This is a genomic window from Frankia sp. CcI156, from assembly GCF_001983015.1.
GTDB classification, from domain to species: Bacteria; Actinomycetota; Actinomycetes; order Frankiales; family Frankiaceae; genus Frankia; species Frankia casuarinae.
Map to the genome: position 1 here is coordinate 114,939 of NZ_MOMD01000001.1, position 184,622 is coordinate 299,560.

Annotated in this window: 169 protein-coding genes, 4 tRNA genes and 4 pseudogenes (1 of these 177 only partly in view); 61 read left to right on the top strand and 116 right to left on the bottom strand. The window is 69.8% G+C overall.

The window, feature by feature from the left end:
• Positions 1-358, top strand: partial view of a hypothetical protein gene (locus CcI156_RS00585; protein ID WP_011435021.1) — the 3' portion only. 200 nt of this gene lie to the left of the window's left edge; the window shows 358 of its 558 coding nt (coding positions 201-558); its start codon lies off the left edge, out of view; the stop codon is at positions 356-358.
• A gap of 33 nt (positions 359-391) precedes the next feature.
• On the opposite strand, the gene CcI156_RS00590 is transcribed toward CcI156_RS00585, so the two are convergent.
• Positions 392-844: a gamma-glutamylcyclotransferase family protein gene (locus CcI156_RS00590; protein WP_076803958.1), complete on the bottom strand. Its 453-nt coding sequence runs from the start codon at positions 842-844 to the stop codon at positions 392-394.
• Between the two features lie 91 nt (positions 845-935).
• Between CcI156_RS00590 and pyrE the strand changes: the two genes are divergently transcribed.
• Positions 936-1,472: an orotate phosphoribosyltransferase gene (pyrE, locus tag CcI156_RS00595; protein WP_076803959.1), complete on the top strand. Its 537-nt coding sequence runs from the start codon at positions 936-938 to the stop codon at positions 1,470-1,472.
• Between the two features lie 110 nt (positions 1,473-1,582).
• Here the strand turns inward: pyrE and CcI156_RS00600 are convergent.
• Positions 1,583-1,667, bottom strand: a tRNA-Tyr gene (locus CcI156_RS00600).
• 186 nt (positions 1,668-1,853) lie between these two features.
• On the opposite strand from CcI156_RS00600, the gene CcI156_RS00605 reads away from it, so the two are divergent.
• Positions 1,854-2,342, top strand: coding sequence for a YajQ family cyclic di-GMP-binding protein (locus tag CcI156_RS00605; protein ID WP_076803960.1), 489 nt, complete (start codon positions 1,854-1,856; stop codon positions 2,340-2,342).
• 214 nt (positions 2,343-2,556) lie between these two features.
• Here the strand turns inward: CcI156_RS00605 and htpX are convergent, their stop codons facing one another.
• Both htpX and CcI156_RS00615 read right to left on the bottom strand, forming a co-directional pair.
• Entirely contained in the window at positions 2,557-3,429 is an 873-nt protein-coding gene (htpX, locus tag CcI156_RS00610; protein WP_076803961.1) for a zinc metalloprotease HtpX, read from the bottom strand.
• Positions 3,430-3,469: 40 nt separating this feature from the next.
• A complete protein-coding gene (locus CcI156_RS00615; RefSeq protein WP_023839795.1) occupies positions 3,470-4,546 on the bottom strand; it encodes a Rossmann-like and DUF2520 domain-containing protein in 1,077 nt (358 codons plus the stop codon).
• 561 nt (positions 4,547-5,107) lie between these two features.
• Between CcI156_RS00615 and CcI156_RS00620 the strand changes: the two genes are divergently transcribed.
• The 3 genes from CcI156_RS00620 to CcI156_RS00630 all read left to right on the top strand — a co-directional run bounded on the left by CcI156_RS00620 (position 5,108) and on the right by CcI156_RS00630 (position 9,656).
• Entirely contained in the window at positions 5,108-6,994 is a 1,887-nt protein-coding gene (locus CcI156_RS00620; protein WP_076804049.1) for a 2-oxoacid:acceptor oxidoreductase subunit alpha, read from the top strand.
• Positions 6,991-8,052 carry a 2-oxoacid:ferredoxin oxidoreductase subunit beta gene (locus CcI156_RS00625; protein WP_076803962.1) on the top strand — a complete coding sequence of 354 codons (1,062 nt, stop codon included), beginning with the start codon at positions 6,991-6,993 and terminating at the stop codon, positions 8,050-8,052. Before CcI156_RS00620 ends, CcI156_RS00625 begins: the two co-directional genes overlap by 4 nt.
• 407 nt (positions 8,053-8,459) lie before the next feature.
• Entirely contained in the window at positions 8,460-9,656 is a 1,197-nt protein-coding gene (locus CcI156_RS00630; RefSeq protein WP_011435013.1) for a hypothetical protein, read from the top strand.
• A 70-nt stretch (positions 9,657-9,726) separates the two neighbouring features.
• On the opposite strand, the gene CcI156_RS00635 is transcribed toward CcI156_RS00630, so the two are convergent.
• The 16 genes from CcI156_RS00635 to CcI156_RS00710 form a co-directional block, all read right to left on the bottom strand.
• Positions 9,727-10,794, bottom strand: a complete 1,068-nt coding sequence (locus tag CcI156_RS00635) for a polyprenyl synthetase family protein (protein ID WP_076803963.1) — start codon at positions 10,792-10,794, stop codon at positions 9,727-9,729.
• A 7-nt stretch (positions 10,795-10,801) separates the two neighbouring features.
• The gene (gene nuoN / locus CcI156_RS00640; protein WP_076803964.1) at positions 10,802-12,337 is read right to left on the bottom strand and encodes an NADH-quinone oxidoreductase subunit NuoN; all 1,536 of its coding nucleotides are present in this window, start codon (positions 12,335-12,337) and stop codon (positions 10,802-10,804) included.
• A 41-nt stretch (positions 12,338-12,378) separates the two neighbouring features.
• Entirely contained in the window at positions 12,379-14,022 is a 1,644-nt protein-coding gene (locus tag CcI156_RS00645; RefSeq protein ID WP_076803965.1) for an NADH-quinone oxidoreductase subunit M, read from the bottom strand.
• Between the two features lies 1 nt (position 14,023).
• A complete protein-coding gene (gene nuoL / locus CcI156_RS00650) occupies positions 14,024-16,009 on the bottom strand; it encodes an NADH-quinone oxidoreductase subunit L (RefSeq protein ID WP_076803966.1) in 1,986 nt (661 codons plus the stop codon).
• Between the two features lie 190 nt (positions 16,010-16,199).
• Positions 16,200-16,499 carry an NADH-quinone oxidoreductase subunit NuoK gene (nuoK, locus tag CcI156_RS00655; RefSeq protein WP_063578251.1) on the bottom strand — a complete coding sequence of 100 codons (300 nt, stop codon included), beginning with the start codon at positions 16,497-16,499 and terminating at the stop codon, positions 16,200-16,202.
• On the bottom strand, positions 16,496-17,299 hold the full coding sequence (locus CcI156_RS00660; protein WP_076803967.1) for an NADH-quinone oxidoreductase subunit J: 804 nt from the start codon (positions 17,297-17,299) through the stop codon (positions 16,496-16,498). The genes nuoK and CcI156_RS00660 overlap by 4 nt, the downstream gene beginning before the upstream one ends.
• Positions 17,296-17,949 carry an NADH-quinone oxidoreductase subunit NuoI gene (gene nuoI, locus CcI156_RS00665; protein ID WP_011435006.1) on the bottom strand — a complete coding sequence of 218 codons (654 nt, stop codon included), beginning with the start codon at positions 17,947-17,949 and terminating at the stop codon, positions 17,296-17,298. The genes CcI156_RS00660 and nuoI overlap by 4 nt, the downstream gene beginning before the upstream one ends.
• 3 nt (positions 17,950-17,952) lie before the next feature.
• Positions 17,953-19,302: an NADH-quinone oxidoreductase subunit NuoH gene (gene nuoH, locus CcI156_RS00670; RefSeq protein WP_076803968.1), complete on the bottom strand. Its 1,350-nt coding sequence runs from the start codon at positions 19,300-19,302 to the stop codon at positions 17,953-17,955.
• Entirely contained in the window at positions 19,299-21,806 is a 2,508-nt protein-coding gene (locus tag CcI156_RS00675) for an NADH-quinone oxidoreductase subunit G (RefSeq protein WP_023839798.1), read from the bottom strand. The genes nuoH and CcI156_RS00675 overlap by 4 nt, the downstream gene beginning before the upstream one ends.
• A 5-nt stretch (positions 21,807-21,811) precedes the next feature.
• Entirely contained in the window at positions 21,812-23,143 is a 1,332-nt protein-coding gene (gene nuoF, locus CcI156_RS00680; protein WP_076803969.1) for an NADH-quinone oxidoreductase subunit NuoF, read from the bottom strand.
• A gap of 2 nt (positions 23,144-23,145) precedes the next feature.
• The gene (gene nuoE / locus CcI156_RS00685; protein WP_076803970.1) at positions 23,146-23,934 is read right to left on the bottom strand and encodes an NADH-quinone oxidoreductase subunit NuoE; all 789 of its coding nucleotides are present in this window, start codon (positions 23,932-23,934) and stop codon (positions 23,146-23,148) included.
• A complete protein-coding gene (locus tag CcI156_RS00690) occupies positions 23,934-25,382 on the bottom strand; it encodes an NADH-quinone oxidoreductase subunit D (protein ID WP_076803971.1) in 1,449 nt (482 codons plus the stop codon). The genes nuoE and CcI156_RS00690 overlap by 1 nt, the downstream gene beginning before the upstream one ends.
• A gap of 88 nt (positions 25,383-25,470) precedes the next feature.
• Positions 25,471-26,181 (bottom strand): NADH-quinone oxidoreductase subunit C, encoded by a 711-nt coding sequence (locus CcI156_RS00695; protein WP_076803972.1) that lies wholly within the window; start codon positions 26,179-26,181, stop codon positions 25,471-25,473.
• Between the two features lie 3 nt (positions 26,182-26,184).
• Positions 26,185-27,000, bottom strand: coding sequence for an NADH-quinone oxidoreductase subunit B family protein (locus CcI156_RS27540; RefSeq protein WP_076803973.1), 816 nt, complete (start codon positions 26,998-27,000; stop codon positions 26,185-26,187).
• The gene (locus CcI156_RS00705; protein WP_011434998.1) at positions 26,991-27,353 is read right to left on the bottom strand and encodes an NADH-quinone oxidoreductase subunit A; all 363 of its coding nucleotides are present in this window, start codon (positions 27,351-27,353) and stop codon (positions 26,991-26,993) included. Before CcI156_RS00705 ends, CcI156_RS27540 begins: the two co-directional genes overlap by 10 nt.
• Before the next feature lie 118 nt (positions 27,354-27,471).
• Positions 27,472-28,776: a geranylgeranyl reductase family protein gene (locus CcI156_RS00710; RefSeq protein ID WP_175637526.1), complete on the bottom strand. Its 1,305-nt coding sequence runs from the start codon at positions 28,774-28,776 to the stop codon at positions 27,472-27,474.
• A 571-nt stretch (positions 28,777-29,347) separates the two neighbouring features.
• Between CcI156_RS00710 and CcI156_RS00715 the strand changes: the two genes are divergently transcribed.
• Positions 29,348-30,067, top strand: coding sequence for a dienelactone hydrolase family protein (locus CcI156_RS00715; RefSeq protein ID WP_011434996.1), 720 nt, complete (start codon positions 29,348-29,350; stop codon positions 30,065-30,067).
• 74 nt (positions 30,068-30,141) lie between these two features.
• On the opposite strand, the gene CcI156_RS00720 is transcribed toward CcI156_RS00715, so the two are convergent.
• The 5 genes from CcI156_RS00720 to CcI156_RS00740 all read right to left on the bottom strand — a co-directional run bounded on the left by CcI156_RS00720 (position 30,142) and on the right by CcI156_RS00740 (position 35,458).
• Complete coding sequence (locus tag CcI156_RS00720; protein WP_035940880.1) at positions 30,142-30,864, bottom strand: demethylmenaquinone methyltransferase; 723 nt, start codon at positions 30,862-30,864, stop codon at positions 30,142-30,144.
• A 16-nt stretch (positions 30,865-30,880) separates the two neighbouring features.
• Positions 30,881-31,963: an adenosine deaminase gene (gene add / locus CcI156_RS00725; protein ID WP_076803975.1), complete on the bottom strand. Its 1,083-nt coding sequence runs from the start codon at positions 31,961-31,963 to the stop codon at positions 30,881-30,883.
• A 24-nt stretch (positions 31,964-31,987) separates the two neighbouring features.
• A complete protein-coding gene (gene mqnC, locus CcI156_RS00730) occupies positions 31,988-33,175 on the bottom strand; it encodes a cyclic dehypoxanthinyl futalosine synthase (protein ID WP_076803976.1) in 1,188 nt (395 codons plus the stop codon).
• Between the two features lie 141 nt (positions 33,176-33,316).
• Positions 33,317-33,577: a hypothetical protein gene (locus CcI156_RS00735; protein ID WP_011434992.1), complete on the bottom strand. Its 261-nt coding sequence runs from the start codon at positions 33,575-33,577 to the stop codon at positions 33,317-33,319.
• Positions 33,578-33,619: 42 nt separating this feature from the next.
• Positions 33,620-35,458 (bottom strand): serine/threonine-protein kinase, encoded by a 1,839-nt coding sequence (locus CcI156_RS00740; RefSeq protein ID WP_011434991.1) that lies wholly within the window; start codon positions 35,456-35,458, stop codon positions 33,620-33,622.
• A 545-nt stretch (positions 35,459-36,003) separates the two neighbouring features.
• On the opposite strand from CcI156_RS00740, the gene CcI156_RS00745 reads away from it, so the two are divergent.
• Positions 36,004-36,969, top strand: a complete 966-nt coding sequence (locus CcI156_RS00745) for an NAD(P)/FAD-dependent oxidoreductase (RefSeq protein ID WP_011434990.1) — start codon at positions 36,004-36,006, stop codon at positions 36,967-36,969.
• A gap of 102 nt (positions 36,970-37,071) precedes the next feature.
• Positions 37,072-37,545, top strand: a complete 474-nt coding sequence (locus CcI156_RS00750) for a sirohydrochlorin chelatase (RefSeq protein WP_076803977.1) — start codon at positions 37,072-37,074, stop codon at positions 37,543-37,545.
• Here CcI156_RS00750 and cobA read toward each other — a convergent pair.
• From cobA to CcI156_RS00780, 5 genes are all read right to left on the bottom strand, one after another.
• The gene (gene cobA / locus CcI156_RS00755) at positions 37,511-39,028 is read right to left on the bottom strand and encodes a uroporphyrinogen-III C-methyltransferase (protein ID WP_035729696.1); all 1,518 of its coding nucleotides are present in this window, start codon (positions 39,026-39,028) and stop codon (positions 37,511-37,513) included. The genes CcI156_RS00750 and cobA overlap by 35 nt on opposite strands.
• 60 nt (positions 39,029-39,088) lie before the next feature.
• The gene (locus tag CcI156_RS00760; RefSeq protein WP_011434987.1) at positions 39,089-39,760 is read right to left on the bottom strand and encodes a phosphoadenylyl-sulfate reductase; all 672 of its coding nucleotides are present in this window, start codon (positions 39,758-39,760) and stop codon (positions 39,089-39,091) included.
• 101 nt (positions 39,761-39,861) lie between these two features.
• Complete coding sequence (locus CcI156_RS00765; protein ID WP_011434986.1) at positions 39,862-40,098, bottom strand: hypothetical protein; 237 nt, start codon at positions 40,096-40,098, stop codon at positions 39,862-39,864.
• The gene (locus CcI156_RS00770) at positions 40,091-41,800 is read right to left on the bottom strand and encodes a nitrite/sulfite reductase (protein ID WP_076803978.1); all 1,710 of its coding nucleotides are present in this window, start codon (positions 41,798-41,800) and stop codon (positions 40,091-40,093) included. Before CcI156_RS00770 ends, CcI156_RS00765 begins: the two co-directional genes overlap by 8 nt.
• Positions 41,801-42,274: 474 nt before the next feature.
• Entirely contained in the window at positions 42,275-42,760 is a 486-nt protein-coding gene (locus CcI156_RS00780; protein ID WP_254847218.1) for a response regulator transcription factor, read from the bottom strand.
• A gap of 575 nt (positions 42,761-43,335) precedes the next feature.
• Here CcI156_RS00780 and CcI156_RS00785 point away from each other — a divergent pair.
• A complete protein-coding gene (locus CcI156_RS00785) occupies positions 43,336-44,331 on the top strand; it encodes a helix-turn-helix transcriptional regulator (RefSeq protein WP_011434983.1) in 996 nt (331 codons plus the stop codon).
• Between the two features lie 31 nt (positions 44,332-44,362).
• Here the strand turns inward: CcI156_RS00785 and CcI156_RS00790 are convergent, their stop codons facing one another.
• The 8 genes from CcI156_RS00790 to CcI156_RS00825 form a co-directional block, all read right to left on the bottom strand.
• Entirely contained in the window at positions 44,363-45,238 is an 876-nt protein-coding gene (locus CcI156_RS00790) for a menaquinone biosynthetic enzyme MqnA/MqnD family protein (protein ID WP_076804050.1), read from the bottom strand.
• Positions 45,235-45,486 (bottom strand): DUF4229 domain-containing protein, encoded by a 252-nt coding sequence (locus tag CcI156_RS00795; RefSeq protein WP_051868632.1) that lies wholly within the window; start codon positions 45,484-45,486, stop codon positions 45,235-45,237. The genes CcI156_RS00790 and CcI156_RS00795 overlap by 4 nt, the downstream gene beginning before the upstream one ends.
• Before the next feature lie 62 nt (positions 45,487-45,548).
• Positions 45,549-45,842 (bottom strand): hypothetical protein, encoded by a 294-nt coding sequence (locus tag CcI156_RS00800; protein ID WP_011434980.1) that lies wholly within the window; start codon positions 45,840-45,842, stop codon positions 45,549-45,551.
• Between the two features lie 12 nt (positions 45,843-45,854).
• Positions 45,855-47,003, bottom strand: a complete 1,149-nt coding sequence (gene mqnE / locus CcI156_RS00805; protein WP_076803981.1) for an aminofutalosine synthase MqnE — start codon at positions 47,001-47,003, stop codon at positions 45,855-45,857.
• A gap of 113 nt (positions 47,004-47,116) precedes the next feature.
• Positions 47,117-47,509 (bottom strand): hypothetical protein, encoded by a 393-nt coding sequence (locus CcI156_RS23780; RefSeq protein WP_011434978.1) that lies wholly within the window; start codon positions 47,507-47,509, stop codon positions 47,117-47,119.
• A 95-nt stretch (positions 47,510-47,604) separates the two neighbouring features.
• Positions 47,605-48,387 (bottom strand): UbiX family flavin prenyltransferase, encoded by a 783-nt coding sequence (locus CcI156_RS00815; protein WP_076803982.1) that lies wholly within the window; start codon positions 48,385-48,387, stop codon positions 47,605-47,607.
• A gap of 14 nt (positions 48,388-48,401) precedes the next feature.
• A complete protein-coding gene (gene mqnP / locus CcI156_RS00820; protein WP_035729685.1) occupies positions 48,402-49,349 on the bottom strand; it encodes a menaquinone biosynthesis prenyltransferase MqnP in 948 nt (315 codons plus the stop codon).
• Positions 49,350-49,436: 87 nt separating this feature from the next.
• Complete coding sequence (locus tag CcI156_RS00825) at positions 49,437-50,888, bottom strand: menaquinone biosynthesis decarboxylase (protein WP_076804051.1); 1,452 nt, start codon at positions 50,886-50,888, stop codon at positions 49,437-49,439.
• 410 nt (positions 50,889-51,298) lie between these two features.
• Here CcI156_RS00825 and CcI156_RS00830 point away from each other — a divergent pair, with 410 nt between their 5' ends.
• A complete protein-coding gene (locus CcI156_RS00830) occupies positions 51,299-51,700 on the top strand; it encodes a PLD nuclease N-terminal domain-containing protein (protein ID WP_371681738.1) in 402 nt (133 codons plus the stop codon).
• Between the two features lie 186 nt (positions 51,701-51,886).
• Here CcI156_RS00830 and ccsB read toward each other — a convergent pair whose 3' ends face one another.
• The 8 genes from ccsB to argS all read right to left on the bottom strand — a co-directional run bounded on the left by ccsB (position 51,887) and on the right by argS (position 62,595).
• Positions 51,887-53,080 (bottom strand): c-type cytochrome biogenesis protein CcsB, encoded by a 1,194-nt coding sequence (ccsB, locus tag CcI156_RS00835; protein WP_076803984.1) that lies wholly within the window; start codon positions 53,078-53,080, stop codon positions 51,887-51,889.
• Complete coding sequence (locus CcI156_RS00840) at positions 53,080-55,194, bottom strand: cytochrome c biogenesis protein ResB (RefSeq protein ID WP_076803985.1); 2,115 nt, start codon at positions 55,192-55,194, stop codon at positions 53,080-53,082. Before CcI156_RS00840 ends, ccsB begins: the two co-directional genes overlap by 1 nt.
• Positions 55,191-56,126, bottom strand: a complete 936-nt coding sequence (locus CcI156_RS00845) for a cytochrome c biogenesis CcdA family protein (RefSeq protein ID WP_076803986.1) — start codon at positions 56,124-56,126, stop codon at positions 55,191-55,193. The genes CcI156_RS00840 and CcI156_RS00845 overlap by 4 nt, the downstream gene beginning before the upstream one ends.
• 34 nt (positions 56,127-56,160) lie before the next feature.
• Entirely contained in the window at positions 56,161-56,790 is a 630-nt protein-coding gene (locus tag CcI156_RS00850) for a TlpA disulfide reductase family protein (protein ID WP_011434970.1), read from the bottom strand.
• 212 nt (positions 56,791-57,002) lie between these two features.
• Complete coding sequence (locus CcI156_RS00855) at positions 57,003-57,848, bottom strand: putative RNA methyltransferase (protein WP_254847219.1); 846 nt, start codon at positions 57,846-57,848, stop codon at positions 57,003-57,005.
• A 113-nt stretch (positions 57,849-57,961) separates the two neighbouring features.
• Positions 57,962-58,609, bottom strand: a complete 648-nt coding sequence (locus tag CcI156_RS00860) for a histidine phosphatase family protein (protein WP_011434968.1) — start codon at positions 58,607-58,609, stop codon at positions 57,962-57,964.
• Positions 58,606-59,964 carry a glutamate-1-semialdehyde 2,1-aminomutase gene (hemL, locus tag CcI156_RS00865; RefSeq protein ID WP_011434967.1) on the bottom strand — a complete coding sequence of 453 codons (1,359 nt, stop codon included), beginning with the start codon at positions 59,962-59,964 and terminating at the stop codon, positions 58,606-58,608. The genes CcI156_RS00860 and hemL overlap by 4 nt, the downstream gene beginning before the upstream one ends.
• A gap of 594 nt (positions 59,965-60,558) precedes the next feature.
• The gene (gene argS, locus CcI156_RS00875) at positions 60,559-62,595 is read right to left on the bottom strand and encodes an arginine--tRNA ligase (RefSeq protein ID WP_254847227.1); all 2,037 of its coding nucleotides are present in this window, start codon (positions 62,593-62,595) and stop codon (positions 60,559-60,561) included.
• A 522-nt stretch (positions 62,596-63,117) separates the two neighbouring features.
• Between argS and CcI156_RS00880 the strand changes: the two are divergent.
• Positions 63,118-63,282 (top strand): annotated as a pseudogene (locus tag CcI156_RS00880) (MerR family transcriptional regulator); the annotation flags it as partial.
• 131 nt (positions 63,283-63,413) lie between these two features.
• A complete protein-coding gene (locus tag CcI156_RS00885) occupies positions 63,414-64,067 on the top strand; it encodes a class I SAM-dependent methyltransferase (protein ID WP_011434963.1) in 654 nt (217 codons plus the stop codon).
• Positions 64,068-64,259: 192 nt separating this feature from the next.
• On the opposite strand, the gene CcI156_RS00890 is transcribed toward CcI156_RS00885, so the two are convergent.
• Positions 64,260-64,583: a hypothetical protein gene (locus CcI156_RS00890; RefSeq protein WP_023839810.1), complete on the bottom strand. Its 324-nt coding sequence runs from the start codon at positions 64,581-64,583 to the stop codon at positions 64,260-64,262.
• Positions 64,584-64,681: 98 nt separating this feature from the next.
• Here CcI156_RS00890 and CcI156_RS00895 point away from each other — a divergent pair, with 98 nt between their 5' ends.
• Complete coding sequence (locus CcI156_RS00895; RefSeq protein WP_076804052.1) at positions 64,682-65,197, top strand: putative immunity protein; 516 nt, start codon at positions 64,682-64,684, stop codon at positions 65,195-65,197.
• Between the two features lie 183 nt (positions 65,198-65,380).
• Here CcI156_RS00895 and CcI156_RS27545 read toward each other — a convergent pair whose 3' ends face one another.
• Positions 65,381-66,115 carry a LysR family transcriptional regulator gene (locus CcI156_RS27545; RefSeq protein WP_084680664.1) on the bottom strand — a complete coding sequence of 245 codons (735 nt, stop codon included), beginning with the start codon at positions 66,113-66,115 and terminating at the stop codon, positions 65,381-65,383.
• Between the two features lie 71 nt (positions 66,116-66,186).
• Here CcI156_RS27545 and CcI156_RS26495 point away from each other — a divergent pair, with 71 nt between their 5' ends.
• Positions 66,187-66,402 carry a hypothetical protein gene (locus tag CcI156_RS26495; protein WP_023839813.1) on the top strand — a complete coding sequence of 72 codons (216 nt, stop codon included), beginning with the start codon at positions 66,187-66,189 and terminating at the stop codon, positions 66,400-66,402.
• A gap of 112 nt (positions 66,403-66,514) precedes the next feature.
• Here the strand turns inward: CcI156_RS26495 and CcI156_RS27550 are convergent.
• From CcI156_RS27550 to CcI156_RS00920, 5 genes and pseudogenes are all read right to left on the bottom strand, one after another.
• Positions 66,515-66,940, bottom strand: a pseudogene (locus CcI156_RS27550) (TniQ family protein); the annotation flags it as partial.
• A 4-nt stretch (positions 66,941-66,944) separates the two neighbouring features.
• The gene (locus tag CcI156_RS00910; protein WP_076803990.1) at positions 66,945-68,078 is read right to left on the bottom strand and encodes an ATP-binding protein; all 1,134 of its coding nucleotides are present in this window, start codon (positions 68,076-68,078) and stop codon (positions 66,945-66,947) included.
• Positions 68,075-69,646 (bottom strand): Mu transposase C-terminal domain-containing protein, encoded by a 1,572-nt coding sequence (locus CcI156_RS00915; protein WP_083718233.1) that lies wholly within the window; start codon positions 69,644-69,646, stop codon positions 68,075-68,077. The genes CcI156_RS00910 and CcI156_RS00915 overlap by 4 nt, the downstream gene beginning before the upstream one ends.
• A 20-nt stretch (positions 69,647-69,666) precedes the next feature.
• Positions 69,667-70,005, bottom strand: a complete 339-nt coding sequence (locus CcI156_RS23790) for a hypothetical protein (RefSeq protein WP_011434956.1) — start codon at positions 70,003-70,005, stop codon at positions 69,667-69,669.
• Positions 70,005-70,826 (bottom strand): TnsA-like heteromeric transposase endonuclease subunit, encoded by an 822-nt coding sequence (locus CcI156_RS00920; protein ID WP_076803991.1) that lies wholly within the window; start codon positions 70,824-70,826, stop codon positions 70,005-70,007. The genes CcI156_RS23790 and CcI156_RS00920 overlap by 1 nt, the downstream gene beginning before the upstream one ends.
• Positions 70,827-72,769: 1,943 nt before the next feature.
• On the opposite strand from CcI156_RS00920, the gene CcI156_RS00930 reads away from it, so the two are divergent.
• Positions 72,770-74,299, top strand: a complete 1,530-nt coding sequence (locus tag CcI156_RS00930; RefSeq protein WP_076803992.1) for a methionine--tRNA ligase — start codon at positions 72,770-72,772, stop codon at positions 74,297-74,299.
• A 48-nt stretch (positions 74,300-74,347) separates the two neighbouring features.
• Here CcI156_RS00930 and CcI156_RS00935 read toward each other — a convergent pair whose 3' ends face one another.
• The 9 genes from CcI156_RS00935 to CcI156_RS00970 all read right to left on the bottom strand — a co-directional run bounded on the left by CcI156_RS00935 (position 74,348) and on the right by CcI156_RS00970 (position 84,960).
• Positions 74,348-76,900 (bottom strand): cation-translocating P-type ATPase, encoded by a 2,553-nt coding sequence (locus CcI156_RS00935; protein ID WP_076803993.1) that lies wholly within the window; start codon positions 76,898-76,900, stop codon positions 74,348-74,350.
• 113 nt (positions 76,901-77,013) lie between these two features.
• Positions 77,014-77,238: a heavy-metal-associated domain-containing protein gene (locus tag CcI156_RS00940; protein ID WP_011434951.1), complete on the bottom strand. Its 225-nt coding sequence runs from the start codon at positions 77,236-77,238 to the stop codon at positions 77,014-77,016.
• Positions 77,239-77,666: 428 nt separating this feature from the next.
• Positions 77,667-77,855 (bottom strand): hypothetical protein, encoded by a 189-nt coding sequence (locus CcI156_RS24375; RefSeq protein WP_139168573.1) that lies wholly within the window; start codon positions 77,853-77,855, stop codon positions 77,667-77,669.
• A 12-nt stretch (positions 77,856-77,867) separates the two neighbouring features.
• Complete coding sequence (hemB, locus tag CcI156_RS00945) at positions 77,868-78,896, bottom strand: porphobilinogen synthase (protein ID WP_076803994.1); 1,029 nt, start codon at positions 78,894-78,896, stop codon at positions 77,868-77,870.
• Complete coding sequence (locus CcI156_RS00950) at positions 78,893-80,716, bottom strand: uroporphyrinogen-III synthase (protein ID WP_076803995.1); 1,824 nt, start codon at positions 80,714-80,716, stop codon at positions 78,893-78,895. The genes hemB and CcI156_RS00950 overlap by 4 nt, the downstream gene beginning before the upstream one ends.
• Positions 80,717-80,718: 2 nt before the next feature.
• Positions 80,719-81,906, bottom strand: coding sequence for a hydroxymethylbilane synthase (gene hemC, locus CcI156_RS00955; RefSeq protein ID WP_011434948.1), 1,188 nt, complete (start codon positions 81,904-81,906; stop codon positions 80,719-80,721).
• A complete protein-coding gene (locus tag CcI156_RS00960; RefSeq protein WP_076803996.1) occupies positions 81,903-83,324 on the bottom strand; it encodes a glutamyl-tRNA reductase in 1,422 nt (473 codons plus the stop codon). Before CcI156_RS00960 ends, hemC begins: the two co-directional genes overlap by 4 nt.
• Positions 83,321-84,463, bottom strand: a complete 1,143-nt coding sequence (locus CcI156_RS00965) for a redox-sensing transcriptional repressor Rex (RefSeq protein ID WP_076803997.1) — start codon at positions 84,461-84,463, stop codon at positions 83,321-83,323. The genes CcI156_RS00960 and CcI156_RS00965 overlap by 4 nt, the downstream gene beginning before the upstream one ends.
• Positions 84,464-84,648: 185 nt before the next feature.
• The gene (locus tag CcI156_RS00970; protein WP_011434945.1) at positions 84,649-84,960 is read right to left on the bottom strand and encodes a glutaredoxin family protein; all 312 of its coding nucleotides are present in this window, start codon (positions 84,958-84,960) and stop codon (positions 84,649-84,651) included.
• Positions 84,961-85,222: 262 nt separating this feature from the next.
• Here CcI156_RS00970 and CcI156_RS00975 point away from each other — a divergent pair, with 262 nt between their 5' ends.
• Positions 85,223-85,939, top strand: a complete 717-nt coding sequence (locus CcI156_RS00975; RefSeq protein WP_076803998.1) for a sigma-70 family RNA polymerase sigma factor — start codon at positions 85,223-85,225, stop codon at positions 85,937-85,939.
• 256 nt (positions 85,940-86,195) lie between these two features.
• Entirely contained in the window at positions 86,196-87,083 is an 888-nt protein-coding gene (locus CcI156_RS00980; protein ID WP_076804053.1) for an HAD family phosphatase, read from the top strand.
• Between the two features lie 25 nt (positions 87,084-87,108).
• Here the strand turns inward: CcI156_RS00980 and CcI156_RS00985 are convergent, their stop codons facing one another.
• The 11 genes from CcI156_RS00985 to CcI156_RS01035 form a co-directional block, all read right to left on the bottom strand.
• Entirely contained in the window at positions 87,109-88,218 is a 1,110-nt protein-coding gene (locus CcI156_RS00985) for a lysophospholipid acyltransferase family protein (protein WP_011434942.1), read from the bottom strand.
• Positions 88,219-88,313: 95 nt separating this feature from the next.
• Positions 88,314-89,354 (bottom strand): NAD-dependent epimerase/dehydratase family protein, encoded by a 1,041-nt coding sequence (locus CcI156_RS00990; protein ID WP_076804054.1) that lies wholly within the window; start codon positions 89,352-89,354, stop codon positions 88,314-88,316.
• Positions 89,355-89,681: 327 nt separating this feature from the next.
• Positions 89,682-90,551 carry an S-adenosyl-l-methionine hydroxide adenosyltransferase family protein gene (locus CcI156_RS00995; RefSeq protein WP_076803999.1) on the bottom strand — a complete coding sequence of 290 codons (870 nt, stop codon included), beginning with the start codon at positions 90,549-90,551 and terminating at the stop codon, positions 89,682-89,684.
• Between the two features lie 294 nt (positions 90,552-90,845).
• Entirely contained in the window at positions 90,846-90,944 is a 99-nt protein-coding gene (locus CcI156_RS01000) for a 30S ribosomal protein bS22 (protein WP_003948845.1), read from the bottom strand.
• A gap of 96 nt (positions 90,945-91,040) precedes the next feature.
• Positions 91,041-91,838, bottom strand: a complete 798-nt coding sequence (gene proC / locus CcI156_RS01005) for a pyrroline-5-carboxylate reductase (protein ID WP_076804000.1) — start codon at positions 91,836-91,838, stop codon at positions 91,041-91,043.
• A gap of 100 nt (positions 91,839-91,938) precedes the next feature.
• Positions 91,939-94,116, bottom strand: a complete 2,178-nt coding sequence (locus tag CcI156_RS01010; protein ID WP_083342724.1) for an acyltransferase — start codon at positions 94,114-94,116, stop codon at positions 91,939-91,941.
• Between the two features lie 398 nt (positions 94,117-94,514).
• Positions 94,515-95,312 (bottom strand): class I SAM-dependent methyltransferase, encoded by a 798-nt coding sequence (locus CcI156_RS01015; protein ID WP_076804001.1) that lies wholly within the window; start codon positions 95,310-95,312, stop codon positions 94,515-94,517.
• Positions 95,313-95,394: 82 nt separating this feature from the next.
• Positions 95,395-96,321 (bottom strand): sugar phosphate isomerase/epimerase, encoded by a 927-nt coding sequence (locus CcI156_RS01020; protein ID WP_139341394.1) that lies wholly within the window; start codon positions 96,319-96,321, stop codon positions 95,395-95,397.
• Between the two features lie 271 nt (positions 96,322-96,592).
• Positions 96,593-97,693, bottom strand: coding sequence for a Ppx/GppA phosphatase family protein (locus CcI156_RS01025; RefSeq protein WP_371681735.1), 1,101 nt, complete (start codon positions 97,691-97,693; stop codon positions 96,593-96,595).
• The gene (locus tag CcI156_RS01030; protein WP_076804002.1) at positions 97,690-98,370 is read right to left on the bottom strand and encodes a response regulator transcription factor; all 681 of its coding nucleotides are present in this window, start codon (positions 98,368-98,370) and stop codon (positions 97,690-97,692) included. The genes CcI156_RS01025 and CcI156_RS01030 overlap by 4 nt, the downstream gene beginning before the upstream one ends.
• Positions 98,371-98,487: 117 nt before the next feature.
• Positions 98,488-99,765: a cell wall metabolism sensor histidine kinase WalK gene (locus CcI156_RS01035; protein ID WP_076804003.1), complete on the bottom strand. Its 1,278-nt coding sequence runs from the start codon at positions 99,763-99,765 to the stop codon at positions 98,488-98,490.
• Between the two features lie 329 nt (positions 99,766-100,094).
• Between CcI156_RS01035 and phoU the strand changes: the two genes are divergently transcribed.
• The gene (gene phoU, locus CcI156_RS01040; protein WP_011434932.1) at positions 100,095-100,742 is read left to right on the top strand and encodes a phosphate signaling complex protein PhoU; all 648 of its coding nucleotides are present in this window, start codon (positions 100,095-100,097) and stop codon (positions 100,740-100,742) included.
• A 217-nt stretch (positions 100,743-100,959) separates the two neighbouring features.
• On the opposite strand, the gene CcI156_RS01045 is transcribed toward phoU, so the two are convergent.
• Complete coding sequence (locus tag CcI156_RS01045) at positions 100,960-101,697, bottom strand: phosphoglyceromutase (protein ID WP_076804004.1); 738 nt, start codon at positions 101,695-101,697, stop codon at positions 100,960-100,962.
• Positions 101,698-102,239: 542 nt separating this feature from the next.
• Between CcI156_RS01045 and CcI156_RS01050 the strand changes: the two genes are divergently transcribed.
• Positions 102,240-103,397 (top strand): folate-binding protein YgfZ, encoded by a 1,158-nt coding sequence (locus CcI156_RS01050; RefSeq protein WP_076804005.1) that lies wholly within the window; start codon positions 102,240-102,242, stop codon positions 103,395-103,397.
• 28 nt (positions 103,398-103,425) lie between these two features.
• Here the strand turns inward: CcI156_RS01050 and CcI156_RS01055 are convergent, their stop codons facing one another.
• The 5 genes from CcI156_RS01055 to CcI156_RS01075 form a co-directional block, all read right to left on the bottom strand.
• Positions 103,426-104,775, bottom strand: a complete 1,350-nt coding sequence (locus CcI156_RS01055; RefSeq protein ID WP_076804006.1) for a transcriptional regulator — start codon at positions 104,773-104,775, stop codon at positions 103,426-103,428.
• 352 nt (positions 104,776-105,127) lie between these two features.
• Positions 105,128-106,285 carry an ABC transporter ATP-binding protein gene (locus CcI156_RS01060; protein WP_076804007.1) on the bottom strand — a complete coding sequence of 386 codons (1,158 nt, stop codon included), beginning with the start codon at positions 106,283-106,285 and terminating at the stop codon, positions 105,128-105,130.
• A 25-nt stretch (positions 106,286-106,310) separates the two neighbouring features.
• Entirely contained in the window at positions 106,311-107,669 is a 1,359-nt protein-coding gene (locus tag CcI156_RS01065) for an extracellular solute-binding protein (protein ID WP_023839829.1), read from the bottom strand.
• Positions 107,670-107,681: 12 nt separating this feature from the next.
• Entirely contained in the window at positions 107,682-108,647 is a 966-nt protein-coding gene (locus CcI156_RS01070; RefSeq protein ID WP_076804008.1) for a carbohydrate ABC transporter permease, read from the bottom strand.
• A complete protein-coding gene (locus CcI156_RS01075) occupies positions 108,644-109,549 on the bottom strand; it encodes a carbohydrate ABC transporter permease (protein ID WP_011434925.1) in 906 nt (301 codons plus the stop codon). Before CcI156_RS01075 ends, CcI156_RS01070 begins: the two co-directional genes overlap by 4 nt.
• Before the next feature lie 239 nt (positions 109,550-109,788).
• Here CcI156_RS01075 and CcI156_RS01080 point away from each other — a divergent pair, with 239 nt between their 5' ends.
• The 4 genes from CcI156_RS01080 to CcI156_RS01095 all read left to right on the top strand — a co-directional run bounded on the left by CcI156_RS01080 (position 109,789) and on the right by CcI156_RS01095 (position 114,013).
• Positions 109,789-111,018, top strand: coding sequence for a DUF349 domain-containing protein (locus CcI156_RS01080; RefSeq protein ID WP_023839831.1), 1,230 nt, complete (start codon positions 109,789-109,791; stop codon positions 111,016-111,018).
• 429 nt (positions 111,019-111,447) lie between these two features.
• Positions 111,448-112,245: a helix-turn-helix domain-containing protein gene (locus tag CcI156_RS01085; protein ID WP_023839832.1), complete on the top strand. Its 798-nt coding sequence runs from the start codon at positions 111,448-111,450 to the stop codon at positions 112,243-112,245.
• A 169-nt stretch (positions 112,246-112,414) separates the two neighbouring features.
• Positions 112,415-112,942, top strand: a complete 528-nt coding sequence (locus CcI156_RS01090) for a hypothetical protein (protein ID WP_076804009.1) — start codon at positions 112,415-112,417, stop codon at positions 112,940-112,942.
• A 117-nt stretch (positions 112,943-113,059) separates the two neighbouring features.
• Positions 113,060-114,013: an aldo/keto reductase gene (locus CcI156_RS01095; RefSeq protein WP_076804010.1), complete on the top strand. Its 954-nt coding sequence runs from the start codon at positions 113,060-113,062 to the stop codon at positions 114,011-114,013.
• A 93-nt stretch (positions 114,014-114,106) separates the two neighbouring features.
• Here the strand turns inward: CcI156_RS01095 and CcI156_RS01100 are convergent.
• Positions 114,107-114,901, bottom strand: a pseudogene (locus tag CcI156_RS01100) (class I SAM-dependent methyltransferase); the annotation flags it as partial.
• Positions 114,902-115,163: 262 nt separating this feature from the next.
• Between CcI156_RS01100 and mshA the strand changes: the two are divergent.
• Together mshA and CcI156_RS01110 are read left to right on the top strand one after the other, a co-directional pair.
• Entirely contained in the window at positions 115,164-116,471 is a 1,308-nt protein-coding gene (mshA, locus tag CcI156_RS01105) for a D-inositol-3-phosphate glycosyltransferase (protein WP_011434919.1), read from the top strand.
• Positions 116,472-116,527: 56 nt separating this feature from the next.
• Complete coding sequence (locus CcI156_RS01110; RefSeq protein WP_076804011.1) at positions 116,528-117,022, top strand: YbjN domain-containing protein; 495 nt, start codon at positions 116,528-116,530, stop codon at positions 117,020-117,022.
• Positions 117,023-117,179: 157 nt separating this feature from the next.
• Here CcI156_RS01110 and CcI156_RS01115 read toward each other — a convergent pair whose 3' ends face one another.
• Positions 117,180-117,542 carry a DsrE family protein gene (locus CcI156_RS01115; RefSeq protein ID WP_035729484.1) on the bottom strand — a complete coding sequence of 121 codons (363 nt, stop codon included), beginning with the start codon at positions 117,540-117,542 and terminating at the stop codon, positions 117,180-117,182.
• 577 nt (positions 117,543-118,119) lie between these two features.
• Between CcI156_RS01115 and CcI156_RS01125 the strand changes: the two genes are divergently transcribed.
• Entirely contained in the window at positions 118,120-118,686 is a 567-nt protein-coding gene (locus CcI156_RS01125) for an FABP family protein (protein ID WP_011434916.1), read from the top strand.
• Positions 118,687-118,871: 185 nt separating this feature from the next.
• Complete coding sequence (locus CcI156_RS01130; protein WP_371681737.1) at positions 118,872-119,144, top strand: hypothetical protein; 273 nt, start codon at positions 118,872-118,874, stop codon at positions 119,142-119,144.
• A gap of 88 nt (positions 119,145-119,232) precedes the next feature.
• On the opposite strand, the gene CcI156_RS01135 is transcribed toward CcI156_RS01130, so the two are convergent.
• The 9 genes from CcI156_RS01135 to CcI156_RS01165 form a co-directional block, all read right to left on the bottom strand.
• Positions 119,233-119,532: a DUF1416 domain-containing protein gene (locus CcI156_RS01135; protein WP_011434914.1), complete on the bottom strand. Its 300-nt coding sequence runs from the start codon at positions 119,530-119,532 to the stop codon at positions 119,233-119,235.
• A gap of 3 nt (positions 119,533-119,535) precedes the next feature.
• Positions 119,536-120,369, bottom strand: a complete 834-nt coding sequence (locus CcI156_RS01140; protein ID WP_076804013.1) for a sulfurtransferase — start codon at positions 120,367-120,369, stop codon at positions 119,536-119,538.
• A complete protein-coding gene (locus CcI156_RS01145; RefSeq protein ID WP_011434912.1) occupies positions 120,366-120,785 on the bottom strand; it encodes a DUF4395 domain-containing protein in 420 nt (139 codons plus the stop codon). Before CcI156_RS01145 ends, CcI156_RS01140 begins: the two co-directional genes overlap by 4 nt.
• A gap of 95 nt (positions 120,786-120,880) precedes the next feature.
• Positions 120,881-121,030, bottom strand: coding sequence for a putative leader peptide (locus CcI156_RS27555; RefSeq protein WP_368671105.1), 150 nt, complete (start codon positions 121,028-121,030; stop codon positions 120,881-120,883).
• A complete protein-coding gene (locus CcI156_RS01150; protein WP_063578215.1) occupies positions 120,996-121,460 on the bottom strand; it encodes a thioredoxin family protein in 465 nt (154 codons plus the stop codon). Before CcI156_RS01150 ends, CcI156_RS27555 begins: the two co-directional genes overlap by 35 nt.
• A gap of 67 nt (positions 121,461-121,527) precedes the next feature.
• Positions 121,528-122,469, bottom strand: a complete 942-nt coding sequence (locus CcI156_RS01155; protein WP_023839836.1) for a hypothetical protein — start codon at positions 122,467-122,469, stop codon at positions 121,528-121,530.
• Positions 122,470-122,501: 32 nt separating this feature from the next.
• Positions 122,502-122,627: a hypothetical protein gene (locus CcI156_RS27355; protein ID WP_023839837.1), complete on the bottom strand. Its 126-nt coding sequence runs from the start codon at positions 122,625-122,627 to the stop codon at positions 122,502-122,504.
• Positions 122,624-122,878 (bottom strand): MoaD/ThiS family protein, encoded by a 255-nt coding sequence (locus CcI156_RS01160; protein ID WP_035729657.1) that lies wholly within the window; start codon positions 122,876-122,878, stop codon positions 122,624-122,626. Before CcI156_RS01160 ends, CcI156_RS27355 begins: the two co-directional genes overlap by 4 nt.
• A gap of 35 nt (positions 122,879-122,913) precedes the next feature.
• On the bottom strand, positions 122,914-123,486 hold the full coding sequence (locus CcI156_RS01165; RefSeq protein ID WP_076804014.1) for a hypothetical protein: 573 nt from the start codon (positions 123,484-123,486) through the stop codon (positions 122,914-122,916).
• 337 nt (positions 123,487-123,823) lie between these two features.
• Between CcI156_RS01165 and CcI156_RS01170 the strand changes: the two genes are divergently transcribed.
• On the top strand, positions 123,824-124,576 hold the full coding sequence (locus tag CcI156_RS01170) for a response regulator transcription factor (protein WP_011434907.1): 753 nt from the start codon (positions 123,824-123,826) through the stop codon (positions 124,574-124,576).
• Between the two features lie 222 nt (positions 124,577-124,798).
• Positions 124,799-125,833 carry a mycothiol synthase gene (mshD, locus tag CcI156_RS01175; RefSeq protein WP_023839839.1) on the top strand — a complete coding sequence of 345 codons (1,035 nt, stop codon included), beginning with the start codon at positions 124,799-124,801 and terminating at the stop codon, positions 125,831-125,833.
• Between the two features lie 29 nt (positions 125,834-125,862).
• On the opposite strand, the gene CcI156_RS01180 is transcribed toward mshD, so the two are convergent.
• Positions 125,863-126,222, bottom strand: a complete 360-nt coding sequence (locus CcI156_RS01180) for an STAS domain-containing protein (RefSeq protein WP_035729468.1) — start codon at positions 126,220-126,222, stop codon at positions 125,863-125,865.
• A 285-nt stretch (positions 126,223-126,507) separates the two neighbouring features.
• Here CcI156_RS01180 and CcI156_RS01185 point away from each other — a divergent pair, with 285 nt between their 5' ends.
• From CcI156_RS01185 to CcI156_RS01205, 5 genes are all read left to right on the top strand, one after another.
• Positions 126,508-127,008, top strand: a complete 501-nt coding sequence (locus CcI156_RS01185) for a hypothetical protein (RefSeq protein ID WP_011434904.1) — start codon at positions 126,508-126,510, stop codon at positions 127,006-127,008.
• A 21-nt stretch (positions 127,009-127,029) separates the two neighbouring features.
• A complete protein-coding gene (gene selA / locus CcI156_RS01190) occupies positions 127,030-128,637 on the top strand; it encodes an L-seryl-tRNA(Sec) selenium transferase (protein ID WP_076804015.1) in 1,608 nt (535 codons plus the stop codon).
• 51 nt (positions 128,638-128,688) lie between these two features.
• Positions 128,689-128,868: a hypothetical protein gene (locus CcI156_RS01195; protein ID WP_023839841.1), complete on the top strand. Its 180-nt coding sequence runs from the start codon at positions 128,689-128,691 to the stop codon at positions 128,866-128,868.
• 325 nt (positions 128,869-129,193) lie between these two features.
• Positions 129,194-130,843 (top strand): NAD(P)/FAD-dependent oxidoreductase, encoded by a 1,650-nt coding sequence (locus tag CcI156_RS01200; protein ID WP_076804016.1) that lies wholly within the window; start codon positions 129,194-129,196, stop codon positions 130,841-130,843.
• 199 nt (positions 130,844-131,042) lie between these two features.
• A complete protein-coding gene (locus CcI156_RS01205) occupies positions 131,043-131,615 on the top strand; it encodes a VOC family protein (protein ID WP_108913486.1) in 573 nt (190 codons plus the stop codon).
• Positions 131,616-132,017: 402 nt separating this feature from the next.
• Here the strand turns inward: CcI156_RS01205 and CcI156_RS01210 are convergent, their stop codons facing one another.
• On the bottom strand, positions 132,018-132,470 hold the full coding sequence (locus CcI156_RS01210) for a MarR family winged helix-turn-helix transcriptional regulator (RefSeq protein ID WP_076804058.1): 453 nt from the start codon (positions 132,468-132,470) through the stop codon (positions 132,018-132,020).
• 270 nt (positions 132,471-132,740) lie between these two features.
• On the opposite strand from CcI156_RS01210, the gene CcI156_RS01215 reads away from it, so the two are divergent.
• From CcI156_RS01215 to CcI156_RS01225, 3 genes are read left to right on the top strand one after another with little or no spacing between them, the layout of a single operon-like run.
• The gene (locus CcI156_RS01215) at positions 132,741-133,811 is read left to right on the top strand and encodes a 3-dehydroquinate synthase (protein ID WP_076804017.1); all 1,071 of its coding nucleotides are present in this window, start codon (positions 132,741-132,743) and stop codon (positions 133,809-133,811) included.
• Between the two features lie 5 nt (positions 133,812-133,816).
• Positions 133,817-134,638: a shikimate dehydrogenase gene (locus tag CcI156_RS01220; protein WP_011434898.1), complete on the top strand. Its 822-nt coding sequence runs from the start codon at positions 133,817-133,819 to the stop codon at positions 134,636-134,638.
• Positions 134,639-134,654: 16 nt separating this feature from the next.
• Entirely contained in the window at positions 134,655-135,707 is a 1,053-nt protein-coding gene (locus CcI156_RS01225; protein ID WP_076804018.1) for an ROK family protein, read from the top strand.
• On the opposite strand, the gene CcI156_RS01230 is transcribed toward CcI156_RS01225, so the two are convergent.
• The 3 genes from CcI156_RS01230 to CcI156_RS01240 all read right to left on the bottom strand — a co-directional run bounded on the left by CcI156_RS01230 (position 135,674) and on the right by CcI156_RS01240 (position 138,837).
• Positions 135,674-136,435 carry an HAD-IA family hydrolase gene (locus tag CcI156_RS01230; RefSeq protein ID WP_076804019.1) on the bottom strand — a complete coding sequence of 254 codons (762 nt, stop codon included), beginning with the start codon at positions 136,433-136,435 and terminating at the stop codon, positions 135,674-135,676. The two genes, CcI156_RS01225 and CcI156_RS01230, sit on opposite strands and share 34 nt — an antisense overlap.
• Before the next feature lie 108 nt (positions 136,436-136,543).
• Positions 136,544-137,674 (bottom strand): Gfo/Idh/MocA family protein, encoded by a 1,131-nt coding sequence (locus CcI156_RS01235; RefSeq protein ID WP_083718223.1) that lies wholly within the window; start codon positions 137,672-137,674, stop codon positions 136,544-136,546.
• Positions 137,671-138,837 (bottom strand): DegT/DnrJ/EryC1/StrS family aminotransferase, encoded by a 1,167-nt coding sequence (locus tag CcI156_RS01240; RefSeq protein ID WP_023839849.1) that lies wholly within the window; start codon positions 138,835-138,837, stop codon positions 137,671-137,673. The genes CcI156_RS01235 and CcI156_RS01240 overlap by 4 nt, the downstream gene beginning before the upstream one ends.
• A gap of 325 nt (positions 138,838-139,162) precedes the next feature.
• Between CcI156_RS01240 and CcI156_RS01245 the strand changes: the two genes are divergently transcribed.
• Positions 139,163-139,603, top strand: a complete 441-nt coding sequence (locus CcI156_RS01245) for a type II 3-dehydroquinate dehydratase (protein WP_076804020.1) — start codon at positions 139,163-139,165, stop codon at positions 139,601-139,603.
• A 574-nt stretch (positions 139,604-140,177) separates the two neighbouring features.
• Here CcI156_RS01245 and CcI156_RS01250 read toward each other — a convergent pair.
• Together CcI156_RS01250 and CcI156_RS01255 are read right to left on the bottom strand one after the other, a co-directional pair.
• On the bottom strand, positions 140,178-141,422 hold the full coding sequence (locus CcI156_RS01250) for a malic enzyme-like protein (protein WP_076804021.1): 1,245 nt from the start codon (positions 141,420-141,422) through the stop codon (positions 140,178-140,180).
• A 127-nt stretch (positions 141,423-141,549) separates the two neighbouring features.
• The gene (locus CcI156_RS01255; RefSeq protein WP_023839852.1) at positions 141,550-141,897 is read right to left on the bottom strand and encodes a helix-turn-helix transcriptional regulator; all 348 of its coding nucleotides are present in this window, start codon (positions 141,895-141,897) and stop codon (positions 141,550-141,552) included.
• Positions 141,898-142,373: 476 nt separating this feature from the next.
• On the opposite strand from CcI156_RS01255, the gene CcI156_RS01260 reads away from it, so the two are divergent.
• Positions 142,374-143,987, top strand: a complete 1,614-nt coding sequence (locus CcI156_RS01260; RefSeq protein WP_254668599.1) for a SulP family inorganic anion transporter — start codon at positions 142,374-142,376, stop codon at positions 143,985-143,987.
• Positions 143,988-144,104: 117 nt separating this feature from the next.
• Here the strand turns inward: CcI156_RS01260 and CcI156_RS01265 are convergent.
• Together CcI156_RS01265 and CcI156_RS01270 are read right to left on the bottom strand one after the other, a co-directional pair.
• Positions 144,105-144,177: transfer RNA gene (locus CcI156_RS01265), tRNA-Arg, on the bottom strand.
• Between the two features lie 218 nt (positions 144,178-144,395).
• Positions 144,396-144,620 carry a DUF3039 domain-containing protein gene (locus CcI156_RS01270; protein ID WP_076804022.1) on the bottom strand — a complete coding sequence of 75 codons (225 nt, stop codon included), beginning with the start codon at positions 144,618-144,620 and terminating at the stop codon, positions 144,396-144,398.
• Between the two features lie 244 nt (positions 144,621-144,864).
• On the opposite strand from CcI156_RS01270, the gene CcI156_RS01275 reads away from it, so the two are divergent.
• On the top strand, positions 144,865-145,557 hold the full coding sequence (locus CcI156_RS01275; protein ID WP_023839855.1) for a metal-dependent transcriptional regulator: 693 nt from the start codon (positions 144,865-144,867) through the stop codon (positions 145,555-145,557).
• A gap of 74 nt (positions 145,558-145,631) precedes the next feature.
• Here the strand turns inward: CcI156_RS01275 and CcI156_RS01280 are convergent, their stop codons facing one another.
• Positions 145,632-147,011 carry a C40 family peptidase gene (locus CcI156_RS01280; protein WP_076804023.1) on the bottom strand — a complete coding sequence of 460 codons (1,380 nt, stop codon included), beginning with the start codon at positions 147,009-147,011 and terminating at the stop codon, positions 145,632-145,634.
• 264 nt (positions 147,012-147,275) lie between these two features.
• Between CcI156_RS01280 and CcI156_RS01285 the strand changes: the two genes are divergently transcribed.
• The 4 genes from CcI156_RS01285 to CcI156_RS01300 all read left to right on the top strand — a co-directional run bounded on the left by CcI156_RS01285 (position 147,276) and on the right by CcI156_RS01300 (position 151,676).
• Positions 147,276-148,565 carry an ammonium transporter gene (locus CcI156_RS01285; protein WP_076804024.1) on the top strand — a complete coding sequence of 430 codons (1,290 nt, stop codon included), beginning with the start codon at positions 147,276-147,278 and terminating at the stop codon, positions 148,563-148,565.
• Positions 148,562-148,903 carry a P-II family nitrogen regulator gene (locus CcI156_RS01290; protein WP_076804025.1) on the top strand — a complete coding sequence of 114 codons (342 nt, stop codon included), beginning with the start codon at positions 148,562-148,564 and terminating at the stop codon, positions 148,901-148,903. Before CcI156_RS01285 ends, CcI156_RS01290 begins: the two co-directional genes overlap by 4 nt.
• A gap of 250 nt (positions 148,904-149,153) precedes the next feature.
• Complete coding sequence (locus CcI156_RS01295; protein WP_076804026.1) at positions 149,154-151,511, top strand: [protein-PII] uridylyltransferase; 2,358 nt, start codon at positions 149,154-149,156, stop codon at positions 151,509-151,511.
• A 74-nt stretch (positions 151,512-151,585) separates the two neighbouring features.
• Positions 151,586-151,676: transfer RNA gene (locus CcI156_RS01300), tRNA-Ser, on the top strand.
• A 91-nt stretch (positions 151,677-151,767) separates the two neighbouring features.
• Here the strand turns inward: CcI156_RS01300 and CcI156_RS01305 are convergent.
• On the bottom strand, positions 151,768-151,941 hold the full coding sequence (locus tag CcI156_RS01305) for a hypothetical protein (protein WP_023839857.1): 174 nt from the start codon (positions 151,939-151,941) through the stop codon (positions 151,768-151,770).
• A 2-nt stretch (positions 151,942-151,943) separates the two neighbouring features.
• On the opposite strand from CcI156_RS01305, the gene CcI156_RS01310 reads away from it, so the two are divergent.
• On the top strand, positions 151,944-152,501 hold the full coding sequence (locus CcI156_RS01310; RefSeq protein WP_076804027.1) for an integrase core domain-containing protein: 558 nt from the start codon (positions 151,944-151,946) through the stop codon (positions 152,499-152,501).
• A gap of 162 nt (positions 152,502-152,663) precedes the next feature.
• On the opposite strand, the gene lysS is transcribed toward CcI156_RS01310, so the two are convergent.
• Complete coding sequence (lysS, locus tag CcI156_RS01320; RefSeq protein WP_076804029.1) at positions 152,664-154,115, bottom strand: lysine--tRNA ligase; 1,452 nt, start codon at positions 154,113-154,115, stop codon at positions 152,664-152,666.
• Positions 154,116-154,382: 267 nt separating this feature from the next.
• Here lysS and CcI156_RS25365 point away from each other — a divergent pair, with 267 nt between their 5' ends.
• The 9 genes from CcI156_RS25365 to CcI156_RS01360 all read left to right on the top strand — a co-directional run bounded on the left by CcI156_RS25365 (position 154,383) and on the right by CcI156_RS01360 (position 168,614).
• Positions 154,383-154,559, top strand: a complete 177-nt coding sequence (locus CcI156_RS25365) for a hypothetical protein (protein WP_157902454.1) — start codon at positions 154,383-154,385, stop codon at positions 154,557-154,559.
• Positions 154,556-154,702 carry a hypothetical protein gene (locus tag CcI156_RS01325; RefSeq protein ID WP_023839859.1) on the top strand — a complete coding sequence of 49 codons (147 nt, stop codon included), beginning with the start codon at positions 154,556-154,558 and terminating at the stop codon, positions 154,700-154,702. The genes CcI156_RS25365 and CcI156_RS01325 overlap by 4 nt, the downstream gene beginning before the upstream one ends.
• A gap of 285 nt (positions 154,703-154,987) precedes the next feature.
• Positions 154,988-155,296, top strand: coding sequence for a hypothetical protein (locus tag CcI156_RS26100; RefSeq protein ID WP_011434881.1), 309 nt, complete (start codon positions 154,988-154,990; stop codon positions 155,294-155,296).
• A 559-nt stretch (positions 155,297-155,855) separates the two neighbouring features.
• On the top strand, positions 155,856-157,688 hold the full coding sequence (locus CcI156_RS01330) for a RyR domain-containing protein (RefSeq protein WP_139341392.1): 1,833 nt from the start codon (positions 155,856-155,858) through the stop codon (positions 157,686-157,688).
• A gap of 12 nt (positions 157,689-157,700) precedes the next feature.
• A complete protein-coding gene (locus tag CcI156_RS01335) occupies positions 157,701-158,171 on the top strand; it encodes a GGDEF domain-containing protein (RefSeq protein ID WP_049760819.1) in 471 nt (156 codons plus the stop codon).
• A 110-nt stretch (positions 158,172-158,281) separates the two neighbouring features.
• Positions 158,282-163,198 carry an FtsK/SpoIIIE domain-containing protein gene (locus CcI156_RS01340; protein WP_254847221.1) on the top strand — a complete coding sequence of 1,639 codons (4,917 nt, stop codon included), beginning with the start codon at positions 158,282-158,284 and terminating at the stop codon, positions 163,196-163,198.
• Complete coding sequence (locus tag CcI156_RS01345) at positions 163,186-163,455, top strand: WXG100 family type VII secretion target (RefSeq protein ID WP_011434876.1); 270 nt, start codon at positions 163,186-163,188, stop codon at positions 163,453-163,455. The genes CcI156_RS01340 and CcI156_RS01345 overlap by 13 nt, the downstream gene beginning before the upstream one ends.
• A 124-nt stretch (positions 163,456-163,579) precedes the next feature.
• On the top strand, positions 163,580-163,867 hold the full coding sequence (locus CcI156_RS01350) for a hypothetical protein (protein WP_076804031.1): 288 nt from the start codon (positions 163,580-163,582) through the stop codon (positions 163,865-163,867).
• Between the two features lie 733 nt (positions 163,868-164,600).
• Positions 164,601-168,614: a LysM peptidoglycan-binding domain-containing protein gene (locus CcI156_RS01360; RefSeq protein ID WP_254847222.1), complete on the top strand. Its 4,014-nt coding sequence runs from the start codon at positions 164,601-164,603 to the stop codon at positions 168,612-168,614.
• Between the two features lie 71 nt (positions 168,615-168,685).
• Here CcI156_RS01360 and CcI156_RS01365 read toward each other — a convergent pair whose 3' ends face one another.
• Entirely contained in the window at positions 168,686-169,936 is a 1,251-nt protein-coding gene (locus CcI156_RS01365) for an MFS transporter (protein ID WP_108913745.1), read from the bottom strand.
• Positions 169,937-170,354: 418 nt separating this feature from the next.
• On the opposite strand from CcI156_RS01365, the gene CcI156_RS27360 reads away from it, so the two are divergent.
• Both CcI156_RS27360 and CcI156_RS01370 read left to right on the top strand, forming a co-directional pair.
• A complete protein-coding gene (locus CcI156_RS27360; protein ID WP_255353900.1) occupies positions 170,355-170,486 on the top strand; it encodes a hypothetical protein in 132 nt (43 codons plus the stop codon).
• A 187-nt stretch (positions 170,487-170,673) separates the two neighbouring features.
• Positions 170,674-170,746 (top strand) — tRNA-Arg (locus tag CcI156_RS01370).
• A 119-nt stretch (positions 170,747-170,865) separates the two neighbouring features.
• On the opposite strand, the gene CcI156_RS01375 is transcribed toward CcI156_RS01370, so the two are convergent.
• The 3 genes from CcI156_RS01375 to CcI156_RS01385 form a co-directional block, all read right to left on the bottom strand.
• Positions 170,866-172,344, bottom strand: coding sequence for a tyrosine-type recombinase/integrase (locus CcI156_RS01375; protein WP_254847223.1), 1,479 nt, complete (start codon positions 172,342-172,344; stop codon positions 170,866-170,868).
• Positions 172,344-172,547, bottom strand: a complete 204-nt coding sequence (locus CcI156_RS01380) for a hypothetical protein (protein WP_023839866.1) — start codon at positions 172,545-172,547, stop codon at positions 172,344-172,346. Before CcI156_RS01380 ends, CcI156_RS01375 begins: the two co-directional genes overlap by 1 nt.
• 236 nt (positions 172,548-172,783) lie before the next feature.
• Positions 172,784-173,083, bottom strand: a complete 300-nt coding sequence (locus tag CcI156_RS01385) for a hypothetical protein (RefSeq protein ID WP_023839867.1) — start codon at positions 173,081-173,083, stop codon at positions 172,784-172,786.
• Positions 173,084-173,233: 150 nt separating this feature from the next.
• Here CcI156_RS01385 and CcI156_RS01390 point away from each other — a divergent pair, with 150 nt between their 5' ends.
• Positions 173,234-173,437, top strand: a complete 204-nt coding sequence (locus CcI156_RS01390) for an AlpA family transcriptional regulator (RefSeq protein WP_254847224.1) — start codon at positions 173,234-173,236, stop codon at positions 173,435-173,437.
• A gap of 6 nt (positions 173,438-173,443) precedes the next feature.
• Here the strand turns inward: CcI156_RS01390 and CcI156_RS01395 are convergent, their stop codons facing one another.
• The 7 genes and pseudogenes from CcI156_RS01395 to CcI156_RS01430 all read right to left on the bottom strand — a co-directional run bounded on the left by CcI156_RS01395 (position 173,444) and on the right by CcI156_RS01430 (position 178,491).
• Positions 173,444-173,635, bottom strand: coding sequence for a helix-turn-helix domain-containing protein (locus tag CcI156_RS01395; RefSeq protein WP_011434870.1), 192 nt, complete (start codon positions 173,633-173,635; stop codon positions 173,444-173,446).
• Positions 173,636-173,666: 31 nt separating this feature from the next.
• Positions 173,667-175,115: pseudogene (locus CcI156_RS01400) on the bottom strand (replication initiator); the annotation flags it as partial.
• A gap of 1 nt (position 175,116) precedes the next feature.
• Complete coding sequence (locus CcI156_RS01405) at positions 175,117-175,620, bottom strand: SAM-dependent methyltransferase (RefSeq protein WP_023839870.1); 504 nt, start codon at positions 175,618-175,620, stop codon at positions 175,117-175,119.
• Between the two features lie 106 nt (positions 175,621-175,726).
• Positions 175,727-176,550, bottom strand: a protein-coding gene (locus CcI156_RS23795; protein ID WP_139168575.1) for an IS5 family transposase whose coding sequence is annotated in 2 segments (ribosomal slippage) — positions 175,727-176,202 and positions 176,202-176,550 — 825 coding nt in all. Because the reading frame shifts where the segments join, the coding sequence is not laid out codon by codon here.
• A 393-nt stretch (positions 176,551-176,943) separates the two neighbouring features.
• On the bottom strand, positions 176,944-177,444 hold the full coding sequence (locus tag CcI156_RS01420) for a hypothetical protein (protein ID WP_035729446.1): 501 nt from the start codon (positions 177,442-177,444) through the stop codon (positions 176,944-176,946).
• 107 nt (positions 177,445-177,551) lie between these two features.
• Entirely contained in the window at positions 177,552-178,136 is a 585-nt protein-coding gene (locus CcI156_RS01425; RefSeq protein WP_023841921.1) for an ATP-binding protein, read from the bottom strand.
• Positions 178,137-178,197: 61 nt separating this feature from the next.
• Complete coding sequence (locus CcI156_RS01430; protein ID WP_076804035.1) at positions 178,198-178,491, bottom strand: hypothetical protein; 294 nt, start codon at positions 178,489-178,491, stop codon at positions 178,198-178,200.
• A 320-nt stretch (positions 178,492-178,811) separates the two neighbouring features.
• Between CcI156_RS01430 and CcI156_RS01435 the strand changes: the two genes are divergently transcribed.
• The 3 genes from CcI156_RS01435 to CcI156_RS26500 all read left to right on the top strand — a co-directional run bounded on the left by CcI156_RS01435 (position 178,812) and on the right by CcI156_RS26500 (position 180,893).
• Positions 178,812-179,702, top strand: a complete 891-nt coding sequence (locus tag CcI156_RS01435; protein ID WP_076804036.1) for a helix-turn-helix transcriptional regulator — start codon at positions 178,812-178,814, stop codon at positions 179,700-179,702.
• Complete coding sequence (locus CcI156_RS01440; RefSeq protein WP_076804037.1) at positions 179,699-179,908, top strand: DUF397 domain-containing protein; 210 nt, start codon at positions 179,699-179,701, stop codon at positions 179,906-179,908. Before CcI156_RS01435 ends, CcI156_RS01440 begins: the two co-directional genes overlap by 4 nt.
• A 724-nt stretch (positions 179,909-180,632) precedes the next feature.
• Positions 180,633-180,893 (top strand): hypothetical protein, encoded by a 261-nt coding sequence (locus CcI156_RS26500; protein ID WP_254847225.1) that lies wholly within the window; start codon positions 180,633-180,635, stop codon positions 180,891-180,893.
• Here CcI156_RS26500 and CcI156_RS27560 read toward each other — a convergent pair.
• The 3 genes from CcI156_RS27560 to CcI156_RS01460 form a co-directional block, all read right to left on the bottom strand.
• Positions 180,884-181,750, bottom strand: coding sequence for an aldo/keto reductase (locus CcI156_RS27560; protein WP_076804038.1), 867 nt, complete (start codon positions 181,748-181,750; stop codon positions 180,884-180,886). The two genes, CcI156_RS26500 and CcI156_RS27560, sit on opposite strands and share 10 nt — an antisense overlap.
• Entirely contained in the window at positions 181,684-182,898 is a 1,215-nt protein-coding gene (locus CcI156_RS01455) for a JmjC domain-containing protein (RefSeq protein ID WP_076804065.1), read from the bottom strand. The genes CcI156_RS27560 and CcI156_RS01455 overlap by 67 nt, the downstream gene beginning before the upstream one ends.
• A gap of 1,131 nt (positions 182,899-184,029) precedes the next feature.
• A partial coding sequence (locus CcI156_RS01460) for a zinc ribbon domain-containing protein (protein WP_217697662.1) occupies positions 184,030-184,622 on the bottom strand: 593 nt, incomplete at its 5' end.

Genomic DNA, 184,622 nt, shown 5'->3' on the forward strand with positions numbered 1-184,622 from the left:
CGGCGTCGTCGAGATACTGATCGCCTTCGGCATCGCGGCCCGTAACGAGGCCGCCCGCTGGGGAGGGGTCGCAATCGCGACGATCAACGCCATCGGGCAGCTGGCGTTCCTTGCGGCGTTCCCGGTCTGGTCCGTCGTCATCATCGCGATCGACGTAGTCGTCATCTACGTACTGTGCACCTACGATGCTCCTCGGGCCAGAGCCGGGTACGAGGAGCCGTATCCGAGCGACCAGGCCGGGGTCTCCGCCGGGCGTGAGGCCGGAGTCGGTCGCCTCACCGAGACCGGTGGCACCCGGGTGACCTCCGGGGGCGGCGTCCGGCGCGAAGAGGGTCCGCGGCCGCCCACCACCGGCTGAACGGCGGCTCGCGGTCAGGCGGTCAGCTCGCGGTTAGGGTGCCGGATCGGCCAGCCCCGCCCGCCAGGTGGCGCACCGCAGGGCGTAGTCGGTGAGATGACGGTCGGCGAAGACCCGGGCGTCCCAGTTCTCCGGCATCGCCTCGGCGAGATCACGCCAAAGGTAGGCCATGGCGGGTAGCCCGTCGGTCAGGAGCAGCGGACGGGTCTCGTAGGCCTCGCCTTCGAAGGCATCGAGGATCGCCCGTTCCCGTGCGGCAAGCCCCAGGAGGACGAGGCCGGCGGTGGCCCGATCCGGCCCGTCCGCCTCGGCCGTGGGCACGAGGCCCGGATAGAGCCGACCACGCAGCCGGGCGGCCCRCCAGCCGGTGACCGTGGCGGGCCCCACCTCGGGTACGCGTCCGATGAGCGCCCGCACGACCTCGGGGAACAGCAGCGTCCCGTAGACGAACAGCGGGACCGCGCGCTCCGCCTCAGCCGATGACATGAGGCAACGGTAGTGCCCCGGCCATGGCGGCCCATGGGTGACCGTCCACGGCCGGCATCCCGGCGGGGAACCGGTCCTAGAGTGAGCAGACGTGAACGACAACGCGGCGCTGGCCGCCCAGGTTCGGACTGCTTCCCAGCTGACCGGGACATTCCTGCTCCGGTCGGGCCGGACAAGCACCGAGTACTTCGACAAGTACCTCTTCGAAGCCGACCCGGCGCTGCTCGCTGCGGTGGTGGCCGGGCTCACCRAACTGGTGCCGCCCGGCGCGGAGATCCTCGCCGGACTCGAACTCGGCGGAGTGCCCCTCGTGACTCTGCTCTCCCAGCGCACCGGTCTGCCCGCCCGGTTCGTCCGGAAGAAGRCCAAAGAATACGGCACCCGACGCATCGCGGAGGGCGGCGACGTCACCGGACGCCACGTCGCCCTCGTCGAGGACGTGGTCACCTCCGGTGGTGCCGTGCTCGACGCGACCCGGGTACTGCGGGATGCCGGAGCGGTCGTGGAACACGTGCTCTGTGTGATCGACCGGCAGGAGGGCGGCCGGGAGAGACTCGCCGAGCTCGGTCTGACGTTGCATCCCGTCCTGACCCGGGCGGACCTGGAGGCCGCAGCCGCGGACACCTGACCGCCCGGCGACGAGGACCATCCGCGGCCGCACATCCACAGGCCCGGAGCGATGCTCCGGGCCTGTGGATCCGAGCCCGTGTAGAAGCATGATCCCCGGGAACTCCGGGATGGTGGCAGGTGATGGATTCGAACCATCGTAGGCTGAGCCGACGGTTTTACAGACCGCTCCCTTTGGCCGCTCGGGCAACCTGCCGTCGTAGAGGAGCATACCGGTCCCGACGGAGCATCGTGATGCCGCACCGCCCCGCTGCGGCCGCCGACGATCGATTACAACGGTGAGTAGCGGCTCACGAAACGAAGGCCGCGCACCACGATCACGCACAGCACTCGACTCCACACGATCCTCACCCACATCGAACCGACCAGGAGGTCCGCACACGTGGCAGATCCATCCTTCGACATCGTCAGCAAAGTTGACGCCCAGGAGATAGACAACGCCGTCAACCAGACGGTCAAGGAAATCCGGACCMGCTTCGACTTCCGTGACACCGGCGCATCCGCGACGCTGTCCGGCGAGTCGATTCTGCTTGTAGCGAACACGGACGAGCGGGTCAAGGCGGTGCTCGACGTACTGCAGGAGAAGTTCGTCAAACGCGGCATTTCCCTCAAGGCCCTGACCTTCGACGAGCCCAAGCCGTCGGGCAAGGAGTTCCGGTTGCCCGTCACCGTTCAGCAGGGCATCGCGGAGGACAAGGCCAAGGCCATCGCCAAGAAGATCCGGACGGATGGCCCGAAGGGGGTACAGGCCCAGATTCAGGGTGATCAGCTACGGGTGACCGGGAAGAAGCGCGATGACCTGCAGCGCGTGATCCAGATACTCAAAACCGAGGACTTCGAAGTTCCCCTCCAGTTCGTCAACTACCGCTGACGCGACGGAAAAGCTGGAGACAGGGTGCACCCCGCCCGATGGGGGGTTTCGGGCGGGGTGCTTGCGGCGGAACCTGGGGGGTTTGCTCCGCCGCGGTCCTGGTTGTGAACCGACGCCGTTTCGGCCGGCAGTTCGCGGTTAAAGCGTACTCCGAGTACTTCGGGGTGTTACCGCGACGACGCGCCGCGGACAACATCGTGGCCATCGGGCCCGGTCACCGATACGGATTCATGCGTGACATCTGTTCGAGACGCTCGATCCGCTCGTTCATGGGCGGATGGGTGGAGAACAGCTTCCCGACCCCCCCACCCCGGAACGGATTTGCAATCATGAGCGCGGCGGCGGGACCGAGCTTGGAGGTCTGCGGCAGGGGCCGCGCCGCGGTGCCGGCGTCCAGCTTGCGCAACGCGTTCGCCAGCCCGATYGGGTCACCGGTGAGCGTCGCGCCGGACTCGTCGGCCTGGTACTCCCGGGACCGACTGATCGCGAGCTGGATGATCGTCGCCGCGACGGGACCCAGGATCATCAGCAGCAGAAGCTCGAAGATGCCGGGACCGTCCTCATCGTTCCGCCCACCGAAAATAGCCAGGAACTGGGCCATGTTCGCCAGATAGACGATAACACTGGCGAGGGCACCGGCCACCGATGCGATCAGGATGTCCCGGTTGTAGACGTGGCTGAGCTCGTGACCGAGAACGCCGCGTAGCTCACGATCGTCCATAATCTCCATGATGCCCTCAGTGCAACAGACCGCCGCGTTTCGCGGGTTACGGCCGGTAGCGAAGGCGTTGGGCGCCCGGGTCGGGCTGAGGTACAGCCGCGGCATGGGCATCMGGGCATTGCGGGCGAGATCCCCGACGATCGCGTAGAGCCGGGGCTGCTCGACCTGCGTCACGGGATAGGCCCGCATGGCCCGCAGGGCTATCCGGTCAGAGAAGAAGTAGGCGAAGCCGTTCATACCGACCGCGAGCACGAGCGCGATGACCAGACCTCCGCGCCCGAACAGCGAACCCACCACGATGATGGCGGCGGACAGCACGCCCAGCAGCAGCGCGGTCTTCAGACCGTTGAAGTGGCGGTGTGGCATGGCGATCGAGTGTCCGTCCTGTCGAACCGGTACACCTGTCTCAACGCGACGGCGCTGGCCGAACGTTCCCGTCGGACGTGTGGCCGCCGCCCCCGACCCGTACGGCTGCCGGCCCGCGGCGGGCCTCGCCCGGTCGGTCGCCGGGCTCGTCCGGGACGGCTTCGCGCAGGCGTGCGACCACGGCCGGGGCGAGCAGCCCGACCCGTTCGAGCTCCTCCGCGGTGAAGATCGCCAATCGTCGGTACACGGCGGCGATCTGTGGATCCAGCCGGTCGAGCGCGGTCAGATGTGCCACGACGGTGCCGAGATCACCGCGTCGCACCGGTCCGGTCGACGCCGACCAGCCGTCGGTCAGGGTGTTCGCCAGCGATGCCCGCAGCAGCGGACCGAGCGCCGCGGCCGGATCCGGCACGCCCGCCGCGGCCAGCACCTCGCCGGCAGCTGCCACCAGGGTGGTCAGGAAGTTCCCGCCGAGCACRAGAGAGGCGTGGTAGAGATCCCGCCGGTCATCCGCGACGGGCAGAGCGATGCCGCCGACGTCGGTGACCAGGCGGCGGGCCAGCCCCTCGGCCACGGGATCGGCGGTGATCCCGAACGGGACACCGACGAGGAGACCGGAGTCCTCGATGATCCCCGGCAGGGTCATGATMGGATGAAGCGCGATACGGGCCGCGCCCACGTCACCGCCTGCCGCCAGGACGCCCAGGCCGTGGCGCCCACTGAGATGCACGAGTGTCCGGCCGGGTCCGACGGCTCCCGCCGCGACCAGGTCCGTGACGACCGGCCCGATCGCGTCATCGGGCACGGAGACGAGGAGGACCTCGGCCCGCCCGGCGACCTCGGCCACCCCGCCGACCCCCGCGTCCGGAAACAGGTTCACGGCCCTCGATCGGTGCCGCGGCGAGCGCACTCCCACGGCCACCACCGGATATCCGGCCGCTGCCAGAGCGAGGCCCAGCGCCGTGCCGGCCCGGCCCGGCCCGACGATTCCCACCTTCTCCCGCGGCCCGGCCTCCCGCGGCCCGGCACTCGCCGCCGTGGACAAAGGTGCGGCGTCGGGTCGACCGTCATCCGGGCCGCTCGCGGCATCCGACTGCTCGTGCGGGCGATGCGTCATGTCCCGATGCTCCCCGTTCCGGAGCCGGCCGCTTCCGAGGGGGCCGCCCCTGATACCTGACCACCCGCCGACCCCGGCCGCCCGCACAGCCAGCATGCCCCGATGCCGGGCCTCACCGGACATACAGCCACAAGCCACCAAATAGCTACAATCGGTAACATCGCGGATCGGGCCAGGTCGCCGGCAAGAGCGAGCTCACCACTCCKGGCGCCCGACGTAAAGATCACCCTGTCGATTCCCTGACAGGCCGGGCCTCCCCCGAAATTGTGGAAAGCATTACCGGAAGCGCATTGAACCGGATCCGGCCGATCACCTCCATCGGGCGGTACACCCCTTCTGACCAGCGATATCAGGGTCAAGACACGCCAGCYGGACGATCGCAACGACAAAGACTATATACGTAGAGTTGGCAAAAAATCACCATACGGCGCGACGGCTACGGAGACCGAGGTCGATCGTCGATCGTCGACGAGGATGGAGCGATCGAACTCGGCGGCACGGTGCGCGCRCATCATTGATACGGCCGGTAGGCTGGAACGGTACCCGAGGAGGTCACTGAAGGTGTCAGAGCAGGTCAGGGAGAGGGAGACCCGCCGGCTCGACCGGGTCGTCGTGCGCTTCGCGGGCGACTCCGGCGACGGTATGCAGCTCACCGGAGAACAGTTCACCAGCGAGACGGCAGCATTCGGCAATGACCTGTCGACGCTTCCGGACTTCCCTGCCGAAATCCGCGCCCCAGCCGGCACGCCGGCCGGTGTGTCCGGCTTCCAGCTACATTTTTCCGATCACGACATTCTCACCCCGGGTGACGCACCGGACGTACTGGTTGCAATGAACCCGGCGGCCCTGAAGGCGAATCTGAAGGATCTGCCGCCGGGGGCCAATCTCATTGTCAACACCGATGCATTCACCGGCGGCAACCTCAAGAAAGCCGGCTATACGACGGATCCGCTGACCGACGGCACGCTGGATGCCTACACGGTGCATCGGGTGCCGCTCACCTCGATGACCATCAACGCGGTGCACGCCGCCGAGGGTGTCGGCGCCGGGGTCAACAAGAAGGAGGCCGAACGAGCGAAGAACATGTTCGCCCTGGGCCTCATGAGCTGGCTGTACCACCGGCCGACCGAGAGCACCGTCGGCTTCCTGGAGAAGAAGTTCGCCAAACGGCCCGAGATCGCCGCGGCGAACGTCGCGGCCTTCCGTGCCGGCTTCAACTACGGCGAGACCACCGAGTCCTTCTCGGTCACCTACGAGGTGGCGCCGGCCCGGATGAAGGCTGGTACCTACCGACGGATCACCGGGAACACGGCATTGTCCTACGGTCTGATCGCCGCCGGCGAGCTGACCGGCCTGCCGGTGTTCCTCGGCTCCTACCCGATCACCCCGGCCTCGGACATCCTGCACGAGCTGAGCCGGCACAAGCGGTTCGGCGTGCGGACCTTCCAGGCCGAGGATGAGATCGCCGGCATCGGCGCCGCGCTCGGTGCCTCCTTCGGCGGATCACTCGGCGTGACGACGACCTCCGGCCCGGGTGTCGCGCTCAAAAGCGAGACCATCGGCCTCGCGGTCAGTCTCGAACTGCCGCTCGTGATCGTCGACATCCAGCGCGGCGGCCCGTCCACCGGCCTGCCCACCAAGACCGAACAGGCCGATCTACTCCAGGCGATGTTCGGCCGCAACGGCGAGGCTCCGGTTCCGATCGTCGCGCCGCGCTCCCCGGCGGACTGCTTCAACGCCGCGATCGAGGCCGCCCGCCTGGCTACCAAGTACCGCACGCCGGTGTTCCTGCTCTCCGACGGCTACCTGGCGAACGGCTCGGAGCCGTGGCTGCTGCCGACCCGCTCGGAGCTGCCGGACCTGAGCGTCGCCTTCGCCACCGAGCCGAACCACACCGGGCCGAAGGGGCCGGAGTTCTGGCCCTACCTGCGTGATCCGGAGACCCTCGCCCGGCCGTGGGCAGTCCCCGGCACGGCGGGCCTGGAGCACCGCATCGGCGGCATCGAGAAGTCGGACGGCCAGGGTGCCATCTCCTACGATCCGGCCAACCACGACCGGATGGTGCGGCTGYGCGCGGCGAAGATCGACGGTATCGCGAACGATGTCGCGCCACTGGAGGTGGAGGACCCGTCCGGGCAGGCCCGGCTGCTCGTCCTCGGCTGGGGCTCCACCTACGGCCCGATCGCGGCCGGCTGCCGCCGGGTCCGCGCCAAGGGCATGCACGTCGCTCAGGCACACCTGCGTCATCTCAACCCCTTCCCCGCCAACACCGGGGACATCCTGCGGTCGTATGACAAGGTGCTGATTCCCGAGATGAACCTCGGGCAGCTAAGGACCCTGATCCGGGCCGAGTACCTCGTCGACGCGATCGGCTACAACCAGGTTCGCGGGCTGCCCTTCAAGGCCGCGGAGCTGGCGGGCGTCTTGGAGGACGTGATCAACCAGTGACCGTCACGACGAATCGCAGCGGCATCAGTAACCGGCTGCTCGACCTGGTGCCGGCCGCGCCGGCYCAGCAGAGCCGCAAGGACTTCACCTCCGACCAGGAAGTGCGGTGGTGCCCGGGATGTGGCGACTACGCCATTCTCGCCACCGTCCAGGGGTTCCTGCCTGATCTCGGGGTGGCCCGGGAGAACATCGTCTTCATCTCCGGAATCGGCTGTTCCTCACGGTTCCCGTACTATCTGCAGACGTACGGGATGCACTCCATTCACGGCCGGGCACCGGCGATCGCCACCGGGCTCGCCGCCTCCCGTCCCGACCTGTCGGTCTGGGTCGTCACCGGGGACGGCGACGCCCTGTCGATCGGTGGGAACCACCTGCTGCACGCGCTGCGCCGCAACGTCAACCTGAAGATCCTCATGTTCAACAACCGGATCTACGGACTGACGAAGGGGCAGTACTCCCCCACGTCCGAGATCGGCAAGATCACCAAGTCGACGCCGTTCGGCTCGCTGGACCGGCCGTACAACCCCGTGTCGCTGGCGCTGGGGGCGGAGGCCACGTTCGTCGGACGGTCCATCGACTCCGACCGGGCGCACCTGACCTCGGTGCTGCGCGCGGCCGCGGAGCACCCCGGCACCGCCTTCGTGGAGATCTTCCAGAACTGCAACATCTTCAACGACGGCGCCTTCGACCCGCTCAAGRACCGGACCAGCCGGGACGACGTGACGCTGAAGCTGGCCCACGGCGAGCCCCTCGTCTTCGGCACCGAGGGCGACAAGGCCATTCGACGGGCGCCGGACGGCAGCCTCGAGGTGGTCCCGGCGGGCAGCCCGGACGTCCTCGTCCACGACGCCTGGGCGGCCGATCCGAGCCAGGCGTTCGCGCTGTCCCGGCTCACCGGTGACTCGCACGGCGTCACCCCGATCGGCATCTTCCGCGACGTCGACGCGCCGACCTACGACGAGGCGTTGAACGCCCAGATCGCCGACGCCAAGACCCGCCAGGGCGACGGGGACCTGATGTCGCTGGTCGCTGGTGGGGAGACCTGGACCATCGAGTGATCTGAAAGCCGTCCGCTGATCTGATCAGCACTCCACAGCCCGTGGCCCGGCCGGCCGGGGCGTGCGCGCGGCCCCGCGCCCCAGACGGCCGGGCAGAGCCCGCATTACCACAGAACTATGTCATTGATAATGCCGCTTGGCAGCTATCTGCCGGRGAGTGCGCCACTCCGGCACCTTCCGGTAAGGTGACATCGCGCGTGGGGGTGCCGTGTGGCCCGGGGGGGCTCACAACACCGATGCAGCCGGAGGCGCAGTGCGGGTTCATCGAGCCCTATGCCCGCGGTCCGTGGCGAGTCCGCGTTCGCCCAGGGGCACCATCAACATGACCGTTCCKATCACGGCCGGTCGCGCCGGGCAACCCCGCGGCTCGGTCGGCGTCGTCGTCCGGACCGCTCCCGGAGGTCGCCGTGGGTAATCATTCGGCCGGTCGGCATTCACGCCAGCGCCAGGGAGCCGCCAGGCAGGCCACCGGCCGCCATTCGGCCGCGGCGCCGACGACCTCCACCGCGGCGGCCGCGTCGTTCCCACCGCCGACCCCGCCACGGCCCCCGGTCGCCCCACCCGGCGAGCTCGACACGATTACCGGCCCGCTGTCGGTGAGCACCTCCGCCCGCCGGGCCCGGGAGGCCACGGCCAGCCGGGTCGGCGATGCCGCCCAGCGTCGCCGGCCGCTGGACACGCTGTCCCGGACCGGCCGGCCACGGTTCGCCACGACAGCCACGACAGCCGCCGCCGGGGTGCAAGCCGGCGGCACCCTCGGCACCCTCTACAATCCCTTCCACGTTCCCGGGCCCGCCTCCCCCGCCGCGAGCCACCGGCCCGCCGACGTCCATCCGACGAACCCGTCCGCCGGGAGCCCCGGCCGGATGCCCGGCGCGCACCGGGCACCAGCCGATCGGCGAAGCAGCGGGCGGGTGCGGCTCGCCGCGGCGGGAACCGTCTCGCTCGCCGGGCTGTCCGCGCTGGTCGCCGGCGTAGCCCTGGGCGGCGATCCGACGGGCGCCACGACCGGCCCGAACGCCGGCGAGGCGCCTCGGGTCCAGTACACGGGCGGGACCGCCTTCGGTTCCTCCCAGACGCAGGCCTCCCGCGACCGTCCGCAGGCCGCCTTGCCCACTCCGTCCCAGGCGCTGCTGGCGCCGAGCACGAGCCAGTCCGGCCTGGGCGCCCACCCCGGTAGTCCGTCCGGGCGGTCAGGTTCCTCCCACGCCACCGGCGAGGCCTATCTGGGCCCCGGCACCTCGCCGATCCCGATCGTGCCACTGACGCCGCGGGACGAGCTCAGCTCACCCAGCACGAGCCCCACCGACCTGCGTACCATCGCGCCCAGTCCGACGGAGAGCGCCGGCGCGGCCACGACATCGCCGTCGCCGACCGACTCGTGGCCGTGGGGCGACCCGACCCCCTCAACGAGCCCGACGCCGACTTCGGCCGGTGGCTCCCTGCCGTTCCATCCAACGCCGATCGACGTCACTCCGCTGCTCGAGACATTCTTCGATACGCAGACCGGTGCCACGAAGGGCCACGCCGACCCAGCCGGAACCACATACACCTGTACGCAGTCCGCGAGCACCGCCACGGCGGCGGTCGCGTCGGGACACTGACCCAGGACGACCTGGCGACCTCGCGACCTGGCGACCTCGCGACCTCGCGACCTCGCGACCTGGCCGGATCTCACCAGATGCGGCCAGGTCGCCGGATTTCCGGGCGCTCCCCACACCACGCYCAGCCGGTGCGGTCAACCACGAAGTCCGCGAGGGACTCCAAGGCGGTCTTCGCCGGGTTGTCCGGCAACGACGCGAGGCATTCCCGCGCCCGGCTCGACCAGGAGATAAGTTCCGCCCGGGCCCGGGCCATGCCCACGTGGCCGCGTAGCAGATCGAGAGCCTCGCCCACCCGGTCCTCCGTGTTCCCGTCGCCGGGGGCGAATCCGGTGGTGATGAGCTCCCGGAGCCGTCCCGCCGCCCGGTCGTCGGCCTGCAGCGCGTAGAGCACCGGCAGGGTCGGGATTCCCTCCCGCAGATCCGTGCCGGGCGTCTTRCCGGAGTCCACCGGGTCCGAGGCAACGTCGATGATGTCGTCGGACAGCTGGAAAGCCACCCCGAAAAGCTCCCCGAAGGTCGCGAGGGTATCGACGGTGATCGGGTCCGCGCCCGCCAGCATGGCACCGAGCCGACCCGAGGTCGCGATCAGCGAGGCGGTCTTGTCCGTGATGACCCGCAGATAGTGCTCGACCGGGTCCTGCCCGGGCGCCGGGCCCACGGTCTCCCGGATCTGCCCCTCGCACAGGGTCGCGATCGTCCGGGCGAGGATGYGGGTCGCCTCCGGGCCGAGGTCCGCCGTGATGTCGGAAGCGCGGGCGAACAGGTAGTCCCCGGTGAGGATGGCGACCGTGTTCGTCCACCGCGTGTTCGCGGAGGCCGCTCCCCGCCGCCGCGGCGCCTCGTCCATCACGTCGTCGTGGTAGAGCGTCGACAGATGGGTGAGTTCGATCGCCACCGCCGCCGGCACCACGCCGACGGCCTCGGGATCGGCGAACTGCGCCGCCAGCAGCACGACGATCGGACGGAAACGTTTCCCCCCCGCGTCGACAAGATGGCGGGAGGTCTCGGTCACGAAGGCGGATTCGCTGCGCACCGACTCGCGCAGCAGATCCTCCACCCGGGCGAGACCCACCCGCACGGCCTTTTCCAGATCAGGATCGGTCCTGATCCCCACGACGTCCAGCCCGATAGCGCTCATACCACCGTCAGCGTACGAAGCCGGACGTCGCGGCGGTCGTCGCGAGGTCCAGGAGTGGCTGTGGCGCTACTCCCAGTACAAGAGTAGCCACGGTACCGATGGCGACCGCGGCGAAGGTCAGCGTCGGGCGGGTCACCACCACCGGTCCCTCGGCAAGCGGCTCGGAGAAGAACATCAGCACGATGACCCGCACGTAGAAGAAGGCGGCGATGGCGCTGCACACCAGTGCAACGACTACCAGCGGGGTGGCGTCCCCGGCGATCGCGGCCTGGAACACCGCGAACTTCCCGGTGAACCCGCTCGTCAGCGGGATCCCCGCGAGCGCGAGCAGCAGGAACGAGAACGTCCCGGCCAGCAGGGGCGAGGTCCTGCCGAGCCCCCGCCACTGGGACAGGTCGCCGGCCTCGCCGTCGCCGGTACGGACCAGGGAGACCACGGCGAAGGCGGCGATCGTCGTGAAGCCGTAGGTCACCAGGTAGAACATCGAGCCGCGCAGGCCGTCGGTGTTGGTGCCGGCGAGGCCCACCAGCAGGAACCCGGCGTGCGCGATCGCCGAGTAGGCCAGCATACGCTTGATGTCACGCTGGGTCAGGGCGAGCACCGCGCCGACCACCATGGTGAGGATGGCGATCGTCCACAGGATTGGTCGCCAGTCCCAGCGCAGCCCTCCGAAGGCGACGTAGAAGACCCGCAACAGGGCACCGAACGCGGCGACCTTCGTCCCCGCCGCCATGAACGCGGTAACCGGCGTCGGCGAGCCCTGGTAGACGTCCGGCGTCCAGGAGTGGAACGGCACGGCGCCGATCTTGAAGAACAGCCCCACCGCCAGCAGCGCGAGCGACAGATAGAGGTAGGTGTCGTTCGCACCGGCGTTGCTGACCGCGTCCGCGACCGCCCCGAGCTCCACGCTGCCGGCAAATCCGTAGGCGAACGCGACGCCGTAGAGGAAGAAGGCCGAGGAGAACGCCCCGAGCAGGAAGTACTTCATCGCCGCTTCCTGCGACAGCAGCCGACGGCGCCGGGCGAGCCCGGCCAGCAGGTACAGCGGCAACGAGAGGATCTCCAGCGCCACGAACATCACTAGCAGGTTGTTCGAGGCGACGAAGAGCATCATCCCGGTGACCGAGAAGACCATCAGCGGATACGCCTCGGTCTGCACGTCTGCCGAGGTCTGCTGCGCCGTCGATCCCTTCGAGCCCGGGGTGATCGCGGCCGAGGCCACAATAGCCCCGCCGGACGAGTCAAGCTGGCGTTCGGCCACCAGCAGCACCGACAGCAGGGCGAAGACCAGGATCGTGYCCTGCATGAACAAGGTCGGCGCGTCGATCGCCAGCGCACCGGAGGCGAGGATGGCCTGCCGGCCGTGCAGCACCGCCACGGCCACGAGCGCGGCGACGAAGCCCGCACCCGCCAGGATCGGTTGGAAGGTCCGCCGGGCCCGCTTCGTGGCGAAGGCGTCGACGAGCACCCCGACGAGCGCGACCCCGAACACGATCAGGATCGGGCTGAGCGAGGAGTACTCGATCGACGGCGGTGTGATCATCGGGTTCGATCCCTGCGCCAGGAGAAGGTCGGGTGTGGCGCTCACGAGTGGCCTCCGGACTCCGCGGCCACCGAGTGCGTCGGAGCCGGGTCAGACTTGCCGATATCGGCGTAGGTCGCCGTCACCGTCGGCGTGATGATGTCGAGCAGCGGCTTGGGGTAGACCCCGAGCGCGACGATGAGCGCGACCATCGGGGCGACGACGAGCTTCTCGCGCAGGCTGAGGTCGACCAGGACCTTGTTCTCCTCGTGCACCACCGGTCCGGTCATCGTCCGCTGGTAGAGGTACAGGATGTAGATCGCGGCCAGCACGATGCCGGTGGTCGCGACGATCGCCAGCGGCCTGTTCCGGGTGAACGTCCCCACCAGCACCAGGAACTCGCTGACGAAGCTGTTCGTTCCAGGCAACGCCAACGACGACAGTCCGGCGACGAGGAACACCCCGGCAAGCACCGGCGTCACCCTGGCCAGGCCGCCGTAAGCACCGACGTCACGAGTGCCGCGGCGCGCCACCAGGAAGCCCACGACCATGAAAAGCAGGCCGGTGGACAGGCCGTGGTTGACCATGTAAAGCACCGCGCCGCTGCCCGCCTGGGAGGTGAAGGCGAAGGTGCCCAGCGCGATGAAGCCGAAGTGGGCCAGCGAGGTGTAGGCGACCAGCCGTTTCATGTCCCGCTGCCCGATGGCGAGCAGGGCGCCGTAGAAGATGCCGATCACCGCCAGACCAAGCACCAGCGGGGCGAAGTAGTCGGCCGCGTCGGGAAACAGCGGGATGCAGTACCGGATCAGTCCGAACGTGCCCACCTTGTCCAGCACCCCGACCAGCAGCACCGCGCCGCCGGTGGGCGACTGCGCGCCGGCGTCGGGCAGCCAGGTGTGGAACGGGAACAGGGGGGCCTTGATGGCGAACGCCAGGAAGAAACCGAGGAACAGCAGCTTCTGCACCCCGGGGGTGATGTCCATCTGCCGCAGGGTGGCGAAGTCGAAGGTTCCGCTGCCGAGGTTGTCGGCGGAGACGACGTACAGTCCGATCACGGCAGCGAGCATCAGCAGGCCGCCAAAGAGGCTGTAGAGCAGGAACTTGACCGCCGCGTAGGAGCGCTGGGCCTGCTCCCGGACCGGGCCGTAGCTCCCGATGAGAAAGTACATCGGGATGAGCATCGCCTCGAAGAAGACGTAGAACAGGAAGACGTCGGTAGCGGCGAACACGCCGATCATCCCGGCCTCCAGCGCCAGCAGCAGCGCGAAGAACGCCGGGACCGACCGCCTGCTCCGCGTCCCGGCGCCGTCCACCCCGACGGCGGCCGCGCCGACGGCGGCCGCGCCGGTCGGATCCGTCGCACCGGTCGTCCCGCCATCCGCGCCTGCCTCGTCCCAGGACGCCAGGACCACGACCGGCACCAGCAGCGCGGCAAGCAGGATCAGCACCAGCGAGATGCCGTCGGCCCCCACCGAGTAGGAGATGCCGAAGGTTTTGATCCAGTCGTAGGACTGGGCGAACTGGAAGCCGGCCTTGTCCGGGTTGTAGGCCGCGGTCGCAAGGACCGCGAGCACCAGAACCGCCAGCGAGAGCCCGAGGGTGAGCTGCTTGGCGAGGGTCGACAGCCGGCGGGGCAGAGCGGCGACGACCACCRCACCCGCGGCCGGGACGATCAACATGATCGTCAACCAGGGGACTGTGTGCATGTCAGCCCGCCCTCACCAGCAGCAGAGCGCCGACCACGAGGACGGCACCTCCCAACATCGACAGAGCGTAGGACCGGACGAAGCCGGTCTGGAGGCGGCGCATCCGCCCCGACAGGCCGCCGATGGCGGCGGCGCTGSCCCGCACGAGCCCGTCAACGCCGACGAGGTCCAGCCAGACCAGGAAACGGGTCAGGTACTGGCCGGGCCGCATCGCGACGGTCTCGTTGAAGGTGTTCGCGAACAGGTCGTGACGGGCGGCGACGGTGGCCAGGGTGACCTCGGAGTCCGGCGGGGCCRTCGCCTCGACCGGGCGCAGCTGGTAGCGCACATAGGCCCCGGCAAAGCCRCCGGCGGTGACCACCAGCGTGAGCAGGGTGAGGACGAGCGGCGAGAAGGTGTGGACACCCTCGACCCCCGCCCCGGCGACCGGTTCGAGCCAGTCCTGCAGCGAATGGCCGAGGACGAACAGGCCACCGGCGAGGAGCGAGCCGACGGCCAGCAGGATCATCGGACCGGTCATCGACCCCGGGGACTCGTGCGGATGCCGAGCGTRCTCGCCCTCCGTCGTCCAGCGCGGCCTGCCGTGGAAGGTCATCAGAAACAGGCGGGACATGTAGAAGGCGGTGATGCCCRCGCCCAGCAGCGCGATCGAGCCGAGCAGGTATCCCGACGTCCCGCCCTTGTCGAAGGCGGTCTCGATGATCCGGTCCTTGGTGAAGAAGCCGGAGAACCCSGGGAACCCGATGATCGCCAGGTAGCCGACACCAAAGGTCACCCAGGTGATCTTCATATACCGCCAGAGCCCGCCGTAGTGACGCAGGTCCTGGTCGTCATTCATCGCGTGGATCACCGAGCCGGATCCGAGGAACAGACCGGCCTTGAAGAAGCCGTGGGCGAGCAGGTGCATGATGCCGATCGCGTAGCCGGCCGGTCCCAGCCCCACCGCGAGGAACATGTACCCGATCTGGCTGACTGTCGAGTAGGCCAGCACCTTCTTGATGTCATCGTAGGCACAGCCGATGACGCAGCCGATCAGGATCGTGACCGCCCCGATGATCACCACGACGGTACGGGCGGCCTGCGTCTCGTTGAAGATCGGYCCGGCCCGCACGATGAGATAGACCCCGGCGGTGACCATGGTCGCCGCGTGGATGAGCGCGGAGATCGGGGTCGGGCCCTCCATGGCGTCCGGCAGYCAGGCCTGCAACGGGAACTGGCCGGACTTGCCGCACGCAGCGAGCAGGAGCAGCAGCGCGATCGCGGTGATCGTGCCGTAACCGATGACGCCCGCGGCGGCCGAGCCGAACACGTCGGCGTAGCTCGTCGACCCGACGGTGGCGAACATGAACATGATCGCGAGCGCCAGCCCGACGTCCCCGACCCGGTTCATGTAGAAGGCCTTGTTCGCCGCGGTGGCGGCGGCCGGCTTGTACTCCCAGAACTTGATGAGCAGGAAGGACGACAGCCCGACCAGCTCCCAGCCGGCATAGAGCGACAGGAAGTTGTCGCCCAGGACGAGCAGCAGCATCGACGCCAGGAAGAGGTTCATGTAGGCGAAGAACTTCCGCCGGGCCGGGTCGTGCGCCATGTAGCCGATCGAGTAGATGTGGATCAGTGTCCCGACCCCGGTGATCAGCAGCAYGAAGACGACCGAGAGCTGGTCGACCAGCAGACCGACGTCCACCCGGAAACCGTTGACCGGAATCCAGGAGTACAGCTGCTGGGACAGCGCCCGGTCGTCACCGGGGCGGTCGAGCAGGCCGGCGAACAGCACCAGACCGATCACGAAGCTGGCGGCGGAGGTCAGTGTGCCGAGCAGATGCCCGAACCCGTCGGTCCGCCGACCGCCGAGCAACAGCACCGYGGCTCCGGCCAATGGAAGCGCGATGAGCAGCCAGGTCAGCGAGAAGACCCCCGACGCGGCCGCATAATGGATCTTGCTGCCGCCATGTTCGGCGGCAGCGAGCAGAAGCGGGTCAGCGTTCATCGCGACTCCGCCGCGGATGCCATTGGCGATAATGCGTCACTGCAGTGTCGTCCGTTCTTCCGTGGCCGACGGCCGGTCGCAGCCGCGTTCCGGCGGCGGGAGCGGACCGGAGAGTCCACCCGACCCGGTCCGCGGTGGGAGTGCTGGTCAAGATCTGGTGCTCGCGCTCGTACTCGTGCTTGGCTGGGATCTAGTACTTCAGCAGGTTCACGTCATCCACCGACGCCGAGCGACGGGTTCGGAAGATGCTGAGGATGATGRCCAGGCCGATGACGACCTCGGCCGCGGCGACGACCATGACGAAGAAGGCCATGATCTGCCCGTCGAGGGTCCCGTGAATGCGGGAGAACGTGACCAGGGTCAGGTTCACGGCGTTGAGCATGAGCTCCACCGACATGAACACGACGATCGCGTTGCGCCGGACGAGGACCCCGACCGTGCCGATGGTGAACAGTAGCGCGGAGAGGATCAGATAGTTCGCGGGGTTCATCGACCGTCCCCCTTACCGGCGCCGACGGGCGCCGAGCCGTCCGCGTCCCGGGAGATGCCGCCGCCCGGCTCGTCGGGCGTCCCGGGGACGCCCCCGATGCCCGAGGCGCGCCCGCCGCCCGGCAACAGCCCTAGCGTGTCGGCGGAGTCATGCCGGGCGAAGACGCCCGGCCCGGGCAACGGGGTGACCTGACGGCCCTCGGTGAAGCGCCGCCGCATCCACTCCCGCTGGCTGATCCGGCCGCCTTCACGTTCCCGGTGGCCGAGGACCATCGTGCCGATCGCGGCGACGACGAGCAGCGCCGAGATCGCCTCGAAGACGAAGACGTAGTCGGTGAACAGCAGACGGCSGATCGCCTGGACGTTGCCGCCGGTGTTCGCCTCGGACAGGCCCTTGGCGCTCCCGCCGTCGATCGCCGAACCGATCGGGAAGGCCAGCAGGCCCGCGAAGCCGAGGCCGAAGACGATCGCGCCGAGGCGCTGACCACGGATGGTCTCCACCAACGAGTCGGACGAGTCGACCCCGACGAGCATCAGCACGAACAGGAACAACACCATGATCGCGCCCGCGTAGACGATGATCTRCACAAACCCGAGGAACGGTGCCTCCTGAATCAGGTAGAACACCGCGACGCAGAACAGGTTGGCCACCAGCAGCAACGCCGAGTGCACGGCGCTGCGGACCATCACCATGCCGAGTGCGGCCAGCACCGCGACCGGCGAGAGAATCCAGAAGGTCGCGGCCTCACCGGTGGAGGTGCTGGTGATGTCCCCCGCCGCGGCGAGGATCTCGTGGTTCATCGTGGTCGCTCCGAACCGGCGCCGTGGGCGGGAACCTCATCCGCCCGGGAGTGCTCGCCCGCCGTCCGCCGGGCAATGACGTCTGCTGCCTCCAGCTCCGCGGCCTGCCCCGCGACCTGCTCTTGCCCCGAGGCCTGCCAGGGCAGCGGGGCGTCGGGGTCGCGAGTGTAGTAGTCGGTCTCGCTGGAGCCGAGCCGCATCGGATGCGGCGGCGCCTCCATACCCTCGCGCAGCGGAGCGAGCAGCTGTTCCTTGGTGAAGATCAGATCCTGTCGGCTGTCGTCGGCGAGCTCGTAGTCGTTGGACATCGTCAGCGCCCGGGTGGGGCAGGCCTCGATGCACAGCCCGCACAGGATGCACCGCAGGTAGTTGATCTGGTAAACGCGGCCGTACCGCTCGCCCGGGGAGTACCGCTCGGCCTCGGTGTTGTCCGCGCCCTCGACATAGATCGCATCGGCCGGGCACGCCCAGGCGCACAGCTCGCACCCGACACACTTCTCCAGGCCGTCGGGATGCCGGTTGAGCTGGTGACGGCCGTGGAAACGCGGAGCGGTCTCCTTTTTTTCCTCCGGGTACTGCTCGGTCGTCGGCTTCTTGAACATCGTCCCGAAGGTGACGCCGAACCCCTTGTACGGGTCGAGGATCCCCATGACTCAACGCTCCTGACGCGGACCGGGGTCCGCGGGGATGACAGTGGACGACCCATTGGCCGAGGCACCGGCGGACACCGCCGGACGACCCCGTCCAGCGGCCTGCGGTGGGGGGGGCCACGGGATGCGGTCGAGGCTCGGCGCCTCGGCCAGCTTGCGCTGCTCGGCCTCCTCCAGCTCCCGTTGGTGCCTCGCGCCGCCGGGATCGATGAGCGCGACGATCAGCAGGATGCCGACGACCACGCCAAACCCGACGAGCCAGGGCGTGCGGTCGTCCACGTGCTTCTGGTAGACGCGGAAGGTCGCGACGGCCAGCACCCAGACCAGACCGACCGGGATGAGCACCTTCCAGCCGAAGCTCATGAACTGGTCGTACCGCAGCCGCGGCAGCGTCCCGCGCAGCCAGATGAAGAAGAACAGGAACGCCAGCAGCTTGAGGACGAACCAGATCAGCGGAACCCAGCCGGAGTTCAGACCGGACAGGCCGGGGATGGGCGGAGGCTGCCAGCCCCCGAGGAACAAGGTCGTCGCGATCGCCGAGACGGTGACCATGTTGATGTACTCGGCCAGGAAGAAGAACGCGAACTTGATGGAGCTGTACTCGGTGTGGAACCCGCCGACCAGTTCGCCCTCGGCCTCGGGGAGGTCGAAGGGGGTCCGGTTCGTCTCGCCGACCATCGAGATGCAGTACAGGACGAACGACGGCACCAGCACGATGTACCAGCGACCCGACTGGCCCGCCACGATGCCRGAGGTCGACAGCGTGCCGGCGTAGATGAACACCGCGACGAACGCGAGCCCCATCGCGACCTCGTAGGAGATGATCTGCGCGGCCGAACGCAGCGAGCCGAGCAGCGGGTAGGTGGACCCGCTCGACCAGCCCGACAGAATGAGCCCGTAGACGCCGAGGRAGGCGGCTGCCAGCAGGTAGAGCACGCTCACCGGCAGGTCCGCCAGTTGCAGCGTGGTCCGCTCCCCGAAGATCGAGACCTCCGGGCCGAAGGGGATCACCGCGAAGGCGAGGAACGCCGGCACCGCGGAGACGATCGGCGCCAGGATGAAGATCGGCTTGTCGGCGAGTACCGGGATGAGGTCTTCCTTGAGCATCAGCTTGGCGCCGTCGGCGAGGCTCTGCAGCCAGCCCCTCGGGCCGTGGCGGTTCGGGCCGACCCGCTGCTGCATCTTCGCGACGACCTTGCGCTCGAACACGATCGCGAACAGCGTCATCAGCAGCAGGAAGGCGAACACCGCCACGGCCTTGAGCAGGATCAGCCAGAACGGGTCGTCGGCGAACGCGTGCAGGTCCGGATCCGCGGCCGCGGCCCAGACGAGCGTGGACGGGGTGGCGCTCATGCGCGGCCTCCGGGAGTGTCGTCCCCGGCGGGGGTGCCGTCCTCGGCAGGGGGATCGTCCTCGGCGGGGCCCACCCGGACGAGGACCCCGGCGTCCCCGGCGAGCGCCCGGCGCACGTGCGAGCCCGGCGAGTGGGTCGGCACCCAGACCACCCGGTCGGGCATCGCCGTGACCTCGACGGGCAGGGTGATCGAGCCACGGGAGGCCGTGATGGTCACCCGTCTCCCGGCCACGGCGCCGATCTCGGCGGCGGTCGCGGCGGACAGGCGGGCCACCGCCGGGCGCGCGGTGCCCGCCAGGTAGGGCTCGTCGGCCTGCAGAGCGCCGTCGTCGACGAGCTGGTGCCAGGTCGCGAGCACCGCCTCACCCACCCCCGCGACGGGCGGCTCGGCGATCGGCTCCGACGGTGCGGGCACCCGGCTCACGCCGTCGCCGGCCCGACCCAGGGCGCGCAGCTCGCGGGCGGCCGCGCCGGCGTCGGGCAGGCCGAGGTCGAGGCCCATCTCGGCGGCAAGCAGGTGCAACACCCGGACGTCTGGCAGGGCCGGGGTGTCCAGGGCCCGCTGGAACGGTCGCAGCCGGCCCTCCCAGTCGACGAACGAGCCGGCCTTCTCCGCCACCGGGGCGATGGGCAGAACCACGTCCGCGACCTCGGCGATCGACGACCGGCGCAGCTCGATCGAGACGCAGAACGGCATCCGGGCGAGCGTCGCGAGCGCACTCGCCGGATTCGGCAGGTCCTCCGCGTCAACGCCGGCGACGATCATCCCGTCGAGCCGCCCGGCCGCGGCGGCAGCCAGCATGCCGTCGGTGTCGCGGCCGGGCGCGCCGGGCAGCGGACCCCCCCAGACCTCCTCGACCTCGGCGCGCCCGGCGGCATCCGTGACCGGGCGACCGCCGGGCAGCAGCGAGGGAAGCAGTCCGGCCGAGACCGCGCCGCGGTCACCGGCCCGCCGCGGAACCCAGGCGAGCGAGGCACCCGTCGCCTCGGCCAGCCGGACGGCCGCGGACAGGGCCCCGGGGAACTCCGCGGCCCGCTCGCCCACCAGGATCACCGCCCCCGGCGCCCGCAGGGCCCGCGTGGTCGGTGCTTCCGGCCCGCCCCGGTCGGGGGCGGCGAGCGCGTCGAGGACGGCCGCCTCCTCGCCCGGCCGCGTCGGCACGAGGGTGCCGGCGAGCTTGGTCAGCCCCCGGCTCGCCAGGGGGGCGAGCGCGTGCACGGCCGCGGCGTGCTTGTCCACGGCCTTACGCAGCCGCAGGAAGACGATGGGCGACTCCTCCTCCGGTTCGAAGGCCACCAGGAGCACGGCCGGGGCGGCCTCGAGATCGGCGTAGGTGACGCCGATGCCGGTACCGGCGACGGCATACCCGAGGAACTGCTCCTCCTCGGCGGAGTGCGGCCGGGCCCGGAAGTCCACGTCGTTGCTGGCCAGCGCCACCCGGGTGAACTTCGCGTAGGCGTAGGCGTCCTCGCGGGTCAGCCGCCCGCCGGTGAGCACCCCGACCCCGCGCCGGTCCCGGCACTCGGCCAGCCCCCGCGCGGCGTACTTGAGCGCCTCGCTCCAGGAGACCGGGACGAGCTGCCCGGTGTCGTCGTCGCGGATCAGCGGGGTGGTGAGCCGATCGGCCGCGCGCGCGTAGGTGAAGGCGAACCGGCCCTTGTCGCAGTTCCACTCCTCGTTCACCGCCGGGTCGTCGCCGGCGAGGCGACGGGTCACCCTGCCCCGGCGGTGGTCGGTGCGCAGGGAGCAGCCCGACGCGCAGTGCTCGCACGCCGTGGGCGTGGAGACCAGGTCGAAGGGCCGGGCCCGGAAGCGGTAGGCGGCGCTGGTCAACGCCCCCACTGGGCAGATCTGCACGGTATTGCCGGAGAAGTAGGAGGAGAACGGCTGCCCGTCGCTCACCGCGACCTGCTCGGCGGCGCCCCGCTCGAACAGCTCGATGAACGGGTCCCCGGCGATCTGGGCGGAGAACCGGGTGCAGCGGGCACACAGCACGCAGCGCTCCCGGTCCAGCAGGATCTCGGTGGAGATCGCCAGCGGCTTCGGGTACACCCGCTTGGTCTCCTTGAACCGGGAGACYGCGCCGCCGTTCGCCATCGACTGGTTCTGCAGCGGGCACTCGCCGCCCTTGTCGCAGATCGGGCAGTCGAGCGGATGGTTGAGGAGCAGGAACTCAAGCGTGCCGGCCTGGGCCTTGCGGGCGACCGGCGAGGTCAGCTGGGTCTTCACGACCATGTCGGCGGCCACCGTCGTGGTGCAGGAGGCGACCGGCTTGCGCTGGCCCTCCACCTCGACGATGCACTGCCGGCAGGCTCCGACGGGGTCGAGGAGCGGATGGTCGCAGAACCGCGGGATCTCGATGCCGAGCAGCTCGGCCGCGCGGATGATGAGGGTGCCCTTGGGCACGCTCACCGACAGCCCGTCGATGGTGAGGGTGATGAGGTCKGGTGCGGCCGGCTGGGCCGGCTCGGAGGCGCGAGGCCTGGATGGGGCGACGGTCATGATGGTCAGTGCGCTCCCGCGTAGGCACCCGGGGCGGACGCGGGCGAGCCGTCGCCGGCCGTGGCGTCTCCCGGGGTGGGGTTCGGCTTCGTGGTCACCGCACTCACCGGGATRAACTCGTCCCGGAAGTACTTGATCCCCRAGACGATCGGGGAGGTGGCCCCGTCGGCCAGCGCGCAGAATGCCCGGCCGAAGATGTTGTCGCAGGCGTCGACGAGGGTGTCCACGTCCTCGGCGTCGCCTTGGCCCCGTTCCATCCGGGACAGGATCTGCACCATCCAGGTGGTGCCCTCGCGGCACGGAGTGCACTTGCCGCACGACTCGTGCGCGTAGAACTGGGTGAGCCGGCGGACGACCTTGAGCATGTCGACCGTGTCATCCATGATCATGAGTGCGGCCGTGCCAAGCAGCGACCCGGCCTCCTGCATGCCCTCGAAGTCGAGCGGCGCGTCGAGGTGCTCGGCGGTCAGCATCGGAGTGGACGACCCGCCCGGGGTCCACGCCTTGAGCCCGTGACCGCCCCGCACGCCGCCGGCCAAGTCGAGCAGCTCCCGCAGCGTGGTGCCCATCGGGGCCTCGTACTGGCCGGGCCGGGTCACGTGCCCGGACAGGCTGTAGATCTTCGGCCCCGGCGAGCGCTCCCGGCCCATTGACCKGAACCAGTCCACGCCGTAGTTCACGATGTACGGCACCGACGCGATCGTCTCGACGTTGTTGACCACCGTCGGGGAGGCGTACAGGCCGTGCGTCGCGGGGAACGGCGGGCGCAGCCGCGGCTGGCCGCGACGGCCCTCCAGGGAGTCGAGCAGGGCTGTCTCCTCGCCGCAGATGTAGGCGCCCGCGCCGGAGTGCACGACGAGGTCGAGGTCGAAGCCGCTGCCGAGGATGTCCCGGCCGAGGTAGCCGGCCCGGTAGGCCTCGGCCACGGCGGCCTGCAGCCGACGGGCCGCGTGGATCAGTTCGCCGCGCAGGTAGACGAACGCCCGGCCGGCCCGCACCGCGTAGGCCGCGATGATGATCCCCTCGATGAGCGAGTGCGGGTCCGCCATCATCAGCGGCGCGTCCTTGCAGGTGCCCGGCTCCCCCTCGTCGGCGTTGATGACGAGGTAGTGCGGCCTGCCGTCGCCCTGCGGGATGAAGCCCCACTTCATCCCGGTGGGGAAGCCGGCGCCGCCGCGCCCCCGCAGCCCGGAGTCCTTCACCAGCTTGATGAGGTCGTCCGGGGCCATCGCGAAGGCGGTGCGCAGCGCGGTGTAGCCGTCGAGGCGGGTGTAGGTCTCGATCGTCCACGACTCCGGCGTGTTCCAGCGCCGGGTGAGGACCGGGGTGACGGGCATTGTCAGCTCCCCTTCCGTTCCGAGGAGGCCGGGGTCGTCGGCGCTGGAACCACCGCGGGCGGCGGCCCGGCAGGCGGTGGGGCGGCGGGCCGCGGCGCCGCCGCGTCGGCCACCACGCCGTGGGTGACCAGCGGCGCGGGCGCCTGCTCGGCGCTCCAGCCGGCCGCCTCGGCCACGAGGAGACCCACGACCGACGGCTCGCCGACCCCCGGGCCCGCGACGCCCTCCGGTCTCGGATCGCCGAACCCGGCGAGCTGGCGGGAGACCTCGGCGAACGAGCACAGCGGACCGCCGCGGGTCGGCGCCGGCCGCCGCCCCGCTCGCAGGTCCTCGACGATCGCCTGGGCGGAGTCGGGGTCGACCTGGTCGTAGAACTCGTAGTTCACCGTCATGACCGGTGCGTAGTCGCAGGCCGCGAGGCACTCGGCGTGCTCGAGGGTGATCGACCCGTCMGGCGTCGTCTCGTCATGGCCGACCCCGAGGAGCTTCGAGACCCGCTCGTAGACGTCCTCGCCACCGAGCAGCGCGCACGACAGGTTCGTGCAGACCGAGACGAGGTAGTCCCCGACCGGATGCCGCTTGTACATCGTGTAGAAGGTCGCCACCGCGCCGACCTCGGCCCGGGTGATGCCCAGCACGTCCGCGCAGAACGCGACGCCCTGCGCGGTCACGCATCCCTGCTCGGCCTGTACCAGGWGCAGCAGCGGGAGCAGGGCCGAACGGGATCGGCCGGCTGGGTACCTGGCGATGATCTCCTGCGCGGCCGCATGGGTCTCCGGCGAGAACGCCATCAACGATCAACTCCCCCGAGCACCGGGTCGACTGAGGCGACCCCGACGATCACGTCCGCCACCTGGCCGCCCTCGGTCAGCGCCGGGACGGCCTGCAGGTTGACGAAGCTTGGATCCCGCACGTGGACGCGGAAGGGTCTCGTGCCGCCGTCGCTGACCACGTGGTAGCCGAGCTCTCCGCGCGGCGACTCGATCTGGGTGTAGACCTGACCGGCCGGGACGCGGAATCCCTCGGTCACCAGCTTGAAGTGATGGATCAGGGCCTCCATCGAGGTCCCCATGATCTTCCGGATGTACGCGAGTGAGTTGCCCGTCCCGTCGGACCCGACAGAAAGCTGGGAYGGCCAGGCGATCTTCTTGTCGGCGACCATGACCGGGCCGGGACGCAGCCGGTCCAGACACTGATCAACGATCTTGAGTGACTCGCCCATCTCCTCCAGCCGCACCAGGTAGCGGGCGAAGGAGTCGCCCTCCAGCGCGGTCGGCACGTCGAACTCGTAGGTTTCGTAGCCGCAGTAGGGCATGGTCTTGCGCAGGTCCCACGGCAGGCCCGCGGCGCGCAACACCGGGCCCGTGGTCCCCAGCGCGATGCAGCCGGCCGCGTCGAGAACGTTGACGTCGACCATCCGGGCCTTCCAGACTGGCTGGCCGGTGAGCAGCGCGTGATACTCCCTGATCCGCTTCGGCATGTCCGCGAGGAACGCCCGGATGGCCCGCTCGGCGCCGTCGGGGAGATCCTGGGCGAGGCCCCCGGGCCGGATGTAGGCGTGGTTCATCCGCAGCCCGGTGATGAGCTCGAGCAGGTCGAGGACCTTCTCCCGCTCCCGGAAACCGAAGATCATGGCGGTGGTGGCGCCGAGCTCCATGCCGCCGGTCGCGAGCCACACCAGGTGCGAGGCGATCCGCTGGAGCTCCATCACCATCACCCGGATCACCGTGGCCCGCTCGGGTACCTGCTCGGTGATGCCCAGCAGCCTCTCCACCGACAGKCAGTAGGCCGCCTCGTTGAACAGCGGCGAGAGGTAGTCCGCCCGGGTGAGGAAGGTGACCGCCTGAGTCCAGGTGCGGTACTCACAGCTCTTCTCGATGCCGGTGTGCAGGTAGCCGATGACGAGGCGGGTCTCGGTGACCGTCTCGCCCTCGATCTCCAGGACCAGGCGGAGCACCCCGTGGGTCGACGGGTGCTGCGGCCCCATGTTGACGACGATCCGCTCGTTCTCCTCCTCGCCGACGCCGAGGATCTGCTCCCAGTCGCTGCCGGTGACGGTGTAGACCCGCCCGTTCGCCGACTCGGTGAAGCCGGCCTCGTAGGCCGGATGCTCCCCGGGTCCGCCGACGGTCCCGGTCGGGCCCCCGACGCCGTTCGCGCCGTCGGGGGCCCCGGTGCCGTTGGGAGCCCCGGTGGTCAGATCGTCCGTGGTGGAGGAAGTCGACGTGTTGGTCGTCATAGCGAACCTCGGATGTCGCCTCGTGGGATGTCGCCTCGTGGGATATCGCCTTGGCGGTGCCGCCGGCCGGCCGGGGCCGGACGCGGGGTCACGAGTAGCTCCGGCGCTCGTCTGGCGGCGGGATCGTGGCACCCTTGTAGTCGACGGGGATGCCCCCCAGCGGGTAGTCCTTGCGCTGCGGGTGCCCGATCCAGTCGTCCGGCATCATGATCCGGGTCAGGCCCGGATGACCCGTGTAGACGATGCCGAACATGTCGTAGGTCTCGCGCTCGTGCCAGTCCGCGGTGGGCCACACCGAGGTCAGGCTCGGCACGGTGGGATCGGCGTCGGTGACGGACACCTCGACCCGGACCCGGCGACGGTGCGTCATCGAGGTCAGGTGGGCCACCGAGTGCAGGCGACGGCCGGTGACGTCGTCCGGGTAGTCCACGCCGGACAGCGAGGACAGCAGCTCGAACCGCAGGTCGGGGTCGTCGCGCAGGGTTTGCCCGACGGCGACGAGGCTCTCCCGGCGCACGTGGACGGTCAGCTCCCCGCGGTCCACCACCACCCGTTCGACGGCGTCGCCGAGCTGGGGGAAGGCACGTTCGAGCGCGTCGTAGACGGCGTCGGCGTCGGCGTCACCGAACGGGCGGGCGGTGGAGCTCAGGATCGGAACGGGCGTGACGAGCCCGCCGAACCCGGAGGTGTCACCGCTGTCACCGGCGCCGAACGCGTCCCGGCGCTGCCCACCCGGACCGCCGGGCACGCCGGCGGYGCCCGGTATCAGGTCGGCGGAGGCTGTGCTCTCGTCGCTCACTGCCTAGATCCCCCGATCCGGGCCGTCGACATCACCGATGCTCTCGGTGGTTGGACCGGGCCCGTGCGCCCGGGCCTCGTCACTCGGCTTGGGGTCGACCGGTATCCGCTTGGCGCGCCCGAACACCGACGGCGGCGCGAGGGCGGCGGGGCGGCGGGTGTCCAGGGCGGGTTCGACCGCCCCGCCACCCGTCGGCGCCGGCGCCCCGGCCGGGATCGAGAAGCGCTTGCGGTCGTTCACCGAGAGGGTCCGGGTGTCGAACGCGCCCTCCGGCAGACCGGCCCGGGCGGTGGCCACCTCGATGGGTTTCGGATACGGCGAGGAGCCGATCTTCGTGTGCTCGATCCGGCCAGAGATCGGGCCGKCGAGGATCTTCTCGTGCAGCTTGATGATGGCATCCATGAGCATCTCCGGCCGCGGTGGGCAGCCGGGGAGGTACATGTCGACCGGGACGATGTGGTCCACACCCTGCACGATCGCGTAGTTGTTGAACATGCCGCCGCTGCTGGCGCAGACACCCATCGACAGCACCCACTTGGGCTCGGGCATCTGGTCGTAGATCTGCCGCAGCACCGGCGCCATCTTCTGACTCACCCGGCCGGCAACGATCATGAGATCGGCCTGGCGCGGGCTGGCCCGGAAGACCTCCATGCCGAATCGGGACAGGTCGTAGCGGCCGGCTCCCGTCGACATCATCTCGATCGCGCAGCAGGCCAACCCGAAGGTCGCCGGCCACAGCGACGAGCGCCGTGACCAGTTGGCGAGCTTCTCGACGCTGGCGAGAAGCACACCGCCCGGCAGCTTCTCCTCTAGTCCCATTCCAGACCTCCACGCCGCCACTCGTAGGCGTACGCGACGAAAATGGTCGCCATGAACAACGCCATCGCGCCGAGACCGAATACCGCCAGACTGTCGAAGGCGACCGCCCAGGGGAAGAGGAAGATAATCTCGATGTCGAAGACGATGAAGAGCATCGCGGTGTTGTAGTACTTCACCGGGAAACGCTGCGGTCCGGCCGGGGCCGGGGAGGGTTCGATCCCGCACTCGTATGCGTCGATCTTCGCACGGTTGAACCGGCGCGGGCCGATCAGCGCACCGGCCGCGACCGAACCGACCGCGAACAGGGCCGCGATCACGAGCAGAACGAGGATCGGCACATAGTTCGAGAGCATGCCGAACTCCTCTCCTTCGAGAGTTTGTTACCGGACGTTGGGGTGAAACGGCTCGCCGGTGAACGGACCGCAAACGGTCCGGACTCGGTCCGCGGAACCAGTGGCCATTTCGGACACGTCAGGCCGCGGGAGCGAGCCGGGTCATCGCGTTGATCAGCCGGTCCATCGCATCCCCTCCCCGGGGGTCGGTGAGATTTGCCATGATCTTGAGAACGAAACGCATGAGGACCGGTCTCGGCAACCCGTAGCGGGTACCGAACGCCATAATCGTCGGATTGCCGATGAGCTGGACGAAGAACCGGCCCAGGGTGTAATAGCCCCCGTACCGGGCCCGCATGAGTTCCGGGTACTGGCCGAGTGCCCGCTCCCGCGCCGGACCATCCGGGCGGGYGAGGGCCTGCACGGCGATCTCGGCGGCGTACCGACCGGATTCGAGCGCGTAGGCGATGCCCTCGCCGTTGAAGGGATTCACCATCCCGCCCGCGTCACCGACCAGCAGCACGCCGTCGCGGTAATGGGGGGTCCGGTTGAAGCCCATCGGCAGGGCGCTGCCACGCACCGGGCCGATGGCGTTGTCCTCGGTGTATCCCCACTCCGGCRGCAATGCGGCGAGCCAGCGGCGCAACAGGTCCCGGTAGTCGGTGTTCTGGAAGGCGTCCGTGGTGTTCAGCAGGCCGAGGCCCACGTTGCTCGTGCCGTTACCGACCCCGAAGATCCAGCCGTAGCCGGGCAGCAGTCGGCTCTCGCGCGGCCTGCCCTCCCACAGTTCCAGATGGGACTCGAGGAAGTCGTCKTGCGTGCGGGGGCTGCGGTAGTAGCGGCGGACCGCGACCCCGAGCGGCCGGTCCTCCCGGCGGCGGATACCGAGGGCGAGCGCGATGCGGGCGCTGTTACCGTCCGCCGCGACGACCAATGGCGCCCGGAACGTCACAGGTGCCCGGTCAGTGCCGGTCCTGGCGTGCACGCCGACGACCCGTCCGGTGCGCTCGTCGAGCAGCGGACCGGTCACGGCGGTCCCCTCGTGCAGCCGGGCACCAACCTTCACCGCGTGGCGGGCCAGCAGATCGTCGAAGTCAAGCCGCGGACGGACCAGGCCGTAGTCGGGCCAGCTCGCCAGCTCCGGCCAGGGCAACTCCAGGCGGACGCCGCCGCCAATGATGCGAAGCCCCCGGTTACGGGCCCATCCGGCCACGGGCGAGGTGTCGACACCCATGTCCACGAGGCTGCGGACGGCCCGCGGGGTCAGCCCGTCGCCACAGACCTTCTCGCGGGGGAAGGTCGTCTTCTCCAGCAGGAGCACGTCGAGCCCGGCGCTGGCGAGATGGTAGGCGGCCGAGGAGCCACCCGGACCCGCGCCGACCACGATGACGTCGGCGTCGGCCTTCGACCGGCCGGCCGCACCATCAGCCCTTGTCGTCGCCATGGTCACGAATTGCTCCGGATCTGCTAGACCACTCGTCCCGGGGGCGCCCCACCGGGGGCCCTCCACCTGTGTGCTCGTGAAATTCTTCACGAGCGTTCCCGGCGAGTGTAGGCCTTGCACAGGTCAATCGCACCAACCAGGATGCTGCGAAGAACGGACGGGTTGATTTCGTACACCCTATCGTTACCGTGAGCGATAGTTCGCGGCGCCGGACGCCCGCCGCCGGGGCTCGGCCGCCGATCGCCATCGTGAGCGGCGGGTAAAATCTTCGCCCGATCAGCCTGGATCAGGCCAGCTCACCCGCCTGGTGTCGGTCCGCAACACTCGCCCGGAGCGTGAAGCGCAACGGAGAAACCACGAAGCCGGGCCCCACCGCCCGCCGGTGGCCCATATTCGCCCCCGGGGTGGGATCAGCGCCCGTGCGGGGTAGTCCCTCCACAGGTCACCCGAAACGCGGTGGCTCGTCCGCGGTCGCCGCCGGTGTCCCGACGACACGGACGCATCATCACCCGAACGCCGTCACCCGAACACCGTCACCCAAAGCAGCACGGACTGGGAACGAGAGAACGCGATGACCACCGCAGAGACCGTCGTCATCCCCACCCCCGACGGGCCCGCCCCGGCCACGCTCACCGAACCCGATGGTCCCGCACGCGGCGGCGTCGTCGTCCTCCACGAGGCGTTYGGCCTCACCGAGCACATCACCGATGTCTGCTCGAGGTTCGCGCGCGCGGGCTGGCGGGCCATCGCCCCCGACCTGTTCCACCGCGCGGGCTCGCCCGTCTTCGACTACGACGACCTCGCCTCCGCGGTGAAGATCCTCGATGAGCTCAACGGCACCGACCTTCTCGCCGACATCGACGCCGCGCTGGCCATCCTCGCCGAGGAGGGCACCGCCATCGACCGCTGCGCCGTCGTGGGCTTCTGCGTCGGCGGGAGCATCGCCTTCCAGGCTGCGGTGGCCCGGCCGTTCGGCGCCGCGAGCACCTTCTACGGTGGCGGGATCACCATGCGCCGCTTCGGGGAACCCGCCCAGCTGGATCTCGCCGACCGCCTGCAGGCACCGTGGCTCGGCCTGTACGGCGACCAGGATCCGAGCATCCTCGCTTCGGAGGTGGAGGACCTGCGGGCGGCGACACGGAAGGCGTCCGTGCCCGCCGAGATCGTCCGTTACCCACAGGCCGGGCACGGCTTCCACAACGACGCCCGCGCCGGCGCCTACCACGGCCCGTCGGCGAAGGACGCCTGGTCACGCATGCTGACCTGGTTCGACTCGCATGTTCCCGGCTGAGCCCACCCCGCCTGCCGTGGCGCCGGCCGGTCCAGCACCATAACCGGTCCAGCACCATGACCGGTCCAGGACCGTCAGTCCGGGGCGTGACCCCGGTGCAACGCCACCACGCCGCCGGTGAGGTTGCGCCAGCCGACCCGGGACCAGCCCGCCTCCCGCAGCAGGCCAGCCAGCTCCGCCTGGGCGGGCCAGGCCCGGATCGACTCGGCGAGATAGACATACGAGTCCGGGCTGTTGCTCACCGCGCGGGCCACGGCCGGCAAGGCCCGCATCAGGTACTCGACGTAGACCGTCCGCCAGAGCGCCCAGACCGGGCGGCTGAACTCGCACACCACGAGCATCCCGCCCGGACGGGTCACCCGACGCAGCTCGGTGAGGCAGCCGAACGTGTCGGCGACGTTGCGCAGACCGAACGAGATCGTCGTCCGGTCAAAGGTCTCGTCCCGGAACGGCAGCCGCAGCCCGTCCCCGGCGGTCAGCAGGATCCGCCCAGCCTCCCCCGGCAACGGCCGCGACGCCAGCCGACGCTGCCCGGCCCGCAGCATCCCCAGGGAGAAGTCACAGGCCACCACATCGGTCCCGGCGAGAGCGAAGGCTCGTGACGAGGTCGCCGTCCCGGCGGCGAGGTCGAGGACCCGAAGCCCCGGCCGCAGGTCCAGCGCGCCCGCCGCGGCGCGCCGCCAGGTCCGGTCGAGCCCGCCGGTGAGCACGGTGTTGGTCAGGTCGTACCGGTTGGCCACCCCGTCGAACATCGACGCGACGTCCCGCGGACGTTTGTCGAGTCCCGCTCTGCTCACCATGCCCCTTCCCCGCTCACCATGCCCCTTCCCCGCCGCCGAACCGCGCCGAGGCCGCCGCCGAGGCGTCGCGGGCGGCCCTCTCGACGGTGTCCCAGTCGGTGCTCTCGCCGATCCGCCGCAGCCGCGTGCGGGTCGGCTCGTCGCACAGCGCGCCCGCGACCCCGGCGGTGTACAGGTCGCGGGCCCGGGCACCGAGCCCTGCCGCGACCGCGTGCTCCGTCTCCAGATCGGTGCCGAACATAGCGGGATCGTCGGTGGCAAGCGAGCACGCGACCCCGGCCCGCAGCAACGCCGCCAAGGGGTGGTCGTCGAGGGATGCCACCGACCGAGTCCGCAGGTTGGACACCGGGCAGACGTCCAGCACGATCCCCTGATCGACCAGCCGTCGCATCAGCTCGGGGTCCTCGGCGGCCCGGATCCCATGCCGGATCCGCCTGGCTCCCAGCGCGTCGAGCGCGCCCCGTACGGACACCGGGCCCGCCGTCTCCCCCGCGTGCGGGACCGCGGCGAGCCCGCCGTCGGCGGCCAGTGCGAACGCCGGCGCGAACGGCTCGGGGGGATGACCGACCTCCGGTCCGCCGAGCCCAATGCCGACGACACCGCGATCGGCGAACCRCACCGCCCACCGCGCCACCTCCATCGCGGCCTCGACCGGCAGCACCCGCTCGATGTCCGGGGTGAGGCGCACCTCGACGCCATAGCGTTCCCGGGCCTCGATCGCCCCGTCGGCGTAGCCGTGGAAGATCTCCTCGACGCGGACCCCCCGATGGACCCGGAACCAGGGCGAGAAGATGCCCTCCAGGTAGACGGCGCCCGCCCGGGCCGCCTCGGCGGCGTAGTCGACGACCACCTGGCGGAAGTCGGCCTCCGTCCGCATCACGTGGGTGGTGAGGATCCAGGCCTTCAGGAAGTGGTCGAAGTCGCGGAAGCGGTAGAGGTCCGCGRGGCCCTCGACCGTGCGGGCAGGCAGCGCCTCGGAGTTGCGGCGCGCCATCTCCAGCAGGGTGGCGGGACGGACCGTGCCCTCCAGATGGACGTGGAGTTCGATCTTCGGCCCGGTCGGGGACGGGACCGCGAATCCGGAGGGGTCACTCACCCGGTCACTGTATGGTGCGCCCGGCTACGCGGAGATGAGCGGTAGCGCGGTGGAGGAGAAGTGCGAGGCCACCCGGTCGTCAACCGGGTCCTGCGCCGGGTCGCGGTGCACGACGAGGTGCTGGTAGCGGGTGTCGCGCTGAGCGGGGATGCGGCCGGCAGCACGGATCAGGGAGATCAGCTCCGACCGGTTGGTGCGGTGGCGCGCCCCGGCGGAGGAGACGACGTTCTCCTCCAGCATCACCGAGCCGAGGTCGTCGGCGCCCATGTGCAGGGTGAGCTGGCCGATCTCCTTGCCGGTGGTCAGCCAGGAGCCCTGCAGGTGCGTGATGTTGTCGAAGAACAGCCGCGCGACCGCGACGAGGCGGAGGTACTCCAGGGTCGTCGCCTGGGTGCGCCCGCCGAGATGATTGTTCTCCGGCTGGTAGGTCCAGGGGATGAACGAACGGAACCCGCCGGTCCGGTCCTGGACGTCCCGGATCATCGTCAGGTGTTCGATGCGCTCGGCGTTCGTCTCCCCCGTGCCCATCATGAAGGTGGCGGTGGATTCCAGGCCGAGGTTGTGGGCGGTCTCCATCACGGACAGCCAGACGTGACCGGGCTCCTTCAGCGGAGCGATCGCCTGCCGGGGCCGTTCGGTGAGAATCTCCGCTCCCGCGCCCGCGAAGCTGTCCAGGCCCGCGTCCCGCAGCCGGGTAATGACCTCGGGAAAAGTCAGATCGGACGTCCGGGCGATGTGCACAACCTCGCTGGCGCCCAGCGAGTGCAGCGCCAACTGGGGATATGCCTTCTTGATGGCGGCAAAGGTACGCTCATACCACTCGATGCCGAAGTCGGGATGGTGCCCGCCCTGCAGCATGATCTGCGTGGCGCCGAGCTCGACCGCCTCCCCGCACTTGGCGACGATGTCCTCGACGTCGCGGACCCAGCCCTCGGCATGCTTCGGAGYGCGGTAGAAGGCGCAAAACCGGCAGGCGGTCACGCAGACATTCGTGTAGTTGATGTTCCGGTCGATGATGTACGTCGCGATGCCATCGGGGAAACGGCGCCGACGGACCGTGTCCGCCGCGCCGCCGAGCGCGTGCAGCGGCGCCCTCGTATAGAGGAGCAGCGCCTCCTCCGCGGAGATACGCCCGCCGGCTGCGGCCCGGTCCAGCACAGACCGGATCTCGCCACCACCCCGACCCACCGGAATCTCACCATCGACATCCATACGGCCCTCCCCGCGTAGCGCCTTCGGCGCGACGCGGGGACCCCTGGCATCGGGCGCCGTTCGGGGTCTCCGTCGAATCACCTTCGGCGATCCTCCCAGGGTAGCCGTCGGAGCCTTCCGCGCGACGCGGGGGATGAACGGTCAGTGTCCGGATCGCGTCCTCGGGTCCACCGGGCTGGAGCCACCACGGGTGGCGTCAGTGTAGCCGGCTGTCGAGGAGCCGGCCGGGCTGGCGGGACCGGCGTCGTGGTGACCGTGGCCGCGGCTGGTGAGCTTCGCCTGGAGCTGCTTGATCTTGGCCCGGTTCTCCGGCCGGTTGGCCGCGGCCTTGGCCTTGTTGACCATCTCCTTGGTCTTCGGGCTGTGTAGGAAGTCCGTGATCTTGTTCGAGAAACTGGCCATGACAACGGTGTACCTATCCGGGCAGGGGTTTACGCCTGCCGGTCACCCGTTCGACGACCCGCCCGAGGAGCCGCCGAACGTGTCCCTCACCCGGTTCCACAGGCTGTCGAGCTGGTCATGGGTGTCATCCTTGACGGACGTGACGACCTTGTTCCACAACCGCTGGCGCTGTTCGTCGACCATCAAGGCGATCTGGTCCGCCGCGGAGAGCAGCAGCAGGACGACAAGAACGAACAGGATCGTGCGCTTGAAAGGGATCCGCAGCCGGAACCGACGCCGGGGACGCGGTCGCGGCACCGATTCGGCGTAGGGAGCCGGCGCGCGTCCGCGCGGCGCCGGCCGCGCCTCGGCCACCCGCGGGGCCGGGGCAGGCGCGGGACCCGCGGGCGCCGACGGGGGCCGCTGCTGGGCCACGGGGCGGGGCCGGGCCGGCGCCTGGGGAGACGGTGCCGCCTCCGCGGCACGGCCGGCGTAGGGCTGACCGGCGTAGGGCCGACCGGCGTAGGGCCGACCCGCGTGGGCCTGGTCCGGGTAGGGCTGACCGGCGTGCGGAGAATCCACCCGGGGCTGGCCGCCGTGCCTCGGGCGGGCGTCCGGCGCCGGCGGCGGATGGCCCCCCTCGCCGGAATTGTCGAAACCCGATCGGTGGCCGTTCCCGTCGGCCTCATCGTCGTACTGGACGAATCCGCCGCGGCGCCGTCGACGGGCCCGCGGCACCCCGTGCCGCGGGCCCGCGGCACGGTCGGCGGCCGGTGGCGGTGCCAGCGCGGGTGGCGGCACAGGCGGACCGGCCGGCGGGGGCCTGTCGCGGGCCGAGTCGTTCCACCAACGGTCGCCGCCGAGGGGCCGGGGCTCATTCTCCCACCAGCGCCGCTGTTCATACGGGGTCGCAACGTGGGTCGGATCCGGCCAACCGGCCCCGGCACCCCCGGCGAGCGCGGCCGCCCCAGCCCCGGCGGTACTGCGCCCCCGTGGCCAGGTCCCGTCGAGCAGTGCGGTCGCGGCGTCCCGCGCGTCACCGGCCCGGCCGCGTTCGCCGAGTAGGGTGAGCAGCAGGTTCTCGGTGGAGGGCCGGTCCCGGGGGTCGCGGGCGAGCGCGGACCGGACGATCGGCGTGAGATCCGGCGGCATGGCCCGCAGGTCCGGCTGACCCGTCAGGATCTTCTCCGACATCTCCAGGTAGGTGCCGTGGCCGTAGGGGTGACCGCCGGTGGCCGCGTAGCCGATCAGCAGTCCCCAGGCGAAGACGTCGACCGCCGGACCGAGCGCAGCGCCCTCCATCTGCTCGGGCGCCATCCAGCCGACCGAGCCGAGGACCAGACCYGTCTGGGTGCGGCCCTTCGTCATGTCGAGCGTGCGGGCGATCCCGAAGTCGATGACCCGGGGGCCGGAGTACGACAGCATGACGTTGCTCGGTTTGAGATCCCTGTGCACGATGCCGGCCCGGTGGATGGCGGTGAGCGCGGACGCCACGCCGACCGCCACGCCCTGCAGTGTCGACAGCGGCAGCGGACCGGACTCGGTGACGGCCTGATCAAGCCGGACGCCGTCGATGTACTCCGTGACCAGATAAGGACGACGCGCGTCGGGATCGGCGTCGAGTACCTGGGCGGTGCAGAAGGGCGCGACCCGCCGAGCGGCCGCCACCTCGTCCCGGAAACGTGCCCGGAATTCCGGGTCGGCGGCGAGGTCCGACCTGATCACCTTGATCGCAACGAACTTCTCGGCCGCGTCCTGGGCGAGGAACACCGTTCCCATCCCACCCGCGCCCAGCCGACCGACGACCTGGTAAACACCGATCGTGGTCGGATCATCGGGATGCGGCGCCTCGGCCGGATATCCGCCGATAGGCGAAACCCGACGCGCCGATCGTTCCGTCACTGTTCTCCCGCCCGTGTTATACCTCCGGCCGCGGCCCAGGTACCGTTCCGGCCTGGGAGCCGTCACCGGTGCCGCAATTGTCTCCCCGTGCAGGGAGATGAACCCATCATCACGCCACAGTCCGTCGTCGCCCAGTCCCTACGGGCATCCGCAACGGCGCGGAAGTCACGCTAACCCTCTCGAGTAAATCGATGTCGAGCGTTGTCCGCCAGCCGACGCGGCGGATCCGATCGTTCCCGCCAGCCGTATCCGAGGAGACCGCAGGTGGTCGACAACAACCACAGGTGGTCGACGACTCACCATTCCGCGGATGAAGGCGGGTGAGGTGTGTCTCCGGCAGGATGAGGGAGGGAACATCCACTGCTACCGACCGGCTGCCCCGACAGCGCCGGTCGGCCGCCAAGCCTAGGGAGTCACCCGTGGTCACGCAGTCCGCCGATGCGCACCAGCCCGCGAACGCGGTCACGGAGACCGACCCCGCGGCCGGAGCGAGCGTCACCGGCGCCGTGCGGTCGGGGACGTCCCCGGTCGACACCGACGTCGACATGCTGATCGTAGGCGCCGGTCCGGCCGGTCTCTACGGCGCCTACTACGCCGGATTCCGCGGCATGTCGGTCGCGCTCATGGACTCGTTGCCCGAGGCCGGCGGTCAGGTCACCGCGATGTACCCGGAGAAGGTGATCTACGACATCGCGGGTCTGCCGGCCGTCCGGGGGCGGGAACTGATCGACGCCCTGTTGATCCAGGCGAACCAGTTCTCCCCCACCTACCTGCTGGGCCAGCAGGCCGCCGAGCTGGCCCACAAGCCGGACGCCGTGGTGGTGACCAGCAGCCAGGGCCTTCGGGTACGCGCCAAGGTCGTCGTCATCACCGGCGGTCTCGGCACCTTCGCCCCCCGCCCGCTGCCCACCGGCACCGCGCATCTGGGCCGCGGCCTGGTCTACTTCGTGCCCAAGCTCGACGTCCACACCGGCCAGGACGTCATCGTGGTCGGCGGYGGGGACAGCGCCTTCGACTGGGCGCTGGCCCTGGAGCCGATCGCCCGCTCGGTCACCCTCGTGCACCGGCGGGACCGGTTCCGGGCGCATATGTCCACAGTCGAGCGGGTCGAGGCGTCCTCCGTCGAGATCCTGACCTTCACCGAGGTCGCCATGGTCCACGGTGAGGAGTGGATCGAGAAGGTCGAACTGGTGCAGACCCGCACCGGCGACCGACATGTCCGACCCGCGCAGGCGGTCGTCGCCGCGCTCGGATTCACCGCCGACCTCGGACCGCTGACCCGCTGGAATCTGACCATTGACAAGCGGCACATTGTCGTCGACCCGACGATGGCGACCGGGGTCGAGCGGATCTTCGCGGCCGGCGACATCACCGAGTACCCGGGGAAGGTCCGCCTGATCGCGACGGGTTTCGGGGAGGCCGCGACGGCGGTCAACAACGCGGCGCCGCTGGTGGACCCGTCGGCAAAGATCTTCCCGGGGCACAGCTCCGACGACGGCACCGGCGGCTGAGCGCCCGGCGGGCGTGGYCGACAGGCGTGGCCGACGGATGCGGCCGACGGATGTGGCCGTTTCCGACCGGGCACCGGCGGACCCGCGGCGCACACTGGGAACATGCGCGGTCTACTGGTGATCGGTCACGGATCCCGGCGGGACGAGGCGAACGCGACGGTTCGGGAACTCGCCCACCGGCTCCTGGTCGATCCCGGCCATGTGGTCGATCCCGGCCATGCCGCCGCGCCATGGACGTGGGGGGYGGTCGAAGCCGCCTTCCTTGAAATCGCCCAGCCCGACATCGCCACCGGGTACGCCACGCTGGCCGACGCGGGATGCACCGAAATCGTCGCCTACCCGTTCTTCCTGTTCGACGGCAACCACACCCGCCGGGACATCCCGGCGGCACTGGAGGGCGCCCGGTGCCGGCACCCGACGACCCGATGGGTGCTGTCGGAGCCGCTCGGGCTGCACGCGAGCGTCGTCGACGCGGTCCGCGCGCGACTCGACGACACCCTGCGTCTCCTGGTCCGCGAAGCCGATGCCGCCACCCTGAAGATCAACCCCCAGGCGAGCCGGTGGACCGGCTGGTGACGACGAAGTCCGCGACGGCGGCCGCGAGCGGATGGACCCCGGGTTCGGTGGGCACGATGTCCACCCGCATGCCCGCCGCCGCGCAGGCCAGCGCGCTGCGTCGACCCATCGCCGCGATGAGCAGATCGGGCGGGAGAGGTCCGTAGATCTCGGCGGTGCCGCGGGCGGCGGTGGACGACGCGAAGACCGCGACGTCGAAGTCGCCATGCCGGAGCTCCTCGGCGATCCGGGGATCCGGCTCGGCGGTCACGTCGGTGAGCAGCGGCACCCGGCGCAGGGAACACACCGCGTCCGGCGGGTCCGCCGCGCCGGCGATCAGCACCCGCGACGAGCCGGTCGGACCGGCGGGACCGGTCGACGATGGATCCGCGGACAGCGGATCCGTGGACAGCTCGGCGACGGGCACCGAGGCGAGGCCCAGGCCGTCAAGCGCTTCCGCGGCGTCCTCGCGGGCCGCGACGAGAGTCAGGCCGGCCAACGCCCGCACGTCGGTGCCGGCTCGACGCAGCAGGGTCACCACGGCGGCGACCTCGTCCGCATCGGCCAGCAGCAGGCCGCCCGCTCCCGGCAGCGCCGCCACCAGCGCGGCACCGGCGTCCTCGACCGGCGCGGGCCGGGCAACGACGGTCTCGACCGCATCCGCGCCCAGCTGCCGCAGCCGGCGAGCCAGCAGACCCGGCCGCGGCCGGGTACGGGCCACGAGTACCCGGATCCCGGTGAGCGGCCCCGCCTCCAAGGCCAGCGCGTCCCGGCGCGCCGCGACCTCTCCGACCACGATCACCGCGGGAGACCGCACACCGGCCGCGATCGCGTCGATCGCCAGCGCGTCCAGGGTGGTCCGCAGGACCCGCTGCGCCGGGGTCGCCCCGCGCTCGATGACCGCGACCGGCGTCGCCTCGGGGCGACCGCCGGTGAGCAGCGCGTCGGCGATGTCCATGAGACGCGCCACCCCCATCAGGATGACGATGGTCGCCCGGGAGGCCGCGAGAGCGGCCCAGTCCACCGTCGACTCCGGATGGCCGGGTGGCAGGTGCCCCGAGACGATGGCAACTTCCTGCGCGAGACCACGATGGGTGACCGGGATGCCGGCACAGGCGGGTACGGCCAGCGCCGAGGTGACGCCGGGCACGACGGTGCACGCGACCCCCGCCGCGGCGCAGGCCTGCGCCTCCTCGCTGCCTCGCCCGAGCATGTAGGGATCGCCGCCCTTGAGGCGGACGACGCGCGCACCGGCGCGCGCCCGGTCGACGAGGACCGCGTTGATCTCCTCCTGGGTCCACGACGGGGCGGCCGGGCTCTTGCCCACGTGGATGATCTCGGCGCCGGCCGGGGCRGCGCCGAGGAGGACGGCCGCGGCGAGCCGGTCGGTGACCACGACGTCCGCGTTCGCCAGCACCTCACGGCCGCGAACGGTGAGCAGACCGGGATCGCCCGGACCCGCGCCGACCAGCCAGACCTCACCCACACTTCGCCCGTCCGTCACGGCGTGCACCGTACCTGCTCGGTTGCCTTCGAACACCGGCAGCCGGCAGGCCCGAGGAGGTCAGTGGATGCCGCACTCCGTCTTGATCGAACCGACCCACCGGCCCTCCCGGCCGGCGCCMCGCCGGGTGCACGGCCAGCAGCCGACCGAGTCGTAACCATCGGAGAGGAGCGGGTTGACGATGACGCCGTGCTCGGCCACGTAGCGTTCGACGTCCTCGTCGGTCCAAGCCGCGAGCGGGTGGATCTTCACCTTGCCCCGTCGGGCGTCCCAGTCGACGACCCGGAGCTTCGCCCGGCTGGGCGACTCCGCCCGCCGCGACCCCGCGGCCCAGGCACGGTAGGGCGCCAGGGCCCGATCCAGCGGAACGACCTTGCGCATCCGGCAGCACAGGTCCGGGTCGGTCCGGTAGAGGTCCTGGCCGTAGACGGCGTCCTGGCCGACGACGGTGAGCTGCGGACGGGCGCTGATGATCGGCAGGTCGTAGGTTCCGGCCACCGCGTCCCGGGTACCGACGGTCTCGGGGAAGTGATAACCGGTGTCGATGAAAACCACGGGGACGTCGGACCGAATCCGGGCGAGCATGTCCACGAGGATCGCCTCAGCCATCGAGGCGGCGATCGCCAGCTTCGTCCCGAATTCCCCGACCGCCCAGCGCAGGATCTCCTCCGCCGGCGCGCCCTCGAGGTCGTCCCCGGCCCGCAGCGCCCGGGCCTGCAACGCGGCATCCATCAGCTCGTCTCCTCGTCGTCACGCAACCCGGCTCCGGCGACGCCGCAGGCGGATGCCGCGGTCGTCCACCGGGCAGCCGCCCGGGTGCTGTCCATTGCCGATCACCGTGCCGCCTGCTCTTCCGCCGCGCCGAACGCCCCGCCCGTGATGACGGCGGTCCCGCCCGAGGCGACCGCGAGGGCCGTCAGGCTCAGCCGGAAGCCCCGCAGGCAGGACCGGCACGCCCAGTACCCGTGACCATGTCCCGCGCCGGAGCCCTCCGGCGGCGTGTCCGGGACGATGTCCTCCTCGCCGCAATACGGGCAGTAGAAGGGCACCACCCGCTCACCGCTAGCCATCTGCGGCACCGAGCGCCGTCAGTTGGGCCTCGTCGGCCCGCTCCGCCCAGTCCGCGAAGCTCTCCCCCGCGGTCCGGTCCGCCCGGTAGGTCTCCAGCACCGCGACGACGTAGTCGACGAGGCCGTCGGCGGTCACCTTCAGACCACGCGACTTGCGGCCCAGCCGCGACCTGGTGCCCAGGTGCCCGCCGAGGTGGACCTGGAAGCCCTCGACCATCTCACCGGTGGCGTCGTCCGGTACCAGGGAGCCCTTGAGCCCGATGTCGGCGACCTGAAAGCGGGCGCAGGCGTTGGGGCAGCCGTTGACGTTGATCCCGATCGGCTCGTCGAAGTCGGGCAGCCGGCGTTCGAGCTCGTCGATGAGGTCGCGGGCCCGACCCTTGGTCTCGACGATCGCCAGTTTGCAGAACTCGATACCGGTGCAGGCCATCGTGCCGCGCCGGAACACGCTCGGGCGGACCACCAGGTCGAGCGCACCGAGTTCGGCCTCCAGCGCGTTGACGTCCGCGTCGGCGACATCGAGGATGACGAGCTTCTGCGTCGTCGTGGCGCGGATGCGGCCCTGCCCGAACCGGTCGGCGAGGTCCGCCACCGCGCTCAGCGTGGTCCCGCTGAGCCGACCCGCCCGCGGTGCGAACCCCACGGCGTTGCGGCCGTCGCGCTGGCGGTGCACCCCGATGTGGTCGCGCCCCTCGCTGCGCGGCGGGGCCGGCGGCGGGCCATCGGGCAGCGCCGAAGCCAGGTACTCCTTCTCCAGAGTCGCGCGCACCCATTCGGCGCCCATGTCCGCGACCAGGAACTTCAACCGGGCGCGGGTGCGCAGCCGTCGGTAGCCGTAGTCTCGGAACAGCGATACGACGCCGTGCCAGACCTCGGCAACCCGCGCCGGCGGCACGAACGCGCCCAGCCGCACGCCGAGCCGTGGGTTCGTCGACAGACCGCCACCGACCCACAGGTCGTAGCCGGCTCCCAGCTCCGGATGGACGACCCCGACGAACGCGATGTCGTTGATCTCGTGCAACGTGCAGTGGTCGGCGCAGCCGGAGATGGCGCTTTTGAACTTACGGGGCAGGTTGGCCAGCGTGGGGTCGCCGACGAACCGGCGGACGACCTCGTCGATCGCCTCGCTCCCGTCGATGATCTCGTCACCGTCGACCCCGGCGAGCGGGCAACCGAGGATCACCCGGGGGGTGTCGCCACAGGCCTCGGCGGTGGTCATGCCGGCGTTCTCCAGCGCCGCCCAGATCGCCGGCACATCCTCGATCCGGATCCAGTGGAGTTGGATGTTCTGCCGGTCGGTGACATCAGCGACGTCCCGGCCGTAGCAGGTGGAGACGTCGGCGATCACCCGGAGCTGATCCGAGGTCATCCGGCCGCCGTCGAGCCGGATGCGCTGCATGAAGTAGGAGTCGTCCAGTTCCTCGGGTTCGAGGATCGCCGTCCGCCCGCCACTGATCCCCGGCCGGCGCTGGGTGTACAGACCCCACCACCGGAACCGGCCCCGCAGGTCCTGGGGATCGATCCCGTCGAAACCGGTGCGCGGGTAGAGGTTGAGGATGCGGTCCCGCACCTCCAGGCCGCCTTGGTCCTTCTTCATCCGCTCGTTCGCGTTGAGCGGCTCGGAATATCCCAACGCCCACTGGCCCGCTCCCTTGGGTCGGGACGGGCGCGCGGACCGGGCAGGACGARCAGGAGAAGTCATGAGATCTCTCGGTGCGCGAGGAAGTCGCGGCGCCGACAGCGGGCGCCACGAACGGAGACGTCAGCGGGGGCGGCGACAGCCGGCGCTGGAAACCCGCAGCAGGTCGACGTGCAGACGGGCGACGARCATCGGCTCGATCACCAGGCACGGCACCGCGGGGGACGACGCAGCCCGGCGCCGGCGGGAGGCATCGACCGGAAGGCCCGACGCCTGCCCAACCGGCACCCCACCAGCGAGGGCGCACGTAGTCACGAGCCCATGTTTCCACAGAAGTACGGCCGATGGGCAAGTCGGGGCACTGTCCGGCCTACTTCGACCCGCCATGCTGCTCCAAACTGCAACAAACCGGACAGCCAGCCCCGAGATCGTCCATCATGGCCGATGCGACCGATGCGGCAACCATGACAGCCACCGAACATAAAACTCTATCATGCCAGTGGAGAAAATGAACAATTCTGCCAGTCGCAAGATCGCTCAGATCGTCCGGTGGACGGCGCACAGCCGTCGAAGCTGCTCCACCAGCGGACCGGTGGCCAGCCCTTTCTCCAGCAGGGCGTCCGCGCCGAGTTMCAGCACCTGGTCGAGCAACGCATCCTCAGAGAATCCCGTGAAAATCACCACCGTGGCCCGCGGCACGACCCGCCGGATCCGCGGCAGGGCGGCGATGCCGTCGAGGACCGGCATGGCCAGGTCAAGCAGCACGAGGTCCGGCTCGGTGCGGACGACCTCGTCGATCGCCTCCGCGCCGTTGGACGCGGCGCCGACGATCACGAAGTCGGGTTCGGTCTCCAGCAACAGGCACAATAGTTCGCGCACGCCGTCCGCGTCGTCAACGACGACGACGCGCCGTGGACCGGGCGGAGGCACCTGCTCCCCCGGAGGGGAACCACGGCCCACAGCGGAACCGCCGRCCAGGCCGACGGCCTTCTCCCCGACGAGCCCGACGGTGTCGGCATCCACCGAACGGCCGGTATCCACCATTCTTTTGTACGCGCCCCGCCCGACCCCGCGCATCGTCATTCAGGATGGTTTCCGAGGATGACCCACGTTGGCCATCAGGCCGATACCCGCAGACCGTCGCGAAGCACCGCAGCCTGGACGCGGCCGCGATAGCACACCATGCGGGAATAGCCCGTCCGGACGAGCCCTCGGCGATTCCGCCGCTTTCTGCCAACACTTCCGTGGCAACGCTCGCGTTTCCCAACAATAACCCAAGAAGGTCGGCATAATGTCTCGACGGAGGCGCGGTACGACGGACGACTTCCACGCTACGATCAATCGGTCGACCACGAAGCGCGACGCCGATCAACTTCGCCTGCCACCCGACAGCTGAGAGTAATCATTGGAACTGGATGTGTATGGGACTTTTGACCTCTAGTCTACTAGGGTGCAGTCTGGAGTAATCTGATCACTATCGGTGACTCTCTGCTGGCCATCGGGCGGGCGACCGTCAGGCGGGCGGGCAGAGACAGCACACGACTGCTGAGCTTCCCTCCTCGGGAGGCGGGACCTTGCCACGCGGAAGGACGTCACAGATGCGGCAACGGAGCCGAGGCCGRCACGATGCGGCGACCGCCGAAGACCTGCTACCCGCTGAGGTCCGACGGCGGCGCTGTGAACGTGTCCTCTCTCGGGAGGAGCTCGCCCGACGCACCGGCTACAGCCGCCAGTACATCGGTCAGCTCGAACAGCCCAGCCGAGGCATCCCCTCCCGGCCGGTGATCGCCGCAGTCGACGCGGCGCTGGAGGCCGGGGGCGCCCTCATCGACCTGCGTGAGGCAGCCGTCGCCGCCCGGGCGGAACGCCTGCGTCGCAGGCCCGATCCGGAGCGGGAGTCCCGCCGCCGGGTTTCGGATCTGCTCGACCACCGCCGGTCGGACACCGAACTGGACTACCTCGATCGGTTGGTGGCCGATCTGATCGCCAAGGCCGATCGGCTCGATCCACAGGACGTCACCGCCCAGGTGCTGGAGCAGCAGAACGTCGTCGACAACCTGCTACACACGCCCATGCTGCCGCACCAGCAGTTCCGGCTGTTCATGCTCGCGGGTCACCTGGCCGGGCTGCTCGCCATCTCCCTGTTGGACGTGGACGAGCTCGCGGGAGCCAGCACCTGCTGCCTCGAGGCGGCGGTGTTCACCGAGCTGACCGGTCACGAAGGACTACGGGCCTGGACCCTCGCGGTCAACAGCCTCATCGACGCGGCCGCCCGGCAGGTCTGCGAGGGCACCGAACCCGGCACCGAACCCGGCATCGTGTCCGGCGACGGCCCCGGGGCCCCCGTGCCACCGGACCCACGGTCCGGGCCGCCAGGTGAGCCCAGCGCTCCGAGGTATGCTCTGGCCGACGGGGATGATTCCGGTGGCGAGACTCTCGACGAGATGCTGATCGCGCCGGGCGGGCGAGCCACCCCGCCCCGGTTGATCGCGCTGGTAAAGGGCCGTATCGCGCGCTTCGCCACGGCGAGTACGCGCCGAGCGGTTCCGATTCCGCCGACCAGTATCTCCCGCGCGTTCCGACCACCGGTCTGAGCGGGGTTCCGACCGCCGGCCTGAGTGGCGCTCAGACGTCCGCGAAACGCAGTTCGCGCAGCGCCGGAACATCACCTCGCCGCGCGGCACGTCCGGCGAAGGCGATAATCCCCGCCTGCTGGCGCGCACCAAGCCGAAAGTCGAGAGTGGTGAAATACCGGGCCAGCGTGCCCGGGTCGAACACCTCAAAACGGGCCGCCCGCGCCGCGACCTCGTCCACATCACGCAGCGCCAGGTCGAGTCCGGAGCGGAACGCGCCGTGCACCTCCTTGACCACCCCGGGACGGCGTTCGGCGAAGGACCGTCGGGCGGCCCACACGGCGAACACCATGGGCAGGCCGGTCCACTCCTGCCAGGCGGCACCGAGATCGATGAGCCGGAGAGGATGGTCCGGACCGCCCCGCTCGGCGTCGTAGGTCGCCCGTAGCGCGGTATCCCCGATGATCACCGCGGCATCCGCCTCCCRCAGCATCGACGGCAGGTCCGGCGGCATCGTCACGTACTCCGGTCGCAGGCCGTGGCGCTCCTCCAGCAACATCCGGGCGAGCAGCACGCTGGTCCTGGACGTCGAGCCGAGCGCGACGGTCCGGATCTCCGCGAGCGGCGCCGCCGTGCTCAGCACGACGGACAGGACCGGACCGTCGGAGCCGACCGCGAGGTCGGGCAGCACGACGAGCTCGTCGGCATGCCGGAGGTACTCCACCAGGCTGATCGGACCGATATCGAGATCGCCGACGATCAGCGCGTCGTTCAGCCGGTCCGGGGTGTCCTTCGTCAGCTCGATGTCGAGCAGAGCACCGGAGTGGACCAGTCCCCAGTACAGCGGCAGGCAGTTCAGAAACTGGATGTGCCCCACCCGGGGACGGGCCTGGGTATCGCCGTCGTCGTCCGCTCCGGCTCCGGTCAACACCGTCCGCCCCGGCGCTCCTCCATGACCTCGATGACCGCGCGGCGCTGGCGCAACGCCAGGGGATAGCTGAGCAGCCCGCTGAACACCACGGCCAGGGCGAAGGCCAGCAGCCCGTTCACCCCCAGCAGCAGGACCACGGCCAGCACCGCTCCGAAGAGCACCACGCGTACCGCGAAGTACCGCAGGTTGATGCCGAGCAGGCCGCGCTCGCCCGCCTGGCCCGATTCGGTCGGCGAGTCGGGCATCGCCCGCTGTGGCCACGAAACCCGCTGTGGCCACGAAACCAGCCGCCTACGCGATTGCGCCATCACGTCCTCCGTCTCTTCGTCGGCACCCAGCCGAGCCGGCGCAGCACGGTCGGGAAGAAGCCCAGCCCCAGGAAGACGACGAACAGACCCAGCAGGCCGGCGGCACCGATCGGCAGACCGATCCAGTCGAGCACCACATACCCGGCCACCCCCGGAAACAGGATCACCAGGAAGGCCAGCACAAAGATCGATCCGATGCCGGGTGCTCCGTGGGGCCGGACAGGCCCGGAACCCCCGGGCGCCGGCGACTCCTCGGATCCGCGGGCCGGCCCCGGCCCCTCCCCGGTGCCCATCCGGTCCACCGGTCAGGCGTCGATCGAGGTCGGGACGTCACGCCGAGCCGGGTCGGGACCGTCGTAGACACGGATCTCCCGGTAGCGGGTGTCCCGCTCGACCGGGCGGAAGCCGGCGTCGCGGATGATTGCGAGCAGATCCTCGCGGGTCATGGTGTGCGGCGTCCCGAACCGGTCCRCATCGTGCGTGATCTTGTACTCGACAACGGAACCGTCGAGGTCGTCGGCGCCGAAGTTCAACGCGAGCTGCGCCGTGGTGAGACCATGCATCACCCAGAAGCACTTGATGTGGTCCACGTTGTCGAACAGCAGCCGGGAGACGGCGAACGTCTTCAACGCCTCGGCCCCCGTCGCCATCGGCTGGTTCATCAACCGGTTGCGCGGGTCGCCGGCGGCGTCGTGCTGGAAGCGCAGCGGGATGAAGACCGTGAACCCGCCCGTGGAATCCTGCAGCTCACGCAGCCGCAGCACGTGGTCCACCCGGTGCCGGGGGTCCTCGACGTGCCCGTACAGCATCGTGCACGGAGTGCGCAGGCCCTTGGCGTGGGCGAGCCGGTGGATGCGCGACCAGTCCTCCCAGTGCGTCTCGTGACCGACGATCTTCTGGCGGACCTCCCAGTCGAAGATCTCCGCGCCGCCGCCGGTGAGCGACTCGAGTCCCGCGTCGATGAGCTCGTCGAGGATCTCATCGGCGGACAGGCCACTGATCTTCTCAAACCAGTGGATCTCGGTAGCGGTGAACGCCTTCAAGGCGACGCCGGGCAGCGCCTTGCCGAGCTCCCGCAGCGAGCGCGGATAGTAACGCCAGGGCAGCGTCGGATGCAGACCGTTGACGATATGCAGCTCGGTGATCCCGGCCGGCTCCATCTCCTTCGCCAGCCGGACAGCCTCCTCGATGCGCATGGTGTAGGCATCGGACTCACCGGGCTTGCGCTGGAACGAGCAGTACGCGCAGGACGCCGAGCAGACGTTCGTCAGGTTCAGATGCCGGTTGACGTTGAAGAAGGTCTTGTCGCCGTTCTTTCTGGTGCGAACCTCGTGGGCGAGACCGCCCAACCAGACGAGGTCGTCGCTGGCGTACAGCGCCTCCCCGTCGGCACGGCTCAGTCTCTCGCCGGCGGAAACTTTGGCCTCGATCTCCCGCTTGAGCCCAGCATCCATGCCTTCCAGCCTAGCCCGCCGGTCTCGGTGTCCTCGGAGGCGAGCACGGCTGCCCGGTCACAGCCGCCCCGCGATCCGCCCCGCGATCCGGCGGGGCGTCCGACTACTCGCGGCTACCCGGCGTTCCCGCTGTTCCCGCTGTTCCCGGCGTTCCCGGCGTTCCCGGCGTTCCTCGCATCCGGGCGCTGAGCGGCCCGCTGTGCGGCCCTGCGCTGCATCCGCCCGAGCGGCCAGGTCAGCAGTCCGGCGACAGCGAACCCAACGAGCAGCGCCATCAGCAGGTTCAGCCCGACGGCCACCAGGATCACGGTAATCACGGCGAGGGCTGCGACGCGGATCAGGAAATACGGCAGTTGCGCACGCAGGTTCACGTCCTGCGGCGCGGGCCGCTCGGCGCGAGTGGGACGACCCGGCCGCGCCGAGGCGGATCTGCGTGCCGTGGCCCCGTCCACCCCACCGGTTCCCCGGCCCCGGTTCCTCGTCGGTCCGCGCCCACCCGTCGCCATATCGTCCTCATCCCGCCGGCACCGCGGCCCCGGTCGGGGCCCGTTCCCGACAACTGTGCCTGTCCGGGTGGGGCCTGCGCCAGGGGGAACAGACGTCACCCGGCCGGTGGCGCCGTCTCGACCTCCAGCAGGTCACGGCGGTCCGCCAGGTCACGGCGGGCGCCGCCGAGCTCGCCGGTCCAACGCCGGAAGAGCGTGTGCGGCACGTCGGCGGCGTCGAGCACCCGCCYGGCCACGAAGTCGACGAGATCGCCGGCCGTCCGCACACCCGCGTAAAACCCCGGGCTCGCCGCGGCCACCACCGCCCCGGCGTCGTGCAGGTCCAGCATGTGGCGCAGCGTCGCGCGGGTGTAGGGCATCTCCCGCGGGACGACGATCAGACGGCGGCCTTCCTTGAGCGTGACATCCGCCGACCGCTGCAACAGATCCTTGGACAGTCCCAGGGTGATGCCGGCCAGGCAGGCGGTGCTCGCCGGGACGACGATCATCCCGCGAGTCGGGTACGAACCGCTGCTCGTCGGCGCCCCCAGATCACCAGGGGCATGTACCGCGACGAGGGTGGACACCGTATCGGCCAGCACGTCACGATCGGCCAGCCGCGCCGACAGACCCTCCGGAGGTGACACCCCGCCCAGGGGCATGGACAGCCACGTGACCAGGGCTTTCGCCCAGGCGGAGTCACGCCAGGCGATACCCGTCTCATCRAGCAGGGTCAGGCGGGCCGCGCGGGACAGCACCAGATCGACTGGCAGCCGAGCDGCCAGCAGGCCACGCAGCACCGCGGCCGCGTAGGGGGTTCCACTGGCGCCGCTCACCCCGACCACCCACGGCAGGCGCGCTCCGGCCCCCTCCTCGGGGSCACTGAACACATCGGCCATGACGAATCCGATGCTCAGACGGCCAGACCACGGCTGGCGAGATCGACAACGGCGAAGAGGAACAAGACGATGCCGACGAATCCGTTCGCGGTGAGGAAGGCCCGGTTGACCCGCGACAGGTCGTTCGGGGACACGATGGCGTGCTCATAGCAGAATGCCGCCGCCGTCAGCACGAGCCCAGCCCACCACCACGGACCGGCGTTGTCCATCAGCCCGTAGACGATGAACAACGCAAAGGTGATCATATGCGTAACCGTGGAACCAATGAGCGCGGCCCGCACCCCGAACCGGGCCGGCACCGCACGCACGCCGATGCGCCGGTCGACCTCGGCATCCTGGCAGGCGTAGATCACGTCGAAGCCGCCGATCCAGCTACCGACCGCAAGGCCGAGCACCAGTGCGGCCCAGGACCACTCACCGGTGACCGCGATCCACGCGCCGACCGGGGCCACCGCCTGGGCGATGCCGAGCACGGCGTGCGGGAAGTCGGTGAACCGTTTCGCGTAGGGGTAGACGACAAGCGGCGCGACGGCGACCGGCGCGAGCAGCAGGCAGAGCCAGGACAAGGCCGCGGCGGCGGTGAGGAAGACGGCGAGCGCGACMGCGGCGCCGACGACCGCCGTACGCACCGAGACCACGCCGGTGACCAGCTCTCGGTTCGCCGTCCTCGGATTACGGGCGTCGATCGCGCGATCGATGACCCGGTTTGCGGCCATGGCGAAAGTTCGGGCCGCGACCATCGCCACGGTGACGAGGGCGAGGTCCGACCAGTGCACCGACCGGGAATCCGCGAACGAGGCGGCGAGCGCCGCGATGTAGGCGAACGGCAGCGCGAAGACCGAGTGCTCGATGACGACGAGCCGCAGAAACGCCCGTACCCGGCCGGTGGCGTGTCCCGGGCCGGCTCCCGACCCTCGCCCGACCGACTCCGACGCGCCAGGCACCCACGCGGCGTCACTCACCGCGATCACCACTCCTTGTTCCTTGCCCAGCCAGAGGCCCCAGCGTCCTTTTTGTCCCTCTGGCTAGGCAAGAAAAACGGAGGACGGTCACAGGCCATACTCCTTCCATCGGCGGGTGACCCGTTCGCGGACCGCCTCGTCCATGACGATCTCCTCCGGCCAGCCGCCGTCGCGCCGGTAACCCTCGCTCGGTAGCTTGCGGGTCGCGTCCACACCGACCTTGCCGCCCCAGAACTGCTCGTAGGCGGCGTGGTCGAGATGGTCCACCGGCCCGATGGTGGTGATCAGGTCGTGGGCATAGTCGACGTTGCCGAAGGCGCGCCAAGCGACCTCGTGGTAGTCGTGCACGTCGCAGTCGGCGTCGACGACCACGATMAGCTTCGACAACGACAGCAGCCCGGCCCCCCAGACCGCGTTCATCACCTTCTGYGCGTGCTTCGGATAACGCTTCTCGATGGAGACGATGCAGCAATTGTGGAACACCCCCGCCTCGGGCAGGTCGTAGTCGACGATCTCGGGAATCATCATCCTGACCAGTGGCAGGAAGATCCGTTCGGTGGCCTTGCCCATCGGACCGTCCTCCTGCGGCGGCCGACCGACCACGATCGTCTGGAACACCGGGTCACGCTGCATCGTCATCACGTCGACGTGCAGCGCCGGGAACGGTTCGACGGGCGTGTAGAAGCCGGTGTGGTCGCCGAACGGCCCCTCGGGCAGCCGCTCCCCCGGCTCGAGCCAGCCCTCGATCACCACCTGTGCGTTCGCGGGCACCCGCAGCGGGACGGAGAGGCAGTCGACCATCTCCACCCGCTCGCCGCGCAGGTAACCGGCGAACAGGTACTCGTCGAGGTCGGCAGGCAGGGGGGCGGACGCGGCGTAGGTGACCGCCGGGTCGCACCCGAACGCGATGGYGACCGGCAGCCGCTCCCCACGCCGCTCGGCGACCGCGTGATGCGCGTTGGAGTCCTTGTGGATCTGCCAGTGCATGCCGACGGTGCGTGCGTCATGGCGTTGCAACCGGTACATCCCGAGGTTACGCGCCCCGGTCTCGGGGTGCTTCGTGTGCGTCAGACCGAGGTTGAGGAAGGCCCCGCCGTCGTTCGGCCAGGCGTGCACCCCCGGCAGCCGGAACAGGTCGACGTCCGGACCCTTGAGGACGACGTCCTGGCAGGGCGCGGTCCGGACCCGGCGGGGCGGGACCGAGGCGAGCGACGCTGCCTTGCCGAACGCCTCACGCAACCCGGACAGGCCGATCGGCAGCTGCGGGCGCAGCAGCGCGCCGAGCCGTTCACCGATGTCGTCCAGCGCCTCGACGCCGAGCGCGGCAGCCATCCGCTCCTCGGTGCCGAACACATTGATCGCCAGCGGCATGTCGGCGCCGGCCGGKGACTCGAACAGCAGAGCCGGCCCGCGCTCCCGTACCACCCGGGTCACGATCTCGGTGACCTCGAGACGCGGGTCGACGGGTACGGTGACGCGGCGCAGATCCTTCCGCCTTTCGAGATGAGCAAGGAACGCACGCAGATCCGCCCAGGCCATGAGCTCCATCCTCGCAGTCGCCACGGGTGGATGCCCGACCGCCCACAGGTGGTCACGATCCCAGTTCAACACGTCACGTCCCGGGCACGGCCTCGTCGGATAACGGACCGGGAGGACGAGGAGCCGGCGCGGAAGGCACACTAGAGATACACGGGCCGGCCATCACCACGACATGTACGTCCGTCGCGGGCCATAGCGGACGGTACGTGCTCGCCTGACCCATCTGGTGAGGTCGCCCGTCCGTGGCGCCATCCGTCCGTGACGTCGCCACGGGTCGGGGGTTTCGCCACGGGTCGGGGATTAGATGCCCGCGGATCGGATGTTCCATACCTGACAGGCCAAGACGGACATAACGATCAAGAAAAGCAGGAAGGAGCGACCGGCCGGTGCTGGGCCTCGCGCTGACGTTTGTGATCATTGGTGTTTGGGCTTACGCGATCATCGATGTCTTCGGGACACCCCCCGAGGAGGTTCGGATCATGCCCAAACTCGCGTGGATCGTAGCAGTGATCTTCCTTGGTATCTTCGRCACCGCCGGATGGTTTTTCTTCGGTCGACCTCGCGCGAACAGCGTCGGCGAGCGGCCGTTGCGCCGGCCGGTCTCCGACCATCCGGCCTTCGGGCAACGATCGTCCTGGGGCATCGACAGCCGGCGTGATGGCGGCTTCGGCCGGTACAGCGCGCGGACGGGCACCCGCCGGGCCGCCGTCCGGCCGAAGGGTCCCGACGACGACCCGGACTTCATGCGGGAGCTGTCCGCCCGGATCCGCAAGGGCGAGGCCGGACCTCCGTCGTCATCGTCCCGCGGCTGAGCCGCATGGACGCGGGGGATCCAGGGGCACGAGCCCGCGGCTGACCGGCTCCGCGCACCGGGACGAGCAGCGGTCCGTCGTTCCGGTACGCGGCCGAGCGGGGTGTTCTCCGCAGGCTGCGGGTGGCCCGCCCGTTCTCCCCGGCGGGGCCAGGCCGGGACCAGGGAGCAGCAGCCGTGGGGAGGGTCAGATGCCGGCGTAGGAGTGCAGCCCCGAGATGACCAGATTCACCAGGTAGTAGTCCACGAACAGGGCGCTGAAGGCCAGCAGCGAGATCGCCGCGGCCCGCCGCCCACGCCATCCGGCCGTCGCGCGGGCGTGCAGGTAGGYGGCGTAGCAGACCCAGGTGATGAACGACCACGTCTCCTTGGGGTCCCACCCCCAGTAGCGGCCCCATGCTGATTCCGCCCAGATCGCCCCGGCAATGATCGCGAAGGTCCAGATCGGGAACGCGAACGCGATGACCCGGTAGGACAGGGTGTCGAGCGCCGCCGACGACGGCAGGCGCATGACGATGCCGCCCCGGCGCTGCATGGCCTGGCTCGCGTCAGCCCGTCCGGCCGCGACCTCGGCCAGCCGATTTTCCCAACGCTCCTTGACGAGGAACAACACCGTGGTCACGGCGGAGACCAGGAACACCCCGCTGGYGACGATCGCACCGACCACATGGATCTTGAGCCAGTACGAGTTGAGCGCGGGCACCAGCGGTCCCGCTGCGACATAGAGCACAGTGCCGGCGAAACCGAGCGAGAGCACGACCGGCAGCATGACGAAGACGCCCAGCCACCGGACCGGCTGCCGGATCATCAGGGCGAGAAACGTCGTGACCGCGATCAGGCAGATCATCGACGAGAACTCGTACATGTTGCCCCAGGGCACCCGGTCCGCCGCGAGGCCACGAGTGATGACGGACCCCAGGTGCAGCGTCCAGCCGACGACCGTCAGCGCGACGGCGATCCGCCCGATCCACCGGGCACGCGCGGGAACCGCCACGTCGCCGTCGTTACCGGCGGCCAGCGTGTGCGCGGCGTTCGCCCGCCGCCGGACAGCCTCGATCTCCCGGGCCCGGGCCGCAGCGAGGGCCACGGCGGCGGGGTCGGACGGGTCGATCGGGGTCGCGGCCCCGTCGGTCGGGCCGGCCGCCTCGGCGGGATCGGCGGCGCCGCCGATCCCGCCGGCCGCCGCCCCGATCAGCGCTGCCGGCAGCCCGGCCCCCTGCCGTGCCGGGACGGCCGCCGCCTCCTGAGCCACGTCGTGGCGCAGGCCGAGCCGGCTGAACGCGAACTCGGCCGCGTAGCCGAGCATCGCCGTGGCGTACACCGCCTCGCCGCTGCCAAACAGATGATCGGAAAGGCTGGCTACGCCCTCGTTGACCGCCATCAGTGCTCCCGTTCGCTGGCACTCGACGCGGCATCGCCGGCTGCGGTGCCACCCGGTTCGGTACTACTGGGTTCGGTACTGCCCGGCTCGGTACTGGCTGGTTCGGTACTGGCTGGTTCGGCGCCGCTCGATTCCGAGGCGGTCGGCACGGACCGGTCGGTGCCCGCGGGCCCGGTGGCCTCGCGGACCAGGGTCGTGAGCTGGGCCAGCTCGACGGCGAACCCGTCGGCGTCGGAGCGGGACAGCCCACCGATCTCCACCGTGCACCCACCGGYGGCCGCTGGCCGGGCCCGCACCCATACCCGGCGGCGGCGCACCCGAAGACTCGCGATCAGCCCGACGATGATGAGGACCGCGAAGAGCAACGCCTCACCCTTGAACGGGTCGGACTTGACCTGGAAGGTGGCGAACTCGGCTACGCGGTCGGCCTCGAGGCTCATCCCGCCGGGTAGCCCGGTAAGGGTGCGCTGCCGCGGGTTGTCGAGGGCCAGGACCTGCGCGGTGCGCTCGCTGCCCGCCGGACCCGTCATCGTGATCTGGCGCAGGTCGCGGGTGTCGACCGTGTAGACGTTCTGTGGAATGCCCTCGTTGAGATGGAGGTTGCCGACGAATCCCGTGATCGTCAGACCGGGCGCGCGGGCGGCGGGGAACGCGGAGACGTATCCCTGGGTCGGGTCGAGGCGGGTGGTCGGCGTGAACACGCCGCTGAAGGCCAGCTGCTGGGGCTCCTTGCGGACGCCCAGCGCGGGCAGTCCGGTGTCGGGGATCTTGACGGTGCAGGTTGAGGTGAACATGCCGTCCCGCGGGGTACACGGCACGTTCGCCTCCCAGACGACCTTGCGTGCGGCGTCGCGAAGCACGAAGTGCGGGGCGAATCCATGCCCGATGAGGTAAATCTTGGCGTTGCCGATCACCAGCGGATGGTTGACGCGGATGGTCGCCTTGCGGGTCGGGGCGTTCAGCGCGGCGGCATACGTGACGTCGGCGCRGAAGTCGGACGGCTGGCCGCTTGGCTGGAACGTGGCGTTGAACCGGTCCAGCGTGAGCGAGAACGGACGCAGCTTCGCGGTGTCGACGCGCTGACCAGCGTTGAACTGGTCATAGGAGATGATCGTGTTCGCGAACCCGCTCCCGGAAACGACGAGCACGGTCCCGGAGTATCCGTACCAGGAACCGAAGCCCACCGCGGCGAGCAGCCCCACCAGGGCAATGTGGAAGACGAGGTTGCCGGTCTCGCGCAGGTACCCCTTCTCCGCGGCGACGGAGTGGTCGGCAGTCCCCTTCGCGTCGTGGGCCTCCCCAGCTGTGGCCGTGGCCCGGAAGCGCCGTCGGCGCAGCGCCTGCCGGGCAGCCGCCATCGCGTCGGCGGACTCCATCGGACTCGTCCAGGCGCTGCCGCCGGGCAGCCGGCCGGGCCGGGCCGGGGCCTTCGGCGGCGCGGTGAACAGCGCCCTGGCATGCCAGCGGATCCGGGACGACAGGCAGCCAATCAGGGAGATGAACAGCAGCAGGTAGATCGCCGCGAACCAGGGCGCGGCGAAGACGTCAAACCCGGAGAACCGGTCGAGCAGCGGACCGAGGGTGGGGTGGTCGGCGCGGTACTGCTCTACCCGCATCGGGTTGATGGCGCGTTGCGGCAGCAGCGATCCGGGCACGGCAGCCAGGGCCAGCAGGAACAGCAGCAGCAGCGCGGTGCGCATGCTGGTGAGCTGACGCCAGGACCGGACGGCGAGGGCAAGGGCCGGATGCCGGGTGAACCGGCCACCGGCGCCGGGAGCGCGCCCCGGTCCGCCGGTCGGCGTACCGGGGTCGTCGGACGACGGACCGGCCGCGCTGTCCGGCGGATCGAACGCCTCGGGGGCGGCGGCGCGGGCGTCGGCGTGCCCCTCGGGCAGACGGCGCGCGCTGGCCGCCGCGTCGGAGTCGARTCCCGCGGACTCGACGGCGGAATCGAGGTCGGACTTCTCAAGGTCGGACTCGACCTCGACGGTGTCGATGGGTTCGACGTCGACGGACCCGGCGGCGAGTGGCGCGGGATCGACGGCGAGTGCTGCGGGATCGACGGTTCCGGACGCAGGCGCGAGCCGGGCGTTCGAACGGGTTGAGGAGGTCACAGCGGCGTCTCCGAGAAGCCGGGGGCGTAGGGCCGTAGGTTCGCAACCAGGTCGGCCCACTCCCCCGTGAGTTGAAGCACTCCGACCGTGACGAGCAGCATGCCGCCGAGCAGGGTCAGGATGCGGGTATGCCGTCGCAGCACCCGCAGGGCGCCGACGGCACGTCGGAAAGCCAGTCCGACGGCGAGGAACGGCAGCCCGAGCCCGAGGCAGTACACCGCGGAGAGGAACGCTCCCCGCTGCGCCGTCGCGCTCGTCACCGCCAGCCCCAGGACGGCCGACAACGTCGGGCCGAGGCAAGGCGTCCAGCCGATTCCGAAGAGCACCCCCAGCACGGGCGCGCCGAGCAGGCCGGGCGCCGGCAACCGGTGGATGCGCCACTCCCTGTTCGCCCAGGACAGCCGGGAGAACACGCCGGCGAACGCGAGTCCCATCACAATGGTGACAACCCCGAGAAGCTGGCTGACGCCGACCTGATGGCGGGTGAGCCACTGCCCGAGCCCACCGAACGCCGCGCCGTAGGACACGAAGACCGCGGTGAAGCCGAGCACGAACAGACCCGTGCCCGCGGCGACCCGCCCACCCGCGCGCAGCCGGTACAGCCGCGGCCCGGGCGACCCGGTCCCCTCGTCGTCCCGGGCGAGGGCACCGGAGACCGCCGCCCCGCCGRCCACCGCCATGCCCGGCACCGCCGGCACCGCTACGGACACCGCCGGCATCGCCGGTGCCCGGCCCGGCAGCCCGCCCGGGGTGGCGGCAACTCGCCTCGAACGATCCTGAAGCTCCGCCCCGGACAGGCCGGTGACGAAGCTGAGATAGCCCGGCACCAGCGGAAGGACGCAGGGGGAGAGAAAAGAGAGCAGTCCCGCCGCGGCGGCGACCGGCGCGGCGAGCAGGACCGGCCCGTCGGTGATGAGCCCGACCACGCTCACCGCGGGTCCTCCGCCCCGGGCAAACGGTGCCCGCTCACGCCTCGGCCTGCAGACGGCTCAACGCGGGCTTCAGGTCGTCGGGCAGCACACCACCGGTGAACCGGGCCGCGATCCGCCCGTTCTGGTCGAGCACGAACGTCGACGGGAGGCCCGGAGCGACCGGCCAGCCYGCGGCGAGGGTGCCCAGCTTGTCGACGATGCTCGGGTAGGACCTGCCGAAGTCCTGCGTGAAGGCCTTCGCACCGGAGACGGTGTCCTTCTCGTTGACACCGAGGAACGCCACCGTGGGGTTGTCCTTGGCCAGCTGGACCAGGCCTGGCGTCTCCGCGCGGCAGGGAGCGCACCACGAGGCCCAGAAATTGATCACAACGATCTTCCCTCGGTAGGACGAGAGGTCGAGGGAGGTCCCGTCGAGAGTCTTACCGGACAGGGGGGGTGCTGGATGCCGGTTTCCGGGGGCGGCGAAGTCCTGCCCGGCCGCCTGCTGGACGAAGCCGTAGCCCCCACCACCGGTGGCGTCGACCGAGTTCGCCCCGGGGGAGCAGGCGGCCAGCAGCCCGGCCGCCGCGAGCGCCACGGCGGCCAAGGCGATGCGTCCCGCCCGGCGGACACGGCGGGCCGACCAGGCCCGGCGCGTCCGCCGCATCGGGGCAATGCCTGTCACCGGCGGGTCCGACCTGTCATCCGACGCGGACCGCCATCCCTTCTCCGCCACGCGAACCAGTATGTGCCCTGCCCCTTCCCACCCGGGAACCTGTCTACGACCAACTGTAGAACTCAACTCAGGGTAGGTGGAGGGGCCGCGAGACGCGCATGGGCTTCTCGACGAAGGACACCTGTGGGCTTCATCTGCCAGGCGGGCACCGTTCCGCCGCCTCACCGGCCGCCGGCCACCGGCGGGACCGGGAGCGGACGGTAACCGCGGATCTGAAAACGGGCCGTGACGGTGGCGCTCCCGGGGAAGGCGGTTTCGGCCCGTCGGCGCAGCTGGTCGGGCGCCCGGTGATGGCCGGTCGGGCCCATCAGAGCCAGGTCGACGATCTGCTCGGTGTTCAGCGTGAGCGGAACGTCAACGTGCTCGACGATGATCGGCTCGAACCGTCCGGTGGTCCGTTCGTCGAGCCGGTCGCTCTTGCCCGTCTGTATCCCGACGAGTCCGAGCGGGCCGTGCAGCTCGGCGAGATGGCCCGGCCCGGGGGTGACGACGATGAGCAGCCCGTCGGGGCGCAGCACCCGGTGCATCTGGGCCAGGTTGCGCGGCGCGAAGACGTCGAGGAGCACGGCGACGGCGTGGTCGGCCACCGGCCAGGGGGCTGCGACGTCGAAGGAGACCGCGCCGATCCGGGGATGGGCACGCGCCGCGCGACGCAGGGCGTACTTGGAGACGTCGACGGCGAGGCCGACGGCGTCCGGTCGCGCACCGACCACGCCGGCCAGATGGTGCCCGGTCCCGGCACCGATGTCGAGGATCACCCGACCGGGCGGCCCGAATGGCCCCCCGGGGACGGGATGCGCGATCTGGGCCAGCCGGGCGGTGAGCGGCCCGTAGTGGCCACCACCGAGGAAGGACTCCCGCGCGGCGACCATGACGGCACTGTCGCCGACGACCCGCCGAGTCCGGCCGGTGCGCAGGTTGACATAGCCGCCGCGGCCGACGTCGAAGTCGTGCCCGGCGGGACAGCGCAGGGATCTGTCCGCCGGGTGCAGCGCGTGGCCGCACACGGGGCAGCGCAGAAACGGCAGMACGGCCCGCAGGGCCGCGAGGGCCGGCGGGGCAGCGACGGCCGGCGGGGCAGCGACGGCCGGCGCCGGTGACTCGGGACCGGTGGAGTTCGTCAGGCGCCGACCGATCCAGGCGTGTTCGCGGTCGGCCCGTTCGGCTCCGCGTACTCGACGCCGACGAGCTCGGAGTCCCGGTAGACGGCCGTGGTGACGCTCGCCAGCCCGCACTGCCGCCGGTCGGGACGGTGCCAGAGGGGCACTCTCTCCAGGGCACGCCGAGCCGTCCAGACCGGAAGCTGGTGGCTGACGAGCACGACGTGCCGACCGGGGTGGGCGTCGCGCCATTCCACGACGGCCACGAGCATCCGCGCGGCGATCTCGTCGTACGGTTCGCCCCAGGATGGGCGGAACGGATTGAGTAGCAGGCGCCACAGGGCGGGGTACCGGACCACCGCCGGGCCGGCCTCGAACGTTCTGCCCTCGAAGGCGTTGCGGCTTTCGATCAGCCGCGGGTCGACCTGGACGGCGAGTGCGTGCGCCGCGGCGATGGGCGCAGCGGTCTGCTGGGCACGATCCAGCGGACTCGCGACCACGGCCGCGACGTCCAGCTCCGCGAGGAACTCGGCGGTGACCTTCGCCTGCTGCTGGCCCTTGTCGGACAACCGGAACCCCGGCAGCCGGCCGTAGAGGATCTTCTCCGGGTTGAAGACCTCGCCGTGGCGGACCAGATGCACCCGGGTCAACGAAGTCGGCTCCGTCATGCCCGCCCCTCGGGAGAGGCGGAGACGGTCACCGGTTCGGGTACCGCCGCGGCGGCACGTGCGGCCGCCGGTGCCGCCGCGGCGATCCGCTCCACCGTCTCGTCGTCATGCGCGGCCGAGACGAACCACGCCTCGAACGCCGACGGCGGCAGGTAGATCCCGGCGTCGAGCATGCTGTGGAAGAACGCCGCGTACCGGGCGGTGTTCTGCGCCTGGGCGCCGGCGTAGTCGACCACGGTGGCGGCGTCGGTGAAGAAGAAGCTGAACAGCGATCCGGCGCTGCTCGGCAGGTGGGCCACGCCCTCCTCGGTCAACGCGGTTGAGACGATCCCGGCCACGTCGGCGGCGCGGGTGTCGACGGTGGCGTAGACCTCATCGGTGCAGGCCCGCAGGGTGGCGAGTCCGGCGGCGACGGCAATCGGGTTACCCGACAGCGTGCCCGCCTGGTACACCGGGCCGGCGGGTGCGAGCCTGGCCATCACGTCCGCCCGCCCGCCGAAGGCCGCCGCCGGCAGCCCGCCGCCCATCACCTTGCCGAAGGTGAACAGGTCCGGCGACCAGTCCTCGATCGCGCCCTCGTTGCCCCACCAGCCGGCGCGTGAGATGCGGAACCCGGTCATCACCTCGTCGAGAATGAGCAGCGCGCCGTGGATGTCGCACAGCCGGCGCAACCCGGCGTTGAAGCCGGGCAGCGGCGGGACGACCCCCATGTTGGCGGCGGCGGCCTCCGTGATGACCGCCGCGATCGTCTCACCGCGCTCGACGAAGACCGCCTCGACCAGCGCGAGATCGTTGTAGGGCAGAACGATGGTGTCCGCGGTGGCGGCGCCGGTGACTCCCGGGGTGTCCGGCAACCCGAGGGTCGCCACTCCGGAACCGGCGGAGGCGAGCAGCGCGTCAACGTGCCCGTGGTAGCAGCCGGCGAACTTGATGATGGTCGACCGGCCGGTGAAACCCCGGGCCAGTCGCACGGCGCTCATCGTCGCCTCGGTGCCGGAGTTGACCAGGCGCACCTTCTCGACCGGGCCGACCCGGTCGACGATCAGCTCCGCGAGCTCCACCTCCCCCGGTGTGGGGGTGCCGAAGCTGGTGCCGACCGAGACGGCGCGCGACACCGCCTCGACGACGGCCGGATGGGCATGCCCGAGGATCATCGGCCCCCACGAGCACACCAGGTCGATGTAGGTACGCCCGTCCGCATCGGTCAGATAGGGGCCGTTGCCCGCCACCATGAAGCGCGGCGTGCCGCCGACGGCACGGAAGGCTCGGACCGGAGAATTGACCCCACCGGGAACAACACGCTCGGCGCGCCGGAAAAGCTCCTCGGATGCCGGCGCGGCAGACGGAACCACCATGCCCACGATCCTCGCAGGTCGGCTCCGCCTCCCGCGCCCCGCGTGTCCGGTGGCACGCCGCGTCCTCCTCCCCGGTCCATGCTCCGCGTTGACCCACCCGCCACCATCGCTGGAAGCCATCGCTGGAAGCCATCGCTGGAAGCCGCCGGTGGACGGGGGTCTGCCCCGGCCGCCCACCGACGGCGGCTCGTGCGCCCGGTCCTCCCCGGACACCCGCGGCCGTCGGTCGGCCGCTGTCCCTCCCAGGCCCCGGCGTTCGGCGATCCACCGCCGGTCGGCCCGATCTCGATGGGCGAGGACTACCGCGAGGGCTACAAGGAAGACGACGACGTTGTCCCGATGGTTGTCCTGGTGGTTGTCMTGGTGGTTGTCCTGGTGCTGCTTGCCCTAATGGTGCCCGGTACGCCRCCCACACGACCCACTCCAGTCAATGATCATTAGGGATYATTGAGGCAAGCCTGGCCCACGCCGGACGGATTCCGTCTCGGGACGGCCGCGGGATGAGGAGCTTCTCGCCGAGGCAGGTAATACTCGCCCGTGGGCCCGTCTGATAACCTCAGAATTCGCGGCACGCCGTCTTCGGGGTACTACACGTCAGATCYTCGGGGGACACTCGACGTGGCAGAGACGCAGTCCGTTAACCAGCGTGTACTGAACAGCCCGAGTGATCATTAGTCGAAATTCGTTGGCGGCCTCACCCGCAAGGACCGGCGAGGTCRTATAGTAGGAATTGTAGAGTGCTGCCAGATCCAGTAGATAGCGGACGAGAATGGCCGRGCTATCCTCGCCTGTTGCTCTGGTAATCTTGCTAGGCAACTCCTGCAACCTGAGAATGAGCTGCGCCTCTTGGTCGCTGACCTCGAAATGTGTCAGGTCAACCAGACTCGGCACGGGCTTGCCCCATTTCCGTAGGATTGCCCGTGCGCGGCATGCGGTGTAGACAACATACGGTCCTCCTGACTTCTCGAAGGCCGTCAAGGTCGGAGAAAGATCTCMGCGAGCCATGGCGACAGTCGTCTTCATGTCCTGCTTGAGGTCGTTGAAGACGAGCGAGCCGACCGCCAACTGCTGGGCGGCGACGGAGAGTTCCTCCTCCGTCATCGTGCCGCGCTCCGCAGACCTCTTCCAAAAGTGCTCGAATGACATTTTCAGTAGATCGTTTACTCCGGCGACGCTGTCTCGGCTTGAGAGCTTCCGGCCAGTCTTCTCATCGACGTAGAAGCCAAAGTAGATGTGTCGGAGGTCCAGTTCGTCACGGCTTGCGATGCCCAGGACCTCGACAGCTTGAAAGAGCCGCGCGAAATGGACGCGCTGCTCTTGGCCCACGACATAGTAGATGCCGGACGGGTCGAAGATATCACGGCGGAGCTTGATGGCTCCGACGTCGCGTGTCGCGTAGATGCTCCGGCCGTCCGACCTGCGGACCACGAACCGCTCGTTTCCTGGAAGAGGAACGACGATGGCTCCGAGATCCTTCCGGGCGAATTCCACAGTCCGGTCGCGAACGGCGGAGGTGATCTCACCGGCAGACATGGCCTGCTMGATCTTGGYGATTTCCTCGCGCAGGCGACTCTCCGTGAACTCGAATGCCCGGCCGTCGCGCAGAGCGGTCTCGATCACCTCATTACCGGCCTGGAAGTAAAAGCTTTCACCGATCGTGAAGTCGATGTGGATGTCGAGTGCTTCATAGAAAGAACGGAAATCTGCAAGGCTCCAGTCCACCATCTTGGACCAGAGTTCCACCTCCTCGGAGTCTCCGCCTTCCAGCCTCGCAAAGCGGGCATCCGACGCCTCCACGTAACCCTTGAACGCAGACTCAAGCSCATCCTTGCTGTCCACGCCCGGGAAATAGCGCTGGAGCACGGCGGCGTCCGATTCGCTGGCGCCGCCCAGCCCTCCGCCGGAGGCAACCACCCTCTCCAGCGCGCGGCGGATGGCGTAGATCTCCAGCAGGCGATCGTTCTCGGTCATGGCTGCGGGAAACATATCGCCGAAACGGCGAAACCCCTCCAGCATGAAACCGAATCCGCCGAAGTCATTGATGTGGTTCAACCGGTATACGAGCGCACCGCATGCTTGGTGTAGATTGCCGAGCACATGCCCAATGATAGTTGATCGGACGTGTCCGGCGTGAAGCTTCTTCGCGACGTTCGGCGACGAGTATTCGATGATGAGGGTCCGCCTGGCGGCACTGTCGTTCTCGCCGAATCTATCGCCAAGGCTGTTGATCCCCTGGACGGCCTGCGCCAGCCAGTTATCGGACAGCGTGAGATTGATGTAGATGCCTTTGGCGGTGGCCTCGGAAATTACCTTCTTGAGCTCCTCGACCTGCAGGGCCTCGATGGCCCGCGGAATGTAGGTCCTAACGAACTCTTTCGYGCCCGCCTCTTTAAGGAGCATCGGCATCTTAACCGTCACGTCGGCGCCGAACTTCTCTCGGGAGATCAACTCGATCTCTGCCGTGAGATCGGAACGCGCAAACTTCTCCTGCAATGCTTGCGTGACGATCGCACTTAGCCTTGCCAGCGGATAGTCGCGTGACGAAGGAAAGGCCGCGGGGCGAGACCCGCGAACCCGGTCGCGGAGATCTTCGATATCACGCCTACGCGTGGAGGTCACCTGGGCAAGCATATTCACGGCTCAGAGTTTATCAGGGCGGCATAGATTGGCTGGTGGAGGCGGTGTTTGCCCGTTCCTCATGTTGGGCGTTGGGCTTCGTGCGGACGATTTCGTGGCGGTTCGTCGGCACGGTGGCCGGGCTGGCACAGCCGATCCGAGCCCTCAGTCGGAGCATCGCTCGGCCCCGGTCCGCCAGCGCCCTGTCCGACCCGGGCGAGGACGAGTGCAGCGGCTGGGCCAGCACGCAGCCGACGAGGCCCCGGCGGTGTTGGTTCAGGCCGCGGGCCGGGACGGTGCCGATGGAACTTCCACCACCCCTCCCCCAAGCGACCCAGTCGACGCAGGTTTTCACGCTCCGTGAAAGTGGCGGACGTCACACCAGTCGAGGCTTCTGATCGTTTCCAGACTCGCTCGGACGTCCGTACCCCTCCGCGCCCCCGAACCGGCGATCGGCACAATGCGGCCGTTCCGATCCCCACAGCCCGCCGTCTGTAGGGATCGCGCGACGTTGGCCATCCCGGGGCCTGGTGAGAGGTGTACGGGATCTCGGTGGCCGCCGATCTGGTCGGGATGGACCCGCAGAGCCTGCGTCTGTACGAGCGGCGCGGGCTGCTGGAGCCGGCCCGCACCGACGGCGGGACCCRCCGCTACAGCAGCGACGACCTGGCCCGGCTTCAACGGATCGGGCATCTATCTGCGATCCCTAGACCGTTGTAGGAAACGGATCTACTTGGCCACTCCGAGCTGGCAGGTCGCGGTTGTTGGCCAGCGCCAGCGCCCCGGCTGGCCACCGTAGTTGGCCAGCCGGGGCACGCCTAGGATGATCGGCCATGGCCGAGTCTGCCCCGAACTATCTGACGACCGTCGCGGCGGCGTATGACGGCGTGGCCGAGGTGTATGCCGAGCTATTCGCCGACGTGCTCGACCGCCAGCCGCTGGAGCGTGCGCTGCTGTCCGCGTTCGCCGACCTCACGCGCCCCCTGCCCGGCCCGGTCGCCGACCTCGGCTGCGGGCCCGGCTATGCGACGGCCCACCTGCACCGCTTGGGGCTGGACGTGTTCGGCGTGGACCTGTCACCGAAGATGATCGCTATCGCTCGACGCTCACATCCACAGCTGCGTTTCGAGGTGGGCACGATGACCGCGCTGGACCTGCCGGACGGCATCCTCAGCGGCGCCCTGTGCCGCTACTCGCTCATCCACACCCCGCCCGCCGACATCCCCGCCATCCTCGCCGAGATCTACCGCCTCCTTGCACCCGGCGGCCACCTGCTCCTCGGCTTTCTGGCCACCGACGAGCCCGCGGCCGGGGTGCACGCCTATGACCACCGGGTCACCGGCGCGTACCGCTGGCCGCCCGACCACCTCACCGAGCTGGCACGGCAGGCAGGACTGGTCGAGGTCGCCCAGCTGGTACGAGCACCGACGGACGAAGAACGAGGCCGACAGGCCCAGCTACTGGCCCGCCGCCCCCAGCAGACGTAGGCCTCCACCGGATTACGCCCGTACCGGCACCGAGACCACCTCACATCCGAAACAGCCCATCCTCAGGCAACCGGCCCCCTCGCCGTCGCTCGGCGCGGCCAGAGGAGGGGCCGACGGGCAGCGTCTACTTGGCCATTTTTGGCGATCCAGGAGGCGGCGGAGGCGCTGTTCGTCGTGATGCAGAACCTGGTGTCAGGTGAACCGATCGGCGAGGTCGCGCAGTCTGCGTGCCGCGGCGAGGACGTCCTGAACATCACCGCCGCCTGGCAGGATCGCTGACTCCTCCATCCTGGTCGCGTAGCGCAGGTAGCGGTCTCGCGCGTAGTCCCGGCACGGCAGGCAGGTGACACGTTCGGGATGGGTGGAGGTCGAGGCATACGAGACCTGCGTGCCGCATCCCGTCCGCACCGCGTGAGGTGCGTCGCCGACGAGCCCGAACACTGATGCCGTCACCGCGCGCAGATCGGCGCTGGCGTTCGGCACGGCCCACTCGACATGTACATGCGGGTCGTCCACGCTGCCCCTCCTTCGAACCCATCGTCCCATCGGGCCCGCCGGTTCGTCGCTGTCTGCGGGCAGACCTGCGATGTCTGCGTGGCCGTACGGTGGAACCCGTGATCCTCCCCAAGGAGCGGGACCCCCGGTTCATCACGGTTCGCCGTGGGGGCACGCTCACGGACTCCGATCRTCAGCTCCTGGCCGTGTGGGCGGCAGCCTGCGCAGAACACGTTCTGTACCTCTTCGAGTCGGTGCAGCCGTCGGACCCCCGGCCCCGCCATGCGATCGAGCAGATTCGAGCCTGGTCGCGAGGCGAGATCACGATGTCCCAGTCCCGCTCGGCAGGCGGCCATGCCATGGCCGCCGCCAGGGTGATGAGCGGAGCGGCTCGTCACGCGGCGTTCGCCGCCGGTCAGGCCGGGGTGGTCGCCCATGTCGCCGCACACGAACTCGGTGCCGCGGCCTACGCGATCAAGGCCGCGCGGGCGGCGGCGCCCGCCGGCGAAGCTGAGGCCGCCGCACGGCTTGAGTGCCGTTGGCAGCGAGAACAGCTCCCGGACGCGATTCGCGAACTGGTTCTGGACGATCAGCGACTGCGCAACGACATCTGCTGGTCAGTGTTCGACGGCTGACACTGCTGCGACCGTCGTGGCCTGTCTGAGGACGGGATGCGGCGAGGTGGAACATCAGCGGTTCGATGCGGAACCGGCCCTCGGCCGGGGCGGCGAGTTCCTCCTCGACGACGTCGGACGTTAACCYGGTTCATCACGAATGCCCGTGGCGTCGCGCCCCAGGAACAGTCATGACGGAGTGGGTCAGGAGGGTGTCCTCCCCGGATTCCGAGTGCGGTCGAGGAGATCAAGGATGGGCAGGAGGGTGTGGGCGAGGTGTTCGCCGTGCGGGGTGAGCATGAGGTGTTCTTGATCGTCGGTGTGCAGCAGTGCGGCGCCGACGGTGTGTTCAAGGTGGTGGATCTGCCGTCTGAGGGCGTCGGTGCGGATGCCGAGGGCGCGGGCGGCGTCGCGGAGGTGGGCGTGGCCGGGGGTGGCGAGCAGTCTGCGGACACGCTGTTCGGCGCCTCGGCCGTCGAGGACGGTCCAGGTCAGCGGGGTGAACGCGTCGGGTCCTCCGTGCGGGGCCAGGGGGTGGGTGTGGGCGGCGGTGCCGCGGCGGGTGGGGATGCCGAGGGCGCGTGCTCGGGCGCTGACGTCGGTGCCATGGATGCCGAGCTCGGCGGCGATGTCGGCGAAGTGTCGTCGCTTGACTTCGTATTGCTCGCGTAGCCAGGCGGGATCGACCGCGGCGAGGATCGCGCGCCCGGACAGCTGGGTGGGCTCCGTGATGGTCGGGGGCTGGACAGTGTGGGGCGGTTCGATGGGGGCGGGGTCGGTGGGCCCAGAGTTCCCGGCGGTGCACGCGGGTGGGGTCGAGGCCGGGCCAGGTGATGCCGGTGATCCAGTCGAAGGGCGGTTCCCAGGTGACAGGTTCGTCGACCCTGCCGCGGCGCAGGATGTGTGCGGCGCGGTCGTGCAGATAAGCGATCGCGCCAGGCGGTCTCGTCGAAGTCAGGCTGGCGCAGGCGTCGCCATCGCCGGCGGCGGGCGTAATCGATGGGGGCGCCGTGGGTGTCGAAGGCGACGGCGTGCAGGTCGTCGAGGCGCTGCGCGACACCCGCCGGCCGGGCGACGGTGCCAGGATGGCTGCGGCCGAGCTCGGCGAGCAGATTGTCTACGTGACGTTGCGCGGTGACGATCGGACCATCGGGACGCAGCGCGACCGCGTCGGTGTCGGCGGGTGGGGCCGTGCAGGCGGGCGGCTGGCGTCCGCGCGGGTGTGACGGGAGCGGCAGGCCGGTCGTGTCGCACCGTCCCGGGGCCGCGGGGCGGCTGGTCAAGGGCGGGGCGGTGAGCCCGGCCGCAGGCGAGGCAGGTGTCGACGAGCAGAAGATGATGACGGGTGCAGGCGAAGGTCCAGGGCAGCCGCCAGGCCAGCATCCACCGTCCGCCGTTGCCGGCGAGGCACCGGGGGCAGAACCGTGATCCTTTGAGCTGGTTCCACCAGCGGGGCGGCCGGGGCCGTCCGGTCGGCCGGATACCGCCGAGTAGGCCGGTGCCGTCGTAACGGGCGAGGGTCATCGCGGTGAGAGTCTGTGGCCGAAGGCCAGTGACGGTGGCGAGCGCGGCGCGTTCGACGGGGTCGAGCCGGTAGGTCCAGGGCCGGTGGCCGAGCTTCTCGGTGCTCGGCTGACCTGCCAGGCCCGCGAGGGTGAGGATGTCGGAGACCTCGGCGTGCAGCAGGCGGGCGTAGGCGTGCAGGTAGCTGTCGAGGTCCTCACCGGGCAGCGGGGCCAGCCGGATCGGGATGCTGTCGACCACCGGCTTATCCCGCCGCCGGCAGCGCCGGCTCGGCGCGTGGGGTGCTGGCGGGTCGGCTGGTCAGCCGGCGGTGGGTGAAGGCGGCGTGCAGTTCCTGGCGGGCGGCTTCGGCGGCGTCGTTGCGGACCTGGTCGAGCAAGGCGGGAGTGAGCCGTTCCTGGCCGGTGCGGACCGCGCGGCGGCAGCCGCGGGCGATGAGCGTCATCAGCGAGGCGAAGTGGCCGGTGCTGCGGRCGAACAGGTAGTCCGACAGGTCGTCGGCGACCATCCCCGGATGGCCCTCGGCGAGGATCAGGTTCTTCTCGATCGCCAGGAGCAGCCGCCGCCAGGTGCGCCGGCCCGGCTCGGTCTCGATCTCGAACGGGTCGACGGACAGCGTCGTCCACCGGCGGCCGTTCTGCGCGAGCTCCTCCTCGGACGGGCCGAGTCCCTCGGCGAGCAGGCCGCGGCGGATGATCCCGACACCGACGTAGAGGAACGTGACCGGGAAGGTGTTCGCCAAATATTTGAAATGGTTCGCCACATCGCGGCCGTCGGCGCGCCGCGGGTCRAGGAAGTGGACGTCATCGATCACGATCAGCCGGGTGTCGCAGGCCAGGACCGCATCGGCGGCCTTGTGGCCGAGGTGCTCGGCGTTGCCGCGTTCCGAGCCGGGCAGGTGGAAGAACCGGCAGAGCATCGTGTTGAACGTGCGTTTCGTCGTCGACGAGGTCAGGCAGACGTGCGCGACCGGGACCCGCTCATGGCCGCCGGTGGTCGTCGGCCCGTAGCGGGCCAGCTGGCGCTGGTGGAAGCCGCGGGCGAACGTCTGCGCGACCGTGGACTTCCCCAGCCCGGGGAACGCGTCGATGACCGCGGCGCCTTTGACCTTGTCGCCGTCCTGCCGGTTGGCCTCGACGATGTCATCGAGGTCGTCGTGGACAGCCCGCATCTGCGGGGTGCGGATCGGGCCGAGGTTGGCGTGCCAGACCGTGCGCTGCTCGTCGTAGTCCGCCCGCGCCGTCGCCGACAGCGCCGCCAGGCCGGCGCGGTCCAACGCTTCGGGGCGTGGCCGGTCCGGGGCGGTCACGAACGTCGTCCATCCCTGTTTCGTCGACAGGCTGTAGGCGCGTTCGCCGCCGTCCGGCGGTGCGGTCACACGATCTCCATCGCGTCGGCGTAGAAGTCGTCTTCGCCAGGGAACGGGGCGCCAAGCTCGTCGTCGCGGTCGTCATCGCCCGCCGTCTCCTCGGCCGAACGGTCCTGGTCGGGCGAGGCGACCGCCGGGGCGGGTTCGTCCGGGACGGCCGTGTCGCCGACGAGACGCAGCCGCCGTTCGGACAGGCGCACCGCCATGCGCCGCTCGGCCCGGTTCCCGRCCAGGCCCGCGTCCCAGCGTTCCAGCAGCCGGGCCAGCGCCCGGCGGGTGTCGGGGAACCGGTCGGTCGCGGTGGCGAGCTGGCGAGCGTAGGCGAGCGCGTCGGCGCTGAACGGCCCGCCCAGGGCGTCGGCGTGTTCCCAGCGCAGCACATGCCAGCGCTGGTCGGCCGGGTCCTGGAAGTAGACCCGGCTGACGTCCTCGGCATAGACCCGGATCGGCCACTTGCCCGTGTGAACGCCGGTGTGCGGGCTGGTCCGGTTGCGGTAGGGCGACAGAGCTGGCCCGTCGTAGCGCAGCCCGCCGATCTCCACCCCGTAGTGCTGGATCGTGCGCCATTCGACCGCCAGGAAGTCGAAGACCAGGTCCGCCCGCGCGGGCACCTGGAGATGACCGGCGCGCGCCACCCCGTGGGCGAACATCTCCAGCGGCGACACTGCTAGCCCCGGCACCTCGGGGACCACGAGCCCGCCGTGGGCCTGGCGGTGGTAGCAGTCCGCGACCCACTGGCGGATGAGTTCTTCGAGCTCGTCGAGGAAGTAGAACGCCTGCTCCTCGACGTCGGCGCCCCGGTGGTGGACGTCCGGGCCCTTGTAGCCGGGTAGCGCGACGAGTAGCTGCTCGCGCAGCGTGCGGAAGAACCGCTCGACCGCGGCCTTGTCGGTGGCCTGCGCGACCCGCGCCGRCTGCACCGAGATCCCCAGCCGCTGGCAGACCGACAGCAGATGCTCCGACAGATAGATCCGGCCATGATCGACCACCAGGGTCTCCGCCGCCACCGACGGCAACAGCGGGACGCCGCCGGCGTCGACGAGCCGCTCGACATCGACCACCACCCGCCCAGGAACACCGTGATAGGGCGGGCGGACATCCACCCAGCCCGCCGCCGGCTCCGGCAACGGACGGACCGACTCGAACAGCACCGCCGCGGCGTCGACCGCCTTCGTCGACACCGGGGTCAGCCGCAGCCCGGTGATGCACCGGTCGTAGCGGTCCATCGCGRCCGTCAGCTCCGCCTGCACCCAGCGCAGCGTCACCCGCTCCATCGCGAACACGTCCAACCTGGTCGTGTCCACCAGCAGGTACTCACCCGGCCGGTGCGCCCGCAGCTTCCCGTAAGGCGCCACCGGGCGACCGGCGATCTCCCGCCGGCCCTTGGCTCCACCGAACGCGCTGGTGCCGCGGCTCAGCTCCCGCAGCAGGGCCCGCGCCCGGGTCCGACCCGGCAGGCGCACCACCCCCGGGCCGTGCTCCTGCTCAAGCCGAGCCTCGATCGCCGCGAGAACCAAGTCCTGAGTCGGCGTGCTCGCGTGGCTGAACTCGGCGAGCACGCCCCGCGCCGTATCCACCCAGCGGCCATCCACCACGCTCAGCGCTGTCTGTCGCCGCCGCCACCGCTCGTCGACCAGCCCCGCCGGAACCCCGTGCGGACCTCCTGCACGTGCCCGACCCGATCGGCCAGCGCCTCACGGCCAGCCGCGTTCAAGCCCGCCAGATCCGCGCCCACGCCCGCCACCGCGTCGACCGGGACGTCGGTGAGCAGCCGGGTGCTGGGATGCGCCAGCAGATGAGCCAGCCCGACCTGCCGGACCCCGCCACCGACGTCGGTGAGCAGCACCGAGCCCGCCGTCAGCTCGGTCACCGTCCACCACCGGCCGTCGTGCGCCAGCCGGCTACCGACCGCCACGTCCACCCGCGCCTGCGCCATCACAGCGCCGTCTCCAGCGTGCTGTCGTCGCCCAGCCGACGGTGCAGGTCCGTCGACAGCCTTCGCTGCCACAGCAGCGTCAGCGCTGCGGCCTTGACCTGCCCCGCCGGGCTTTCCCGCGTCGCGCGACCGACAAGCGAACCGATCGTGTCACCGGGCCGGAACGCCGCGACGACGGCATCCGTCAACCCGTCGGGCAGCAGACCCGGCCTGCGATAGCCGGCCAGAAACCGCAGGTTCGCGAGATAGACCGCCTCGGTGCCGCTCCAGATCTCATACGCCCAGCCGTGCGACCGCGCCACGACGCCCGGCCACCGCAGCGCCTCGGCGACCACCGGGTCCTCCAGCCGAGACACCGGCTTCACGTTCACCAGCCGCGCCGCCCCATCCGCATGCACCAGCAGGAGGTCCGGCACGTGCCGGCGGACCCGGCCACCGACCGTCGCCCGCAGCAGGAACGGTTGCGCCKCGATCCCGACCACCTGCGTGTCGAAGTCCGCGACCGGCAGCCGCGCCAACTCCAACCGGCTCTCGTAGACGACATGACCGCCCGTCGTCGCAGACCAGTACCAACCCGGAAAATGCGGCTGCCCTCGCACGCTTCGGACCGTCCGCCACGGCACAGCCGCCATCACCTGCGCTGCCGTAACGTTCCGTATCGGGCGTTCGACCTCACCCTCCGCCGTGCGCAACAACACGACCGGCTCAGGCAGGTCCTCCCCGTCCGCGCAGGCCGAACCCGAAGCCCGCTTCTGCGCGACCAGTTCACCGTCGATGTCCGAAAGGTAGGGCGCCAGGAGGCCGGAACCGCCGCAATGCATCGCAGGGCACACCTCGGACCACACCCGCGGCCCCAGAGAACACGGCAATCAGCGAGTTCCTACAGATCGAAATGACGATTATCCGAGGCTGGCACCCCGCGAACCATTCAGCCGGAGAGCCGACGATCTCGCGCCGACCTTCCGCACCCGCGACGGCGGCAGAATCGCTCCGGACCRGCATCACCCGACGTCTCCCGCAGATTGGCCAACTACCACGGCCAGCGGCCATCTACTGGCCAACCATCACGGTGAGTGGCCATCTGTCCGCGATCCCTACAGATCCCTAGACCGTCATACGCGTACCCGACCACCCCAACGGACCCCCATCGGCGTACCCGCTAATTGGGTACGTCTGAGGCGGCGCATCGGTGCAGCTCAGCGAGCATCTGGCACGTACCCGGGTAGGCCAAGAGTAGGCCAAGAGTAGGCCAAGAGTCATGCCATTACTGGCATCCTATCTAATCATGGTCACGAGCGGGAGTGGTCGGCAGAATGCACGCGCTTGGCAGAATCGGATAGTGCGGTTAGCGTTTATTTGCCGAATTCCCCCGCCTGTTCTGTGAGGTGCCGTGGTCGATCCGTCCCGCCTCCGCMGACTCGCACGACGGGCCAGCGCAGACCGGGGACGGGCCGCCGCAGACCGGCCCGGCGGACACGGGCGGAAACGGCCCCACGGCGGTGCCCGACGCCGGCGGACCGACGTCCCGCGCCACGAGACCGGCGTAACTGGCTGAACGCCTGAGGGAGGCCAGCCCGTACCCGGCTGGCGACCGGGGGCACGCCCTCCGACGTCAACAGAAAGCTGACGGATGCGGGTGTCGGCTACCGCTAGTCCCGGCACCCGCACGACCGGCCGGCGGAAAGGCGCCGGGCCGATCACCCGTCGGCCCTTTCTATCGAACTATTCCACCCGGCTGGCGACCCCAGTCCCGTTGGCCCTGGTCCCGTTGTAGCTGGTCCCGGCCCTGACGACCATGGTCCCGGCGCCACTGGTCCTGGCTACCGCCGCTCTGGCGGCTGTCGTCGTGGCGTCGCTCGTCCTCGCGGCCCTGGTCCTGCCGCCCGATGCCCCGACCGCCCTTGTTCCAGCCGTTCCAGTCGTTCCGCTTCCAGCCGTCCGTGGCGTGCCAATGGTTGACACTCCGCACGGGAACGCGGTCGTCGGCCCAGGCGCTTGAAGCCGCCGGTCCCACCGTCACACAGACTGCCGACACGGCGGACAGGGAGGCGACCACCGCTTTCCTCTTCAGGGATCTTGTCATGATTCTCCCGTCATCAAAAATATCGATCGACTACTTGCGATGGGAAGACTAGCCGTACGCACCGGCGCCTGGCTGGATTGCGCCCGGCGTGTTCGCGCCAGAGATGGCCGGAAGCATTTGGCGGCAGATCACATGTGATTCTCGTGTGTTTTTCATGAAGCCTTTCTGTGATTCTTAGAAAACCCTGAAGACGGGAGCCAAAATTCGATGGACAAAGTACATCAACGCCACATCCCGCGGATCGTTGTCGAGACCCGGATTAGTCTGGCGAACGGCGACGGTTACGAAGTACCTCCGCCGACGATCGTTGTCACGATCGGCGGAAGCAGCCCGGCGCCGACCGACGCCGACGCTTGGCCGACCGGCGGGGGGTGCCGGCAGCGCCGGCCGCGATGGCCCGCATGGGCATGAACGCGGTGGTCAGCGTCTATGGCGACCTCAGTCGGAAACCATGATCCGAATCATGCGGATCGGGCCACACTCCCCGGGAGGCTACCGGGCGCGAGGTCGCGTAGGATTCACCCTGTGTCGAGGACACATGCCACGGCCGAGACGCCGGCCAGCCAGATGATGATGCACATGCCGTCCGGCCTCTTCCGCGCGTCTTGACAGACTGACCGATGAGGCCCTGACGGAGCCTCGTCGGTGAGGCTGCTACCGGGGCGGAAGGACTCACACCAGATGGGCCGCTACTTCGTGACGACGGCGATTCCGTACGTCAACGGCAAGCCGCACGTAGGTCACGCTCTCGAACTGATCGAGACCGATGCGTACGCACGTCATCTTCGTCAGCGCGGCCACGAGGTCCGGTTCCAGACCGGCACCGACGACAACGCCCTGAAGAACGTCCAGGCGGCCGAGGCCGAGGGGATTACACCCGCCGAGTACGTCGAGCGGGTCGCCACCGGGTTCGTGGGCCTTCGCGGTCCGTTGGGCCTCTCGTTCGACGATTTCATCAAGACGAGCACGGACCCCCGTCATCGGCCGGGAGTCGAGAAGCTGTGGTCGGCCTGCGCCGACCGCGGGGACTTCTACCGCAAGACCTACGCCGGTCTGTATTGCGTGGGATGCGAGCTGTTCTACCAGCCCGACGAGCTGGTGGACGGCCGCTGTCCGGAACACGGGACCGTTCCCGACCTGGTGGAGGAGAGCAACTGGTTCTTCCGGTTGGGCCGCTATCAGGACCAGCTCCACGCGCTCATCTCCACCGACCGGCTGCGCATCGAGCCCGCCGCCCGCAAGCGGGAGGTGCTGTCCTTCATCGAGGCCGGTCTGGAGGACTTCAGCGCGTCGCGGAGCATGAGCCGGGCCCGCGGCTGGGGTATTCCGGTCCCCGGCGACCCCGAGCAGGTCATCTACGTGTGGTTCGACGCGCTCGGGAACTACATCACCGCCCCCGGGTACGGCAACGACGACGACAGCTTCCAGTACTGGTGGAACGACGCCGACAGGCGAGTGCACGTCATCGGCAAGGGCATCATCCGCTTTCACGCCGTCTACTGGCCKGCGATGCTGCTCTCGRCCGGGGTGCGCCTGCCCGACACCATCTTCGTGCACGAGTATCTCACCGCCGACAGCATGAAGATCAGCAAGTCGGCTGGCAACGCCGAGGATCCCGCCGACATCGTCGCCGCCTTCAACACCGACGCGCTGCGGTGGTGGATGCTGCGCGACGTCGCCCGAGCCGGCGACACCGACTACACGACCGAAYGGCTCGTGACCCGCGCGAACGAAGACCTCGCCAACAACATCGGCAACCTGGTCAACCGGACCGTGTCGATGGTGAAGCGGTACCGGGACGGGCTCATTCCCCCACTCGCCCTCGACAATCCCGCGGCCGCCAAGCTGCGGGCAGTGCGCGACGAGACCCCCCGGACGATCGACGACGCCTTCGCCGCCTTCGACTTCCGCCGGGCGGCCGAGGTCATCACGAGGATCGGCGACGAGGGTAACCGCTACGTGGAGGCTGCCCGGCCCTGGGAGCTCGCGAAGGCGGAGCGCAAGGAGGGAGCGTCGCGCGACGCCCTCGACGCAGTCCTCGCCGAACTGGTCGCCACGTGCCGGGAGCTGGCGGAGCACCTCGCGCCCTTCCTGCCTGACTCGGCACCGCGCATCGCCGCGCAGTGCGGCGACGGCGGGTCGCGGGTCGCGGGTCCCAGCCCGGTGTTCCCGCGCCTGGAGGCCCCGCCGGCCGAACCGGCCACGACCTGACCGACGCCGTGGAACCGCTCCGGCCGGACCCGCTCAGGCCGGACCCGCTCAGGCCGGCCGCAGTGCGGTGAAACGCCGCAGCCGCAGACTGTTCGTGACGACGAAGACGGAGCTGAACGCCATCGCCGCCCCCGCGATCATTGGGTTGAGCAGACCGGTCGCGGCAAGCGGTAGCCCGGCCACGTTGTAGGCGAACGCCCAGAACAGATTGCCCTTGATCGTGCGCAGGGTGGCGCGCGACAGTCGGATAGCATCCGCCACCAGGCGGGGATCCGCGTTGACAAGCGTCAGATCCGACGCCTCGATCGCCGCGTCGGTGCCGCCGCCCATCGCCAGGCCCAGATCGGCCTGGGCGAGCGCGGCGGCGTCGTTCACCCCGTCGCCCACCATGGCCACGACCCGGCCCTGCGCCTGCAAGCGACGGACCGCCGCGACCTTCTCCTCGGGCAGGACCTCGGCGATGACATCCTCGTCCGCGATGCCGACCTCGGCGGCGACGGACCGGGCGACCGCCTCGGCGTCCCCGGTCAGCAGGACCGGGTGCAGCCCGAGCCGACGCAGATCGGCGACGGCCGCGGCCGCGGTGGGCTTCACCGTGTCGGCGACACTGATCAGTCCACGGGGACGGCCGTCCCAGCCGACCACGACGGCGGTATGCCCGGCGGCCCGTTCCCGGTCCAGCTCGGCGGCGAGCGCGTCCGGGAGTTCCACGAACACCTGGGGCCGCCCGACGAGCACCGCATGCCCCTCGACGGTGCCGCGCACGCCGAGGCCCGCGGTGTTCGCGAAGTCCGCGACCGGCGGCAGCACACCGACGGCCACCGCGTGCTCCCCAGCCGCACCAGCGGCCACCGCGTGCTCCCTGGCCGCGTCGGCGATCGCCCGGGCGATGGGGTGCTCGCTCGCGTCCTCCACCGCCGCGGCGAGCCGGAGCACCTCGGCGGCGTCYTCGCCGGGAGCCGGCAGCACCGCGACAACCTGCATCCGCCCGCTGGTCACCGTGCCGGTCTTGTCGAGTAGGACGGTCTGGACCCGCCGCGTCGACTCCAGCACCTCCGGGCCGCGGATAAGGATGCCCACCTGCGCACCGCGTCCCGTCCCGACCAGCAGCGCCGTCGGCGTGGCCAGGCCCAGCGCGCAGGGGCAGGCGATGATCAACACGGCGACGGCCGCGGTGAAGGCGTCGGTCGCCGGCTGCCCGAGAGCCAGCCAGACCCCGAGGGTGACGAGTGCGAAAATGATCACCACCGGAACGAACACCGCCGAGACCCGGTCGGCGAGGCGCTGGACGCGGGCCTTGCCACTCTGGGCCTCCGTCACGAGCCGGGCGATGCGCGCCAGCTGCGTGTCGGCACCGACCCGGGTGGCCCGGACCACGAGCCGCCCGCCGACGTTCACCGTCGCCCCGACAACCGCGTCACCCGGGCCGGCCTCGACGGGCACCGACTCGCCGGTGACCATGCTCGCGTCCACCGCCGACAGCCCATCAAGCACGACGCCGTCGGTGGCGATCTTCTCGCCCGGACGGACGACGAACTCGTCCCCGATCCGCAGCGCCTCGACCGGGATCCGCTCCTCGACCCGCCGCGGGCCAGTCCCCCGCGCGCCGTCCGCCGGCCGGACGCGCAGCACGGTGACGTCCTTCGCCCCGAGGTGGAGCAGCGCCCGCAGGGCCGCGCCGGAACGCCGGCGGGCACGTGACTCCAGGAATCGGCCGGCGAGCAGGAACACCGTCACCCCGGCGGCGACCTCCAGGTAGAGGGCCGTGCCCGCGCCGCCGTGGGCACTCCCGCCGGTGCCGTGACCACTCCCCGAGTGGACGATCTCGCCGGCCGAGGCTTCCGGGCCCGGGAATCCGCCGGTGAACGAGAACGAGTGCCGCATCCTCGGCTCGCCCGCTCCGCCCAGGAACAGGGCGTACAGCGACCAGACGAAGGCGGYCAGCGTTCCGAGGGAGACCAGGGTGTCCATCGTCGCGACACCGTGCCGGGCGCCCCGGGCCGCGGCCCGATGGAACGGCCAGCCTCCCCAGAGCACGACCGGCGTCGCCAGGGCCAGCGAGACCCACTGCCAGTAGTCGAACTGCCAGGCGGGCACCATGGCCAGTACGATCACCGGCATGGCGAGCGCCGCCGAGACCGCCAGCCGGACGCGCAGCGCCCGCAGCGCCGCGCCGGGTGCGTCGTCCTGCGTGCCGCCGCCGTCCTGCGCGCCGCCGTCCTTGGCATCCGCCGCACCCGCCACCTGCTCGGCCGCGGTGCCGGCTACGACCTCGGTGTCAGCCTCGGCATCGGCTGCCGTCTCGGCCCCGGTGTAGGCCGCCGTCTCGGCCCTGGTGTCAGCCGCGCGTCCGGCGGCCGGGGCCGCGGAGTAGCCCGCGGCCTGGACCACGCGGATCAGATCGTCGAGACGGACCGCGGGGGCCTCCGTGTCCGTGAGGGTCACGGTGGCCTTCTCGGTGGCGTAGTTCACCGAAGCGGTGACGCCGTCCAGCTTGTTGAGTTTGCGTTCCACCCGCGCGRCACACGACGAGCAGGTCATCCCGCCGATCGCGAGCTCGATCCGCGCGGGGTGACCCCTTCCGACGTCGAGAGTGGTCATCAGCTCTCCCCTTACGGCGGATTCCTGACGGCGGACCGGAAGGTACCGCCGGTCACGGGCGGTGGGAGCGGACACACCCGCCGACCACCGGCACCGTTGGCACCACCGAAGCGCTACGCCCGCCCGACAAGCTCGTATCCGGCCTCCGCAACGGCCTCCCGGACGGCGCCGTCCTCGACGACGCCATCGCTGACGAGGGTGACCCGACCCTCGGCCAGGTCCACGGCGACGTCCGACACGGTCGGCAGCCGCGCGAGCTCCTCGGTCACGGATCGGACGCAGTGCTGGCAGGTCATCCCGGCCACCGTGTAGGTGGTCGTGTAGGCGGTTGTCGTCATGGCCGTTCCCGTCTCCTCGTCTCCTCTTGTAAGCCGCCCCGGCCCCAATGGATCTGCCCGACCCACCGGCCCACCGGCGCCCGTCCCACCTCCCGAACATACCCTCCCCCCGTATGGTGTACCGGTACCCGGTGGGGGTATCTTCCGAACCAATGGTCGATCATCACGGGGGAGATCCCACCCACGCCGACACAGGAAGGCCGCGACGCACAGCCCCACCTTGGCCAACCCGCCGGCCTACTTCGGGCAACATGCCGAACACTTTCCGCACATGTCGAGCTTCCGGCACCATCGTGGAGAGCAGGCGCACGGGACTGTGACCGGATGGGCGGCCAGCTGGGCGACGGGAGCGCATCACATCAGCGCATCGCAATACGGCCGGATGGTCCAGAGTCCATCAGATCCTGCGCGGACGGACGACCGGCACATCAGCCGGGCACCCACGACCCGGCACGTCGGGGCGCCGCCTCGCGGTGGTCACCCACCGGTCCGGCGCGGCCCGCTCCCGGCGCGGCCCGCTCCCGGCGCGGCCCGCTCCCGGCGCGGCCCGCTCCGTTGAGCGCGGCCTCCCGCCCGGATACCTGTCCAGAAAGCTGCCGGCGGACAGGAATCGTCACCGAGGGGGACAGTCAGCGGGCGGCGGCCAAGCGGCGGGCAACCTCGGTGGCCCAGTAGGTCAGGATGATGTCCGCCCCGGCCCGGGAGATCGCGGTCAGCGTCTCGTCGATCGCCCGGTCCCGGTCGATCCACCCGGCCGCCGCGGCGGCCTCCACCATCGCGTACTCGCCCGACACCTGGTAGGCCGCCACCGGTACGTCCACCGTGTCGGCCACCGCCCGCAGCACGTCCAGGTAGGCCAGCGCCGGTTTCACCATCACCGCGTCCGCGCCCTCGGCGAGGTCGAGCGCGACCTCGCGCCGGRCCTCCTCGGCCGAGCGAGCCGGATCCTGCTGGTAACCGGTCCGGTCCCCGAACTGCGGGGCGCACTCGGCGGCCTCGCGAAACGGCCCGTAGAACGCCGAAGCATACTTAGCCGAGTAGGCGATGATCGGCAGGTCGACGAAGCCCTCCGCGTCCAGCGCGGCCCGGATCGCGCCGACCTGGCCGTCCATCATCCCGCTCGGCGCGACGACCTCGGCACCCGCACGGGCCTGCGCCACGGCGATCGCGCCGTAGCGCGCCAGGGTGGCGTCGTTGTCGACCTCCCCGGAGTCGGTGAGCAGACCGCAGTGCCCGTGGTCGGTGTACTCGTCCAGGCACAGGTCCGTCATCAGGACGACGTCGCCACCGACCTCGGAGGCAAGATCGGCGAGCGCGAGCTGGACGATGCCGTCCGGGTCGTCGGCGGCCGAGCCCCGGGCGTCCTTCTCCGCGGGCACACCAAACAGGATGAGCCCGCCCACGCCGGCCTCGGCGGCCTCGACGGCCGCCCCCCGCAGCGAGGAGCGGGTGTGCTGGACGACACCAGGCATCGAGGCCAGTGGAACGGGATCGGCCACGCCCTCCTTGACGAACATCGGCAGCACCAGGTCGGACGGGTGCAACCGCACGTTCGAGACCAGCCGGCGCAGCGCGGACGAGCGGCGCAGCCGGCGGGGACGTGCCGTCGGATAGCCGGCCCCGGCCCCGGCCCCGTTCCCCCGGGCCTGCGCCCTCACCGCCGCGAGCCTCGCCGTGGCTTCGGCAACCGCGCAGCGAGCGGCCCGATCTTCCCGAGCTCCTCCCGGTGTTCGGCAGCGAACTCCGCCAGCGCCCCGACAAGGGCGGGGATGGACGCCTCCGGAGCCTGCACGTCGACGCGCAGCCCGAGCTCCTGGGCAGTGGCGGCCGTCGCCGGACCGATCACGGCGATCACCGTCGTCTCGTGGGGCTTGCCGGCGATGCCGACCAGGTTGCGCACGGTCGAGGATGAGGTGAAGACGACCGCGTCGACCCGGCCGCCCTTCAGCGCCTCCCGGATGGATGCGGGCGGCGGAGCGGCACGCACGGTGCGGTAGGCCGTCACGTCATCGACCTGCCAGCCGCGTTCCTTCAGGCCGGCGACCAGGGTCTCGGTGGCGATGTCGGCACGCGGCAGCAGCACCCGGTCGAGCAGGTCGAGGGTGTCGTCGAAGTCCGGCCAGTCCGCCAGCAGCCCCTCGCTGGACTGCTGCCCGGACGGGACGAGATCGGGCCGGATACCGAAGGTACGCAGCGCGTCGGCCGTCGCCTCGCCGATCGCCGCAACCTTGACCCCCGCGAACGCGCGGGCGTCGAGGCTGCGTTCCTCGACCTTCTCCTGCACCGCCTTGACCGCGTTGACCGAGGTGAAGGCCACCCACTGGTAGCGCCCAGAGACCAGACCGGTGATCGCGCGCTCCATCGGGGCGGCGGTCCGCGGGGGCTCGACGGCGATCGTCGGCACCTCCAGCGGGCTTGCGCCGTGCGAACGCAGCAGGTCGGACAGGATCGCCGCCTGTTCCTTGGTCCGCGGGACCAGCACCGTCCAACCGAACAGCGCCCGGGTCTCCCACCAGGAGAGCTTGCCGCGGGTCGCGACCACCGGGCCGATGGACAGCACGACCTGGGTGATCGGGGTGGGGGCCGCGGTCAACAGCGGTGCCGTGTCCGCCTCGACCCRGTCGAGCGTCGAGGTGACGGTGCGCTGGTCGGTGGTGGTGCCGTCCACGGTCACCGCGATCGGGGTGTCACCGGGCCGCCCGTGCTCGACGAGCGCCGCCGCGACCTTGCCGACCTCCGTCGGTGCCGCCGTGACCACGAGGGTGCCCGGGGTCTGGGCGAGGGCACCCCAGTCCAGGTCACCGGGGGAGGAGATCGGCGCACCGAACCCGCCGAAGCCGCCCGCGGCACCGAGGCCCAGCGGCGAGCCGAACCCGCCGGTTCCCAGGCCACCGCCGAGCCCGCCCCCGAGACCGGCGATCGGCCGTCCGCCCAGCCGCGAGGCCCCGAACGGAGGACCGGTGAGCGGACCCACCGGCTCGCTCCCGCCGAACGGCGAGGACGCCGGCACGGTGCCCGACGACGAGAAGACCCCGGAGGTACTGGCGAAGGTGACCGGCGCGCCCGGGGCGACCCCGGCGTAGGTCGCGACCGCGGCGCCGGTGAGGATGCCGGGCACCACCCGATAGGGGATCTTGGCCTTCGCGAGCGCCTGGGCGTCCGCGGCGCCGATGCGGGTCAGCCACGGATCGGAGGCGTAGAGCCGGACCACCTTGTCACCGGCACGGGCCCTGCTCACCACCGCGGCGGTCGCCGCCTCCGCGTCACGGACCGGCTTCGGCGCCTCGAGGTCGCCGATGCGCAGCACTTCGGCGGTGAGGTTCTCCACCACCGCCGGCGCCACCTCGGGATCGGCAACCACCAGGTCGGCGGCGGCCAGGGTCTCGACCGCGAGGACGGTGAGCAGTCCGGGGTCACGCGGTCCGGCACCCACCAGGGCGACCGGGGAGACGGGCTTCTTCGTTCGTCGGGTGGCCATGCTCAGCGGGTTCCCATCAGCGAGTGTGCTCCGGCGGACAGCATGTCGTCCGCGAGGCGCTGCCCGAGCGCCTCCGGGTCGACGGCGGATCCGGTGACGTCACGCCGGAGGACATCGCTTCCGTCCGGCGCGGCGACGACCGCCCGCAGGCACAGACGACCCGCGGGAGGCGCACCGCCGGCCTCCGCCGCGGCTCCTTCGGCCAGCTCCGGAAGAAGCTCGGCCAAGGCGCCGACCGGGGCAGTACAACCAGCTTCGATGCCGGCGAGGAACGCGCGTTCCGCTCTGACCGCGACGGACGACGATGCGTCATCGAGCACAAACCGTAGCAGCTCGGCGAGGCCCGTATCGACGGGCTGGCCGCCATCTGACCACGTTTCGCCACCGGTTTGTCCCACAGCGGGACCTGAACCCGGCCCGGCGGGCACCAGAGCGCGCGCCGGACCGGCCACGACGAGCCCGGCACCGCCCGTGCACTCGATCGCCAGGGCTCCCTGGCCGGGCGCGGGCAGCATCACCGTGGGTTCGAGGATCTCGGTGACGGCATCGAGCCGGTCGAGCCGCGCCAGCCCGGCGTGCGCGAGGACGACCGCGTCCACCTCACCGTCGATGGCCTTCTTCAACCGGGTGTCGACATTGCCGCGGATCGTGACGACCTCCAGCCCGAGGCCGAGAGCACGCAGCTGCGCGGCGCGACGTGGGGATCCGGTCGCGATCCGGGCGCCGGCCCTGAGCTCGGCCAGGCGCCGCCCGCTCGGGGCGACCAGCACGTCCCGGGGGTCCGCCCGCGGCGGGACCGCGGCGAGCACCAGACCGGGTGGGGTGGCCGTCGGAAGGTCCTTCAACGAGTGGACCGCCAGGTCGATCTCGCCGGACAGCAGGGCGTCGCGCAGCGCGCTGACGAAGACGCCGGTCCCGCCGATCTGGCTGATCTCCCCGGACGAGCGGTCCCCCGCCGTGACGATCGGCACCAGCTCGACGGCGCAGCCCACCCGCGCCCGCAGGGTGGCAGCGACCGTCCCGGACTGGGCCAGCGCCAGCGCCGAGCGCCGTGTTCCCAGCCGCAGCCGGCGGCCGGCGAAACGGGCCAGCAGGTCGGCGCCGGTACCCGTGGCGCCGGTACCCGTGGCGCCGATGCTCGTCGGATCGGTACTCGTCGGGTCGGTACTCGTCGGGTCGATCCCCGTCACGAACGCTCCAGCAGATCAAGGTCAGGCGCGGACACCACGGCGGGCACCTCACGCGGCAGATCGAACAGTTCCCGCAGGGCCTCGGCGTAGGCGTCCCCACCGGGCGCCCCGGCCAGCTCCTGTACCCGCACGGTCGGGGCGTGCAGCAGCTTGTCGACGACGCGCCGGACCGAGCCCTCCACCAGGCTCCACTCCCGATCGTCGAGGTCGGGCAGGCGGGTGTGCAACCGGGCGAGCTCGCTACGCACCACGGCGGCGGCGTGGGCCCGCAGCGCGACGACGGTCGGCGCCACCCGGCCCGCCCGCCGGCGGTCGAGGAAGCTCGCGACCTCGGCGGCGACCAGCGCRCGGACCGCCTCCACGTCGTGCGTCACCTGGGCGCCGTCCAGCGCGATGCGCAGTGCGTCCAGGTCGATCAGACTCACCCCGGGCAGCTCGCGCACCCCCGGGTCGATATCGTGCGGCAGGGCCAGATCGAGGAAGACCAGCGGGCGCCCTGCCCGGCCGGGCAGGGCCGCGGCAACCAGCTCGTGCTCGACAACGAGACCGCTCGCGCCGGTCGAGGAGATCACCAGGTCCGCCATGGTGATCTCGTGGGCCAGGTCGGTGAGACCGACGACCCGGGCCTCGTGGGCCTCGGCGACGCGGGCCGCCCGGGCGGCGGTCCTGTTCGCGATCACAACCTCCCCGGCGCCAGCTCGCCGGACGGTCTGCGCGGCCAGCGATCCCACCGCGCCGGCACCGATGAGCAGCACCCGGGTCCCGGCCAACGGCGGGGGTTCGGGCGTCACGGCGTGTCGCGGCCCCTCGGCCGCGACTCCTCCCCCGTCCAGCGCCCGCCCGCCCGGCGGCGCCACCGGCACGGCCGGAACCTCGCTGTGGAGGCCCAGGCCGGAAGCGGCCAGCCGGACACCCACCGAGACAATGGAGGCGCCGGCGGCATCGATGGACGTCTCGGAGTGGGCCCGCTTGCCGACCCGCAGCGCGGCCTGGAACAGGCCGGACAGCGCGCTGCCCGCCACCCCGGCGGCCTGACCGGCCCGGAAGGCCGTGCGTACCTGACCGAGGATCTGGCTCTCCCCGACAAGCATGGAGTCCAAGCCGCACACCACCGAGAACAGGTGCCCGATGGCCCGCGCCTCGTGGTGGACGTACAGGTGGCCGGCAAGATCACCGAGGTCGATCCCACAGATCCGGCTGAGCTGGTCGGAGATGTYGGCGACCCCGCCGTGGAAGGTCTCAACCTCGGCATAGATCTCGATGCGGTTGCACGTCGAGAGCACCACAGCCTCGCTGACGTGGGTGCCCTCGGCCAGATCGTGCAGGACCTTCGGGATGTCCTCGGCCGAGACCGAGGTGCGTTCGAGCAACGACGTGGGCGCGGTCTGGTGGTTGAGCCCGACCACCAGGAGGCTCACGACGCCTCACCTCCGGCCATCAGCGCTCCCGCGGCCGGCAGCGTCCCGCGCGCCGGCGATCCAGGCTCCGGGGTGTGCTCCAGGCGCACCGCGCCCGGTTCCCCCTCCCGATCATCCCGGGTCGGCCGATCGTCCCGAGCCATCCCGGCCGGACGAGCTGCCCCCGCCGGACGAGTCATGCCTACTTGCCGAGTCACCCGCACGACCTCATCCGTATCGGTCTCCAGCCTGCCCGCGGAGGGCTCCGTCCCGTCCGCGCTCGTCACCCCGTCCAGGCCCGCCGCCCCGAGCGCGGCGAGGACCTCGTCGCCGCCTGGCAGCGCCTCGCGTGCCGAGGGCGCCCGCCGCGCCGGGCGCGCCCGGCGCGGCGGCACGGCGTCACGCCCGGAGCCGGCGCCCGGTGTGGATCTCGCGCCCCGTCTCGGTGATGTGTCCCGTGCCGGCGACGGACGTTTACGTGCTTCATGGAACGAGAGGATCTGCAGTTCCACGGCAAGGTCGACTTTACGCACGTCCACACCGTCGGGTACCGAAAGCACCGTGGGGGCGAAGTTGAGGATGCTGGTGACCCCGGCAGCGACCAGACGATCACACACCCCCTGCGCCGCGGCTGCCGGCGTGCAGATCATCCCGATCGTGACCTGACCCTGGACGATCACCTGTTCGAGATCGCCGACGGGACTGACGACAACCTCACCGACCCGCTCGCCGACTCGCTCGGGATCCGCGTCGACCAGGGCCACGATCCGAAAGCCCCTGGCATAAAAGYCGCCGTAACCCGCCAGGGCGTGGCCGAGGTTGCCGACTCCCACCAGCACAACCGCTCTGTCCTCGGTGAGGCCCAGTTTCGCGGCGATGCAGTCGAGCAGGACATCCACCTCGTAGCCGACGCCCCGCGTGCCGTAGGAACCGAGATGGGACAGATCCTTGCGAACCTTGGCCGGAGTGACTCCGGCGGCGGCCGCGAGCGTGTCCGAAGACACAGTATAAACCCCGCTTTCCGCCAATGTCGTCAGCACCCGGAGGTAGAGCGGAAGCCGCGCGACCGTCGCCTCCGGAACGTCGGAGGAACGCCTGGAAGCCGTGTCACTACGTGTACGTCGCCGGATCACCGCCGGGCGACGCCGTGRCTGACTCATCCGCGGCTCCGATCTCTAGGCGCGCGGTTACGCCCGGAGCTATGGGCCCGAATCCGTGGCCCCGCCGACACCCAGCGTGCGGTAGTCCCGGCGTGCGGTAGTCGGCGCCACAAGTCGGCTGTCCTCGGGCAGTGTACGACTTCGTGAAGGGATTCACGAAGTGCCGAGGAGAGCCGGCCCCCTGATCAGCGACCACCCTTGGCAGGGCGCAGCGCCCACCGGCCGCCGGCGAGCGCCCGCCGCAGCCGGTCCTCCTCCACCCGCCAGTAACCGTGTTCCCGGCCGTCGAGCAGGATGACCGGCACCCGGTCGCCGTAGGCGTCGGCAAGCTGGGGATCGGCGTCGACATCGGCCTCCCGCCACCCGACCTGCTCCTGCTCGGCGACCCGGACGACCGCCGCCCGCGCGGTGTCGCACAGATGACATCCCGTCCGGGTGAGCAGTGTGATACGCACACCGTCGCGGCCGGAATCCGCCTGTTCCAACCCGTCGTCCATTCCCCGATGGTAGGCGCGATCCCCGTCGCCGCCGAGTGGCTTTCCGAACCGCTCGGTGGGACCGAGGTCCGTTCAGGGGCCCGGCCCCGGCCCCGGCGTGCGGTCCGGTCCGGACCTCGCCGGAAGACGCCCTCTGCCTGCGCCCGGACGATCTCCGACTTCCCGCGCTCCCTCCTCCGGCTACACTCAGCTACTAACGGAACCATGTGCGCCGGGCCTTCCGGCCCACCTTGCCGCGACCGCATCCTCCGGAGCCCGGGCTGTGACCGAATGCACGCTCGCCGACCTCGTCGACCTCGTCGACCTCGCCGCCCCGCGCCGCGGCCCCCTCCGCCGGCAGGACGCGATGTCCCCGGTGGGCGCCCGGGAGGACCGCGAGCGAGTCGGGGACCCTCAGGGCGATCCGGCCGACGACGACCGGACGGCGCTCGTCGCCCGGGCCCGGCGAGGTGACGTCAACGCCTTCGGGCTGCTCTACGACCGGTACRCCAACCTCGTGTTCCGGTACGCGCTGTACCGGCTGGGCGGGGATCCGGTGGCCGCCGAGGACATCGTCAGCGAGACCTTCCTGCGTGCCTTCCGCTCCATCGGCACGTTCCAGTGGCAGGGACGGGACATCGGTGCCTGGTTCATCACCATCGCCCGCAACCTGCTGGTCGATCAGGCCCGCTCGGCGCGGCGCCGGTTCGAGATCCCGACGGCGGACATCCTCGCCGCGGCCGAGCACCGAGCCACGGCGCTGACGGCGCCGAGCCCCGAAGAGTCGATCCTGGCCGTGCTGACCCGCCGCGAGCTGCTCGACGCCGTCCGCGAACTGCGCCCGGACCAGCAGGAGTGCGTCGCGCTCCGGTTCCTCGAAGGGCTGTCGGTCCGCGAGACCGCGCTGGCCATGGGCCGCAACGAAGGGGCGGTCAAATCCTTGCAGTTCAGAGCAATTCGGACACTTGCCCGCGCCCTTCCCGCAGCAGGCACGGCCTGACCTCCGGGCCCCTCGCCGTGAGCGATATCCCAGATCACGTCGCAACCCCGGCCCGGTCGTTGTTCCACCGGCACTTTCCCGCCGTCACGTTCGAGCGGCGGCCGCCGCGAAGTCGTGCCGCACCGTACTCTGACGGCGTGCCGGCGAACCATGGCGTGGATCGCGGCGCGCGGAGGTGGCGACAAGGGGTGGGTGGCGGCCCCGGTCACTTCCCGAGCCGAGCCCTTGCTCCGCCCCGGACAGCATGGAGTTGACGATGAGGGTGCGACGACGCAGGGACCTGGCCACGACGAGGCAGGYCGCCGAGGCCGCCGCGATCGCCGCCTTGAAGGTCGCGGCCGAGGAGGTTCCGCGGGCTCCGCTGGACGAGTCGGCGGCCGCGTTCTTCGACGTGGACAACACCATGATGGCGGGCGCCTCGATCTTCTACTTCGCCCGCGGCCTGGCCGCCCGGGACTTCTTCAACTCGCGTGACCTGATCCGGTTCGGCTGGCAGCACATCACCTACCGGCTGCGTGGGCTCGAGGACCCGAGCGGCATCCGGGATGCTCGGGAGACCGCGCTTGCCTTCGTCGCCGGGCGCACGGTGGCCGAGATCGTCCGTTACGGCGAGGAGATCTACGACGAACGGATGGCCGAGCAGATCTACTCGGGTACGCACGCGCTCGCCCAGCAGCACCTTGACGCGGRCCAGCGAGTGTGGCTGGTCACGGCCACCCCGGTCGAGCTCGCCTCGGTCATCGCCCGGCGGCTGAACCTCACCGGCGCCCTCGGCACGGTCAGTGAGGTCTCCGCCGAGGGCACCTACACCGGCCACCTGGTCGGCGGCCTGCTGCACGGCCAGGCGAAGGCCGAGGCCGTGCAGGCGCTCGCCGAGCGGGAGGGCCTGGACCTGTCGCGGTGCTGGGCCTACTCGGACTCGATCAACGATCTGCCCATGCTCTCCCTGGTGGGCCACCCGGTCGCGATCAACCCGGATCCGGACCTGAAGACCGTGGCCCGGGAACGCGAATGGCCGATCAAGGACTTTCGCACGGCCCGCAAGGCAGCCAAGATCGGCATTCCGACGGCAGCCGGGGTGGGCGCGCTCGCCGGCGGGGTCGCCGCCGGCATGGCGTTGCGGCGCCGGGCCGCGGGCGCCTAGAGCACCTTCGGCGCCGGGAAAGAACCTAGAAGAACACCGAGCGGCGCTGCATCAGCAGGCTGTACAGCGTATGCTGGATGGTCTCCCGGATGCGGTCGGTGAGCTCGAACACCAGCATCGGGTCGTCCGCCGCCTCAGCGGTGTACGTCTTCGTTGGGACCGGCTCCCCGAACTCGATGATCCATTTGGACGGAAGCGGGATGAGCCCCAGCAGACCGAACCACGGGAAGGTCGGTGTAACCGGCAGGTAGGGCAGCCCGAACAGGCGAGCGAGCGACTTCGCGTTACCGATCATAGGATAGATTTCTTCGGCTCCGACGATCGTGCACGGAATGATCGGCACACCYGTCCGCAACGCGGCCGAGACGAATCCACCGCGCCCGAACCGCTGCAACTTGTACCGCTCGCTGAACGGCTTGCCGACGCCCTTGAAGCCCTCCGGCCAGACCCCGACAAGGTGCCCGGTGTTCAGCAGGTGTTCCGCGTCAGCCTGACACGCCAGAGTGTTGCCGATCTTACGAGCCAGCGGGGCCAGGAACGGCACCGCGAACACCAGGTCGGCGGCGAGCATGCGCAGGTGGCGATGGGCCGGATGATGATCGAGGATGGCCACGGCCATCATCAGCGCGTCCATTGGCAGGGTGCCCGAGTGATTGGCCACCACCAGAGCGCCACCCGTGTCCGGGATGTTCTCCAGCCCCCGGGTCTCGACCCGGAAGTAGTCCCGGTAGATCGGCCGCAGCAGCGGAGCGACGACGTGTTCGGTGAGGTCCGGGTCAAACCCGTGCTCGTCGACGACGTAGTCGCCGGTGATGCGCCGCCGCAGGAAGGCCAGCGCTCCCGCGAGGGCCGTCTCCAGATCACCGGGTTCGGCCGTCGGCGGTGGCGCACCGTCCGTCCTGGCAGCGCCATCGGGCCCGGCAGCGGCGGTGGGACCCGTCGCCGGGTCGGACGGCCCACCCGCCGCCGACCGGCTTTCGGTCAGCGTCGCCTCGGCACCGTTGAGCGAGGAGCGAGGGGACGCGGCGGCTGGACCAAGGAAGACCTCGTCGGGGGAAACCTCGTCGAGAAAAGCCGGGTCACGCGAAGCCGGGTCACGCGAAGCCGAATCGGCTGCGGCGGATTTCCAAGGCATGATCTGCGCTTCACCCCGGGATTCGTCACCTTTTATCACGTGTTCCGCCTCCCCCCTATCCGATCCCGCACCCGGCGGGCCGCAACCGCCCTCCATCACCCTGTTCCCACCAGCCGGCGTCGGGCCAGCGAATCGAGCATCCTGTGCTCGGCTCGGGAGATCAGATCGTGGTCGATGGTGAACCGGAGCCCGCGCTGGCGGACGAAACTGTCGAAGGTCTCCATCGTCGAGTACCGGGGCCGGTAACCGAAGATCTCCTTCAGCCGGGTCGTGTCCACGGCCCGGCCGTGCGCGAGGAAGTCAAGCTGCTCAGCGGAGAAGTCGACGAGCCGCAGCCGCCGGGCGATCCCGCCCAACACCCCGATCGCGGGGAACGGCACCGGCGTGGACGGCCGACCCGCTCGGCGGATCGCCTGCGAAAGCAGGAGCACACCGTCCCCGGCCACGTTGAACGTCCCCGGGTGGGCGCGGCGGGTCGCGCGCATCAGCACGRCCAACGCGTCATCGGAGTGCAGCAGCTGGATGCGGGGGTCGAAGCCGAGGACCGTGGGAACCAGCGGAAGGTCCAGATAGCGCGCGAGCGGGCTGTCGATCTGCGGACCGAGGATGTTGGTGAACCGCAKCACGGTTACCGCGATGTCGGGACGTCGCCGGCTGAATCCACGCACGTAACCCTCGACCTCGACGGCGTCCTTGGCATAGCCACCGGCGGGCAGGGCGCGCGGCTCAGTGTCCTCTGTAAACAGCGCGGGGTCGCGAGCGGACGACCCGTAGATCGACGTCGTGGACTTCACGACCAGCTTGGTGACACTGGGCGCCTTCTGGCACGCGGCCAGCAGCTGCATCGTGCCGATGACGTTGATTTCCTTCATCGCGGCCCGTCCACCCGCACCGAGCGGCGTGGCGATCACGTTCAGATGCAGCACCGTATCGATCTCCGTGGTGGAGATCACCTTTGCGATCAACGGATGCCGGATGTCCGCGCGCACGAACTGGGTCCGCCCGAGGTCGCTGGTGGGAGCAGTGGTATCGACCCCGACGACGGCCTCGACCCCCGGGTCAGCCGCGAGCGCCATCGCCACCTGCGCCCCCAACGGCCGCGCTACACCGGTCACCAACACACGGCGTGGTCTCATGGCAGTCTCCCGCAACGCCCGCATGGTCCAGCCCGGCACCCGGACCGGATGGCCGGGCGACCGGGCAGCCCGAACCAGGCCGACCGGAGCGYGCCACCGTTCCCCGGGACCGGGGGCCGCGATGTCCGGCCGAGAAAGGTTCACGCGGTCCGATCGTGGGCTCATCGTACGCCCGTCCCTCGACCGCTCATTGCACAGCGTAAGGCCAGCCGCGCACATCGAATACGGAAAGTAGGGGAAAAACAACCCGTCCGAGCCGGACGAGGATCGACGCCGGCCAGGCCCGGTGCCGCTGCCGACGCTGCCGGCCCAGCGGTGATGCCGGCATCACCGCTGGGCCGGCAGCGGAAAATCCAGGATGGAGCGTCCCGGTGACGGGCTCCTCGGCAGCTGCGCCACGACGACCGCGTCCTGGCGCCGCAGCCGCAGCAGGTCGGCCGCTCGCCCACAATTTACTGCGATCATCACTCGACGCAACGCGTCCTCACACAAGGTGACTCCACCGCGGGGCGCATCGCCGTAGGTATGCGTGAACGTGAGCCGCATGACGCGGTTGCCGGCGCGGACCTCGACCAGATCTCCCAACAGAATACCGGCGGCCTCCAGCTCGGCCCGGGTCATGTTGAGCGAGAGATTGCCGAAGTGGTCGACGGACACGACCTCGCCGTGCACATGGTCGTCGTCGACGCTGCACGCCCGCGGCTGGAAACGCGTGAGCGCGTCGGGGTCGAGCCGGGGGCCGACGTCGGTGAGGGCGAGTCCGGCCGCAAGCCGGGCCGCGACCGGCGCATAGACGTCCCGTCCCCGGAACACCGCGGTGGGCAGCGGCAGCCACAGCTCCCGGTTGGAGATCTCGTGCACCGCGGCGACGCCACCGAGCGCATCCCAGGCCAGCGACGCCACGCCGTTGTCCGGGCAGACGAAGGTCGAGCCGTCCGTGCTCCGGATCGCCGCGCCGCKGGTGTAACCGTCGGCATCGAGCCGCTCCACGACGACGAGATGAACCCCCATCGGAAGATAACCGATCGCGCCGACCAGGGTGACGGCCGCATGCCCGACGTCCTGCGGCGCGATGGCGTGGCAGACGTCGAGGACGCGCGCCGACGGGGCGTGCCGCGCGATAACCCCGTGACACACCCCTACAGAGGCATCGTCGACGCCGTAGTCGGACAGGAAATTGATCCACGATCCCGTCATGCCGTCTCCCTGGCTGCGGGCCGGCCACGCTGCCACCCGAGGGAAACAGCCTGTCACACGGTGACAGTTACAGYACGCAAAGCCACATGATACGAGACGGCATGGYGGTACGAACTCGCGACGTGCGGGGTGGACACCGGACGCCGGGGACCGCGGATCGGCCGACTGTCTCCAGGTACGACCGGACTCCCGGGTACGCCCCACCCCCCGGTGGGCGACCCGCGTCCTAGTGCGCTACCTACTTCCTGGCAGCGGCCTGACTTCCTGGCAGCGGCCTGACTTCCTGGCAGCGGCCTACTTCTTGTTGCGGCGCTGAACGCGCGTCCGCTTCAGCAACTTGCGGTGCTTCTTCTTGGCCATCCGCTTACGACGCTTCTTGATGACAGAACCCACGTACCCGACCGATCTATGTTGAGGAAGTTACCGGGCGAGCCTACCCGCCACGGCGGGCAACCATCGGAGCCCGGGTGCTCCGGTACCCGGGTGCCCTCAACTACGGCCGAGTTCCCGCGACCGACTGCTCGCCGCCTCCAGGGCGTCCATGAGYGCCGCGCGCACACCGCGACGGTCCAGCTCCCGCAGTGCCGCGATCGTGGTCCCGGCCGGAGAGGTGACGGCCTCCCGCAACAGCGCCGGATGCTCACCGCTCTCGCGCAGCATCCGCGCCGAGCCCAGGGCGGTCTGGGTCATGAGTTCCGCGGCCAGGGTGCGGGGCAGCCCAAGGAGCACACCCGCCTCGATCATCGCATCGACAAGATAGAAGAAGTACGCCGGTCCGCTGCCGGACAGGGCCGTCACCGCGTCGAGCTGGGACTCTGCCACCCGCGTCACCCGGCCGACCGGCGTCAGCAGGGCTTCTGCCGTGGCGAGGTGCTTCTCCTCGGCGTAGCGGCCCCCGCAGATCGCCGACATCGCCTCCCCGACGAGCAGCGGGGTGTTCGTCATCACCCGGACCACCGGGGGAAGCGAAGGTAGCCGCTCCTCGAGAAGATCAGTGGTGATGCCCGCCGCCAACGACACCACGAGCGTCCCGTTCGCGACCACCGACCCGATCTCGGCCAGCAGGGTCCCGACGTCCTGGGGCTTCACCCCGATGATCAGAACATCCGCCTTGGCTGCGGCCACCGTCGGCGCCTGCACCTCGACGCCGTGACGCGCCACGATCTCACCAGCCCGGTCGGCATCACGTTCGGYCACGACGATGTCCTGAGCGGCATGCCCGGACCGCAGCAGCCCCGACAGCATCGCCCCGCCGAGCCGTCCCGCCCCCATGACCGCAACGATCATGACCATCCTTCCCTTCCACCCGCTTCTACCCCGGCCTGGAGGTTACGGCGCCCTCGGGCAGCCAGCGGAACGCGGATCCCGGCCCGCCGTCGTGCGCGGGCTACCAGCCGTAGCCCGACTGGCGATCAACTCCATGTCGCCCGTCGTACTCGAGCCGGCGTTCGTGGCCACCCCAGTGGCCGGGCTCGTGACCCGTCCAGGGCTCGTGACCCGTCCAGGGCTCGTGACCCGTCCAGGGCTCGTGACCCGTCCAGGGCTCGTGACCCGTCCAGGGCTCGTGACCCGTCCAGGGCTCGTGACCCGTCCAGGGCTCGTGACGTTCGCCCCGCCGGCCGACGACGGATCGAGGATCGTAGATTATTTCGGCGGTGTATGCCCGGTCCGTGGCCGCCGGCCGCTGCGCCTCCTCGCCGCCGTTTTGCCGGCCTCGCACCGCCCACGACAGGTCGGCGGTCTCGGTGAGTCCGTACCCGTACCCCGGCCAAGGACGGACGTAGCCCTCATCGATCCATTCATCACCCCATTCATCGGCATCGTCCGGGCCACCCGCCGGTTGATCGGACCCGACCTCGTACGACGACCAGCCACCGTCGCCCGACCAGCCACCGTCGCCCGACCAGCCACCCCGCGACCGGGCCCCKGGCGGATCGCCGGGCCGGTCGTGATCCAGCCGATCAGACCGACCGGTCGTGGCCGACGCGACGCGTGCCGGCCGGTCTGGCTCGCCAGCCGGATACACCTCGTCAAGGGTGTACAGCCCGGCGGCCCGGCGGTCCCCGTCAGGCCGGTAACGCTGTCCGGATTCACCGGTCCGGTCCCAGGACCGGTGGTGCCGGTGGCCCTCGTACCGGCCGGCCCGCGGGACGGCCGGGTGCGAGAACCGTCCGCGGTCGGGCTCCCGGGCCGGTTCGGGAATGCGCGCCCAGGTGGCGGCGCCGGGTCCAATGTCGTCTCCGGGAGCGGGCCGCGCCGCCGGGATCGCGCCCGGCGCGGGCCCACGGGGGGTGTCGGCCCACGGGGGTCGGGCACGCTGCGCAGGCTTCTCCACGAACCGGTTCGAGAAGTACGCGATGAACGTGCTGACCGCCGCCGCCACGACAACCGACGGCCACAGCCCGATCCGGGGCACCAGCTGCCCGTTCGCAACCGAGATCACCGGATAGTGCCAGAGGTAGATACTGAAGGTGATCTTACCGAGGAAGGCCATCCGTGGACTGCCGAGCAGGCGGACCCAGCCGGCGTCGCGGCGCAGGTCGGCGCCCAGGATGACCACGGCACCGAGCAGGGCGCTGGGCAGGTAGGCGGCATGGTCGAGCCAGTTGGCGTCATAACCGTCCTTGTTCGGCCCAAGGAAGGCGAAGAAGATCAATCCGATCCCCGCGACGAAGCCGAGATCGGCGATCCGACGGCCCGCCCGCCAACGCTCGACCGTCGCCGCCGTGACAGGGGTCATCGTGCCGATCTGCTGGGCGTGCCGGCGGCGGCGCGGCGCGGCCAGGTCCGGCTCCTCGGCGACGAGGGCGCGCAGGCGGGTGTCACGCCAGACCGCCAGCAGACAGCCGATCAGCAGCGGTGCGACGTGCGTGTCCAGCGCGAGGTACACCCGCGAGTGCGGGGCGCCGCCGGCGGCCACGGTCCAGGTCCAGACCGCCGCGAAGGCGATCATGGCGAAAAGCATCTTCAGCAGGTGCGCCCGGAACCGGTCCGAGCGGCTGACAATCAGGAACAGCCCCGGCCACAGGAGATAGAACTGCTCCTCCAGGGACAGGGACCACACGTGGGCCAACCATCGCCCACCGGCGGCAGGATGCAGGACCTTGTACCAGTTGTTGACATTGAAAAAGGCGGAGAGCGCACTCCCGACGTAGTCGTCCCGGAAGGGGATGTCGTTCCATTTGAACGCCACCGTCACCGCGAGCCCGACGAGCAGGTACACCCACATCGCGGGCATCAGCCGGTAGGCCCGGCGCACCAGGAATCGACTCACCGAGATCGTCCCGGTCCGGCTGTGTTCGGTCAGCAGGAGCGTGGTGATAAGAAATCCACTCAGCACGAAGAAGACGTCGACGGCGACGTTGCTGGCCTGGATCGCACCCATGTGGCCGGCGAGGATGGTGTAGATACAGACGATCCGCAGCCCGTCCAGCGCCGGGTTGTACGCGAACTTCGCCGCGGCGGCCGCCGCCGGCCCGGCCGGCGGCTCCCAGCCAGCCGGGGTGCCGTCGCGCGTTATCCTCGTTATCCCTGTCGCCTCAGTCTGCTGCGGGGCAAGCCGCATGATGACCGTCGCCTCCTCCATCGGGCGTCGGCAGTCCCGGCACCGACACCCGACACTCAGGGTGACCGTACGGTGCCGCGATAACCCGAGCGTGAGTCGCTCCCAAACCATGCCGCCGGTCGGACCAATGACCCGGATACGGGTACCCGTATCACTCCGCTACGCCAGCGAAGTCAGACATCACTGTGCGAATGACGCAAGACTAACGGATCGGAAAATTCGGGACAAGGCAGGTACCGGTGGCCACAAAACAACGCCACCCCAAAAGCGACGCTGTGCGCACGGTTCATTACGAAGTCACATCGGCCGAACCATGGCGTCACAGCGCGTCAGAGAAAGGGGAAGATCACCGGACRGGAGAGCCTCGGCAGAGGCGCCCACGCTGTCTCTCCCGCGCGCTACTCGGGAACCTGGGCAATCACCAGGAGCGTACGAAACGGCTCGACGACGACACCGTCAGGAAAGGCGCGCAGCATCGTGCGACGCTCCGCGTCAAGGAAATCGTCGAGGCGATCGCCGATGGCCGCGACGTAGGACTTCGACCGCTGCCAGGTGAGGTAGTCATCGATGTTAATCCGGCGCCGCCACCGGCCGGTCAGGGTGACAACCTCCCTGAAGTGGCCGRTCCACCGCAACTCGTCGGCGAACGGTCGCGCACGGTACCCGCGGTGATATCCGGGGTTCATCCGCTCGAGCCGTTCCTGCTGGCACTGCCACCACCGGTACTCCTCGGCGTCGACGTCGTTCCACCACACGGCGAGGGCTCCGCCGGGCCGCAGCACGCGGGCGGCCTCGGCCGCGGCGGTCAGTACCTGTACCCAGTGCCATGCCTGGGCATAGCAGACCAGGTCGACGACCTGGTCCCGGAAGGGCAACGCCTCCCCGTCCCCGCGCACCGCGGGCAGTCCGGGGCTGCGCTGGCGCAACCGCGCCAGCATGGTCGGCCCKGGTTCCACCGGTACCACCCGCGCGCCCCGGCCGATCAGCAGACGCGTGGCGATGCCGGTCCCGGCGCCGACGTCAAGCACGTCCGCGCCGCGCAGCGGCCGCCCGAGGAACCGCTCGACGTCACGGAAGATGTGGTCGGGATAGCTCGGCCTGGCCGCGGCGTAGGCATCCGCCAACGGGTCGAACAGCGAGCCGGTGGGAGTACGACCAGAAGGGACGGACACTGCGTCATGGTGGCACTCGACCATGGCGGCGAGCCACGGGAACGGTGTCAGCCCCGGAGGTGGGTCAGCCGGCGGTGGACCCGGATGCGGATCAGCCGTAGGTGGATCAGCCGTAGGTGGATCGGAGTCCTGCGGCGGACGGTGCGGCGAAGTGCAGACGGGTGAACGCCAGCGCCTCGGCGAGCTCGGCCTCGCGCTGGGCACGCGACTCGGYCCGCCTGGTATTGATCTCGACCACCACGGTGCCGTCGAAACCGCCGGCGGCCAGCAGTTCAAGCAGCTCCGCACAGGGCTGCGTGCCACGACCGGGGACGAGATGTTCGTCCTTGGCCGAGCCCAGACCATCGGCCATGTGCACGTGGACCAGCCGCTCGCCGAGAAGCTCGGCCATCTCGAGCGGGTCCGAGCGGGACACACTCGTGTGCGACAGGTCGAGGGTGACATGCGCGTAGTCGTCTTCGACCGGGGACCAGTCCGGGGCATAGGCGGAGACCTCCCGCCCCCGCGCCCGCAGCGGGAACATGTTCTCCACCGCGAAGCGGATGTCGGTCTCGCCGGCCATCCGCTCGATGCCCGTCACGAACTCGCGGGCATAGTCTCGCTGCCAGCGAAACGGCGGGTGGACGACGACCGTCGACGCGCCGAGCGTCTCGGCTACGGTACGGGCCCGCACCAGCTTCGCCCATGGATCCRTACCCCAGACCCGCTGGGTGAGCAGCAGGCACGGCGCATGAATGGCCAGAATCGGGATGCCGTGATAGTCCATCAGCCGCTTCAGCGCCTGCGGATCCTGGCTAACCGGATCGGTCCAGACCATGATCTCGACCCCGTCATACCCCAGCCGCGCCGCCATCTCGAAGGCCGAGGCGGTGGACTCGGGATAGGTCGAGGCCGTTGAGAGCGCCACGCGGGCACCCGGAGCGGTCGTGGCCAGCTCGGGCGCTCCGCGCGGGACAATGAGCGAGGAGCTACCGCCACCACCGGGCCCCGAACCGCCCGCGACCCCACCGGACGAGATCGGGGCGGGAGCCATCGCGGTCGGCGACACCGACCGCGCGTCGTCACGCCATGCCTGCAATCCGTCTCCCTGCCGCGCGAGCCGGGGGTTGGCCGTCACGACCGACCTCATCTCCCAGGCTAGGCCATCTCCGCGGCCCCGCCCGCACAGACATCCGCGGGATGACGGTCGGAACCTTCATATCGCCCGTGACAACGGCCACATCGGGCAATTACGCGCATCAAGAACACTTTCTGCAAGGTTCATCTCACCCTCTGCCAGGTGAAGGGAGTTCATCGCTCCGGCGTCAGGATGAGGTGAGCCAGTCCAGGCGGCGCAGGATCACCCCTTCGCGCAGGGCCCAGGGGCAAATCTCCACCTCGTCGATGGCGAACAGATCGAGAGCCTCGTCCGCGACGACCGCCCCCGCGACCAACTGGGCCGCCCGGGAGGCGGAGACGCCCGGCAGCGCCGCGCGCTCCTCGACCGAYATCCGGCACACCTTGGCCGTCACCTCCACGAGGTCGTCCCGGCGCAGCACCCTGCGGGTATAGGGACCGCGGCTGTAGGACTCCGCACCGGCGATCCGAGCCAGCGACCGGAAGGTCTTCGACGTCGCCACCGCCCTCGTGTGCTCCCCCAGGGGATAGATGGTGCCCACGATCGGCGCGATCTGGGACCGGACGTAACGGCGCAGCTCGCTGAGCTCGGACCGCTTGGGCGGGTCGCTCGGGGCCAGCCAGTCCCGGGTCAGCCGGCTCGCGCCAAGCGGCAGGGATGCGACCACCTCGGGGTCCTCGTGCATGCCGGCGCCGATCTCCAGGGAACCACCGCCGATGTCCAACGCCAGCAACCGGCCGGCGCTCCAGCCGAACCACCGGCGGACGGCGAGGAAGGTCAACCTGGCCTCCTCCTCCCCGGGCAGGACGCCGATGGAGACCCCGGTGGCCTCGCCCACCCGGCGCAGGACCGCCTCTCCGTTGGTGGCGTCCCGCAACGCCGACGTGGCGAAGGCCGCCAGATCGTGGACCCCGAGCGCGTCGGCCTGCTGGCGCATGTCCAGGACGCAGGAGGTCAGGGCGCGCTCTCCAGCGGCGTCCAGCGCCCCGTCCGCGTCGAGCAGTTCCACYAGCCGCAACGGCACGCGCACGCTGGCGGCCGGCTGCGGCTGGCCGCCCCGGTGCGCGTCCACGACAAGCAGGTGGACGGTGTTCGAGCCGATGTCGATCACACCGAGACGCATTGGACCGGGATGTGGACCCGCCGGGAGCGGACTCACCACGGCCGCCTGCCGTCCCGGGGCGACGGCGGCGTCGGGCTGCGCCACGATCTTCGGAAACCACGCACCCGGACGCACGCCACCGAGCACCTCTTCACCGTTCCCTCCGGCCGCGACCGCCGGGGTCACGGCTCGAACTTGTATCCCAGTCCCCGGACGGTCACCAGGTGCCGCGGGTTGCCGGGTTCGTGCTCAATCTTTGTCCGCAGTCGTTTGACGTGGACATCCAGGGTCTTGGTGTCGCCGACGTAGTCCGACCCCCAGACCCGGTCGATCAGTTGGCCCCGGGTCAGCACCCGGCCCGCGTTGCGCAGGAACATCTCCAACAGCTCGAACTCCTTGAGCGGCAGGGTGACCGTGGTCCCGTCGACGGTGACGACATGGCGCTCAACGTCCATCCGGACCGGGCCGGCCTCCAACGTCGCGTCCCCCACCTCCTCGTTCTCCGACCGCYGCCGCAGCACCGCGCGGATCCGCGCCACCAGCTCCCGGGCGGAGAACGGCTTCGTGACGTAGTCGTCCGCTCCGAGTTCCAGCCCGAGCACCTTGTCGATCTCGCTGTCCCGAGCGGTCAGCATGATGATCGGCACAGTGGAACGGGTTCGCAAGGTTCGGCACACTTCCGTGCCCGACAGCCCCGGCAGCATGAGGTCCAGCAGGACAAGATCAGCCCCCCGCCGATCGAACTCGGCCAACGCGCTGGGGCCGTCGGCGACGACCCCCACCTCGAAGCCCTCCCGTTCCAACATGAACGACAACGCGTCGGAGAAGGACTCCTCGTCCTCGACCACGAGCAGCCGGGTCACCTGTTCGCTCCCCTTGTTACGTTGGACGGACCGGCCGACCCGGACCGCTTCCTGTTACCGTCGATGGGACGGGTGGACCCGCCGCGTCTACCGGTCATGACCGATACCGTTCACCGTTCACGAACCGCCACCGAGTTCATCATCGCCATGATGTTCACCATCGCCATGATGTTCACCATCGCCCCGACCGCGGGCGTCGGCATCGGCCCCGACGACGTCGAAGCCATCCACCCCGTCATCCTCGCGGGTTTCGTCCGAGCCGTCCGTCATCGCATCGTCATCGTCGCCGGTGAACAGCGGCAACCGGAGCGTGAAGGTGGAACCCGCGCCCTCGGCGCTCCACACAGAGACCACGCCGCCGTGATTGGTCGCGATGTGCTTGACGATGGCGAGCCCCAGGCCGGYCCCACCGGTCGCGCGGGATCGCGCCGGATCCGCCCGATAGAAGCGTTCGAAGACCCGTTCCAGGTCCTTCTCCGCGATCCCGATGCCCTCGTCGGCGACGGAGATCTCCACGGTCTCACCGCTGCRCCGAACCCCGAGCACAACCCGGGTGCCACGCGGCGAGTAGCTGATCGCATTGTCGAGCAGGTTCGCGACGGCGGTCACGAGCTGGCCCTCATCCCCACACACCGGCAGGTCACCGTCGCCGATCACCGCAACCGAGATCGCCTGGGCCTGCGCTGCCAGCCGGGTGCGGTCGACCGCCTCGGTGAGCACCGCGGACGCCCGCATCGGCCGCAGGTTGGGCAGYGGATCGGCGCCCTGCAGCCGGGAGAGATCGATGATCTCCTGAACAAGACGGGCGAGCCGGGTCGATTCGTGGGTCATCCGGGAGGCGAACCGGCGGACTGCCACCGGGTCCTCGCAGGCCGCGGCGACCGCTTCGGCGAGGACGTGCAACGCACCGACCGGCGTCTTGAGCTCGTGGCTGATGTTCGCCACGAAGTCCCGACGGACGGCCTCGACCCGACGCGACTCGGTAATGTCATCCACGATGACGGCGACATGACCGGACGAGTCCAGCAGCCGGGCCCGGGCACGCACCGCCAGCCCCTCCTGGTCCGGTCGGGGACGGGTGAGGGGGGGCTCGGGGACGGGCGGCAGCTCAAGCTGCCGCTCCTGGTCACTGCCCGCGAGCCGGGTGGCCCGGACGAGATCGGCCAGCTCCGCCACCGCGATCTCGTCGGCGGCGACCACACCCATACGTCGCGCGACCATGTTCACCAGGACCACCCGGTCCGCGGCGTCGAGGACGAGCAGACCGGTCGGCAGGCCGGCGATCACCCGACGCACGAGCCTTGCCGGCAAGGTCATGCCGCCGGTGTCCCCGCCGGACGCCGAACCAGTAGTCAGGTCAGTCGTCGAACCGGCTGTTCCAGGCACCGCTGTCATCGTCCACCATCGTCCGCTCACCCTGTACGGCCTGCCGACCTGCACGAGCCGCGGATGCGGTGTGTACCGGTTGTCATGGCATCCGCCGACCTGTCACCCACTCGCCGCATGCTAGGTGTCCGCATGCCACCTAGGTATTGCTCTGCAAGCCTCCACCGCCGATCGTCGCTAGCTGTTCATCAGACCCATCGTCAATGTTCACCAGAGAGCRAGAGGTCCGCATCATCGTCAGAACCGGAGCGACGCAAGTACCCAGAAGCACCATGATCGAATCAATCCCTCAGGATCTCTGACCCCTCGATCCCCCACCGAATGAGAAGGAGCCGTCCGTGCGGGACGCCTTCACCGACGAACTCGACAGCATCAACCGGTCCCTGATCGAGATGACCAACCTGGTCGCCTCGGCCATGGCCCGGGCCACCACCGCTCTCCTCGACGCCGATCTCCAACTCGCCGAGAACGTCATCAGCGGAGACGAGACGGTCGACCTGCTGCGCAACGAGATCGAGGAGCGGGCCTTCGACGTGATGGCCCGCCAGGCCCCGGTCGCCACCGATCTGAGGATGATGGTGGCCACGCTGCGGATCGTCGCCGACCTGGAGCGGATGGGCGACCTCGCCCTGCACGTGGCGAAGGTCGCCCGCCGGCGCTACCCGGGCCGGGCGGTCCCGCCGGAGCTCCGGGCGACCCTGCTGGAGATGGGGCAGGTCGCGCAGCGCATCGTCGCGAAGGCCGGATCGGTGATCGCCAGCCGGGACACCGACCTCGCCAAGCAGCTGGAGGCCGACGACGACGCGATGGACGGGCTGCACCGCGCCCTGTTCCACATACTGATCGAGAAGCCCTGGCCGCACGGGATGGAGGCGGCGATCGACATCACTCTCTGCGGCCGCTACTACGAGCGGTACGCCGACCATGCGGTCTCGGTCGCCCGCCGGGTGCTCTACCTGGTCACCGGGGATTCCAGCGGCGCGTGAGGGCACCCGGGGAGATCCGCCCCCGGTCTCGCGCGGGCGTGGCCCCCACGCACGGCCCGACGGTTCCCCGCGTGCATCCCGCCGGCGCTACGGCGGCTGCCCGTGATGGCCCGCGATGATGGCACGGGCCGGTCGGGACTATATGACTCAGTCGGGACTATATGATTATAGTCCCGACTATTTTTAGCCTCGACTATCTTCTTGATTGCTTTTCTGACTACTTCTTGGTGCCCTGCGCGGCGACGGCGGYCGCGGCGAGCGCCGCGGCGTCGGGGTCGAGGTACCCCGAGCTCACCACACCCAGCTGGTCGTCCAGCTCGTAGCGCAGCGGGATGCCGGTGGGGATGTTGAGCCCGGCGATGTCAGTGTCGCTGATGTGATCGAGATGCTTCACCAGGGCGCGCAGCGAGTTGCCATGCGCCGCCACCAGGACGGTACGGCCGGTCCGCAGGTCCGGCACGATCGCGTCGTACCAGTAGGGCAGCATCCGGGCAACGACGTCGGCGAGGCACTCGGTCCGCGGGATGACGTCGGGGGCAAGGTCGTCATAGCGCTCGTCCACCCCGCTGACCTGCTCCGGACCGATCTCCGGCGGCGGCGTGTCATAGGAGCGACGCCAGAGCTGGAACTGCTCCGCGCCGAACTTCTCCAGCGTCTCCGCCTTGTTCAGGCCCTGCAGGCCGCCGTAGTGCCGCTCGTTGAGCCGCCAGGTGCGGCGAACCGGAACCCAGGTGCGCCCGGCGGCATCCAGCGCCAGCCAGGCGGTGCGGATCGCCCTGGTCAGCAGGGACGTGTGCACCACGTCCGGCAGGACGCCGGACTCCCGCAGCAGCTCACCCCCGCGAGTGGCCTCCTTGGCACCCTTCTCGGAAAGATCAACGTCCACCCAGCCGGTGAACAGGTTTTCGCGGTTCCAAATGCTCTCACCGTGGCGGAGCAGGACGAGCGTCGGCATACCCGAGATCCTGCCCGCTCGGCGGCCCGCTCGGCCAGCATTGCCGGTTGTTGCCTGTGACTCCCCGGCTCGGGGCCGGTCGTGCCGGCGACCGGTTGTCACCCGGCGGCAGGACAGGAATCCGGCGGCACGACAGGAATTCATCCGGAACTGAACGACCCCCGGGCGCTCCGCCGCCGCGCGAAGCGGAGGCGGGCCGTCGGGACTTGCGACGGCGCCCGGGGGTCGGGTGTCTGCCTGGTTCTCGCCGGTGCCGGTGCCCATGGGCCACCCGGCTAGAGGTGAGGACCACGAGACCGGCTAGCGGACAGCCACCTCACGAGTCCTATGAGCATACAAAGCCTGGACCACCTCCCTTCTCGTGTACCCGTGACGCTACGCGGACCCAGGGGCGCATCGCAACGGCTTTTCCGCGCGCGTTGATGGGACGCTCCTGACACCGGCCGGTCGGAACAGCCAGGCCACCCGCGCGGGCCCGGGGCCACAGCCGAACCGTGCGCGGACCCGGCCGAGGCACGCCACGGGGACCTAGACTGAGTCCCATGACCGCAGGGTCCCTCACGACGCCCGCCTCGCTCTCCCCGTTGCTCGGCCTGCCGGGTGCGGTGGCCGGCACTGCCGAAGACGACGCGGTCGCCGCCCACTACGGCGATCCGCTACGGGAACAGCGCGCGGTGCGCGGCGGTGCCGCCGTCGTCGACAGATCACATCGGGACGTGCTGCGCGTCTCCGGCCCCGACCGGCTCTCCTGGCTGCACAGCATCACCTCTCAGCATCTGTCCGCGCTGGGCGCGCTGCGGGGCACCGAGGCGCTGGTGCTCTCCCCGCACGGCCACGTCGAACACCATCTCGTCCTCGCCGACGACGGCACGTCCACCTGGGTGGACGTCGAGCCCGGCACCGGCGGCATCCTGCTGCGCTACCTGGAGTCGATGCGCTTCATGCTCCGAGTGGAGCCAGCGGACCTCGGCGCGGTGACGGCGGTGCTCAGCGTGCTCGGGCCAAGGGCCGCGCAGGTCGCGGCCGCGGCACTGGGCGGGCCGGGTGACGGCGCGCCCGGCCCGGGCCTGCCCGAACCACAGGCACCCGGCCCGGTCGGGGCGCCGATCACCGGTCCCTACCCGGTCGGCCGTACCGGGACGGGCACGCTGGTCCGGCGGATGCCCCACGGCGTCGACCTCCTCGTCGGCCGGGCCGACCTGACCGGCACCGTCGAGCGGCTGCGCGCCGCCGGGGCGGGTCTGGCCGGGCTGTCCGCCTTCGACGCCATGCRCATCGCCTCCCGACGGCCCCGGCTCAGCCGGGAGACCGACCATCGCACCATTCCGCACGAGGTGGGGTGGCTGGCGAGCGCCGTGCACCTGGACAAGGGCTGCTACCGCGGGCAGGAAACCGTCGCCCGGGTGCACAACCTCGGTCGCCCGCCGCGGCGGCTGGTGCTGCTGCATCTCGACGGCAYGGTGGCGGCGCCCCGTTCCACCGTCACGGTCGGCGGGCGCGAGGTCGGGTTTGTCGGCAGCTCCGAGGTCCACGAGGAACTCGGCCCCATCGCCCTGGCGGTGATCAAGCGGTCCGTGCCGACGGATGCCTCCCTCGTCGTCGCCGATCCCGACGGCGCGCCGCTGGCCGCCGCGATCGATCCGGACGACGAGCCAGCCACGACGGCGCCGAAGCGTCCCGCCGGGCGGCTGCGTTCCTGATTCCCGGCCGGCTCGGGTTCCGGCCGGCTCAGACAGTCCGGGCGAGGATCTGATCGAGTTCCCGCACCGCCGGGTCGGTGCCGTGCCGCCGCAGCCGGCGGCGCAGCTCGTCGGCCCGGCGGGCGTTGCGCTTGGATCGCGTCGCCGCCAGCATCGGCAGGGCCTGGCGGGTCAGCTCGCACCCGTGATCGACGTTACCGAGATCCATCTGGACCGCGGCCCACCGAAGCAGGTAGGTGGCCCGGTCCCGGGCCCGGGAGTCCGGCTGGATCGCCAGGGAGCGTTCCAGCCACCGGTCCGCCTGCGCGAGGTGACCGAGATCGATGTAGCAGCTGCCGATCTGCGCCTGGTACTCGGCCTCGTCGAAGTAGGACGACCAGGCGGGCTCCTCAGGCCGCGCGGTGACCATCGCTTCCTCCGAGCAGRCCAGCGCCTGCGCGCAGGCGCTGGCCTCCCCGAGCGCGGCATGGGCACGGGCCCGCCGCATGTGCAGCATGGCGCCGACGCGACCGGACGCCCCCCCGGCGCTGGCCACGGCGGCCTCGGCCAGATCCACCGCCTCCCGTGGGCGGGCGAAGTCCACGCATTGCAGGGACATGTTCTTCAGCACGTTCGCACCGAGCATGCGGTCCCCGCCGGCGTGCGCGGCATGCAGCGCGGTGATCCAGTACCGCTGGGCGGCCGTCTGGAAGCCGGCGTCGAACGAGACCCATCCCGCGAACCGGGCGAGCTCCGCGGCCACCAGATGCAGGTGACGGCCCACGTGCTCGGTATAGGATCCGCGCGCCAGCAGGTCCGCCACCACGCCGAGCTCGGCGTCGACCAGCCGGCGCACGCTCTCCCCACCGAGCCGCTCATCCATGACCCGTAGCCCGGGGATGTTGTGCTCGATCCGGTTCACGATCTGGTCGTCGACCCGTCCCCCGTTCAGGGCCGCCGCCAGCCGGGCCGGTTCCATGCCGAGCCACTGCGTCGCGAGTTCCGCCACCCCGGTCCCAGTGATCGTCAGGAAGCCGCGGCGGTCGGAGAGCGCGTCCTCGACGACGTCCATGATCGAGGTTATGCTGCCACCCGGCGTCCACGGGTACTCGGTGCGCACCGCGTCGCCGGTCGGTAGCCACGCGGGCCAGGGGTGCGACTCCAGGCGATCGTTGGGCACGCCGAGCTCCGCGGCGAGCGCGAGCTGGGACACCCGGTCGGGCACGACCCCACGGTGCTCCCAGCGCCAGACCTTCTGCCGCTCGGCGGCCATGTTCGCCACCCCGAGGTCACGTGCGCGGCGGGCCACGACCCGCGCCAGACGCTGGTAGGACCACCCGCGCTGGGCTCGGATGAACGCAAGCGGATGAGTGCAGGCATGAGCGTTATCCGTCAGCATCGACGATCTCCTCGCAGTCGCATCTCCAGKGGCACTTCCGTGAGTACCTACTAACGCTATGTCGCGACATCTTGGTGCTCCAAGAGACGACTCCGGTGCKATGCGTGCACAGAGGTCACTCCCGGACCACTGGCGGGCCCTGATTGCACGCATGTCCGCCGAGCGTCCGAAAAAAGCGTGTTATATTTTTTTGACCCAATGCGACCACGTCGACCGGTCAGAAATTCTCCCGAGTCGGGCAGCCGGGGACAGGCCCACGGGGAGGGCCCCTCCGCGATTCACGCGGCGCCGATCCGACTGGACGCGCGKGGTGGGAGGGGGGACGGCTGCGGCGGATCGAGGCCGCGCCGCGTCAGATCCGGGCGCCGGCGGCGTCGAAGAAGGTCAGGGTGGACAGCGGTGCGCGCAGGGTGACCCGCATGCCCACGCCGGGCACCTCAGCGGCGTCGACCCTGACGGCGAGCACCCCGGCGGAGGTCCGGACGTACACCGTCCGCTCCGCCCCGAGCCGCTCGCTCACCACGACCTCACCGGTTACCCGCAGCGCGTCCGACGCCAGCGCCACCGGCGCCACCACGGCGTCCGCCGGTACCGATCCCGATCCAGTGGAAGCCGCCGCCACCAGGACCAGGTGCTCGGGCCGGACTCCGAATGCCGTCGCGCCGGCGGGGGCGGGCAGGGCGAATCCGTCCCCGTGCAGTTGGCCGTCATGCCAGCGTCCCTCCCGGACGTTCATCGGCGGGCTGCCGATGAACGCCGCGACGAAGCGCGTGGCGGGCCGGTCGTAGATCTCGTCGGGCGTCCCGATCTGCTGCAGCCGGCCGCCGCTGAGCACCGCGACCCGGTCACCGACCGCCATCGCCTCGGCCTGGTCGTGCGTGACGAACAGGGCGGTGGTGCCGAGCCGGCGCAGCAGGCCCACGATCTCGACCCGCAGATCGACCCGGAGCTGGGCGTCGAGCCCCGACATCGGCTCGTCCAACAGGATCACCCGGGCCCGGGTCGCGAGTGCCCGGCCGATCGCGACCCGCTGGCGCTGGCCCCCGGACATCTTCGCGGGCCGGCGAGCTGCCAGCTCACCGATGCCGAGCATGTCCAGCGTCTCACGGGCCCGGGCCACCGCCGCGGCCTTCGGCAGGCCGCGGCCGTGACGCAACGCCAGAGTGAGGTTCTCCAGCGCCGTCAGATGCGGGTAGAGCGCGAAATGCTGGAAGACCATGGACACGTCCCGGCGGTGGGGTGCGACGCCAAGCTGGCTGACCGCGCCGAAACGCAGATCACCCGACGTCGGCTCCTCGAGCCCGGCGCAGATCCGCAGCAGCGTCGACTTGCCCGAGCCGGACGGTCCGAGCAGCGCGACGATCTCCCCCGGCRCAACCGTCAGCGTGACGTCGCGCAGCGCATGGACCGGGCCGAACGACCGGCCCAGCCCGTCGATCTCGATCGGCACCCCCGCGGTGGCGGCCGTCACCACGGCGGGTCCGTCGGCCGGTTCCGTGATCCGGGTCATCGGTCTCTCCCGCGGCGTCCGCCGGTCAACGGGTGAGTTCCACAGCCTGGCTCTGGGCCGCGGCGAGGGCCCTGACCGGGTCCTCGCCCTTAAGGATGCGCTGCACCTGGTCCGAGATCGCGCTCGGGACCTCCCCGCCGCGGGCCCCGCTCCAAGCCGGCGCCTTCACCAGCGAGGGGATGAGCGCGTTGAACGGCTTGAGCTGCGGATAGGTCTCGTAGAACGACCCGAGCTGGCTGACGGCCTGAGTATCCACCGGGATGTAGCTCAACGCCTCCGTGCTCGCGGCCACGACGTCCGGCGAAAGCAGCGACACGACCAGTTCGGTCGCCATCTCCCGCTGGCAGCGGTCGGTGGACAGGACCGTCAGCGCGTTGCCGCCCGCGACCGGGTGCTGGGTCCCGCCGGGCAGAGTCGGGAACGGGACCGCGCCGGCCCGGAAACCCTTCGTCTCCTGCCCCGCGATGAACTTCAGCCCGCCGGCCACGGAGGCCACCGTCACGGCGGTCATCGCCGTCTGCCGGCGGATGCCGAACCGCAGCAGGCCCTGCTGGGTCGGATCGGCGGAGTGCGTGCCGTAGCTCGCGGCCTTCGCGAGGAACGCGGCGGCCTCGCGGGCCGCCGGGGTGTTCAGGGCGGGCCGACCGTTCGCGTCCTGGATCGGCGTCCCCTTGGAGCTGGCCAGGGTGTTGAGGATCCACTGCCCGAACTGCTGGCCGGTCGGCAGGTCGAGGGGCTGGATATTCTGACCCGAAGCCTTGATCTTGTCGGCGGCGGCGATCACCCCGTCGGTCGTGCCCAGCGTCGCCGGATCGACGCCGGCCTTCTGCAGCACGTCGAGGTTGTAGACCAGGGCCAGAGACGACACCTGCTGGGGAATGCCGATCTGCTTCCCGGCGACCTGCCCGAGGCCGACCAGCCGTTGGTCGTAGGACGCGCGCAGCAGGCGCGGGGAGAGCTCCTGGGCGCCGAGGTCCCGGGCGAAGGTCGGGAGCAGGTCGAAGCCGGCGACCGCCACGTCGACGGAACGGCCGGCCGAGCGGTCGGCGCTGATCTGCTGGACGAGGGAGGTGTAGTCCGGCGCACTCGTGTTGAGGTCCACGGTGAGGCCGGGATGCGCCTTCTCCAGATAGGCCTTGCCGGATTTCGCGACGTCGTTGAGCGTGCCGACGGCGGACATCCGCAGCGTCTTGACCTGGGCCACGCAGGCGGGCGACGCCTTGGCGCCCGCCACGTTGTCGACGCCGGCGTCGGCTGGACGGGCCGTGGGGCGCAGGCTCTCCGCGGGGTCTGCCGGGCTCGCGTCACCACCGCCGCCGCACGCGGTCAGGATGATCATCGCGGCGGCGACGGGCAGCGGCAGCATTCGGCGAATACGGATCACACGTTCTTCCTCTCAGGCACCGGCACCCGTACCGGTAATTCCGGCGGCGAGACGGCGTTGGGCGGCGACGAAGACGACGAGCGACGGCAGGCTGATGATCAGCGCGGCCGCGGCGAGCTCGGTGAAGTCCGGAATGACGGAGGAGGAGTCGGTCATCAGGCGCGCGAGCGCCAGCGGCGGGGTGGCGATGTCCGGCGACCGCGCGACCAGCAGCGGCCACAGGTACTCGTTGTACGACAACAGGAAGCTGAACACCGATACGGAGGCGATMGCGGGCGCGGCGAGCGGCACGATGATCGTCCACAGCGTCCGCCAGGTACCGAGCCCGTCCATCCGCGCGGCTTCCAGGACCGACCCCGGGATGGTACTCATGTACTGCCGGAGCATGAAGATCATCGCCGCGTGTGTCATGAACGGCAGGACCAGGCCGACCCGGGTGTCAGCGAGTCCGAGCGCGGAAATGGTGACGTAGTTCGGCACGGCGGTGATCTGGGTCGGCACCAGCAGGGTGGCGAGCACCACCGCGAAGGCTGCCGTACGCCCGCGAAAGCGCAGACAGGCGAAGGCGAAGGCGGCCGGGATCGCCGTCACGAGCTGCAACGCGAGGATCGCCAGGCTCACCGCCACCCCCGTGAGCAGGGCAGGTCCGAGATCACCGGCGTACCAGGCGCGGTCGAACGAGCTCAGGTCGATGCTGGACGGGATCGGGTTCGACGTCAGCGCCAGCGCGGTCTGCCGCGGCCCAACGGCGGTCCGCACCATCCAGACGAAGGGCAGGACGGCCGCGACGATGCCGATCGTGAGCAGGACGAGACGCCCGATCGTCGGTCCGGTCGGTGACCGGCGGCGACCGCGCCGCGATGCCGGGATCCGCGCCGGCRCCGATCCCGGTTGCGGGGCCCGCCGACGCGAGGCTCGCCGCACGGCGTGGCCACGGGGCGTCGGCCCGGACGCCGGACTGGAGGTGTCGACGCTCACGCGGCGGCCTCCCGGGTGCGTCGGATGCGGCGCCCGAGCAGCCCACCAGCGGCACCCAGTGCCACGATCACGACAAACAGCATCAGGGCGATCATCGAGGCATATCCGATGCGGAACGATCCAGTGAATCCGACCTCGTAAATGTAGTAAATGATCGTCGTGCTGGAGTCCAGGGGGCCACCTTTCGTGAGCACCGCGACCGTTTCGAAGGTCTGCAGGGTCAGAATGGTGACGAACATCCCCAGGAAGATCGTCGTCGGGGCGAGCAGCGGCAGGGTGATGTGACGCAGCCGGGCGAATCCGTGGATGCCGTCCACGTCCGCCGCCTCGTACACCGATCTCGGGATCGCCGTCAGCCCGGCGAGATAGACGACGAAGACGAAGCTCGTCAGCCGCCAACCACCGACGAGGGCCACCACCGGCAACGCGGTCGAGGTGTCGCCGAGCCAGTCGACCGGAGCCACCCCGAACAGCCCGACGACGGTGTTCGCGAGACCGTCGGGGCTGCTGTCGAACATGTAGGCAAACACGACCGCCATGGCCACAATATTCGCACTGACCGGAAGAAACAGCGCACATCGCACCAGCGCCCGGCCATGGGTCACCCGTTCGGCGGCCAGCGCGAGCGCCAGCCCGATCGCGATCGCGGGTACCACCGTGAGGGCGCAGTACAGCAGCGTGTTGCGCACGGCGCCGGCCAGGTCCGCGTCGGAGAGAGCGGTACGCAGGTTCGCCGTGCCGACCCAGTCGAAACGCGGTCCCGTCAGGGTCTTGTCCGTGCCCGCGATGAACGCCGACACCAATGCGGGCCCGATGACGAAAACACCGAGTCCCACGAACGCCGGCAGCAACAACACCCCGGCTCGCCAGCCCGCCCGGCTATCACCCGCCTCACGCGTCACAGTTATGCATCCTGGCCCCACCTGTGCCGGGATGCCGGTACGGGGGTGGCTCCCGCGGAGGAGCAGCCGGTGCCTGCACGTGCCGTCCGGTCCGTCCACATCCCCCGCGCCACCGCCAACGGCCCACGCGCCGCACCCGGTCGACGGCGAATCGTGGTGACCGATCCGTGGCGGCTGTCCCCTCAACGGCCAACGCCTGCAAGAATGACAGGAAACGTCAGTCGATCTTCGGGAACACCATGAGCGACCGCAGCGAGCCCGACCACGCCTCCGCCTGGGGGCGTGTCGCCGATGACGGCACGGTCTTCGTTCGCACGGCCAGCGGCGAACGTGCCGTCGGATCATGGCGGGCCGGCAGTCTCCGTGAGGGTCTGGCCCACTTCGAGCGCCGCTTCGACGATCTGTCCGCCGAGGTCGAGCTGCTCGAGCGGCGGCTGACGGTCAGCGGGGTCGATCCGGCCGGGATCGTCGGCAGCGCACGGCGGCTGCTCGATTCCCTCGACGAGGCCGCGGTCGTCGGTGATCTGGATGCGCTGCGCACGCGGCTGGAGGCCGTGGTCGCCGCCACTGAGGAACATCGCTCCGCGCTCGCTGCCGAGCGGGCCGAGCGGGCCGGCCGGATCGCCGCGGCCAAGGAGCAGCTGGTCGCCGAGGCCGAACGGCTCGGCCGCAGCTCGGAGTGGAAGACCGCCGGGGAGCGGTTCCGCGCGCTCGCCGAGGAGTTCCGCGCCGCCGGCTCGTTGGACAAGCGCACCGACTCGGCGCTGTGGCGGCGCATCGCCACGGCCCGGGACGAGTTCACCCGCCGCCGGACCGCGCACTTCGCCGCCCTCGACACGCAGCGGGCCCGTTCGAGGGAACGGAAGGAGGCGATCATCGCCGAGGCGGAGGCGCTGTCCGACTCCACCGACTGGGCCGGCACGGCCGCCCGCTACCGGGCGTTGCTCGCCGACTGGAAGGCCGCCGGTCGCGCGGCAAAGGATATCGACGACGCGTTGTGGAACCGCTTCCGTGCGGCGCAGGACGCCTTCTTCACCCGCCGCAACGAGGCCAATGCCGAGCGCGACGCCGAGTTGCGCGAAAACCAGGTCAAGAAGGAGAAACTGCTGGCCGAGGCGACGGCGTTGGATCCGGCCGATACCGACCGCTCGCTGCGTCGTCTCCGGGAGATCCAGGACCGCTGGGACGAGATYGGACGGGTCCCCCGGGAGGTCGCGGGCTCCCTGGAGCGGCAGATGGCGGCCATCGGCGACAAGCTGCGCGAGGCCTCCGACGCCCGCTGGGCCCAGCGCTCCCTCGCTTCCTCACCATTCGTGACGAAGCTGCGGGAATCCGTCGCGAAATTGGAGGCGAAGCTGGCCCGGGCCCAGGCCGCCGGACGCACCAAGGAGATCGCCGACACCGAGTCCGCCCTCGCCGCCCAGCGGGCCTGGCTGGCCCAAGCCGAGGGACAGTCCCACAACGACTGAGCCGCGCCGGCAGGCGCGGGCGCTTCGTATGGACCCGAAAACGGGGAACTGCGGCATCCGCCGTGGTCGAAGGGGCGAAGGTCCGCGGAGTACCAGGTGGTGCACCTCGGGGCRGACACGTCCAAAGAGCGCTAACTGACCGCTTGCCAGAGTTAGCAACCCGACGTATCGTCGACTGCGTTGGTGATGTGTTGTGGCGGCGCACTCGTTTCCGTGCCGACCGGAGCTTGCCGAGGCAGCATGGCCTCCCCTGAATCGCAGCGTCCACGGACGGCGGGCTCTCGGCGGACGGTCGTCCGCGGAGTCCGAGGAGTCCGCGGAGTCCTCGGCCGCGGGGTCCAGCCGTATGCCGAGGTTCACGGATGGCGGGGCGCCCGCCATGGGCGCGGCAACCCGCCTCGCCCTCCGGCGAAGGAGGCGTTCGACCCGGTGGCGGCCCTGAATGTGCGCGATCTCGGCGATTTCATCCGCGATCAGCGGCACAGCGCACAGATCTCCCTTCGTCAACTCGCCAAGCAGGCCGGGGTGAGCAACCCTTACCTCAGTCAGATCGAGCGAGGCCTCCGGCGGCCGTCCGCGGAGATTCTTCAGCAGATCGCGAAGGCGCTCCGCATCTCCGCCGAAGTGCTCTACGTGCAGGCCGGAATTCTGGAGGAACGGCAGGGCGAAGAGAACGTCATGGCTGCCGTGCTGGCGGACGAATCCCTGTCCGAACGACAGAAGCAGGTCGTGCTCGACATCTACGAGGCGTTCTGCCGGGAGAACGCCATCGCGGCGCGGGCCGGCCGCGGCCACCCGGACAGCGACGCCGAGGCCGGGCCGCGCGGGTTCGTCCCCGGCGAGCCCGCCGCCCCGACCGCGGGTCCGGCCGCCATCGGTGATTCGGCATCCGCACGGGGTCCGGCCGCCACCGCGGGAGCGACCTTCGCGGAGCCGACGACGAAACGGAGATCCGCCCGACAGGCGTCGGCGACATCCCGGGGCGGCACCACCACCGCGGCGCGGTCGGCCTCGTCGGACGGTACGGGTAAGCCGTCCCCGGGGACCGCCCCGGGCCGCACCAGGCGATCGAAGGCCACGGGAGGCGAACCGGCGGCGGCGACGAGGACCGAGAGCGGTCCGATCACCGGCGCTCCCCCCGCGTCCCTACCCACACCGGCAGCACCGGCAGCACCGGCAGCACCGGCTCCGCAGCCGACCACCGACAACCCGGTCGATCAGACCTAGATCGACCGGCGGAGACCGCGACGAAAAGGAAAGCGGTACTCCGTTCCTGTACGGCCTATCACCATCCTGACCCTCACATCATTTACCCGACCTTTCACCCGTCGGCGACGAGGCGCTAACAGGAAATCTCTACACGAAATCAACGAATCTTCGAACCGAGGGAGACATCATGGCCACCACGCGCACGACGAACCGCCCCGCCAGCCGTCCCACCRCCCGCGTCAGCGCGCAGGCCCAGGAGGACACGGCCGAGGCGAGGGCCGAAGTCAGGGTTCCGCTGGCGGAGGTGCGCAAGCCGCTCTACGCGTCGGTGGGAGCGGCGGATCTCGCTGTGGCGAAGCTGCTCGCCCTGCCGACGACCACAAGCACCGAGGTTCGGAAGATCTCCGACCGGGTCGGCGCGCTGCCTACCCAGGCGGCGCGGGTTCCGACCCAGGTCGGGACGGCCGTGCGTGCGCTGCCGGCCACCGTCACCTCCCAGATCTCCGACCTGCAGGGACGCGCCACCTACCTCTACAACAGCTTCGCCACCCGGGGCGAGAAGCGGGTGGCGAGCATCCGGCGCAGCCCGGCCACGGAGGAGGCGGTGCAGCGCACCCGGACGGCAGTGAGCCAGACCCGCGCCGCGCGCACCTCGAGTCGCAAGGCGGCCGAGGCGGTCGGCCGGGCCGTGACCGAGGCCGCCCCCGAGAAGTAACGGCCCGCGAACATCGACACACCGGATCACCAACGGACGGTCATTGACCTGTTCCGGTCGACCACGGGTCCGGGGCCTGCTGTCCGGGGCCCGTGGTCCGATGTGTTGTATTAACTTATGCGCTATCGCCCGCTGGGATCCTCCGGACTACTGGTGTCTGTCGTCGGCCTCGGCTGCAACAATTTCGGCTCGCGCGTCGACCTCACCGGCACCCGTGCGGTCGTCGACGCGGCGCTCGACGCCGGGATCACGTTCTTCGACACCGCCGACACCTACGGGAACAAGGGCGGCTCGGAGACGCTTCTCGGGCACGTGCTGCGAGGCCGCCGCGACGATGTCGTCCTCGCCACAAAATTCGGCAACGACATGGGCGGCATGTACGGCCAGGACTTCAGCGCGCGGGCGTCCCGGCGGTACATCCGCAAGGCGGTCGAGGGTTCGCTGAGCCGGCTGCAGACCGACTACATCGACCTCTACCAGCTGCACACCCTGGACGCCTTCACGCCGATCGAGGAGACGCTCGAGGCCCTCGATGAGATCGTCAAGGAGGGCAAGGTCCGTTACATCGGTGCCTGCAACCTCGATGCCTGGCAGGTCGCCGACGCGGAGTGGACCGCCCGGGCATCCGGGACGACCCGCTTCATCTCCGCGCAGAACCACTACAACCTGCTGGAACGGGGCGTGGAGGCAGAGCTCGTGCCGGCCGCCCAGAAGTACGGCATCGGCGTCATCCCGTACTACCCGCTGGCGAACGGCCTGCTCACCGGCAAGTACCAGCGCGACGAGGTGCCGGCACCCGGCACCCGGCTGGCCGGCCGGCAGGACGAGCTGACCGACGAGGTCTTCGACCGGCTGGACGCCCTGGAAACCTTTGCGCGGGAGCGGGACCGGTCACTGCTGGACGTCACGATCGGCGGGCTGGCCGCCCAGCCCGGGGTCGCCTCGGTCATCGCCGGCGCGACCAGCCCGGTCCAGGTGCGCGCCAATGCCGTGGCCRGTCAGTGGCAGCCCCGCGCGGACGACCTCGCGGTGCTCGACAAGATCGCCGTGACCCGCCGTCCCGCCGACTGAACGCGGGACCGACGGATCCACGATCCGGGACGTCCCGTCAGATCTCCGCTGGGGCGTCCCGCACCGCACCGGCAGAACGCCCGAACCGCCCGCCGGGGGCCAGTCGATGGTCAGCTCGCCCAGCCGCCAGCGCCGCCGGTCGCCGCGGACCGGCCAGCCCTGGGCCCGCAGATCCGCCACGGCTGCGATCCACCGCTGGCGTGGGGAGAAGACGGCCCGCGGCGCGGCCCGCTCCCAGGCGCGGTCGAAGGCCGTGAACAGCCGGTGGACGTCATGGCCGGGCACGTTGTGCTCGATGAGCGCCTTGGGGAGCCGCTCGGCGAGCTCGGACGGACGGGCGAGGCTCGCCAGATGCGCGGAGAGGGTCAGCGTGGGCCCGGCCGGGCCCCGCGCGCCGGACGGCAGCCAGGCCGGCGCCGCTCCCGGGGCCGGAAGACCGAACCAGCAGGCGCGCCGACCCGTCTCATCGCAGGTTCCCTCGACGAGCATCCCGCCCGGGGCGAGCCGCGCCAGCATCGTCGCCCACGCGCCGGGGACCGCCGCCTCGGGATACTGCCGTAGCACGTTCAGGGCACGCACCAGCACCGGGCGCTCCCCTGGCGGCGGAAGCTCGAACCCGCCGCGGGTGAACCGCAGCCCGGGAGGTCTCGCGGCCGGAGCGGCCCGGGTGACCCGGTCCTGGTCGAGCTCCAGGCCGACGACGCGCACGCCCGGACGCACCGTTCGCAGCCGCTCGTAGAGCTCCACCGTGGTCACCGGAGACGCGCCGAAGCCGAGATCGACGACCAGGGGATCCGCCGCCCCACGCAGCAGCGCGGCGGCCGCGTCGAGCGTCCAGCGATCGATCCGTCGCAACCGGTTCGGCGCGGTGGTACCCCGGGTGGGCATCCCGAGGGCACGCGCCCGTCCGGCCGCGAGCCGCGGCTCCCGACGGGAGGAGTTCGTCACGGATCCACCCTGGCAGACCGGCAGACCAGCAGACCAGCAGACCAGCAGACCAGCAGACCAGGGACCGGCCGGGAGCCCGAAGGGGGGAGACCAACAGTTGACCCGACAACCGGCCGGGTAGAACGGTTGGAGACGTGTTCGTCCACAGCAGGGTTGGTCGTGTCGGGCAGGCGCCGGTGGCGTGCGGATGCGGAGGTGCTCGATGCGTCTGATCAGAAGTGGCGCCGCCCAGGTCCGCGGTGAGGCCGAACGGCGCGGGCGGCCCAGTCGGGTCGCGATGCTGTCCATGCACACCTCACCAATGGAACAGCCGGGAACGGGCGATGCCGGGGGGCTCAACGTCTACGTCGTCGAGCTGTCTCGGCAGCTCGCGGCGCTGGGGGTGGAGGTCGAGGTGTTCACCCGCGCGGTGAGCAGCAAGCTGCCGACCTCGGCCGAGCTGTTGCCGGGTGTGACGGTCCGCCACGTTGACGCCGGCCCGTTCGAGGAGATCCACCGGGAGGATCTTCCCGCCTGGCTGTGTGCGTTCACCGCGGCTCTGCTGCGCGCCGAGGCCGGGCACGAACCAGGGTGGTTCGATGTGATCCACTCGCACTACTGGCTGTCGGGCCAGGTCGGTCTCGCGGTGGCACAACGATGGGGTATCCCGCTCGTGCACACCTCCCATACGCTGGCGAAGATCAAGAACGGCGCGCTGGCCGTCGGAGACCGCCCGGAGCCGCCTGGCCGGCTACTCGGCGAACAGGAGGTCATCGGGGGGGCCACCCGGCTGCTCGCCTCCACGCCGGACGAGTACCGGCACCTGATCGATCTGTACGACGCGGCGTCGGACCGGGTCGACGTCGTCGCGCCCGGCGTCGACCTTGAGGTCTTCCGGCCAGGTGACATGGCGCAGTCCCGGGCCCGCGTCGGCGTGGATCCCGCCGACGACCTGCTGTTGTTCGTCGGTCGGATCCAACCGCTCAAGGCGCCCGATCTGCTGCTGCGCGCCGCTGCGGAACTGCTGCGGCGCGATCCCGCCCGCCGCTCGCGGCTCACCGTCGCCGTGGTCGGCGGCCCCAGCGGATCCGGTCTGGAACAACCCGACGCCCTGGTCAAGCTCGCGGCGTATCTCGGGATCTCCGATCGCGTCCGCTTCCAACCGCCGGCCCCGCAGCAGGAACTCGTCCACTGGTACCGCGCGGCCACCGCCGTCGTCGTCCCCAGTCACAGCGAGAGCTTCGGCCTCGTCGCGCTCGAGGCCCAGGCCTGCGGCACCCCGGTGGTCGCCGCGGCGGTCGGGGGCCTGCGYACCGCGGTCGCCGACGGTGTCTCCGGGCTGCTCGTCTCCGGTCGGACCCCCGCCGTCTATGCCGACGCGCTGGACCGGCTGCTGCGCCAACCACGATGGCGGGCCCGGCTCTCCGCCGGAGCGGTGGCCTGGGCCGGTGGGTTCGGCTGGTCGGCCACGGCCCATGGCGTGCTGCGCAGCTACCGGCACGCGCTGAGCCCCACCGCCGTCGCCGTCTGAGAGAGGATCTCCGCCGGAACCAGCATCGTCTACCAGCTACCGGGGAGGCCCCAGCCATGACGGCGCCCATCGACGCAGCGGAACGCAACCGGCTCGACGTGGTGATCGATGACACGCTTAAGGATCTCTGTCTCGCCTACGACCATGTCGACACCGRCTCGTTCCTCGTCACGCTGGAGGGCGAACACAAGCTGCGCACGATGACGTGGCTCGTCGTGCAGGACCACACCCTGCTCGTCGAGGCGTTTTTTATGCGCGCCCCGGCGGAGAACGCGGCGGGCACCTACGGATTCCTACTCGGCCGCAACGCGAAGACCTATGGGGTGCACTTCTCCATCGACCGGGTCGGTGACATCTTCCTCACCGGGCAGGTCCCGCTGCTGGCGGTCACCGCGGAGGAGATCGACCGCATCCTTGGCTGCGTCGGCTCCTACGCCGACGAGAACTTCGACCCGGCGATAGCGCTGGGATTCGCCTCCGCCATCGAGCGGGAGAAGGCGTGGCGGGCCAAGCTGRCCGCCGACGCCGGCTCGGCCACGAAGCCGGGATGAGACCCGGTCCCGAGGAGGACGCGGTGCTTCCCGGCGATTCACGCGTCCCCGTTGCACCCAGGCCGTTGCGTTCAGGCTGTTACATCCAGGCCGTTGCGTCCAGGCCGTTGCGTCCAGGCCGTTGCGTCCAGGCCGTTGCGTCCAGGCCGGGCGCTCCTCAGTAGACGAGGGCCTGCACGCCGTCCGCGAGAACCTCGTCGACGAACGCGGCGGCACCGGCGATGCGGACGCCGGGCAGGACGTCGTCCGGGCCGATGGAGCGCCGGGCCGCACACTGGGTGCACAGGGTGACGCGACCCCCGGCGAGGACGGCGGCGAGCAGATCGGGCAACGGCGCCGCCTCCGGCAGGCTGAACTCCTCCGCCCGGCCGGGCAGCGCGAACCAGGCGGACTCCCCGGTAAGCCAGAGCGAGACGTCTGTACCGGCGGCGACGGCGACCGCCGCGACCGTGAACGCCTGGGAACACCGTTCCGGCGCATCCGTCCCGGCGGTGACCTTGACGACGAGCGGGCGGGCCATCGTGCCAGTCTGCCAAATCGCACCCATCCCGTGCGTCCCGCCGAGGAACGAGTCCGACGACCCGTGCTTCCACTTGGCCAGCGCTCCGCCGCTCCCATCCGTCCTGCCTGCCCGCGGCTATGGAATCGTAATGAAATAAAAAATGCATGTTCGGGAGCATCTTGACAGGTAGGCGCATGGGGCCGGCTGGGTAGACGCCGCGTTCATGGTGATCCGTCTCATTTGCGCCGGACATACCCCCCAGCAGGCCGAGCAGTKGGCGGCGGGGCTGGACTGCTGGGCTGGCGGYACCGACGAGGACGGGACCGCCTTCGCCTGCCACGTGGCGGGACTGTGGAGCATGCGAGCGGCGCGGTCGGACAGCCTTGCCGCTCAGAACCGAGCCGCCCTGGCGCGCAGCTATGCCGCGTGGCGCCTGAGGTGACCAGGACCGGTACGGCCACGAGGAGTCCCGTGATCTCGTCGTCTAGGCTACAGACGTGCTGCACTACTTCTTCACCGGGCTTCTGGTGGCGATGTCCGTCCTGATCGCCTGGTTCTCCGGTTACGTGGTCTACAAGCTGTACGAGGGTCAGCGTTGAGCGCCGGGAAGCGGTCCGCGGCCGGATCGGCGCGGTCCGACACGGCGACGAGCACCGTTGATCTGCACGCCAGCCTGCTACCGCTGGCCTTCCTCGTCGGGACCTGGCGGGGCGAGGGGGTCGGCGGCTACGAGGGCCTGGACGGATTCCACTACGGCCAGGAGATCACCTTCGCCGCGGACGGCCGCCCGGCGCTGGGATACGTGTCGCACACCTGGTGGGCGGACGAGCCCCGGGACGGCCGCGAGCCCGGCAGCCCGCTGGCGACCGAGACCGGGTTCTGGCGGGTCCAGCCCGGAGAGGACGGAAAGCCGGTCGTCGAGGTGATGCTGGCCCACCCGTTCGGCATCGCCGAGATCTACGTCGGCACGGTGACCGGCACCCGTATCGATCTCGATCACAACGTCCTGATCCGCACCGCCACCGCCCGTGACGTCACCCGGTCGGTGCGGCTCTACGGCCTGGTCGAGGGCTGCGATCTCGCCTATGCGATCGACATGGAGGCCGAGGGCAAGCCGATGCAGTCACACCTGTCCGCGCGCCTGCACCGCGTGTCCGACTGAGCCGACTCCGCGGAGGCGTCTCCAGCTGCCCGTCTACCAAGAGGTGCCCGTCCACCAAGAGTCACACTTCATTCACGGTATGACGGAGCCTTTGCGGAAGACATCGCACGCGCAACGACAGACCACGAACGGAACACGCGAAAACGTGTTCGGGCCTTCCCGGGATGCGCTTTCATGATCGCATGATGGCAGAGTCCGACGTACTCTTCGCGGTCGTCCTTTTCGCCGCCGCCGGCCAGCGTGYGGTCGACCGGATCATCGCGCCGTTCCCCGATCGGGGCTCCGCAGTGGCGTTTGCCCGCGACAACGGTCTGCACTGTTTCTCGATCGGCCCGATGGCCTTCGCCGTACCGACCACGGTTCCGCCACCGGCGACCACGGTTCCGCCACCGGCGAGCACCGTTTCGGCCGTCGTGTCACCGGCGGGAAACAACCGCGGTGGCCAGGTCCGGGCATGAGCACGGGGGCAACGTGAGCACGGGGGCAACGTGAGCACGGGGACAGCGGAAGAAACCCGCTGTCCCCGTCCGGCGAAGGAACGCGACGTCAGGCCGCGACCTCGACCTGGGTGTCGACCGGCTCACCCTGACGGGCGACGACCTTGCGCTCGCCGGTCGCGCCGGGGACAAGAGCCCGGACGGTCCACTGCCCCGGCCGCGCGAAGAAACGAAACTGACCCGTCGCGGACAACGGAACCTCGGCGGTGAAATCGCCGCCTTCGTCCAGCAGGCGGGCATAACCGGTCGAAACCGGCTCCCCGCCCTGCACCACGACCCCCTGGATCACGGTTTCCTTGGCCACGTCAATTCCCTCCACAGATGGTCCACCGCTGATGGCGCCGCACATGGCTCACGCGCCCTTCTCGATCGGCACGCCGACGAGCGAGCCGTACTCGGTCCACGAACCGTCGTAGTTTTTCACGTTCGGCAGGTCGAGCAACTCGTGCAGCGCGAACCAGGTGTGCGCCGAACGCTCGCCGATACGGCAGTAGGCGATGATGTCCCTGGACAGGTCGACCCCGGCCTCGGTGTAGAGGCCGGTCAGCTCGTCATTGCTCTTGAACGTGCCGTCCTCGTTCGCGGTCTTCGCCCACGGGATGTTCTTCGCCGTGGGGATGTGCCCGGCCCGCTGGGACTGCTCCTGCGGCAGGTGCGCGGGAGCGAGCAGCCTGCCGGAGAACTCGTCGGGCGACCGGACGTCCACCAGGGCCTTCTCACCGATCGCGGAGATGACCTCCTCACGGAAGGCCCGGATGTCGGTGCGCGGCTCCGGGGCGGTGTAGCTGGTGGGCTGGCGCGGGGTGGCCTCGGTGGTCAGCTCACGGCTGTCGAGCTCCCACTTCTTGCGACCACCGTCGAGCAGGCGGACGTCGGCGTGGCCGTAGAGGCTGAAGTACCAGTATGCGTATGCGGCGAACCAGTTGTTGTTCCCGCCGTAGAGCACGACGATGTCGTCGTTCGAGATCCCCTTCTCGGAGAGAAGCTTCTCGAACTGCTCCCTGTTGATGAAGTCACGAATGACCGGGTCCTGAAGCTCGGACTTCCAGTCGAGACGCACCGCCCCCGGGATGTGCCCCTTGTCGTACGCGGAGACGTCCTCGTCGACCTCGACCAGGACGACCTTCGGGTCGTTACGGTTCGCTTCGAYCCACGAGGCGTCGACCAGCGCCTTCTCACGACTCATGTGCGTGCTCCTTTCACGGCTATCGAATGGAGAAAAAGATACAGCTGGCACCCGAGACAGAACTCGAACGCCGCATTGAGGAGGGCCGCCACGAAGGCCAGGGCCACCGCGACGTAACCGAGTGCCGGCATCCCCGCGAAGAATCCCACGAGACCCACGACGCCGAAGATCGCGCCGACCAGCTGGGCGAACCGGGGCGGCGCGGCGTCCTCGGTGGCGGCCGGCGGCCCCAGCCTCGGCCGGATCAGGGAACGGAACACCAGCCCGTAGGGCGCGTGCCGGACCCCGGCCACCGCCCCCACCCCGAACACCACGGTCTGCGCGAGCAGCAACCAGCGGCTGCCGGCGAGCAGTATCACGGCGAGCATGATCGTGGTGACGGCAGCGGCGAACCGCATCCCACGAGGATCTACCACGAGAGCCTTCTCCTGACTTCCGGCTTGGACTACCCGCTCGGACGTGGCGATGCACCGGGGCCAGCCGATCACGGCTGAGGAACATCAACCCACGATCAGGAAAGACAACACAGACAGCTGTGTACGCGGCACAGATCGACCGCGCGGCGCTTCACAAGCTGTATCTGGGACATGGTTCGTGTCACGGTAGCAGTGAACGTCACGTCTGTGTTAACCCGCCGACGATGAATCCGAAGGATCACCATCTGCCCGATTGATCCCACCGGAAACGATCTCTTCGAGAGTGGCGAACACCGCCGCACGCGTCGGCGGGGCACCGCTCGCGCGCCGCACCTCCCTGCCATGACCGTCAACGATCAGTACCGTCGGAGTCCGCCTGATCCCCAGCCGACGGACGAGGTCGAGATGCGCCTCCGCATCAACCTCGACATGGCGTACCCCGGGCACGACCTCGGCAACCCCTGCCAGCACCCGACGGGTGGACCGGCAGGGGGCGCAGAACGCCGTGGAGAACTGCAGCAGCGTCGCCCGCTCCCCCATCGTCTCGCCCAGCGACGCGAACTCGGCCCGCAGCCCGCCGTCTACCGGCCGGAACCGTCCGTCCCGGACCCGCATGAGCACCCCCAGCCCGAGAGCAGCCACGGTCGCCACCGACAACACCCACATTCCGGTCACGGCTTCTACAGCATCCGACAGGCCCCGGCTCTTCCCGTCCAGGCCCCGCCGCGGCCCGACGATCGACTCACGCGGGCAGATGCCGGCCGACGAAATACACCAGTGGCGCCGCGGAGGCCAGCGGCAGGATGGCGGTGAGCAGGACGTCCGCGACCAGCGCCGAGGTGGCGACCGGGCCGACCCGCGGCTCGGCGTCGCGGGCCCGCGCCAGCACCAAATCGATGACGGCGGCCACGGCCGCTCCCGCCGCGGCGATCGCGACGGCGGCCCCCACCGCCAGGCGATCGGGGTCGAGGGCACCGAAGCCGGCCCCCAGCGCCGCGCCGACCAGAACGCCGACCGCCCCGGCCGGCACCACCGGAACGCCCGCCCATCCCACCAGCCGGCCCGCCACGACCGTGCCACCCGCGCCGAGAAGGCCGGCGATGACCAGCAGATCGGCCGGATGGTGCGCGCCGGACCCGACACGCAGCGCAAGGTAACCGGCGAAAAGCGCGCAGAAGATGATTCCACTCAGCGCCGCGGCGAGATCCGCACCGACCCGCACGGCAGGACCGGGCGGCGGACTCGAACCGTTGGCAGACACCGGGCTCGAACCATTGGCAGACACCGAGCCTGCCCCGGATACGGGAGCTGACCGGCGTCGGGCGAGCTGGTAGAGGATCATGACCGCCACGGCGATCCCGACGACGCCGGCCAACGATCCGTAGCTGGGCCGGTCCGAGGCCAACAGGACCACGTCACCGAGGACACCCCAGGCCGCCACGAGCAGGGTGGTACCGGTCGACGCCCGGAGTATCCGGACCCAGGCCCAGGCAAACGCGATCTGTTCGACGATGAGGACCGCCGCGAGGGCTCCCGTGCCGAGGGCTGCGGCCGCCATCACCAGGCCGGTAGCCACCAGGGCCGCCAACGGCAAAGCACCCGGCGCCCATCGGGCTGCGGGGATGGACGCAGCCTCGTCCGGGACGAGGACGCCATGGGGCGTGCCGGGATCGCCTGCGCTCACCGGGCCATGCTGTCATGTCCGGCTCGGGCGGCTCACGTCGCGCCGTCCCAGCCGGGCGCGACCCCGGGCCGGGCGGCGAGGACCTCCGCGTCAACGGTCTCCCCAGCGGCGATAGCCTCCGGACCGACGATCTCCGGACCGACGACGAACAGCGTCATCCCCCGGCGAAGGGTGGGAGGGCCTCGACTACGCAACCGTCACGCAGGATGACCCCCGCCGGATCCCGCCGGCCCACGGGCTGGTCGTCGACGAGGTAGGAGCACCGTCGCAGCAGCGCCGGCAGGGTCCCGCCGTGGCGGGCCGCGACGACATCGAGCAGAGCGGCCAGCGTATCCGCGCCGATCTCCTCCTGGGACACCCCCGCGGCGTCCCTGGCGGCGGCCCAGTAGCGGACGGTCACCCGCGCGATCGACGCGGGCCGGCCCGCCCCTGCGGTCTCGTCCGTCACCGTCCTTCCGGCCCTTCGTCCGTCCTCGCGGCGGCGGTCCTCGCGGTCCTCGCGGTCCTCGCGGCGGCCAACGCGCGCGGATGTCTCAGCGTGAAATACCCGTCACGACAGCCGTGGACGATGAGCGGCGAGGTCGGTGCGACCGAACCAACTATCTTCACCGGAGAAGCGGGAATTGGTACGAACGCGTGGGGGCCGATACGCACCCGTAACAGGCGCCGTGCCACCATCCGGCCGGTGGGCCGCTCGGCCAGCCGATGGATCCGGCGCATCCGAGCGGTGTCCCGCACGAACCACCGGCTCGCCGCGCTCGCATTGGCTACCGCCTCCGGGGGATGCCGACGGCGATGGCTGTGGGCGGGCTCRCCCACCTGGATCAGCACGCCGTGCCGCGGCACGGCGGCACCGTCCACCGACCATCCCATCGACCATCCCGTGAGGCAGACCCGCTGGTAGCCGAGTCGACGGGCCGCGCCGGCAGCCACGCCGACGGCCGCACCGACATMCAGCACCTCGGGGTCACCGAAAGTGCACAGTCTGGTGGATCGGTCGTACGCTTGCAGATCCATGACCTGGACATCGGGATGTGGACGTAATCCGACCATCACTGTTTGCAGCGCCAGGCGTGACGTCGAACAGGAGAAGCCATGGGTGACCACTACAGCCAGATTGCGTGACGCACCGGGCACCCGACCGCTCCAGCGATCATGACTCGTGGTCGGGATCTCACCATCCGCCGTAGGTAGTGGCCCGTAGACGGTAGGAGCCGAGTAGGACACTCCGCTATCCTCCCCACATACCGGCCTTCGTTTCATGCCCATGACGGTCGTGAGACGCCCAGCGCCGGGCATCGAGTTACTCACCGGGTCGACGCTGCCCCACCACACACCACCTGGAGGAGTCGTCTTGAGCGTCGTCCTTTTGCTCACCAACGCCCCCGGTCCGTCCGCCGAGTCGTTTCCGTCGCTTGGGCTTCTCACCCACACCGTACGGGTCGCCCCGCTCGAGGCGAGCGCGCTGCTGGACGCCCCGCCGGTGGATGTGATCGTGGTGGATGGCCGCCGGGAGCTTGTGATCGCCCGCGGTCTGTGCCGGCTGCTACGCACCACCGGGCTCACCACGCCGCTGCTGGCGCTGGTGACCGAGGGTGGGCTGGCGGCGGTGTCCGCGGACTGGGGGGTTGACGACGTCGTCCTCGATTCCGCGGGTCCCGCCGAGGTCGAGGCCCGGTTGCGGCTGGCCATCGGTCGGGTCGCCGCCGCCGGCGGCACGGCCGAAGCCGGTGTCATCCGGTCCGGCGACCTGTCGGTCGACGAGACCACCTACTCGGCCAAGTTGCGGGGCCGGCCGCTCGAGCTCACCTTCAAGGAGTTCGAGCTGCTGAAGTACCTCGCGCAACACCCGGGCCGGGTCTTCACCCGCGCCCAGCTGTTGCAGGAGGTCTGGGGTTACGACTACTACGGCGGCACCCGCACGGTGGACGTCCACGTCCGGCGGCTGCGAGCGAAGCTCGGCCCCGAGCACGAAGCGATGATCGGTACTGTTCGGCACGTCGGGTACAAGTTCGTCGCGCCGCCCATCGCACCGCTGCCGGAGAACACCCCCGGGGAGGTCGGCCGGATCGGCCGTGACGAGTCCCGGACCCCCGAGCGGGTCTGACGTCACCGCGGACACCCGTCCGCCGCGTGGCATCCCGGCACCCCGGCACCCCGGGCACCGCCAGTAGGACGGCATCGCCGGCGCGAGGCCGAATCCTGGCTCCAGGAGCCAGGATTCGGCCTCGCGTCCGGAGCCTCCCGACCGGGGCCTCGCTACCGGGCCTCGCGACCGGGGCCTCCCGACCGCACCGTCGAGGGCCGCCCAGCGTCATACGGTCGTCCGGTGACCTCGCTGAGCTGGCAGCAGACCCTGAGCGCCATGGACGTGGACGACATCGTGAGCCTCCTCGCCGCCGCGGAGCGGGCGGACGGCACCGGGCCGGTGTCCGAGGACGTCCGGCTGGCCCTCCGGCCCGGACTGCGGATCGGCGCCGGCCGGCACCTGCTGGCCGTGTCGGCCGCCGCGGACACGAGCGCCCCGAATGTCCCGGACACCCCTGGTGACCAGAACGCCGCGGACACGTCGACCATGCCGGGCCGCGTCCCCGCCGGGCGGATCATCGGCTACGCCCATCTGGGCGGCGTGGACCAGGCACGGCAGGCCGAGGTTGTCGTCCATCCCGACCACCGCGGACGCGGCGTCGGCACGGCCCTGGTTGGCGGACTGACCGAGGCCCTCGCGGCGCCGTCGTCCCGCCTCGACATCTGGGCCCACGGCGACCTGCCGGCCGCCGCGGCACTGGCTACCCGGCTCACGTTCACTCGCACGAGGGTGCTGCTCCAGCTTCGGCGACCGCTGGCGGCCGGGACGCCCCTGCCGGACCCCCGGCTGCCGGCCGGTGTGACGGTCCGCACCTTCGTCCCCGACCAGGACGACCGGGCCTGGCTGGCCGTCAATGCGGCCGCCTTCGCTGATCATCCGGAGCAGGGCCGGTGGACCCTGGACGATCTGGCCCGGCGCCGGGCCGAGCCGTGGTTCGACCCGCGTGGCTTCTTCCTCGCGGAGCACGACGGCGCACTCGTCGGCTTCCACTGGACGAAGGTGCACGAGACCGACCAGACGCCGCCACGGAACGCGCAGCCGGGGCCCATCGGCGAGGTCTACGTGGTGGGCGTGCTCCCGGGGGCGGGCGGCGCGGGACTCGGCCGGGCACTTACCCTGATCGGCCTGCGGCATCTGCAGGCCGAGGGGCTCGACTCGGTCCTGCTGTACGTGGACGAGGACAATGTCCGCGCCGTGCGGATGTACACCGGACTCGGCTTCATCACCTACGTCCGCGACGTCTCCTACCACTGGGAGAGGCCGTCCACGGGTTGATCCGGCCAGGGCCGGAAGGCACCCGTGGCTCAGGCGCCCTGACGGGTCGCCAGGCCGCGCGCGGGGGCGGAGTCGCCGTGATCGACGTCTATCACGGCACTCAGGTTCGTGACATGCAGCAGGCGGTAGGCGTCCTCGTTGAGGTTACGCAGCACGAGACGGCCACCGGCCGAGCGCTGACGCTGGTGGGCGAACAGGATGACCGCCAACCCCTGCGAGTCGAGGAAGCTCACCTGCTCCAGATCCACGATGATCTCTTTTACTCCGGCGACCCGTGCGTCGAGCAGTGCCTCGCGCAGGGGATCCAGGGACGAATAGTCGATGTCGCCGGCCGGATGCACGACGATGGCATCACGGTCGGTCACCTCAACCCGCACGCTTGGCTCCATGGCTCCGCTTGCGACCGGACGGCGTGAGCGCCACGAGAAGCCGGCCGGGCTGCCTCCCGTGTCGCGCCGCGCCTTTGGGCAAGCGCGACCATGGCCCCGTACCCCGACCGAGGTACTTCCACACGCGGCCGACCTCGCCAGGGGCGACTTCTCATCGCGCGTCCGTCAGCACGCTTGTCCGCGCCCCGCCCGTCGTCATCCGCCCGTCGTCATCCRCCCGTCCGTCCCGCATGCTCCCCGCCGCGCGGGATGGGATGACGAGCTGCCCGATGAGAGCGTCTACGCATGGACATCGACCCGCCCCGGACCCCGCCCCGGACCCCGGATGACACTCCCCCGGACGTCATCACCTTCATCGGCCGGATCGACGGCACGGTCATCACCGTGGGAACGCAGCCCAGCGTCCCGCGGAGAACCCCGGTCGTCGTTCTCCGCACCCAGTCGGCCCTGCTCGACGTTCTCTGCGTCGCGCATCTCGTGCCGGACGAGGCGCACCGGCTCGCCGCTCTGTTGTCCAGCGCCGCGCTCTCCAGCGTGGGGCGCTCCGCGTCCCGGCCCTCCGGCGCTGCACCGCCGCCTGCCGACCTCGCCTGCGGGGTCCGCTCGCGGCACATCATCTCCGCTGAGGAAGGATCGAGCGCCGCGGAGCTCCGTCACGCGCTGGCTCTGCTACCGGCGGGGGCACGGCTCGTCGATTTCGTCTCCGACACCGACGTCGCCCTCATCTTCAGCGTCGACGATCCACCCTGGCCGACGATCAATCTGGGCGGGGGGCCGTCCGGGTGACCGAAGGTCCGAGGCCTGACCATGCGCCGCTTTGATCATCGAAAGGACGGCCAGAGCCGTGCGGGCAGCGGGCCGATCCTACAGGCACCCAGCAGGGGCAGACACCCGACAKGCCACGCCGCCGTCCCGGCCAGGTCCGGAATCCCACGAGGAGGAGCACTAGCTTCACCGAGAGTGATTGATCGTACAAGTCTGTTCGCATCCCCGGCCCAGGACAGCCCGACGACGCCGGTAGCGACACCGATGACGCTCGCCCGCGCCGCCACCGGACTGCGCCCAGTAATCAACGCTACCGGCGTCCTGCTCCACGGAGGGCTCGGCCGAGCTCCCCTGTCCGCGGCCGCCCGCGCGGCCCTCGACCTGGCAGCCGGCACGACCGACCTCGAGCTTGACCTCGGGACCGGACGGCGAGGACGACGAGGACGTACCGCCCTGGCCGCGTTGGCAGCCGCGGTGCCCGCGGCGGMGGGCGTGCACATCGTCAACAACAACGCGGCAGGRCTGATCCTCGCGGTGACGGCGCTGGCCGGGCGGCGGGAGATCGTGGTGAGCCGCGGGGAGCTGGTGGAGACGGCGGACGGGTTCCGGCTGCCCGAACTGCTGGTCTGCACCGGGGCTCGACTGCGGGAAGTCGGCACCACCAACCGCACGACGCTCGGGGACTACGCCGACGCGATCGGGCCGGAGACCGGGCTCGTGCTGCACGTGCATCCGTCCAGCTATCAGGTGGTGGGGCTGACTGACACCCCTGCGATCAACGATCTTGCCGCGCTCTGCGCCGATTTCGAGATCCCCCTCGTCGGTGACTGCGGCTCCGGGCTGCTACACCCCGAGCCGCTCCTCGCCGATGAACCCGACGTCACGACCTGGCTCGGCTTCGGCGTTAACGTGGTCACGACCAGCGCGGACAAGCTGCTCGGCGGGCCTCAGTGCGGCCTGCTGCTGGGACGCGCCGACCTGATCGACCGGATACGTCGGCATCCGATGGCCCGGGCAATGCGGGTCGGAAAGCTCACACTCGCCGCGCTGGAAGCCACCCTCAGCCATCCCGACTCCCCGGTCAGGCAGGCGTTGCACGCCCGACCGGAACGGCTGACAACGCGGGCCGAGACGCTCGCCGCGTGGCTACGGCGTTCGGGCATCGCAGCCTCGGCTGTGGCGAGTCGTGCGGTCGTTGACGGTGGCGGGGGTGGATCGTCGCCGCTGCCGAACGACGCCGCATTCCGTCGATCGGGCGGCCACCGGCGCGAGGGCGCACGAGACGAAGACGGCATGGCCCCGGCGGGCCCGGAGAGTGGTCTGACGATCAAAGGGTTCGGCGGCTTCGGCCCGGAGCTGCCAAGCGCCGCGGTGGCCCTGGACGCAGTCATCGCCGCCCCCCTGCGCCAGGGCGAGCCGTCCGTGTTGGGCCGGGTGGAGCAGGGATGCTGCCTGCTCGATCTGCGGACCGTTCCGGTGGAACTCGATCCCRTCCTCGCCGCCGCCGTGCTGGCTGCCGCGACCGAAGCCGGCGCGACCACGATCACCGACGCCCCGACCGAGCCGCACATCGCCGAGGATGCCGACGTCATGACGATCGAATCCATGGCCATCCCGCGCGCCACCGTGCCCGGCCGACGGGCGCCGTGAGCCTCGGCCGCCCCTACGACTCCCCGGCGTTCGCCGGCGTTCGCCGGCGCGGTGAGACGGCTGGGTTCGGTCGCCGCCGCGCTGACCCTGCTCTGCTACGGGCTCGTCCACCTGCTCGTCTGGCCCGGCGCACCCACGGGGACCCCGGATGAACGGTACCGGTGGAACGGGGAGTCCACGCTGCTCGACTCGTTCACGATCAGTGGACGGCCGATCCAGACCTCCACCTAACGCTAAAACGACGGAGAAATAAGCGATTCACGGTTCGCTCGGCGACGGCGGGGACCCGCATCGCTTCTTCGCACGTGGCGGGCCCGCTGACGGGCCCAGACATCAGGGCATTATAGAGCAAATGTTTCAAATCCGGCATATAACTCAAACTTCCGATTCAGGAATCTTGATTACCCATCGGCATCGATATACCGCTTACTGGGACCAGGGGCCGTAGAGGTGGTTCAGTACGTCGTTGTGTACTGGTTGTGCTGATTGTGATCCTTTAAGGAGTGCGGCGGATGCAGTCGGYCACCTCGGATAGCGGCGTCCAAGGAGTCACGCAATGAGCGGGTACGACTATTCGGTTGCCATCCTCGGTAGCGGCATCGCCGGCTCGACGCTGGCCAATATCCTCGCCCGACACGGTCACCGCGTGGTTCTGATTGACAGTGGCACGCATCCACGTTTCGCGCTCGGGGAGTCGACCATCGGTGAGACGACCTATCTGCTGAAGTTGCTCGCCCAGCGGTTCGACGTCCCCGAGCTCGGCCATGTGAGCAGCTTCGAGGGCGTCCGCTCCCACGTCACCTCGGCCTGCGGAGTGAAGCGCAACTTCGGATTCGTCTACCACCACGAGGGTGCRCTCCAGAACCCCGAAGAGGTCACTCAGTGCAGCGTTTCGGAGTTTCCGAACGGCCCGGAAATGCACATGCACCGCCAGGACATCGATGCTTACCTCTTCTATACGGCCGTCCGTTACGGAGCCGAACCGCGGCAACGCACGATGGTGGAAAAAGTCGACTTCGCCGACGACGCCGCGACGCTGACGACAGGGGCCGGCGAACGGATCCGCGTTCGCTACGTCGTCGACGCCTCAGGACGCAACTCCGTGTTGGCGAACCAGTTCGCCCTGCGAGAGGATCCCTGCCGGTTCCGGACGAACTCCCGCACCCTGTTCACCCACATGGTGGGGGTCACCCCCTTCGACGAGGTGACCCTCCCGAGMGGGCAGCCGTCGCTGTGGCACCAAGGCACCCTGCACCATCTGTTCGACGGCGGCTGRCTGTGGGTGATCCCGTTCGACRATCACCAGCGGGCCACCAACCCACTGTGCAGCGTCGGGCTCAACCTCGACTCGCGACGCTTCCCCAGGGATCCCTCGGTACCCGCCGAGCAGGAATGGAACGCTTATCTTGAGCGGTTCCCCAGTATCGCGCGCCAGTTCGCCGGTGCCCGGCCCGCCTGGGACTGGATCTCCACCGGTCGCACCCAGTACTCCAGCTCGCGGACGGTCGGTGACCGCTGGGCGATGATGTCCCACGCAGCCGGGGCGATCGACGCGCTGTTCTCCCGTGGCATGGCCAACACCATGCAGGTCATCTACGCCCTCRCACCAACCCTGATAGAGGCCCTCGCCGACGACGACTTCTCGGCGGAACGCTTCGGCCACATCGACACGCTCAACCAGACGATCCTGGACGTCAATGACAAGCTCGTACACGGCTCCTATGTCTCGTTCCGCGACTTCGACCTGTGGCGGGCGTGGTCGAAGGTGTGGTTCCTGGGCTGGAACATGGGCATCTCCCGGATCGTCGGAACCTACTTCGGCTATCTGGAAAAGGGCGATCCGGCGCTGTTCGACCGCCTGCTCGACGCGCCACATCTGGGCACTTTCTGCCCCGATCTGCCGGAATTCCAGCCCTTCTTCGACTCGCTCAGCGCCGTGATGGACGAGGTCGAGGCCGGCCGGCTGGCCCCGGCCGCCGCCGTCGAACGGCTCGCCACTCTGCTGGGCGGCGCCGACTTCCTCCCCGCTCCGCTCCGGCTGGGCGATGTGCTGCGCCGCTGGCACGACGGCTCCTTCGAAGCCCAGCGCCGCATGTACGAGTGGGGGCGCACGAGTTCCCCCGAGCCGCTCCGCCGCTGGTACGAGTACGACCTCGACGACCTGCTCACCCGCACGGGTGGGGTGCCCACTCCGGCAACCCTCTAAAGGTCGGGCCGCTGAGGGTCGGGGCCATCCCGCCTCCATCCGCGACGGGATCGTCCTGATCGACGGCACCCGCGGAACGGCGAGAACAGCCCGCAGAACGGCGAGAGCAGGGAGGACGGAGGACGGAGGACGGAGGACGGCGATACGATCGGCGCCCTCGCCCTCTGCCTGGGCCAGGGGCATGGAGGGAGCCGCGGTGATGGAGACAATCATCCAGAATCGGGAGGACTGGATCCGGACGACGCCGGATCCGGCGTCGTCGTCCGTCCGCACCACGCCCCATTCACCGGCCTGCGCCCTGCTGGCGGCAAGGGTCATCGAGGAGATGCTGGGCGAGCTGACGTTCCACCATCTCGGCATCCTCGTCGCGGACCTCGACGCTGCCCGGGAACGGTATGCCGTCTCCCTCGGGGTCGATGCGTGGGAGTCGCGGGTCGTCTCCGGCCCCGCCGTCTGGCGCGATCGACCGATCATGATCGAGGACGTCCGGATCGCGTTCGGCCGCTTCGGCAGCAGCCTGGTCGAGCTGGTGGAACCCGGCGAGCGGCCGTGGACAGGGCGGGAAATTCTCGACCAACGTGGCGAGGGGTTGTTCTCCATCGGCTACGAGGTCGACGACCTGCCGGCGTGCCTGCACCGGGCGGTCGCCGCGGGATGCCTGGTCGAGCAACTCCGGCCGGACGCTCGGAACCCGCGACGGGCCTATCTCGACGCGGGTTCCGGACTACTGATCGAACTCATCCCCGGGGGTGCCGGACAGAACGGTTGGTGATCACTGTCCGAAACCTGCCGTCCTCGCGGGCTTGTCCTGGCGGCCATCCAAATGTCATCATCAATCGAGGCCGCCCGGCACCCCCCGAGCCGGGCGGCCTCCCTGCAGGTACGGGCCTTCCGATGTTCCGCGGGCGCCGCTATGTTGCCGTGCGYATCTCCCCCGTCACTAGCAGCCAGCGTAAAGGCGAGAACCTCCAAACCGCCGGCGTCGAGAGATGAAGCATTAACAACACTCGTTGACAACATCCGTTGACAACACCCGTCACCCGTTCCTCGAACCAGAAAAGGCCAAGCCGTCAGGAGCCGTGAACGGCAATCCCGATGATCACACCGATGAGCGTCGTCGCGATGGCGACGAAGGTTGCAATCTTCCCCCGTCCGCTGCCCTGGTTCGGCCTGGTCACCGGTCCCGACCGGCAAGATGCTCCGCGACAAAGCGTTCCATGYCGGCGACGAAGGCACGCGCGTCCTCGGCGGGCCAGTCGTCGAGCATGCGCTGGAAGACGTCGGCCAGCCGACGCCGAGAGCGATCGATGGCRGCCCGGCCCTCGTCGGTGAGCGTCAGGCGGACCGCGCGGGCGTCATCGGGATCGGCCGAACGGCGCAGCAACCCGAGCGCCTCGAGACGATCACTGTGCCGGCTCACCACCGAACGGTCGATGCCGATCTCCATGCTCAGCTTGCGCGCCGTGGTCGGGCCCGTACGGGCCAGACCGTTGAGCACGGGGTAGACAGCCTCGTCGAGTCCGACGTCCGCCGAGGAGAGCAACTCCCCGAACAGACGCGTCCGGTTCGGCCGGGTCAGGAGAAGTCCGAGCGCTGTCGCGAGCCTCGCGCCGTCGTCTGAACCCACCACACGACCCTACTCTGCGTGCACCATGCACCAATTCGTKCGGGGTGCGGATCCACGCGGGGGCACCGACCCACGCGGGGCGTCGGTGGCGCGCGGGAGCGACGAAGACGCACGGAAGGAGGAAGTGCGATGGCTCACACCCGACCCGGCGGAAGGGTGCGACTGCCGGGCACGRCAGAATTGCCGGGGCGGCCCCGTGCAGAAYCACCGCAAGGCACCAGGCAGGCGCCAGCACGCGACCGCGGATCCGGAAGGCACACCGTGACGGGCATGCTCACAGCACAGCGGACGAGTCCGATCGAGCAGATCACCGCCGATCATCGACGGGTCTCGGTGGACCTCGGCTCACGCAGCTATCCGATCGATATCGGTCCCGGGGTCCGCCGAATCCTGCCCGACATCGTCGCGCGGATCGGCGCCCGGCGGGCCGTCATCGTCTCGGCGCGGCCGCAGGACGCGGTTCCCGACCCGGGCGTGCCGGTACTGCGGCTGGCCGCACGGGACGGCGAGGCGGACAAGAACCTGTCGAACGTCGAGGCGCTCTGCGGCCGGTTCGCGGCTTTCGGGCTGACCCGGTCGGACGTCGTCATCTCCTGCGGCGGGGGAACCACCACGGACGTCGTCGGGCTCGCCGCGGCATTGTACCACCGCGGCGTGGCGGTGGTACACCTCCCGACATCCCTGCTCGCCCAGGTGGACGCGAGCGTCGGCGGGAAGACGGCGGTGAACCTGCCCGCCGGCAAGAACCTCCTCGGTGCCTACTGGCAACCCAGCGCCGTCCTCTGCGACACCGACCACCTGCGGACCCTGCCCCGGCKGGAGTGGATCAACGGCTACGGCGAGATCGCGCGGGCCCACTTCATCGGCACCGGGGACCTGCGCGGTCTGCCGGTGACGGAGCAGATCACCGCCAGCGTGGCGCTCAAGGCCGCCGTCGTYGCTCGGGACGAACGGGACTCAAGCCTGCGCCACATCCTCAACTACGGCCACACCCTGGGGCATGCCCTGGAGCGCGTCACCGACTTCGTGCTGCGCCACGGTGAGGCGGTGGCGATCGGCACCGTGTTCGCCGGCCGTCTCGCCGGGGAGCTCGGCCGGATCGGGGACGATCGGGTCCGCGAGCACCTGGACGTGGTCCGCGGCTACGGGCTGCCGACGGCCCTGCCCACCGAGGCGGACGCCGCCGAACTCGTCGCCGTGATGCGTCTGGACAAGAAGTCGACGAACACCGGCCTCACCTTCGTGCTCGACGGTGCGGACGGCCCACAGCTGGTGGGCGACATTCCGGAGGACCTGGTCATGAAGACGCTCGGCGACATGCCGCGCGGGCCGCTGGCCTGACGCCCGTGCCACCGGCCGCGCATGCTGTCACGGGCGCCACCCGTCTGTTCGCCGTCGTCGGGGATCCCGTCGAACAGGTACAGGCGCCGTCGTTACTCAATCCGCTGTTCGACGAACTCGGGCTTGACGCCGTCCTCGTACCGGTGCACGCCCGGCAGGCGGACTTCCCCGCCGTGCTCGATGGACTCCGGCGCATCGAGAACCTGGACGGCATCCTGATCACGATTCCGCACAAGGCCGCCGCCTGCGCCCTTGCCGACGAACGCAGTCCGGCGGCCGCGATCAGCGGGAGCGCCAACGCACTGCGCCGCGGCCCGTCCGGGCGCTGGCAGGCCGACAACTTCGACGGAGCGGGATTCGTCCGGGGACTGACGGCCGCCGGACGTCCGGTGGCCGGAACGCGGGTCTCGCTACTGGGCGCGGGCGGCGCCGGCAGCGCCATCGCGGCCGCGCTGCTCGACGCCGGCAGCACACGGCTGTCGATCTACGATCCGGATCGGGAGAAGCGCGACGGCCTGCTCGCCCGCCTCGACGAGCATTGGCCGGACCGCGCCGTCGGCGTCGCGACACCCCTGCTGCACGATGTCGATCTCGCGGTGAACGCCACGCCGCTCGGCCTGCGTCCGAACGATCCGCTCCCCTTCCCGCCGGATGGGCTCGCGGCGGGCTGCGTCGTGGCGGACATCATCATGAAACCGCCCGACACCCGCCTGCTGCGGGCCGCGGCCGCACTCGGCCTGCCGACCCATCCGGGCATCCACATGCTCGCCCACCAGATCGGCTTCTACCGCTCGTTCTTCGATCTCGTCCCGGCGGCACCCGCCTGACGACCTGCGAGGGCTCATGYGTGCACCATCCCCAACCGGCTGTCTGGGTATCGACGTGGGCGGCACCAAGGTCGCGCTGCGCATCGAGGCCGCACAGGCCGGGACGGCACAGGCCAGGACAGCACAGGCCAGGACAGCACAGGCCGGGGCCGCACAGGCCGGGACGAACCCGATGGGAGGCGACGAGCAGATCGGCCCGAGCAGGCCGAGCGGACCGGAGGGTCCCGTCAGGCCGGTGGAGACAACCTTCCAGTGGTCGCCGTCGGCGACCGCCACCCAGGACATCGACGATCTCGCCGCACACGTTGCCGCGCTGACTGCCCGATGGGGCGGTCGGGTTGACGCCGTCGGCGTGGCGATGCCCGCGACCATCGACGCCGCCGGCCGGGTCACAACATGGCCGGGCCGGCCGGCCTGGACCGGGCTCGACCTCGGCGCCGCGCTGCGGGATCTGCTGCCGGGCAGCACCGTGGTCTGCGGCGACGACGGCGATCTGGCCGCGCTCGCAGAGGCGGACGCGGCCGGCTGTGAGAACGTGGTCTACCTGGGAGTCGGGACGGGCGTCGGCGGCGGGATCGTGCTCGGCGGCCGGTCCTGCCCGGGGCCCGGTCGCGGCTCCAGCGAGATCGGACATCTGATCATCTCGTCCGACGGGCCCAGCTGCGACTGCGGCCGCCGCGGATGTGTGCAGGCAACCGCGTCCGGGCCGGCCACCCTGCGCCGGGCCACCCAGCGGCGTGGTGCGGAGGTGACCTTCGCCGAACTGCGCGCAGCCTGGCTCGCGGCCGACGCCTGGGCGGTGCGGACGGTGGGCGAGAGTGCCGCGGCGATCGCCACGGCCGTCATCGGGCTGACCGAACTGCTGCATCCCGCGATGGCGGTGGTCGGCGGCGGGTTCGCGGCCGGCCTGCCTGGATTTCCGCGGGCGGTCGCCGAGCACGCCCAGACCCTTGCCCGTCCGGGACATCCGCCCGCGCCCGTCCGCCCAGCGTTGCTGGGCGGCCTGTCCTCCCTGTTCGGAGCGCTCCTGGCGGCTCAGTCGCCGGCGAGGATCGGCCGGCTGGCCTGAGCCGCGGGGACACCGGCGGTGCCGGCGGGTTCGACCGGGTGCGGCCGGAGAAGGGACAGCAACTCCGCGGGCCGGCGCAGCACCGCGTCCGGCCCGGCCGCGACCAGCTCGGCGCCGTCCGCCTCGCCCCATAGCGCGGCCACCGCCATCACGCCGGCCGCACGCGCGCTCTCCAGGTCGGCGACCGCGTCCCCGATCATCATCGCCTCATTCGGCGCCACGCCCAACAGCTCAAGTGCCCGGTTCACGATGTCCGGCGCCGGCTTGGGACGGGCGATCTCATCAGAGCCGATGACATAATCGAAGATCGGCAGAATGTCGAGCTCACCCAGCAGGTGCCGGGCCCGTGGACCCGCCTTGCCGGTGGCGACCGCGAGCCCGAGGCCGCGCTCGTGCAGGCTCCGCAGCAGCGCGGCGACCCCTTCGAAGAGCACCACCTGGTGGGCCAGCCGATAGCTCTCGCGGACGAACGGCTCCTCCATCTCCAGCGGCAAATTCATAATCCGCATGATGTCCGGGAAGTAGCGTCCCAGGTGCCGGTTGTACTGCTCGAACGGGGGCTCGYCGGGACCCACGACCTCGGCGTAGGCGATCGTGAACGCCTGCCGCATCACTCCGAAGCTGTCGACCAGCACCCCGTCGAGATCGAAGATGACCGCACGTTTCCGTGTTCCGGACGCCGCACCGGTCCCGATGGTCGTCCCCGCACCGGTCCCGGTGGTGGTCATGGCCGACCAGGGTTTCAGCTCAGTTCCCACGTGCCCCCCCGGGCTCGACGTTGGGTGCCGTTCGATATTCGTGACACAGGTCGTGACACAGGTCGTGGATGCGTGACCTCAGCGAGTCGCGTGCGCGAGCGGCGCGACGGACCGGTGCGAGCGCGCGGAGTCGTAGAACCTCTCGATGGCGGCGATCGTCGGGCGGACCTCCTCGATCGCCCGCCCCCGGGACGCGGGATCCGCCAGCAGCGCGGGCAGTTCATCGAGCTGGCGGCGGTACTCCGTTCCGATCGGTTCGTCGGGCACAGGCACCGCCACGGTCTCGCCGGCCCGGGTGCGGGTCAGAACCGAACGATCCTGCCGGTTTGGACCGAAACCGAACGTGCAGCGCAGCGACGCGGTGCCCGCGGCACCCTCGACGTTGATCAGGGTGACGTCCCGGGCCTCGTGCGAGGCCCAGCTCGCCCGCAACGACACCGAGACCCCGTTCTCGGTGACCAGGAAGCCACGTGCGGTGTCCTCGACGTCACCGCCGACGCCGACAGCCGGCCCGGTGCCATCGTCGTGACGCCAGGAGGCCGCCCAGGAGCCGTCGCTGACGAAGTCGTCCGAGATCGTCCCGACCACCTGCTGGAAACGGACGCTGCCCAGCAGCGGGGTGAGGGTGTCGAGCAGGTGCCAGCCGAGGTCTACCAGGGCTCCGCCGCCGGAGAGGTCCCGCCGGGTGAACCAGCCACCGGCGTCGGGAATGCCCCGGGCCCGGATCCAGGCGAGATCGACGTGCCGGATGGCACCGAGCCCGTCGGCGAGCTCGTAGAGCCGGCTGACATCCGCCCGGTACCGCGCGGCGCTCCCAGCGAGCAGGATGGTGTCGCCCGCGCGCTCGGCCGCCGCGAGCCGGTCGGCCTCGGCCGAGCTCAGGCACACCGGCTTCTCCAGGAAAACCGGAATACCGGCGCTCAGCAGCCGGGCTGCGATCTCGGCGTGCCGGTGGTTGGGCACCGCCACGACCGCGAGGTCGACCTGAGTCCGGTCGATCTCGTCGACGTCGGCGAGCACGGCCAGGCCCGGGTCGGCCCCGGCCGCCGCCCGGCGGGCCCCGGAATCGGAATCGACGGCCGTGACCACGACGAACTCCGGGTGTTCTCGCAGCCGGGGAAGCCAGATCGACCGGCCGGCCCAGCCCAGCCCCACCACGGCGACCCRCAGCGGAGTCCGCGTGGGGTTGCCGGTCTCGCCTCGGCTCACAGCTCGGCCAGGGTCTCGGCCACGATGGCCGCGACCTGGTGCATCTGTTCTTCGGTGCCGAGCAACGTCCGATGGTGCAGCCAGACGCCGTCCGCGCTGATCGCCTCGGTGTTCGGGCAGCGCTTCGCGATCTCGTCCACCGTTTCGTCCGGGGCACCGGTCTCCCAGAAGCCGTTGGACCGGTAGATCGCCCGGAACGCGGCGAAAGCGGGCAGCCCGCGGTCCACAAGGGCGTCGACGAACGCGTTGCGGCGCTCCTCACTGAACCCGGGCAACCGGAACATCGCCATGTAGTGCGGATTGCGGTCACACCGGTCGTCGCGGCCCTGCGGGACGACACCCGGGATGTCGGCAAGCGCGCCCGCCAGCACCGGCCAGCGCTCCTCACGCGTGTCAATCTGGCCGGCCAGGCGGCCGAGCTGGGCACGCAGGACCGCGGCGGAGAACTCGTTGAGCCGGAAATTCGACCCGGAGGTCTGGTGGAGGTACCGGCGGTCCGTGCGTGGCCGCCCGCAACTGTGCCGCAGGAAGCCGAGTTCGTACAGCTCGGCGTCGGGGAAGGTGACGGCGCCGCCCTCGCCGGCGGTCATGAGCTTGCCGTTCTGGAAGCTGAACGCCGCCACCGAGCCCAGCTCGCCGAGCTTCTTACCCTGCCACTGCGCACCGTGCGCGTGCGCCGCGTCCTGGATCAGCGGAACCCCGGCATCCGCGGACAGCTTCGCCAGGGCGTCCATGTCGCAGACCTGGCCCGCCATATGCACCGGCATGATCGCCCGAGTGCGCGGGGTCACCGCGGCCGCCGCGGCGGTGACCCCGATGCAGTACGTGCCCGGGTCGATGTCGACCGGCACGGCCACCGCGCCGAGGCGCTGGGCCGCCTGCGAGGAGGAGATGAAGGTGAACGCCGGCACGATGACCTCACTGCCGGGTCCGACCCCCAGGACCTGCAACGCGAGCTCCAACGCGTGCGTCCCGTTGGTTACGGCGAGGGCGTAGCCGGCCCCGTGGTAGGCAGCGAATTCCCGCTCGAAAGTGTCGACCTCACTGCCGCCCATGCGCCACCACTGGCCCTGTTCCAATGCCCGGATCAGACCACCGCGCTCCTCGTCGGAGTACTGCGGCCAGGCCGGCAACTCCGGCGCTGGCCGTGCTCTACCGATCATGATCCCCACCCTTTTCTTGCCCGTGACCGTATCGTTGTTCTTCGCGCCGGGATCGAGGTTCCGTCGGCGGTTCCATTATCGCGATCGGCGAAGGAATCTACGCGAGAGGATGCATGACGGACGGTACCTCGGTACCCCCGGGTTCCCCATCGCCCTCCGGACATGACACGCTAATATCAACGGACAGACTACAGATAGACTTGATAAGAACACCCCAGCTGGCCCTTTCTGCTTGCGGGTGTCCAGCAGGTGGCTTTGCTATAAATGTGGGGTTCCGGATCAGAAACGCCGACCATCGAGCCGGCCAGCATGTCTGTGAGGCGCCGTGACCACGCTACTTCTCCTGAATGGCCCCAATCTGGGCATACTCGGCCGACGCCAGCCGGAAGTCTACGGCACGGCGACACTGGCCGATATCGAGGCGGCCGTCGCGGCTCGGATCTCGGACCGCGGATGGAAACTTGTCTCCGTACAACGTGAATCCGAAGGTGAATTGATCCACACCATTCAGGATAATTACGACTCGATCGGTGCGATCGTCAATCCAGGTGCGCTGATGATGTACGGCTGGAGCCTTCGTGACGCTTTGGCCAATTATCCGAACCCGTGGATCGAGGTCCATCTCTCCAATGTCTGGGCTCGGGAGYCCTTCCGGCACGAATCCATTCTCTCGGCGCTCGCCCGGGGAGTGATCGTCGGCCTGGGGGCCCTCGGATACGAGCTTGCCGCTCAGGCACTGCTGGACCTCGTCCCCACGCCGAGCTGAGACGTCCCGCCGGACCGGGAACGACTCTTCGGATGACTGGTCACGCGAAGTGGCGTTCGTATCCCCTTCCCGACGTGACCAGRCCACCCGCGACGTGGAACTCCCCCGCGCCGGGCCGGCCGGCGTCGGACGCACGAGCGCCCTCGGCCCGGTGTCATCTCCTCGGCCGTGTCGGTTCCTCGGCCGTGTCGGTTCCTCGGCCGTGTCGGTTCCTCGGCCGTGTCGGTCCGGCTCGGGCTTCCCGGCAGGCCGAAGAAGCAGGGTGGCGCATTGCTGGAATATGGCCGTATGACCCTTTAGGATATTTTTGAGTGATATGCCGCAAAGATCGGACCGGGGCCGTCGTRCTTCCGCATCCGCAATGCCGGCGGGAGAGTGYCGCCCATGACAACGCACCCCGTTCACCCCGTTCATCCCGTTCATGAGGAACGGTCCTCCCAACGGACGATCATCCGCCGGGATTCGCCGATGGGCCTGGCAGTGGACCTGTCGGTGGGCCTGGCAGTGGCGGGCCCCACCACCCCCTACCAGGTGACCACCTCCAGGCGACCACCTCCGCCGGGAGCGCGGTGAGCTACTCCTGCGCGGTGAGGGCGTGGGTGGCTGCCGCGGCAACGGCGGGGGCTAGCCGTGGATGGTCGAGGGGAGGCAGCACGCTGCCGGGCGGCGTCTGACCGACGAGGGCGTGCACGGCGGCGAGGCGGGCAGCGGGGGTGACCGGGCGGCGAGTGGTGACGACCGCCCGCAGCAGTCCGGGCAGCGCGTGCAGCGGACGCGGGCCCGAGGTGGCGCGGGCCAGCGGAGGGGGCGTCTCCGGGCGGATCCGCAGGACGGGAACGCCCTTGGGCGGCGCCGCCAAGCCGATCAGGTCGACGATCAGATCGAGTTCGGGGGCAAGCAGGTGCAGCGGCTGGATGCCGTAGTCGACCGGATCGTAGAGGGTGATCTCGTGGAGGCCGACACCGATCAGTAAGCCGGCGAGATCGCCGCCCCGAGCCGGGTCCACGACGGCGACGCGGGCCCGCCCCGGCGCGATGTCACGCGCCCGGAGATGGTTGAGGACCGCGGCCGCGGCGGCGACGGCGAGACCGTCGTTGACGGTGTCGAGCAGCAGATGCGGGGCGGCGGACCGCAGCGCGGCGCGGGCGGCGTCGATGCGGCGGACATGCGTGTGGACCAGGACGGTGGCGGCGAATCCCGGAGCGATCATGCCGATCGCCGCGGCGAGCTCGGCGGCGGTACGGGCTGCGATCGGCATGGGGATGACGTCGAACCCGGTCGCCCGGTGTAGGTGGACCGCCTGGGACTCGACCGCTGGCAGGGCCGCCTCGGCGGCCAGCGGCTCAAAGTCCAAGACGGCGCTGCCGTCGGTGAGCAGCGCCACTCGACGCGGCCGGCCGGTGAACCGGTCGGTGTGCGTCGGGTGCATGGCCAGGTGACTGATGACGCGGMGGTCGGCGTCAGCGTCCAACAACGCAAGATCGTGACCGGTCGTGACCGACGCGCGGAGACACTGGGCGAGTTTGCCGGTCGACGCGACGGTGAAGACGGGATCCTCGGTCTGCAACAGGTCGGCACCCAGCCGCTCCCGCAGCGCCCGGACCAGCCAGGTCAATGTGGACCCGCTGTCGGCATCCAACGTGATCCGCCGGCCGCCCCCGGGGTCCGGCTCGTCCGCGTAGCACGTCACGGGGCCGGGGGCTGCGGCGACGACCGCCTCGATGATCATCGTGGCCCGGTGCGGAACGCGGACCGTGACGCTGTAGGCGGGGTTGACTCCGGCTGAACCGGCCGGACCGGCCGGACCAGGGGGCGTCACGCCGGCTCCACCCGTGCCCGACTCCGTCCGGTGCGCGCCGGTCCCCCAGCCGGCCCCTCGGCGGGGCTCCCCTCCGCGGGAGTCCCACCTGCGGGAGTCCCGGGCATCGGTCCACCACATTTCATGCTCATGAGGAGCTTGTCTCCGCTTCGCGCAACTCGGCCAACAGTCCGGCCTGCCCGGCCGCCATCTCGGTCAGAATCCGCCGGGCCGCGCGCATCAGCTCCGCCACGTCCCCGCCCGCGAGCGCGTACACCACCGTCGGGCCGTCCCGCGTCGCGGTCACGATCCCGGACCGGCGCAGCACCGCGAGCTGTTGGGAAAGGTTCGACGACTCCACCTCGATCGCGGCCAGGAGATCCCGCACCGGCATCGGCCCGTCCTGCAGCAACTCCAGCACCCTAATTCGCACCGGATGGCCAAGCATGCGAAAAAACTCCGCTTTAGCCTGGTACAGCGGAACCCGCCTCGTCACGARCCACCTCCCGTCGACCCCACGCAGCTCCGGCCGAGGCCTACCGGCCGAGGTACCGGCCTGGCCGGAGTACCGGCGACCGCCCACCCAGAGATCACGCCGGCACGGTGAGTAGCGCMACGACCCGTTCGCGCCCGATGGCGACCTCCCCACCAGTTACAGAATTTATCAACTGTTCGTTACCACACTTCGGAGTCGGGAAACAGCTCTTTATCGCACGGCACGGCTCTGCGGGGGCCGCTGTGTCCGAGATCTCGCCCACTCCATACTTTTTAGCATGTAAATTGAAGAAACCTTCAATTTTTCATCCCAGTATACGGGAGGATCGGATCCGCATCGAGACGACGACGGGGCAGGCCGAGGACTCCCGACCCCACTGCCCCGCCCCCATAAGGACGGCCCCGTCACGCTGGCCCAGGCCACTCGGCCGGCTGGAACTCGGCCGGCTCCTGCCCGGCCGGGCCGATATCGAGAGCATGCGCCGCCAGCCAGGCCGTGACCTGCTCGCGGGGATGACCGTCGCGGTGGTCGCGCTGCCGCTCGCGCTGGGATTCGGGGTCTCCTCCGGCCTCGGCGCGGCCGCCGGACTGGTGACGGCGATCGTGGCGGGTGCTCTCGCGGCGGTCTTCGGCGGGTCGAACCTGCAGGTGTCCGGGCCGACCGGCGCGATGACCGTCGTGCTCGTGCCGATCGTGCACCGGCACGGGCCGGCTGGTGTGCTGACCGTCGGGCTGCTCGCCGGGATGATCCTGCTCGCGCTCGCGGTCCTGCGGGTCGGCCGCTCCGTGCGATATGTGCCGGCGCCCGTGGTGGAGGGATTCACCGTCGGCATCGCCGCGGTGATCTTCCTTCAGCAGGTTCCCTCGGCCCTGGGGGTGCACGCCCGAAACGGTGACCGGGTGACCGGCGTGGCCTGGGCGGCCGTGGCCGACTTCGTCCACCGGCCGCACTGGCTCGCGCTGGCGCTCGCCGTCGGCGTCGCGGCGACGATGCTGGTCGGCGCCCGGCTGCGGCCCACGGTCCCGTTCTCGCTGCTCGCCGTGGCCCTCGCGACGGCCCTCGTCACGGCCCGCGAGTGGGACGTCACGACCCTCGGCGCAATCCCCGCCACCCTGCCCGGTCCCTCGCTCGGCTTCCTCGACATCACCGCGATCCCGACGCTCGCCACGGCCGCCGTCGCCGTGGCCGCGCTCGCAGCCTTGGAGAGCCTGCTCTCGGCCAGTGTGGCCGACGGGATGACCGTCGGCCAGAACCACGACCCCGACCGGGAGCTATTCGGCCAAGGGCTGGCCAACCTCGCCGTCCCGCTGTTCGGCGGGGTGCCCGCCACCGGCGCGATCGCCCGCACCGCGGTCAACGTCCGCTCGGGTGCCTCGTCCCGGCTCGCCGCCCTCGCGCACGCCGTGGTCCTCGCCGGGGTGATGCTCGCAGCCGCTCCCCTGGTCGCGCGCATCCCGCTCGCCGCGCTCGCCGGTGTTCTGCTCGCCACGGCGGTGCGGATGGTCGAGGTCTCCTCGTTGCGCACCCTCGGCCGTGCGTCACACTCCGATGCCCTGGTCATGGCGCTGACCGCCGGGGCGACCCTGGCGCTCGACCTCGTCATCGCCGTCGTCCTCGGCCTCGCGGTCGCCGGCGCCCTCGCCCTGCGCGCAATCGCCCGAACCGCGCGGGTCGAGGAGGTGCCGCTGGACCCCGGCGATCATCACGATTCCGAACACGCGCTACTCGCCGAGCACATCGTCGCCTACCGTATCGACGGCCCCCTGTTCTTCGCCGCCGCCCACCGCTTCCTGCTGGAGCTCACCGAGGTGGCCGACGTCGAGATCCTCATCCTCCGGCTGTCCCGGGTCAGCGCCGTCGACGGCACCGGCGCCCTCGTCCTGCGCGACGTCATCGACCGGCTCGAACACCGCGGCGTCAAGGTGTATGTGTCGGGGCTGCGACCCGAGCATGCCAAAGCGGTGGCCGCCGTCGGTCTGGTGGACCGGCTGCGCGGCCAGGGACGCCTGTTCGACTCCACCCCGTCGGCCATCCAGGCTGCCCGGGACCATCTCCACCACACCGGCGCCCTGGCTGCCGTCCCCACCTGAGCCCACGCGGCGTTAGCCCACGCGGCGCTAGCCGCGGTCGCGCGGCTCGCGACGCAGCCCGCCCCACAGGGGACTCTGGTCCCACCAGCCGGAGGCTGGCGATCGACATGACGGATGTGCCCCAGGCAGGAATCGGACCTGCGGCCTACCGCTTAGGAGGCGGTCGCTCTATCCACTGAGCTACTGGGGCCGGCGAGGGACACCGGGTCTGGCTCGTGCAACAGATCATACGGGGCCGCGGAGCAGCCGGCCCGAGGGGACACCATGGATCCCGATCGGCAAGGCATCCGCACACCGTCCACAGCCCGTCGGCACGCTCGATCTACCGCAACGACCGATTATTACCGAAGGCTAATGACCGCCATCGAGGACCGTGGCCGCCCGGCACTRTGTACCGGCGCAGCGCAATCAGCCGAACTGCTCGGCCATCTCGACGAGTTCCTTGCATTTCGGACAGATCGGGAAACGCGAGGGGTCCCGCACCGGTTCGAACTTGTAGCCGCACAACGCCGTAACCCGGCCACCCTCGATGGACGCGYGAACGATCTCCTCACGACGAGCGTAGTGAGAGTGATCGTCACCTTCGTCCGTCTGGGTGTTCGATGTCTCGGGCGCGATCTGAGTCGTGCTCATGGCGTCGAGTCTAGTGCCGCGGGCGCCGATGCCGGCCCTGGGTGCAAGCCCGCGCGCGGGACGGGTGCCGCACGAGGACACGCCGCCGGACCGAGGCCATGGAACACGTCGTGGAACACCGACCCCGGTCCGGGGGAAGGGACCGACGGGACATCGAAACCGACCAGCCGGCATGGTCTTCGGGGGGCAGATGGCTCTTGTGAGTCCCAGGCTGAGCGTACCCTGGAGAGGACGAAGGAGACCGGTGACTGGATTGATCGACAGTACCGAGATGTACCTCCGAACCCTGTACGAGCTGAGGGAGGAGGGCATCCCCCCGCTGCGCGCGCGTCTGGTGGAGCGCCTGCATGTCAGCGCGCCGGCCGCGAGCGAGTCGACGGCTCGTCTGGCCAACGAGGGGCTGGTGTGCCTCGCCGACGACCGGACCGTGCAGTTCACGGAGAAGGGCCTGCTGCGGGCCACCGCCGTCATGCGCAAGCACCGCTTGGCCGAGCTGCTGCTCACGAAGGTCATCGGGTTGGACTGGGCGCTGGTACACAACGAGGCCTGTCGGTGGGAGCATGTAATCTCCGACGAGGTCGAGGCGCGCCTCACCGTCCTGCTCGGCGATCCGAAGCGCTGCCCATTCGGTAACGAGATCCCGCCTTCCCAGCAGCACCACACCACGGCACGGCCGGCTTCCGCCCCGGTGAGCCTACTGGCGTCGGCCGACCTCGCCTCGTCCGGTGGTGGCAGGCCGGTCACGGTGAGCTGGATCTCCGAGCGGTTGCAGACGGACGAAAGCATCATGCGCCGGCTTCAGGACGCCGCGATCGTCCCCGGCGCGCAGATCACGCCGGGCTCCCGCGGCAACCTGATCCACATCGTCACTCCCAACGGCCAGACCGACGCGGAGATCAGCCGTAGCACCGCGGCTCTCGTTTACGTCGACCGCTGAGTCGACCGCTGAGTCGTCGCCCACGGCACCGTCGCCGTCGCCATCCTGATCGCTTCCGCCAGCGGCCGATGGTGTCACGCTCCCGGCCGCACACCCCCCCGGAAGCTCGACCACCAGATCTTCTCCACCTTGACCACCTCCCCGGTCCGCGGAGCGTGGATCATCTTCCCGCCCCCGATGTAGATCCCGACATGATCAAGATCGGCATGGAAGAAGACGAGATCGCCGGGAATGAGGCCCGCCCGGTTCACGCGGCGCCCCTCATTCCATTGTGATCCGGTGTAGTGGCTCAGCGAGACCCCGGCCTTCCCCCAGACCCACTGCGTCAGGCCGGAGCAGTCGAAGGACTTCGGCCCCGCCGCAGCCCACACGTAGGGCTTGCCCAGCTGGGCGTATGCCTCCTGCACCGCGCGCGACGCGCCACCGCCGCCCGTCGGCGGGATGGGTGCCGGGGTAGTCGGGGCCGCGGCGAACGCCCGGCCCGCGGCCGCGACCGCGGCCGACTCCTTCCGATAACGGACCCGTTCGGCCGCGGCCTTCCTGGCCGCCGATGCCGCGGCGGCGGCCGCCGCCGCCCTGCGGGCCCGCGCGGCGGCGGCTTGGCGCTCCCTGGCCCGCCGCTCCAGCGATGCGTAGCGGGATTCGAGCCGCTGCAGCAGGCTGCGCTGCTCGGCGGCGGACGCCTCGATGGACCGCTTACGTGCGGCGAGCCGCATGACGATCTTCCTCTTGCCCGCAAGTGCCACGTCAGCGCTCCGGCGTGCCTCGGTGAGATCCCGACGCGCGAGCCGCAGGCCAGTGTCCGCCACGCGTTGCCGGCGGGCCAGCGCATCGACCGSACCGGCCCGGTCGAGTACCTGTCGGGGGTCGCCGGTCAGCAGCAACGACAGTTGCCCGAATCCCCCGGCCCGATTCGCCGACACCGCCAACCCCCGGTGTTTGTCCGAGGCCTGCCGTACAGCGTCGTCAGCGCGGTCGACCCGCCCGGCCGCGGCAGCCGCGGCCCGCTCGGCCTCGGCCAGCCGAATACGTTCGGCGTTGAACACCTCAGTGGCAATCGCCGTCTGACGAGTGGATTCGTCCAGCCGTACCCGGGTACCGTTGATCTCCGCCTGCAGGCTCTGCAGGCTCTCCGGGCTCTCCGGGGCCGACCCGGAGGCCGGAGTCGTCGGCGCCGCCCAGGCGGATCCGGCAAACCCCCAGACAACCGGAGGTCCGGCGACGAGAATGCCGACCAGTCCGAGAACAATGGGCGCTCCGGCTTTCGGAYGCCATCCGGTCGGATCGTTCCCGGTCGGCTGGGGATCGTCGGTCGKGCCGGCGGCGGGAGTCTGCCTTGCGACGTGTTTCGAAGTTCGCCGGCCGAACCCGGATGGCGGGACATCACGGGGACGGCGGGGCCCGGGGCGCGGTTCGCCGGCGCTATGCCAGCCCTCCGTGGGGACACTGCTCACACCGCCGGACGGTAACTCTATGCAGTTATACAGTCACGGAAGCACGCCGCGACGAGCGGAGAGTCTCCAAGCACCCACCGCCAGCCGATGAGATCGGGTCACAGGCCACCCAATTTAGCGATTTCACATGCCAGAAACAGCTAAGACACAGGTCGGGAACAGATCTTGCCGACTCTTCGGACCCGAGGATCCGGGACGAGCGCAGCGTGGCCGGGGACCGGGTGAGCGCAGTCCGCGCATCGCGCGGGGAATGACAGGAGAGACATGGACAAATTGAATTCGGGCGATACCGCGTGGATGCTCATCAGTTCCGCGATCGTGCTGTTCATGACGCCCGGACTGGCGTTCTTCTACGGTGGCATGGTCCGAGCGAAGAACGTGCTCGGAATGATCATGCAGAACTTCTTCTGCATCGGGATCGTCACGCTGATCTGGTCGGTCATCGGGTTCAGCGTCGCGTTCGGCGAGGGTAACGGCTTCTGGGGCGGATTCGACTTCTTCGCTCTCCAGGACCTCTCCGGCAGCGACGGCGCGATCCCGTACGTCGTGTTCGTCGCCTTCCAGCTGATGTTCGCGATCATCACGCCCGCCCTCATCACCGGCGCGATCGCCGATCGCATGAAGTTCAGCGCCTTCGCGATCTTCATCCCGCTCTGGTCGCTGCTGGTCTACTCGCCGATCGCACACTGGGTGTGGGCGAGCAAGGGCTGGTTGTTCGAGCGCGGCGCGATGGACTTCGCGGGCGGCACGGTCGTCCACGCCAACGCCGGTATCGCGGCGATCGTGCTGGCGCTGGTCCTCGGCAAGCGGGCCGGTTGGCCGACCGGCGACTTCCGCCCCCACAACGTCCCGTTCGTTCTCCTGGGCACCGGCATCCTGTGGGTCGGATGGTTCGGGTTCAACGCGGGTTCCGCGCTGGGCGCCAAYAAGGTCGCCGGATACGCCCTGCTCAACACCCAGATCGCGACCGGCGTCGCGATCCTCGGATGGCTCGCGGTCGAGCAGCTGCGCGACGGCAAGGCGACCACCCTGGGAGCCGCCTCCGGCGCGGTCGCGGGTCTGGTGGCCATCACCCCGGCCTGTGGTTTCGTCTCTCCGATGGGTTCGATCGCCATCGGCGGCATCGCCGGCGTCGTCTGCGCCCTGGCCACCTCGATCAAGGGCAAGGTCGGCATCGACGACTCGCTCGACGTCGGTGCGGTCCACCTGGTCGGCGGTGTGCTCGGAGCCCTGCTGACCGGCCTCTTCGCCACCGTCGACACGAACGAGGCCGGCAAGGACGGTGTCTTCTACGGCGGCCCGTGGAGCGTCTTCGGGGAACAGGCGCTCGCCGTCGGCGCGACGCTGGGCTACTCGGCCGTCGTGACGGCGATCATCGCTCTCGCCCTGAAGTACACCATCGGTCTCCGGCTGAACGCCGACGACGAGATCGCCGGCATGGACGAGGCGTTGCACGGGGAGACGGCGTACCGCTTCACGTCCATCGGCGGTAGCKGCTCGCTGTCCACGAGCAGCATCAGCCCCGTCAAGGTGCCCGAGGAGGCCCAGGCATGACCAAGCTCGTCACCGCCGTCATCAAGCCGTTCAAGGTCGACGACGTGAAGGCGGCGCTCGAGACCCTGGGCGTGCACGGACTGACGATCTCCGAGGTCCAGGGCTACGGCCGGCAGAAGGGCCACACCGAGGTCTACCGCGGCGCCGAGTACAAGGTCGACTTCGTGCCAAAGATCAAGATCGAGGTGGTCGTCGCGGACGGGGCGGTCGACGATCTGGTCGCGGCGATCACGTCGTCGGCGCAGACCGGCAAGATCGGCGACGGCAAGATCTGGGTCGTTCCGGTCGAGTMGGTGGTACGGGTCCGTACCGGCGAGCGGGGGGCGGACGCGCTGTAGTAGTGCCGGGCGTGRCAACGCCACCGCGGCACGGCTCCATCGCACCACCCGACTCCATCCATCACTGTTACCACGCACCCCCGGCACCCGGCACCACGCACCACCCGCGACACCGCACGAGCTGGTACCACCCGAGACCACAGTTGCGCTGGTGCGCGTTTCTGTGTCCTCGGCTCGGCGCTCCACTGGCCGTGATCGATCCGGACCCGAGATCGATCACGGCCAGACGGCCGAACGGAGGAGGACAGCCATGACGGACCGCCTGGAGATCCTCAAGGGCCGCTCCGAGCACCTGCCCACGGCGACCGGCCCACGGCTGCGCCGCATCCTCACCGACCTCGCCGACGATGCCCTAGTCGACCTGTTCGGCGATCCCGGACCGGGAATTGCCCTGGTGGCCGTCGGCGGCTACGGACGCGCGGAACCCGCGTTCGGCAGCGATCTCGACCTCGTCCTCGTCCACGACGGCAAACGGAACGACATCTCCGCCGTCGCCGACGCGGTCTGGTATCCGCTGTGGGATTCGGGGGTGGGTCTCGATCACAGCGTGCGCACCGTCGACGAGGCCATCATGGTGGCCGACGGTAACCTCAAGGCCGCGCTCGGCCTGCTCGACGCCCGCCACGTCGCGGGTGACGCGACGCTGGCCACGCAGCTTGCCCAGCGGGCTCGCGCCCGCTGGCGGTCCCATGCTCCGAAACGACTACCCGAGCTCGCCGAGGCCGTCGCGGAACGGGCCACCCGACTCGGTGAGGTCGCGTTCCTGCTCGAACCCGACCTGAAGGAATCCCGCGGCGGGCTGCGTGACGTCCATGCCCTGCACGCCCTCGCGGCGGCCTGGGTCGCCGAGTCCCCCCCCGCGCGGGTGATCGCCGCCGGTCAGGTGCTGCTCGATGCCCGCGGCGAGATCCGCCGGCTGAGCCGGGGACGAGCCCACGATCGGCTCCTGCTCCAGGACTCCGAGTCGCTCGCCACCATGCTCGGCTACGCCGACGCGTTCGCGCTCGCGCACGCGGTCGCCGACGCCGGACGCGCCATCTCCTGGACCTGGGACACCACCTGGTACCGGGTCGCGGCCGGCCTGCGGTCGGTGGCGCGGTGGCGCGGTGGCGGCCGGCGGCCGGCCCGCCGCCCCCTCGGCGAAGGGGTGGTCGACCAGGACGGCGAGGTCCAGCTCGCCCGGGACGTCGATCCGGCGAAGGACCCGGTCCTGGTGCTGCGGGCCGCCGCCGCGGCCGCACGAAGCGGGCTCCCGTTGGGCCGCTACGCCGTCGACCGGCTGGCCCGGGAGGCCCCACCGATGCCCGACCCCTGGCCTGACGCCGCCCGTGACGCGCTGGTCGCGCTGCTGGCCACCGGCGACGCGGCCGTGGGGGTGCTGGAATCCCTCGACCAGGTGGGGCTGCTCGTCCGGCTCATCCCGGAGTGGGCGGCGGTGCGCAGCAGACCGCAACGCAATCCCTAMCACCGCTATACCGTCGACCGGCATCTGATGGAGGCCGCGGCGCGGGCCGCCGCGCACACCCGCGAGGTGGACCGGCCGGATCTGTTGCTGCTCGGCGCCCTCCTGCACGATATCGGTAAGGGCTTCCCCGGCGACCACACCGACGCGGGCATCGTGCAGATCGAACGGATCGGCCCGCGGCTGGGCCTGCCGCCCGAGGACGTCGACGTGCTTGTCGCCATGGTCCGCCACCACCTGCTTCTCGGCGAGGCCGCGACCAGGCGGGACATCGACGATCCCGGGACAATCGCGAGCGTCGCCGCGTCCGCCGGCAGCGTGCGGATCCTCACCCTGCTGCACCGACTGACCGAGGCCGACTCCCGGGCCACCGGTCCGACCGCGTGGAACGCCTGGAAGGCGCGGCTGATCGGTGACCTCGTCGAGCGGGCCCGAGCCGTCCTCGGCGGCGAGCGGGTCCCGTCTCCCCCGAGCCTCGACGATCGGCAGCGTGGCCTGCTCGCGCTGCCCGACGAGCACGTCGTCCAGGTCAATCCGCTGCCGGACGAGGGCATGTTCGAGATCGTGGTGGTCAACGCCGACCACGTCGGGCTGCTGGCGATCATCGCTGGTGTCCTCGCGCTGAACCGATTGGACATCCGGCGGGYCTCGGCCCGGAGGAACGGCGGTCGGGCGCTGCTGCAGGCCGCCGTGGCGGCGCCGCACGAACGGGTACCGGAACCGGCGCGGTTGCTCGCCGACCTGCGGGCCGCGCTCGCCGGCACCCTCGACGTCGCCGGTCGGCTCGCCGCCCGGGAACGCGACTACGCCGGGGCCAGGCGGTGGACCACGCCCGGCGCCCCTCAGGTGATCTTCGATGACGACCTGGGATCGATGACCGTGATCGAGGTGCGCGCCCCAGACCAGGCCGGCGTGCTGTACCGGATCGTACGGGCGCTGTCCGGGTTGCGACTCGATGTCGCCACCGCCATCGTCGCGACCCTCGGACTAGACGTGGTGGACGCCTTCTACGTGCGGGAGGCCGATGGTGGTCCGGTGGCGGACGGCGGACGGCGCCGTGAGATCGCGGACGCGATCCTCGCGGCCCTGGGACCGATGGAACCCATAGACCGCGCGGAACCGGCGGGYCGGACCACACAGACGTGATCCAGCCCGCCGGGATCCGCTCGGACCGAGCGTCAGCACCGTCGTGGGAGACGCTATGATGAGCAGGCACGTTGGGAGGCTTCGCCTAGTCCGGTCTATGGCGYCGCACTGCTAATGCGGTTGGGGGCATACACCCCCTCCGGGGTTCAAATCCCCGAGCCTCCGCGTCGACCAGGCGTTTTGAACATACGTTCGAGACGCCCGGTCTGTCCTTAAGATCAAAATGGCCGGTGGATGGAACAAACGGCGTGGATCTTCATCCGGCGCCTGTTCCCCGGCTCCGCCGGGGGACGAACTCCTCGATCACCACCGCCGCAGCCTCCGCCAACTCCTCGGCCACGACCGCGTAGACATCTCGGGTAAAGTTCGACGAAGCGTGACCGAGCACATCGGCGACCAGCTTCATGTCAACTCCGGCCGCGAGGAGCATCGTTGCCGCCCCGTGTCGAAGGTCGTGAAAACGGATCGGGGGAAGGGGCATCGCCGCGGCGTCTGTACTGCTTCTTCGCCATCGAGGTCGGCTCCCGCTCCGTCCACATCCTCGGGGTCACCGCCCACCCCGACGGACCGTGGAGCACCCAACAAGCCCGGAACCTCCTCCTGGACCTCGGTGACCGGGCGGCCGACTTCCGGTTCCCGGTCCGTGACCGCGCCGGACAGTTCACCGCGTCGTTCGACGCGGTCCTCGCCGACGCCGGCATCACCGCGATCAGGATCCCACCCCGGACCCCGCGGGCGAACGCCTACGCGGAACGGTTCGTCCGAACCGTCCGGACCGAGGTCACCGACCGGATGCTGATCTTCGGTGAACGGCACCTGCGCGTTGTCCTGGCCGAGTACGCACGGCGCTACAACGGACGACGCCCCCACCGCGGCCGCGACCTTCAACGACCACGGCCCGACCACCCCGCCGCGGACCTGAGCCAGGAACGGATCAAACGTCAGCCCGTCCTCGGCGGCCTGAYCAACGAATACGAACGAGCCGCCTAAAAGACCAGGCCAACGCCGGTGGCCGAGTTCTCGCACCCCACACGCGGGCCTTCACCCCCGGCCTGAAGACCGGAGCACTGGCCCGCACTCTGGTAGCAAGGAGTGGGAGGGCTCTGTAGCGGTCGGCGGCGACGTGTTCGAGAGTTTCTTTAGGGGCCCCCGTCACAGGTCATCTTCAACGGGGGCTGTCTGGTCTTTGTGGGCGCCGCGCATGGTGGGGAAGAGGACGACGTCGCGGAGGGTCGGGGCGCCGGTGAGCAGGGCAACGAACCGGTCGATGCCGAGCCCGAGGCCGGACATCGGGGGCATCCCGTATTCCATGGCCTCGATGAAGTCCTCTTCGAGCATCATGGTCTCGTCRTCGCCGGCCTCCCGCAGCGCGGCCTGTTCCTCAAGCCGCTGCCGCTGCTCGGCGGGGTCGACGAGTTCGGAGTAAGCCTTGACGATCTCCACGCCGTTCACCACGACCTGGAACATGTCAAGCGCGGTGGGGTCGGTGTCGCTGCGCCGGGCCAGCGGGACCAGTTCCGCCGGGTGGTGCACGAGGAAGCACGGCTGGACGAGATCGGGTCGGACCGTCTTCTTGTAGAGCAGGTCTACCAGGCCGGCGTAGGACGGGGAGGTCCCGACGTCCAAGCCGAGCTCGGCCACTCGGGCACGCAGAGTGGGAAGATCGCGGACAACGGTAAGGTCGATGCCGGTGCGCCGCTCCACCTCGGCCCGGTAGTCGATCTCCGGCCAGTCTGCGCCGAAGTCGAGCTTGACACCCTCGTAGGTAACCGCCCGGGTGCCGAGGACGTCGTCGAGGACCGTGAGGATCAGTTCGCGGACGAAGGCCATGTTGTCGCGATAGTCCCAGTAGGCGGCGTACCACTCCAGCATCGTGAACTCCTGGAGGTGCGAGGAGTCCATGCCTTCGTTGCGGAAGTTGCGGCCAAGTTCGTAGACGCGGTCATAGGCGCCGACGACGATCCGCTTGAGATAGGTCTCGGGGGAGATCCGCAGGTAGAAGTCCTCACCGAGGGCGTTGTGCCTGGTGATGAACGGGCGGGCCGCGGCACCGGACGCTGCCTCTTGCAGAATCGGGGTTTCGACTTCGAGAAAGTCGTTGTCGTCAAGGAGACGGCGAATCCGCCTGATGATGTTCGCTCTGGTCTGGAAGCGTTCCCGGGACTCGGCGTTGACAAGCAGGTCGAGGTAGCGGCGGCGGTAACGAGCCTCGACGTTGGACAGGCCCTGCCACTTGTCCGGAAGGGCACGTACGGTCCGGTTCAGCACCGTCATCTCGGAGATGGCGACGGTCCGTTCGCCGCGGCGGGTAGTGTAGAGGCTGCCGGCGATCCCGACGAAGTCGCCGATCTTCACGGCCCGGGACCATTCCTTGACGACCTCGGCGCCCAGATCGGTCTTGGACAGGGAAACCTGCACCCGGCCGCTACGGTCCTGGAGATGCCCGAAGATCAGCCCGCCCATACGGCGCCACAGGACCACGCGGCCGGCGAGACGGACAGCCGTCCCGTCGGGAGCGRCTGCGGCATCGGCCGCGACCGCGTCGGTCCGGTAGCCGGACCGCGGCCCCGCCGCCTCGGTTACCCCGGACTCCTCGATCGACATCAACACACCCTCTTGCCGCAGAAAGCACCAGCTAGCCACGAGGGTGGCGTTTCGTGAACGCTCCCGGGCGGGCCAGATGACGGATCGCCATCCTGCAGATGACTACTCCAGAGATGACTGCCCCAGCCTACCGACCCTCAGCGAACCGCAGCCGGCGTAGCCCATCCCGACAGTAGTCGATCATGGCTTCCACCAGATGCCGGTCCCGACGCCGGGCCGGTCGAATGGGTCGCCTGCCGCCGGCGCGGCGGCGCGTCCGTCCATGTCGTGCGCGGGGGGACTGGCGCGCACGGGCGGTTGCTGCGCCGGGTACGCCCCGACGTCCTGCACGTCAACCGGTGTGTGCCGTGGGCGTGCGCGCCGATGCTGGCCGCCGGCCTGACGGCCGGAGTGGCCGGTTGCGATCTGCGGGTCGTCGCCGTCGATCAGCTTCCGCAGCAGTGATCGACGGCGCGACCGGGCTGCTCATGCCCGCCGGCGACCCGGCCGCCCTGGCCGCTGCGCTGTGCCGGCTGCGGGATGATCCGGTCCTGCGCCACCGGCTGGGGAATACGGGCACGCCAGGCTGCCGTGAGCACCTTCACTGACCACCAGATGGCCCGCGCCTACCTGACGCTCTGGGAACGGTGCCGCTCGCAGCCGCGGGCCTCTCGCCTGCGGCCCGGACCGCCGCGCCCATGACCTTGAACTGACCGCGCATCTGCGGAGCATGTCGGCGAGACGCTCGCCAGCACAGGCCTGGGCGGGTTCGAGTTCTCACCATGCCGGCAGTCTCGCGCTTTCCAGCAGGCCCGAGAACTTGTCCTGGCAGCCGACCGCCAGACACCTGCGCGTAGCGGACCGCGGGCTCGGCACCGTAGGCTCCGTTCAGGATGGCAGTACGCACCGTGCCGGGCTGCAAGCGCCGCCCGGGCGACACGCATCATGGCCGCGTTCCTGCGGGAGCACGCCGGCTGGGTGAGCACGGTGTTGCTGCCGGCTTACACGCCCGAGCTGAATCCGGCGGAGGGGTGTGGTCCCAGCTCAAGCGCACCGCCCTGGTGAACCTGGCCGCCCGCAGCCTCGACGATGTCCACCAGGCGGCCAAACACGGACTGAAACGGCTGCGGTACCGGCCCGCGTTGCTGTTGGGGTTCCTCGCCGAAACCGGCCTGGGCTGGGAGGAGCTGCGGCCAACATGACTCCAGGCATTGAAGCTCAGTACCTGTGAGTGATGGCTGGCGTTGCGCCACTCGCGTTATCCTGACCCGGCTGAGTAGCGATCAGGTATGGCTGATGGGGACGTTTCGGGTATGACTGACGGGGACGTTCTTGACGGCAACCGGGCAAGGCGGCGTGAGCCGCGCCGTGGTCCGGAGCCTTTCGGCTCAGGCCGGGACCAGCCGCGCGACCCAGACCGGGAGCAGGCGAGCACGGCACACGCCAGGCCAGGGTGGCCGCTTCCGCCGGTTCCTGCCGGGCACCGGTGAGAGGGGTGGGTGTGAGTGCGGCGCCGCGTGCTGCGGAAGGGGGCCATGCCCGGCGAGCCGCCGGCCRCCGGCCACCGTTGATTCATCCGCTGAATCCTCACCCCGGCGGACCTCGATTCCGCTACTTTCCCGGTCGTCGGAATATCTCGTCGATGAATATCGGGGAGAGATCAATCACGGGTCCGGCTCCCCGACGAAACCTCCCGACGCCCGGTCCCGGGGCCTGGCTGAACTGTTGGCTGGCGGAGGAAACAGGAGGCTGGTAGGCACCGTGTTCTATGATGTTCTRCTGATCATTTTTCGGAACATGGAAGGCGCCGTGGTAGTCGTGTCCTCCCGGATGCGCCACCCGGTGCGGACCGTCCGCTGGATGTTCAACGGACTGTTCCAGCCGCCCGCCGGCTGGCGACGCCTATGTCTGCTTGCCGCGGTTTCAGCATTCAGTCTGGGGATGGTCGGGCTCTGGCAGCTGTCCCGAAGCCCCGGCGCCGGCCTCAGCGCCACCGACATCGCCTACGGCAGCCTGGGGCTTTTCTTCGTCCAGCCACCAGACCTACCCAATGATGTCGGTCTCCCGATCTCCTTTGAGATCGCCCGCTTCCTGGCGCCTGCGGCCACTGCTTATGTACTCGCGGATACGCTGGTCAAACCGATGGCCGCCCTCCAGGCCACGCTGTCCCGGGGGCACGCGGTCATCTGTGGCAGCGGACCGACGGCGCTTGCCTTCGCGGAACGCCTGCGGGCCGCGTCCCGCCAGGTTGTACTGATCGATGACGTCGACAGTATCGAAATCGCGGAACACGCCCGCCGTCTTGGTCTGGTCCTGCTACGAGGAGATGCGCGTCGCGGGGATGTGCTACGGCGGGCTGGCGTGGCCCGGGCCGACCAACTGTACGTGTGTGGGACTGCGTCCGGATATAACGCCGCTGTCGTCGCGGCGGCGGAGCAGGTGTCACGCCAGCGCCACCGCCCGCTGACATGCTACGCGGAGGAGTCGGATCCTGACGTGCTCGACGCCCTGTGGACGCTTCTGCTCGGCAGGGAACACATCGGTCGTCTCACGGTCGAGTTCTTCAACACCGCCCGTCTCGGTGCAAGTCTTCTGCTCGACGACGAACGGATCGCGTTCGCGCCCCTTGGTCTGTCCGTCGTGATAGTGGGCATGGGCCCGTTCGGCCGGGAGCTGCTCCTGGAACTCGCGCGGCGCCGCAGAGAGGTAGGTGCGACGTCGCGGATGCAGGTGACCCTCATCGACAAGAATGCCAGCGGTGTACTGAGGCTGCTGCAGACCCGCTATGGCCTCGTCGAGGCGATGGTAGACACCATCTGCCAGGATACGGGTTCCGACGAGGTCGACCTGAACGGTCTTCTGGATGGATACGCCCCGGAAGGAGCCATGCAGTTGGTGTTCATCTGCTACGAAGACGAGGAACTGGCGTTACGCAAGGCTCTTGCGGTGTCCCGGCTGCCCGGACACCGCAAGGTGATCGTTCGGGTGGATCGCATGACTCCCTTCGGGCAGGCCTTCGGTAGCGGTGACGGCGCGCGACCGCTGGACATCCTCTACCGTGGCCTCACCGTTTTTCCACTGCTGGACCGCGTCTGCGATCCCGACCAGCTACAGGATCCCCAGGTCGAACAGCTCGCCAAAGGAATACACCGAGACTACTGCCGGCGGCGGATGGAAGCCGGCGAAAGACCGGAAGAAAACCGCGCGCTCGTCGCCTGGGAAAATCTCTCGGAGGATTTTCGCAACGCCAACTACGAACAAGCCCGCGACATCCGCCGAAAACTCGACATGATCGGCTGTGGAATCGTTGCCGGCGCTGTCCGAGACGATCCTTTTTCTTTCAGTGTGACCGACGCGCAGCACAACGAGGTTGAAATTCTCGCGAAGCGGGAACACGAGYGGTGGATGGTCGAGCGACAGGCTAACGGGTGGCGGTACGGACCCCACCGGGACAACGATCGAAAAACTCATCCCATGCTTGTACCGTGGGACGACCTTGATGCCCCCAGTCGCGAGAAGGACCACGAGACCATCAGGCTGATACCGATGATTCTGGCCGAGGCGGKATTCCATATTGTCCGTCGACGCAGCTGACCTGCCGACCGTTTGACCCCGACCTTCCGTGACCTGGATGCATTTCGTCGAGTCAATTTCTCCTTCGGCTATCCGATGGGCGATGCCGTTCCGGATGCCGCCGCCCGCCGCTTTTCGAAAATACTCCACCCCGGCGACATTCTCGGGCGCTGGGGCGGGGACGAGTTCGTCATCCTCACCGGACCCGTTACCGCGGCCGAGGCCGCGACCCTGGCCGAGCGGCTCATCTCCTCCCTGGACGGACCGCTGGACGTGCACGGTCATCGGATCAGCATGTCAGTGAGCGCCGGAGTGGCCCTGTCGGCCGGGCCGTCTCCGACCGGCCAGGCACGCTCACCCGAACCTGCGCTCGGTTTACCGATCCCGGCCGACGCTGCCGAGGTGGGTGACGCCATGGTGGAGCTGGCGGGTACGGAGGTGATGCGCACCCGGGCGACGGCACGCACGGTCGGGCGGGAGCATCGTCCTCGCGACTCGCCATGAATCGTCATGGTGGTTTCTGCGCCACCACGTATTTCGACCACAACACCAAGTAGAAGAACTCCCCGTCGGCCGGTCCCGCTTCCCGCTTTTCCACGCCGTATCTTCCATACATGCGTTTCACCCTCACCGTCCGCGATGCCACCCGGAATTCCAGCACGGACGTACTACTGGCCGCCGCCCCGGAAACCCCACTCCGTGCGGTGGCCGGGGCGATGGCCGCCGCTGTCCGCCCGCAGYGGCGTACTCCCACACCGGCGCGGGCCGGGCCCTCGATCAACGTCTCCGGTACCGTCCGTCCGCTCGACCCGGAGACGACCCTGGCCTCCTCGCCGCTGCGTGAGGGTGCGGTGGTGAGCCTTGATGCCGTGGTGTCCCGGCGGGTCCGCGGGACGGGCCTGGTCGACCTGATGATCATCGGCGGACCCGGGGCGGGCGACATTCATCACCTGCCGGCGGGTGAGTTCACCGTCGGCTCGGGACCCGGCTGCACTGTCACGCTAGGGGGTCACAGCAGCGACGAGCCCGCGCTGACCATCCGGATCGAGGTCGACGGTCGGTGCACCGTCACAGCCGGTCCGGGTGCGGCCGTCCTCGGCGACCACCCATCGTTGCCTGCCGGCACCATCCTGGCCGCGGTGCGGATCGCCCCGGTGACGTTGCTGCTCGTGCGGCCCGCACCGCTCACGGTGCTGACCCGCCCGTCCGTCTCCGCTCCTGGCATGCTCGACGTCAACCGTCCGCCTCGCCTGCATCCGCCGGAGCGGGAGTCCGTCTTTGTCCTGCCGGCCGCACCCGCCGAACCCCGCCGTGTTCAGGTTCCGGTGCTCACGACGGTGCTGCCGCTTGTCGCCGCCCTGGGCATGGCAGCCCTGCTGCGGACGGTCTACGTTCTGCTCTTCGCGGTGCTGGCGCCGGTGAGCCTGGCCGCCTCCGTGGTGAGCGGCCGACGGCGGGAGGGCCGGGAGTTCCGTGCGGCCATGGCCCGCTACCGGCAGGAGCGGGACGACGTCGAGGCCACGGCTCGTGCCGCGCTTGCGGCGGAATGCGCCGAGCGTCGTCGCAGCCACCCCGATCCGGCAAGTCTGCTCGCCACCGCTCAGGGACCGACTGCGACGCTGTGGGAGCGGYGTCGTCATGACCCCGACCACCTGCACCTGAGGTTCGGCACGGCCGACCTGCCAAGCAGGGTCCGGACCACGGACCCCTCCCCTGCCGCCGTCACGCCCCGGCAGCCCCCGGCCTGGGTCGCTCCCGATGTCCCCGCCGTCATTGCTCTGGCCGAGCGGGGAGTGCTCGGCGTCACCGGTCGGGGCATGTTGCCGCAGCTTCTCGGCAGCTGGCTCGTGATCCAGGCCGCTGTCCTGCACAGCCCTCGCGATCTCCGGATCTGTCTACTGATTGGCTCCACAGGCATCGTCGATGCCTGGCGATGGATCCGCTGGCTGCCGCACTGTCGGCCGTTGGTAGAGGAGAAGGCCATTTTCGTCGGAGCCGACGAGGTCAGCCGCTCCCGCCGGATCRCCGAACTTACATCCTTGATCGAGAGTCGCCGCGCCCATCCGCCCGAGGCACCCAGATCCGCCCCCGACATCCTGGTCGTGCTGGACGGGGCCCGGATGCTGCGCTCCGTTCCCGGGATGACGACCGTGCTACGTGGCGGACCGGCGGTCGGCATCCACATCATCTGCCTGGAGGCCGACGTCCGGGACCTTCCGCCCGAATGCCGGGCCGTTGTCGAACAGGACGGCGACGAGTTGTTGATGCGGCAGGATCGGTCAGCCGTGATCAGACATGTCTGCCCAGACCTTATCGGTCTCACCGGCCTGCCCAGTCTCACCGACCAGGCCGGTCTCACCGGCCAGGCCGGAGCACCGGCCGTCGATGCCGTGGGACTGGCCTCCGCGGCCGGCTGGTGTGAGTCGGTCGCCAGAGCCTTGGCGCCGCTGCGCGACGCCGGTGACGACGACTCCGAGGGCCTTCCCTCCGCCGTCCGGCTCCTGGACATCCTCGGCGCCKACCCACCCACGCCGAAGGTGATCCAAGATTTCTGGTCATCGGTGCCGCAGCCGCCCCGGGGCGCGGCGAGCAGGGCGGTACCAGTCGGGATCGGTGAGGGTGGGAGGTTCACGATCGATCTCTCTCGCGACGGACCGCACGGGCTGGTCGCTGGCACGACCGGGGCCGGAAAGTCCGAACTGCTGCAGACGATCATTGCTGCGCACGCCGTGATGTACCGCCCGGACGAGATGATCTTCGTGCTGGTTGACTACAAGGGAGGCAGCGCGTTCGCCGAGTGCGCCGCTCTCCCCCACACCGTCGGTATGGTCACCGACCTCGATCCGCACCTGGTTCGACGCGCGCTGAGCTCGCTCAGCGCCGAGCTTCGCAGACGGGAACGGATGTTGGCCGCGGCCGGAGCGAAGGACCTCGACGCCTTTCGACGTCTGCTCCATCATCCCATCGAGCGTCCGACGATTCCCCGCCTACTTCTGGTCGTCGACGAATTCGCCACGCTAGCCCGCGAACTACCCGAATTCGTCGCCGGATTGGTCAACCTGGCCCAACGCGGACGGTCGCTCGGGATCCATCTCCTGCTGGCCACCCAACGCCCCGCGGGGGTGGTGTCACCGGAGATCCGGGCGAATACGAACCTGCGCATCGCGTTGCGGGTCACCGACGCGGCGGAGAGCGAGGACGTCGTCGGCTGCCCGGCCGCTGCCCTGATCAGTCCGGCCACTCCCGGTCGGGCGGTGGTACGCACCGGCCCGGGCATCACGACAGCCGTTCAGACCGGGTGGATCGGTGGACCGGATCCGGTCACCAGACCAGGCAGAGACGGCTCGTCCGGAATTCCTGTGCCCAGGGTCACCCCGCTACCGTGGCCGGAACCGGACGACGCTCCACGTCGGGATGCCGACACGTCCCAGGTGGTGCCGGCGCCGTCGGACGGACCGCCGTCGGAAGACGTGTCCCTGGCAGAGCCGCGCACCGACCTGGCTGCTCTGGTCTCGGCAGTACGGGAGGCCTCGACGAGGCTCGGGATCTCTCCGGTACCCAGTCCGTGGCTTCCCCCGCTCCCTGAGCGGATTACCCTCGACTCTCTCGTCGGGGCGACCGCCGGCCGCACCGGCCCGAGCGACCACACCGGCCCGAGCGACCACACCATCGCCGCGGATGGCTACGGCCGCCGTCCGGCGGGYTCCAACCGTCCGGCGGGCTCCAGCGGATCCCCCRGGCTCCACGCGGACGGTCTCGTTCGGCTCCCTCCCGTCGCCATCGGGCTGGCCGATCACTGTGACCGTCAGCTTCAGCTGCCCTTCACGATCGATCTGGAACACGGCGGCCACCTCATGATCGTCGGCTCGCCACGGACCGGGCGCTCGACCGTGTTGCGCACCGCTGCCGGCGCCCTCGCCACCGCCCTGCCCGTCGGCGAGCTCCATCTCTACGGACTGGACTGCGGCGGCAACGCCCTGGCACCCCTCGAGGACCTGCCGCACTCCGGTGCCGTGGTGAGCCGGGACGATCCCGAGCGGGTCGCGAGGCTCCTCGCCCGTCTGGCCAATGAGATCAGCGAACGGCAGACGATCCTCTCCCGGAAAGGCTTCATGGATCTTGCCGAGGCCCGGCGGTCGTGGCGGCCGTCCCCCGGCGATGCGGGCGACGCCATGCGCCCATCGCCGTACCTGGTGCTGCTCGTCGACCGGTTCGAAGGATTTCTGGCCGCGTTTGAGGACGTCGACGGAGGAATACTCGTCGACCAATTTCTGCGGCTGGTGCGCGAAGGTCAGGCGGTGGGCCTGCGAGTGATCATCACTACCGATCGACGAGGGTTGATCGGGCGGCTGGCGTCGCTCGTCGACGAACGACTACTCCTGYGGATGGCCGACCCTTCCGACTACGCACTCGCCGGCCTGTCCCCGTTCGACGTGCCCGGGACGCTGCCCGCCGGACGTGGGGTCGCGGTCGGAGGTCGGTTCCCCAGTCCCGTGGAGACACAGATCGCGCTGCTCGACGCGGACCCCACAGGCCGGGCTCAGGTTGCGGCACTGCGGGCGGTGGGCTCTCGGGCGATGTCCCATGCGGGCCGATCTGTGGAGGTGCCGCGAAGGCTGCCGGAGCGCTTCGATCGTCGTCCTTTCCGGATCGACGCGCTGCCCTCCCTCGTCACATCCGAGCAGATGGAACGCGCGCCCGGGCGGTCGCGGAGATCCGTGGCGGCGGCCATGCGCCCAGAAAATCGATCTTCGCTGCACGTGCCGATCGGAATCGGAGGGGACGAGCTGGAGATCGTCGAGGTGGATCTGGATGCCGACAGTCCCGGTTTCATGATCAGCGGCCCGCCACGATCCGGGCGCAGTTGCGTTCTACTCACGCTGGCGTTGTCCCTCCTTACCGAGGGTGCCCGAATCGTCGCGTTGACGCCGCGTCCGTCGCCCCTTCGTTCCCTCGCCCACCGACCCGGTGTCGTCGCCGTTCTGGACGGAACCATGAACCTCGTGGAGGAGGCGGGAAGCAACAGCACCGGCCGTCACGGCGGCCGCGGGCGGGGTGAGTCAGCCGTCACGCCGAAGACCCGTCGGACCGACACCGCCCGGTCGCTGACCGACCTGCCAACCGGCCTGTCAGGGGACGAACCTCTGGTCGTCCTCGTCGACGACGCCGAACTGGTCGGTGAACGGGCCGCGGCCGAACTGGCGGCCTTCTGGCAGGCCGCACGCGACGGCGGCGGCGTGTTGATCGTCGCTGGTACGACCGAGGAGCTGCTGGGCCAGTACCGCGGATTCCTCGTCGACGTCCGCCGCGGTGGGTACGGGCTGCTCCTGGCCCCGGGGCGGCCGGGTGACGGCGAACTGCTCGGAGTCCGGCTGTCCCGCACGATCGGCGGCCCCGCGCCTCCAGGTCGCGGGGTGCTGGTGCGCCGCGGAGCCGTCCTTCCTGTCCAGGTCGCCTGTCCCCCGACACCCAACCTGCTCACGTCCCCCTCTGCTCGAGTCCCGAAAGGAACAATGCCGTGCGAACCGTGACCACACCAGCGGCCCAACAGGCGGCCGGGCGGATGAGCCGACAGCTACCCGATCTGCAGGCGACCACGACAAATCTGATCAATCATGGCAATACGTTGGCGGACCCGCGAAACTGGGAGGGCCCGAAGGCACAGGTTTTTCGTGCTCAGGTCTGGCCGGAGGTGCAGAGCGCGCTGACCGACCTGCGGACGAACCTCGCCGAGCTCGCCCGCGGCATCACCGAGATCAACCGCCGAACCGCCGCGGCCGGAAGCTGACGGATCACCCCCGGGACCGTGCCCTCCCGGGACCACTGTCCACTGCGCCGTTCGCTCTCTTCCATGCCATCGAGGCGCTTTGCCGCCGAGACGGCCGTCCAGATCCCCGTCACCGGAGCACACCATGACCCAGCCGTCCGATGTCACCGTCCGCARCACGCCACAAGCCGTGACCGCCATCGCCGATCTCACCACGATCATCAACGGCCCGCTGCTCACCCATTTCGACGAGCTCCGCGCCGCGGCGAAGGTACTGATCGACCCGGAGAGCTGGGACGGCCGTAGCGCGGTCGATTTCCGGACCACCGTCTGGCCGGGATACGACCGGACCCTCACCGAACTGCACACCCAGCTGGATCAGCTACGTGCGCGGCTCGCCGAGATTCAGAACGAGATCCAGAGTGCYGGATGACCAGACCACTCCGGGGTCGGTCCGGCCTCGGTGTGTGGCCAGCGCCGGTGTTCCGCGGATGCGGGAATGGACAAGGTGGTCGATCGAAGATACGCCTGCCCTGGTACGCCGCGACACTGGACACTTTTAGGGATAACTCAACGTAAGAATAAATTTGGACATTTAGCATCGGAACGACATCAGATGCCCACCTTGAGTAATGTATCATAGATCTTTCATCTCAAAATTTCCTCTATGCAACCACGCTGGTACGATTACAGCGGGTTCGTCCTTCTGTCGCCGTCCAGGCACAGCAGCGCGAGGAGGCCGGGTGTCCACTGCACGAGATCGACGTGCGGGCATCCAGGCGGCTCGGCGCCRCTCCCGCAAGTCCCGTCAGCTCGCCCCAGTCCAGAGCCTGGAGCGCCGGCATCCACGGCGGAGACATACCATCGACCGGATCCAGGTAATGGTCAYAAGAAGGTCAGGGAACTGCTGCTTCGCCCTGGAAACCGGCTTCCAGCGACCTAGCATGAGCGCCACGCAACCGGGCACGAGGCCGTGCCCGGAGTGCCCATGCGCCCGACCCTGCGCCTGATCGGGGACGTTCATGTCCACGCCGCTCCCGCCACCATCGACACCACTTCGATCCGCGCGGCCGTCCTCGCCGCCGGCATCGATGACGTCCGCCTCTCCGGCGGCGGCACCGCGGTCACGACGGCGGCTTCCGCGTGCCGGCGACCCTCCCTATCGGATGGTCGATGACAGGGCCGGGAGTGTGCCGGCCCGCCAGCCGGTGCCGGTGGTCTCCGCGGAGCTGCGGTCTCGGGAACGGCTGCGCGCAGCCGGGGCCATCGCTGCGATCGCCGGTGTCGTCCTCGGCGTTCCGGTCGTACTGATCCTGGTACTGGGTCCACCGCTCCAGAGCAGGGACGGAACCGGCGCGGTCGTCCGAGCCATCCTGGCCCTGCTCTTCTGGGCCGCCTGGCTGCACTTCACCGCCTGTCTCATCGCGGAATGCCGAGCCGAGCTGCGCGGTACCGGCCTCGCCCCGCGGATACCGCTGGGCGGCGCCCCCCAGAACCTCGCCCGCCGTCTCGTCGCCACATCCGTGTTGTTCTCCGGGACGACGGTTCTGGTCGCCCCGATGACATACGCCCGGGCCCCCGCCGTTCCGCCTGCGCCCGGCCGGATGGGGACGGCAATGCCGGTATCGACGACCTCGGCGGCCCTGGTCGCTCCGCGGCCGGCTCCGGACGACAGGGCGCCCGCGCTCACGAGGGGTGATCGGGCTCCGGTGACCACGACAACGGATCCCGGCGCCGGCGCACCGACCCAGCAGACCTGGCCGTCACGGCCGGAACCGGGGAGCAGCCCGGCTGGCCCGRCTGGCCGCATGACACCGCGTGTCCGCCACGCCGAGTTGATCAGTCCGATCGCGGATCCGAACGGCCGGCTCATGCCCAACGGGCGCATGATGAAGCTCTACGAGGTGCGACCTGCCGAGGGACGCCACCACGACACCCTCTGGGGCATCGCGGAGCGCTTCCTCGGTGACGGTCTACGGTATCGGGAGATCTTCGACCTCAACGAGGGTCGTGCCCAGCCGGACGGCCGCACGCTGTCCAAGCCATCGCTCATCCATGCCGGCTGGGTGCTGCTGCTGCCCGCCGACGCGCAGGGCGAGGGCCTGCAGACACTGCATGTACCGGACTCCGTCCCGGGATGGCCTGCCGCCGAAACGGGTACCGCGCCCCCCACCCCCGGCGGCTACGACCTCACTGACCTCGACAACCACGGCCCCGGCGACCCGGGCCTCGATGATCCAGAACCCAGCTATCCCGATTTCGAAGACCCCGGGCCGGGGGACAGCGACGGTCGTCTCGGCGCCTCTCGTGCGCTGGCAGTCCTGGATGACACGGCCCCGGTCGTCTCGGCGCGGAACACCGCGGTGGTCACCGGTGGCCCCACTACACCCGGCCTGCTCACGTCCGACTCCTTCGGACCGTCCTCCCAGGGTCTGCTGGGGATAGCAGCCGCCAGCCTGCTCGCCGCCGGAGTCATGGTGGCGTTGTCCACACGCCGGGCGGGGCCGGCGAGCCCCCCGGAGGACGAGACAGAGCGCGCGCTGCTCCTGGCCGCCGACACGGATGCCGCCCGATTTGTCGACCGCTCACTGCGCGTTCTGTCTGCCGGCCTGACCGATCTGGGACGTCTGCTTCCCCCGGTGTACGCGGCGATCCTCACCGACGACCTGCTGATCCTGCACATGGCACCCGCGGAGGAGGAGCCTCCACCGCCCCCATGGACCGTTGGCGAGGCGCCCGGGTCCTGGCGGATCGAGCGGATGCCCGGTCTGCCCGGTGACCAGCCGGCCCAGATGATCGCCCAGATGACGGCCGGCGTGCCGGCTCCGTTCCCGGCCCTCGTCACCTTCGGCCGGGACGACGCCGGGTCACGCATTCTCGTCGACCTGGAAGGCGCTCCGGGCATCATCAGCCTGATCGGCGACCTGGACGTCGCGACGGAGGTCGCGATCGCCGTGGCKATCGAGCTGGGAACCAACGTGTGGTCGGATGATCTGCGGGTCTGTCTGGTGGGTTTCCCGGCCGACACCGGAGCCGACCTGACGACGATCGCACCCGCTCGGGTCTGGACAGCGGACGACCTGAGCGCCGTCCTCGACGAACTCGCCGGACCACAGGACGACGCCGGTCGCACCGGCGTCGATCCGGCACCGGCAGACCCGCCGACCGTCACCGCGGGCGGCCGCGATCGGGTCACCGGCAATCTACGGGCGCTGGCACCCGATCTACTCATTCTCGCGGCCCCTCCCGCAGCCGCCGACGTCGCCCGGTTGACCAGGATGGCGAACGGGCGGGACGACGCCGTGGGAGTCCTCACCGTCGGCGACACCCCGGCCGCCCGCTGGCGCTTCACGGTCGAGTCGGACCGCCGCGTGTCCCTCGGCGTTCTCGGCGTCCAGGTACGGGCGCAGGCTCTGAGCATGACCGAGTACACCTCGATCACCGCGCTGTTCCATCGGGCCGATGCGGCGGGATCTCCCGCCCGGGCCTCGGGCAGCCTGCCGGACGAGAGTCTGCCGGACGAGGGCCCCCCACCACCCCCCGTATCACAGCCGCCCGCCGGACCGATCGTCGCCGGACCCACCGCGACCGGGCCGGCAACTACCCGGCCCGACGAGCCGACAAGGCCACCCTCACAACGCGGCTCCATGCCCGGGGCGCTGCCCTGGACGCCGAAACTCTCAGCCCTCACCGGGCCTGCCTTCCCCCAGCCGCTCTCGACCGTCCCCACTCCGGCAGGCCCACTCCCCGACCCCGGCTCTGCCACACCGGAGCCACGCGGAGCGGAACCGCAGGACATGCACGGTCGCGCCGCGGTCCTGCCCGGCACCGGATTCCCACCCACCATTTCCCCGCCGGACGACGATCCGACGCGACCGCCCTCGAACGGCCGCCGGCTCCCCACCGAACCCCCGCCGCCCACGCCCAAGCCTCCCAGCCCTCCGCGAAGGACCGCATCGGCCGGTCCCKTCCTACCGACCACCACGGACACCGGCGACGCCCCCGAAGCCGCCGGTCTGCTGGCCCATCCGGGGCGACCGCTCATCCACCCGACGGATATCCCACGGGTACCACCCGTGGTCTACTTCGAGACGCCCCGGATGCGAGCGAACCGGCAGGGCCGCGTCCCGGCCGAATCGATCCAGCCCGGGACGGAGGCACCACCTGGACCCCCTGCCCCCCCGCCGCCAACCACCGGGTACCGGACCGCGATCCCACCCCGGCCGCCGATCCCGCCTCCGAACGAACGGCTGGCGGCGGACGCGCACCGTGCACCGCCTCAGACTGCTCGGGCGCGCTACGCCGACGGAGATACCACCGTCCCGGATGTCGGCGTTTCACGGCCCCCGACGGGGACGCCCGGGGCGGCGCCACAGCGTGTGCCGCTCGAAACCACGCCGCCCGCCGATCCCACCGCGCCCGCCGAGGCGCAGGTCCGGATTCTCGGACTGCCCACCGTCGAGGGTCCCGGGCGACCACCCGCCGAGCGCATCGACCTGTTGACCGAGGTCATCGTCTACCTCGCGCTGCACCGGGAAGGCGTGGGCAGTCGGCTCCTCGCCGAGGAGATCTGGCCATCCGACACCACGGAGGAGATCGCCGACGCCGCGTTGACCGAAGCGCGCCAGTGGCTGGGGACCGATGCCAGCGGCTTGCCTCGGATCATGATCGGCCCGGATGGCCGGTGGTGGCTGAGTCCGGATGTGCGCTGCGACTGGGAACTCTTCGTGGCCTACACCCACCGGGCCGGTCTGCCGGGCAGCGACGCCGAGGCGGATCTGACGACAGCCCTGCGGATGGTCAGCGGTCCCCTGTGGACGGATCTGCCTGCCGGGCGGTACCGCTGGGCGACCACCGGGCCAATCGCCCGAAGCACCCGGGCGGGCGTGGTCGACGTGGCGCATCGCCTCGCCCAGCTGACGTTGGACTTCGGTGACACGATGACGGCGATGGCGGCCTGCCGCACCGGGCTACGGGCCGTGCCGACCTCCGAAGTGCTCTGGCGGGACCTGCTGCGCACGGTCGCCGCACGGGGTGATCGCCGGACTCTGCAGGCTGTGGCAACGGAGATGTACCGAACTATCGGTGTCGGCGGGGTGCGTCGCGGCGGGCGGGCCGAGGCCGAGACGGACGCACTGGTGCAGACCCTGCTGCCCGGATTCCGTCGCGGCCGGCGGTAGTGCCCGTTTCCGCTTCCGGGGCAGCCGGCAGAGGACCCGGCCTGATGGCTGGTCGCTGGTCGCCGGTGACGCTAGCCGACCTCGGGGATCTTGGGTACCCCGGAGATCTCCGAGGTACCGGGGTCCGCAGTGAACTCGGCAGCCGCAGCAGGAGAATCGGGACCGCGCAGCGCCGACGCGCAAACCGTGATCGCAACGAGCAGGACGAACACGACGACCATGGCGAACTGCAGGCCCGCCAGCTCGGCGAGCCCACCGATGAGAGCCGGCCCGCACAACCATCCGACATACCCGACCGTGCCGACCACGGCGATGGAGCTGCCCGTCGAAGATCCAAGCCGCCCCGTCGCGGAGAACACCGCGGGCAGCACGCAGGCGGTGCCGACGCCGAGCGTTCCGAATCCGACGATTCCCCCGACCGTGCCGAACGCCGAGGAACCGAGCGCAAGCATGAGCGCGAATCCCACCATCGCGGTCACGGCGAGGCCGCGGACCGTTCGGGTCGGGCCGAACCGTGCCATGGCGCGGTCCCCGAACAGGCGCACGACGAACATGCAGGAGGTGAAGGCCACAAAGCCGATACCCGCGATTCCGACGGCCGCTCCGGCCACATCGGTGAGGTAGACGGCGCTCCAGTCCGCTGCCACACCTTCGCAGAGGAAACTACCGAAGGCGATGACGCACAGTGCGACGAACGGCCGGGCACGGCTGCCGGTGCCGACGGGACCCCGGGGCATCGCTCTGTCGCTGTCCCCGTCCCAGCCATCTCGCCCGTCCCCCGGCGCGACTTCCGGTGCAGCGCCGTCGGGCAGCATCCAGGCCGTGGCGGGTAGGGCGGCAGCGAGACCCAACCCGCCGAGCACCGCGAACTGCACGCCGATCGGGACACTCAGAGCGGCCGCCGCCGAACCGATCCCGGCCCCGGACAGGGCACCCGCCGTCCACGCCGCATGGGCGGAGGTCATGATCGGCCGCTGGTAGCAGCGCTCAATCCCCACGGCCTGGGTGTTCAGGGAGATGTCGAGGCAGCTGCTGGTCGCCCCCCACAGGGCGAGCAGGGCGAACAGAGACCAGGGTCCCTCGACGAGCGGGACCAGAAGACCGGTGGCGCAGTAGGCGGGCAAACCTGCTCGCACCATGGTGATGCTGCCGTAGCGGGTGACCGCCAGACCGATCAGCCACAGTGTCAGAACCGCCCCGATCGGGGCGCCGAGCAGGGTCAGACCGAGCTGCCCGTCGCCGAGTTCGAGCCCCTCCTTGATTTGCGGTATACGCGGCGCCCAGCTCGCAAGCAGCAGAGCCAGCAGGAACAGCGAGCTCATCRTCGCCGCCCGGGCACGGAACAGTACTTGGGCATCGAAGGGCTGGCTCCGAGTCGCGCGGCGCACGCCGCCCGGATCCATCAGGATGATCTCCAGCCGTCGATCTTCATGATGCGCACGCCGCGAGGAGAATTACCCTGCGCCCCGGATCGTTACGCATCATTGCTCCATGCGACGATACCCGATAAGATCGAACAACGCTCTGGCGGCATCCAATTATGCTTCGACAGATCTAATTACGATACATAAAATCTAATTAAGTTACATAAATCCAATTATGATCGACGACACCCGATGACATCCCGATGTCACTATGAGGACCGCTCGACCATGAGGACCTCTCGGCAGCGGGCGCGAACGTGCCCGCCCGATCGGGCACGATGGCGTTCCCGCGGCCGTCGCGTCGGATACTGGCGGGGTGCGTCTGGTCATGCTCTCGGACACGCACCTCCCGGTGCGGGCACGCGAACTGCCCGCCGAGGCGGAGGATCGCCGGCTCAGGGAGGTCGTACTGCGCCGCCTCCCGCCGCGGCGGACGGTCAGCGGTTGACCGTCCGCCGCGCGCCCCACCGGCAACTCCTCCTGCCGGTGCCGCAGCTGCCGATTCGACGATGACCCCACATCTGTCCACACAATAAGCACATGATGAACTACGGAAAGCTACATCCCCCTCGGGGGATCGGTGCCACCCGTCGGGTGCTGTAAGCTGGCACCGCCGGCCACCACGGTGGCAGATCGCGCTCGTAGCTCAACGGACAGAGCATCTGACTACGGATCAGAAGGTTGGGGGTTCGAGTCCCTCCGAGCGCACGCACGGTTGAGACAGGCCAGAGCCCCGCACCCCCATCCAAGGTGCGGGGCTCTGCCGCTTTCAAGACCTCGTGTACTGCAGTTCATACTGCAGTTGGCGAACGGTACTGCGGGACGACTCAGGCGGCACCCTCGTCTGCCTCACTCTCCGTAGCGGTGGTCGGGTTCCGGAGCCGGGTGAGGATGTCGTCCATGCTGCGGGCCGTCCCCCGCCGGACGTCCGCCAGAACGTCAACGTAGATGTCCGCGGTGGTGCCAAGGCGGGTGTGACGCAGAAGCGCRCGAATCTCGTTCAGGTCGACGCCGGCCCGGAACAGCATCGTCGCCGCCGTGTGGCGGAGATCGTGCACGCGGGTGTGCCGCACCTCAGCCCGCTCACACACCGCGTCCCACCACCGGTTGACGTTGCGCGGGTCGACCTTCCGCCCGAGTGCGGTAGTGAACACCAGTCCGGGGTCTTCCCACCGGATGACCTTCAGGTCCGCCGGAGTCCCGGACACCCCCTCGGGGAGGTTCTGCGCGGCCAGCGCCGCCAGGTCCTTTTCCGCCTGGTCCGCTTTGGCGCTGAGGTCGGCTTTCGCGTCGTCCTGCCGCCACCGGTGCTCACGGAGCATCGTGACGACCATGTCGGGCAGTGCGAGAACCGCCTTTGAACCCTTCGTCTTCAGGGCTTCCTCTTCGACGAGTTCCCAGCGCTGCCGGCCGGTCTCCGGATCAATTCCCGCCTTGCGACGCCGCTGCTTGCGCACCACGGCGACCGTGCCCGCATCAAGGTCGAGCGCATCCCAGCGCAGCGCGAGCGCTTCCCCCTTGCGCAGCCCGAGCGCCAGCAGCACCAGCCACAGCGCGGACATCCGGTCCACGAGCGCGACCGCGACAACCCGACGGGCTTCTTCCTCGGTGAGCGCCCGTATCGGCGCATCGGCCTTCCTCGGCGGCTGGACGAGAGCGGCGACGTTCCGGGTCAGYAGTTCCTCCCGGACCGCGTCATTCAACGCCGCGGTGAGGATCACCAGCAGGTAGCGCACCGACCGGRCCGACAGCGGCTTGACGGGCTTGCGTTCGCTCGGTGYCGGAGCCTTCTTCTGTGCTGTCGCGCGTCGAGCCGGGCGAGTCTTCTTCTCTTTCGCGCGTTCTGCCGCCTTGCGGGCCGCCTCAGCCTCCCAGGCCGCGCACTGCGCCAGACCCGCGGACGACGGTTCCGTGAGCTTGCGCGTCATCCAGTGGCGGACGTGCGCGGTGGACAGCTTGCGCAGCTCGTGACGGCCGAGGATCGGCGTGATATGCAGCCGGACCTGATCGGCATACGACTCGRCCGTTGACTCGGCGAGCGTTCCGGCGACCACGCGGGAAGGCAGAACGATGGTCACCCACTGATCGAGATATTCGGCCACCGTCATCCGTGTCGTGACCAGCGGCACCCCGTCCTGCACCGCCCGGAGCGCGGCAATGATCTTCCCTCGGACGTCGTCCTTCGTCTTGCCGTAGAACGTCGGCCGGGTGCCGTCCGGCATACTGATCTGACCGGCCCAACCGTTGCGGTACCGGTAGATCGAGCCTTCGCCGTTGCCGCGTCTGCTGCCCTTACCCTCGGCCATCAGGCCACGTCCAGGGGGTTGCCGTCGGGCCATTCGACGGCGTCGCACCATGGGCAGCCGTAGGGGCTGTCTTCCATGTCGCAGGCGAACTTGGTCTCTCCGTCCGACTGCGGGTAACCGCGTCCCTGGCCGCGGTCGGCGCGGTCGAGGTGGTCATGCAGCGCCTGCATGAGGGTCACCCGCCGTGGGGTGTTGGTGGGCATGGTGGTTCTGGCTCCTTGCCGAAAGAACGGGCGCGGGTCGCGAGTCGCGTGGTCCGGCGCGAGTTGGGGTTTCCGTTCTCTGGCGCTGGGATGGTCTGCCGGGTCGCCGGCCGCGTCCAGGGCGCTATCGCGTCGCTACGCGATCGGCCTATGGCCGACCCTGGACCCGTCCACCGCCCCGACAGATTGAGGCGCCACCAGAGAACGGAAGAAAAATGGGTGGGGCAGAAGAACCGCTACGGGCGGGTTCCGCGTGCCGCCGCCGGTGCCGTCGGGGTGACGCCCCCGGTGGGATCAGGTTCCCTGCCGTCGGGCACTGTCCGGAAGACCATGGTCAGGTCGATGTCGCCGACGTGCTCGGTCAGGAAGGCGTCGACCGGCATGCAGGCGAGGACCTCGGCGATCTCGCGGGCATCAGCACCAGGACGCAGCGTCAGCGCATAGACGCCGGGCCGGACGATGCTGGCCACGATCAGCGGCACGTCTCCGCCGGGGGTTCGGTCGGGATCCGGGGCGTCGGACGGGAAGATGGGCATGGGTCTCTCTCCTGTTCGCGCAGGAAGGGGCCAAGGTTCCGGTCGGGTGTTGCCGCACTCGGCCGGAACCGCCTCAACGCGACTGGACGACCGTCCAGCGACATCCACGGTACACGTGGCGCTGGACGGTCGTCCAGTAGATTGCGGGGTATGACGCAACCGCTCATGGGAGCGGCGGAGATCGCCCGCCGGTTGGGGGTCGGGCGGACGCGGGTGAACCAGCTTCTGAAGGAAGACCCGTCGTTCCCCGCGCCGTATGCCTCCCTGGCCGCCGGTCACATCTGGCGGACCGTCGATGTGGAGGCATGGATTGCCGAACACCGCCCCGACCTGCCCCCGCCCGACGGCCRGTGAGGGTGATCATGCTGCCTGTCCGTCGTCGAGGCCGCGGAGCCGGTGGACGAAGGCGAGCAGCGAGGCGGAGGGGATCCGGCGGGCACGGCCGATGCGGACGGATTCGAGGTCGCCGCTGTTCAGCAGTTCGTAGACGGTGCTGCGGCTGACGCCGAGCAGGTCAGCGGCTTCCGTCGGGGTGAGCAGGAGCTTGGTCACGCAGGCTCTCCAGGGGCTTGCCGGGGTGGGGTCAGGCTGCGTCCGCCAGCGGCGGCCCTGTTGCCGAATCCCCGCCGGCCCCTTCCTCGGTGCCGATTCCGAGCTGTGCGCGCCAGGCGTGCCGTTGGGCGATGGCATGCAAGATCAGATGCTCGCGGCGGGGTGCGGCCGGGTCCCCGGGGCGTAGCAGCGTCCAGGCGATGCGGGTCGGATCGTCCTCGGGCGCGGCCGGTCCGGTGCCAGTGGCGCCCAGTGCCGCGAGCTGCTGGCGGATAAAGACGACCCGATCACGACGGTGGTCGGTGAGGGTCTTGCCAGACCAGCGGCGGGAGACCAGCACCCGCCGGCCGCCGAAGCCGAGGGTTTCGCGCCGGTGGGCTTTGCCGGTGCACCGTCCGGGGGTGAGGCCGCGCCGGGGGTTGCGGGGTTGGATGCCGTAGCGCAGCCAGTTCGCGCACGTCGGGGAGCAGGGTTCGTAGCGCAGGGCATCGGCGAGCCGCTCCACATGCGCCCGCTGCCGGTCACTGCTGATCTCGTGACAGGTGTCGAGGGTCTTCGTCAGGTACTTGGTGAGATAGCCGATCATCCGGCCGGTGTTCACCGAGTTCGCCGTCACCCCGTCCGCCTGGAGTTGCGGACCGAACCGCACGACGTGCGCGGGTTCGTCGTCCTCACCGATCGCGTCGAGCGCCGCATCCCACGAGGGCAGCGGGTCGCCGGCGTCGGGGTCGAGGTAGGCGCCGATGGTGTCGTCCCAGACGGGCAGATGCTGATCGTCGTAGACCGGCCGGTCCGTCGCTGGCCACCAGACCTGGTGGTAGGTGGCCGCCGCCACCAGCCGCAGCATGGTCCGCGGGATGGTGCCGCGGATCGCGGCGTGCAGGTGCGGGGCGAGACGCCGTTGGGGTTCCAGCGCGGCGAAGTACTGGACATCCCAGCCGACCGCGCGGCGCAGGTTCTGCCAGAACCGATCCAGCAGCTTCGGGAAGTGGATCGCGTCCCGTGCCGCCTGCCGGTAGTCGTAGGAGGCCGGGTCCACCGGCGTGCCGTCGGAGTGCACCCGCCCGTACGAGGCACAGGTCAGGGTCAGGAACATCGACGGCCGCCACACCGTCCCGTCCGGCGCGGTGAACGTCCGCCCGACCGTGCGCCGCTCAACGGGCAGCCGGGGCAGATCGGGGGCATCCTGGCGACGACGGGTCGAGCGGACGCGGCGCGGCCGGTCCCGGTCGGCCGGCGCGATCCGGCCCCGCACGCCCAGATCTGACAGTTCCCGGTCCACCTGGCCGATCAGTTCGTCGATCTCGCCGACCTGCCCGAGGTCGCCGGCCGCCAGGACCTCACCGCGGGCTTCCTCCAGGTCCGCCCGCAGCACGGCAAGTGCCTTGGCGTCGTCGGACGGCGGATCCGGGTCGGGGATCGGTTCGTCGTCGAGATGCCATCCGGTCTTGCACTGGGCCATCCGGAGCCGCCGCGAGCGGTCAGGGCTTCCGTCCTGCACCGCCGTAGACCCAGACGGTTTCCGGGTCCGTGGGTGGCGTGTCCGGCTTCCACAGCGGTAGGCGCACCACGCCCGGGTCGAGGACATCCGTCCCGTCGAAGAAGCGGCAGACGTCCGCGAGGCCGCGGAGAACGAGCGGCGCGGCCGTGGTCGCGTAGGTCTCGACGATCGCGCCGACCCCTGGGGGTGCCTGGTCGCCGGTCGCGTGGGACACGACCAGGTAGCTGCCGGACGGCAGACCGTCCAGCAGCCTGCGCACCAGCGCACGCGGTTGGTCGGCGCCGGTCAGGAAGTGCAGGACCGCGACGAGGAACAGCGCAATCGGCCGGTGGAAGTCGAGCACGCCGCGGAGCTCGGCGGCATCGAGGATGAGCCCGGGGTCCCGGAGATCCGCCGCCAGGTAGGCGGTCCGCCCCTGCTCCGACCCGGTCAGCAGCGCACGCGCGTACGCCAGCACAACCGGTACCACCCCTTGGTCACACATGGCAAGTGGTACTCGTGTGTCGGTCGTGAGCGCCGATGGGCGCGCATGGCGGTGTTCTGGGCGCGTAGGCGACGGCGGTTCCTTGCAAGGGAGATTAGAGCGTGTCTCACGTCGAGCGTGGGAGCTTCTTCCAGCAGGTGATCGCGGCAGCCAGGCAGAGGAACCCGAGGAAGTTGTAGCCGTTRCGTTCGTAACGCGGGCTCAGGCGGCGGTAGCCACCGAGCCAGGCCAGGGTTCTCTCGACTTTCCACCGGTGCCGGCCGAGGCGTTCGGTACTGTCCACACCACGGCGGGCGATCCGCACCGCGATACCGCGCCGACGCAGGAAACGCCGTAGTTCCGGCTGGTCGTAGGCCTTGTCCGCACGCAACGTGGCCGGGTGGCGCCGCCGCGGGCCACGGCGGGAACGGATCGCCGGGATACTGGCCACCAGCGGGACGAAGGCCCCGCTGTCGTGCAGGTTCGCCGGGGAGACCGCCACGACCAGCGGCAGCCCGCCCGCGTCGGTCAGGACATGGATCTTCGAGCCCGGTTTGCCGCGGTCGACCGGGTTCGGACCGGTCAGGCTTCCCCCTTTTTTGCCCGCAGGCTGGCCGCGTCCACGATCGCCGATGACCAGTCGACCCGTCCGGCCACACCGTGCAGATCCAAGATCTTGCGGTGCGGTCGAGGCCAGACACCCGCCCGGGTCCACGCCTGGAACCGACGGTGCGCCGTGGGTACCGACACCCCGAACTCGGACGGCAGATGCCGCCAAGCACACCCCGAGGTCAGCACGTAGACCACCGCGGTAAACACCGCCCGATCCTCGATCGGGGCAGTCCCACCGCCCTGCCAGCGGGCCTCGAACCGGGGCAGCAGCGGTTCCACCAGCTCCCGCAACTCGTCCGGGACCAGCCGCCCGGCAAGGCTGCTCCCCAACACATCCATGATCGATATGTACCCCGGGCAGCCACGCAAGACACGCTCTTAAGTCGCGGAGTGCTTGGGTGGGTGTGGCAGGTGCTTTGACCTGCGCCAGTGCGACATCTCAGACCCACCCATCTTTACAGGTGGTCCGGTGGGCGGGCCGATGGGTGCTCCGGTGGGCGGACGGACGGGAAGTTTGGATAATTCATACCGAACAGGAACGTAGCGACCCATGCGGGAGYCTGCGAGCGTGCGGATGCCCAGCGGCCGAGGTCGTCCAGATGTGAACACGTGGCCTGTAGGGCTACGAGTCGGGCTGTCCTTGGGCAGTCCCAGCGGAGCCGGTGGCCTGCGCCAGCGGCGCCCTTGCGGGGTCGCCGCTCAAACAGGGGACCGGCACGGCGACCGGTACGGCTACCCGATCGGCAGGGGGTATGCCGACACAGCGAGGCGCCCGGACGACGCCAGCGCGTCCGGCCGTGCCCTCGGCACCCGGGGCGTGGCCGCCGCCGGTTCCCGGCGGTGGCAGCGGTGGCAGTCGGCCGGTTGACGTTGGCACGTCATGGCGTCGATCACCAGCCGGTCAGCCGGTCGCATCCGGGCGCGGTCGCGGGCGTCCACCAGCATGTGGACGTCCGTTCCATAGGTGGACGCCAGCAGCGCGAGAATCTGCGGGGTCGGCCTGCGTCGTGAATACCCGTCCGGCCAATGCTCCACTTCACACAGATGGGATTCGGTCACCCGCGCCCCGCCGTCCGGATCGATACCAAGCTCGGCCGCGTGGCCGTTGATATGGTCAGCGGCCCGTGTCAGCGTCCAGCCGTACGCCTGCCGGAAAGCTGTGCGAGGACGAACCCGATAACGAACCATGAACTCGTCAGCGATCTCCGCATGGGTCATACCCGCGTCMAGCATCTGGACCCGTAGCGCATTCTGTTCCGCTCTTCCACCAGCTCGCCCCATGTTCCCTCCTTTCTCGGTCAGGTTGCGATGCGTCGTGCCGTGTGTGCGATGGCTTCGGGCTAGCGTCGGCCGGAGGGGGTCCGGTGCCACGGGTCCAGTGCGCGCAGCGCGTCTGCGACCCGCCGCAGGGTCTCCGGGTCGGTGCGGTAGACGACCGGCGCCGTGGGTTCCGGCCCGACCCTCGGTCGCCGCGTCGGCATCGGCGTAGGGGCCTGCGTCGACGGCGGCGTGGCCTGCAAACCACCGGGAATCTCAGCCCAGACAACTTTTCCGCCGGTCTTTACTCTCCACCACGACCATTGGCGCGACAGTGCGTCGACCATCAGCAGGCCGCGTCCGTCCTCACTGAACAGGTCCGGGCTTTTGATACGGGGAGCAGTGTCATTGCCGTCCCGCACTTCAACAAGGACGTATTCTCCTGTCGCGGTGAGCCGTATGGCCACGACGTCTTCCGGGCGGCTCGCCTTCACGGCATTCGATGTCAATTCACAAACGACGAGTTCGACAGTGTTGACGGTGTCGGAGTCGACTGACCATTCCCTGAGCGTGCAGGCCGTGCTCGTGCGCACGTCGGGAAGGGCGGCGGCTGTCGGCGGGAAGTGCGCCACGGCCACCCGGATCACAGGCGATGAGTCACCAGTCATGCTGAGCCCCGTGCGGCGGTCAGCGCGCGGACGGCCGCCGAGCGGCCGATGATCCGGATGGTCACGACCGTGAGTGCTGTGCAGGCTGGYGCCGCGCCGTGTCGGCTGCGGCTGCGCCGAGAGCGGGCAGGTCACAGCCGGGCAACACGGCGAATTCGGCCCACGCCACCAGCCCACAGCGGGCGTGGGATAGGCGGCGGCTGACCTTCGCTACACGGTCGTCGAGTGTCAGGGGGAGGCGGGTTCGCGCCTGCCGCATCCGCACGTGCGCCCACTCGTGGGCGGTGTCGAAGTCGGGGAATGCCCCGAGCGGTCGTCCGTCCGCGTCCCACACCACGAACCGGCGTTCGTCCATGGACTCTCTCCCTTCGGTCTGCGACGGGTAGCCCTCGCGCCGCGCCTCCGTCTCCGTGCCGCAGACAGCAGGGCGCGGCAGATGCCGCCGAGGAGGGCGCCTTGGCAACGCAGAGAGACGCGAGCGTCCGCCGATGGCAGCGCCGTAGGCGGCCAGGCGGCCACTCTCGGCGCGCCTGCTGTCACGCAGAAGTCAAACACCGTGATGACCCAACATGCAAGACTCACAATGCAAGCTGAGAGATGTTGATATTGTTGCGAAACAGCGACCGGAGTCTTTCATTTCGGGTGATGGACTACCCTCAAACCGAAGGAGGGGCGATGCCAGAAGGCACCACGACGACGGGCTCGACCGTGCCGCGCCGCCAGCTCGGCCGGTACCTACGCGATCTTCGAAACCAGGCGAGGCTGACCGTGCGGGCAGCCGCACGGCGCCTGGAGTGGTCCGAAGCCAAGATCTGGCGCATCGAGTCGGGGCTGACCTCGCTTCGGAGCTTTGACGTAGAGATCATGTGCCGGATCTACGGTGCACCCACCGACCTGACCGAGGCGCTGATGGGGCTCGCGAAGGAGACGAAGGCGCGCGGCTGGTGGCACAGCTACGGCGACGTCATCCCGGCCTGGCTCGACCTGTACATCGGGCTCGAAGAGGCAGCCTCTCGCCTCTGGTGCTACCAGTCGGAACTCGTTCCCGGTCTCCTCCAAACAGAGGAGTACGCACGGACCCTGATCAGAGCGGAAGACCCCGATATCGAGAACGACGAAATAGACCGGCGAGTTCATGTACGCATGGCCCGGCAGGCGTTGCTGACCCGAGTGACCGATCCCCCGGTCCTGAATGTTGTTCTCAGCGAGTCGATTCTGCATCGCCCCGTTGGTGGCCCGAAGGTGCTCGCGCAGCAACTCGAACGGATTGCGGRCGTAAATCGGCTGCCTAATGTCACGATCAAGGTAATGCCGTTCAGTGCCGGCCTACACGCGGGCGTCACGTCGGGTCCGTTCGTCGTTCTTCGGTTTCCCGAGAACGGAACCGGAYGAGCGGGGRAACCGCCAACGGTTTACGTGGAGGGACTTACCGGAGCGTTGTATCTAGAGAAAGATCGTGAGGTAGAGCAATACGAAGAGTCGTTCAGCGCGATGTGGGAATCTGCGGCCGAGCGGGACGMGAGCACCAAGATGCTCATTGATCGAGCTAGGAGTCTCGAACCATGAACAGTCACGATCTTTCCGGCGCGGTGTGGCGCAAGAGCAGCTACAGCAACGCTAAGGGTGAGTGTGTCGAGGTTGCATTCCTTGACGGCGGCCTTGTCGCCCYACGAGACAGCAAGAACCATGGAACCGGGCCGGCGCTGGTCTYTACCAGTGCGGAATGGTCGGCGTTCGTGCGTGGTGTGACGGATGGAGAGTTCAYGGCCTGACAGCCGATACGGTGTCCATAGGGCGCCGAGATAGCATTTTACACGTCTTCACTATTGTTGCCCGTCCGCGTGGCGCTTGAGCGCAGGCGGACGGGTGACACTCCGCCCGAGCGACGAGAGAGATAGGGTTTCCATCGTGCCAAACGTCCGCGCTAAATTGGATCTCAGGTCGGGGTCCTATAACGACGTCTTGAAACRTGTCGAGCGATCACTAGACRTTCACTTTGACCGAACTGCGGTCGTGCGGAAGCGACGCTCAATTGRCCTCGCCAGCGATAGAGGAACCTGGGTCCGTGTTGAGGTTCGATCTCCAGAGAAGATGACCGGTCAGGGATGGAACGGAACAGAGACCTCATCGATGCTTCATGGCGTGGCCCGGCCCGTCTGGAGGCAAAGCGTCTCTTGGAACGATCCCGACCAGGATCTCATGTGGAGGGCTGACGAGACAGATTTCGTCGCGGATCATCCCGTTAAACCCGGTGGTATCCTCACTACCGATCCCGACCTTTCTGAGGCGTGGTGGGCGACRCTGAGATCTTCGCTGACCGCGCTTGCCGGGCATTCGACCACCCGGCTAGCTACTCCTCACACMGAGACAATAACGCAAGCGCGGGTGGACCTGGCAATCAGTCGGGCCTGCGGTGGCAAGATCGACACTAGGATCGAGCAATGGTCAGCCRCGCATGCCGACCTAAATTGGGCGAATCTCACGGCACCAGAATGCATGCTGCTTGACTGGGAAGACTGGGGAATGGCGCCGCGCGGATTGGATCCAGCGAACCTGTGGGTCAACAGCCTGGCAATTCCCGACCTCGCTAGCCGCATCTACCGAGAGTACAGAGAGGAACTGGAAAGCAAGACAGGTAAGATCATGACGCTATTTCTGTGCGCGGACATTGTCAGCGCGCCCGCCTCGTATTCAGGGCCGCTTCACGAGCCGGCATGTCAGGCTGTCGAAAGGCTGGTGAAAGACCTTCAGATGTGAGCGCCTCTCTCACGGAGGAGCTGCCGATAACGAGCGATCTGGTCTAGGTCAACCTTTAGCGCTTCGGCTGACACAAGTTCCCTCATATGGTCTGTGCTGCCGGAACTCACGGCTATCCGCGTTACTCTTGGCAGCTCATATGACACACGGAAGACGGCTTGCACATTTGACCCTTCTTCGTTTGGCTGAAGAAAGGTGGCCGCCTTAATTCTCTTCCAGACGTCGCGTGCGGCGTCCCCGCCGAACGGGCTCATCCCCCACAGGCGATCGGACGGGACGCCCAGACGTTGCGCCGCCCGCTCGCTCGCGTCGAGCTGGTCAGACGGCACCGTCAGCCCCGCGCKGACCATGAGCACGTCTGGCGTGGGAGCCTTCGCGAAGAGATCGCCGTCAAGCGCCCGGATCAGCGRCGCCGTATCCCAGGACGATATTCCCCACGACGCGCACAGACCCATGGCTACCGCTTCATACAGCGCCGCGCACGCCGCATCCAAGCGCTCACGGGCTTGTACGGGGCTCACTCCCACAAGGGACTTCTCAGGATTATGCAGAAAGACGACGTCCGGGATGCGTCCAAGGTCGCACGCTGATTCCTCCACCGCACGGCGAAGCCGGCCGGGGTCGAGGGTRTGAACTACCCGTCCGGACTCTCGGAAGAAGCCGACTTTCGTCGAGATGGAGAACATGGAAAGTAAATCGCCCACGACGCTTGAGAGAAGGCGATGCGAGTCGAACCCATGATAGTTGTAGCTTGTGTCTAGGCATTGAATGCCAACGGCAARGGCATCCTCTAAAGCTTGCCGTCTGTGGTCAGACCGGTATAGCCCGAGAATAATTCCGGAGTCAGTTCCGCGCATATGCCCTCCCGGACAAGTATCTCCCCAAGGCGCGCGCCATCGATCCCCGCTGCGGACGATACGTAGTCAAGGCACACAGGATTGCCCGACAGAAGCAACCCAAGGGCTGGTAATGCTTTCCTGGTGAAGACGATCCGTTTCTCCGCCGTCGCGACCGCCACTGTATCGCCCTGGGTCTCTATCTGAGGTGGAAAATCAGTAACGCACACGACCGCGGATGGCGGACCAAAAATGCCGGCTGTGGAGACATACCGGCCTGCGGAGGTGGCATGCGCCACGGATTCCAAGTAATGGGCCGGCGGATGTGACGTAAGAAGACGCGATGCGGCAACAATAATTTTCTCKCCGTCGTTTTGATGTTCTTTCGGGTCTTCTCCCCGCTGATTCAGATCCTCCCGAAACACCTCTTCGCGGCGCGACTGGTCCGCAAGYCAAGCCAACCAATCGACGCCCGTTCGTCTCGTGAACCCAAAGGTAGCATGAAGGCTAAACCCGTCACCTCTGCTGGTGCGGCTCGCCCGATGCCAGTGGCCCCGGGGAATATACAACACGTCACCGGTATTCACGGTACCAGACCACACGATGTCTTTGGGAGGCTCAGTATTGGGTGCGGCGTCGCGGTACATGGGAGCACGGCGAGACGGACCCMGGACCTCCCACTCTTTGTCGCCAGCTAACTGTAGGACGATGACGTCGTGATCATCCCAGTGTAGGGAGAAACCCGCCGCGTCGCCCGTTGTGAGGTACACGTTCGCCTGCACAGGCGCGCGCAACCACCATTGAAACGCTCGGCACGCAACCTCTAGCGTCGGATCAAAGTGGTTGACCGCGTCCAACACCAGGGTGCAGCCTGATTGCAAAAGTCCGGCCAGCCGGCGCATATCGACCATCGGAGTGACCTGCCCTCGCCTCGTCGTGTTCATCTGAAGCAAGGAGTTTGGATGMAGCTCTGATTCGTTTTGAAAGCACCGCATCTGGGGCGAGACAAGGCTTCGTCTCATTATCAGGTCTAGAAATCTGGTCGGCGTGAGCACCCTGGGGCATATCCCAGAATCAGGAAGAGTCCCCCGTAGGAACCGGGAGGGTGTCGAGCTGGGTCTGGACCATGCCAACGCGGTCTTTATATCGCGGATGAGCTGATGATCCATCAACATCCTTTACATGGTGGCTCCTTCGGCCTGCACCCAGATCGCCATGAAAAACCAACCGAAACAGATGAAAGAGAGGCAGGGTCGTACGGCGACAGCTAACGTCGATGCTTAGCCGTCCCTGTTCTCGCCGMTGTCACCGACGGGTCCATCAGAGGTCTGAAAGTCGCCGCGGTCCTGGATCGTGGCCAACTCCTCTACCACGATGACGAGGTCATCCGGTGGYGTCATTGCGCTGGTCTCCTTCCGTGAGCATCAGCCGTGGCGCCCGCGACGATAAGCGAGGCCGAAGCAGCCCAGATTCTGGTTGATTGCGGGCAGCGACTGAAAGATTACCGGACCGCTCCCGGAGTCGCTACCGATTTCGGGAACTCCTTCGGTTCCCACCCGGCCACGGCTGGCACGATGTGCCGGCCGCACCAGCAAGGGCGAGAGCCCCGTGACGCTGGCCTTCGTTATGACCTGCACCCCGGACGTTGCCGACCTGCGGCACCGGGCCGCTGAGCGCCTGGCGAGGCGGTCGGGCAGCGCAGCCCGGCCGGCCGGCCGGCACGATCGTCACGTTACGACCCAYACCGGCAACCTTGGTTGTCAGCCAAGGAGATGCTTCGTCGCGGGTCGGGTAGCTGCCGCTTCGCAATCGACAACCGTGGTTGTCGTGCAAGATCGCTGTGCGGGTCGGGTGCCCAGCGGGGATAGTCAGAGTGGACTGGTTAATGTGGACCATTGATCGCTGGCATCGGCCGCGTACGTCACAGCGTCGCAGGTCAGCGCCCTGGTTCCACCGACGCGCCGTGTCGCTGGCTTTGCACCATCCCGCTGTGACGTCGCATCCTGCTCCGCAGGGGGCGCTTATCGGCACGGTGCCCGCGCGCCGCCCAGGCCGCCGAGAATCGTGCACAGCGTGCCGCCGTCACGGCGTGGGCAACGGCGTGTCGCCGTGACGGTGGCACTCCCGCTGACTCTTCGGCCCCTTCACGCTCGGCCCGCTAACGGTCCAGGGACGGAATCTCTCCCCCCCTGCCAGCGGGGAAGGCGGTTCTAACGTGCCAGTGTGGCTCTCAAAGGGTCATAGCGGGCAGGTACGACGAAGGCCCCGGCAGACGCCGGGGCCTTCTGCGGTGACGTGGGCTACCGGGGGTCGTTCAGGTCTCGCCACACGATCCGCACACGCTGAACATCATCACCCTCGACAGTCCCGTTTCCGCCGACGATCACACCGTCGATCAGTTGGGTGAGGATCACCCGCTTGGCCGCGATGTCCTCGCCSAGCCCGTCCCAGCCCACGGCGCCCTCCACGGGCAGCGTGGCGCGCCGTCGCGCGCTGGTGTGCATCCGGGCCTCGGCCGCGCGGATCTGGCGGACGATGGCCTTGTGGGCATCGTCGTAGGCGTCATCGTCCATCTTCCCGGATGCCCACCGGTCCGCCAGCGCGCTCTTGCGGGCCTCCAACGTCVCCAGCTCAGCGGCGGCCGGGTCGTCCATGGCCACAGGCCGGAGAACCAGCTCGTCGAGACGCCCCCGCACGGCACGGGAGACCAGCCCGACGAGGAAGGCTTCCCCGATTCGGACCTTGGCCGGACAGCGGCCGTCACGCCGCTGGCAGTACAGCCGCGTCCCGTTCGTGCCGTTCCCGGTCAGCTTGTGCCCGCACGAGGCGCAGTAGACGAACCCCGCCAGCATGCGCCGAAGCTTCTGCGCGTTGGTGTTGGTCCGCCGCGAGG

Coding starts and splice junctions, on each gene's coding strand:
- CcI156_RS01260 (WP_254668599.1), top strand. CDS start 142,374: ATGCGCCGCCAGCCAGGCCGTGACCTGCTCGCGGGGATGACCGTCGCG.
- CcI156_RS00735 (WP_011434992.1), bottom strand. CDS start 33,577: ATGGCCAGTTTCTCGAACAAGATCACGGACTTCCTACACAGCCCGAAG.
- CcI156_RS00765 (WP_011434986.1), bottom strand. CDS start 40,098: ATGGCTAGCGGTGAGCGGGTGGTGCCCTTCTACTGCCCGTATTGCGGC.
- CcI156_RS26500 (WP_254847225.1), top strand. CDS start 180,633: ATGCTGCTTGACTGGGAAGACTGGGGAATGGCGCCGCGCGGATTGGAT.
- CcI156_RS01305 (WP_023839857.1), bottom strand. CDS start 151,941: ATGCTCCTCGCGGCCGGAGTTGACATGAAGCTGGTCGCCGATGTGCTC.
- CcI156_RS26100 (WP_011434881.1), top strand. CDS start 154,988: ATGGCAGTACGCACCGTGCCGGGCTGCAAGCGCCGCCCGGGCGACACG.
- CcI156_RS00940 (WP_011434951.1), bottom strand. CDS start 77,238: ATGACGACAACCGCCTACACGACCACCTACACGGTGGCCGGGATGACC.
- CcI156_RS00705 (WP_011434998.1), bottom strand. CDS start 27,353: ATGCTCTCGAACTATGTGCCGATCCTCGTTCTGCTCGTGATCGCGGCC.
- CcI156_RS01405 (WP_023839870.1), bottom strand. CDS start 175,620: ATGTGTGACCAAGGGGTGGTACCGGTTGTGCTGGCGTACGCGCGTGCG.
- CcI156_RS00800 (WP_011434980.1), bottom strand. CDS start 45,842: ATGGGCACCGGGGAGGGGCCGGGGCCGGCCCGCGGATCCGAGGAGTCG.
- CcI156_RS27555 (WP_368671105.1), bottom strand. CDS start 121,030: ATGGTGATCCTTCGGATTCATCGTCGGCGGGTTAACACAGACGTGACG.
- CcI156_RS01365 (WP_108913745.1), bottom strand. CDS start 169,936: ATGAGCTCGCTGTTCCTGCTGGCTCTGCTGCTTGCGAGCTGGGCGCCG.
- CcI156_RS23790 (WP_011434956.1), bottom strand. CDS start 70,005: ATGGCGCAGGCGCGGGTGGACGTGGCGGTCGGTAGCCGGCTGGCGCAC.
- hemL (WP_011434967.1), bottom strand. CDS start 59,964: ATGGTGGTTCCGTCTGCCGCGCCGGCATCCGAGGAGCTTTTCCGGCGC.
- CcI156_RS01205 (WP_108913486.1), top strand. CDS start 131,043: ATGGAGACAATCATCCAGAATCGGGAGGACTGGATCCGGACGACGCCG.
- CcI156_RS00970 (WP_011434945.1), bottom strand. CDS start 84,960: ATGGACGACGGGTTGGAACAGGCGGATTCCGGCCGCGACGGTGTGCGT.
- CcI156_RS01115 (WP_035729484.1), bottom strand. CDS start 117,542: ATGGCCCGCCCGCTCGTCGTCAAGGTCACCGCCGGGACGGATGCGCCG.
- CcI156_RS23780 (WP_011434978.1), bottom strand. CDS start 47,509: ATGGCGACGGGTGGGCGCGGACCGACGAGGAACCGGGGCCGGGGAACC.
- CcI156_RS01185 (WP_011434904.1), top strand. CDS start 126,508: ATGGACATCGACCCGCCCCGGACCCCGCCCCGGACCCCGGATGACACT.
- CcI156_RS01180 (WP_035729468.1), bottom strand. CDS start 126,222: ATGGAGCCAAGCGTGCGGGTTGAGGTGACCGACCGTGATGCCATCGTC.
- CcI156_RS01240 (WP_023839849.1), bottom strand. CDS start 138,837: ATGATCGGTAGAGCACGGCCAGCGCCGGAGTTGCCGGCCTGGCCGCAG.
- CcI156_RS01135 (WP_011434914.1), bottom strand. CDS start 119,532: ATGTGCGGCGCCATCAGCGGTGGACCATCTGTGGAGGGAATTGACGTG.
- nuoI (WP_011435006.1), bottom strand. CDS start 17,949: ATGGGGATCCTCGACCCGTACAAGGGGTTCGGCGTCACCTTCGGGACG.
- CcI156_RS01380 (WP_023839866.1), bottom strand. CDS start 172,547: ATGCCCACCAACACCCCACGGCGGGTGACCCTCATGCAGGCGCTGCAT.
- CcI156_RS00885 (WP_011434963.1), top strand. CDS start 63,414: ATGGCCGAGTCTGCCCCGAACTATCTGACGACCGTCGCGGCGGCGTAT.
- CcI156_RS27355 (WP_023839837.1), bottom strand. CDS start 122,627: ATGACGCTGTTCGTCGTCGGTCCGGAGATCGTCGGTCCGGAGGCTATC.
- CcI156_RS00795 (WP_051868632.1), bottom strand. CDS start 45,486: ATGCCCGACTCGCCGACCGAATCGGGCCAGGCGGGCGAGCGCGGCCTG.
- CcI156_RS01385 (WP_023839867.1), bottom strand. CDS start 173,083: ATGCCCATCTTCCCGTCCGACGCCCCGGATCCCGACCGAACCCCCGGC.
- CcI156_RS00860 (WP_011434968.1), bottom strand. CDS start 58,609: ATGACGGAGCCGACTTCGTTGACCCGGGTGCATCTGGTCCGCCACGGC.
- CcI156_RS01425 (WP_023841921.1), bottom strand. CDS start 178,136: ATGACTGGTGACTCATCGCCTGTGATCCGGGTGGCCGTGGCGCACTTC.